Here is a 220,527-nt window from a genome sequence, read left to right as displayed (position 1 = left end):
CCGCCATGCCCCAGATACCCAGCGGCAGATTGATCGCGCGGGACAGCGAGGCTTTCAGCGGAATGTCACCGAGCTTGAGACGCTGGGCGATGTCGATCAGCACACCGATCCCCACCCACACGGCCAGCGCCGTGCCCAGCGCGCCGGCGATCCGCGTCCGGTCGGCGATCCACAGCGCCAGCACGCCCGCGGCCAGGGCTGCGACCAGGGCCGGCATAAGCTTGCGCAGGACCGGTTTCAGCTTGCCGCGCTTCCAGGCCAGCATGCCGGACACCGGAACCAGGATGAAAAGCACGCCCATCATCGGGTTGAAGGTGGCATTGAAGAAGGGCGCGCCGACGGTGATCGTCTCGTCGGAAACGGTGGTGATGAAGAGCGGGTAGAAAGTGCCGAAAAAGACCAGCGCACAGGCCGCGCCGATGAAGAGATTATTGATCAGCAGCGTGCTTTCGCGGCTGACTTCGGAGAATACGCCGGTCGGCTTGAGATGCGAGGCCCGCAGCCCGTAAAGCGCCAGCGATCCGCCGATCACCGCGATCAGTATGCCCAGGATAAAGACGCCGCGCTCCGGGTCGACCGCGAAGGCATGGACCGAGGTCAGCACGCCGGAGCGCACCAGGAAGGTCCCCGCCAGCGACAGGGAGAACGTCATCAACGCGAGCAGGATCGTCCAGGCTTTCAGCGTGTCGCGCTTTTCCATCACACGCAGCGAGTGGATGAAGGCCGTGCCGGCCAGCCAGGGCATCAATGAGGCATTCTCGACCGGGTCCCAGGCCCACCAGCCGCCCCAGCCCAGCTCGTAATAGGCCCAGGCCGCACCCAGTGCGATGCCCACCGTCAGGAAGCTCCAGGCCGCCAGCGCCCAGGGCCGCACGATCCGCGCCCAGCGTGCATCGACCCGTCCTTCGATCAGCGCCGCCACCGCGAAGGAGAAGGTGATCGAGAAGCCGACATAGCCGGCGTAGAGCATGGGCGGGTGCGAGGCGAGACCGGGGTCCTGCAGCAGCGGATTGAGGTCCTGCCCGTTCAACGGCGACGGCCAGAGCCGGGCGAACGGGTTGGAGGTGAACAGAAGAAAGGCCGTGAACGCCGCGGTGACCAGCGATTGGACAGCAAAGGTCAGCGAGACCAGCCGCGCCTCGACCGGTTTCGCCGACAGGGCCAGTGCTGCGGTGTAGGCCGTGAGGATCAGGCCCCAGAGCAGCATCGAGCCCTCATGATTCCCCCACACGCCGGTCAGCTTGTAGATGAAGGGCTTGTCGGTGTGCGAGTTCTCGGCAACGACCAGGGCGGAAAAGTCCGACACGGCAAACAGCACGGTCAGACAGGCAAAGGCCGTCAGCATCAGCACGAATTGCGCGATCGATCCGGCACGGGCGAAACCGTGAATGGCCGGGTCTGCGGTGCGCAGCCCGATGAAGGTCAGGACGGATTGGGCCAACGCCACCGCAAAGGCCAGGATCAGGGCAAACTGCCCGAGTTCAGCAATCATGCCGGGGAGGTGTTACAGACCGCGCCAAAGGTCAAGGTTCACGGTGTCGCAGTCTGGCGCGATCCCCACCACAACACCGCCAGCGCCGGCACCCAGGGCAGGATGCGCTCGGCCGGATCGCCCGGCGCCCTCGCCCAATCGCCGAGCATGCCCAGAGTTCCCGGTTCCATGGCACCCAGCGCGTTGAAGAACACCGTCAGCCCGAAGCCGAGACACATCGCCGTCCCGATGGCCCACGCTTTCGGCTCCAGGCCCAGAACCCGTACCACGATGATCGGGCCGAAGGCGGCGCCCAGGGCCGACCAGGCAAAGAGCACACGGGCAAAGATCGTCGCGGGCAGGCTCAGCGTCATCCAGACGGCGACACCGGCGATTACCGCCATGACGATGCGCGAGACCAGCACTTCCTTGCCGGCAAAGCGCCGCGAGAGACGCATGTCGTGGGAGACGGCTGCGGAGGCCGAGAGCAGGATCGAGTCGACCGTCGACATCACCGCCGACAGGACGGCTGCGATCACGAGCCCGGCCAGGACCGGCGGCAGGAGCCGGTCTGCCAGTGTGTAGAAGAGCGCCTCGCCATCGGCTGCCCCGCCGACAATGGCCCGTCCGGCCAGGCCCAGTATAGTCATGCCGGTGAACACGGCGATCGCCCAGACGATGGCAATGGTGAAGCCGCGCATGCGCGCGCGCTCATCCTTCACCGCCATCAGGCGCGAGATCAGTTGCGGCTGGCCCATCGCATTGACGCCCACGCCCCACACGCCAAGGACAAATCCGATCAGCACGAAACCGGCATGCCCGCCGGTGATGTCGAGATAGCCGTCGGGGGCCGTCGCGGAGAGCGCATCGGCAATGCCGCCGAAACCGCCCGCGGCGATCAGCGCCGTCACGGGCAAAGCCACGGCAACCACGGCCATCAGCGCGCCCTGCAGCATGTCGGTGACACTGACCGCCCAGAAGCCGCCGAGCAGTGAATAGAGCAGCACGATGGCTGCGCCGATCAGAACGGATTCCGTGACACCGAGGCCAAACTGGGTCTCGAAGGCGACCGCGGCAGCGCCGAACTGGGCCGCGATATAAAAGATGAAGCAGAACAGGATGAAGACCGACGCCAGAATGCCGATCAGCGCGCGGGACCGATCCGCCAGCCCCGCCGTCAGGAAGTCGGTTGGCGTGACATGGCCGCGCTCGGCGGTTTCCGCCCGCAAGCGGCGGCCGAAAAACAGCCAGACGGCGACATATCCACCCCATATGCCCGGCACCATCCACAGCGCCGAGAGCCCGTTAGCGTAGACAAAGCCGGAAAAGCCCAGCAGCACCCAGGCCGAGGATGTCGAGGCGGCATAGGACAGGCCCGCCACCCAGGCGCCCAGCCCCTGGCTCGCCAGGAAGAAATCCCCCTCGGTGCGATTGCGCCGCGAGGCCCAGACCCCGACGCCCACAAGCACCAGCTTGTAGGCAATCAACGTCACCAGAACGATCAGATTATCCCCGTTCATCCTGCCCTCCCCGGCAAGATGTGCGGCGCCGACGCAAAACGCAGCCCGCACATTTCAACTCCCCCGCCCGCCGGTTTAAGCTGGTTTGCAAGCCAGTACAAAGCCGCCGTCCGGCGGCGCTCTTTTCGACCGCAACAGGCCCGATGGAAACCGAACCGCTCCTGATCCGTCATGATGGCGATATCGCCGAACTCGTGCTCAACCGTCCGGGCAAGCGCAACGCCTTTACCGAAGCGATGTGGGCCGGCCTGCCGGACCTGCTCGACACGCTGGCCGAGCGCTGCCGCGTGCTGATTGTGCGCGGCCAGGGCGATCATTTTGCCTCCGGCGCCGATATCTCCGAGTTCGAGGAGATCTACGCCACGCGCGAGCGCGGCGAGGCCTATTCGGCCAGCATCGCCCGCGCCCTCGATGCGCTGGCCGAGTTCCCCCATCCCACGGTCGCGATGATCCGCGGCTCCTGTATCGGCGGCGGCTGCGGCCTGGCCCTGGCCTGCGACCTGCGCTTTGCCGACGACACGGCGCGCATCGCCATCACGCCCGCCAAGATGGGGCTGCTCTACCCGTTCAACGACACCAAAAGGCTGGTCGATGCGGTCGGCGGATCGATGGCGAAGGACATGCTGTTTTCCGCGCGCCAGCTCGATGCGGCCGAGGCGGAGCACGTCGGCCTGCTGGACCGGAAATTCGAATCCGCGCGCCTGGAGCCGGAAACCCGCGCCTACTGCACGCGTCTTCTGGACATGTCGCCCCTGTCCGCCACATACACCAAGAAGATGATTTCACGCGTCCTGGAGGGTCAGGACCACGACACGGACGAAACCCGCGCCTGGTTCGCCAATGCCTTTACCAGTGCGGATTTCAAGGAGGGTTATCGTGCCTTCCTCGACAAGCGAAAACCGGACTTCTCGCAAGGAGGAGCCGACATCCACAAGGGGACGGACGAGCCATGAACGACAGACCCGCCATCAAGGCCAAGGATGCACCCGATCTGGCCGGTTTCGACTGGCAGGACCCGTTCCGCCTCGACGATCAGCTGACCGAGGAAGAACGCCTGGTCCGCGACGCGGCACACGCCTACGCCCAGGAAAAGCTGCAGCCGCGCGTGATCGAGGCTTTCCGCGAGGAAAAGACCGACCCGGCCATCTTCCGCGAAATGGGCGAACAGGGCCTTCTGGGCTGCACCCTGCCGGAAGAATATGGCGGTGCCGGTCTGGGCTATGTCGCCTACGGCCTGGTGGCCCGCGAGGTTGAGCGCGTCGATTCGGGCTATCGCTCGATGATGTCGGTCCAGTCCTCCCTGGTGATGTACCCGATCTATGCCTATGGCTCGGAAGAACAGCGCCAGAAATACCTGCCCAAGCTCGCTTCGGGCGAATGGATCGGCTGTTTCGGCCTGACCGAGCCGGATGCCGGGTCCGATCCGGCGGGCATGAAGACCCGGGCGGAAAAGACCGCCACCGGCTACCGCCTCACCGGGTCGAAGACCTGGATTTCCAACTCCCCGATCGCCGATGTTTTCGTCGTCTGGGCCAAATCGGAAGCCCATGACGGCAAGATCCGCGGCTTCGTGCTGGACAAGGGCATGAAGGGCCTCTCCGCGCCCAAGATCGGCGGCAAGATTTCCCTGCGCGCCTCGATCACCGGCGAGATCGTGATGGACGGCGTGGAAGTCGGCGAAGATGCGCTGCTGCCGCACGTCTCGGGCCTGAAAGGCCCGTTCGGCTGTCTCAACCGCGCCCGCTACGGCATTTCCTGGGGCGCCCTGGGCTCGGCGGAATTCTGCTGGCACGCGGCGCGCCAATACGGGCTGGACCGCAAACAGTTCAACCGTCCCCTCGCCCAGACCCAGCTCTACCAGAAAAAACTCGCCGACATGATGACCGAGATCTCGCTCGGCCTGCAGGCCAGCCTGCGCGTCGGCCGGCTGATGGACGAGGCCGCAGCGGCGCCGGAGATGATCTCCATCGTCAAACGCAATAATTGCGGCAAAGCGCTGGATATCGCCCGCATGTCCCGCGACATGCACGGCGGCAACGGGATTTCCGAGGAATACCAGGTGATCCGCCACATGGTGAACCTGGAGACCGTCAACACCTATGAAGGCGCCCACGACGTGCACGCCCTCATCCTCGGGCGCGCGCAAACCGGGCTTCAGGCGTTTTTCTGATCGCGTTTTTGCGGCTCGCACCAACAGGCTTTGACCGGGGACTGAGCCCTCAAACGAGGCCGGTCAGCTGCCGTTCGCGTGCGAGCCGCGATCGCGACTACGCAAATGCTGCAGGAGCAGATGCGCTGGGATGTACAGCAGCCGCACCTCGCACTTGATGCCCCGCTCCGGGCCCTTTAAACCGGCACGTGGAGAGGTGGCCGAGTGGTCGAAGGCGCTCCCCTGCTAAGGGAGTGTGCGTCAAAAGCGCACCGTGGGTTCGAATCCCATCCTCTCCGCCACTATCCTCACTGCAGATAGAAAACCGGAAGCCGGCACGGCGTTGTGTCGGCGTCTTGCCAAAACGGGGTGGACCGCGCGCGGGGCAGGCCGTCGGGATAATCTGCAACGTTTGCTGACAGGCTTTGCTGCAGCCAACGCCTGTCAGGCCGCTCCCTCAGCAGAACGCGCCGCCTGCCACCTGCAACCGGAATAATATATTCTGCATTTATCCGTCTTGGTTAACCTCTGAAGAATCGCTGGTCGCAATAATCGGAATCAAGACCGTGCAGAATTGAAGAGGCGATTGCCGATGCCGACGAGAACCGGAACCATGACAGGCGGGACACGGCTTCCCGGACAAGAACGCCGCGCCGAGCCGGGCCGCATCGGGCAGCGGCCTCCCGTCATGACGTCGATGACCGCTGGCGGCGCGACGCGCCTTTCGCCTGTTCACCCAAACCTTCCGGCCAAAGCATCATGAGCACAGCAAAGACCTCCGCCCCCGACACGGCAACCCTGCTACGTGCAATGGCACATACCGCCGAAGGGATTGCCACAATCGGGCCTGATGGGCGCTACACCTATGTCAGCCCGCGCTACGCTGAAATATCCGGCCGTACGCCGGAGGCGATGATCGGCGAGGCCTGGGAGACCACGGTATATCCCGAAGACGTGCCTGCGATGACCGCAGCATATGACGAGATGTGCCGCACCGGAGAGGCGAAGCGGGAGGCGCGCGGGGTCCGACCGGACAACAGTATCTTCTACAAGCAGGTTACCATCGTTGCCGACTACGGTGGCAATGGTGAGCTCACCGGCCATTTCTGCTTCATCAAGGACATCTCGGAGCGGCACGAAATAATCGAGCAACACCGCCGCAAGAGCGACTGGCTGGAACTGACGGAAAGCATCGGACGAATTGGTCACTGGTTTGTCGACCTCCAGAAGGAAACGGTCTACTGGTCGGACGAAGTCTACCGTATTCACGGACGGGACCGTCGCGACTACACGCCCACACTCGCGGAAGGCATCGACGCCTATCATCCCGAGGACCGCGAATACGTCGCGGCCTGTGTGCAGCGCGCAATTGACCACCAGGAAACATTCGCGTTCGAGCGCCGGATTGTCGCGCCGGATGGCTCAATCCGCTGGGTCGACTCCCGGGGCGAATGCCGGCTCGACGCAGATGGAGAGCCAGCCGCTATTTTCGGCATCTTCCGGGACATCACAGAAGAACGAATGTCGGACCTGTTCCGCGAGGATATCTGGCATCTCCTGATGGATACTGCACTCGCGCATGAGACAAAAATCCGGCAGGTGCTCGAGAAGACAACGGCCTATTTCGGGATGCAATTCGGTCTTCTCTCCGAAATCCGTGACAATGACTATATTGTGCGCCATGCGGCCTGCCCCAACGATGAAATCGCGCCAGACACACGCTTCGATCTTTCAAACACCTATTGCTGGCACGTACTCAACTCTGACGGCCCACAGGCTTTCCACCATGTGGCTCAGAGCGAGATCCGCAAGCATCCTTGCTACCAGGCGTTCGGTCTTGAGGCCTATATCGGCGTTCCCCTGCTCGTGAATGGCAAGCGCTTCGGCACACTCAATTTCTCCAGCCCGCAGCCCCGCCCCCGGGCGTTCAGCCGCCGTGATCGCGAGATCATCGAACTGGTTTCCAGCTGGCTGGGCAACGAGCTTGGCCGGCAGGCGGTACTCGCCGAGCTGCGCCTGAGTGAAGAACGGCTCGCCCTGGCCGTCTCCGGGTCCGGTGTCGGCATTTCGGACTGGCAGGACCTGTCCAAGGACGATCACATCTGGTCAGACCAGCACTACCGGCTGCTGGGCTATGAGCCGGGCGAAATACCCGCCTCGGCTTCGAACTTTCTGGAACGCATCCATCCCGACGACAAGGACGGCGTCACAGCAGTTATCCAGCGGCATCTTAAAACAGGTGCGCCCTACGAAAAGGAAGCCCGGCTTCGCGTCAAGGACGGTTCCTATCGCTGGTTCCTGGGAACAGGTCAGGCCGTTTGGGATGATGCCGGAAAGCCGGTGCGCTTTATCGGCACCATCCTTGATATTGACGATCGCAAGCGCGCAGAGACCATGAAATCGGAATTCGTCTCTACCGTGTCTCATGAATTGCGTACCCCGCTGACCTCGATCATGGGGGTGCTCGGATTGATACGCTCGGGCCGCTATGGGGACATGTCGGACAAGGCCCGGCAACTGCTCGCTATTGCCCAGAGCAGTGGCGACCGGCTGGTCAGGCTGATCAACGACCTCCTCGATATCGAGAAAGTCGAGTCAGGCAGGATCGAAATGACACCGCGCCAGCAGCCGGCTGCGCTCCTCGTCCAGCGGGCGGTCGATGAGTTCTGGTCAGATTCAGACCACAGGGGCATTTCGGTCGAGTTCATCGACGACAGTGAAATGGCGGACATCAATGCCGACTCCGACCGCTACATCCAGGTCCTGACCAACCTCTTGTCCAACGCCGCCAAATTTTCCCCGGACGGGGGCGTGGTAAGGCTGCGGGCTTTCCGTGCGAACCGTCTGGTCCATGTCACGGTGACAGATAGCGGCCCCGGTATCCCGGAGGACGAGTTCGAACGCATTTTCGACCGCTTCACACAGGTTGATTCCAGCGACACACGGGCCAAGGGCGGGACAGGTCTGGGCCTCGCGATTTCCAAGGCCATTATGAAGGCACACGACGGAAGCATTGCCGTCAGCAATAGTTCACAAGGGGGCGCCTGCTTCGAGATCACGGTTCCGGAGATCACCCGCAACCGGTCCGGCACTGCGCCCGGGCGTGGCAATTCATTATTGCCGCGGATTCTCCATGTCGAAGACGACCGGGATACGGCCAGTCTTGTACGCCACGCCTTCGCGGATGTCGCCAATGTCGAGATTGCCGGGTCACACCAGCATGCCGACATGCTGCTCACCCGCAAGCGCTATGATCTCGTACTGCTTGACCTGGAGCTCCCCGACAAGACTGGCCAGGACTTGCTGGAACACCTTGCTTCGACGCCGGGCAGGAAGCCGCCCGTCGTCATCTACTCGGTTCTGGATTTTGAACCGCGCGAAGACTGGCCTTTCGTGCGCGGTGCCTACGTCAAATCGAAAATCGGGCTGGACGAGCTGAAATCCCGCATCGTGCAGGAACTCGCGGCTTCTCCACGCCCGGGCCAAGCAATAGGAGGCCGCTCATGGCCGAACTGACCCGCATCGCGTGTGTCGAAGACGATCTCGACATCCAGGCCATTATCGAGCTGGCCCTCACGGATATCGGCGGGTTCGAAGTTGCGCTCTTCGACGACGGTCCTGCGGCATTGGCGGGACTGGCCGGCTTCGCGCCGCAGCTCGTGGTGCTCGACATGATGATGCCGGGAATGAACGGTTTGGAAGTTCTGGCCCGTATGCGGAGCGACGACACGCTGGCCGATCTCCCTGTGATCTTCATGACCGCCAAGGCGCAGGCACACGAGGTCGAGGAGTACAGGAATGCGGGCGCCCAGGCGACTCTCCTGAAACCCTTTGACCCGATCACTCTGCCGGACCAGATTCGAGATATCTGGAACGGGATCAACCACTAAGGGCCACTGGGTTCAATCGCGTTTCACGACCTTGGCGATTGCTTGGGCGATAATGTCCTGGGTGAAAGGTTTGATCAGGAAATGATCGACACCGCGGCGGATAACTTGCCGTACGTCCTTCACCCCGTTCCGCGATGTCAGGAAGATGATCCGTGTATTGCTGGAGAGATTCGTGGTCCCGGTACGGATCCGGGTCAGAAGCTCCAGCCCGTCCATCGGCTGCATCTGCCAGTCGGAGATCAGGATTGTCGGGTCGAAACTGTGGGCAACGCCCAGCGCCTCTTCTCCGGACCTGACAGTCTGGACTTCACCGATGCCGATATCGATCAGCAAGGCGCGCATGAGTGCACGGACGGCAGCGTCATCGTCGGCAAACAGGACCCGTTGTGACGCAAAGAGTTCCCTGTCAGTAACAACCGGAATCTCGTCGACAAAGTCGATATCATCGTCGCCACGACGCAGCAGGCGCGAATTCTCCACCCGGACGTGCCGCCGGAACCGAACGATGCTTTCCAGCTTCTCACAGATGTGAACCAGGCCAGCATCAAGCGATTCATCAGATTGAAGAAGTCGCTCAGCTTCCTTTTCGATCTGCATGAACTCGGAGCCCACAAAACCGAATCCCATGCAATGGGCGGCACCGGCCATCCTGTGCGCCTCCGCGGCAATCTGCTGCAGCTTGGCTCGGGCGGTTTCACTACCGCCACGTCCATTGCCATCCAGCAGTTGGGTCAAGGCGATCAACTGTCCCGGAAAGCGGTCGCAATAGCTTCGGACGACTTTTTCGGCAGCGCTGGATGGCATGAAGTTTCTCCGACGGGGCTGACGAGACAGTATCCGGACGGATGGTTAACGCGCGACATACGTGCTGACATAATCGGGCGCGCGGAAACTTACCCCGTCGCGGACAGGGGGAGACCGGGCCGGGATTGTGCCGAAAGCACGCCTGCCGCGATATCGCGCAAGCGATCGATGGGTGTTTCGCTTTTCAGCAGCGATTGCGCACCGCTTGGCAGGAATCGTGACGGGTACCGGTCGACCGAATAGATCAACAAGCGTTTTGCAGCGCGGACATCACCAAAAAAGGCCGGGACCAGGTCGTGCGCTCGCCCGTCCTCAAGGTGCAGGTCAAGCACAACGAGATCGGGCATATTGCCATCCGCCAGGTGTGCTTCCACTTCTCGCCGGGTGGTGGCAGAGGAGACCGTTCCGAGCTCGCCGAACGTGGCCTGCAAGAGCTCGAGAACCGCTGGATCATCATCAACCGCGAGAATGGATGGCCTTTCCACCGCAGCCGGGCTGGCCGTTTGTGCCATCGTGAGTGGCGCCGGAGCTCGACGGCCCGGGCGCCCTGCCAGCTGATAGCTGGACCACGCGAACAAGCCGAGTGCGCCTCCGGCCAGGAAACGTGGCAGCGATGCCCATGCGTGTGCGGCCTGGTAGTCACTGACAAGGACGAGTACGAGGCAAGCCACCGCCATACAGGCACAATAGGCCGACAAGGCGACCAGTTCGCGCCGCGCTGCCGCGTCGAGCTTGAGCGCGATAGCCGCAGCGATCATATAGCCCACCCCACCCGCGGCTATGAAGGTTTCCGGCATCAACAGCAACGCGCCGCTGGACGAGAGTCCCGTGGCACCGGCCCCGAACAAGGCCAGACTGCTGGCTCCCACAAAGCAGAGTATGAGCAGGCTGCCCATGACGGCGTTCGTCATGCGGATACGCCCGGCCGCCACGGCCAGCAAAGACATACTGCCGCCCAGTCCCAGTGACAGAGACAACAGCCACGCAGCGGATTGCTGGGTCACCGCCAGAGAATGGAAGGTCTGCAGCAGCCCGCCTGCAAGAGCAGCGACAAGCACCCAGCGCCGCCAGGCCCGGCGCTCTGTTGAACCGGACATCGCGTTCGTCAACAGCAGATTGAGAATGTAGAGATGCACGACAATGATGGCGAGTTCGATCACGGCTCCCGCCGAGATCGCCGGATTCCCGCCGATTCCCGTATCACCGCTTGAAAGCCACCCGTTCATGCCGATCCCGCTCGTTCTCAAATTCCAGCAAAGATTGTAGGCTGAGCCCGCACGTTTACCGTGGTAATTTCTGATGACAAATCGGTATCGGTTACGCAAGCAAGCGCGATGGCGCCGCAGCGATCAAATCCCGACGCCCCTGCCTGCCGGCGATCGCCATCGCTCAGAAAAACCGGACCCTGGCGGCTACTCCGTCCGGGGCATACAGCCCACCCGGGACGAGACCTGACAAGACCGGTTATGGCCATTCATCTGCACGCGCTGAACTATCTGCACTCCAGCAACAGCACCGAGAACAGGTCGCTCGCATCACGGTAATCCTTGCTGATGCGCCACGCGCTGGCGGCCAGGAGGTTTTCGATCTGCGCCTTGTCGAACTTGCGGGAGTTTTCCGTGTGGATCGTTTCGCCAGCGGCGAAGTCGATGCGCTTGCCGCCGACCGTCACGCTCTGTTCGGCAAGGCTGACCAGATGCATTTCAATCCGGCTGTCCGCCTCGTTCCAGCGCGCCTCGTGACGGAAGGCGTCGAGGTTGAAATCGGCGCCCAGCTCGCGATTGATCCGCACGAGAAGATTGCGGTTGAAGTCCGCTGTCACGCCCTGGGCGTCGTCATAGGCGGGGATCAGGATGTCCGGACTCTTCTTCAAATCGACGCCAAGCACCAGAAGCCCGTCCGGTCCCAGCTCATCGGCGGCACCGGCAAGGAAGGTCGCGATATCGGCATCGTCGAGATTGCCGATGGTGGAACCGGGAAAGAAGCCGACCCGGCGCGCCCGCGGATCGATGTCGGGCAGTGGCGGCGGGACCAGGAAATTGCCGACGACGGGATGGATGGGCAGATCCGGGTAATCCTGCTGCAGAAGCGGTTTGGTCTTGGCCAGCATGTCGTCGGACACGTCGATCGGCACATAGCCGGCCGGCGCTTCCAGGGCGTCGAGCAGGATCCGCGTCTTCACCGACGCACCGGCGCCGTACTCCACCAGAACAGCCCCGGCCCCGATCCGCCGCGACAGGTCCGGCGCCGCTTCGGTCAGGATCGCTCTCTCGGTGCGCGTGGGATAATATTCCGGCAGCACCGTGATGTCCTCGAACAGGTCCGAACCACGCGCATCGTAGAGCAGGCGCGAGGGCAGCGTTTTCTGGCGGCCGGAAAGGCCTTCGAGAACATCGTCCAGCATGATTTCTCCGCTTGGGGTGATCTGGGTGGATAGAGAAGACAGGATGGCCCGCCGCGTCAGCCTGTGTCGCGCGCCAGCCGCAGCCCCGCGAACTGCCAGCGTTTCGCCGGGTGAAAGAAATTGCGGTAGCCGGCACGCGCATGGCCCTCGGCGGTGGCGCAGGAGGCACCACGCAGCACCATCGTGCCGCTCATGAATTTGCCATTGTATTCGCCGATCGCGCCATCCGGCGGGCGATAGCCGGGATAGGCCGCAAAGGCGCTGGACGTCCATTCCCAGACATCGGTGTAAAGCCCGTGCAGCATGCCCTGTCCCGCCGTCCGGGCCGCATGCTCCCATTCCTGCTCGGTCGGCAGGCGCGCCCCGGCCCAGCGGGCAAAGGCGTCGGCCTCATAGTGGGAGACATGACAGACCGGCGCATCGGGATCGACCGGCTGCGCCCCGCGCAGGGTCATCGTGTGCCAGCCATCCGGCGTGAAGAACCAGTAGAGCGGCGCCTGCCAGCTCCCGGCCTGGCATTCCGCAAAACCGTCCGACATCCAGAAAGCCGGGCGCGCATAGCCGCCATCGGCCATGAATTCGAGCCATTCGCGATTGGTCACGACGCGGCTGGCCAGTTCGAACGGGTAGAGCCTTGCCTCGTGTACCGGGCCTTCGCAATCATAGTGAAACCTGTCCGGATCGCTGCCGATGGCGGCCAGCCCGCCCTCGAAAGCCATCCAGTCCGCCTCACCCGCGACGGGCAGAGGTTGCGGTGCGTCCGCGTCATAAGCCGGCTTCAGCGGGTTCTGGGCAAACAGGTGGAGGATGTCTGTCAGGAAAAGTTCCTGATGCTGTTCCTCATGAGCCAGGCCCAGTTCCAGCATGGCAAGCGCACGCGCATTGCCAGCCGAGAGCAGCGCGTGCATGTGACGGTCAACATGCTGGCGATACGCGAGCACAGCCTCCAGCGCCGGCCGGGTCAGCATGCCGCGATGCGGCCGGGCATGCCGGTCGCCGACGGCGTCGTAATAGGAATTGAACAGGAAGGCATAGTCCGCGTTGAACCGCGCAGTCTCGCCACGCTCCGGGGCGATCACGAATTCCTCGAAGAACCAGCTTGTATGCGCCAGATGCCATTTGGCCGGACTGGCATCGGGCATCGACTGGACCGTCGCATCGGCATCGCTCAACGGCGCGGCAAGGGCGACGGTCCGGCCGCGCACACGGGCGAACCGGTCAACCGCGCTGACGGCTCTTGAAAAACGGGCCGGTTCACCGGTCTCGCCACCACCTGGCCGCAGAGCCTGGATACGGTCTTCGATCGTCTCGGAGATGTCGTGTGCCATCGCCTGCTCCGTCGCGCTCGTTGCGTCCGCATAGCGGAGCGCCGGAGGGATATCCACCCCCTTGCAGGCCGCGATGCCGGGATCGGTCTACACAAACAGGTGAGGTCGCAGCATGCAACCGCAACCTCCCGCAAACCGGGCCTTGTCCGGCCTATCCGTTCACAACGGTGTCAGGAGGTTCGGGTTCCGCGTCCACCGCACGGCAGCGTCGCGCCCGCCCTTGAACGCCGTTAAACAGAGGGGATGAGCACGCACGACACATTCGAGATTTTTCTGGCGACGGCGCCCGGCCTGGAAACCGCCCTCGCGGCCGAACTGGACGTTTGCGGCTTCACAGGGGCCATGGCTTCACCGGGCGGTGTCATCCTGCAGGGCGGGTGGCCGGATGTCTGGCGGGCCAATCTGATGGTGCGCGGCGCCAGCCGCATCCTGGCCCGCATCGGGGCCTTCCGGGTCGTCCACCTGTCGCAGCTGGACAAGCTGTCGCGCAAGTTCGACTGGGGCCAGATCCTGCGCAAGGACGTGCCAGTGCGTGTCGAGGCCAGCTGCCGCCGTTCGAAAATCTATCATGCAGGCGCCGCGGCCCAGCGCGTCGAGACCGCGCTGCGCGAAAGCTTTGGCGTGACGGTCGAGGAAACCGCGCCGGTCTGCGTGCGGGTGCGCATCGAGGACAATGTCTGCACGCTCAGCGTCGACACGTCCGGCGAGCTCCTGCACCGCCGCGGCCAGAAAGAAGCCGTCGCCAAGGCACCGATGCGCGAGACCCTGGCTGCGCTTTTCCTGCGCCAATGCGGCTATGACGGCCACGAACCCGTGCTTGATCCGATGTGCGGCTCGGGAACCTTCGTGATCGAGGCCGCCGAGATCGCGGCCGGTCTGCCGGCCGGGCGTTCGCGCGACTTTGCCTTCGAGAAACTGGCCACGTTCGACCCAACCGCGTGGGACGCAATGAAATCGCAGGCGCTGGCGGCGGCTTCCTCTCCCGGAGCCTTGCGCTTTTCCGGCTCCGACCGCGATGCCGGTGCGATCCGCATGGCCACGGCCAATGCGGCCCGGGCCAGTGTCGAGGACTGGACCAGCTTCACGCAATGCCCGGTCGCAGACTTGCAGCGCCCGGACGGACCACCCGGACTGGTGATCGTCAATCCGCCCTATGGTGGCCGGATCGGCAAGAAAGCCGCCCTGGTGACCCTGCACGGCACGCTCGGCCAAGTCCTGCGCAGCCGGTTTTCCGGCTGGCGGGTCGGGCTGATCACGACAGATCCGGCGTTGGCCCGCGCCACGCGGCTCCCCTTCGCAGCGCCCGGCCGGCCTGTGGATCATGGCGGGTTGAAGGTCCGCCTCTACGCGACCGGCACGCTTAAATAGTCATCACATCTTCCCTACCCCCGGGCTTGGCGGATATTCTCCGGCAAAATGGGAGGGGCGCATGCGCTTTGTCATCATCATTGCGGTCATACTGGCCGCCATTCTTGGCCTGGCCGCCTGGGGGCCTGGTTCGCTCAATGCCATGCATTTCGAGCCGCCTCTGCCCGATCCGGCTCTCGCGGCCCGGTTCGAGACAGAGACGGCGCCCCTGCGCCAGGAACGCGAGGACCTGCATGGCGCCGAAGATCTGGAACCCGGACCGGACGGCCGCCTCTATGCCAGTCTCGCCGACGGGCGGATCATGGCACGCAGTCCTTCCGGCGACTGGGAAATGGTGGCTGAAACGGGTGGGCGTCCGCTCGGCCTCGCCTTCGGGCCCGACGGCACCCTGTTCGTCGCCGATGCGCGGCTGGGCCTGCTGCGTCAGACGGAAGGCGGCTGGCAGACCTGGCTGGCACCCGCACCGGACGGTCCGCTTGTCTTTCCCGACGATCTCACCGTGCTGGAAGACGGGCGGATCGTGATGACCGACGCCTCGCTGCGTCACGGCTATGGCGATCACATGGCGTCCTTCCTCGAGGGCGACCAGACCGGCCGGGTCCTGCTGGTCACCGGGTCCGGTGCCTATGAGGAACTCGCCGCCGGCCTCGGCTTCATCAATGGCGCCGACCATGACCCCGAGACCGGCCTCGTCTATCTCAACGAGACCTGGGCCGGCCGCATCTGGCAACTCGATCCGGAGACCGGCGAGATGTCGGTCCTGATCGAGGGCCTGCCGGGCTATCCGGACAATCTCGAATTCGACCCGGAGAGCGGGCTGATCTGGGCGGCCATGCCCTCGTCGCGCGCGATGGATCTGGAAGCGCTGCATCCGCGCCCCTTCGTCAAACGGCTGGCCTGGCGCTGGATCCAGCTGGCCGGCCCGCCACCCCTGCCCGCGCGTCCGCCGATGACGATTGCGGTCGATACAGACGGACGCCCTGCACTGGCCCTGCGCGGTCCGGACGATGGCGCCGACGGCGTCACGACCGCGCTTGTCTGGAATGAAGAACTCTGGACGGCAGGTCTCGCGCGCGACGGGATCACGGTATTTCCGGTGCCGGGCGGCGACGAGTAGCGGCTTCTGGCAGACAGGCCCGGCTTTCGGTGCTACCCCGGATGCAAAGAGACATTCGGGGAAAGCCATGACACTGACACTTCGGCCGGTTCTGCCGGTCCTGATCGCAGCGGCGCTGTTTGCCTGCAGCCCGGCACCGGACACCGAGACCGCCACCTCAGAGGCCGCCGGAGCCGCCGCACAGGCCGCCGAGGCGACCCGCTTCACCGTGATGGTCGGCGGAACGGCGATCGGCGCGCTGGACGTCACCCCGTCGGGCGACAGCTATTCGCTGGACTATGAGTATCGCAATAATGGCCGCGGACCGACGCTGGCCGAAGAGATCACGCTGGACGGCGCGGGCATGCCGCTGAACTGGACGATCGAGGGCGCCACGACCTTCGGCAATCCGGTCGAGGAAAGCTTCGAATATGCCGACAGCGAGGCCCGCTGGACCGACACGACCGGGTCCGACCAGGCGATCCCGGCGGAACCGGCCTTCTACGTGCCCCAGAATGCCAGCCCCTACTGGCTCGCCATTGCTGCCCGCGCCCTGATGGACAGCGAGGACATGTCGCTGCCGGCCATCCCCGGCGGCACGCTGCGCCTAGCCGAGATGGAAACGCTGGACGTCTCCGACGGCACGGATACGCGCACAGTCACCAGCTATGCCCTGTCGGGCACCTCGCTCGACCCGACCTATTTCCTGATGGATGGCCGGGCCTTTTTCGGCGTCATAAGCCCGCGTTTCTCGGTGCTCGCCGAAGGCTTTGAAGGCGAGGACGAGCGCCTGCGCCAACGCGCCACCCGCTACGGCGCCCAGCGCTATGAGGATATGCAGTCGCGCTATGCCCACAATTACGGTGCGCCGGTACGCATCCGGAATGTGCGGGTCTTCGACTCAGTGAACGCCACTCTGGGTGAGCCGGTCTCCGTCGTGGTTGTCGACGACACGATTGCCGCCATCGAACCGCTCGACGCCGAGCCGGTCGACGGCGAAGTGATCATTGACGGCAATGGCGGCACGCTGGTGCCCGGCCTGTTCGAGATGCACGGTCATGTCGGCGAGGACGACGCCATCCTCAACATCGCCGCCGGCGTGACCACGATCCGCGACATGGGCAATGACAATGAAGTCCTGGGCGCACTCATCGAGCGTATCCGCAACGGCGAGATCGCGGGACCGCGCATCTTCCGTTCCGGCTTCATCGAAGGCCGCAGCCAGTACAATTCCAACAATGGCATCATCGTCGAGAGCGAGGCAGAAGCTGTCGCCGCCGTCGAGACCTATGCCGAGGCCGGTGATTTCATCCAGATCAAGATCTACAACTCCATCAATCCGGACTGGGTGCCGGCGATGATCGAGACGGCACATGCCAACGGGATGCGCGTGTCGGGCCACGTTCCGGCCTTCACCAATGCCGATGCCATGATCGCGGCCGGCTATGACGAGCTGACCCATATCAACCAGCTCATGCTGGGCTGGGTACTGGAAGATGGTGAGGACACCCGCACCCTGCTGCGCCTGACGGCCCTGCGCCGCCTGCCTGCCCTCGATCTTCAGAGCGCGCCGGTCCAGTCGACGCTGGATGCGATGGCGCAGCGCGGTGTAGCGATTGACCCCACCCTGGCTATCCATGAAGCCCTGCTGCTGTCGCGCAATGGCCAGGTCTCGCCGGGAACGATGGACTATGTCGACCACATGCCGGTCGACTTCCAGCGCGCCGCCCGCAGCGCCTGGGCCGACATCGCCACGCCCGAGGACGACGCCAATTATTCCGGCGCCTTCGACCAGGTCCAGGACACCATCCGCATGATGCACGAGCGCGGCATCTTCATGGTCCCCGGCACCGATCTGGGTGGCGCCTTCGCCTATCATCGAGAGCTGGAACTCTATCAGGCAACCGGTATGAGCCCGGCCGAAATCCTCGCCTGGGCCAGCCATGGCATGGCCGACTATCTCGGCGTTGCCGACCGGTTCGGCGCGATCGCGCCGGGCATGCGGGCCGACTTCTTCCTGGTGCCTGGAAATCCGGCCGAAAACCTCGCCGACATCAAGACGATCTCGCTCGTTTCGTCCGATGGCACCTTCTACTACCCGACCGAAATCTATCCGGAATTCGGCATAGAACCCTTTACCGAACTGCCCGGCGTGGCCGTTCCGAACTGATCCGGACTTCGAGGCCTCTTCCCGCGTCGGGGAGAGGCCTCCGCGGTCACCAACTCGTCAGCAACAGCCTGCAACCTGCAGTACGCGGGAACGCTCACCCTATATCTGCGTTACATGCTCAGGAGGACGTAGATGGCGAAGCTGGCACTGGTGATCAACCGGACCTCGGGACGTTTTGTCCGCGGCGACAGCGATGCACTGGCTGACGAGCTGACGTCGCACCCCTCGATCGACACGGTCTGGGAGTTCGGCGAGGACGATGTCGAGGCGAATGTCCGTGGTGCAGACGCGAAGGGCTATGACGGTATCGCCATCGCGGGCGGCGACGGCACAATCCAGGCTGTCGCCTGCATGGCGCACCGCAATGACGCGAAATGCCCGCTGCTGCCGCTGCCGCTGGGCACGGCCAACATGCTGGTTCACCGGCTCTATGGCAGCCGCAGCGCCAACGAAATGCTGGACACAGTCGACGACACGCAGGTCAAGCCGTTCCGGCCGGGGCTGGCCGGCGACGAGATCTTTTTGGTCGCGGCCGCGCTCGGATTCCCGTCAACGGTTGCCCGGGCCCGCGAAATGGTGCGCGAAGCGGACGGCGTTCCGTCCCTGCCGTCCCTGTCACGCCGGATCGCGGCGGCCGCCCGTCACGCTTTCCGGCCCCGCATCCGCTACTGTCTGGACGGGGACGACCGCGACCGCAAACGGGCGAGCGGCATCTATATCGACCTGGACGGTGAAGCCGGAGACATGGCCTATGTGGCCGTTCACTGGCGCCATATCGGCGATGTCGCCTGGGCCGGCCTGACCCTGCTGACCGACATTCATGACGGCGAACGCCCCGGCGTCAGCGGCCGGACAGAACGCCTTGAAGCCCGGTCGCGCAAACCGCTGGCCCTGATGCTGGACGGTGAACCGGTCTTCATGCCGAGAACCCTCACCATCTCCCGCTCCGACACCCCTATCCGCTTCCTGAACTGGACAGAATGACCCAGCTTTTCCAGATCGCCGACCTTCATTTCGGCGCCGAGGACCGCGCCCTGGTCGACGCCTTTGTCGACCTTTGCAATACCGCACGCCCGGATGCCGTGATCGCCGCCGGCGATTTCACCCAGGGCGGCCGCAAGAAGGAATTCGACGCCGCGGCCCGGTTTCTCGGCCGGCTCGAGGCTCCGGTTGTCGGCATTCCCGGCAATCATGATGTGCCCTCGCGCGCGCTGCACCGGCGCTTCACCACACCCTGGCGGCGCTATGAACGCTCGGTGGGCCGGCACATGACATCCAGCCTGCAAAACGGGGCGCTGCACATTGAAGGTCTGCGCACGGCGCGGCGGGCACAATGGCAGCCGGACTGGTCTCTGGGCCGTATCGGCCGGCCCAGCCTGGGCCGCGCGCTCGACCTGCTGGCAGAGCGCGATGCCGATATCCGCATTCTCACCTGCCATCACCCTATCCTGGCACCGGGTGGAAACCGGGGCCGGGCCCGGACGGCGCGGGCGGGCACGTCGGTCTCCACGATTGCCGAACACTGCGACCTGGTGCTGACCGGCCATCTGCATGAGACTTTCGCCCTGTCCGCCGAGGGGCCGTCGCACACCTGCTGGTTCATCGGCGCGGGCACGACATTCTCGCGCCGCACGCGCGGCGAGCCGGCCGGCTTCAACGTGCTCGACATCTCCGCTGACACGATCCGCGTCACGCACCATATCGCAGATGAGGACCGGCCGGCCTTTAGTGTCCGGGACAGCCGGGTCCTGCCCCGGCGTGACGGTCAGTACTGACCGATCTGCATCGCGGCACGCACCAGCTGGGCCGTCGAATTCAACCCGAGTTTGGCCATGATATTCTCGCGGTGCTTGCGCACGGTCGAAACGCGAACGTCGAGATTCTCCGCAATCGCGTCGACCGAATGCCCGCGCGCGATCTCGCGCAGCACGTCCCGCTCGCGCACCGTCAGGCTGCCAGCCTTGAGCACCCCGCCCTCCTCTTCAGCTGCCTCGGGCTGATGTTTCAGGGGCCGCTGCGGCGGCGTTTCGGCCACGGCCTCGATCGCGGCCAACAGGCTGTCCCGCCCCGCTTCCTTGTGCATGAAACCGTCCGCGACGGCGGCCAGAGCCGCGCGCTCGCGCTCGTCCATGTGAGATCCCGTCAGCAGCAGAAAGCGCGTATCCGAACCGGCCTCGCGCACGCGCTCGATCACCTCCAGCCCGGTCATGTCCGGCAGGGCGAAGTCGATCACGGCGATATCGGGTTGCTGACCCAGAACAAGGGCAATGGCACTCTCGCCGTCCTCGGCAGAGCCGGCGAGCTCATAACCCGCCTGCATGGCGACCGTGCCGCCGACCGCTTCGCGCACGATGGCGTGGTCATCGATCACGACCACCCGCCTGGTTTTTTCCGCCTTGGTCATGGTGTTGACCTGTATCCCCGCTTGCCAGCCCGCGCCACCGACCGGTAAACATTTACCCGAGGGGAAAGTCTACACCGATAGCGTCTGGAAAAATATGGATTATCCGCAGATTCGCCGGATCGACGGACGTTTTTCAGACGCCGCGCTCGAACAGGCCTTCCTGGGCGAAAGCTGGAGTGGAATCCGGTTGCAGGCCGGCATCACCCTGGTCGCGTTCTCGATCGCCTGGCTGATCTCGACCAGCATCGATCTGTCCTATCTGCAGGGCACAGACCATTTTGTAACGACAATCACCGGCCGTATCACGGCCGGCCTCCTCGGTATCATCATCGGCGGATGGATGCTGGTCGCCGCGCCGGGCAACCCGCAAGGCTGGGCCGGACGCCTTGTGTTCGCCTGGGTCATTACATCGACAATTGCCGCAGCCCTCGTTGCCTGTGCCTACCCCGCTGTGGAAGCGACACCGGACGGGATTGCCGACGTGCTGGTTTTCACCAGCTTCTGGATGTCACTGCACATCATCATTCTCGGCGTCGCACTCGCCAACTTTCCCTGGGCCGTCATGATCTCGGCGACGGGGTATGCCGTGAGCTATCTGACTCTCACCATCATGTGGTGGGATGCGGCGGAACACCCGATGCTGGGACAATCGGTGATGATGGTGTCGTGCTGTACTTTCGGCTGGGTGATGGCAATCATGCTGTCAATCCGCGCACGGCGGCGTTTCTTCATCATGCGGCGCTATGAGGAGGCCAAGGAGGCCGCCGAACGGGCACACGAATTCACCACTTTCCTGCTGGCCGCGACCGGTCATGACATCCGCCAGCCGGTCTTCGCGCTCGACCTCAATGCGGCCCGCCTGACCGAGCTCCTCGAGCGTGGTGACACGGCGGCCGCCCTCGATGTCAGCCGCAGCCAGCAAATGGTGACGCGCAATGTCTCGCGCATGATCTCCTCGATCCTGGAAGTGGCCCATCTGGATGCGCGCAAGCGCTCGGTCAGCCCCGACCGCCTCCCCGTCTCCCGGCTGGCCGGAACAATGGTCTCGGCCTTCGGCGAGATTGCCTCGAACAAGGCGATTGCACTGACCACCGCCCGCTCGAGCGCCCATATCTACGCCGACCCGGGCATTGTCGAACACATCCTGGCCAATCTGGTGTCCAATGCCATCGCCCATTCCGGCGGCGACCGGATCGTGATCGGTGCACGCCGCCGCGGGCGAAACGTCGACCTCATTGTCGCCGACAATGGCAAGGGTCTGCCCGCGGGGGACACCGAACTCGCCGCGCGCAGCGCGCCGCCGGCTGCGGACGAGAAGGGTAACGCAAAGCGCTCCGGCCTGGGGCTGGAAATCATTTTTCGCCTCGCCGAGCATGGCGACCTGAAGCTGCGTGTGGCATCGCGCTCGGGGCATGGCGTGATGGCCATGCTGACCTGTCCGGCCCGGGCGCCGGGCAAGCGCACCGAGAGCTAAAATTTCCAAATATTGTCAAGAAATTGATAGCGTGTTCGACAATCGTCGAATTCTACCGATGCGCGTACGGGTCTAAGCATCCCCAGCCTAACGAAGGGGGTTATCATGACACGCACGCCTCACGCCCGGTTCACCATGCAACCGCTCGTCCGGTCGCTCCGCACCGCCCTGCTCGCCACCAGCGCCGGCCTCGCCCTGGCCAGCCCGGCCTTTGCGCAAGACAGCGAAACGCCCGTCGATGACGGCCCGGTCGTCCGCGGAACGCTGCCCGAGGGCGGCGAAATCGTTTATTCCACCTGGCGCGAAGGCCGGCGTATCTGGCGTGAATATTACTGGGTCGTGCCTGAAGGTGGCGGCGACGCGCATGGCGCCTGCCTGTCCCAGTCCTACGCCGCGTTCACGTCCGACGTGCCGGAGGCCTATGGCCGCACGCGCAACGAACCTCTGAGCTTCTGCAACCGCAATGAATACGGAACCTACACGCCCGGCCGCGCGCCCTGGGACCGGGCCGGGCGTTCTTCTGCGATTGAGGAACAGGCGACTGGTCGGCTCTATTTCGGGGGCGGAGGCGGTGCCGATCCGCGCTGCTCGACCTTCTTTCCCTTGCCAAGTCTCAACTGCGACACCGAAAACGGATCACCGCAAAGCAATCCCTTCCCGTCAGCGCGCAACGCCTCGACCTCCGGCCGTCTGGCCGAGCTGGGCGGTTTCACGCGCAACGCCGAAATCGTCGCGCCAAGAATAGTCGCCGGCCCGGACACCTCGATCGACGGCATCGTCGACACCGAGAACCAGTTTTCCAATGTCGTCTTCATCAAGGTCAACACGACCAGCGGCCAGTTCGTGTGCACCGGCACGCTGATCAACCGCCGCCAGATCCTTTCCGCCGCGCACTGTTTCGAAGGCTTTGACGTCACCAATGTGGAGGTCTCCTTCGACCCGATGGGCGAAGACCTGTACTTCGGTGCGATGGGCGTCACCCTGCACAGCGCCTACGATCCCGACACGTTCATCAACGACATCGCCATCATCACCCTGTCGACGAGCTCCCTGATCGCCGATCCGGTGGAGCTGGACGAAGGCGGCAATGCCACCATCGGCAGCGAGGTGATCCTGGCAGGCTATGGCTCCTACGGCGTCGGCGAGGTCGGCCAGATGGGGCTGGACGGCCGGCGGCGGCATGGCGTCAACACGCTTGACGGCTATGGCACCCATGCCGACTTTTATGACCAGACCGGCGTGCCGCCGGTCATCGATCCCGTGGCCTCCAACCTGCCCTTCCTGTTCATCGATTTCGACGGGCCGGGCGATTTCTACAACATCATCGGCGATACCGGCATTCCCGGCGAGGTCCAGGCCGCCCAGGGCGATAGCGGCGGCCCGATGTTTGTCCAGGGTCCCAACGGGCTGATCCAGGTCGGCATCGTATCCCATGGCGACAACCCGTTCGGCCCGATCGCGGGATATGGCGACTGGACCGCCTATGTCCCGGTCGCAGATTATTATGACTGGATCGACGGGCTCGATCCCTTCATCGAGCAACACGCCCTGGCCGGGGACGGCTTCTGGCATGATGCGGCGCACTGGGCCGATGGCGACATCCCCGAAAACGACCGGCCCGATCCCGGGGTCACCATCGTAACCGACCTGTACCTGGTTCCGGAAATCTACGAGGTCTTCCTCGATGCGCCGGGCCGCACCACGGTCGTGCAGGACGAATATGTCGACTCCGTCTATGTGTTCGAAGGCGCCGAACTCCTCATTGCCGAGGGCGGCGAGCTGGCGCTCGATACCGGTATCGGCCTGACCGGCGGTGTGATCCGCGTCGAAGGCGGCGTGGCCGGCCAGGCGCTGGAAATCCATGGCGGCCTGCTCGACATCGCCGAGACCGGGGCCTATTTCGACTTCTCGCCCTATTATTCCGGTGGCATGAATTTCACCGATGGCGCCGTCCGCGTGGCCGGCGAACTGACCACGGACTGGCTGCACCAGACCGGCGGCAGCCTGTGGGTCACCGATACCGGCCTGTTCTTCGACTATGCGGGCACGCTGATCGAAGACGGCGGGGTGATGATCGAGGGCGTGTTCGACACCGCCTCCTTCTACCAGTTCGGCGGTTCCACCACCGTTACACAAACCGGCCTGCTTTACGATGCCAGCGGCGAGACGCTGATCGGCGATAGCGAGATCAACGTGTCCGGCGTGCTCGACACGCTGGAACTCGTCCTGATCGACAGCGTGCTGATGGGCAATGGCGAGATCTACGCGCCCTTCGGCACCTACCAGTTCGGCGGCATGATCGCGCCGGGTTATAATGCCGGCAACGAGACCGCCGGCCATGTGCTCACCCTTCACGGGGATTATTTCGGCGACGATGTCCGGGTGCTGGTGAGCGCCGATGCGAATGGCACCGATCATCTCCACGTCACCGGCACGGCGGACATGGCCGGTGTGATCGATATCGAGCTGCGTGACGGCTATCTGCCCAGCCGGAACGCCCGCTTCACCTTCCTGCAGGCCGATGGCGGGGTGACCACCGCCGACCTCACCATTGCCGCCCCGCAAATCTCGCCCGTTCTCTCGCTCTCGCTGGGACAGTCCGCGACCACCGCCTACCTCCAGGTCGATGCGCGTGCCTATGCCGAGTTTGCCGAGACCGACCAGCAGCGCTCGCTGGCCGCGGCACTCGACACGGCCGCAGGGAACAGCGTGCCGTCCGGTGACTTCGCCGATCTCGTCAACACGCTGGACTACATGCCCAGCGAAGACACGCTGCGCGCCGCGCTGCAAACCGCCAATCCCGGCGACACCTTCGCCATGGACCGGATGGGCGAAGGCCTGTCACGCGCCATGGGCGATGTCATCGCCGGGCGCATGGCGCTGTTCGCCGAAGGCCGTCATGGCGGCGGCATGGACATGGCCGGCACCGGCAGCAGCCCGATCCAGCTCGCCTCGGCCAATGCCGGCAGCGTCGAGGTGCTCGCGGCCTTGCAGGCGGCCACGCGGGCCGCAAATTCCGGGCAAATGGACCCGATCAATGACCGCACGGGCGTCTACTTCTCCATCGAAGGCGGTTGGGGCGAGACCGACCTGCCCAATGGCACCACTGATCTGGAAAGCCACCACATCGTCGCCGGGGTCGATTTCGAACCGGCCGAGAACTGGCTGATCGGTGCCAATGTCGGCTTCTCGGACTATTCCGCCGACAGCCTGACGACACATGTGCAGGGCGAATCCGTGTCGCTGGCCGCTTATGCCGGTTTTGCCGGATCGCGCTTCTATGGCAGCGCCTATATCGGCGCCAGCCGGCTTGACTATGACCTCACCCGCTCCATCCTGCTGGGTGCGGCGGAGATGCAGGCGACCGCCTCGACGGATGCGAACCAGTTCGATGCCGGCTTCGACATCGGCGCCGATCTCATCGAAGGCGCTGCCGTCTTCGGTCCGGTTCTGCGCCTGCGTCACGGCAATACCGATATCGACGGCTACAGCGAGATCGGTGCGGGCGTGTTCAACGCCACGCTGGCAGCGCGCGAAAACGACCGGACCCTGTTGGGCGCCGGCGGCCGCTTTGCCAGCGGCGGCAAAACCCGCTTCTTCGGCCAGCTGACCTGGGAACAGGACCTCTCCGAAGGCGACGGCCAGACCAGTGCCAGCCTCGCCGGCGCTCCTTCGGCCGGCTTTGCCGTGCTGGACGGGCATCATGATGACGGCTTTGCCTCGCTGGCCCTGGGTGTCGATATCGATGCCTCCGACCGGGTCGCGATCTCGGCCCGCGCGCGCAGCGATTTCGGTCGCGACACGGATGAGGACGCCTCCCTCAGCCTGGCGATCAACTGGCGTTTCTGACCGCGACGCCCTCGTGGACAGACGGAGCACGGTCCGGCATTGCCGGGCCGTGCTTTTTTCGTGGAGGGCCGGATTATCGCCCCTGACGCGGGACATTTGTTCCAACTATCCCCCTAATCGGGTCGCCCGGCTCTGCCTATATCGGCGCCACGAACAGGAGGGCGCCATGCGCTGGACGGGATTAGTCTTGTCACTTGCCATTCTCGGGCTGACAGTCAGCCTGCTTTTTGCCACGGGGTTCACCTCGTCCGGGCACCTGACCGTGCGGTCGGCGCCGGACATGCAGGAAACCGCCCTGGTGAAGCCGGTTATGAGCTGAAACGGGAGACGTGCAGATGGATATCGAGATCACGCTTGAGGAAGACGGCTCCAAGGGCCGCTATGTCGCGCATGTCGCCGGACAGGCAGACACCGGCGAGATGACCTTCAGCCGCATCAGCCCGACGCGGGTGATCGTCGATCACACCGGTGTTCCGGACAGTCTGAAAGGCATGGGTGTCGGCTCGGCCCTGGCGCGCCATGTCGTCGCGCAAGCGCGCGAAAAGGGCTTCACCATCGTGCCGCTCTGCCCCTTCCTGAAAGCCCAGGCCGAACGCCATCCCGACTGGGACGACGTGATCGAGGGCATGAAGCGCTGACGCTTGCACCTCCCTCCCCCGTGGGAGAGCGATCGAGGGAGAGGGGGAAGACACCGCCTTCTCCCAAAAAGTTCTGACTTCTCCCAATAGACCTTGACCGGGATTTCCCCCTCATCCGCCCTTCGGGCCCCTTCTCCCGCGGGAGAAGGTGGTCATAGAGACGCTCCCTAATCCTCCGCCCACTGGCGCAGCAGGTTGGCCTTGCTCTTCAGCAGGAGGTCGAGTTCGGCGGTCTTGCCCGCTCGCTCGAATAGGGCGCGGCAAGCCCGGTCGAGATCGAACAGGATTTCGCGCTGGTCGGGACGGCGCACCAGGCTGCGCACCCAGCCGACCACGGCGACCCGCTCGCCGCTGGTGACCGGCGCCACCCGGTGCAGCGCCGCGGTCGGGTAGACCACCACCTCGCCCGGCGCCAGCTTGATCTCGGTCTCGCCGTCCACGCTCTCCATCACAAGCTCGCCACCCTGATAACTGTCCGGCTCGGACAGGAAGAGCGTGAAGGAGAGGTCGGCGCGGCGGCCGCCCATCAGGGCATCGTCGACATGCAGCCCATATTCCATGCCCTGCGTATAGCGCGAGACCAACATACGGGTGATCGATTTGGGCTGGGTGAAGGAGACGAAAAGCGGATGCGCCATCAGCGCCTTACGCACCAGATTGCGGATGGTGTCGATGCGCGGCCCGGCCTCGACCTGCTCATTGCGCTTCACTTCGCGGGCCGCCCAGCCGGCCGTCTTGCGGCCATCGGCGTAATCGCTTTCACCCGCCAGCTGCCGGAGTTGTTCGACGGTCTCGGCGGGACACACATTCTGCAGACACAAGAGCATGAAATTACCTGCGACTAATTGTCATTTGCCGGAAATGGGTTTAGGCGGTCTATCAGGGTCGGGCAAGACGTCCCGACAACAAGGCAAGGGGAATGCTTATGGGTATCAAGCGCCGTACGCGAATCTGGACCACGGTCGGCACGGCCGCCCTGCTGGGCGGTCTGGCCGGGTGTAGCGAGCCGGTCAGCGACACGCCAGCGGACGAAGTGCCGCAGAGCCAGGCCGAACAGCACGACACCGCCGCTACCGCTGACCATGCAGCCGAACCGGCCGCTCCGGCCGGCGGCTGGTCGGAAGGTGAAGGCGAAGGTGAAGGCGGTTCCGGCGGCGGCGAGTTTGGTATCGACCCCGTGGCGGCGGAAAGCGATCCCGTCGTCTACATGATCGCGCTGGAAGTCATGCGGGCCCACTACCTGGCCGGTATCGACGCCTACCGGGCCGGCGACCGCACGGCAGGCGCGGAAATGTTCGCCCACCCGATCAACGAGATCTATATCGACTTCGAACCCGTGCTGGAAACGCTCGGCGCGCCGCTGTTCGGCGACACGATGACCGACGCTTCGGTGGCCCCCTATTCCGGCGCCGGCGAAGACGAGGTTGTCGCCCGCGTCAATGACGTACTGGTTGCCATCGACGCTGCCGCCGAATTCGCGCCGGACAGCGACGCGTCCCAAGCCGAGGTCCATGCCCGCGTCCTGGCCGACCTGCTCGAGCGCGGTGCGCTGCAATACCGTGTCGCATCCAGCGATGCCTCGGCAGGCGAAGCGTATCTGGACGGCTATGGCTTTGCCCGCGCCGCCGACCGCTACGCGGCAAGCCATATCGATGTGATTGCCGCCGCCAATCCGGCGCTGGCGGGCGCTTTTGCCGGCCTTGTCGACCAGCTCAACGCCGCATTCCCCACCGCTCTGCGTCCGGAAACGCTCGAGGGTGATGCCGGCGCCCTGGTCAGCGCTGTCGCTGCCGCCAAGGACATGATCAACACTCTGCCGTGATCAGGATCGCAGCATAGCGTAATTCAGATCACGCCCCACCGACACGGTGGCGCAGCAGATCGCGTTTCAAACAAAAGGCCCGGCAGAGTGACTGCCGGGCCTTTTCGTTCATGCTTCCATACGGGCCCGCTCGATTATTCGCCGCACCTGGGCGCCGCACGCCCCCCTTCCCCGCCTTCTGCCCCGCAACGGCAGGTCTCATCGATGCCTCCGGTTCAACCTTGTGCAGCCCCGCCGCTGACGCGCAGGCGTGTCAGCTGGTATAGAGCGGGCGAACCCCGGATACCGAAACGCCATGTCCCGCTACCTGATCGCTGCCCTCTACAAATTCGTCCCGCTGGACGCTGGTCCTGCGCTGCAGGCCCGCCTGAAAACCCTGTGCGCCGAAAACCATGTCACCGGTACGCTGCTGCTGGCGCGTGAAGGCATCAATGGCACGATTGCCGGGCCGGAAGCCGGTTTGCGCACCGTGCTGGACGGGCTGCGCGCGCTGCCGGGCTGCGCCGGTCTCGAACACAAGGAAAGCTGGGCCGACGAACAACCCTTCCTGCGTCTCAAGGTGCGCCTGAAGCGCGAGATCGTCACCATGGGCGTTCCGGATATTGATCCGGTAGACGGTGTGGGCACCTATGTCGAGCCGGAAGAGTGGAATGATCTCATCCGCGCGCCCGATGTCGTCACCATCGATACCCGCAATGATTACGAGGTGCGGATCGGCCAGTTCGACGGTGCCGTGAACCCTCACACCGCCAGTTTCCGCGACTTTCCCGACTGGTTCCGTCAGTTCCGGGCCGAGCGCCCCAATACCCGTATCGCCATGTATTGCACGGGCGGCATCCGCTGCGAGAAGGCCACCGCCTTTGTGAAAGCCCAGGGCATTGACGAGGTCTTCCACCTCAAGGGCGGCATTCTGAAATATCTCGAGACCGTCGACCCCGCCGACAGCCTCTGGCAGGGCGAGTGTTTCGTCTTCGACCGCCGCATCGCCGTCGGTCACGGTCTTGCGCCGGGCACGCACGACACCTGCCATGGCTGCCGCGAGCCGCTGGCGCCGGAAGACCTGAAATCGCCGCTCTATGTCGATGGCGTCAGCTGTCCGCACTGTCATGACGCACGCTCGCAGGAGCAGCAGGCCCGTTATGCCGAGCGCCACCGCCAGGAGCAGATGGCCGAGACCCGCGGCGAGCGCCATGTCGGGCGCGGTAGGGACCCGGAATGAGCGCCGGCGCGCCCATCCTCTACTCCTTCCGCCGCTGCCCCTATGCGATGCGGGCGCGGCTGGCGCTGCACGCGGCCGGTCTCACCGTCGAGCATCGCGAAATCCTGCTGCGCGACAAGCCGCATGCCATGCTGGACGCCTCGCCGAAGGGCACCGTGCCGGTGCTCGTCCTGCCGGACGGGCGCGTGCTGGAGGAAAGCCTCGATGTCGCGCACTGGGCACTGGCGCAGAATGACCCGGACGACTGGCTCGCCCCCGGCAAGGCGATGGCGCCGCTGATCGCGCGCTGCGATGGCGACTTCAAACACCATCTCGACCGCTACAAATACGCCACCCGCCACGACACCGACCCGGCCGAGCATTTCGCGGCCGCCAGCGCCTTTCTGGCAGAGCTGGACGATAGACTGTCAGATGGCGGGCAGCTGTTCGGTGCGCGGATGTCGCTGGCCGATGCCGCGATCTTCCCCTTCGTGCGCCAGTTCGCCCATACCGACCGCGAGGCCTTTGACGGGCTGGGCCTGTCCGGCGTGTCGCGCTGGCTCGACGATCACCTCGCCTCGCCGCGCTTTGCCGCCGTGATGGTCAAGCATCCGCTCTGGTCTCCGGACGATCCGACGGGCTGACCGGAAAAATCGAATTGCGGATTCCGCGCAACATGCCGCCCAAAAACACCTGAAAGGGGTGGCGAATCACTGTCATCGAAACGAAATAATTCGTATCGATCCTTCCGGATCGTACCGGCGCACCCTATCTGCGCCCTACCCCCCGCCGCAGGCCATGGCGATTGAAAAGCCCCGGGAGCACATGCTCCCGGGGCTTTTTATTGCGGCTTGTGCCGCCGACTATTCCCAGAAATAGGGCTGGCGTTCGCGATCGCCCGTGACCCGCTCGTTCATCGTCTCCGCCTCGTAGAGACGGCCATTGAGCATCACGTATTCGATCTCGTCGGTATTACCGATATCCTCCAGCGGGTTTGCCCGCAGGAAGACGAGGTCGGCCAGCTTGCCCTCCTCGATCGTGCCGAGATCATTGTCGAAGCCGAGATGGCGCGCCGGCATCACCGTCGCCGTCATCAGAGCCTCGAGCGGGCTGAAGCCGCCGCGCACGAAGGACCACATCTCCCAGTGAGCCGCCAGGCCTTCCTGCTGGCCATGGGCACCGATCGACACATCGACGCCTCGCTCGAACAGCATGTGGGCCGTGCGGGCATTGTCGTCATCGACGAAATCCTCTTCCGGCGCCGTCGTGCGGCGCACCGAGGAGGCCTGCAGCTGACGCGGCGGCGCATGCCGCGACAGGATCGGGTGCTCCCAGACATTCATCGCCTGGCGCCAGTAGGGATCGCCGGCCAGACCGCCATAGGTCACCGTCAGCGTCGGCGTGTAGGCGACCTCGGTCTGGGAATACATCTGCAGCACGTCTTCATAGATCATCGAGAGCGGCAGATTGTGTTCGATCGAGGTATTGCCGTCCGCCACCATGGCCATGTCCATGTGGTAGTTGGAGCCGCCCTCGGCGACCACTTCCAGGCCCGCCTCTATCGAGGCGGCCACAACCTGCTGACGCTGGTCGCGCCGCGGCTGGTTGTAGTTCTTGATCGAGTGGGCGCCCTGGGATGCCAGGCGGAAGACATGCTCGCGCGCATCCCCGATCGAGTTGATCTCAGCATAGACCGACGGCGCGCGGGCCCCGTAGACGATCTCGCCGGTGGAATAGATGCGCGGGGCCAGATAGCTGCCGGCGCGCTGGTATTCCGAGGCGGTGAAGATATGGCTCGCCCGGCTGGACGGGTCGTGGATCGTGGTCACGCCCAGCGCCAGGTGCGCGATGGCCGACCAGTTCTGCTCCGGCACAAGATCGCCCGTGCCCTGCGGCCCGTGGGCGTGGGCATCGATGAAGCCCGGCGTCACGGTCATGCCGTTGGCATTCACCACGCGGGCCCCTTCCGGCACCTCGACATCGGCACCGACAGCGACAATCCGGTTGCCCTCGATGATGATATTGCCGGCTTCAATGACGCCGCCATCCTCGCCGGCCATGGTGATGATACGGGCGCCTGTTATCGCCGTCACACCCGACGGGCGGTCGGCCGTGGCCGTCATGGCCAGGCTGACACCGCTTTCCGGCGGCGTGTATTCGGTCTCGCGTGCCGGATCCGGACGGAAATCCGCCAGCGGCACGGAGAAGAATTCCGGTCCCATCGACCAGTTGAGATGCGTGCCGCCCTCGCTCCAGTGGAAATAGGTCGCGCCATTGCCCGACACTTCCACCGTCGGCAGGGCCGAACCGTTCGATCCGCCCGACACCGATTGCGGTCCCGGCGGCAGCGGCATCACGAACACATCGTAATTCTGGCGGAAGGCGACATGGGCGCCATCGGGGGCGACCTGGTATTCGGTGATCATCTCGCCGGTGATATGGGTGCGTTCCTCATGACCGTTGAGATCGACCGAGACGAGGCTGGCGCCATCGCCGCCACGGGTGAAGTAGATGCGGTCGTTCGAGGCGCCGAAGTGCGGCAGCGAACCGCCATCGGTCACTTCCGTCATCTCGCCGCCACCAGCCGGCACACGGTAGATACCCGTCGTTTCCGACCATTCCGGCGCCGTCAGATACCCGCCGCTGTCCTTTTCGAACACCAGGGTCGAACCGTCCGGCGAGAAGCGCGGATTGGCGTAATGCCCCGGTTCCGGCGTCACCGTGCGCTCGCGACCGCCGCGGGCGGACACGGTGCGGATCGAACCGAGCGCCTGATCGTCCCAGGCGACGAAGGCGATGGTGCGCCCGTCCGGCGACCAGGTCGGCGTGATCTCGCGGCGCTCGCCCGGCTCGGCGCGGGTCAGGCGGCGCGGTTCACCGCCGGCCGCATCGCGGACCCACAAGACACCCAGGCTCTCGAACACGATCTGGCTGCCATCCGGCGAGGCCGTGGCAAAGCGCGGCATGCGCGTGGTGAAAGTGTCGGGCGCCACCTCGACCTGCGGCCGCGGCGGATCGATCACATCGCGCGTGTCGGAGACTTCAAAGGCAATGTCCGTCACCGCGCCGGACGCCACATCCACCGAGTGGAAGGTGCCGTCGGCCCAGTATACGATGGCGCTGCTGTCCGGCATCCAGTCCATGTTCGGATACATGCCGGTCACGCCCCAGGTTTCCTGCATGTCCTGATCGACGGTCTCGACCAGACGGCGTTCCTCGCCCGAGTGCAGGTCCTTGATATAGAGGCCGGACTGGATGCGGTCGCGGCGGATGAAGGCCATGTAGCGGCCATCCGGCGACGGTGCCGGACGCACGGCACCGCCGGCGCCCTCGACAATCGTGTCGATCTCGCCGGTCTCCAGATCGTAGCGGCGGATATTGAACAGTTCGGTGTTGGAATCCTGGGCGTAGATGAAGGTGTTACCCGAGGTCACATTCTGCGTGTAGTAAACGTAGCGGCCGTCCGGCGAGAAGATCGGCTCGCCCAGCTCCTTCTGGAAATTCTCGTTGGGACGCTCGACCAGCTGCACGCCGTTTCCGCCCAGCACGTGATACATCCAGATCTCGCCCGTGCCGGCCGAACGCTGGGTGGTGAAGTGCTTGCGCGCCGCGATATAGCGGCCCGACGGATGCCAGGTCGGATTGTTCAGGAGGCGGAAGCTCTCATCCGTCAGCTGGCGGGCATCGGACCCGTCCGTATTCATGATCCAGATATTGTCGCCGCCGCCACGGTCCGAGGTGAAGGCGATCCGGCTGCCATCCGGCGAAAAGCGCGGCTGGTATTCCCAGGGCAGGCCGGAGGAAATATTCGTCGCGACACCGCCGGTGACCGGCATGGTGTAGATATCGCCCAGCATGTCGAAGGCGATGGTCTGCCCGTCCGGGCTGACATCCAGCGACATCCAGCTGCCCTCGGTCACCTCGATGGGAATCGAGCGTGTCGGCAGCGGCGGATTGGCAACATCCCATTCCGCGTCGTCGCTCTCCTGGAAAGCCAGGCCCGGCGCGCTCGCCAGAATGGTCGATGCAGCCAGTACTGCGATAAATCGGGTCATATACCCCTCCCCATTATGTGTTTTCGCAGCGGAGCATAGGTCGCCCCCAAGGTGGCGACAAACTTACCGTTCTGTGAGGTTGGGGATGGGGGATTTTTGCTGAGCGCCTTTCCTCCCCATCCCATGGGGAGGTGGATCGCCGCTAAGCGGCGAGACGGAGGGGCGCCGCGCCAGCGGTGTTATGTCTGAAACAAGCTCCACCGCCTCCCGGCGCTCCGCGCCGGCCCCTTCGACCCGATGCTCCGCATCGGCCCACTTCCCCTCAGTGCGAACCGCCGAGCCGGCCCAGCTTTACCTTGTAGTCGACGGCCAGCCCGTAGGCCGGGTCGTCGTCGCTGTCGACCATCAGCTGGCCGGCGCGGGAGAGGAGACGGTGGCAGTCGCGGCTGAGATGGCGCAATTCCAGCTGTTTGCCGGCGGCCTCGTACTTCGCCGCCAGGTCTTCCAGCGCCTGCAGGGCCGACTGGTCGACCACCCGGCTGTCGGCGAAGTCGACGACCACGCGGTCCGGATCGTTGTCGATGTCGAACAATTCCATGAAGCTGGCTGTCGAGCCGAAGAAGAGCGGGCCTTCCACCTGGTAGACCATCTGGCCGTCTTCGCCGGCAACCTGGCGCGCGTGGATGTGCGAAGCAGCCTTCCAGGCATAGACCAGGGCCGACACGATGACGCCGACGATCACCGCCACGGCGAGGTCGGCATAGACCGTCACGCCGGTGACCAGGATGATGACGAAGGCGTCCGAGCGCGGGATACGGGTCAGGATGCTCAGGCTCTGCCAGGCAAAGGTGCCGATCACCACCATGAACATCACGCCCACCAGGGCGGCCAGCGGGATCTGCTCGATCAGGCTGGAGCCGACGAGGATGAAGGCCAGGAGGAAAAGCGCGGCGGCGACGCCGGCCAGGCGCAGCCGGCCGCCGGATTTCACATTGATCATCGACTGGCCGATCATGGCGCAGCCGCCCATGCCGCCGAAGAAGCCGGTCACCAGATTGGCCACGCCCTGGGCGACGCATTCCTGGGATGCGCCGCCGCGCCGGCCGGTGATCTCGCCGACCAGGTTGAGCGTCAGGAGGCTCTCGATCAGGCCGATCGCGGACAGGATGAAGGCGTAGGGCAGGATGATCTGCAGCGTCTCCAGGCTCAGCGGCACCATGGGGATGTGGAATTGCGGCAGACCGCCCTCGATCGAGGCGAGATCGCCGACGCGCGGCACCGGCAGACCGAAACCGATCACCAGAGCTGCGACCACAGCAATCGCCACCAGCGGTGCCGGAACCACCTTGGTGACCTTGGGCACCGCCCAGATCAGCGCCATGGTCAGGGCCACCAGGCCCAGCGTCAGGATCAGCGGCCAGCCCGTCATCCAGACATGCTCGCCGGCCTCATTGACCGTCTTGAACTGTTCCAGCTGGGCCAGGAAGATCACGATAGCCAGGCCGTTGACGAAGCCCAGCATGACCGGGTGCGGCACCATTCGGATGAACTTGCCCAGCTTCAGCACGCCGGCCGTGATCTGGATGACGCCCATCAGCACGACAGTCGCAAACAGGTATTCGATCCCGTGTTCGGCCACGAGATGCACCATCACCACCGCCAGCGCGCCGGTGGCGCCGGAAATCATGCCCCTGCGGCCACCGAACAGGGCCGTGATCAGACCAACGATGAAGGCGGCATAGAGCCCGGCCAGCGGCGGCACACCGGCCACGAAGGCAAAGGCCACCGCTTCCGGCACCAGGGCCAGAGCGACAGTCAGGCCGGCCAGCAGCTCGATCCGGATGCGCGTCGGGTTCAGCGGCGGCAAGGTGCCCCGGTCACCGACAGACGCGGCGAGACGTTCCGTGAAGGCGGCAAGAGAGGTGCGGATCATGGCTGGGTCCGTTGTTCGGCGAAACCGGCATTATGCAGGTCCCGCGGCAGGATGTCGCGATGCCGCCTCTTATGCTGCAACGCAGCAGATGGCCACCCTCTGAACGCATCCAGCATGAAAAATGAACGTCAAGGTCGCATTAACTACGATTTTCAACGAAATATTTGTCTCGATCTGCGCAACCTGATCCGGAACCAAGGGGATTAGACGTGGATTATTCGAGCGTTGCCAAGCCGTCCGGCACCGGCCCTGCCAATGATACCTCCGAGCCGATCCGGCCCGCCATCGCCGACATGGCGTCGCTGACCCGTGCCCAGCTGAAAGCCCAGGCCCGCGCGCCGCAGCACCGCGTGAACCGCAAGGCGCTGAGCCATATCCTGCAATCCCTCGACATTTTCGTTACCGTCATCATCGCTGCAGTGGGCGCCTATGTCCTGTCCGGCGGACGCGTGACCGAAGTCGCCGCCGGCGAACTCCTGCCGGTCGTTGCCTTTGCCGTTCTGGCCCCGGCGCTTCTGATGCTCAGCGGCATCTACCGGATCGAACCGCGCGAGATCGGCCTTTACCGCATCGCCCTTGCCTTCATCGCGACAGGCCTGGCCGGAACAGCCATCACCGCGCTTGCCCTTCTCACCGCGCCGCGCGCCACCGAGATGGTTGCCCTGTTCGCCATGACCGGCGCGGGCGCACTGACCGTTCTGCATGTCATCTATGCCGGTTTCATCAGCCATTGGGCGCGCGCCGGCCGTCTGGCGCGCAATGTCGTGCTGGTCGGGGCCACGCCGAAAGCCCGCAAGCTGATCGCCGCCAATGCCGGATCCGGCACGGTGAATGTCGTCGGCGTGTTCGACGACCGCAAGTCGCGCAGCCCGGCCGCCCTTGCCGGCGCGCCCTATCTCGGCTCGACCGACGACCTGTTTTCCTGGCCGCTGCTGCATGAGGTCGATCGCATCATCCTGAGCGTGCCGCCCAAGGCGGAACAGCGCGTGCAGATGCTGCTCGGCAAGCTGCGCACCCTGCCGCACCCGGTCTGCCTGCTGCTGGACCTGGACAGTTTTGACCCCGCCGAAACGACGCTGGACGATATCGTCGGCGTGCAGGCGGCGCGTATGAATGGTGTCGAGGAACGCCTCGGCCATCTCGTGGTCAAGCGTGTCACCGACCTGGCCTTCAGCCTCGTCCTGTCGGTGCTCGCCCTGCCCGTGATGGCGCTGATCGCGCTCGCGGTGAAGCTGGACAGCCCCGGCCCGGTCCTGTTCCGCCAGATCCGCGAAGGCTTCAATGGCCGTCCGATCGAAGTGCTGAAATTCCGCACCATGCGTCACGATCCCCGCAGCCAGGACGGCCCCGTGCGCCAGGTCGAGTTCGACGACCCGCGCGTCACCCGGATCGGCGGTTTCCTGCGCAAGACCTCGCTCGACGAACTGCCACAGCTGTGGAATGTCGTCGCCGGCTCGATGTCGCTGGTCGGTCCGCGGCCGCACGCGCCCAACATGCGCACCGGCGGCACGCAGACCTCCAAACTGGTAGCCGAATACGCCCACCGTCACCGCGTCAAGCCGGGTATTACCGGCTGGGCCCAGATCAATGGCTCGCGCGGCCCGCTGCATTCCCCCGAAGCCGCCCGCGAGCGTATCCGCCTCGACGTGGAATACATCGCCCGCGCGAACTTCTGGTTCGATTTGTGGATCATGCTGCGCACCCTGCCGGCGCTCCTGGGCGACAAGGTGAATATCAGGTAGCGCAGCGCCGCTTTCCCCGGAGGGGCTCCTCTCCCATTTCCCCCGGAGACGCCAGCTCTCCGCTTTTCCCGGAGGAGCGAAGCGAATTCCGGGGCCCGGTTGAGATTGCCTTGAAACGCTGAAAACCCGGAGCAAGCCCGTCGCCAGATGCCAGGCCCCGGCACAAGACCGGGGGAAAATACTGTCGAGCGTGCAGGAGGCGTTGGGGGCTAAACGCCACAACCGTCTCCGTCACCCTGACGAAAGTCAGGGCCCAGTTCACAAGGCTGGGCGGTCGCGAACATGCGTTTGTGGGACTTGCCTGCCGGGCCGCGCACCCGCTTCAAAAAGCCAGGATTCCGCTGCGCGATCTGGGTCCTGACTTTCGTCAGGATGACGGCACGGGGAGATGGACAATCTTGCCCGACTTGCCAGGGCTTGTTGTTCAACCCGGGGAAACGCTATCGAAAAGAGGCGTCACACCCCGTAAAAACCCGTCAGCCGGTTGAGCTTGCGCATGGCCTTGCCGGTAATGCGCGCGACCTGGCCGGTGCGTTCCGGATGGGCCCAGTCGGACGTGTCCAGCACCACCTTGCGGGCCGCGCCTGCCCAGCCCGCCGGCGCACAATAACCGCCAGCCAGCCCGACCTGGTAGCTGCCCAATTCCTTCTTGAACGTGAACTGGCCCGGACCGAGATCAACGCCCACAAGCCCGGCCTGGGCCGCCTGACGCGCGCTTTCCACCATCAACACCGTGCCGGGGCTGATCGCGCCGAGGTCGCGATCATAGGCGGGGAACCAGTACTGCACCAACCGGTCGCTCGCCATGCCGACATGGACGGCGGCGAACTTGCCGTCGATTTCCAGACTGGAGCAGACGCCCCGGAACGTATCGCTGCGCCGGCGCAGCACGGCCTCGAGCAATCTGCGGGTCCAGCCGACCGAGAACACGTCGAATACGCCGGTCTCGCAATACTGCGCCCGTTTCCAGGCCAGCATCTGCGCCATGGCTTCAGGTCGCGTGTCGTGCATGGTGAAGCGATGACCGCCCGCGGCTTCTTCCAGACGGCGGAAGCGGGCGCGGATATTGCGCACCACCTTGGAATTGATCGAGCGCCGGTTCTCGTACCAGGCGTCGAACCCGTCCGAAAGATCGATGATCCAGCCGCCATCATAGCCCAGCGCGTGCGGCCGGAAGGCCGGCTGGCTGGCAAGCGCGCTGTGGAACAGGAAGATCGGGACGCCCGCGCCCTTCAGCCAGGCCATCAGGTCGACCGGGCGGCCCGGCTCGCCGATCACGCCATGCACATCGCCCAGCGGTCCGGCCAGCGGCCGCGCAAACCCGAACTTGCCCGTGTGCAGCGGCAGGAAGCCCACCGGCACGCCGTTCTCGCGCACCGTGACCACGCGTGTATCGGCCCGCACTTCCTCGCAGCATTCGGCAAAGTCGAGCGCGAAATACGGGCTGGCCAGCGCCGCGTCATTTGCAACGAATTCGGCCCAGGCCTCGCGCTCGTCGGCGGCAAGATCACTGGGTTTTTTCAGTGCCACATCCATGATGATGAGCCTGCATCATTGTCCCCGCTGCAACATTAGGTCGAACCCCTTATCAGGACATGAAGATTCCTGATCCCGGTCGCCTCCTGCGCGGCATCGCGCTTGCATGGTTCGCCTTCAGGGCGAGCGGAGCGTTTCATGCTTGGACGGTATCTTCTGGGTTATCTGCCGGTACAGGCCGCACAGGGTCTTGTGGGCTTTGGCAGCGTTGCCGTCTTCACGCGGCTGATGGCGCCGGAAGACTATGGCAGCTACGCCCTGGCGCTGGCCGCCATGTCCTTGACCCACATCCTGATTTTCACCTGGCTGGAAGCCGCTGCCGCGCGTTTTCATGCGCGCGCGGAACGCCGCGGCCGGATGCGCGAACACCTGATGACGGCCTATGCGGTCTATGCCCTGATCGCGCTGGTCGCCGGCACGGCGCTGATCGGCCTGGTCCAGATCCTGCCGCTGGACGGACGGCTCAAAACGGCACTCAGCTTCGCCGTCGTCGCGCTCCTTCTGCGCGCCGCGATGCAGATCGGCCTGGAGACCCATCGCGCCCAGGGCGATGTGCGCCGCTTCTCCGCCCTGGAAGCGAGCTATCTCATGCTCGGATTCATGACCGGTGTCGGCCTGATCCTGACGACGGATCTCGGTGCCGCCGGCATTTTCATCGGGCTGGCCGTGGCGGCCGGCGTGATGCTGGTCTTCGACCTGCCGGTGATGCTGAACCGCGCCCGCGGCGGCAAGCGCCAGAACGTGCGTGTCGCGGCCTATGCCGCCTACGGCCTGCCGGTGACACTCTCGCTGATCTTCGAACACCTGCTCTCGGTGGGCGACCGTTTCCTGATCGCCGGCTTTCTCGGCCAGGGCGCGGTGGGCATGTATGCCGCCGGCTACGGGCTCGCCGACCGGCTGCTGGACATCATCTTCATCTGGTTCGGCGCCGCCGTGTGGCCGATGACGATCCGCGCCCTGGAACAGGACGGCAAGGCCGCTGCCCAGGCGGTCGCGGGGCAAGCGGCCGGACTGATGGGCCTGATCGCCTTCCCGGCAGCCGCCGGGCTCGCCCTGGTCGCTGAACCGCTCACCGGCGTGCTGGTCGGCGAAGCCCTGCGCGAAGACGCCGCCCGCATCCTGCCCTGGATCGCCCTGTCGGGTCTGATGAACGGCATGATGACCTATTATTTCCACGAGGCCTTTACCCTCACCCGCCGTACCGGCGTGATGGCGGCGATCATGAGCGCGTCGGCGATCCTCAATCTGGGCCTCAACCTCGTCTTCATCCCCGCTTTCGGCCTGACCGGCGCCGCGCTGGCGACGGTGCTGGTCTATGCGCTGGCGCTGGTGGTGTGTGTGGTGACGGGGCGCAAGCATTTCGCCCTGCCCCTGCCCTGGGCCGAATGGATCAAGGCCGGCAGCGCCACCGCGATCATGGCGGCCGCCGTGCTGGCCGTGCCCGGACTGCCCGAGGCCTGGCAGACGCTGGCGGCAAAAGCCCTAACAGGCGCAATCGTTTACGTGATTTCAGCTTATGTGTTCGATATTGCCGGATGCCGGCAATGGCTGCGCGATGCCCGCGCGCTGATCAAGCCGGCGGAGGCAACGACATGACCGTGATGGCCGACACGTCCCTGCGCGAATATGCCAATGCGGCCAGCCAGGCCGCCGAACGGATTTCCATGTCCGTACTGGTGCCCTTCTATGGTGATAATCCGGGCGGGCTGGTGCGTGCACTGGAAGGCCAGGCAGCCGGCGATGTCGAGATCGTGCTCTATGATGACGGCGAGCCCGATCGCGAGCTCAATGCCGCGCTTTGTCTGCTGCTCGCCAGCCTGGAAACCCCGGCGCGCCTTTTGACCTCGACCCGCAATCGCGGCCGCTCACAAGGCCGCAACCTGCTGGCAGAACAGGCCCGCGGCGACTGGCTGGTCTTTCTGGACGCCGACATGCGGCCCGGCGGGCCCGGCTTCCTGCAGACCTATCGCACCCTGGCCGCCCGCGGCGGGTTCGACGCCGCCTATGGCGGTCACGCCACCGACTGGCCGTCCGACCGCGAACTGGAACTGCACGCCGCCCTCACCCGCGCCAGCGAGGAGCATGGTGCCGAGGAACGCAATGCCACCGGCCCCACCGCCTTCTGCTCATCCAACATACTGGTGCGCGCCGATGTGATGCGCGCCGTGCCCTTCGATACCGGCTTCACCGGCTGGGGGTTCGAGGATGTCGACTGGGCGGTCATGGCGGCGCGCGAATTCACCCTGGTGCATGTCGACAATCCGGCCTGGCATGGCGGCCTGCAATCGCCGGCGGCCCTGCTGGCGAAATTCCGGGCCGGCGCGGTCAATTACCGCCGCCTGCTCGACCGGCATCCCGAACTGGCCGGACTGCCCGGCGCCCGTGCCGCACGCGCCCTGGCCCGCATTCCCGGTCAGGCGGCCCTGCGCGGCATCTGGTCGATGATCAGCCGCAGCCCTGTCTTGCCGATGAAGCTGCGCACCACGGCGCTGAAACTGTGGCGCGCCAGCTGGACCGCGGAGGCCCTGTCATGAACGCCCCCTACACGCCCGGCTCCGGCCTCGGTGCCGCCCTGAACCGCCGCTGGGTCCGCTTTGCGGCCCGCCAGCCGATGCAGATCGATCTCGACCACGCCATCGTCACTTTCACTTTCGACGATTTCCCCAAATCGGCCGCCACGACCGGCGCGGCCGTGCTGGAGCGTCACGGCTGGCGCGGCACTTATTATGCCTCGGCCGGCTATGCCGGTGGCGAGACCCATCACGGCGCCATGTTCGATGCCGGCGATCTCGCCCGGCTAACCGCTGACGGTCACGAGATTGCCTGCCATACCTATGGCCATCTCGACGCCTCTGCCGTTTCCGGCAGCGCGCTCGTCGCCGATGTCGAGCGCAATGCCCGCGCCCTGGCGGCAATGGGACACGAAGCCGAGATCACATCCTTTGCCTTCGCCTATGGCGAGGCCACGCCGGCTGCCAAACTGGCGCTTGGCGACCGTTTCACCACGCTGCGCGGCATTCGCGCCGGTATCAATCGCGGCATGGTGGATCGTGGCCTGCTCGCCTCGGTGCCGCTGGACGGCGGCGAGGCCGGGATTGCCCGCGCCATCGAAGCCGCCGGCACGCTGCCGGATCATCCCGGCTGGCTGATCTACTACGCCCACGACATCCAGGACGCGCCGACGCAGTGGGGCTGCACCCCGGCCCAGTTCGAACGGGTGTGCGAGGCGGTTGAGGCGTCCGGCGCCCAGGTCATGACCATGGCCGAAGCCGCGCGTCAGATGGGGAGAAAATCATGAGTGTGTCTGTCATCATCCCGACCTTCCGCCGGCCCGAAGGCCTGCGGCATGCCGTGGAAAGCGTTCTGGCCCAGTCGCACCAGCCCGACCAGCTGGTCATCGTCGACAATGACCCGGCCGGCAGCGCCGCGCGCGTCGCCGCGACCGCAAAAGCCATCGCACGCTGCGAGGTGGTCTATATCCACGAGCCGCAACCGGGCGTGTCCAATGCCCGCAATGCCGGCTTTGCCGCCGCGACCGGCCGCTATATCGCTTTTCTCGACGATGACGAGATCGCCTCGGTCGGCTGGCTGGAAGCCCTGCTCGACACCGCCCGCACCCTCGACGCCACCGTCGTGTTCGGCCCGCTGCGCGGCGAGGCGCTCGACGTCTCCGGCATCCGCGCCGATCTGGCACACCGGCTTTATTCGCGCATCGGCCCGGCCCAGGACTGCCGCCTGGACAAGCCCTTCGGCTGCGGCAATTCCCTCATCGACCGCGATGCGTTCGAGATCGCCGACCGGCCCTTCGATCCGCGCATGAATGCCTCAGGCGGCGAGGATGATGTCTTCTTCGCCCTGCTGGCCCGCCAGGGCGCCCGCTTCGCCTGGTCAGCCAGGGCTGTCGGTATCGAAACCGTCGACGTCACGCGCACCGGCTGGCGCTACCTCCTGGCGCGCTCCTTCGCCTTCGGACAGGGTGCGACCCAGTCGTGCAGCCGCGGCGAGCGCATGAACTGGCCGGGCATCGTGTTCTGGATGGGTGTGGGCCTCGCCCAGACGCTGGTCTATGGCTCGCTCGCCGGCCTCTCCAGCCTCGCCATGCCCCGCCGCGCCGCCGAATTCCTCGACCGCTGCGTCCAGGGCGCCGGCAAATTCCTCTGGATCGAAGCCTTCGAACCGCGGTTTTACGGCCAGGTTGAGGGGTAGGCGCCGGGCTGGTTGAAGCGCGGAGGCTTCCCCCGCTCCCCGTCCCTCTCCCCAGGGAGAGGGAGTTCTGGCGGAGCGTGCCTTGGAGACCTCAAACCCCTTCTCCCCGGGGAAAAGGTGCCCGGAGGGCGGATGAGGGGAAAATCCCGATATGCGACCGCTACCGCGAGCCCTGCGCGAGTTTCGCAGCGCCCGCCTAGACCCGCACGGCCGCCAGCCCGTCTGCGATCCGCGTGCGCGATGCACGTGAGACACCGGCATCCGCCGCAAACCGCGCCCAGTCTGCGACCGCTGCGCTGACTTCATCGATCACGCCACGCGCGCCGGCCGCATCCAGATCGGCTTCGGCCCCGAGGCGGACAAGCGTCTTTCTGCCGATATCGCGGCCATGTCCCAGAACACTGGTCGAATGTTCGCCGCCCGGCCCGTCCGTGAACACTAGGTCATAGGCCGGCGCGAGGCGCCAGCGCCCGTCGCGATCCATCAGGAAGCTGAACTGCTTGGCGTGATCGTCGCGATTGCGCGCCAGCACATTGAATACGGCCAGCCGGTACATGGCGATCGCCTCGCGCCGGTCACGGGTGACGGCGCGCGCCAGGCGGATCAGCTCGCGATAATCCAGCGCCGGCAGGCGAAAATCGGAATACAGAAGACCACAGGCCGAATGCACGTGCAGACGCGCATCGCCCTCCCGGTCGAAGCGCCGCGTGGCGAAATAGCGGGCCTCGCCCGGGCCTTCGATCAGGCGTACCTCGGGCATGTGCACGCCGGCCGCCCGGGCCATGAGCGCATAGGCGTATTCGATGGCCGCGATATCGGCCGGATCGTCCCGGCCGGGAAATTTCACCAGATAGCCGTCATATCCTTCGGGGATCGCATCGGACCCGTGCCGGGCCTCGCCTGCCGCATTGAGCGCAATCAGGGCCTTCGGCCGCGCGCCCGCCGGTGAACCGCCGGCCTGGCCGAGCGCGGCAATCACCGCCCCCGCCTCGCCGGCGAGAACCCGCGCGGCATCCGCCGCCAGGCGATCGAGATCGAGCGCCCCTTCGGCGCCATCCCAGACATCCATGGCCGGGGCATAGGTCAGCGCGCCGATCCCGCGGCGCCCGACACAGGCCAGACGGTCCAGCGGTGTCAGCTGCGACGGTTCGAAACCCAGCTGCCGCGCGCGCCGGTCGACCAGAAGCCGCCCCCACCCGTCCGGCAGGCTGTCGGCAAACATGCCGTGCAACCCTTCAAAGACGTCCCGTTTCCAGGCGGTTTCCAGCCCGGGACCGGCCTGGTGATACAGCGGCGATAATTGCAGGCCGGACGCGAGAAAATCCGGCGCATATTCCAGCCAGGCCTGGCCGTCGCGATAGGCCAGCTGCCCGACCGGCAAGGCTGTGCGCTCATCCCATTGCAGCGTGACCTCAAGCGGCGTTCCCGGTGCGATCTTCACGTGCGCCGGCCCCGCTGCGGCCGTCGCGGCGGCTCCAGCACATCGCGCAAGGCCCCATAGCGCTGGTGTTCGGCCAGAAGCCCGTCCAGCGCGGCTTCATCGCCCAGCGCCATGGCGAGCCGGATGAAGGAAACGAAGGCGATCTCGCCCGTGCGTTCGAACTTGCGCAGCGTGGCCACCGGAACCCCGCTGCGCGCCGCCAGACCGTCCTGCGTCAGATCCGCATCAAGCCGCCGCGCCCGAAGCCGCTGCCCGAGCGTTGCCGACACCTCCTGCGGCGTTGAGAGTTTAAATGACATTATCGTATCAGTTATCGAGAAAAATCCGGGCTAGTTGATATCATAATATCATTTGATTGGCGAGTGTTTCTGCTCGCCTCACTTCCCCCGGAGGAGCCCCCTCCCACTTTCCCCGGAGGAGCAGAGCGAATTCCGGGGTCCGGTTGAGCGTATCCCTGTCATCCCGGATGGATGCCCCGCGCAGGCGGGGTGAAAGTCGGGGACCTATAACCCCGGTGATTATCCAGTTATCGTGGACATTGAGCCTGCTTGCGGCTGAAATCGGCGCCTATGGGTCCGGGCCCTGCGGCCTGCCTTCGCAGGCCGGAAGCCTGCGCCCGCGTAGGTGGGTGGCCGGGATGACAAGGTCGTCTTGAACGCCCCGCTACCGCGATCCCTGCGCCAGTTTCGCGGCGCCCGCCGTGAACAGGATCCAGCTGAGCGAATTCTGGTTCATCAGATTGCTTTCCGAGATCGAGGCCAGACCCATGATGGCGAACTGGGCGAGCACCCAGTAGGTCTCGGGGCGCTGCGAGAAGATCGTGCCGGCGGCGCGGATCAACGAGCGCAGATAGACGGTCACCATCAGCACCGCGCCGGGAATGCCCAGCGCCAGCGCGATTTCCAGGAGGCCGTTATGGGCTGTCGGCACAGGCCAGCTCGTGCCGGCGCGGACCCAGTAGACCGGCCCGTTCTCCACCGTCCAGAAAGCGCGATAGCCATAACCGGTCCAGGGCCGTCGCCAGACTTCCTCGATCAGGATGGCCCAGATATCGGTCCGGCCGGTCAGCGTGGCGTCACGGCCGAGCATTTCCAGGAATTCCACCGGCGCGATCAGCAAGATCATGCCCAGCATGATGCCGCCCGTCAGTCCCAGGAAGAGCACCAGGGTGGCAAAGCCGAAACCCTGGCGGCAGGCCATGATGCCGATCGCCCCGCCCGTGCCCAGCGTCCAGGAGAGCAGCGCCGTTTTCGAGGTCGAAAGCAGGACCAGCGCCGTGCACAACACGGCCATGCCGGCCCAGATCCAGCGGCGGTCCGGATCGGCGCGCAGTGCCGCATAGGCACTCACCGCGCCCAGCGCCATCATGCCGCCCAGCGTGTTCTTCTCCCAGAACACGCCCTTCCAGGCACCGGCATGGACGGCATGGTCGATACCGATCGAGGGCACGGCAATCGCCATCGCGGCGCTCGACACGGCAATCAGGCCGAAGGCCGAGGCGATCAGCAGGATCATCTCGCGCCAGGACCAGCGCGAGGCCATCCAGAAGCCGAACAGGGTCGACATGATCAGGGCGAAGGAGCGGCGCAGCGTGGTGTCCGGATCGATCGACCAGATCACCGAGACAGCCGTCAGGGAGACCAGGCCCAAAAGCAGGACATTATTGGCCAGCGTGCCCAGCACGGCGCCGGGCCGCAGGGCGCACAATGCCAGGGTGAGCGCATAGACCGGCAGCCAGATCAGCCGCAGGATGGCCGAGCTTTCCGGATCGGCCGGATCGGCAAAGACCGGACCGATCAGCGCGGTCGAAAAGAGATAGAGGCAGAGAACCGTCGCCGAGCCTTCGAGGGCCCGGAAAAAGGAAAAGCCCGGCGCATTGCGCCAGGCTGTAATCAGCGCCGGTTCCGGTGCGATATCGCGGGCCGGCGCCAGGCTCATGCCGCGCTCCGGGCCTGCCCGTCCGCACGGTTGACGATGATGCCGGCGACCACGCCGCCGCGGGCCTCGATCGCCTGGCGCCGGGCCATGATGCCATCCGTGCGCGACAGACGCGCATCGGCCACCAGGATTACACCGTCCAGATCGCCGACCAGCGAGAGCGGCGCGCGGCTGTTGCCCGGCGCGTCGATGATCGCCAGATCAACCGAGCGGCGCACGGCTTTCCAATAATCCGGCGCCGGTCCGAGAAGGACCTGTCTCACCGTGTCGCGGCGGGCCTGCATCTGGGTGACGAAAAGATTGGGCGCCACCGACTCGCGGGCGACGATCCGGGCCCGGGCCTCGCCGGCGTCGATCCGCCAGAACGGGTCGCGTCCGAAGCGGGCATCGAAGACCGGTCCCTGCACCCGGGCCGCCTCGGCCTGGGTGTTGCCGGCAAAATCGAGATCATAAAGCCAGACACCGCGGTGCGAGCGCCGGGCGGCCAGGCGGGCCAGCTCGCGTGCCACCGTCGAGGCCCCGGCACCGCGACTGGCGCCCATCACCATCAGCACACGGCCTTCCCCGCCGGGCCGGGCAATCGGCTCGAGCTGGTCGATCAGGGTGGAGAGATCCTGGGTGAGATTCATGACGGGCCTGGAATCATTCGTGTCGCGCCAAATTGCCCGCCGCGTGGTTAACGTCCCGCTTACGCCGAACGATCGGCGATGCGCGCCAGCACCGGCAGGCCGCCATAAGGGTCGTTCGCCGGCTCGGGCACAGCCTGCGGCCGGCTTGTTGCGCGCGGACGGCGCAGGGCGCCGGCGGCGACATAGGTGCGCCAATAGCCGCGCAGCAGGCCCAGGAACATCGCCACGCCCATCGCCAGCACGGCGGAGGCAACCAGCGCCAGTTTCTTCATAGACGAGCCTTCCAGCGGCGGCGTGGCGCGATCGATCACACGCACGGCGTCGGCCGCACCGACAGCCGGGGCCCGGCGCGCTTCGGCAGTGGCTTCCAGCGCGGCGATGGCGGCGGCGGCCTCTTCGGCAGCAGCGACATTCTGGGCCAGGCGCGTATATTCGGTTTCCAGGCCGCGCATCCGTTCCACATCGCTGCGCACATCGCGCAATTGGGTTTCCAGCGATCCGGCGAGGACGGCCTGGGAGCGGGCATCCGCCTCGCGGCGGGCCAGTTCCGATTCCAGTTCCTGGCGCACCGGATTGGCACCGGAGCGGCGCTGGCCTTCGCTGGCCGCGGCACCACTGGCGACAAAAGCTTCCAGCGCGACAATCTCGCGCTCCACCGCGCTCACCGCCGGCGCCCCCGGCTGATAGCGCGACAGCAGGCTGGCGCGTTCGGCGCGCAGGTCGAGCAGGCGCCCGGAAACACCGTTCTCGACATAAAGCTCGATCTGCTCGGGGATCTGGTCGAGACGCTGGCGCAGCGCCGCAGCACCGGCTTGCGCCGCGTCGCGGTCGGCCCGGGCGCCGTTCAGGCGTTCCGCCAGATTGCCGACCAGGGTCTGCGAGGTCTGTTGTTCGGTGTCGAAATTCGACAAGCCGTGCGCGTCCAGGAAAGCGTCCAGCGCTGCCCGCGTTTCCAGCACGGCCACATTGGCTTGCTGGCGGCGCACGCCCAGACCGGTCACACCGGTCTCGATCAACACTTCCTCGCGATAGGCCAGATAGGCATCGACGATCGCATTGAGGATCAGCGCGGCACGTTCCGGATCATTGCTTTCGAAACTGGCATTGAGGGCCGAGGAGTTCGGCTCGCGCGACACGCCGAAACCGCCGCGCAGCACTTTCAGCGCCGCGCCGCTGGCATCGCCGTCGACCGCCTCGCCCAGCACCGTTTCAGCGCCCAGGCTGTCCAGCGCGATCCGGCGCACCGCTTCGGAACTCAACAGCTCGCTTTCCGACTGCATCACCTGGTTCAGCATGAAGCCGTCGCCCCAGCCGGCCGCGGCAGGCGTCGGGTCCTCGTTCAGCAGAACGAGGAAGCGCGATTCCGCTGTATAGCTGGTCTTCAGAGTCAGCATCGCCCCGGCGACGCCCAGGGCGAAGATCACTGCAAAAACAATGGCGATGAAGCCGCGCTCGGCCCAGGCCAGGGCCACCACGTCGAACAGGTCCAGCTCCCGGCGGCCGGAAGCCGCGGAACCGCCGGCAGGAGCCGACTGGGGACCGGAAAAGTGGGACGCGCGAGTCATGCGTGCATATGAGACGGATTGCGCTTAAAAATTTGTTATCCAACGCGGCCGACTATCCGCTCCGGACACGCTTGCGGAGAGTATTTCATGCGCGCGATCAAGACCGGCCTCTGCCTGGCGGCCCTGATGACCCTTCCCGGGCTTGCCGGATGCGCCAGTCATGGCGCCGATACCGCGCCCGCCGCGGCCTGGGGCGAACCACGCTTTGCCGCCTGGCAGGAGACCGATCCGGCCTATCATTTCTATCCCGGCGACAGTTTCGAAGTGATCGTGCATTCCGCACCGGAACTCTCCCGCACGGTCGAGATCGGTCCGGACGGGCGCGTCGCCCTGCCCCTGATTTCCGACCTGATGGTCGCCGGCCGCACCGATCGCGAGATCGGCGACACGATCGCCCGCGCCTATGCGCAGAACGTGCTCGTCAATCCGATGGTGGAAGTGCGCCGCGCCGGCCTGGGTCCGCAGAACATCATTGTCGGCGGCGAAGTGAATGCGCCCGGCCTCGTCGAGATGACCGGTCCGATCGGGGCCCTGGAAGCGGTGATGCTGGCTGGCGGGTTCCAGAACACAGCCGCACGCGGCGATGTCGTGGTGCTGCGGCGCGCACCCGGCGGTGACATGATGATGCGCACGGTCAACCTGCACGACGCACTGCGTGCGCGCCAGGGGGCCGACAATATCCAGATCCGGCGTCACGACATCATCTTCGTGCCGCGCTCGACCGTCGCCGAAGTGAATCTCTTCGTCGAACAGTATGTGATGGGGATTGTCCCGCTCGACCAGGCGATGAGCTTCGCGATCGCGGACGCCATCTCGGGCGACTGATCCGCAGCTCTCTTGCAATCTGAATGTCGGGAGAACGGAGCCATGGCGGCGCCGTTATTGCGTCTCGAGCGATCACAAACGGCCAGACGTCCGGCGAGCACCGGCCAAGCTGGCAGATGTCACTCAGTGTCGCACGAATGTTGCGCTTGTGGGGCCGTTACGGGTGAGCAAAGTCACCGCTACGCACCGCCTTCGCAGCACGTCTGACGGAGACACACGCTCCGCCGGGCACAGGACTGCGATCACCCTGCCGGCGAGTATATCATACCCGCCGGCGGCGTGGACAGTCTGGTGCGGATTGCCGGCCTAGTGGCGGGTCGAGAGCCACTCGCGCGCAGCACGCTGGGCGGCTGCGACTTCGATGGTCGACATCTGGTCGGAGATTTCCTGGCGATAATACTTCGCCGGCTCCGAGCCCATCAGGGCCGCCAGATTGAACCATTTGTGAGCTTCGACATAATCGATCTCGCCGCCCTGTCCCGTGGAATACAGGATGCCGAGCTTGCAGAGATCCTCGCCGGTCGGGTCGGCGAAAGCTGCCTGGTGGGCCTGGGCCGTTTCTACGTCCGTGAAAGCCATGGGTCTTCTTCCCTTTTTACAACACGCGGGCGCGGCCTTTCTTGGCGTGTCACCCGCTTCACCATCCTGTCCGAATGCCTTCGAACATGAGGCGATGTTGCGCAAAGAGGATTGCTTTAAGGTTAAGGGAAATCAGGAAAAATACGCCTTAAATCCTTACGTGCGTTAGGTTTTCCTACCAAGCGTTAAACGCGACATCCACGCATCGGCAAGGTTTGTACGCGCCCCCAGGCGGATTCTGCGGGGGGTTGCCAACCGTACCAGGGTTAACAACACCACGACAGCTGCGGAGATCAGGGCAAGCATGGCGCTGCGTTTCAGACGGTCCTGGTCCGGGCTTGCAGGGACGGCTTCCGGCAGGACGGGCCCGGCTTCCAGCGCCGCCTCGCCCAGCAATTCCCGCACAGCCAGCGCCCGGTCTGCGGCCATGTCCACCAGCCTGCGCAGGCGCCGCACATCGTCCGGTCCTGCCAGACCGTCCAGAAGCCGGATGGCAACAGCTGGCGAGGTCCGCGCCCGAATCTCCGCGATATCATTCAGCATCTGCGAAAGCGCTACGGCCCCGTCCCGGGTGCGCGCATCGATCCCGCCGCGCAGCAACAGGGCTGTCTGCCCGGGCGCAGCAAAAGCGATATCGGCCCGCAGGCCCGTTGCGGCCAGCGCCATGAGCGCTTCGTCATGCGAAAGCACTCTGGCAAGATCTGCCTCAAGCGCAGTCCGGAAATCTTCCGTCAGCCGCCCTGCACGGCCAGCCGCCTGCAGGATTTCCGCGCCCGCCATGGCATCGCTCGGCGAGATCTGCAGCTGGACCAAACCGGCTTCGACAGCCGCCAGTGCGAATGAAAGCGTACCGGCCGGCGCATCCGGAATGATCGCCGCATCACAGCCCTCGAAGGCCGCCGCTCGGTGCGCGCAGGCCTGGATGACAAAGTGGCGCACACCGCCATAAAGCCGTGTATCGCCCGCCACATCCTCCGCCACCAGGCCCGGCAGGCTGCGCATCTCGAACTCTCCCCGGGCGCGCCCCTGGAAGAAGGCGCGGGCACTCGTGTCGGCAATCGACCAGAGGAAGAGCGCCCGGTCATGGCGCTGGCGCAGGCTATCAGGAGCCAGGACAAGCTCCGGCGGTTCCAGCCCGGCTGCACGGCCCGCCGCCATCCGCTCGCTAAAGGCGCGCCGCATCAGCGCCTCACGTTCCCAGGGTGGCCCGGCCCGCAGCTGTGCGTCGAGTGCGGCAGCATCGCCATCGCCGGCAAGGTGCTCCAGTGCCAGCCGGTCACGGCCGATCAGATCGGGGCCCAGCGCCGCCCAGGCGCGCAAGCGGTCGATATCCGCCCGCCGGCGCCGATCTCCATCGAGGGCGGCATCGAGCCGGTCTTCCCAGAATGTCAGCGGATCCGTGTTCGCAGGCACAGCAGATGCGATCATGGCAGACAGCTGGCCGGAGCCCGTTGCTCCTGCCGGCGGCGGATCAAGATCACCGCGCGCGATCAGCCACTGCCCGCCAAACCAGCCCGCTACCAGCAGCGAAAGGATCAGCCAGACCGGCTGGAAACCCTTGTAGAGGGCCCGCCAGACCAGCCACACGACCAGTCCCGGCGGCGAGGCTTCCCAGGGCGACTGGGTCTCCTCGCGCCAGGTTTCCGCGCGTTCGCGGCGGGTTGCCTCGGCATGCGTCAAGCCGCTGCGCCAATAGGCTTCAGCGTCCGGCCGCCTGCGCGGCTCCGCACGATCCGTGTCCACATGGACGGTCTTCGCCATGACGCCCCCTTGATCCCGGCTGCAATCTTCCGGTTCAGGGCAAGCCTGGCAAGGCCTTGCGCGTCAGACGCGAGAAATCGCGAGGCTGGCGGCGCGTATGCGCGTCAGACCTTGGCGGTTTGGCCGAACAACACAGCACGCGCCTTCTTCATCTGCTCGCTGTCATCGGCCAGATTGCTGCGCAAATCCTTGCCGGCTGCCCGGCCCGCCTTCACCGCCGGACGCGCACCGACGCGCTCGACCCAGGCTTTCAGCTTGGGGAAATCATCGAGATCCTGGCCCTGCCCTTCCGGCAGGATCCACGGCCAGATCGCCATGTCGGCAATCGAGTATTCGCCGGCGATATAGTCGCGCCCGTCCGCCAGCGCGCGCTCGAGCACGCCGTAGAGCCGGTTCACCTCATTGGTATAGCGCTGCTTGCCGTATTCCAGCTTGCTCTCGTCCGGCTCGATCTTCTGGGCATAGGAACGGAAATGGTGGGCTTGCCCGGCCATCGGACCGAGACCGCCCATCTGCCAGAACAGCCATTGCTCGACCTCGACACGGGCACGCTCGTCAGCGGGATAGAACTGGCCGGTCTTGCGGCCGAGATACTGCAGAATGGCCGCGCTTTCGAATACGGAGATCGGCTGGCCGTCCGGCCCGTCCGGATCGACGATCGCCGGCATGCGGTTATTGGGGCTGATCTTCAGGAAGGCCGGCTCGAACTGTTCGCCCACACCGATATTCACCGGCTTGAGCTCGTAGGGCAGGCCCATCTCCTCGAGCGCGATGGACACTTTCCACCCGTTCGGCGTCGGCCAGTAATAGAGTTCGATCGGGGCCGTCATGGCGCTCTCCTTAAAAAAATCAGGTCCCTGCCAGATTGGCCCCCGTCGCCTCCCGTTCAAGGGGATGCTGCAATCACGGCCGCGTGTGCGGCCTTCGGACGCTTGGCAGGACACGGTCAAAGCCGTATCTGTCGGCGCGAACAGACAACAGGCCGAACCATGCCCGATCAAGATATCCTGTCCCGCTTCCCGCCGGTCTCGATGACCCTGCTGGAAACCGACAAGGCACGCTTTGCCCGCGATCTGGGCCGCAGCTTCAGGGAGTACGGTTTCGCTGCCATTTCCGACCACGGCCTGGACGAAGCCCTGATCGCCGGCGCCTATGCCAAGGCAGCAGAATTCTTCGCCCTGCCTGAAGCGACCAAGATGAAATACTTCGTCGAGGGCGGCGGTGGTGCGCGCGGCTATACGCCCTTCGGCAAGGAGATCGCCAAGGACGCCAAGCATGTCGACCTGAAGGAATTCTGGCATGTCGGCCGCGATCTGCCCGCCGGTCACCCCTATGAAGCCGACATGGCACCGAACCTCGTCCCCGGCGAGATTGCCGGCTGGCAGGAGACCGTGCACGGCCTCTATGCCGCCTTCGACGCGATGGGTGTGAAAGTGCTGCGCGCCATCGCACTCGATCTGGGTCTGGAAGAGACCTTCTTCGACGACACGGTGAAGGACGGCAATTCGGTGATGCGCCTGCTTCACTATCCGCCCGTCACCGGCGATCCGGGCGGCTCCATCCGCGCAGAAGCCCATGGCGATATCAACACCATCACCCTGCTACTGGGCGCGGAAGAGCCGGGCCTGCAGGTGAAGGCGCGCTCGGGCGAATGGGTCGACATGAACCCGCCGCCGGGCTGCCTGGTTGTGAATATGGGCGACATGCTGGCCCGCTCGACCAATGACATCCTGCCCTCAACCCAGCACCGGGTAATCAATCCGGCCGGCGCGCGCACGGAATTCTCGCGCTATTCCCTGCCCTTCTTCCTGCACTACCGGCCGGACTACATGATCGAGACCCTGCCCGGCTGTGCCGGACCGGACAATCCGGACAAGTATCCGGAACCCATGCGGGCGAACGATTATCTCAACCAGCGCCTGCGCGAGATCGGTCTTTTGAAATAGGCCGCTTCTAGTCTGCCGCCTCGAGCGGCGGACCGAGCAGTTCGGCCTCGATGCTCACCGTCACCCGGTCGGCCACACCGAACGAGGAGCCTTCGGGCGGGATGCCGTAGACAAGGCCGAACGCGGAACGGTCAAATGCAGCTGTGGCGGAAAACCCGATACGGGCCTGCGGATCGTAAGGCAGCATGCCGGCATAGCCGCCATTATAGGTAACTTCGAGTGTCAGCGGTTGCTCGATGCCCATCAGCGAAAGCGTGCCGGCCACCTGTGCCGTGTTCTCGCCGGTCAGCGTCACATCGCTCGACACGAAGCGGATAACCGGATGGTTCTCGACATCGAGCCATTGCGCGCCGGTCAGTTCGGCGTCGAAATCCACATCGTCGCGCGGATAATGGGTTTCCAGCGAAGCCGGGTCGATCTCGGCCGTCACGGACATCGTCTCCGGCGCCTGCGGATCGAAATCCATCTCGACATCGAACCGCGTGAAGCGGACCGGGTAGCGCGAAAACCCCATATGGTCGACATGGACGATGAGGCTGCCATGGGTCGTGTCGAGCCGGTAGGCACCGGCTGGAGGCGGATCCATGGGTGGCGGCGCGATATCCTGGGCCAGGACCGGGGCGGTCATCAGGGCGACGGCTCCGAGGACTGTGAAACAGGGCTTCATGATCAGTGTACCCCTTCGCGGGCTTCGGCGAGTTCCAGCGCCAATTGTTCCAGCTGCCAGGCAACACCTTCGCGACGCGGGCCGGCATTATCGAGACCGTCGAGGAAGGCGTCCTGCTCAACATAGGTCAGCACGGTGCCCTCCTTGTCCGCCTCGAACGTGACCGTCGCCAGCGAGACCGAGATCGGTGTGCCGTCCATCGTCATGCGATAGGCCAGGATGATCCGCGCCCCTTCTTCGATGTCGTGGATCACAGCGTCATAGGTGAAGCGTCCGCCGTCCGGCGCCCGCCCGGATGCGCTTTCCAGCCCGCCAACACGAAAGTCGAGCGCGTGCTCGATGTCGGTAAACCCCTCGGCCCCGGCAAACCAGCGGCGCTTCGCCGCCGGTTCCGCCCAGGCGGCAAAGACGGTGCGCGGCGCAAACTCATAGCGGCGGCTGAGTGTGAACGTGTCGTGGTCGACGCGGCTGTCGGTCATGCAATATCTCCCCTGAAGGGTTTGGTGTCGGGTTTCTCCACCCACACGCCCAGATACGAGGCCAGAGCGGCGAGCAGGGTTTTCCAGCCGTCTCGCGTTGTTTCTTCGTAGTCCGCCCATTGTTCGGGCAGCTCCTGGACCAGCATGATCCGGCAGCCCGTGTTTTCCGGAAGAATGGTGACGGTCACCCGGCCGCCATCGGCCGGATCAAGATCATCGCTTTCGCCTGCATTGAAGCGAAAGATCAGTCGGTGCGGCCGGTCGATCTCGATATATTCACCGACGTGATAGGCATCACCGCCTTCACGGCGATCCACGATCACGAAGCGCCCGCCCGGCCGGGCATCGATGTCACAACGCACGACCGTAGAGTCGGACTGGGCGAACAGCCAGTGGCGGGCACGGTCCGGGTCCAGCCAGGCGGCAAAGACATCATCCGGATCAGCTTCCAGATGGCGCTCGACAGTCACGGTGAGTTGGTCTGTCATGGGATGGTCTCCCGCGTCAGGTGTGTAACAAGGTTTTCCAGCAAGGCGCCCCACCCTTCACGATACCCCGCGAAGATGTCCGAACAGGCCTCCGCCGCGATCTGCAGCGTCAGCCGCATGCGGGCGCCGGCCCCGTCAGGGTCGATCTCGACCGTCGCCAGAGCGGAGGAGAGGCGCTGGCCGCCAAGGCTGACGGTCTCGGACATGATGATCCGACGGTCCGGAACAATATCCTGGTAGACAACCACCGCCTCATAGGCGTTGGCATCGCCATCGGCCCAGCAGCGGCTGACGTCACATCCGCCGACCCGGAAATCATCGGCGTCGTAGACCAGGTGAAGATGGTCCGCCGGCTTTTGCCACTGTGTCCGCCCCTCTACGTCCTTCCAGGCCGCGAATATCTGCGCCGGTGTGGCGTCATAGCGCCGTTCCAGCGTGAAGCGTTCATGGGTGATCCGGCCGGTCATTTAGCGTCTGCCTTCATCGCCGTCACGATCTCGACGAGCTGTTCGATCACGGTGCCCCAGCCATCATGGAAGCCCATGGCTTCATGGCGTTCGCGGGACGCCCTGTCCGGGTGCAACACCGTGGCGATGTAATGCGTTCCCGCACCGTCCGGCCTGAATTCGATTCCGGCGGTCATGTGAATGCCGCCGCAATGCTCGGCATCACCGGCCGGCCGGTAGCCCGGCAGAAGCGCGCTGGTCCAGGCAATCCAGGCTTTCGGCTCGACCGCGACGAAGATACCGGCATTGTCGAAGCGCTCGCCTTCAGGCGATTGCATGACGGTGCGGAACATGCCGCCCGGACGCAGATCCATCTCGATCTCCGGCGTCGTCCAGGGGCGCGGCACCCACCATTGTTTCAGACGTTCCGGATCGGTCCAGGCCGACCAGACCAGATCGACGGGCGCATCGATACGGCGGTCGATGGCCAGGTCGGTTTCGGGATTGAAGCGGGCCCAGTCACGTTTGCGGGTCATCGGGGGTTTCCTTTGCAGCCATATCCCTGAGATAGGCGTCGAGCCGGTCAAGCCGGGTCTCCCACAGCGCTTTCTGCTTCGACAGCCAGTCCTGTGCCTCGCCCAGACGCGCGGTTTCCAGCCGGCAGGTCCTCACCCGTCCGGTCTTCTGCGTGCGGATCAGCCCGCCCGTCTCCAGCACTTTGAGGTGCTGCATCAGGGACGGCAGAGCCATGTCAAAGGGTTCGGCAAGCTCGGACACCGAGGCCGGCCCCTCGATAAGACGGGCAATAACGGCCCGGCGGGTCGGGTCCGCCAGGGCATGAAAGGTGGAATCGAGATGCGTCTGATAGTTAGGCATACATCTAGGTTTTCAGCGCCGGGCCATGCCGTCAACCAAAAACTTATGCACTCGCCTAACTTTTAACCAACCTGTTGATCAAAAACGAGAACAGCGTGCGACTTCGCGCTTGCGATATTGCTCGCCTCGATAACGCCCATAGCTTCGATTGATTATCTTTCGCACGCAGGCGGGCATAATCTGGGATCAGCGGCAAGACGTGACGGATCTGACCGGTTTTGCGCCGGCGGCGAGCCTCGGACTGAACCGGCCCGCCGTCACTCAGCAAACTGAAGGGCGCGGAGCAATCCGCGTCCTCTTTTTGCTCCTGCGGGTGCGCCTCTAGTTTCCCGGCACTTCCTTCACGTGGACATCCATCTGCGGGAAGGGGAATTCGACGCCGTTTTCGTGGAAGCTCTTCCAGATCGCCATATAGACATCGCTGCGCACATTGGAGAGCCCGTTCTGCGGATCGGAAATCCAGAAGCGCAGGTCGAAATTGACCGAGCTGTCGCCAAACTCCATCAGATTGCAGACGGGCGTCTTGTCCGGCACGACACGGTCGACGGTCTGGGCGGCGGCAATGGCGAGCTGCTGCACCTTCTCCATGTCGACAGTCCCGTAGGATACGCCGAAGGGGGCGTGCTGGCGCACCACCCGGTCGGACTTGGACCAGTTGATCACGCCATTGGCGATGAAATGCTCGTTCGGGATGAGGTGCTCGGTGCCGTCGCGCGTGCGCATCGAGACATAGCGCGACTGCATCCCCGTCACCCAGCCGAACTGGCCGTCGACTTCCAGCGCATCGCCCGGCTTGATCGACTTGTCAGCCAGCAGCGTGAAACCGGCGGCGAAGTTCGCCACGGTCTTCTGCAGGCCCAGGCCGACCCCGATACCCACCGCACCGGAGAAGATCGCCAGCGTGGCCAGGTTGAAGCCGGTCAGCTGCAACGCGATCAAGAGCGCCACGATCGGCAGGACAAAGCCCAGGACTTTGGCGATCAGGGCCCGCAGGGCCGGCGAGATCTCTTCGGCGCGCTCCAGCTGGGTATTGATCGCCCGGCCGGCGAAGGACGCCGCCCAGAACAGCACGCCGAAATAGATCAGCGTGCGCAGCACGTCGAACAGGGAGAGATCGACAGGATCGCCCTCCTCCGTCTCGCCCAGCGGGATGGCCAGCGCCTGCAGCTGCATGACGACATCGTCGAGCAGGCCGAACACATCGAGCGCCGCCACCGGCCAGGCGATGTAGAAGGCGACCTGCGACCAGAAGCGCGAGCGGATGATCAGCGTGACGGCGCGGATCACCAGCCAGGCCGTCATCAGGCTCATCGCCGCATCGATCAGGTGGAAGGGCCGGTCGACCGCCCCCAGCACCACGCGCTCAACCGCCAGCACCGCCAGCAGCGCCAGCGGTGTGGCCAGCGCAATCGCCGCCGTCAGCAGCCGCCGAGCAAGCCCCGTGCGGATCAGCTCGCGCGTATGCGCCTCGACCAGATGACGCAAGCGCGGTCCGAAGATCAGCGCCGGGATAAAGGCCGCCGCCACTAGACCGATCTGGATGGCAATATTGATGTCGAGCAGCGATGCCTGGAGCCGGGTCAGGATTTCGCCGAACTGGCCCTGCATCGCTTCGAGTGGCAGGAGTTCGTCAAGAGCGGAATCATCCTGTGTCATGGGCCTTGGCACTCCGGCTCGTACGGTGAGATCAAAGGGTTAGCACGAGATGCGCGCGCAGGACCAGAGGCGGGACGGAACGAGCGGCGGTTTCAGCCGTTGCAAGCAACATAGCCGCAAGGGAGGCCATCATGGCCGTTCTCAAAGCGCGCGAATTGCGCACGGTGTGGCGCCGCCGTTTCTTCACCTTCGCGATCGGCGCCTTGGTCGCGCTTGCCATACTGCTGGCGATCGGCAGCCCCATTGTCGCTGAAGTCTGGCAGCCGGGCTATCTGGCCCCGCTGGTTGTCGCGACCGAAATCGTGGTCGTGTTCACCGGTATCACCTGGCTGGCGCTCTTCACCCTGTCGAAGCGCCGGCGCGATCTGCCCGGAGCCGAATAACCCGGCGGTCTAAAGCCCGCGGTAATAGCGCCGGGCGACACCGACCGAGATCGGGCTCGCCAAAAAGGCGTACCAGGCCCCGGCAATGGCTGCCGCAAACAACGAGAAGAAGACAATGCTGGCAGCACTGTCATAGGCGCTGTTTGCAGCGCTGGCCGACAGGAGTGCGCCGCCCAGCCCGCACAGTGTGGACAGCCCGATTGCCGGTCCACCGACGACAAAGCGCTGCCATTTGAACGCCATGCCCGGTGGCTGGTCCAGCCTTCGCGCCCACCAGGTCGAGAGAGCAAAGTCCGCCATCCAGATCACGGAAAAACCCGCCGACAATCCGAGCAGGACCGCAGCCGGCACGCCGCCGGGACCGGACAGCGCGGCTACGGCCCGAAGGAGCGCAACACAGACCGCCACGCCACCGGCGAGGACGACAGTCCGGCTGGGGCGAAGAGCCACCCCTAGCCCAGCAGCTTCTTCTGCAGGATCTCGTTCACGGCCTGGGGGTTGGCCTTGCCCTGCATGGCCTTCATCACCTGACCGACGAACCAGCCCATCGCCTTGGGCTTCTCCCGCACAGACGCGGCCTGGTCGGGATTGTCGGCGATCAGCTGGTCGACCACGGCCTCGATAGCGCCGGTATCGGTGACCTGTTTGAGGCCACGATCCTCGACAATCTTCGCCGGATCCCCGCCTTCGGCCCACAGAATCTCGAACACATCCTTGGCGATCTTGCCGGAGATCGTCTTGTCCTCGATCAGGCCCACCAGACCGCTCATCTGCGCGGCCGAAACCGGGCAGTCGGTAATGGTCAGGCCTTCCTTGTTGAGGCGGCCATAGAGTTCGTTATTGACCCAGTTCGAGGCCAGCTTGGCATCGCGCCCTTCGGCGACTTCCTCGAAATAGGCCGCCCGGTCCTTGTCGGCTGCCAGCACCGAGGCGTCATAATCCGACAGGCCGAGCACGCTGACAAAGCGCTCGCGCTTGGCGTCGGGCAGTTCCGGCAGACCGGCCTTGATCTCGTCGACCCAGGTCTGCTGCAGCTCCAGCGGCAGCAGGTCGGGATCGGGAAAATAGCGGTAGTCGTGTGCTTCTTCCTTGGAGCGCATGGACCGCGTCACACCGGTGTTGGCGTCGAACAGGCGGGTCTCCTGGTCGATCTTGCCACCTTCCTCGAGGATGTCGATCTGGCGCTGGGCCTCATACTCGATCGCCTGGCGGATGAAGCGCAGCGAATTGACGTTCTTGATCTCGCAGCGCGTGCCCAGATGCTTGAAATCGCCCGTCTCGCGGAATTTCTCGTAAGCGCCCGGCTTGCACACCGACACGTTCACGTCGGCGCGCAGCTGACCCTTTTCCATATCGCCGCCACACGTGCCCAGATAGCGCAGGATGGTGCGCAGTTTGGAGACATAGGCCGAGGCCTCTTCCGGTGAGCGGATGTCCGGCTTGGAGACGATCTCCATCAGCGCCACGCCCGAGCGGTTGAGGTCGACATAGGTCGAGTTCGGATCAAGGTCGTGGATCGACTTGCCGGCATCCTGTTCCAGATGCAGGCGCTCGATACGCACGGTGAAGCGCGATCCGTCATCGCGCTCGCACTCGATCTCGCCCTCGCCGACGATCGGGAACTGGAATTGCGAGATCTGATAGCCCTGCGGCAGGTCGGGATAGAAATAATTCTTCCGGTCGAAACGCGACCAGGTGTTGATCTTCGCATTGAGGCCGAGCCCGGTCTTCACCGCCTGCTCGACAACATGCTCATTGATCACCGGCAGCATGCCCGGCATGGCCGCATCGACCAGCGAGACCTGGGTGTTCGGCGCTGCCCCGAAAGCCGTCGCCGCACCGGAGAACAGCTTGGCGTTGGAAACCACCTGGGCGTGGATTTCCAGCCCCATGACGACTTCCCAGTCACCGGTCACACCCGGCAGCGTATAGCTATGATCGCTCATCTTGCTCATCCTCGTCGTCCCAGGTCGGACGCTCTTCTTCCGGCGTATTCATCGCCGCGACCAGTACCCGGCCCGCCATCATCACGGTCAGACCGAAAAACAGGAAACCGACGCCGGGTGTCACCAGCAGTACGGTCCAGAGATTGCGCGGCTCCAGCGGGGCGATGCCGCGGAACACGACCACGCCGGCCAGCACCAGCAGCGCGCCGACCAGGAAGGCTGGCCGCGACAGCTTCATCGCCGGGTGCGCGGGTTCAGTCATTGGCCTTGTCCCCGCCTTCCACGCGCTTGCGGCTGCCCGGCGCCGGAACGAAGGCCCGCCAGGCCGTGCCCAGACCGATGACGCACAGGGCCAGGCCGATCAGCAGCACCACAATCACCCACAGCGAAGGCAGCGTGCCCGCCCCCAGCGTGGCGATCAGCCCGTCGACACCGCTCAGAACCAGCGGCACGGCAAACATCAGGCACATCAGCGCGATGGCCAGGACGATGATCCGCGTCGTCCAGACATTGGCAGCGCCGGTTTCGCGCGTGTCGGGTTCCGGAGCGTCGCTCATCGCCCTACCACCACTTCTCCGCCTTGAAGCCAAAGCCGGCACTGTCCTCGATCGCCGCACCGACCTTGAACATGGTCTCTTCGTCCAGCGCGCGCGTGATCACCTGCAGCCCCAGCGGCAGGCCCGACTTGTCGAGCCCCGCCGGCACCGACATGGCCGGCACGCCGGCCAGGTTCGCCGTCACGGTGAAGACGTCGTTGAGATACATCGCGATCGGATCGTCCGACTTGGTGCCCAGACCGAAGGCGGCCGACGGTGCGGCGGGCGTCAGGATGGCGTCGACCTTCTCGAACGCCTGGTCGAAGTCCTGCAGGATGCGCGTACGTACTTTCTGGGCCCGCAGGTAGTAAGCGTCGTAATAACCGGCCGAAAGCACATAGGTGCCGATCATGATGCGGCGCTGCACTTCGTGGCCAAAGCCCGCGGCGCGGGTCTTCTCATAGGTATCGTTGAGATCCTCGCCATCGACGCGATTGCCATAGCGCATGCCGTCATAGCGCGCGAGATTGGACGAGGCTTCCGCCGGCGCAACGATGTAATAGGCCGGCAGGGCGTATTTCGTGTGCGGCAGGGAGATGTCGACGATCTCGCAGCCGGCAGCCTTGAGCCAGTCGATACCCTTTTGCCAGACCTCGTCGATCTCGGCGGGCATGCCGTCGACACGGTATTCCTTCGGGACGCCGATCTTCAGACCCTTCACGGACTGGCCGACAGCGGCGGCAAAATCCGGCACGTCGTTGGGCAGCGAGGTGGAATCCTTGGGGTCGTGTCCCGACATCGCCTGCAGAAGCAGCGCCGAATCCTTCACCGTCTTGGCGAACGGGCCCGGATGGTCGAGCGAGGAGGCGAAGGCCACGACGCCCCAGCGCGAGGTGCGGCCATAAGTGCCCTTCACGCCGACCGTGCCCGTGAACGCGGCCGGCTGGCGGATCGAGCCGCCCGTATCGGTGCCCGTGGCACCGAAGCACAGATCGGCGGCCACAGCGGCGGCCGAGCCGCCTGAGGAGCCGCCCGGCGTCAGGCTTTCATTGCTGCCTTCGGCCTTCCACGGATTCACGACGGGGCCGGTATTGGCCGTCTCGTTCGAGGAGCCCATGGCGAACTCGTCCATCGAGGTCTTGGCCACGAAGACGGCGCCGGCCTCCCAGAGCTTCGACGTCACCGTCGACTCATAGGTCGGCTTGAAGCCCTTGAGGATGTTCGAGGACGCAGATGTATCCACGCCTTCCACGGCGAACAGGTCCTTGATGGCCAGCGGCACGCCTTCCAAGAGGCCGCCCTCGCCCTTGGCCAGGCGTTCGTCGGCCGCCTTGGCCATGGCCATGGTTTTCTCCTCGTCGAACGCCGTGAAGGCATTCAGCGCCGGCTGGGCTGCCTGGCAGGCCGCAAAGGCCTCCTGCGCAAGCTCGGTCGCGGAGACCTCCTTGCCCTTCAGCTTGGCGGAAACCTCGTCGAGAGAGAGTTTGAGAAGATCGCTCATATGCCCCTACTCCACCGATTTCGGCACGACGAAGAAGCCCTCATCGGACTTCGGTGCATTGGCGAGAACCTTGTCGCGGATCCCGCCATCGGTGATCTTGTCCTCGCGCATCGGCAGCGGGAAGGCGACGGGCGTCGTCATGGCCTGCACACCCTCGACATCGACCTCGTCGAGCTGCTCGATCCATTTCAGGATACCATTGAGCTCACCCACCAGGGTGTCGATACGGTCTTCCGGCTCGGCGAGGCGCGCGAGGCGCGCAATACGCCGGACGTCGTCAGCGGTCACGGACATTGGAAATCACTCCGGATAGTCGAAGCCGACTGAGTACCAACCCGGTTTCGCAGGTGCAAGAAAGCTTGACGGCTGCGCCTGCACGGCGCATTGGCGGCGAATGCCCGTTATCGCCCTGGAAGATCTGCACGACGGCCCCCTGATCGCGCTCGATCCGGGCACAAAGACCATCGGCGTGGCGGCCTGCGGCGCCTCGCGCGGACTTGCGACACCGGTGGAAACCATTGTACGCACAAAATTCACCGCGGATGCCGAGCGCATCTTCGCCCTCTATGACGAACGCAAGGCCATGGCCATCGTGATGGGCCTGCCGGTCAATATGGACGGGTCCGAAGGCCCGCGCGTCCAGTCCGTCCGCGCCCTCGCACGCAATCTGTTGCGGGTGCGCGATATCCCCGTCGTCTTCCAGGATGAGCGCCTGTCGACCTTCGAGGCCGAGGAAAAGCTGATCGCCGCCGGCGTGCGCCGCGACAAGCGCAAGGCCGTCATCGATGCCCATGCCGCCGCCAATATCCTGCAAAGCGCGCTCGACCGCCTGGCGCAGCTGGGCGGATAGGCCGAACCTCTTTCTTCCCCACGCGAGGGGGGAAGTGGGCCGAGGCAAAGCCTCGGGTCGAAGGGGCGGCGCGAAGCGCCGTAGGACAGCGGCGCACTGCACCACCATTCCGCCGCGATCGCGGCGGCCCCTCCCCCGTTTCACGGGTCCCCCTCGCCACGTCGTGGGGAGGAAAGCCAAAGCGGTGGATGACCTTGCTGGCAAAGCGCAATAAAGAGACTCACCATGCAGGCTTCGATCGTTTCCGCTCTCGTCCCCGTATTCGGCGTCATCTTCATCGGATGGTTGTTGCGCCGGTCCAGCCTTCTGCCGGATCACAGCTGGGCCCCGATCTCGCGCCTCGCCTATCTGGGCCTGTCGCCCGCCCTGCTCTTTTCCTCGATCAGCCATGCCGATCTGAGCAATATCCAGCTGGGCAGCTTCATCCTGGCAGCCGTGCTGGGCTTTCTGGGCATGGCGGCGATCACGCTGGCGCTGAAACCCTTCCTGCGCATTCCAGACCCCACCTATACCAGTCTCTTCCAGGCGACCTGCCGCTGGAACGGCCTCCTCATCCTGGCTCTGGGGATCGCCCTGTTCGGCGATGAGGGCGAGATCCTGGTGGCGCTGGTCATGGTCGTCTCCATCCCGCTGGTGAACATGGAGTGCGTGGCGGCCCTGTCGGTCTGGGGCGACGGCGCCAAGCCGAACTGGACCTCCATCCTCTACCGCATCCTGACCAATCCGCTGATCCTGGGTTCCGCTGCCGGCGGTATCGTCAATCTGGGCAATATCCCGATGCCGGCGATGGCTTCGAACACGATCGACCTTCTGGGCCAGGCCGCCCTGCCGCTGATCCTGCTCTCCGTAGGCGCCGGCCTCAACTTCACCGCCATGAAGGCAAGGCCGCGGCTTCTGGCGCTGTCGGTCTTCATCAAGCTGATGATCGGGCCGCTGGTCTTCTACGGCGTCGGCCGGGCGCTGGACATCGAGGGCGTGCCGCTGACCATCCTCCTGCTCACCGGCGCCAGCCCCGGCGCCGCCTCGGCCTATGTGCTGGCCAAGCAGATGGGTGGCGATGCGCCCTATTCGGCCGGAGACATCACTGCCAGCGCCCTCTTCTGCTTCGTGACGATCCCGTTCTGGCTCTGGCTGCTGGGCTAGACCACCCTTGCGCCAGGCGACCGGACGGGCCTTGCTTGCCCGTCTTGCCCACCCGGACTAAGAATGGGGGCCGGGCTTGCTCCGACGAGCGGGATCTTGGTTTTGGGGGAATGTCATGGCTCGCAAGGGCATACTCAGTCGCCGCTCATTCATGATGCAGGTGACCGGCAGCGTATTGGCGGCAGGCGCCGGCGCACTGGTCAGCGGTGTCGCGACGGCACAAACCTATACCGGCGTATCGGACTCGGATGGCGGCGCCTATGCGGATCAGGCCGGCTACGGACGCAGCGGCGGCGCGAACGCAGGCGGCTCCGGCTTGACCGACAATGACAGCGGCGCCACCGCTGATCCGGTCGGGAATGGCCGTGGATCCGGCGGCGTCCGCGCGCAGGGCATTTCCGATCAGGACAGCGGTGCAATGGCGGATCCGGCCGGCCAGGGGCGCGGAGCCGCAGCCCAGCGCCCGGCTCAGCCGGACGGCCCGGTCAAAAGCGAAGTTCCGCGTAATAACGGGATGGTACGGGCCTGTAACCCCCGCTGCTAGCCGTCGGCGCCAGGCTCAACCTCATCGCCATCCTCGACATCACTCTGTGCTGTCAGGCTGAATCCGGCTGGCTGTGGTCGCTGGGGTAGAGGCTTTCCCTGCGAAGCGGGGGACGTGGCGCGCGCAGCAAGCCGATGGGGGTAAGTGCGCGCTACGCGCTCTGCGGCGCTTCGCGCCGCCCCCTCAGTCCGCTACGCGGACAGCTCCCCCGCGAGCGGGGCGAGCCCTTGGTGCCTCAATCCCCCAGACAATATCGCTCCCCTTCATCCGCCAGGCCGAAACCGGCCTCGAAGACCTGCTGGCGTTCCGGCGCATCGGGAAAGCGCACCGGATTGGTGTGGTTGAAATGGATGAAGCGGATCTTGGCCTTCTCTTCGGCCGGCAGGTCCGCGAAACGGTCCATGGAGTGTGTGATGAAGGGATGCGGGAAGCCGGACATGTCGCGGCCGGGGATCTCGCCATTGGCAAAGAAGGTGGCGTCGACATAGGCGACATCCACCGAGGCCAGCGCCTGCTCGATCATGCCGGGTTCGCCGTCCTCGACTTCGCCCCAGTCATCCCACTCTTCCCAGCTGTCGATATCCGGCAGGAAGAGCGCCGAGCGGTCCGGCCCCTCGATGCGGAAGCCGACGACCTCGGTGTATTCCTGACGGTGGGGCACTTCGAAGGGCGTCACAGTGAGCGAACCGACCACGGAGGGTTCATCGGCCTGCAGATCTTCCAGCACGATATTGCCCAGACGCACCAGCTGGTCCCAGGGCCCGTTGGAAAACAGGAAGGCGGCCATGGAGGGCATGGCGTAGACCGGCACACCCCGGGCGCCCATGCTCTCGAAACCCAGATACATCAGCCCGGTATAGTGGCCGATATGGCCATGGGTGAGGAAGATGGCGTCCAGACCCGGCGCCGCGCCTTCGGCCGGTGCGAATTCATCCAGACGCTGCATCTGTTCGCGCATGTCCGGCGTCGCCTCGAACAGATAGCGGGCATCGTACGGCCGGTCGACGATGGCAAGCGAGGTCGCCAGCCGGCGCAGGGCGGGATCGGCCCAGGCCGGATCGTCCGGATTGCCCATTTGCGGCGCCCCGCCATCCTGGGCGACGCCGAGAACGACCAGTTCGACGGCACAACGGGGCGCGTTCTGGGCCGGGGCGGCGGAGGCGAAAACCGTGGATGCAAGGAGGGTCAGCGCGAGCGCGCCGGGACGAGTCATCATGGCGAAACGAGAGGACAAGCCGCCGGACGGGTCAAGCCTTTCCGCCTAGTCCACACCGACCACAGCCGAGCGCCGCTGCATCATCAGCACGTCGCGCCATTGCCCGGCCAGGGGACCGTATCCCATGCGCCCCAGCCCTTCCAGCCGCCCCAGCGGTTTGAAACCGCAGCGTTCGTGCAGGGCGATGGAGCCTTCGTTTTCCGGGAAGATGCCGGCCTGCAGCATCCAGATTCCCGCAGCTTCCGATGCGGCGACCATGGCCTCCAGCAGGACCAGTCCGAGACCGCGGCCACGCGCGGCCGCGGCGACATAGAGCGACATCTCGCCCACACCGCCATAGACGCAGCGCGAGGAGACCGGGCTGAGCGCCGCCCAGCCCAGGACCTCGCCGTCATCCACCGCCACGAGCCGGGGCTCGGCCAGCTTGCCGGCGTCGAACTCCGGCCAGGACGGGGTCGTGCTTTCGAAGGTCGCGTGCCCCGTCGCGATGCCCTCGCCATAGATGCGCAGCACGGCGTCCGCATCCTTGTGCGTCATCGGTCTGATCTGCGGCATGATGCCCTCCCTGATGGACAGGAATATCTGTGCGGCCTTGCCGGGCGGCGCAAGGGCCCGCGCGCGAAAATGCCTGTCGGCTTGCCCCGTGCCGCGACTGCCCCTATACCGCCGCAGACATCTTTCCGGGGCCTGACGAAACGGGAGGCGGGATGACCCGCGCCGCATTTTCCTACGACTTCCCCCACCGCCACCTGATCTCGGTGGCCGATCTCAATCCCGTCGATATCCGCATCATCTTCGAGCGCGCCGCACACTGGCTGGCGGTGAACCGCACGCCGGACAAGTCGAGCGATGTGCTCAAGGGGCTGACGGTTCTGAACCTCTTCTTCGAGGCTTCCACCCGCACCCAGGGCTCGTTCGAAATGGCGGGCAAGCGGCTGGGCGCCGATGTGGTGAATTTCGCCGTCGCGCACTCCTCGGCGTCCAAGGGCGAGAGCCTGTCGGATACGGCGCGCACGCTGGCCGCCATGCGGCCGGACATCATGGTGGTGCGCCATTCGGCCACCGGCGCACCGCGCTTCCTGGCCGAGCGCACCGGGCTGGCCGTGATCAATGCCGGTGACGGCATGCACGAACACCCTACCCAGGCCCTGCTGGACAGTTTCACCCTGGCCCAGCACTGGGGCGAGGTCGGCGGCAAGCGCATCCTGATCGTCGGCGACATCCTGCACTCACGCGTTGCCCGCTCGAATATCGGTCTGCTGAACATTCTCGGCGCGGAAATCCGTCTGTGCGCCCCGCCCACCCTTCTGCCCTCCGATGTCGACCAGTGGGGCTGTGATGTCTTCCATGATCTCGACGAAGCGTTGACCGATTGCGACGCGGTCATGGCGCTGCGCCAGCAGAAAGAGCGCATGTCCGGCGGTTTCGTGCCGTCGGAACGCGAATTCTTCCACCTGTTCGGCCTGACGCATGAGCGGCTGGAAGTCTGCTCTCCGGACGTGCTGGTCATGCATCCCGGCCCGATGAACCGGGGCACTGAAATCCACACCAAGCTGGCCGACGATCCGGAGAAGAGCGTGATCCTGGAACAGGTCGAAAGCGGCGTGGCCGTGCGCATGGCGGTACTCGAGCTGATCGGCGAGACGATCCGCCGCGACTTCCATAGCCGGGAGGCGGGACAATGAGCGAGACCAGCCTGGCCATCATCAATGCCCGCCTTGTCGACCCGGCCTCCGGTCATGACGGCCCCGGCGGGGTATTGATCGAGGACGGTGTCATCGCCCAAACCGGCGGCGAGATCGATGTCGATGCGGCCGATGAAGTGATCGACGCGAAGGGCTGCATCCTCGCGCCCGCGCTGATCGACCTGCGCTGCGCCAAGGAACCGGCGCTCACGCCGGACGGCGAAACGCTGGACACGCTGACGGCAGGCGCGGCAGCGGGCGGCTTCGGCACCATCGTGCTCGCACCCAATGTCCGCGCCCCGCTGGACAAGGCTGACGGGTTTGCCGGCATGAATCGCGGTCTCGCAAAGCGCGGCGTCCATGTGCTCTCCGCCTGCGGCGCGACCCAGGGCCTGGCCGGCGAGCAGATGGCCGAAATCGGGCTGATGGTGCGCGGCGGTGCGGTCTATGCGGGTCAGGGCGACCGGCCCATCAGCGACACGCGCACCATGCGCCGCCTGCTGGCCTATACCAGCCAGTTCGATATCTGGCTCTCGGTGCGGCCGGCCGATGCGGACTTGTCCGAAGGCACCGTGGCGCTGGAAAGCGACTGGTCTGCCCGCATGGGCCTGCCGGCAGAACCCGCCCTCTCCGAACGCATCGCGATCGAACGCGATGCGGCGCTGGCCGAACTGTCCGGCGGCAAGCTGATGATCGACCGCCTGTCGACGGCTGACGGTCTGGCCGCCCTGCGCCGCGCCCGCACACGCGATCAGGAGATCGCGACGACCGTTGCTATCGCCCACCTCACCCTCAACGAGGTCGATGCCGGCGGGCTGGACAGTGCCTTCCGCATGGATCCGCCCCTGCGTGCCGAGGCTGACCGCCGCGCCCTGGTCGAGGCGGTCACCAGCGGCGAGATCGACGCCGTGGTTACCGATCACCGCCCGACCCCGTTCGACGACAAGGGCGAACCCTTTGCTCTCGCCATCGCCGGCACGATGAGCCTGGAAACCGCGCTCGGTGCGATGCTGGGCCTGGTCCATGACGGACAGCTGGAACTGATCGACGCCCTGCGCGTGATGACCAGCGGCCCCGCCGATCTTCTGGGTCTGCCGCAGGGCCGGATTGCCGAAGGCGCACCGGCCGACCTGATCTTGATCGATGGCGACAAGCCCTGGGTCTGCGATCCGGACCGTTTCCACTCCGCCCGCGGCAATTGCGCCTGGGCCGGACGCCGTTTCCAGGGACAGGTCTTGCAAACCCTCGTCGGCGGAGTCACGATATACAACCAAAAGGCGTAAACCGGCCATGCAACCTCTTTATCTGGCAATCGCGGCCATCGGTGGCTACCTGTTCGGCTCCATCCCCTTCGGCCTTGTGCTGGTAAGGCTGGCCGGGCTGGGCGATATCCGTGCGATCGGGTCGGGGAATATCGGCGCGACGAATGTGCTGCGCACCGGACGCAAGGACCTCGCCGCCGCCACGCTTCTCCTCGACGCCGGCAAGGCGGGCATCGCCGCTGCCGTCTTCGGGCTTCTGCTGGGCACGACGGCCGGCCTGGTGGCCGGCGCAGCCGCCTTCATCGGCCACTGCTTCCCGGTCTGGCTGAAATTCAAGGGCGGCAAGGGTGTCGCGACCTTTGTGGGCACGATGCTGGTCGTGTTCTGGCCGGTCGGCCTCGTGGTGATCGGTACCTGGCTGCTGATGGCCGCGATCTTCCGGATTTCCTCACTCGCCGCCCTCACTGCCGCCCTCGCCGCCCCGGCCGCGGCCTGGTTTCTGGGCCGGCCGGATGTGGCCATCATGGCCAGCGTGCTCACCGTGCTGATCTATGTCCTGCACCGCGCCAATATCGCCCGCCTTCTCAAGGGCGACGAACCGCGCATCGGCGCGAAGAAGGATGCCGCCCCGGCCTCGGACGATCCCGGAGACACGGCCGCATGAGCGAAGCCAGGCCCGGCCACACCGAAAGGGTGATGTGGCTGCGCCTGGCGCGCACAGAAGGGCTGGGCGCCGTCGGCTTCGCCCGGCTAATCGCCCGCTATGAAACGGCCGAGGCCGCGCTAGACGCCCTGCCCGGACGCTGCCGCAAAGCGGGCAAGCCGGTTCCCGTCATTCCCTCCCGCGAGATGATCGAGGACGAACTGGACGCGGTGGACCGGGTCGGCGGTGTGATCCTCACCGGGGTCGATTGCGACTTCCCGCCGCTCCTCACCGCCATCCCCGCACCGCCGCCAGCCCTGATCGTGATGGGTGATCTCGCCCTGCTCGACCGCCCGGCCTGTGCCATGGTCGGCGCCCGCAATGCGTCGGCAGCCGGCCTGCGCTTTGCGCGCGAGCTGGCGCACGGGCTGGGTGGTGAAGGTCTTGTCGTGGTCTCAGGCCTGGCCCGCGGCATCGATGGCGCCGCCCATGCCGGCGCGCTGGAGACCGGCACGATTGCCGTCGTCGCCGGCGGCATCGATCACATCTACCCGCCCGAGCACGCCGATCTGCACAACGCTATCGCCGAACGCGGCCTCATCGTCTCCGAACGTCCGCTCGGCCGCATCCCGACTGCCCGTGACTTTCCGCGCCGCAACCGGCTGATCTCGGGCCTGTCCCGCGGCACGGTCGTCGTCGAGGCAGCGTTGCGATCCGGCTCACTGATCACGGCACGCTTTGCCGCCGAACAGGGCCGCGAGGTGATGGCCGTGCCCGGCTCACCGATCGATCCGCGCGCCCGCGGCTCCAACCAGCTCCTGCGAGATGGCGCCCATCTGGTCGAAACCGTCGAGGATGTGACCGGAATACTCGCCGGCCTGCAGTCCCTGCCGCTGGTGCGCGAACCGGCCCCACAGTCGGGCAGCGGCCTGTTCGAAGAGGACTGGCCGGACGCCCCCGTGGACGAAGCCCCGGATTCCTGTGACGACGACATCAGCGGCACCAACCGTGTTCGCGGCCTGATATCGCCGACCCCGGTCTCGGTCGACGAGATTGCCCGGCAGAGCGGCCTGCCGGCCGGAACGGTGTCGGCCATGCTGATGGAATTGGAGCTGACAGGTGAAGTCGCGCGCCTGCCGGGCGGGCTGGTCCAGAGCGTCGCAAGCGCACGCTAGAGCGATTTCATCGTCATCGAGGCCGATGACATGGCGTCAGCCGGAAAAGGGCTCCTCGCCAGCTTCCCCGATCGCCCGGCCTTCGAGTTCGACAAACTGGGCGGCGACCTCGATAAGTATGGCGGCGCGGTTCATCCGACAGCGGTAGGCATCCTCGCTGAGTTCTCGAAGGCGACGGGACAACCGTTCCGCATCGACACCGCAGGTAAAAACCGGAGCCGGGCTCTTGCCAAACAGGTCCACCGAACGTCGTGCACGTTTCATTGTCCCCTCCATTGCTGCAGCAACATACAACCAAAAGAGGCAAACTTGCGCGTGACGCGGATCACAACTTCCCGTTGAGGCGCCCCAGCAGCAAGTCCCGCGCGTCCTGAACCTGGCGCGCCAGGGCCGCGGATCCTTCTCCGGTATCAGGATGCAGCTTCTTCATCAGGCGGCGATGCGCCTGGCGGATGGTCTCGGCATCGGCGGACTCATCCACACCGAGAATTTCCCGCGCCTCAACAAGGCTCATGCCCGCAGCTGGCGCCGTGCCGGCCGAGCCGCCGGAACTGCGTGAACGGCGATGGGGAACACGGATCGCGCGGCCCAGCATGCCCAGACCGAAGAGGCCGATCGGCCCGCCGAGTATGACAGCTCCGCGCAGGCAGATCACCACGCCGGCGATCAGCGCGCCGCTTCCCAGGATAATGCGCACCATGCGCGCAGCATCGTCGGTCTTCTGCTGCGAAAACCACCACGCCGCCCCGAGACAGACGGCCAGCAGCAAAGCTCCGAAGACAAAAGCGGCCATGGCTAGAACGGGATGGGCTGACCTTCCAAGCCCGGCAGTTTGAGCACGATCAGCAGATCGCGCAATTCCTGGCGCGCCGCGACATGGCTCATTGTGAAGGTGACCGTGGAACCGTTCTCGGTCAGGTCCAGCAGGGTCAGCCCCAGCGGGAAAAGCTCCCGGTAGATGACACGCTCGGCAAAGCCCGGCGCAAGCCGGAAGCCGATCCGCTGGGAGAGCATTTTCAGCCCTTCACCGACACGGCGCTTGTTACGCGCATCCAGCATCGAGATACGATTGCGCATCACCACCCAGTCGATGGATTTCTTCTGCATCGCCGCTTTGCGCTTGCGGCATTCCCAGACCATTTCGCTATACAGGCTCGGGCTGCCGACCTCGAACGTGTCCGGATCGATCTCGGCGAGCAGGTCGAAATCGATGAAACTGTCATTGACGGGCGTGATGATCGTGTCGGCGCTGGAATGGGCGAGCCGCGAATAAAGCGTGTCGGCGCCCGGCGCGTCGATGACGACAAAATCGCACTGGGTCTTCAGATCGGTCAGCGCCGCGGAGAACCGGTCGGTCTCTTCCTGCTCGACCAGGTCCAGATCGCGCTGCTTTGACGGCGCGAGGGCAATCTCGACGGGCCGCGGCAGGCCAAGACCGTGACGTTCGCACCAACGTTCGCGATTGCCCAGATAGCGCCCGAAAGTACGCTGGCGCAGATCGAGATCCATCGCGCCAACTTTCTTTCCCATGCGCATCAGGGCCACAGCCAGGTGCATTGCGACGGTCGATTTGCCTGCCCCGCCCTTCTCATTGCCCACCACGATGACATGCGCTTCGCGCACGCCGTCGCGGACACGTCCGAGCGGGCGCGACGGCAGACGGAAGGCCGGATGTTTCGTCATAACTACCCAAATCCCCTGCGCAGCTCCGGCGCCGCAAGGGACACCGGACCGCGCCTGCCCGACACGGCACTTCCTGCGCTCACCCGCCGCTCTCCGGCGACGCGAAAGGCCTGCCGGAATAATCGGTCGCCTGGCAGTACTGGCCGGACGATCGCAAGGCCGTACAAACCTCCAAGGCCGCCGCGCCGGTATCAAACGGCCCGGCCTTGAGACGCAGGAAATCACCTTGGTCCGGGATATGGGCGTGTTCGAGGCGTGCGTCCAGACCAGCCAGCACCGGGTACACGCCCTGCAACTCTGCCCAGCCACGCATTGCCGCCGCTTCGCGTCGGTAGGAGGCCAGATGAATGGCGTGCATCACGCTTTGCGCGTCATTGAGTTCCGGTGCCGGCGGCAAGTCCTGTGGGCCCGTAGTCCCAAGCCCCAGCATCGCTCCTTGTTCAGCAGCCAGACTCTCGAGACCGACCAGAGCCGCCGCCAAAGCGCGCAACTCGGGATAGACTTGGTCCAGGGTTTCCGGCTCGAAACGGGCCAAGTGCGCCAGCTCCCTTGCCGTCGCATCGGCCAGGCGCGCGGGCTGGGTATCAGCGACACCGGCTTCGACAGACGCATCACGATCAAGGTCGCCGCCTGTTGTCGCGCAGGCGCTGAGGACGGCGGCGAACAGAATGGATGGCAGAATTCTCATGGCGCTGTATCTAGGGCGAGTCGGATCGCTTGCCTGTATCATGGCTTATGATATTTCCCGGCTTGTCTGTTTTGCGGAACAACCATGCTCAATCTCCAGATTCCCCATGCCACAACAGTATCGGCCCTGCGCGCGCGCATACGCAGCTGGCGCGATGACCGGCTGTCCATCGGCTTTGTACCGACCATGGGGGCGCTGCACGACGGACATATCTCGCTCGTCCGGCTGGCGAAAGCCCATTGCGATCGTGTTGTGGCCAGCGTGTTTGTCAATCCCAGGCAATTTGCCGAGGGCGAGGATCTGGACGCCTATCCGCGCACCATGCTCGAGGATTCCGAGAAGCTCACCCTCGCCAAGTGCGACCTGATCTTTCTGCCGGACGCGGCCGAAATGTATCCCGAGGGCTATTCGGCCAATATCAGCATGAAGGGCGCGGCTGTTGGCCTGGAGAGCGTCGCCCGTCCGCATTTTTTCGACGGCGTCGCAACCGTCGTTGCCAAGCTGTTCAACCAGGTCCGTCCGGACATGGCCTTCTTCGGCGAGAAGGACTACCAGCAGCTCCTCGTGATCCGGCAGATGGTGCGCGACCTCAATTTCGGTATCGACATCATCGGCGGCGAGACCATGCGCGAGCGCGACGGCCTCGCGATGTCGTCGCGCAATGTTTATCTGTCGGCCGACGACCGCGTCCGGGCGGCACGGCTCAACGTCATCCTCAAGGACTTCTCGGCCGCGCTCAGCGCCGGCACGCCGGTGGCCGACGCCCGGAAGGCTTCTCAGGCCAGCGCGGCCGTCGCCTTCGACGCTGTCGACTATGTCGACGCACGGTGTGCTGCAACGCTGGAAGCGCTTCCTTCCGGCCCCCTCGATCGCGATGCGCGCGTGCTGGCAGCGGTACGGCTGGGCTCGACCCGGCTGATCGACAACATGGCGGCAAAACGGCCTTCGTGATGCCCGAATTGCGGCTAAGCTGACCGCTCGTTCAACCTGCAGCGGAAACCTTGATGATCTCGCGCCTTCTTTATGGCCTTGCCGGTCTTGCCCTCCTCGCCGCACCGGCCCCGGCCCAGACGCCGGTCTCGCGCGCCACGGCGGAAATCGTCGCGACCTATCCCCACGATACGGGCGCCTTCACCCAAGGGCTTTTCATCGAAGACGGCGTCCTGTTTGAAAGCACGGGTCAGGTCGGAGCATCCGGCCTGCGCCAGGTGGCATTGGCAACAGGGCATGTGGAACGCCAGACCGCGCTCGAACCGCCCTATTTTGGCGAAGGTTCCGTCCAGTTGGGATCGCGCATCTACATGCTCACCTGGCAGTCGGAGACCGGTTTCATCTTCGACGCCGGCACGTTCGAGCGTATCGGCACGTTCGACTATTCCGGCCAAGGCTGGGGGCTGACGCATGACGGCACGCATCTGATCCTGTCGGATGGCACGGCAGAACTGCGCATGATCGACCCGGCCGACTTCTCCACCGTGCGTACGGTCGCGGTGACGCTTGCCGGACGGCCCGTGCGACGTCTGAACGAGCTGGAATGGGTGGATGGCGAGATCTGGGCCAATGTCTGGCAGTCGCCGATGATCGTGCGCATCGATCCGGAAAGCGGAGCGGTCACGGGCTTGATCGATCTGACGGACCTCATCCCGCCCGCCCTCGCCGGCAACCGCGACGCCGTAGCCAACGGGATCGCCTGGAACCGCGAAACGGGCCAGATCTACGTCACCGGAAAGCTGTGGCCGTTGCTCTACGAAATCCGTATCGCCAGCCAAACAGACTAGATTTACGGCAAACAAAAAGCACAGTAACAGTAGTTTTCCTGAATTCACCGGATGCGAACGCGCCATGCGTAGGACGTTTTGGAGCCTGCCTTATGCAACGGCCGTAGGTCTGGCGGGGCTGCTCGTCGCCTATGCCGCGATGTGGCTGACAGTGATCTGGGCCGTATTTCAAGGCAACTGGAACGGCTCGGTTTTCAATCTCGACATCCCGAACATCGTCCTCACATTATCGCCGATCGAACTGGGCCTCATCACAAGCGCATCGCTGTTCATTGCAGCGACGCTGGCCGGGTTGGTTCTTCGTCGGCGTTTTGCCGTCTACACAGCATTCGCGACACTAGTCAGCCACCTGGCCGTTTGGCTAGCGATGTCGGATAACCCCTACTACGCAGCCGAGCCCGGTTTCGTTTTCCTGTCCATGGAAGGGCTCCTCGCGACTCTCATCGTGATCCTCGTACGACGCAATGTCCTGCGCTAAGGGTCACCAGGCACCGATTTCCAGCAATTTGGCGCGCAGGTCCGGCGGCAGATCGTCACCGCCCCCAGCCGGCCCCGCGACGTCCTGTGGTGCGTCCTCCGGCTTGAGATAGCGCCAGCCCTGGAAAGGCCGGCGAGGCGCGGCCGCCGTCCGGATGACCTCGGTCGACATCACGATGGCACATCGTTTGACCCCGTCCTCCCCGTCGACCGTTTCCAGCGAAATAATGTCGGACCGGCAACGGATGGCGCCACCGATCACCCAGTAGAGCGATCCGCCGTTTTCCACCTCGTCCCGCTTGGCCGGGGTCATGCGGGTCACATGCACCGAAACCGGCGGCTCGCCGGCGGCCCGGCGCCGGGCCGCCGTGCGTGTCATCGACGCTTCGAGCTCCTCAACCGAGGAGACACCGACACAGAGTTTCACCAGATGCATGACCATGGGTCACAGTTAGGGCGACTCAATGGACCGGTCAAAGCGTCGTGGCCGTCCGGATCAGCGAGCGGCGCTGCCCAGATACTCGATCTCGCTGAAACCGATTTCGAACCCTTCCTGGAAGGTCTGGAAGGCCGCGCTGCCTTCGATGTTCTGGGTGATGCGGACCAGGACCGGCGCCGGCAGGTCGGCCAATTCGGCGAACTCCTGTTCCAGTTCGAACCGGTTCACGCGAATGGCGAAGTTCGGCTTGAAGCTTTCCGGTGCATAGAGCCTCAGATGGCGCACGCCAGGTTCGCTGCGGCCGACCGTAATCTCGCCGCGCAAATATTCGGCGAAGGCCGCATCCTCTTCGCTGTCGGCGTCCAACTGCGGCTGGAAACGGTAAGTCACATCATCGGCGTCCTGCAGATGCAGGTTCACCGTGCCCGGCAGGAAAAGCGCGTCTTCGCTGTCAAAGAACAGGCCGCCCTCATCCTCTTCGTCATCATCGCTGGTGATGACATCGTCCCAGATGGCCCGCTGTTCTTCCGTCAGGTCGGCCTCCGGCGGAGAAACCAGCGTCCAGCGATCGGCCTCGGGTTGCGCACCGTCAAAACGGGCGACGATTTCTCCGGCACTGCCGGTAAAGGTCAGAAGAAAACGCCAGTCGGCGTCATTGTCCCCGGCTACGGTGCGGCCGAGCGCAGCCTCGAACGCCTCCAGTTCGCCCGCCGGCCCCGTCTGGGCATGTGCAGGCAGGCTCACCAGGCTCACTGCGCCCAGCGCAGCAGCAAAAACATGTTTCATTGTGCGGTCTCGATACAGTCATCCCTCGCTATCGGCCATAGCAGGGACCTGCCGTGTGAACGCATTAAAACCCTGTCACCTTCCGACACAATCAGGCCGCATGGCGGTTCACGAAACCGTCCGGCGCGGTCGGGTCGATGTCGAAGGTACGCTCACTCTTCGGCATGGGCCGTTCGCGCTCGCCGAACAGTTTGATCTTCAGCTTCACCATCGTCGTCAGAAAACGTTTGCCCAGCGCACCGAGACCTTCGGTCGAGGTGGAGCGCGGCGTATATCCCAGCGACCGGCGGAGCACACCATTGGCAAAGAGGATGGAGTTTTGCAGCCGCGATTGCGGTGTGGAAATCTCGAACGGCACCGACACGTTGACGCCGGACTGGTTCTCGATCCGGTGCGGACCGTGCAGCGGCCAGTTGGCCGCCATGCCCGGGTGCAGGTCGACCGTGAAGGCGTCGGCATCCCAGGCCGGATCGAAGTCGACATCCTCCGTCTTGTCCTTGTGCAGAACGCCCTCGACATCGTCGGTGTTGAGATAGGGCAGACGCGGCGGATAGGTGCGGAACCGCTTTACGCCGCGCATATGCCACAGCATGGTTTCCGACACGTCCGAATGCAGGAAGACCTGGGCCGTCGGCGAGGAAATAAGGATGCCCGCCTCGGCGACCAGCGGCCTGAAGGACGGGTCGGCCTTCTTCATGTCCGCAAGCATCGACTCGTAGATCGGCCGGTATTCCGGATCCCGGTCCATGGCATGGCGCAGATTGATCCACAGTTTGCCACGGCGCACGGCCTCGATCAGTTCCAGGCCAGACAGCGCACCGGGATCGCCGGCCCGCCAGCTGTCATGGTCCGTCGCGTCATCGCCCATTGTGCAGAAATCGATCAGATCGCGCGGGTGCCGCTCGATCAGCGCCGCCAGCGCCATGTCCGAAAAGGCGTGGTGTTCATGATAGCTGTGGCGGATGACGACGGGCTGCTTGCGGAATTTCCGCCGTGCCTCGTCGGTCCAGCTGCTCGAAAAACGGGCCATATAGGTGTCGCGCATTGAACCGCTCCCTTGGATATCCCCCCAGGAAGTGCAAGCAGTATGCCGGTCTCGCGTGACACGGGAATGATGGGCATCGCAGCCCCCCTTCTCCTTAGGGGAGAAGGTGCCCGAAGGGCGGATGAGGGGGGGACCCCGGTGTCGGCGCTTCATTCGCCAAAGGCGGTGTCTTCCCCCTCTCCCTCGATCCCTCTCCCGAGGGCGAGGGAGGAATGAGCGGCTTCGTTCCGACCTCTAAGCCGCCTCGTTGACCTCGTCGGCGAGCGTGACGAGGATATCGCCCTCGCCCACCTGGCCGCCGGCCTCGACGCTGACCTCGGCGACCACACCATCGCGCGGCGCGGCGAGCGCGTGTTCCATCTTCATCGCTTCCAGCACGACCAGCGCCTGGCCCTTGGTGACGCTGTCGCCCGGCTTGATGTTGGCGGCCAGGACCTTGCCCGGCATCGGCGCCTTGATCACACCGCCCGCCTCGGCCGCATCGGCCAGGGCGTCGGGATGTGGCTCGGCAAACACCGTCACCCGTCCGCGGCACGCCACGAGCATGCCGCCATCGACCGGCTCGCAGTGCGCGACGACGCGCTCGCCATCGACCACGGCCTCGAAGCTGTAGCCCTCGAACATCTCGCCGACCTCGAGCCCTTCGAGCACCGATACCACGTCGCCGGTACGAACCTCGAGCCGTTCGCCAGCCAGCTTGAGCACGGCCTCGGCCGGTTCGCCGCCGACCTCGAACCGGCAGGACAGATGCGGATCGCCATTCAGACGCCAGCCATCGGCGGCCTCGAACGGATCCAGCGAGGCGGTCAGGAGCGGACGCAGATCGAGCACGGCGAGCGTGGCGAAGGCCGCATCGGCCGGACGCACGGCAGCGGGAATGAGATCGTCGATGCGCTCCTCGATGAAGCCAGTGGAGAGCTTCTCCTCGAGGAAGTCGGCATGCACGGCGGCACGGCGCAGGAAGCCGGCATTGGTCTTCACCGGCCAGACAACGAGATCGTCGATCATCCCGGCCAGACGAAGCGCCGCCTCGCGCCGGGTGGGCGCATGAGCGATCAGCTTGGCGATCATCGGGTCATAATGCAGCGACACCTCACCGCCTTCCTCGACGCCGGTATCAACCCGCAGAGGCCCGCCGGAGGCCGGAAGGTCCAAACGATGAAGCGGCCCCGTCGACGGCAGGAAGCCGCCCGCCGGATCTTCCGCATAGAGGCGTGCCTCCATGGCGTGGCCGGAGAGGTGGATATCGTCCTGTTCGGGCACGGAGCCGCCGGCGGCGATCTTCAGCTGTAGCTCGACCAGGTCGAGGCCGGTGACCATTTCGGTGACCGGATGTTCCACCTGGAGACGGGTATTCATCTCCATGAAGAAGAAGCCGTCCTCGCGCAGCGGGCCGGAGCCATCGACGATGAACTCCACCGTGCCGGCGCCGACATAGTTGACCGCCCTGGCTGCATTGATGGCAGCCGAACACATGGCCGCACGCACCCCCGGCGTCATGCCCGGCGCGGGCGCTTCCTCGATCACCTTCTGGTGACGGCGCTGCAGCGAACAGTCGCGTTCGAACATGTGGACCACACGGCCGCGGCTATCGCCGAAGACCTGGACTTCGATATGGCGCGGATTGACGATGAATTTCTCGATCAGCACCCGGTCATCGCCGAAGCTCTTGGACGCCTCGCGCTTGCAGCTTTCCAGCGCCGCAGCGAAGTCCTCCGCCTTCTCGACCTTGCGCATGCCCTTGCCGCCGCCGCCGGCCACGGCCTTGATGAGCACGGGATAGCCAATGGTGTCTGCGGCCTCGGCCAGAAGTTCGGGATCCTGATTGTCGCCGTGATAGCCCGGCGTGACGGGCACACCTGCCTCTTCCATCAGCGCCTTGGCCCGGTCCTTCAGCCCCATCGCACGGATCGCGGATGCCGGAGGGCCGACGAAGATGATGTCATTGGCGGCACAGGCCTCGGCAAAGGCGGCGTTCTCGGACAGGAAGCCGTAGCCTGGATGGATGGCATCAGCACCGGTTTCCTTTGCAGCCGCGATGATCCTGTCGGCGACCAGATAGCTCTCTGCGGCCGGAGCCGGACCGAGCAGCACGGCCTTATCGGCCATGCGCACATGGGGCGCATCGGCATCGGCTTCGGAGTAAACGGCAACGGTACGGATACCCATGCGCTGGGCAGTTCGCATCACACGGCAGGCAATCTCGCCGCGATTGGCGATCAGGAGCGTCTTGATCATGGGTCTCGTGCCTCGCTCTTGGAACCGGTCTGGGGGTCTGGACGACGGTATTGCACAGCCGCCACAAGGACAAAACTGATGATCATCAGGAGGTACCACGAGCCCAGCTTGGCGAGCGACACCATGTGCCAGCTCACCTCCTGGCCCGGATAGGACCAGGCGCGCGCAAACGTGCCGATGTTTTCGGCGAACCAGATGAACAGAGCCACCAGCAGGAAACCAATCACCAGCGGCATGGGCCGATGGGCCCGGTCCGGCCGGAACCAGACCATGCAGGGCCCGTAGACCGCGAGGGTCGCTGCGAACAGGAAAAGCCGGATATCGACCGTGTAATGATGCGCAAAGAAATTGATATAAACCGCTGAAGCTAGAAGGAATTGAACCCAACGCCTCGGAAAGCGATCAAAGCGGAAGTCAAAAATCCGCCAGACCCGCGCCAGGTAGGAACCGACGGCGGCATACATGAAGCCGGAGAAGAGCGGCACGCCGGCGATACGCAGCAGGCTGTCCTCGGGATAGACCCAGCTGCCGGCGGCCGTCTTGAAGATTTCCATCGCCGTGCCGACGACATGGAAGGCGGCGATCACCTTCGCCTCCTCCCAGCTCTCCAACTTGGTCGCGATCAGCGCAACCTGGATCGCCAGGGCGGCCAGGGTGAGGAAGTCATAGCGCGCCAGCGCGGCGTCGGCCGGGTACCAGAGGAACGTCACCAGCAGCAGCGCAAGCATTAGCCCGCCGAACAGGCACGCCCAGGCCTGCTTGATCCCGAAGGCGAAGAATTCGAACACGCCCAGCGTAACCGGTCCGCGCACAAACCAGACGCGCAGCGCCTCGCGCCGGCGGTGCAGGAATGCCCGCGGATCGGGACGCCGGAACAGCGGCCGCTCTCCGGCCTACTCGGCCCAGCCCGGCTTGCGGCGCTCCAGGAAGGCGGCGAGGCCTTCCTGGCCCTCCTCGGACGCACGGCGGCGGGCGATGGCCTTGGCGGTGTGTACGGCAAGACCGTGATTGATCTCCTGGCCGAACACATCGTCAACCAGCTGTTTGGCATCGTGCACGGCGCCGGGCGCAGCGGAGAAGGCGAGCTTGGCGAGATGCTCTTCCATCTGTGCCATCTCTTCCATCGTCTCGACGGTGTACTGCGCCAGCCCGATCTTCTCGGCGAATGTGCCGTCAAAGCCTTCGCCCGTCGCGAACAGGGCGCGGGCCCATTTCGGGCCGATCGCACGCACGACATAGGGCGAGATCGTTGCCGGGGTCAGACCGAGACGCACTTCGGAAAACCGGATCTGGGCGTCCTTCATCACCACGCCGACATCGCAGGCGGCCAGCAGGCCCGCTCCACCGCCCATTGCGGCGCCATGCACCAAGGCCACGGTAAGCTGGGGCAGTTCGTGCAGGCGCTTGAGCATATTGGCCAGCGCCATCGCGTCCTCTTCATTGTCGGCCTCGGTGAACAGGGCCGACGCTTTCATCCAGTCCAGATCGGCACCAGCCGAAAAGCTCTTGCCGGCGCCGCGCAGAAAGACGATGCGCACGCCCGCCTCACTCGCCCGCAGCGTCTCGAACGTATCGGACAGCTGGGCGATCACCTCGGCGTTGAAGGCATTGTGCTTGTCGGGGCGGTTGAGCGTGATCACCGCCACACCGGCCGGGCTGACATCGAGAAGCACGGGCGCGTCGGACATGGAGAAACTCCTTCATTTCGGGATCGTTGCCCCAAGGCTTACCGTCCGCACAGTCCGGCAACAATGAAAAAGGGCCGCTGATTGCGCAGCGGCCCCAGGAGTTCACATCGTGAAAATTGCGATCAGTCGCCGCGGAAGATCAGCCCCTTGATCATCCCCAAAAGCAGGATGGCGATGAAGTATCCGATCGCCAAGGCGCCAAGATACAACAGATAATCGGTCTGGGTGAATTGCTGTACAAAGCCGTTGAAATCGAAACCGGTCGCCCCGCCCCGCACCATCGGCATCACAATGTCGACAATGACGTGGATGATCACGCCCACAACGGTGAAGATCAGGATCGCTCCGATCTCGCGCATCAGCAGCGCCAGAACCAGGGCGATAACGCCCAGCTGGATACCCAGCATCATCCAGTTGACGGAGCTGACCCCGTCACCGGCATAGGCAATCAGGCCCGGCATGAAGAAGTCGATAGCGGGCTGGATATAGCCCATGATCTGGTCGAGAAATTCCATAACGCGGTCCCCTTCCGCAACTTAACGCTGGCCCCACCTTACCCCAAGTTCGAGCCATACGTTAACGTTCTTTCCAAACATGCCCCAAGGGAAGCCGCTTCTCCTGAGACGCGAGTAAAGCTACTTCCTGAACACCATGCGCTTAATGGCAAACAGGATCGCCACGACGATCAGATAACCGACAAACAAGACGCCCGCATAACGCCAGAAATGCGGCTCAAGCAGGGGCGGCAGGCTGAAACCGCCAGACTCCGCAATCACCGGCGCCAGGCTTTCCAGCACGATATGGGCCAGTGTGGCGCCAACCGCGACAAAGGGCAGACGCGCCCAAGCGGTCATCATCAAGGTCGCCACGACAGCCACAAGCAGGCCCAGCACGGCGTTGACTTCGGCGAAGCCCTCGCGGGCAAACCCCAGGATAGACTCAAGCATGTTCAATACTCCCCCAGCGCGCGCCTGCTTGCGGCGATGCGGGAGCGATACTAGTTCGAATTAACCATTTGTCACGGAGAAAGCATCCGGATGCCCCGAGCAACTCTTTGAATTTTCGGGTATTCCAAGCCCGTCAGGCACCTCGCCGCCCGAGCGTTTCCACCTTGTGCAGCATCTTTGCCCGGCCTGACACGCCGGCGGCTTCAACACCGCCCAATATCGTCCGGCGAACAGGTTTGAAGCCGGAAATGCGTAGAACACCCTTCTCCAGCGCCTTCACACTGTGCCCGCCGAACAGGGTACCGTAGGCAAAGCCGGGCATGCCCATTGTCACGATGATCCGGGCCGACTTGCCCTTCATTTTTTGCGCCGGCCAGCCGGCACCGTCATTGGTCGTAGCAATGAAAAACTCACTGCGCGCCATCTGTTCGAAGAAAGCCTTGAGCCGTGCCGGCACGCCACCCAGCCAGAGTGGAAAAACCAGAACCAGATGATCTGCCGCTGCCAGCTTGTTGCGCTCTTCAGCGACCTTCGCGTCAGGCGGCGCATCGAACTCGGACTGATTGTGCAGAAAATCGATCTGCAAGCCGCCGATATCGATCCTGCTGACCTCAAAGCCCGCTCCGCGGGCGCCACGCTCATAGGCATCCACGAGTGCCGGAACGAAATGCTCGCCCGAGGCATCGGGGTGGCCGTTGATGATACAGATGGATCGCTTCATGACCGCACTCCTTGTGCGGTCTTTATATCCCCGGCCTGCCTGCAACGCCGCGTGTCACGGCGCCGCAGGGTCGCCTACATCCGGAACACGCCGAATTTCGTCTTCTCGATCGGCGCGTTCAGCGAGGCGGAAAGCGACAGGCCGAGCACGCGGCGCGTCTCGGACGGCGCGATGATGCCGTCATCCCACATCCGCGCGGTGGAGAAGTACGGATGCCCCTCGGCCTCATAGGCCTCGCGGATCGGCTGCTTGAACTTCGCCTCGTCCTCGGCCGGCCAGTCCTCGCCGCGCGCTTCCATGGCATCGCGCTTGACCGTCGCCAGGACGGACGCCGCCTGCTCGCCCCCCATCACGGAAATGCGGGCATTGGGCCACATAAAGAGGAAGCGCGGCGAATAGGCCCGGCCGCACATGCCGTAATTGCCCGCCCCGTAGGAACCGCCGATGATGACCGTGAATTTCGGCCCCTTGAAGGTCGACACCGCGGTGACCAGCTTGGCGCCGTCCTTGGCGATGCCGCCCGCCTCGTATTTCGAGCCGACCATGAAGCCGGTAATGTTCTGCAGGAAAACCAGCGGGATGCCGCGCTGGGCGCACAGCTCGATGAAGTGGGCGCCCTTCTGGGCGCTCTCGGAGAAGAGAATGCCATTATTGGCGATGATGCCGACCGGCATGCCGTAGAGCCGGGCAAACCCGGTCACCAGCGTCTCGCCATAGAGTTTCTTGAACTCATCGAACTCAGAACCGTCGACGATGCGGGCGATCACCTCGCGCACATCGAAGGGGGCCCGCGTGTCGGTGGGGATGATGCCGCCCAGTTCGGCCGGGTCGTATTTCGGCTCGCGCGGGTCGGTGACATCCAGATCGATCGTCTTGACCGTGTTCAACGTGCCGACGATCCGCCGGGCCGTGTGCAAGGCGTGCTCGTCATTGGCCGCATAGTGGTCGGCCACGCCGGAGATGCGGGCATGGACGTCAGCGCCGCCCAGATCCTCGGCCGAGATCACCTCGCCCGTCGCCGCCTTCACCAGCGGTGGTCCGCCCAGGAAGATCGTGCCCTGCTTGCGCACGATCACCGTCTCGTCGGACATCGCCGGCACATAGGCGCCGCCCGCCGTGCACGAGCCCATCACCACGGCGATCTGCGGGATGCCTTCGGCGGACATGTTGGCCTGGTTGAAGAAGATGCGGCCGAAATGGTCCCGGTCCGGGAAGACCTCGGCCTGATGCGGCAGGTTGGCCCCGCCCGAATCGACCAGGTAGACGCAGGGCAGACGGTTCTGCATCGCGATTTCCTGGGCGCGCAGATGCTTCTTCACCGTCATCGGGTAGTAGGCGCCGCCCTTGATGGTGGGGTCGTTGCACACGACCATGACTTCGCGGCCGGACACGCGGCCGATGCCGGCGATCATGCCTGCACCGTGGACATTGCCCTCATACATGCCGTTGGCGGCCAGCGCCCCGATCTCCAGGAAGGGCGAACCGGGGTCGAGCAGACGCTCCACCCGGTCGCGCGGCAACAGCTTGCCCCGTGAGACATGGCGCTCGCGCGACCGTTCCGATCCGCCCAGAGCCGCCTCGGCCGTCTTGGCACGCAAGTCGGCGACCAGCGCCTCCATGGCCGCCGCATTCTCGCGGAAAGTATCGGACTTAGGATCGATGGCGGAAGCGAGCTGAGTCATGATCGGGTCCCGGTTTGGTCAATCTCTGCAGCTGCTTAACCCGCCAGACCGCCTGAGCGCAATTGTTGCTGCATCCAGAGCGGTTTCCGCACGCTTCTTTCCCGGCACAAGCCCATCGGGACAAGACCATGCGCGATCAACCGGCTTCTTCCTTCCTCGCCACGCTCCGGGCCCGGACTGATTCGCCGAAATCCGGGGCGGCGCAGGCCTTGCGCCGGACCAACACAGATCGCACAAAAAACGGAAAAGTTGTTGCTTTGTTAGGAACGCAACCACGTTTCACACGTTGTTTCGACGGAATGCCTTGGCGCCGTCACACTTCTCCGGCAATGTCTGACACGGACCGCCGGGACAGGGCGGGCAGGGCGAATGAAAAATGAGTGCGTGGCCGGGTTAACGAGTAGTTTAGGCCTCCACTCGCAGTCTCACAGACGTGATTATCACGCGTTCTGTGAAGGCCCGGTTTCGTTCGCGGGAGGGAGCAATGCGTAAGCAAATTGTTGTTTCCATAGGCTTTGCAGCCGCGCTCTGTGCCCCTGCAGTGGCGCAGTCCGCCATCGATTCCGAAGCTTGGCTGACCGCGCCAGCCAGCGTCGAAAATCCCGGCGCCGTGCGCTGGCGGATCTCGACAGAATCGGCGAGCGGCACGCCTGTCATCATCGGTTCGGGGCAGCAGACCGGAGGCGACCGCGAGATTTCCGCCATCGCGGGCCAGGTGGATTTCTATCCCTTTGGCGATGAATTCTACCTGTCGGCCGGCACCGTCGCGCCCAATGACCGGGGCCGCTACCCGCTCTGGGCCCGCGACACCCGCCAGCGCCCCGATGTTTTCCCGCACGCCGAACTGGCCGAAACCGCCAATCCCAGCCAGATTGAACGCCTGACCCGCTATTTCGGTGCCGGCGTCACGGTTCAGACCATCGACGACTGGAGCCTGACGGTGGAAGGCGGCGCCTATTTCCAGGACTCCGGTGAAGACCGCATGGTGCTGTTCGATCCGGATACCGGCGAGAACCTGCCGCTGCTGGAAGACCTCGACCGGATGGATGTCGAGGCCGTCGGCGAAACGCAGGGCCGCTCCGTCCGCCCGGTCGGCCATCTCGTGCTGCGCCGCCGGTTCTAGCGCAGCGCCCGACATGGACGTCACCAGCGTCCATTCCCCTTCATATCGCCCCGCGCCGCCCCTAGAGTAAGCGCCGAATCTTCACGGTCGGCGCAACATGCCTCTCAACCTGTCCTTCCTGCCCTTTCTCAACCGGATCGAAAAATCGGTGCTCGATGCCGTCGAGCACGAAGTGGAGTGGTTCTGCTTGCCTGCAGGCAAGCTTTTGTTCCGCGAAGGCGATGATGCGGACGCCTTCTATCTGGTGCGTTCCGGCGCACTGGCCGCCTTCCGGGATGGCGCTCTGGGGCGGCCGGACCTGATCGGTTATATCCGCGCAGGCGAACCCGTCGGGGAAATGTCCCTGTTGGACGAGACCCCGCATTCGGCCAGTGTCTACGCCCTGCGCGACAGCGAGCTGATCCGCCTGCCCAAGGCCAGTTTCGAACGCCTGACCTCCAAACATGCCAGCCTGATGCGTGAACTGTCCCGCATGATGCTGACGCGCCTGCGCGGCCCCAACCGGTCAGCCGGATCGGAGCCACGCGTCTTCGCCCTGATCTCGACCTCGCCGACCATTGACCTCGACTACCGGGCGCGTGAACTCAAGGCCGCACTCAAGACAATCGGCACCAGCTGTGCCATCGCCGACGAGACGTGTGCCGACTGGAGCGCCAGCCAGCTCGATGCGCTGGAGCAGGAACATGATGTCGTCCTGCTGGTCGCACGCTTCTCCGACCCCGGCTGGGCACGCCGCGCGATGGGACGTGCTGACCGGGTGTGGCTGTTCGCCAGGGCCGATGCGCGCCCCTCCACCCCGCTCCTGCCAGACGACCCTTCGCCCGCCATGCGCCTGAAACTGCTGGACGTGGTCCTGCTGCATCCCGGCGGGGTCACAGCAGCATCGCGCCCCCAGGAGTGGGCTACTGCCTCGGACGCCGCCCGCGTCTTCCACTGGCGCCAAGACCAGCATGTCGCCGACACGGCCCGCCTCGCCCGCACACTCGCCGGCAAGTCTGTCGGCCTTGTCGTGTCCGGTGGCGGAGCCCGGGCCTACGCCCATCTCGGCGCGATCCGGGCGCTTCGCGAAGCCGGCGTGCCGCTCGATTTTGTCGGCGGTGCCTCCATGGGGGCGATCGTCGCCGCCGGTATCGCGCTCGACTGGAGCGATGACGAGCTGGACTGGCGGATACGCAAGGCCTTCGTCGAGACCAATCCACTGGACGACTGGACCCTTCCCGTCATCTCCATGGCGCGGGGCGAGAAGGTCGACCGGCGCCTGAAAGAGCATTTCTGCGATGTCGAAATCGCCGAGCTCGTGCGCCCCTATTTCTGCCTGTCCTCCAACCTGGCCTCAGGCCGACCGCATGTGCACCGGTCCGGCCGCCTGCGCGATGCGTTGCGTGCCTCGATCGCCATTCCCGGCCTGTTGCCACCCGTCGTGCTGCACGGCCAGATCCTCGTCGACGGCGCCGTTTTCACCAATTTCCCGGCCCGCGAGATGCGCGCCTTTCATCGCGGTGCGGTGGTCGGGGTCGATGTCACACGCGCCCAGGGTCTCAATCCGGACGATTTCATCGAACCGCCGAGCTTTTTCGGCTGGGTGCGGCGGCACGGGCTGAAATCCCCGCCGCCGATCGCGTCTCTGCTGATGCGCGCTGCCACGGTGGGTGTGGCCGACCATCGCGATGTGGGACGCGAGGCCGCCGACCTGCTGATCCTGCCCGACACACCGGTCGATATCCGGCAGTGGGACCGGTTCGACGAGGTCGTCGAGGCGGGCTACGAAGCCACACAGGACATGCTGGCCGGCATCAGTGACGAGATGCGTGCGCGGCTGGGCCTGCCTGTGCAGCCTACGGCCTGACCCCCCAAGTTGCGGCAGCTAGTCAATCCGTTCGCGATCGGGACCGCTGAACCAGTCAGCTTCAAGCGCCCGCAATCGCCCGACAACGGACACCAGGAAGGCCGTTGACCAACCGATCAGCAGGAAGCCGGTAATCCCCTCCATCGCTGCAACCAGTCGCCAGCTGGCCGACAGCACCACATCGCCATAGCCGAGCGTGGAAAACGTCGAAGCCGAGAAATACAGCGCCTCTTCCAGCGTGCTGATCTCTCCCAGCAGCAGGTAGAGGCCTGCAAACAGCCAGATCTCGATCCCGTGCAACCCCAGCACCCCAATCACCACGGCCAAAATCAGGGTAGCCTGCACCAGCTGACGTCCCGGCTCGCGCGTATCGTTGCCGCGCCAGCGTATCATCACCAGAAGCGCGCCCAGCCCGACCATGTGAATGGACAGGACGAGCACGATCATCACGCCGGAAACTGCCAGTGCTGCCATCATACTTCCCCCCTCCACACAAGAGCCACGACCGATCTCTCTCGGATTATGCCACCGGCAATCGCGACCCGGTCAGGCAATTGCCGACTGCCACAAGTCCACCATTGCTTTCCCTGTCTTCACATCGCCCCGCTCGCTTCCAGCATATCAGAGGAAGGTCCGCCTCAGACATGAATCTATAGAGGGCGATTGCAGTCCGGTGGCATTTCTCGCGCGGGCGGATTGGCACAGATGGGTAGACACCAACCGGTAGAGACCAGAAAAAGGTCTATTTTTCAGATGCATAAAACAATCTCGACATGTAAGTAATTATTCACTTGCAATTCAACGAACATCGTTTCATAAAATCCGTGAATGATCGTTCACACGATCCTGCAACACGGGACGAAAGCGATGACCGGAATGTTGAGGACTGACCTGTTTGACGGTGTGGATGCGGAGACCGGTGTTACGGCGAAGACCGGCACAACCAAGGCGCGGATCGAGCGGGCGGCGCTGATGCTGTTTGCCCGCCACGGGATGGACGGTGTGTCGATCAAGCAGATCGCCGGGGCCTGCGGGATTTCCGACGGCGCCATGTACCGTCACTTCAAGTCCAAGGACGCGCTGGGCCGACAAATGTTCGAGGCCATCCATGCCCGGCTGGAAGGCCTGGTGACGGAAAATCTCGCCCCCGGCGCCTCGCTGGAGGATATCGCCCGTGCGCTCACCCAGGCCTATTGCCACCTGGCACAGACCGATCCGGCGCAATTCGCCTTCCACCTTACCCATCGAAACTATTTCATCGCGGCCTCGGGCGATGGCGGCGCCGACCCGTCTGACCTGATGACGGCCTGCGTGGCCGATGCGATGGCGCGCGGCGAAATCCCGCAAGGCGACGCCGAATTGAAATCCGCCATGGCGCTGGGCGTGGTGATGCAGGCAGCGGAGTATTCGCTCTACGGCCGGATCGCCAGACCGCTCACCCATTATGTGGACGACTTCACCCGGGCGATCATGGCCGTGCTGCACACCGCCTGATCCACCCTATTTTCCAATGACTTCCAACAACCAAGGGAGGCCGTGATGCGGTCCTTCGTGTTCAACTGTGCGTACTGGTTCCTGTCGGGCGTCTACGCCATCCTCTGCGCCATCCTCGCGCTCGTGCCTGGCCGCCGTGTGCTGATGCACGGCCTGCGCTCCTATTGCCGCGCCACGGTGATCCTGATGCGCGTCGTCTGCGGCATCCGCGTCGAGGTACGCGGCACACCGCCCAAAGACCAACCGGTGATCATCGGCGCCAAGCATCAGTCCTGGGGCGACGGCATCGTGATGATGGCCAAGTGCGGCGATGTGAATTTCGTCTGCGGCGACCACATGCTGAAATTCCCGCTGATCGGCTGGGTGCTGAAACGCTGCGGCGCCATCGTGCTGTCCAATGGCGGCGGCGCGGAGGCGCAGAAGAGCCTGGCCGAGGGTATTGCCCGCTCGCAGGGCGAAGGCCGCCCGCGCCCGGTGCTGATCTATCCGGAAGGCCATCTTACCCCGGTCGGTGAAGGCCTGCGCTATCGGTCCGGCGTGTGGCGCCTGAGCCAGGCACTGGACCGGCCGATCGTGCCCGTCGCGACCAATCTGGGTCAGTGCTGGCCGCAACAGGGCTGGGCCAAGTTTTCCGGTACCGCTGTGATCGAATTCATGGACTCGATCGCCCCCAGTCCGGACCGCGATGCAGTGCTGGCTGAACTGGAAAACCGCGTCGAGGCTCGCACGCGCGAACTGGAGGCGGAGTATGCGACCCGGTTTGCGCCGCGTGAAGAACGCGCGCAGTCTCCCAGCTGTCAGGTCCGGAGCTGCGCATGAGACGCCGCCAGGGCCCGGCCATACCCGGGGAGTGTCATGCGATCGACCGCCTTCAACATCCTGTTCTATGCCTGCCTGGCTGTGTTCGTTCTGATCGCGGCCGCCCTCACCCTCCAGCCCTCGCCCCGGCCTGTACGGGCCGTCATGCGCACGGCCTGCCGGACGGTGCGCGGCCTGATGCGCGGGGTGATGGGGATCCGGATCGAGGTGCGCGGCACACCCCCATCGGGGCAGCCCGTGATCATCGCCTCGAAACACCAGTCTTGGGCCGACGGATTCATGATGATGGCGATAACCGGCGACATCAATTTCATTATCGGCACGGCCATCGCGAAATTCCCACTGGTCAGTCGCATCATCGCCCGCTCTGGCGCGACCATGGTCAACTCGCCCGGCGACCGCGCATCGGATCAGTCGATGCAGGATGTGCTCAACCGCGCGGCCGACGATCCGCGTCCGCTCCTGATCTATCCGGAAGGCAATCTGGCCGCCATCGGCGAGGCCAAGCGCTACAGAAAAGGCGTGCACCTCATGTATGAAACGCTGAACCGCCCCGTTGCCCCTGTTGCCACCAATATGGGGCTGCGCTGGCCGAAGAATGACTGGGTCAAGCACCCCGGCCCGGCGGTTATCGAGTTTCTCGACCCGATCCCGCCCGGTCTGCCGCGCGATGCCTTCCTGCCGCGCCTGATGACCACTATCGAAACCCGCACCCGCGCCCTGGAGGCCGAAGACCTCGCGCACGGGAAGACCGACACGGAGACTGTGTCATGAGTGCCAAGATTGCCGCCCGGCTGGTGACGCAAAAGCGTTTCCTGCCCCTGCTGGTCGCCCAGTCCCTGGGCGCCTTCAACGACAACTTCTTTCGCTATGCCCTGGTCACACTGATCACGTTCGAAGGCCTGACGATGTTCGAGCTCGACCGGCTGACCCTGGTCTCGGTGGCAGCTTCGATGTTCACCGTGCCGATCTTCCTGTTCTCGGCCATCGCCGGCCGCATGGCCGACAAGTTCGACCGCACCCGCATCATGCGCTTCGCGAAATTCGCCGAGATATGGCTGATGGCGATCACGGCGCTGGGATTCATCCTGGAACAACCGCACCTGTTGATGACGGCCCTCTTCCTGATGGGCACGCAATCGGCCTTCTTTACACCGGCCAAGAACTCGGCCCTGCCGACACTTCTCGCGGACAAGGAATTGGTGCCCGCCAATGCCCTGATCTCCGGACTCCTGAACGTTTCGGTGCTGATCGGCATCGGTACCGGCACCTGGCTGATCACCCAGTCCTTCGGGCCGCAGGCCGTGGGCGGCGGGCTGGTCGTGATGGCGATCATCGGCTGGCTGGCGATCCGGCAATTGCCGCAAGCGCCGGCCTCGCAGCCGGACATGCCGCTGACCGCCAATTTCATCGGCGAGACTTTCCGCGTGCTGGGCTATGCCCTGAAAGCGCCGGACGTGCTGCGGCCGCTGATGGGTGTGGCCTGGTTCTGGATGCTGGCCGCCTCGATCATCACGCTGATGCCGGTCTTCACGGCCTCGGTTCTGGGCGCGGACGAAACCGTCGTACTGCTTTTCTCAGCCCTGTTCACGGTCGGCGCGGCAATCGGTGCCATGGCATGTGGCGCGCTGAGCGGCGAAGGCGATGCCTTGCCCTTCTCGATTGCCGGTGCCTTCGGTGTCGTGATCTTCGCCGGAGATGTCGCCCTGTACACCTGGTCCAACGCGCTGACGCCTGAGGGCGCGCCGCTGGTCTCGGCAAATGCCTTCATGGCCGAACCGGCCAATCTGCGCATCCTGATCGATCTGGGCATGGCAGCGGTGTCGGCCGGTCTCTTCGTCGTGCCCCTGCAGGCCATGGCCCAGCGGCGTGCACCGGCCGAACTGCGCGGCCGTCTGCTGGCAGCCGGAGGCATCCTGAATGCGGCCACGGCAACCGCCGGACAATTCGTGCTGGCCGCCATCGCCGCCCTCGCCCTGCCAATCCAGACCGCTTTCCTGGTGATCGCCGCGATCAGCCTGCTGGCGGGTCTGTTTATTCTCTGGCGGCAATCCCTGCGCTGGCGCTCTGCCCCCGACTCGCCTTCGAGATAGTCAAAACGCTCCCATCACGCTAAACGGCGTTTCCATGAATATAATCACGACGACAAAGGGCCTGGAAAAGGCCTGCGACGATCTCCTCCAGAATCCCTACATGGCCGTCGACACCGAGTTCATGCGCGAAACGGTGTACTGGCCGCAGCTCTGCCTGATCCAGGCGGCTGGCGGCCCGACGGAAGTCATCATCGACCCGCTCGCCGACGGGCTCGACCTGGAACCGTTCTGGGAATTGATGGCCGACGAGCGGATCATCAAAGTGTTCCACGCGGCGCGTCAGGACCTGGAGATCTTCTTCCATCGCGGTGGCGACAGCCTGATCCCGCATCCGATGTTCGACAGCCAGGTCGCCGCCATGGCGCTGGGCCTGGGCGACTCGATTGCCTATGACGCGCTGGTCAAAGCGCTACTGAAACGCCCGATCGACAAGGGTCCGCGCTTCACCGACTGGTCGCGCCGTCCTCTGAGCAACGCGCAGCTTGAATACGCCATCGCGGATGTGACCCATCTGCGCGATCTCTATCCGATCATGCAGGAGCGGCTGGAAAAGAAGGGCCGCGCCGAATGGCTGGCCGAGGAAATGAAAATCCTCACCAATCCGGAGACCTATCGCCTCGATCCCGAGGAGAGCTGGCGCCGGATGAAGCTGCGCAAGAATTCTCCCAAATGGCTGGCGGCCCTGCGTGCCGCTGCCGCCTGGCGCGAGACCGAGGCCCAGACTCGCGACATGCCGCGCCAGCGCGTGATGAAGGATGATGCGATCTACGAGATCGCCGGTGTCGCCCCGACCGCGCCGGAACAGCTGACCGGACTGCGCGCCGTGCCGAAAGGCTTCGAACGCTCCTCGCCGGCTCGCCGCCTGTTCGAGAAGATGTCCGCCGCCCTGGCCGCACCAGAATCCTACGCACCGAAATACGAAAAGTCAGCCCCGCCGCCCCAAGGCACAGGCCCGACCGTGGAACTGCTCAAGGTGCTGCTGAAATTCGTCGCCGAGGATGCCGGTGTCGCACCGCGCCTTATCGCCACCGTCCCGGATCTCGAAAAGATCGCCAGCGGCGATGACGAGGATGTCGCGGCCATGACCGGCTGGCGGCGCGAAGTGTTCGGCGAACCGGCCCGCCGCCTCAAGCGGGGCGAACTGTCGCTGACGCTGAAGGACGGCAAGGTCTGCGTTACCGAGGTAAAGGCCTAGCCGGCGCGGCTCATTCGCACAGCACCCTCACGGCGCTCGGTCTCGACATGCGCGACCAGCGCGTCCAGCGTCAGAGGGCGCGCAAACAGGAAGCCCTGGGCCTGGTCACAACCGATGATGCGCACAGCCTCGAACTGGCGTTCGGTCTCCACGCCCTCGGCGACCGTCGTCATCTGCAGTGCCCGGGCAAGCGCGTTGATCGACCCGACGATAGAGATGGATTGCGGCTCGCGGTCCAGAGGCTCAACGAAGGACCGGTCAATCTTCAGCTTGTCGAAGGCGAACTTGCGCAAATAGCTGAAGGAGGAATAGCCGGTGCCGAAATCATCCAGGCTGATCTTCAGGCCGATATCGCGCAGCTTCTGCAGGATGTTCAGATTGGCATCGGTATCCGCCAGCAGAACAGACTCGGTGATCTCCACCTCGATGCGGCCCGGGTCCACCCCGTAGCGGGTCAACGCCTCGATGAAAACGGCCGGCAGGTTCGGATTGCGCAATTGCACAGGCGACACGTTGACGGCCAGGCAGATATCGTGATCGATCTGCGCCGCCGCCGCGACAACAGAACGGATTACCCATTCGCCCATCGGCACGATCAGCCCGCTCCGCTCGGCCAGCTCGATGAACCGGTCAGGCGGCACATTGCCGTGTTCAGGATGCGTCCAGCGCAGCAGCGCCTCGCAGCCGGTAGTCCGGTTCCGGTCGATATCGATGAGAGGCTGGTACAAGAGATGGATCTGGTCGTTGTCGATCGCGGCCCTCAAGTCGCGCTCCATCTGCATCAGCGCCTGAGCCTCGATATCCATAGTGTGATCGAACTCGACCACATTACCCTGTCCGTTCGCCTTTGCGCGATACAGCGCAAGGTCGGCCTGGCTGAGCACAGCCTGAACGCAGGTGTCACCGGCACCGAGCTGGCGGATACCGATACAGGTCGAACAATCCAGCACGGCATCATCGATCGTGATCGGCAATTCGATCGCATCGACGATCTGACGCCCGATATACTGGGCTTCGCGACCCGGGTCGGTGAGGACGATGGCGAACTCGTCCCCCCCCATCCGGCACACAGTGCCGGCCTGCCCCACAACATGGCGCAAACGGCTGGCAATCGTCACCAGCACGCGGTCGCCAACTCCATGTCCCATCGTGTCATTGATGACCTTGAAACGGTCCAGATCCAGCAAAAGCAAGCTCGTCCGGCTGTCCGGCGATTGTATGCGCTGATCAAGCAGTGCGGACAGCGTCGCCCGGTTGGCCAGGCCGGTCAGGGTATCGTGCGACGCCAGATACTCGATCTGTTCAGCGCTCTCGCGCGCCGCAGTGATATCCGACGCAACGCCCTGATAGCCGGCAAAACGCCCATCCTCGTAGCGCGGTTTGCCGGTCAGGCTGACCCAGCGCACGGCGCCGTCACCCCTCAGCCGCAGCTCTCGATCGGAGAAAGACTCCTCGCTGGCCATCAGATGCGCCAAATCGCTGGCGGCCACATCCCGCTCGAACAGTGACAGCAGCGCAGGCGCTGGCTGATTATCCGAGTGGATACTGTCGGGGTCGAAGCGCGGCAGGCCGGAACGAATCTGGCCCGAAGTATCGGTGCGCCACAACCAGTCGGACGCGGCTTCCTCGAAGTCGTGCAGCAGAAGACCGATCAGCTCGGTCTGTTGTTGTGCAAGACGCTCGCCCAGCAGGCGGCGGACGAACTCGGAATAGGACCAGCGTACCGATTGCACCAGGACGCCAGAATAGACGAGCAGGAGTGCCGCGACATAGAGCTCGACCGGGTCGGGGTTCTGGAACACGGCGACAAGCGAGCCCGCGGTTATAATGCCGATCCACGCCACTGCCGCGCGCGGCAGACTGGACAGCATGAAAGCGCCGCCGCACAGCATGCCGACCGTCACGGCCACGACAGCCGCCTGGAACGAGCCTGACATGGAGTTATAGAAAAGGATCGGGAACGCGGCCCAGATCAGCGCGAGGATCGAACTGTCACGCAAATTGCGATGGATTGACCGTTCCGGCGCCGCACTGCGCGGTGGACGCTGACGATGACGCATCCAGCCAAAGAGGAGGAAGAGGTTGGGCGCTGTAATGGCAAGCGCCCAGAACAGGCCGGACCACATATGGCTGGTCTGTATCATCACTCCCGCAACCAGCACCGCGTTGGCGATGTTGGCCCCGGCCGCTACCGGGCTGAACCGCTGAAACGCGTCCAGCTGCCGCGCACGCATCCATCCGGCAACGTCCTGAGGCACCGCTACAGGTGCAAAAAGGTATTCCCCTAAACGCTTGAACATATGTCCGTCGTGCCGGTTTATCCCGAGACAACAGTGCCGGACAAATCCTTACACGCCGTAATAAGCGGTCAGGTTTTGGAGCCATCGGCGAGGATAAATTATAACCGGCCCGATGCGTTTTCAGACGTACTCTGCCCGCCCTTCCCGGCCGATCGCACGGGCCAGATTATCCAGCAGGGACACAGACCGTTCGATATAGAGGTCCCGCACGCTCTCATCGACCGCCAGGCGAACCTCGGCCGGTGTTACCGTTAGTGTGAAACGATCCAGGAGGCGCGGGGCCCGGCCGGACAGTTTGGCGCCCAGACGCAGCGCGCAGCCCATCATCTGGGCGACATTGTGCTGCACCTCGCTCAACAGCCCGAACTCGGCATGCGGCTCCAGCTCGCTCCGCTTGCCGGCATAGCGATAGTGCAAGGCCGCCGCCAGGAAGGCCCGTTCGGCATGGGTGACACCGGCAAAGGGCGCATACAGAACAGTGTCGCGGGCCAGTTCGGCCCGGTGATCCGGGTGGAAGCGAGCGCCCAGATCGGTCAGCCGTGCACCGGCCTCCTGCAGCACGCGATCACGCGCCGGGTCGAACGCCGTCTCAACCTCGCGCATCGCCGGTGCGATCCAGGCAGCCAGCGCCCGCGCGAAGTCCGGCGAGGGAGATGACGGACGAGCCATGGTCTCGGCTCCCGCGATCAATGGATCCGTCGCCAACAGGTTCGATGGCAGTCCCTCGGCCAGCACACCTTCCCGCACGCCGTAGGCTGAAAACACGACGCTTTCGAACCCGCCGTGACGGATCACCCGCCGCATGAGAAGCGCGGCATAGGGCAGCGTGGTCACGCGGCGGGAGGAAAGCCCGGGCACACCGGTCAGTGACGCGGCGCTCAACCGGGTCGCCAGCCGCGCCAGTTCCAGCGCTTCGGCTGCCGAAAGTTCGAACTGGTGCACGACATGCAGCGGATGATCGAACCGAGCAAAGGCCAGCTGTGCCATGGCACGCCAGGCGCCGCCAACGGCATAGAAGGTGCCGCCCTGCCCCGTCAGGACACCGCCCTCCGCCAGACGCTCGTCAATCACGGCCTGGGCCAACGTGCTGTCGAACAGATCACCGGACAGCACGGCCTGCGGGCCGAGCTCGACTGTCTTGCCTGCTCTCGTGGCGCCGCCGGCAACCGGCGTCAGTTCCAGGCTGGAACCGCCCAGATCGCCCACCACACCGCGCGCATCGGGAATGCCGGTCAGCACTCCCATCGCAGACAGTCGTGCCTCGTCCTCGCCGGACAGGATCCGGATATCCAGGCCCGTCGACTCCGCCGCTTCCGCGACAAAGGCGGGACCATCGGTGGCATTGCGAACGGCAGCGGTGGCCACGACATGGCGCTCCACCACACCTTTGGCATCGAGCAGGCGCTGGAAGCGCTTGAGCGCGCGCAGGGCGATGTCCCGGCCTTCGGGGTGCAGCCGTCCGGTCTCACGGACACCGCGGCCAAGACCGGCCATGACCTTTTCATTGAAGATCGGCCAGAGCGCCCGCCCCTCGACCCGGAAATGCACCAGGCGCACCGAGTTGGAACCGACATCAATCACCGCGATGTCCCGATGAATGGCGGTTTCCGCGATCCGCGGCTCGATCGGCTGGGCGGGCTCGTCCAAGGCGATCAGCTGCCGCTGCTGCCGGTGCTGCCGGTCAGGGTCGGCGGCTGATCGTTCTTGAGCGCGTGGCCGCGGCCGGACAGGCTGGGATTGGTCATGAAATAGGCGTGCGCGCTGAAAGGCTTGTCGACATTGGCCGTATCCACGCGGTGATAGTCGCCCTCTGAATCCATGTACCAGCTCTGATCGGTATCGTTGAGATTGGCGACCATGATCTGGTCCAGAACCTGACGGTGTACCGTAGGGTTCTGGATCGGGCAGAGATGCTCGACCCGGCGGTCCAGATTGCGCGGCATCCAGTCGGCCGAGGAGATGAAGAGCTTGGCCGCTGGCGACGGCATCGCGGCGCCATTGGCAAAGCACACAATGCGCGAATGTTCGAGGAAGCGGCCGACGATGGATTTGACACGGATGTTTTCCGACAGGCCCTTGATGCCCGGACGCAGGCAGCAGATGCCCCGCACCACCAGTTCCACACGCACACCCGCCTGGCTGGCACGATAGAGCGTGTCGATGATCTCCGGGTGCACCAGCGAGTTGAGCTTGGCCCAGACGGCCGCCGGCTTGCCGGCGCGGGCATTGTCGATCTCGCGCTCGATATGCTCGAGGATGAATTCCTTCATGCCGATCGGCGAGACCGACAGGCGTTCCAGATTCTCCGGACGCGCGTAGCCGGTGACATAATTGAACACCCGCCCCGCATCGCGTCCGAAAGCCGGGTCGGCAGTAAACAGCGATAGATCGGTATAGATGCGCGCCGTGATCGGGTGGTAGTTGCCGGTGCCGAAATGGGCATAGGTGCGCAGGTCCGAACCCTCACGCCGCACCACCAGCGAGATCTTGGCGTGGGTCTTGTACTCGATAAAGCCGTAGACGACCTGCACACCGGCGCGTTCCAGGTCGCGGGCCCATTTCAGGTTGGCTTCCTCGTCGAAGCGCGCCTTCAGTTCCACCAGCGCTGTGACGTTCTTGCCGCTCTCCGCCGCCTCGATCAGGGCGGCCACGATCGGGCTGTCCTTGGAGGTGCGATAGAGTGTCTGCTTGATAGCGATGACATCCGGATCGGCGGCGGCCTGGCGCAGGAATTCGACCACCACATCGAAGCTCTCATAGGGGTGGTGGACGATGATGTCCTTCTCGCGGATCGCCGAGAAGCAATTGCCGCCATGGTCGCGGATCCGCTCCGGATAGCGCGGCTCATAAGGTTTGAACATGTGATCCGGCCGGTCGTCCGGGATCAGCTGGCCGATCTGGGCCAGGCCCAGCAGGCCGTTTACCGGCACGATATCCTGTGGCCCGGCATGCATGTGCTGGACGATCAAATCGCGCAGCGACGGCGGCATGCCGGATTCCATGGTCAGGCGAACCACGGCACCGCGACGGCGCTGTTTCAGCAGGTTCTCGAATTCCAGCATCAGGTCTTCGGACTCTTCCTCGACCTCGATATCGCTGTCGCGGATCACCCGGAACACGCCCTTGCCGACCACTTCATGGCCCGGGAAAAGAGTGTCGACGAAGAGTGTGAGCACCGCTTCCAGCGACATGAAGCGCCGGTCCGGCCGGCCGCCATCACGGCGCGCGCGCGTCGGCAGTTCCACAAAGCGTTTCACCCCGCTGGGCAGCGGGATCAGCGCATTCATCAGCTTGCCGGCTTCCCGCTTGCGCAATTGCAGCGCCAGCGCGAAACCCAGATTGGGAATGAAGGGGAAAGGATGCGCCGGGTCGATCGCGAGCGGCGTAATCACCGGCAGGGTGTGCTTGAGGAACTCGCCGCGCAGCCAGGCCTCGTCGGTCTTTGATATCTGGTGCGGCTCGAGAACCTTCACCCCGGCCTTGCCCATCTCCGTCTTCAGCTTGCGCCAGAGATTCTGCTGCTTGAGCATCAGCTCGCCGGCCAGAGCGTGAATCTGTTCCAGCTGCTCGGCCGGCGTCAGCCCGTCGATACTGGTCGCAGTAACGCCGGAATGCATCTGCGCGCGCAGGCCCGCAACACGGACCATGTAGAACTCGTCCAGATTGCTGGCCGAGATCGACAGGAAGCGCAGGCGTTCGAACACCGGATGGTTCGGATTCTCCGCCTCTTCAAGAACGCGCAGATTGAAGCGTACCCAGGACAATTCCCGGTTCAGATAGCGCGCAGGCGATTTCATCAGCGCGTCAATGTCGGCGATATCCCGGGCCGGGAGGTTCATTCCGTCTCTCCACTGTCCTGCCAGGTTTCCAGTACTTCCCGCGCAATAGCACGTGTTATTGGCGTTTTCTTCACGAGCGCCAGCTTGTCCATCCGCTCCACGATGCGGCGCACTGCCGTAGCCGAACGCTCCATCCGCGGAAGGAGATAGTCTATCACGCCCGGCCGGGTCGGGGCGCCCCGGTCCTGCAGCTGTTTCTCGATCAGCCGTGTGAGCAATTCGTCGTCGGCCTCGTGCAGATCCGCGTGCGGCAGCGCCCGCAGCCGCGACACCAGATCAGGTAATTGCGCCGGCCACAGAACCGGCGGTTTGCGGGCCGTCAGCAACAAGGCCGCAATATCGCCCTCAGCAGCGCGATTGAGCGTATGGAAGAGCGCGTCATCTTCGAGCGCACGGTCGATGTCTTCCACCAGAACGCGGCGCCCCGGCGCGATCGCGGCCAGTCGCCCGGTCAGGTCTGGCGCTTCAACGATTTCGGCGTCGCAGCGCAGCGCCCAGACCGTCGCCAGGTGCGACTTGCCCGCCCCTTCCGGCCCGACCAGCGCCATCACATTGCGCGGCCAGTCCGGCCAGCGGCCAAGCGCGGCAAGCGCCTCGGCATTGGACGGGCCGAGGATCAGGCTCGATGCGCTGAAATCCTCGCGCGCCGGCAGATCGAGTGCCAGTTGAGGTGTCATGTCGGCCCGCCGGTTCAAGGGGTCACCGGGTGGCCAGCACCACCCAGCCCAGTTCCGGGTGTTCTTCCAGTGCGGCGCCGCGTTCGGCAAGTTCCGTGACCAGCTGGTCCAGCGCGCCGCGATACTGCACCGTCATGCGGGCACCGTCGCGCGACAGGGCGTCGAGCTGGGCATTGCGCACCAGGGAGGCACGTGCCAGCGCGGTCTGCAGGCGGCGCCATTCGTCGATACCGCTGTAGAGCACCGTGACCCGCATCTCGGTTTCTTCCATGTCGCGCACAATGCTCTGGCGCTTCCAGGCATCCTCACGCTCGACCACGAAGAAGTCCGCCGCCTCGGCCCAGCCGCCGTAGAAACTCATCGGCCCCCAGGTATCGACAGCCATCGTGCCATCCTGAGCAAATTCCACCATATAACCGCCAGCCCGCACCGCCCCGGACGGTTGCTGCGCCGCGCGCAGAATGGCGATCCGCGTCACGCCGTACTGCATGGCCAGCGCCGAAAGCGCGACTTCATCCAGCTGCAGCGCCTGGCGCGCCGTGATCGGCGCCATGGCCGGGTCGGCCGCGGGCACAGCCATCGGCGTCAGTGCATGACGGAAGCGCCGGCTCTGCCACGCCTCGCGCCAGGGGGTGTCACGCCACAGCACCAGGTCGCCACCGGCATCCAGCACCGGCAGGACGAGCGTGGCCCGGGCGGGACTGTCGACGAAGGGAATGCCGTAGTTCTCCAGCACACGGCTGACAGAACGGCGATGGAAGCCGACATCCAGCTTGGCGAGGTAGCGGGTGCCGCTGCGCTGCTCGTCGCGAATCTGCAAGCCGGAGATCATTTCCGCGATAATGGCATCGTCCAGGGCAAACGCGCCGCTTTCCAGCGGCGTTCCGACCCGGTCTTCGGCCAATGTAAGCCGTTCGATCAGCCGGCGCGCAGCGACGCGCTGGCCCTGCTGCATTGCGCGCGTCTGGGCCTGCAGCGCGTTGTCGGCGGTTGCATCGATCTCCACGCCGGTGACCGTATAGGGGTCGTCCGCCTGCACCGCTGCCAGCGGAACAAGGCTCAGACACAAGGCAGCGAGAAGGAATCGCACGGCAGGCTCCTGTCAGGTTCGGATGTCGCGCCACTATAACCGGACGCAGTCCTGCGTGAAGCCCGTGGCTTGCGTCTGGAGCGGGTTTCGACTGTACTCCGCCGCACTTTCACAGAAGGCTGGGGAATCGGCATGGCCGGAACCGACGATAGCGGACGCAAGAACGGGCTCACCTATGCAGACAGCGGGGTCGACATCGATGCCGGCGATGCTCTGGTCGACCGCATCAAACCGCTTGCTGCCGCAACACGCCGGGCCGGTGCTGCGGCTGATCTTGGCGGTTTCGGCGGCGCCTTCGACCTCAAGGCGGCCGGCTATCACGACCCGATCCTGATTTCCGGCACGGACGGTGTCGGCACCAAGCTGAAACTGGCGATCGCGACGGGCATTCTCGACACGGTCGGCATCGACCTCGTGGCGATGTGCGTCAATGACGTGCTGGCCCAGGGCGCCGAACCGCTCTTCTTCCTGGACTATCTGGCGACCTCCAAGCTCGACCCGGCGCGCGGCGAAGCCATCGTCAAGGGTATTGCCGAAGGCTGCAAACAGTCCGGCTGCGCCCTGATCGGTGGTGAGACGGCGGAAATGCCCGGCATGTATGCCGAGGATGATTTCGATCTGGCCGGCTTCGTGGTCGGCGCGGCCGAACGTGGCCGCCTCCTGCCCGATCATGACGCGATGAAGGCCGGCGATGTGCTGATCGGCCTCGCCTCCTCCGGCGTGCACTCCAACGGCTTTTCGCTGGTGCGCAAGGTAATGGAAGTCGCCGGGCTGGACTGGTCCGACCCCGCCCCGTTCGAGCCGGGCAAGACGCTGGGCGAAGCCTTCCTGACGCCGACGCGGCTTTATGTGAAGTCCTGCCTGCCGCTGATCAAGTCCGGCCTGGTGAAGGGGCTCGCCCACATCACCGGCGGCGGTCTGGTCGAGAACCCGCCGCGCATGATGCCGGACGGTCTGGAAGCCCGGATCGATTATTCCGCCTGGACCCTGCCGCCGATGTTCCAGTGGCTCACCGAGACCGGCGGGATCGAAGTCCACGAAATGCACCGCACCTTCAATTGTGGCGTCGGCATGCTGCTAAGCGTCGCACCGGAGACTGCGGATGCGGCCCTCGAGGCGCTTGCCTTGACCGGTGAGCGCGCCATGATTGTCGGGCAAGTCGAGACAGCCTGACCCAGGATAATTCCGATGGCGAAGACCAAGATCGCCGTGCTCATTTCCGGGCGCGGCTCGAACATGCAGGCGCTGCTGGAGGCGGCTAAGGACGAGGATTTCCCGGCCGAGATCGTGCTGGTCGCCTCGAACCGGCCCGACGCGGCAGGCCTGGCCGTTGCTCAAGCCGCCGGCATCGCGACCGAAGTCGTCGACCATCGCGACTATGATGGCCGCGAGGCTTTCGAGGAAGCGCTCGATTCGACACTGAAAATGTATGGCCCGCGCATCGTCTGCCTGGCCGGTTTCATGCGCATCCTGACGCCCTGGTTCACCGAGCGCTGGCGCGATCTGCTGATCAATATCCACCCCTCGCTCCTGCCGGCCTTCAAGGGGTTGCACACCCATGAGCGCGCGCTGGAAGCAGGCGTGCGCATCCATGGCTGCACGGTGCATTATGTGCGCCCGGAAATGGATGACGGCCCGATCATCGGCCAGGCCGCCGTACCCGTCCTGCCCGGCGACACGCCTGACACGCTGTCCGCGCGCGTGCTGGAAGCCGAGCACAAGCTCTATCCGCAATGCGTCGCCCTGGCCTGCTCCGGCAAGGCGCGGGTTGCCGGCGAACGCGTCCGGCTGCAGGCCCGCGAATTCGGCGCCGAATTGCTGATGAACCCGCACGACTGACGGACGGAGCCAGCGATGCGCATCACCGGCTCGCTGAGCATCGACGAAAGCGAGATCGAGGAGCGTTTCCTGCGCGCTTCCGGCCCGGGCGGCCAGCACGTCAACAAGACCGAGAGCGCCGTCCAGCTGCGCTTCGACGTCGCCCGGTCGAGCCTGGAACCGGGTGTGAAGCAGCGGCTGGTCCGGCTGGCCGGCTCACGCATGACCCGCGAGGGTGTTCTCGTGATCCGGGCCGAGAACCAGCGATCGCAGGATCGCAACCGGGCCGAGGCCCGCGAGCGCCTGCGCGTCCTGATCGAACGTGCCCTCAGCCCGCCCAAGCCGCGCAAGAAGGCCCGCCCGTCGCTCTCGTCGATCCGCAAGCAGAAAGAAGCCAAGGCCCGCCGCTCGCAGACCAAGGCCATGCGTCAGAAACCGGCGCCGGACGGCTAGTTTTCAGAGCCCGCACAAAGTTCCGGATCCCCCGTCCGGGCGGCGCCTTCCGCGCACAGCGCGTCGGCTGCGGCCGGGTCGCCGGTTTCGCGCAGGAGCGTGGCGAGTTCGGTGGTGGCCGCGCGGTTATAGGGGTCCCAGTAGAGCACGCGGCGATACCAGAGCTCGGCAGTCACAGCGTCCTCGCGCAGGGCATGGCCGCGCGCGATGCTCAGCCCGGTCGGACTGTACCAGGGCCGGATCAGCACGGTCTGTTCGTCATAGACCCGGCTCATCGCCTCATAGGCCCGCTCCAGATAGGTCAGCGCCAGATCGGCCTCGCCCTTCAGATCGTGCAGGTCCGACAGGTTGACCCAGGCCTCCCAGGCATCCGGATCGAGGGTCAGGGCGCGATTATGCGCCTCGATCGCGCCGTCGAGACCGCCCTGCGCCGACAGGGCCAGGCCTAGCGCCCGGTAGCCCAGCGGGTATTCGGCGTCCGCTGCGATGGCCTGCCGCGCCAGAGCTTCGGCCCGTTCCAACTGACGGGCAGCCGCGGTTTCGCGTGTCTGACCGGACGCCAGCGCCGCACCGATCCGCGACTGACCCGCCTCGCCGGGCCAATCGTCCGGCCGGGCGCGAATGACGCGCTGGGTGATCGTATTGGCCAGCCCCGCAAGTGCACGCGGGCTGTCGGGCTCAAGCGCGAGCGCGGCCTCGTAGAGCCGCATGGCCGCGTCATTATCGCCGGGCTGGAACTGGTAATAGAAATCGTCGGCACGGTCGGAGAGGCTTTCCGCACGGTCCTCTGGGGCGCCGGGCGGAGCGATGCGCTCGCGCACCAGCCAGAAGACCGGAAAGGCCGCCAGCAGCACCAGCGCTCCGACAATGCCACGCACCCAGGCGGGAACCGCCCGCACAGGTGCCGGGAGGGTTTCCGGCTCGGCGGGGACCAGAAGGCGATAACCGCGCTTGGGTACAGTCGCGACATAGCGCGGCGCACGCGCCGGATCGCCCAGCGCCCGCCGCAGTTTCCAGACACAGCGGCCGAGCGCGTCGTCATTGACGGTAACACCGGGCCAGATGCGTCCGGCGATGGTCTCGCGCGAGACCACGTCGCCTTCGGCTTCGGCGAGCAGACACAGCAGGTCCATCACTTTCGGCTCGACATCCTGGCTGCCGCCGGGACCGGTAATCCGGCCGGCCCGCGGTTCGACGCGCCAGTCTGCGAGCTTGAATGCCCTGCCGTATTTCATTGATTTTACAGTCCCCTTGCCCCGGTCAGAAAAAGGTCAGACCATCAGGAAGATTGGGTCATGGCCTTTTGTCAGGCGGCCCCCCCAGTGTCCGGGCAGCCCCACCTGAAAGAAGACACGGGAGACCGGGATGCTCAAGAGCCTGACCCTTTTTGCCACACTGATGACAGCCCTCGCGGCACCGATCGCCGCACAGCCCCCGACGCCGGACACGGTACATGAGGCCGACACCATCCGCGCCGATTTTGACCGGCTTTATGCTGGCCTGCGCGCTGCGCATGTCGACCTGTTTGCCATCACGCCGCAGGCCGTGTTTGACCAGCGGCATGCGGAAATGCGAGCCGGTTTCGACCGGCCGATGACCCGCCTCGACATCCGCCGGGAGTTCCAGGAATTCACCGCGCTGGCCCGCCATGCCCATGCGCGTATCGACTTCCCGATGGAAGCCTATGGCGCCTTCCGCGCAGCGGGCGGCCGCGTCCTGCCGCTGACAATCTCGGTGCGCGAAGGCCGTGTTTTCGTGGAGACGCGGGCAGCAGTCGTCGACGGTCTTGCCCCGGGCGACGAGATCCTCGCTTTCAACGGCCAGCCGAACACGGTCTGGATCCCGGCCCTCACACGGCACCTGTCGGCCGAGACGCCGCGCTTTGCCCATACGCTGCTGGAAGCCTATCTGCGCGGCCTGGTCTGGCTGGAATGGCCGGAGATGACCGCGGCGACGCTCCAGGTGCGTCATGCCGACGGATCGGTAGAGACGCTCACCCTGCCCTTCCTGAGCGGTGATGCACTGGCGCCAGCTGAAGAGGGCGAACAGCCTTTCAGTCTCGATGGCCGCGAGGCGCGCATGATCGGCGGCGATATCGCCTACCTGCGCCCGGGGCCTTTCTACAATACCGAACCGGACGGGAATGTCTGGGATCCGTCGGCCTTCGCCGCATTTGTCGACAACAGTTTCAATGACTTCCGGGCATCCGGTGCAGAGGCGCTGATTCTCGACCTGCGCGACAATCCCGGTGGCGACAATTCCTTCTCCGACCCGGTCCTGGCCTGGATCGCGGACCAGCCCTTCCGCTTTGCCTCGCGTTTCACCGTGCGGGTCAGCGAGGAGACGAGCGCAGCGAACCAGGCCCGTCTGGACACGCTGCCCGAGGGTGAAGGCGGCATGTCGGCGACCTATGCCGAATTGTTTGCGGCCCATGCTCCGGGCGAGACCGTCGAGATCGATCTGCCCTACGCGGAACCGCGGCCCGAGGGAGACCGGTTCGAGGGGCCGGTCTATGTGCTGATCAACCGCTACAGCTTCTCCAATGCGGTGACCATGGCGGCCCAGATCCAGGACTATGGCTTCGGCGTCGTGACCGGCGAAACAACGGCGGACATGGCCACCACCTATGGCGCGATGGAGCAGTTCATCCTGCCTCATACCGGCATCATAGTGAACTATCCCAAGGCCCATATCGTACGCATAAACGGTACATTGGAGTCACATCCGGTGACACCGGACATCGCCCTCGACTTCCCTGTCCTGCGCGGACCGGAGGATGTGGTTCTCGACCAGCTGGTCGCGCATGTCCGCACCGTGATCGACAGCTAGCCTTTCAGGATGATGGCGATCGTGGCGAGCAGGAGAAGCGCGATCGCGAAGTTGAGGATGCGGGCGTGGCGGCGATCGGTCAGGAAGCGATTGATCACGCCGCCCGCCAGCACCCACATCAGTCCGCACGGCGCACCGAAGAGCAGGAAGGTCGCCATGAACAGCATGGCCCGCTCGCCGGCCGTTTCGGCCAGGGCGATATAGGCGCCAGCCGTCGAGATCGTCATCAGAAGCGCCTTCGGATTGACCCACTGGAAGAGTGCCGCCTCCCAGGTGCGGAAGGGCCGCGAACGGCGCCTGGGCGCCTTGGCCTCGCCCGGCTCGGCCGGACGCGCCAGCCCGGCCCGCACGAAGGCCAGGGCCATCCAGGCCAGCCACAGCGATCCACCGACCTTCACCACATCCAGTGCCACCGGATAGCGGGCCACGAGTGTGCCCAAGCCGAATACGGCCGCGACCAGCAACAGGTTGAAACCGATCTGCACGCCCAGGAAATGCGGCACGGTGCGGCGCACGCCGAACAGTGCCGAGGAGGACATCAGCATGAGATTATTGGGGCCCGGCGTGGCCGACATGGCGACGACAAAGCCGACCAGGCTGAGATAGAGGGCCATGTCCATGCTGTTTCCCCGCGCGCAACGTGCAGCGCAGTTAGGAGGCGCGGCTGTCCGTATCAATGCCGCAGGGACAAAAAGCGGCGGACAAAAAGAAAGGGCCCGGCGATCACGCCGGGCCCTGTCTGCAATCCGGTCCGGAAAGTCCGGCTTAGCCGACGATCTCGTCGTCGGAGAAGAAGAACTTGATCTCTTCGGCAGCGGTTTCCGGCGCGTCGGAACCGTGCACGGAGTTTTCGCCGATCGACAGGGCGAATTCCTTGCGGATGGTGCCTTCGGCGGCGTCGGCCGGATTGGTGGCGCCCATCACTTCGCGGTTCTTGGCAATGGCGTCTTCGCCTTCCAGCACCTGCACGACGACCGGTTCGGAGATCATGAAGTCGACCAGTTCACCGAAGAAGGGACGCTCCTTGTGCACCGCGTAGAAGCCTTCGGCCTGCTCGCGGGTCATGTGGATGCGCTTGGATGCGACGATGCGCAGGCCGGCATCTTCGAACTTGGCGATGATCTTGCCGGTCAGGTTACGCTTGGTCGCGTCGGGCTTGATGATGGAGAAGGTGCGTTGCAGCGCCATGGGATTTACCTCGAACAAAGGGGCTGGGAAGACAGCGGCTGACCGGACGGCCCGGCCGGGAGAATTCGCGCGGCTTATAGCGGCGCCGGCGCAGCATCACAAGCCGCCTGCCATGTCCCTTGCCAGTCGCCCTTCCGCGCCTCCCCCTCATCCACCCCTTCGGGGCACCTTCTCCCCGGGGAGAAGGGGTTTGCTTGATGTCACGTACTATCTGACCTCCCTCTCCCAGGGGAGAGGGTCGGGGAGAGGGGGAAAGCGCCGATCCCCGGACAATCGGGCTGATTGGATAAGGGTGTCGTATCCGTGACCCATACACATTGTCATCCCGGACGGATGCCCGGCACCGGGCCGGATGACAACGGAGTGGGAGACCCCACCCATCAGCCTTTCCGGATTGATCGGCTCGCCGCTCCGCGCTAACGGCCTTGCACCATGTTGCACATCAATGACCTCACCTACCGCATCGAAGGCCGGATGCTGTTCGACCAGGCAACGCTCTTCCTGCCGGCCAAGGCCAAGATGGGCCTGGTCGGGCGGAACGGCACGGGCAAGTCGACCCTGTTCCGGCTGATCCGCGGCGAAGCCGTCGCGGAGAGCGGCGATGTGCGTGTGCAAAAAGGCGTGCGCGTCGGTTCGGTCGCCCAGGAAGCGCCCGGCGGCGAGGAAACGCTGATGGACGTGGTGCTGGCCGCCGATACCGAGCGCGCCGCCCTGCTCGCCGAAGCGGAGACGGCGACGGATCCCGACCGGATCGCCGAGATCCAGACACGGCTGGCCGATATCGAGTCGCACACGGCGGAGGCCCGCGCCGGCTCCATCCTGTCGGGTCTGGGCTTTACCGGCGAGGAACAGCAGCGCCCCTGCCGCGAATTCTCCGGCGGCTGGCGCATGCGCGTCGCGCTGGCGGCGACCCTGTTCGCCCGGCCCGACCTCCTCCTGCTCGACGAGCCGACCAATTATCTCGACCTGGAAGGCGTGATGTGGCTGCAGACCTATCTGAAAACCTTCCCCGGCGCCGCCCTGGTGATCTCGCACGACCGCGACCTGTTGAACGGCGCCATGCAGAAGATCGCCCACCTGAAACAGGGCAAGCTGTCCGTCTATGAAGGCGGCTATGACGATTTCGAAAAGGCGCTGGCGGAGAAACAGCGCCTGCAGATGAAGCTGGTGGAAAAGCAGGAGGCCGAGCGCCGCCACCTGCAAAGCTTTGTCGACCGGTTCAAGGCCAAGGCCTCGAAGGCGAAACAGGCCCAGTCGCGGGTGAAGCGGCTGGAAAAGATGCAGGTTGTCGCCACCCAGGTGGAAGACCCGGTCGCCCCCTTCGACTTCCCCAATCCGCAGCGCCGCATGGCGCCGCCCATCGTGCGCATGCTGGACGTGTCTGTGGGCTATGAGCCGGGCAAGCCGGTGCTGCGGGATATCAGCCTGAATATCGACACCGAGGACCGGATCGGCATTCTCGGCCGCAATGGCGCAGGCAAGTCGACCCTGGCCAAACTGCTCAATGACCGGCTGGCCCCGCTCTCGGGCCATCTGCGCAAGCACAAGAAGCTGGAGATCGCCTTCTTCGCCCAGCACCAGATCGACGATCTGTCGCCGGACATGTCGGCCTATCAGCACGTGATCGAACTGATGGAGGACGCCACCGAGGCCCAGCGCCGCGCGCGCCTGGCCCGGTTCGGCCTGCCCGGCGACCGCCAGGAAACGCCGGCGAAGAATCTCTCCGGCGGCGAGAAGGCGCGCCTCCTGTTCAACCTGATCACGTTCGGCGGCCCGCACCTTCTCATCCTCGACGAGCCGACCAACCACCTCGACATGGACAGCCGCGCCGAGCTGATCAACGCCATCAATGCCTATGAGGGCGCGGTGGTGCTGATCACCCACGACCGCCACATCATCGAAAGCTGTGTCGACCGGCTCTGGGTGGTCGGCGACGGCACGGTTACGCCCTATGACGACGATATCGAGACCTATCGCCAGTCCCTGCTGGGCCGCGTCGCCCGCGACGCCCGGGGCAAGAAGCCTGCGCCCGCCGACGAGAAGTCGCAGCGCCGCCGCGACAAGGCCTCGCTGCGCGAGACGCTGAAACCGTTGAAGGCCGAAGCCGCCCGCTGGGAAAAGGAAGCCGAACGCCTGCGCGGCGTCATCGAGATCATCGACAAGGGCCTCGCCGCCCCCGGCCTCTACGAAAAAGACCCCAAGACCGCCACCGAACTCCAGATCAAGCGGGCCAAGGCCGTCGACCTCCTCGACACCGCCGAACTCAACTGGCTGGAAGCCGCCGAAGCGCTGGAGACCGCGCAGGCGGAGTAGCGTTCGCGCTAACCCCTTGTTGCGCCAGACGCCTATCCGGTTAATCGATCCTTAAGAGTCGATTTATACAATATTACCCGAAATCAGCCGAGGTGCCTGAAACCATGCCTGTCGACTGCCTGTCGAGCCCTGTGAACGGTGAACCGGTCTGCGTGAGCGGACGGGGTGACGTGTGCCGGGCGGGAGGTGCGGCATGAAGATCGATCCGCCGGTTGCGGCCCCGATCTCGCTGGCCCGGGTGCGCAAGATGCGCGCGCGCACGCATCCGCGCGGCGGCGATTTCCGTCAGGAAGTGCCCACCCATGCGCCCGAAGTGATGCATGTCGATGCGCTGGCCCCGGCCGATCCGGACAGCCATGAGCCGCCGGAATTCGACGATGTCGAGATCACGCGCGACGATGCGCTGGAAACCGCCCGCGACATCGCCCACGAACTCGCCGCCCTCACCCTGCCCATCGCCAACTGGCAGGCCACACGGGTGCACCACCTGTTTCACCCGTAAGAGCCGAAGCGCGAGTGCGGCAAGGACCTTCCCCTTGATGGGGACTGAGGCGCCAAAGGACATGCCGGGGGCATGTCCGACGCAACGAAGGGCCGGCGCAGCCTGACGGAAGGGGTGAAACGCGATGCGTTTCCTGTCTCCCAAAGTCACCCACTCCACCGCTGCTGATGCAGCGGTCCCCCTCGCCCATCAAGGGCGAGGACCTGAGAGCGTGCCTGGCCGGTTCCGACCGGGATCAGCCGCAGGCCATGCTTTCCACGATGTCGCTTTCATTGACGCGGATGGTCAGCCGGTCGGGGCGGTAGTCCATCGTCACCGGCGTGTTCGGGCCGACGACGCGGTAGTTTTCCGGCATGGCATTGCGCGGCACATTGACCCGCGGTTCGCCGACAAAGTGCTGCAGGTTTTCCATGCCGCAATCGCCGGTGATCGGCGGGCGCACGGGATTGGCGTCGACATCGCCGGCATCTTCCAGCGGCGGCAGGGCCGGCGCGGCATTGCCTGTGTCGGCTGACGGAGTCTCGGCGATCTGGGGATAGGGTGCGGGAGCCGGTGTTTCACCGCCGCGCGTTGTCAGGGCACAGCCCGCCACAAAACAGGCAATCAGCAGGGAAAGACGGGTTTTCATCGCACGCTACTCGACCGGGTCAGCCACACCAGGGCCGTAGAATGACGCCCGATTCGGCGAGGTCAAGGTTGAGGCGCGACGGGCGGTAGTCTTCGGTCACAGCGCTATCAGGATAGATCAGCCGGATATTGCCCGAAAGGCTCGCCAGATCGACTTCCTCGACCTGCTGGCCGACGAGATAGCCCATTTGGGCCGCGCCGCAGGGGCTGGTGCCCGGCGCGGCGATATCGCCATCCACATCCATATCCGGCGGCGGCAGGGCCGGGCCGGACGGCGCCATCCCGTTGCCCCCGCTGGAACAGGCGGTAACGGCCAGAGCGGCGAGCGCGGTGAGGACGATATGTTTCATGCCTTTTTCTCCCATCTGCCCTCGGGCGACTGGCGCCAGTAGGACACGGTGCGTCCGCCGGCGGCCGCCTTCTTCCAGAGCGCGCGGGCGTCCTGGACCGAGGCCTCGTCATGCCCGTCGAACATGACAATCATGCGTTCGAAACCGTCCGGATTTTCCGGTTCGGCTCCGTCGAGCAGGAAAAGGCACTGGGCGCCATTGGGATTGGCTTCGTCCTCGGCCAGCAGGATGGGCTGTCGCGCCTCCTGCCCCGCCCCCGCCTGGCCATGCGGCGTGAAACTGTCATCGCGCCAGCTCCACAGCCACTGGTCCAGAGCTTCCAGACGCCGCGCGTCCGGCGAACGCACCAGCGCCCGCCAGCCCCGCGCCAGGGTCTTTTCCAGCAGTTCAGGAAGAACGTCTTCCAGGGCGGAACGTTCCAGATGGTAGAACCAGAGTTCGCCGCTCATCGCATGCTCCCCGTCATCCTTCCCCTTGATGGGGACTGAGGCGCCAAAGGACATGCCGGGGGCATGTCCGACGCAACGAAGGACCGGCGAAGCCGGGCGGAAGGGGTGAAGCCCGGTGCCTGACCGGGGGACACCTCGCCCCCACCCACTCCACCGCTGCTGCGCAGCGGTCCCCCTCGCCCATCAAGGGCGAGGATGGCCACATGCCGCCGGGCCTAGCCCTCGTGATTGTCGCGTACGAAGCGGTCGAGGATGCGCACGCCCCAGCCGGTGCCCCAGCTCGGCTGGCGCGGATCGTCCTTCGGGCTCATGCCGCCCATCGCCGTGCCGGCAATGTCGATATGGCACCACGGGCGCTCATTGACGAAGCATTTCAGGAATTCCGCCGCCGAGATCGAGCCGGCTAGGCGGCCTTCGCCGACATTCTTGATGTCGGCATTCTTGGTCTCGATATGCTTTTCATAGTCCGGGCCCAGCGGCATCCGCCACACCGGCTCGTCGCTGTCATTGCCCGCACGGGACAGGTGATCGGCGATCTCGTCGGAATTGGTGAAAATGCCGGCGCGGGTATTGCCCAGCGCGATCAGCATGGCACCGGTCAGCGTCGCCAGGTCGATGATCAGCTTCGGCTTGAACCGGTCCTGGGAATACCACAGCACATCGGCCAGTACGAGACGGCCTTCCGCGTCGGTATTGAGGATCTCGATCGTCTGGCCGGACATGGAGGTGACGATATCGCCCGGGCGCTGGGCATTGCCGTCGGGCATGTTCTCCACCAGGCCGACAATGCCGATGGCATTGACGTTGGCCTTGCGGCCGGCCAGGGCGCGCATCAGGCCGACCACGGCGGCCGAACCGCCCATATCGCCGCGCATCTCGTCCATGCCGGCACCCGGCTTCAGCGAGATACCGCCACTGTCGAAGGTCAGGCCCTTGCCGACGAAGAGCAGCGGCGCATCGCCGTCCTTGCCGCCATTCCACTTCATGATGGCGATCTTGCTCTCGAATTCCGAACCCTGGCCGACACCCAGAAGCGCGCCCATGCCCAGCTCGCTCATGTGGACCTCGTCGAGGATCTCGATCTCGAGACCGAATTCGGCCAGGCCCTCGATCTTCTTGGCGTAGGTTTCCGGGTTCAGCACGTTCGGCGGCAGATTGGTGACGTCGCGCGCCAGGTCGACCCCGTCGGCCACAGCGCCCCAGCTCGCCCATTCCTTGTCAGCCGCAGACGTGTCGTCGACGATGATGGAGACGGTTTCCAGCGAGGGCTTCTGGTCATCCTTCAGCTTGGTGCGGAACTGGTCGTAGCGATAGGCCGCCAGACGGGCACCGAGTGCTGCGCGGGCCGCGCCTTCCGCATCGGTCTCGCCATTGAGGGCGACGGCGACGTTCGTTTCGCCGCTGCTCAGCAGCAGTTTGGCAACGGCGGCACCGGCCTTTTCCAGCGTCGAGGCCGAGCGCTTGTCCTTCTCGCCCAGGCCGAACAGCACGATACGGCTGTTCTCGACACCCGACGGCGCCACGATTTCGAGCGTCTGGCCCGGCTTGCCGGAGAAACGCGAAGCCGCCACGGCGCGCTTCACGGCGCCCGAGGTCGCCCCGTCCAGCGTCTCGGCTGCAGCCGACAGGCTCGCGCCCTCATAGACCGGCACGGCGATCGCTCCGGACGTGCTGGCGGCAGCGGCGAATTCGATTTTCATGGCTTCCCTCTCCGGTGTAGCGAAGGCCCGAACATGTCAGCCGGGCGCAAAAACATATGTCGCGGAAGTGGTATCCGATCACGACGTGAGATAGAAGGCGGATCGCGCAGCACAAGCCGGATCATGATTCTCGTTCAGCGGTATTTCTTCAAGCAATTGCTCTGGCCCTTCCTGACCGCGGTCGGGGCCTTCGCTGCACTGGCGCTGCTGACGCAGTCGCTGTCGAATGTCGATCTGGTCTCCGGCTATTCGGAGACTGCACTGACCTTCATCAAGATCACACTGCTGGCCCTGCCGCATCTGACCGCCCTTCTGGTCCCGCTCGCGCTGTTCGTCGCCGTGCTGTCGACGTTGAACCGGCTGTCCGGCGACAGCGAGCTGGTGGTGACGCAGGCCTCGGGCCTCGGCCGGTTCGGCATGGTCACGCCCGTCCTGCGCCTGGCGGTCTATGTGATGATCGCCAACCTCGCCATCAACCTCTTCGTCCAGCCGATTTCCTATCGCGAGATGCGCCGCTCGCTGCACGAGCTGCGTTCGGATGTCGCCGCCAGCCTGATCACGCCCGGCGCCTTCACCCAGCTGGGCGATGGTGTGACCATCTATGCCCGCGACCGCGACCGGTCCGGCCGCATGCAGGACATCCTGATCGACGACACACGCGGCGAGGAGCAGTCGACGCTGACCGCGCGCGAGGGCGTCGTGGTGCGTACTGACGACCGCTCGGTGATGGTGCTGATCGACGGCAATCGCCAGCAGATCGACGAAGCCGGCGAGCTGTTCTACGGCTCCTTCGACCGCACCGAATTCGATCTGGGCGAGTTCATCGGTCCGGTCGATGCCATGTTCTTCAAGGAAAGCGACCGCTTCCTGCACGAGCTGATCTGGCCCGATGCCGGCACGATCGCGCGCACCGGCGGTCCCGAACGTGCCTGGGCGGAGGCGCATTACCGCCTGTCGGCACCGCTCTACAATATCGCCTTCGCGCTGATCGCCGCCGCCGCCTTCCTGGCGGGCGACCATTCGCGCATGGGCCATTCGCGCCGCGTGATGATCACGGTGGCCGCCGGCATGACGATGCGCCTGGTCGGCTTCGGCGTGCAGTCGGCCAGCGCCGACGACAGCGCGATGAATGCCATGCAGTACATCATTCCGCTGGCGGGCATTGCCGGGGCCATGGCCGTGATCTACTGGCCCGCCCGCCGCCGGCCCAAGCATCCGCCGGCCGAAGCCGCCGCGCTGGCCGGACCGGAGGTGGTGGCATGACCGGCGGCCGTCTCAATCGCTACATGCTGACCCAGACGCTGAGCGGGCTGGGCCTGGCGCTGCTGACCATCACCACGGTGATCGTGCTGGTCGACTTTGTCGAACAGTCGCGCGCCATCGGCACGCGGGTCGATGTGTCGACGCTCGACCTTCTCGGCCTGACCCTGCTGAAGACGCCGCTGCTGCTGGAAACCACCCTGCCCTTCATCTTCCTGTTCGGCATCCTGACCTCGCTCTTCCGCCTGAACCGCCGCTCCGAACTGATCGTGATGCGCGCCTCGGGCATGTCGGCCTGGCGGATCCTGACAGCACCGATGGTGTTTGCGGTCTTCGCAGGGCTGATCGGTGCAACGGCGCTCAACCCGCTGGCCGCCGCCGGCAATGCGGAATTCCAGCGCCGCCGGGACGCGCTGATGAATGTGCGCCAGACGCCGGGCGTTGAAGAACCGGTCTGGCTGCGCGAAACCACGGCCGACGGCTTCACGGTGATCTCCGCCATGGCGCTGGAAGAGAACCGTCAGGAAGTCCGGCGACCAACCTTCTATCACTTCTCGCTGAGCGATGAGGGCGTGCCCAGCCTGGAACGCCGCATCGACGGCGCCACAGCTCAGCTGATGGACGGCTTCTGGGAGGTTACTGACGCGATCGAGCGTATTCCCAACGAAAGCGCACTGGAACTCGGCATGATCACCCTGCCGACACAGATCAACCGCCAGGCGCTGTTCGAGCGGGCCCGCTCGCCGCAGGGCGTGTCCTTCTGGGACCTGCCGGGCCTGATTGCCACGGCCCGCGATGCCGGTCTGGCGACCGCGCGCTACGAGCTGCGCTGGCATGGCCTGCTCGCCTTGCCCCTGACGCTGCTGGCGGCAACGCTGATCGCGGCGGCTGCAACCCTGCGCCTGCACCGGCTGGGCGGCGCGGCCGCTTTTGCACTCGTCGGCGGTCTGGCCGGTTTCGTGATGTTTTTCTTCCAGGAAGTCCTCAGCTCCTTCGGAGCGACGGGTGCCCTGCCGCCGCTGACAGCCGCCTGGGCGGCACCGGCGATCACCGCGCTCATGGCGCTGACCTATATTGCGTCGACCGAAGACGGCTGACGGCATGGACGCGGGCGGCGGCTTCGGCTAGTCAGGTTCGATCCGTTCGGCCGGGGTTCGGGACAGATCAAGGGGATGACGCGCATGGCGTCACAGGTTCGCCGCCTCGCGGCAGTTTTTTTGAGCACGACGGCGCTGGCGATGGCAGCTCCTGCCCACACGCTGGCGCAGACGCCGGAACCGTCGGACCCGCCCATCTACCTGGAAGCCGACCGGATCGATGATCTCGCCGAGGGCGGTTATGTCGCGCGCGGAAATGTGCGGGTGCGCCAGCAGGACCGCACCCTCATGGCGGACGAGCTGGAATACCACCCCGAAAGCAATCGCGTGATCGCCCGCGGGCATGTCGTGATCATCGGCCAGGGGCCCTTCCCGCAATATGCCGACGAGGTCGAACTCGATTCGGCCCTGGCCTCGGGTATCGCACTGGGCTTTGCATCCAGGCTGGAACGCAATGGCCGCGTGGCTGCGGCATCGGCTATCCGCGACGAGAACGCGTCGATGACGCTGCGCGACGCCTACTACACCGCGTGCGAACTGTGCGAGAGTGGCGAAGGCAGTCCGACCTGGCGCCTGCGGGCCCGCCAGGTGCACCAGAATGCCGAAGAGCAGATGATCTACTACCGCGATGCGCGGCTGGAAGTGCTGGGCGTGCCGGTGCTCTATGCCCCCGTCTTCGCACATGCTGACCCGTCATCGGAACGGCGCTCGGGCTTCCTCTTCCCGAAGATCGGCCTCTCCTCACGCCTCGGTTTCGTCTATCAGCAGCCCTATTACTGGTCGCTGTCGCCGTCTCAGGACATCGTCATCGCCCCGCGCCTGATGACCAATGTGAATCCGCTGCTCTACACCGAGTACCGCAAGCGCTTCTGGTCGGGCTTTACCGAGTTCGAGGCCAGCCTGACGCGTGAATTCGAGATCGACAGCGATGGCGAACGCTTCGGCGATGAGGAATGGCGCTGGCACGTGTTCGGCGGCGGCCGCTTCGAGATCAATGACGACTGGCGGTGGGGCTTCGGCGTCCAGCGGGCCTCCGATGACCTTCATTTGCGCCGTTATGACTTCTCTGAAGTCGCCAAGGATCTCGGCCAGCCGATCGAAGCCGTGAACCGCCAGCTCGTCAGCCAGTTCTTCGTCGAAAACCGGACCCGGCACCGGTACGGCTCCTTCCTGGCCGCCACTTATCAGTCGCTGATCACCAGCGTTAATGACGATACCCTGCCGAATCTGGCACCGCAGATCGATGTGACACAGATCGTCGATGCGCCGGACGGCTGGGGCCGTATCTCGCTCAACGGCAATGCGACGCACCTGACCCGCGAGCAGGGTTCAGACTATACCCGCGCCAGCGCGACGGCCGATTGGCGCACGCGCTGGATCGCCCCCGGCGGTGTGGTCGTCGAGCCCTTCGCGCTGGGCCGTGTGGACTATTACAATCTCGCCGATCTGCCGGTGGCAGCCGGCCAGGACGATACCGACAGCTTCACGCGCGCCTTGGGCCTGGTGGGTACGGAGTTCAGCTGGCCCTTCTACCGCCCCGGCGAACAGGTCGATTGGGTGATCGAACCGGTCCTGTCGCTTGTCGCGGCGACAGATGACCCCGAGCGGGACCGTGTTCTCAATGAGGACACACTGTCGACCGATCTGGACGAAAGCATGCTGTTCGAGCCGGTCCGGGCGTCAGGGTACGATATCTGGGAAGAAGGAACGCGGGCAAACTATGGTTTGCGGGCGACTGCCTTCTGGGGCGAGACAGGCCGCTTCCGCGGTTTTGTCGGCCGGAGTGAACGCATCGAGGGCGACGCGTCTTTCGGCGCGACCAGCGGCCTGTTCGAAGAGAGTTCGGACTATGTCGTCGCGGGTGAGATCGACATCGCCCAGTTCTCGGCTGAATTCCAGACACGCCTCGATACCGAGGACTACGACGTCAATACGCTGCAGATTCAGACCCGATATGACGGTGACCGTTTTGACGTCATGCTGGGCTATCTCGACACGAGCGATGATGCCGCCACGCGCGGGCCTCAGCGCGAATTGCGGGCCGACTTGCAAGTGCGCATGACCGAGCGCTGGAGTGCGGTGGCGCGTGTAACCCGCGACATCGACCTTGATCTGTCGCGCCGCCAGGAGACCGGCTTCATGTATCGCGACGAATGCACACAGTTCGAGATTGTCTATCAGCGCGAGGATCTGGGAATCCAGAGCCTGGGGCCCTCGGAATCGATCCAGTTCCGGATTACCCTCTTCACGCTGGGAAGCCTGGACCCAGAACAGTAACAGTGCCCCGTGATTGCGCGCCTGCGCAGTTTGAGTAATGTTCCGCGCCGAACCGAAATGCGATTGCTTATGACCGCCAAGAACTTCGTCTTCGCCCTGCTTGCCGCCCTGACGGTGTTGCCCGCCATTGTGCTTGCCGGCGCTGCACACGCCCAGACGACGGAAGGCGTTGCCGCGCTCGTCAATGACGAACCGATCACAACGGTCGATGTGCGCAACCGGATGCGTCTGATCATTTCAACCTCCCGCATGTCGCAGATCGACGAGGAGACACTGGCCCGGGTGCAGGACGAGGCCATGCGCGGCCTGATCGACGAGCAACTGCAGATGCAGGCCGCCCGGGAGTATGAGCTCGAGGTCGAGGACGCCGAGATCAACAACTCGCTGCTGGAACTCGCGGCCCGGAACAACACAACGCTCGACGAAATTCTCGCCGATCTCCAGAATTCCGGCATTGATCCGTCGACCCTGCGCAGCCAGATCGAGGCGGAGATTGCCTGGCAGATCCTCGTCAATGGCCGTTACGGCTCGCGTATTCGTATCTCGGAACAGCAGATAGAACTGGCGCTGAACCGTCTGGTCGCCAGCGCGTCTCAGCCGCAATTCTACATCTACGAGATGTTCTTCGAAGTGCGCCGCCCCGGTCAGGAACAGGAAACCCTGCAGCGCGTGATCGCGGTCATGAACCAGCTGCAGCAGGGCGCCTCCTTCCCGGAACTGGCGCGACAGTTTTCCGATGCGAGTTCGGCCGCCGCCAATGGCGAGATCGGCTGGGTTTCGCTGTCCGAACTTCAGCCGGAAGTCGCCGCGATCATGCCGCAGATGCGCCGGCAGTTCGAACAATCCGGTGGCCGTGGCGCCCTGTCCAACCCGGTCCAGGTGCCGGGCGGCTTCATGGTCATCGCGCTGGTTTCCGTACGCGACGGCACAACGTCGCTGCAATACGATCTGGTACAGATTACGGTGCCACAAAGTGCGATTTCCGAAGACACCCGCGAACGCCTGCAGCGCGCACTGCGGGACGCTCCCCAGTGCGATGCCGGAGAAGCGATTGCCGGGCAGATTGACGGGGCGATTCATACGCCGCTGGGCAGTATCGGTGCCGATGCCATGCGCGACGAAATCCGTCAGGCACTGGAACCGCTTGATGCCGGGGAAAATACCGGCGTACTCGATACGCCCGCCGGCCTGACCGCCCTGATCGTGTGCGACCGCGCCATCACCGGCCCTGGCGTTCCCAGCCGTGACGATGTCGAGTCGCAGCTGCGCGGCCAGCAATTGTCGCTCCTGTCCCGCCGCTGGTTGCGCGATCTGCGCCGCGACGCGACCATCGAGATCCGCGAGTGATGAAACCACGCTCACCCATCGTCGTTTCGATGGGTGATCCGGCCGGGATCGGCCCCGAGATCATCCTGAAAGCCCGGGCGGAACTGGGGGCGTCTGCCCCGCTGCTCGCCCTTGGCGACCCTGCCGTTTTTGCAAGCACTGCTGCCCGGCTCGGCCTTCCCGGGCCAGCCCTTGTCGACGCTCCGGACGCCCAGCTTCCCGGCGACCGTCTTGCCGTTTTCTCGACACCGCACACCTGTTCCAAACCGGTCACCCCCGGCCAGCCCGATGCGGCTCATGCGCGCGCTGTCACGTCCGCAATCGAGACTGGTGTCGCCCTGTGCCGCGACGGCAAGGCCTCGGCCCTGGTGACCGCGCCGATCTCCAAAGCCGTACTCTACGAGGCCGGATTCAGCTTTCCCGGCCACACCGAGTATCTCGCCGAGCTGACGGCCGCTGCACCGGTCGACGGGCCGCGCGGCCCCGCCATGATGTTGTCCGGCGGCGGGTTGCGCGTGGTTCTGGCCACGATCCACCTCTCCCTGCGCGACGCCCTCGCAGCCCTGACCGCCGAACGGATCGCCGGGATCGCCCGCCTGACCCATCATGCGCTTGTCCGCGATTTCGGGATTGCCGCGCCGCGGCTCGCCCTGGCCGGCCTGAACCCGCATGCGGGCGAAGGCGGAGCCTTGGGCCGCGAGGAGATCGAGATCATCAATCCCGCTGCCGCCGCCCTGCGCGCCGAAGGGATCGGCATCACCGATGCGCTGCCGCCGGACACGATGTTCCACGCCGAGGCCCGCGCACACTATGATGCCGCGGTGTGCCTCTATCACGATCAGGGCCTGATCCCGGTGAAGACGCTGGATTTCCATGGCGGGGTGAACATCACGCTCGGCCTGCCGATCGTTCGGACCTCGCCGGATCACGGCACCGCCTTCGCGATTGCCGGACAGGGCGTGGCGCGCGCCGACAGCCTCATCGCGGCGATCCGCCAGGCCGCAGAGATTGCGGAGCATCGCCGATGAGTCTCGATGCCCTGCCCCCGCTGCGCGATGTCATCGCCGCCCATGGCCTGGGCGCCAACAAGGCGTTCGGTCAGCACTTCCTGCTGGACCTCAACCTGACCGGCAAGATTGCCAGCCTGGCAGGCGACATGTCGGCAGCCCACGCCGTCGAGATCGGTCCCGGGCCGGGCGGGCTGACCCGCGCCATCCTGGCCGCGGGCGCGAAAACCCTGACCGTGATCGAAAAGGACAGCCGCTTCCTGGGCGCGCTGGGCGAGATCGGCACGGCCAGCGGCGGCCGTCTCGACATCATCGAGGCCGATGCCCTCAAGGTCGACGAGGATGCCAGCCTGCCGCGGGACGGCGCCCGGATCATCCTGTCCAACCTGCCTTATAATGTCGGCACGCTGCTGCTGATCAAATGGCTCGAAGCCGAGCCGGTCTGGTGGTCACGCGCGGTGCTGATGTTCCAGCGCGAGGTTGCCGACCGCGTCGTCGCGGCGCCGGGCACGAAGGCCTATGGCCGCCTCGCCGTGATCTCCCAGGCGCGCTGTGAGGTCAGCATGGGGCTGAAAGTGCCCGCCCGGGCCTTTACCCCGCCGCCCAAGGTCGACAGCGCTGTCGTGGTGCTGGATCCGCTGCCGGAGGACAAGCGCTTCGCCGATGTCGAGGCGCTGGGCATTGTCACGGCCTCGGCCTTCGGCCAGCGCCGCAAGACGCTGCGCCGCAGCCTGGCCCAGGCCGCCGGACAGACGAACGCCAGTGCAGAAGATCTGCTGACCGCAGCCGGCATCGATCCGGGCGCAAGGGCGGAAACGGTGGATGTCGCCGGGTTCCGGCGGCTCGCCGAAGCCTGGCGTGCCGCAAAGAGCTGAAGCCCTATCGCCTATTCCTCATCCATGATCGCGTCGACAAAGTCGTCGAGCCAGGGATGGCGGGTGCGCTTGAGACGTTCAGCGTGCAGGATCAGGCTGAGCTTTTCCAGCGCCCGGGCGAAGTCGTCATTGACGATGATGTAGTCGTATTCGTGCCAGTGCGAGATCTCGTCCTTGGCGCGGTCCATGCGGCCCTTGATGATCTCCGGCGTATCCTGGCCGCGCTTGCGCAGACGCTCTTCCAGCAGTGCCAGCGAGGGCGGCAGGATGAAGACACGCACCGTGTCTTCCGGTGCCTGTTCGGCGATCGCACGGGCCCCCTGCCAGTCGATGTCGAAGACCACGTCGCGGCCCTCTTCAACGGCATCCATCACCGGTGTTTTCGGCGTGCCGTAATAGCGGCCGAACACTTCCGCCCACTCGAAGAACTCGCCCCCGGCCGCCTTCGCCTTGAAGTCGTCCACGGTCATGAAGTGATAGTCCTGACCGTCGACCTCGCCGGGGCGCGGATCGCGGGTCGTGGCCGACACGGACAGAATGACATCGGGGTTCTGGCTGATCAGGCGCTTGGACAGCGTCGTCTTGCCCGCGCCCGACGGGCTGGACAGCGCCAGAAGAACACCCCGGCGGCGGCCGCGGAAAATCGGTCCGGAATGGCCGTCACTCGACATTCTGTACCTGCTCCCTGAACTGATCGACGGCGTTCTTGATCGCCAGGCCGATCTGCGTGAGTGAAGAATCGGAAGACTTCGAGCATAGAGTGTTCGCTTCGCGATTAAACTCCTGCGACAGGAAGTCGAGCTTGCGGCCGGTCGGGGACCCCGCCGCCATCAGATCGCGGGCCGAGCCGATATGCGCCTGCAGGCGGTCCAGCTCTTCGCGCACGTCCATTTTCACGGCCAGCGCGGCGGCTTCCTGGGCGAGGCGCTCCTCGGGCAGGTCACCCTCCAGCAGCTCGGCGAATTTCGCGGCCAGACGGTCGCGAATACTCTCGATACGGACAGCCGAACAGGCCGCCGCATCAGCGGTCAGCCGTTCAACCTCGTCGATATGGCCGGCAAGCAGCGGGGCGAGAGCCGCGCCCTCTTCGCGGCGGGCGGTCTCGAGCGCCGCGAGCGCCGCATCCAGCCCGTCGAGGATCGCCTGGTCGAGCGCCTCATCCGGCACCGCACCTTCCTCGCCGCACAGGACGCCGGGAATCTGCAGCAGATCGCCGAAGCTCGGCCGCGAAACACGGCCCGCTTCGATATAGGGCTGGCTGGCCGCGAGCAGCGCGGACAGCCGATCCTGATCGATCGCGACTGCCAAGGCAGCCCCTTCCCGCTTCAGCGTCAGCGTGGCCTGGATATTGCCACGGTTGAACCGCGCCTTGGCCAGCTCCCGGGCCTTGCTTTCGAGACGGTCGAGACCGGGCGGAAACCGGAAACGCGCGTCCAGCCCCTTGCCGTTGACACTGCGCGCTTCCCAGCTCCAGCGCCAGTTGTCCGCCACGCCGTCGCAGCGGGCAAACCCCGTCATGCCGGACAGTACGCCCATCACCGGCCCCCGTTCGAGCGGCGCTCGCGCTCGATCCGGCGCCATTGCGCCACATTGCGCAGGTGCTGGGCATAGGTGTCCGCAAAGACATGGCCGCCCGTACCGTCGGCGACGAAGAAGAGCGCACTCGTCTCGGCCGGGTTGAGCACGGCGGCCAGGCTCTCGCGGCCCGGATTGGCGATCGGCGTCGGCGGCAGGCCGGCGATCTGGTAGGTATTCCAGGCGTTTTCGGTATTGTCGATTTCCGAGCGGCGCAGACCGCGGCCCAGCGCCTCGCCGCGCGAGATGCCGTAGATGATGGTCGGATCGCTCTCCAGCCGCATGCCGCGCCGCATCCGGTTGACGAAAACGGACGCCACTTCCGGGCGCTCGGACGCGACACCCGTCTCCTTCTCCACGACCGAGGCGAGAATGATCGCCTCCTCGCGCGTATCGAAAGGCAGGTTCTCCGCGCGGGCCGGCCACAGCTCGTCGAGCAGCGCCGTCTGGGCAGCCGCCATGCGGTCGATGACCTCCTGGCGCGGCGTGCCGCGGGTGACCAGATAGGTCTCGGGCAACAGCGTGCCCTCGGCGGGGATGTCGGTAATCTCGCCGGTCAGCACCTCGACCTCGTTGAGCACGGCCACGATCATCGCGCTGGTCAGGCCTTCCGCGAAGGTGACGGGATGCTGCACGGTCTGGCCGGAGCGCAGGCGTTCGTAGACCTGGGCCATGGAGGCACCGGCGGGGATGCGGTACTCGCCGGCACGCAGCGCCCGGTCGCCCTCGTCCAGGGTGACGGCGACGCGGAAGATGCGGCGATCGGTGATCACGCCCTCGTCTTCCAGCTGCTGGGCAATGCGGATAAGCCCGGCGCCACGCGGCAGGAGGATAACGGTCTCTTCAGCAGCCGGGCCCGGCTCGGCGAACTCGGCCTCGAGCCATTTATAACCGCCATAGAGCGCGCCCAGCGCACCGAGCGCCAGCACGACGAGAACCACCAGCAATCCGATAAAGAATTTCGCCAGCCCGTTTCCGGGCTTCGGCGCAGGCGTCTCGCTCATTCACATTTCCCCGACAGGCGTCACTCTGCGGCGACGAATACCACGGACGCGTTGGTCCCGCCGAATCCGAAAGAGTTCGACAGGGCGGCGCGGACCGGCTTTTTCACGGCGGCCTTGGGCGCCAGGTTGATCGCGGTCTCGACCGATGGATTGTCCAGGTTCAGCGTGGGCGGGCAGACACCGTCGCGGATCGCCAGGATCGAGAAGATCGATTCCACCGCACCGGCCGCACCCAGAAGGTGGCCGATCGCCGATTTGGTCGATGACATGACCAGCCCGTCAGCGCTGTCGCCGAACAGGCGCTCGACGGCGCGCAGCTCGATCTCGTCGCCCAGCGGCGTCGAGGTGCCGTGCGCATTGACATAGTCGATATCGCCCGGCGCGAGCCCGGCATCCTTCAGCGCGGCGGACATGGAGCGGAAACCGCCATCGCCATCCTCGGCAGGCGCCGTGATGTGATAGGCGTCGCCGGACAGGCCATAGCCCGTCACTTCGGCGTAGATTTTCGCGCCGCGCGCCTTGGCATGCTCATAGTCTTCCAGCACGACAATGCCGGCCCCCTCGCCCATGACGAAACCGTCGCGGCCGGTATCATAGGGGCGCGAGGCCTTTTCAGGCGTGTCGTTGAAACCGGTGGAAAGCGCCTTGCAGGCGACGAAACCGGCAATGCCCAGACGGCAGACGGCAGCTTCGGCACCGCCGGCCACCATCACATCGGCATCGCCGCGCGCGACCAGGCGGGCCGCATCGCCAATGGCGTGGGCGCCGGTCGAACAGGCCGTCACCACGGCGTGGTTCGGACCTTTCAGGCCATGACGGATCGAGACCTGGCCGGAGACCAGATTGATCAGCATGGCGGGAATGATGAAGGGAGAGAGGCGCCGCGGCCCCTTCTCGTGCAGATCGACCGAGGCCTGGTAGGTGGTCTCCAGACCGCCTATCCCCGACCCGATCATGACGCCGGTGCGCTGCTTTTCGTCTTCCGTCCCGGGGGTCCAGCCGCTGTCGGCAATCGCCTCGTCGGCGGCGGCAATCCCGTAGAGGATGAAATCGTCGACCCGGCGTCGATCGCGGGCGCTCAGGACGTCGTCGGGATTGAACACCCCGGCATCGCCCTCACGGCCGCCGCCGCGCCCGTCGCTGCGTGGAACAAGTCCGGCGATCCGGCAGGCCAGATCATCCGTTTCGAAATGTTCGATCGGACCCAGCCCTGACTGACCGGCGAGAAGACGTTCCCAAACGACTTCCCGCCCGCAGCCCAGCGGCGTGACGAGCCCGATGCCTGTGACAACGACGCGACGCATGAAGGGGTCGTTAGCCCACCTTCTCGGAGATGAACTTCACGGCGTCACCGACCGTCTGGATGTGCTCGGCGGCATCATCCGGAATTTCGATGTCGAACTCTTCTTCGAACGCCATCACCAGTTCGACATTGTCCAGGCTGTCAGCGCCCAGGTCGTCGATGAAGCTCGCGTTTTCCGTGACCTTTTCGGCCTCGACATCGAGATGTTCGACAACAATTTTCTTAACGCGCTCGAGAACGTCAGACATTTCAGACCCTCATAATGAATCACCGCGAGACTATAGCGGTGCAGGAGAAGACGGGAAGTGCCCAATTACAAGGCCCCTCCCCAAGATGCGCGGGCACGTAGCACACATAATGACAGGACGCCAGAATGTGACACCGTGTCCGCAGGCTCGGATATTGCCGCTAGATCATCGCCATACCGCCATTCACATGGACGGTCTGGCCGGTGACATAGTGGGCTTCGGAACTGGCGAGATAGACCACGGCGGCGGCAATGTCGTCGCCCGAACCCAGATCGCCGGCAGGAATTTTCGTCAGGATGGCGGCCTTCTGGTCGTCGGTCAGCGCGTCGGTCATCGGCGAGGCGATGAAGCCCGGCGCGACGCAATTCACCGTCACACCGCGCGCTGCGACTTCCTGGGCCAGCGACTTGGAAAAGCCGATCATGCCCGCCTTGGAGGCGCAATAATTGGTCTGGCCCGGATTGCCGGTGACGCCGACGACGGAGGTGATGCCGATGATGCGGCCCCAACGCGCCTTCATCATGCCGCGCAGGGCGGCACGGGACAGGCGGAAATAGCTTTCCAGATTGATGCGCATCACCGTGTCCCAGTCCTCATCCTTCATGCGCATGAGGAGCTGGTCCTTGGTGATGCCGGCATTGGCCACCAGGATGTCCAGCGCGCCCATCGCCTCGGCGGCCTGCTTGGGCAGGGCGTCGACGGCGTCGGCGTCGGACAGGTTGCAGGGCAGGACATGGGCGCGCTCGCCCAGCTCGCCGGCGAGCTCCTGCAGCACGTTTTCGCGCGTGCCGGACAGGGCAACGGTCGCGCCCTGGGCATGCAGCTTGCGGGCAATCGCATTGCCCAGACCACCGGTGGCACCGGTCACGAGGGCGTTCTTGCCGGTAAGATCGAACATCATGCGTTCTCCTTGAGAGCTGCCGCGAAAGCTTCCAGATCGTCGGCGGAATTGAGGGCAACGCCATTGGCGTCCTTGGTGGTACGCTTGAGCATGGTGGTGAGCACCTTGCCCGAACCGGCCTCGGCCAGCGTGCCGATACTCGCCTCCTCGACCATCCACAACACGCTTTCGCGCCAGCGTACGCGGCCGGTCACCTGTTCGACCAGCTGACGGCGGATCGTCTCGACATCATCGGTCGGACGCGCGGTGACATTGGCGACCACCGGCACGACGGGCGCCTTGATCGTCGCCGCGGCGAGCGCTTCGGCCATCGCGTCGGCGGCCGGCTGCATCATCGGGCAATGGAAGGGTGCGGAGACCGGCAGTTTCATCGCCTTTTTCAGGCCCAGCTCGCCGGCCTTGGCGATGGCGGCATCGATAGCCGCGACGGACCCGGAGATCACGATCTGGCCCGGCGCGTTGTCGTTGGCGATCGCGCAGACACCCGCCTGGGCGCCCGCAGCAACGGCCTGGGCCGCAAGATCCTCGTCGGCGCCGAGAAGCGCCGCCATCGTGCCCTCGCCCACCGGCACGGCCTTCTGCATGGCCTGACCGCGCAGCTTGAGCAGTTTCGCCGCATCACTGACCGACAGCGCACCGGCAGCCGCCAGGGCCGAATATTCGCCAAGACTGTGACCGGCGACGAATTCGGCGGCGTTGACGTTTACGTCAAACTCGCTCTTCAACACCGCCATCACGGCCAGGCTGGCCGCCATCAGGGCCGGCTGGGCGTTCTCGGTGAGGGTGAGGTCTTCGATAGGACCATTGGCCATCAGGCCCGACAGGTCCTGGCCCAGCGCTGCATCGACTTCGTCCAGCACCGCCTTCGCGCTGGCAAAGCGCTCCGCCAGTTCCTGACCCATGCCGACGGCCTGGCTGCCCTGACCGGGGAAGACAAAGGCAAATTTCATGGAGTATTCCCTTCCCGACTCTCAAATGGCCGATCTGTTCGGGTTCGCTCGATACCTCCTGCGGGAGGCCGGGCGCAAGGGCGCTTGCGCCTTGCGCTGTGCATTCAATTCGGGTAAGGCCCGCGCTTCGCTTGGTTGCGGTCCGTTCTTCCGGTCGATCCTGCATGGTGCAGGGTCAGGGAGTTCGGAGCCGCCGCAGACCTGCCCGACCCTTCGGCATGGTGTGCGCCGCAACCGCTTATGAAGGGAGCCGACATGGCACTTTACGAGCACATCTTCATTGCGCGTCCGGACATTTCCCCGGCGCAGATGGAATCTCTCATCGAAGAGACCAAAGCCCTGATCGAAGAGAAGGGCGGCAAGACCGGCAAGACCGAATACTGGGGTCTGCGCAACCTTGCCTACCGCATCAACAAGTCCCGCAAGGGCCATTACGGCCTGATCGACATGGACGCCCCGGCGGATGTCGTTGCCGAACTGGACCGTATCCAGCGCCTGTCCGAAGACGTGATCCGTCACATGACGGTCCGCGTCGAGGAGCACAGCGAAGAGCAGTCCGCGATCCTGTCCAAGAAGGACGATCGTCGCGGCCGTCGCGAGCGCAGCTAGAAAGGACTTAACAGATGTCTTCCGGAAACATTTCCAATCTGCCGGCACGCCGTCCGTTCATGCGTCGCCGCAAGGTCTGCCCGTTCTCCGGCGAAAACGCGCCGAAGATCGATTACAAGGACCCCAAGCTGCTGCTCCGCTACATGTCCGAGCGCGGCAAGATCGTGCCGTCCCGCATCACCGCGGTTTCGGCGAAGAAGCAGCGTGAACTGGCCCGCGCCATCAAGCGCGCCCGCCAGCTGGCCCTGCTGCCGTACGTGGTCGATTGAGGGAGGACTGACACATGAAACTGGTTCTCCTTGAACGCGTGGAAAACCTTGGCGCCATGGGTGACGTTGTCTCCGTGCGTCCGGGCTTCGCCCGCAACTTCCTGCTGCCGCAGGAAAAGGCGCTGCGCGCCACCGAAGCCAACCTGGCCCGTTTCGAAGCCGAACGCGATGCGCTGGAAAAGCGTAACGCCGAACGCGCTGCAGAAGCGGCCACGGCTGGTGAAACGATCGATGGCGAAAACTTCGTCATGATCCGCCAGGCCGGCGAGAGCGGTCAGCTCTACGGTTCGGTCACCTCCCGCGACATCGCTGACATCGTGTCGGCCAGCGGCACTTCGGTGGCCCGCTCGCAGGTCGTGCTGAACGCGCCGATCAAGACGCTGGGCGTCCACGATGTGCGCATCAAGCTGCACGCCGACGTCTCCGTGACGGTGTCGATCAATGTCGCCCGTTCCGAAGAGGAAGCCGAGCGCCAGGCGGCCGGTGAAGACGTGATCGCGGCCCAGGCCGACGAAGATCGTGCCATCGCCGAAGCCCAGGCCGCGGCCCTGTTCGAAGCCAGCGAGGAAGGCCAGGAACTGGCTGCCCAGCAGGCTGCGGAAGCCGAAACGGCCGGCGATGAAGCAGAGACCGAGGAAACCGAGCAGTAAGCACTGCAGGTTCCCGAATTATCAAAGGGCGGCCCGCCGGGCCGCCCTTTTTCTTTTGATATCGCCAATCCGGATGACGCGCGCTAGCGTACGATGCTGTAGGGGATGGCCGGACCTGCTTCCGTGCCGAGGAAATGCAAATGGGTTTTCCGCCTGTCTTCCGTCTGGTCGAACGCTGGCTTGGCGTGCTCCTGTGTTTCCTGCTCGCCCTGTCGCAGGGCTATTTCATCCTCGGCCTCTACGTGTTCCCGGTCGACGAATATGTCGATCTGGAGCCGAATGTGACGTTCGAGGATGTGCGGCCAGTGATCGAATGGCCGCTGGAAACGGCGATTATCATCGCCTTTGCCGGCGCGGCGCTGGCCACCGTGCTGGCCCTGTTCCGCTCCCGCTGGGCCTTTGCCGCCATCCTTGTGCACTTCGTCGCCGCGAAGACGGCCTGGGTGCTGTCGACCTTCCTGCCCTATTATGACGGCGGAGCGATCGGCGCCTGGCTGACCGTCATCCAGATGGTCGCCATTGTGCTGATCTTCCGCACGACAGCCCCTTTCCGCCCCCGCCGGGCCGCATGACAGTCACACTGTGGATAAACCGGCTATCCAACCCCTTGTTTTCCGGCTCCTGAAACTCTCCTGCCCTGTCGCACAAACCCATGACAGGCAAGGCGGACGTGACGTTATCCACAGCCATCAACAATCGTTAACGCCGACCGGTCCGACAGCTGCATCTGACAGTGTTCGACAGTGGCCACGGACGATCCGGCCCGGTAATGATCCGCCCTTCGCCTGCGGGCGAAGTGAAGGGGACCATCGGAATGACCACCGCGCTGCAGCCGTTCGTCGAGAACGACTCCGAAATTGCCAATGCCGATACGGCACCGCACAACCTGGATGCGGAACAGGCATTTCTGGGCGCGCTTCTGTATGACAACGAGATGTATCACCGGGTCGCGGACTGGCTGAAGCCGGCGCATTTCTACGACCCGGTCCACGGCCGCATCTATGAAACGGCCGCCGACCTGATCGGCCGCGGCTCGCTGGCCGACGCCGTCGTGCTGAAAACCCAGTTCGACCGCGATGACGGGCTGCGCGAAATCGGTGGCACTACCTATCTTGCCGTCCTGATGGAAGGCGCAGTGACGGGTAATGCCGCCGTCGAGTACGCCAAGATCATCTATGAGCTGGCCCTGCGCCGCGAACTGATCCGCATCGGTCACGATCTCGCCAATACCGCCGGCGGCGATGCCGAGGTCCAGGCCCGCGCCCTGATCCAGGACATCGAACAACAGCTTTACAATCTTGCCGAGGAAGGCTCGGCCTCGCGCGGCTTTGTCAGCTTCAAGCAGGCGCTGGCGGAATCGGTGGAGACCGCCTCGGCGGCCTATGAACGCGAAGGCGGGCTGGCCGGTATCTCCTCGGGTCTGAGAGAGCTGGACCGCAAGCTGGGCGGACTGCACCCGTCTGACCTGATCATCCTCGCCGGCCGCCCCTCGATGGGGAAGACCTCGCTGGCAACGAATATCGCCTTCAACATCGCCAAGGCCTACCAGTACGAGGAACAGCCCGACGGCAGCCGCAAGACCGTCAATGGTGGCGTGGTCGGCTTCTACTCGCTGGAAATGTCGGCCGAACAGCTCGCCACGCGTCTGATCGCCGACCATACCGGCATTCCCGGCTACATGATCCGCCAGGGCACGATCGATGCGGCCCAGTATGAAGACATCCGCGACGGCGTGCTCGATATCCAGGGCCTGCCGCTCTATATCGACGATACCGGTGGCCTGCCCATCTCCGCCCTCGCCGCCCGGGCGCGGCGGCTCAAGCGCACACATGGCCTCGACCTGATCGTGGTCGACTATCTGCAGCTGGTCACCTCCTCGCGCGCCCGTGCCGGCGCCAGCCGCGTGGAAGAGGTCTCCGAAGTCACCCAGAATCTCAAGGCGCTGGCCAAGGAGCTCGCCGTTCCGGTGATCGCCCTCTCCCAGCTGTCGCGCCAGGTGGAAAACCGCGACGACAAGAAACCGCAACTGTCCGACCTGCGCGAATCCGGCTCGATCGAGCAGGATGCTGACGTCGTGCTGTTCGTTTACCGGGAAGCCTATTACAAGGAACGCGAGAAGCCGCGCGAAGACACGCCGGAATATCTCGCCTGGGAAGAAGAGTTCCGCCGGATTGAGAAAGTCGCTGAAGTCATCATCGGCAAGCAGCGTCACGGCCCGATCGGATCGGCAAAGCTCCACTTTGATGGCATGCTGACGAAGTTCACCGATCTCGAGACGCGCTATGACGACGAGTCCGACTGATACACGCGCCGAACCCGCTCCGCGCCTGATCATCGATCTGGCGACCATCCAGCAGAACTACCGCAAGGTCCGCGACCTCGCACCCGGTGCCGAGGCCGGCGCCGTGGTGAAGGCCAACGCCTATGGTCTCGGCGCCATGGAAGTGGTGCCGGCCCTCGCCGATGCCGGCTGCCGCACCTTCTATGTCGCGCACACATCGGAAGGCCGCGAGGCCCGCACGGCGCTCGCCGGACGCCCGGCCGACATCTATGTCTTCAACGGGTTCTGGCCCGCCGAGCTGCCGGCCCTGCGCAATGCCGAGCTTTTCCCGGTGATCAACGAACTCGCCCAGCTGGAACAATTGCGCGAGCAGGCACCGGATCTGCCCTGTGCCCTGCATTTCGATACCGGCATGAACCGTCTGGGCCTCGGCCCCGAGGAAACCGATGCGCTGATCGCCAATCCGGCGCGTCTGGACGCCATCGATGTACGCCAGATCATGAGCCATCTCGCCTGCGCCGACGAGCCCGTCTACCCGCTCAATGCGCGGCAGCTGGAACGCTTTTCCCGCATCCGCGAGGCCTTTCACGGCATTCCAGCCTCGCTGTCCAATTCCGCGGGTGTGCTGCTGGGGCCGGACTATCATTTCGACGTGCTGCGGCCGGGGCTCGCCCTGTTCGGCGGGGTTCCGGCACCCGGCCATCCCTCGCCCTTCGAACCGGCCGTGGAGATCGACGCCCCCATCCTGCAGATCCGCACACTGCGGCCCGGCGATACCGTGGGCTATGGCGCAACCTTCGAGGCCGGCACGCCCCGCCGCATCGCGACCGTCGCGGCCGGCTATGCCGACGGTCTGCTGCGCGCCTTCGGCAATGGCGGGTTTGGCCGGATCGGCGAGATTCGTGTACCGATCCTGGGACGGGTCTCGATGGACCTGATCGGCGTCGATGTAACCGATGTCGATATACCGCTCGCACCGGGGCATCCGGTCTGCTTCCTCGGCGGGGATATCGAGGACATGGCCGACAGTGCGGCCACCATCTCCTACGAATTCCTGGTCCGTCTGGGCCTGCGCTTTCACCGCATCTACAAGCCGGCTGCCCAACGGCGCTGACCCCGGACACATTCTGTCGCCCTCCCCTGCTTGACTGTGCGCAAACAGAAGGAGACACACCCACATGGCCCGATCCGATAGCGTCTATGTCTGCCAATCCTGCGGCGCCGTCCATCCCAAATGGGCGGGCAAGTGCGATGATTGCGGCCAGTGGAACACGCTGGTCGAGGAAACGCCTTCCGCGCCGCTGGGCACACAGGCAACCGCCGCGAAAAAGCGTGGCCGCGCAGCCCGGCTGGAGCTGGTCGATCTCGGGGCTGAAACCCCGGAAACGCCGCGCCTGCGCTCGGGGATAGACGAGCTCGACCGCGTCGCCGGCGGCGGGCTGGTGCCCGGCTCGGCCATCCTCGTCGGCGGCGATCCCGGCATCGGCAAGTCGACGCTCCTTCTGCAGATGATGGCGCAGCTGGCCAATCAGAATACACGCGCCATCTATATCTCCGGCGAGGAAGCGATCGACCAGGTGCGCCGCCGCGCCCGCAGGCTCGGCCTGGCCGACGCGCCGGTGGCGCTGGCCGCCGAGACCTCGCTCAACGACATTCTCGACGGGCTGAAATCGGAAAAGCCGGACATTGTCGTGATCGACTCGATCCAGACGCTGTGGACCGACCAGCTGGCGGCCGCACCGGGCACGGTGGCCCAGGTGCGCGCCTGCGCCCAGGAACTCGTCCGCTTTGCCAAGAAGCGGAACTGCACCGTCATCCTGGTCGGCCATGTCACCAAGGACGGCCAGATCGCCGGACCGCGCGTGGTCGAGCACATGGTCGATGCGGTGCTCTATTTCGAGGGCGAGCGCTCGCACCAGTTCCGCATCCTGCGTGCCGTGAAGAACCGTTTCGGTCCGACGGACGAGATCGGTGTGTTCGAGATGGGCGACAAGGGGCTCGGCGAAGTCGCCAACCCTTCCTCTCTCTTTCTCGATGGCCGCGCCGAGGCCAATCCCGGCGCCGCCGTGTTTGCCGGCATGGAAGGCACGCGGCCGGTCCTGTCAGAAATCCAGGCCCTCGTCGCGCCCGCCGCCTTCGGCACGCCGCGCCGCGCTGTGGTGGGCTGGGATTCGGGACGCCTCGCCATGGTGCTGGCCGTGCTGGAGGCGCGTTGCGGCGTCAATATCTCCAATCGCGACATTTTCCTCAACGTCGCCGGCGGGCTGAAAATCACCGAACCGGCCGCCGACCTCGCCGTTGCCGCCGCCATTGTCTCCTCGGCGATGGATGTGGCGCTGCCCGGCAAGGGTGTCGTTTACGGAGAAATCAGTCTTTCCGGCGATGTTCGGCCTGTCGGCCGCTCAGAGGCCCGGCTGAAGGAAGCCGCCAAGCTTGGCTTCGACTCGGCCATCGCGCCCCAGGCAGCGGCCGACGGTAACGCACCCGTGCGGGTGCTTGGCGTGGCCACGGCGCTCGAATTGGTGCAGACTTTGCGGGCTCTGGCTGGAGAGTAGGAGTTGCAGGGATGGATAGCACGCTGAGTGCCTTCGACGGGATCGGCCTCGCCATCCTGCTGATTTCTGGCCTGCTGGCGCTGGTGCGCGGTTTTGTGCGTGAAGCCCTGTCGGTGACCGCCTTTGTCGCCGCCTCGCTTGCCGCCCTCTGGAGCCTGCCGGTTTTCATCGGCCCGGCCCGCGAAATCATCGATCCGGACTGGCTGGCGCCCGTCGCCGTCGGCGCCGCGGTCTTCATCCTGATCTATCTGGCCGTCACCTTCGTGACGAGTTCGCTCTCCAAGGGGCTGGCCAAGGGCGAGGATGTGAATGTCGTCGACCGCACGTTGGGATTCGTGTTCGGCGTTGTGCGCGGCCTCGTTCTGCTCGGTCTCGGTGTGATCTTCATGGCCGCAACGATGGGTGAAAGCGGGCGACCGCCGGCCTGGGTGACCCAGGCGCGCATCTATCCGCTGGTCGGCGCGACAGCCCGGGCCCTGCAGACACTGGCGCCGGAAACCTCGCGGCTGGCCGAGACCCGTCCCCTGCCCTATGGCGAGGATGACCCGATTGCAGAAACAATAAGAAATAATGACAGCTCCTATGGAAGCCGCGACCGAAACCGACTAGATGACCTCATCGGTTCGACCACGGATGACCAGGACGAGGACGGATGAGCCAGGCCACCCCCCAAACTGCCACGCTCACTTACGATCCCGAGACGGATCGCCCCCAGGAAGAATGCGGCGTTTTCGCCGTCTACAATGCAGTAGATGCCGGTGTTCTCACCGCGCTCGGGCTTCACGCCCTGCAGCATCGTGGACAGGAAGCCTGCGGCATCGCGACCCATGACGGGTCGCGTTTCCATATCGAGCGCTATCTCGGCCTTGTCGGCGAGAACTTCACCTCGCCGGACATGCCGCAACGCCTGCCGGGCAGGGTCGCGATCGGCCATGCCCGTTATTCCACCCAGGGTGCATCCGTGCTGCGCAATGTGCAGCCGCTGTATTCGGACGTGCGCGGCGGCGGCATCGCCCTTGCCCATAACGGCAATCTGACCAATGCCCGCGTCCTGCGCGAGGAACTCGTCAGCCACGGTGCGATCTTCCAGTCGACCTCCGATTCCGAGGTCGTGCTGCATCTGGCCGCCCAGTCGAAGAAGACCAAGCTGACCAATCGCGTCCTGCAGGCGCTGAAACAGGTCCAGGGCGCCTTCGCCTTCGTGGCGCTGGTGAATGACCGCCTGATCGCGGCGCGTGACCCCTACGGCATCCGGCCGCTGGTGATGGGCACGCTGGGCGATGCGGTGATCTTTGCCTCGGAAACCTGTGCGCTGGACATGGTCGGCGCCAGTTTCGTGCGCGATATCGAGCCCGGCGAAGCCGTGGTGGTCAGCGAGGACGGCATCCGTTCCGAACGCTTTGCCCCGGCCCATCCGGCCCGTACCTGCGCCTTCGAATACATCTATTTCGCGCGCCCGGACTCGATCATCGGCGGCCGCTCGGTCTACGAGGCCCGCAAGCAGATGGGCCGCCAGCTGGCGATGGAAACCCCGGCCGATGTCGACGTCATCGTGCCCGTGCCGGACAGCGGCGTGCCCGCCGCGATCGGCTATTCGGAAGCGTCCGGTATTCCCTTTGAACTGGGGATTATCCGCTCGCACTTCGTGGGCCGGACCTTCATCCAGCCGACACAGGACCGCCGCGACCTGTCGGTCCGCCGCAAGCACTCGGCCAATGCCGCCGTGGTGCGCGGCAAGCGCGTCCTGCTGATCGACGACTCGATCGTGCGCGGGACGACCTCGCTGAAGATCGTGCGCATGATGCGCGAGGCCGGTGCGTCCGAAGTCCATTTCCGCTCGGCCTGCCCGCCCATCAAATTCCCGGACTTCTACGGCATCGACATGGCCGGACGGGCCGAACTGATCGCCGCGAACATGGAACTCGACGAAATGGCCGCCAAGCTCGAGGCCGACAGCCTCGGCTTCCTGTCTGTCGACGGTCTTTACCAGGCCGTTTGCGGTGAAGCGCGCAATGATGCCAACCCGCAACTTGCCGACCACTATTTCACCGGCGAGTACCCGACGCGTCTCGTCGACCATGATCGGGACCTCTCGGCCAAGGAATTCCAGCTCTCGCTTCTGGTGGACGCATGACCGACATCGATCTGAAAGGCCGCCTCGCTCTCGTGAGCGGGGCCTCGCGGGGTATTGGCCGGGCTCTGGCCCTGGAACTGGCCAAGGCCGGCGCGCATGTGATCGCCACCGCCCGCACACAGGGCGCCCTGGAAGAGCTGGACGACGCCATCAAGGCCGCCGGCGGCACCACAACGCTGGTGCCGATGGACCTGATGTCGGAAGACGGGATCGAGCAGCTCGGCCAGATCGTCACCGATCGTTGGGGCAAGCTGGACATCATGATCGCCAATGCCGGCGCGCTGGGCGAGCTGACGCCGGCCGCCCAGGTGAAGGCGAAGACCTGGCAGAATGTGCTGGGTGTGAACCTTGTCGCCCCGGCGCGCATGATCCGCGCCTTCGAAGGCCCGCTGCTGAGCTCGGATGCCGGCCGCGCCGTGTTTGTCTCCTCCGGCGCTGCCAGCTCGCGCCGCGCCTTCTGGGGCCCCTATGCGGCCGCCAAGTCCGGTCTCGACGCCCTTGTCCAGTCGTGGGCTGCCGAGCATGTGAACTCGCCCAGCCTGCGCATCAATGTCGTCTATCCAGGCGCCATGCGCACGCGGATGCGCGCCAAGGCCTTCCCGGGCGAGGATCCCCAATCCCTGCCCGAACCGGCTGCCCTGTGGCCGCTGGTTGCCGAGCTGATCGGCCCGGACTGTGCCCGCCACGGCGAGATTGTGCGGTTCGAGGGTTAGCGCTCAACTTGCCGTGAGCGCGTGATGCACCGGCTTCCCGTCGCCCCGGGCCGGTGCTAGCTGGGCGGCATGCCTCAGCGTCCTGAAATTACCTTCACACGCCTGACCGGGGTCGCGCCTGACGCGATCCTGGACCACATGTCCGATCCGCGTCTGGCCGAACACATGCCCCTGCTGAAAAACGGGTGGGACATCGAGACCTGCACGGCCTTCATCGCCGCCAAGGAGGCGTGCTGGGCACGCGACGGGCTGGGACACTGGGCGATCCTGGCAGCCGGGCGCTATGCCGGCTGGGGCGGCTTCCAGAAGGAAGGCGAGGACTGGGATTATGGCCTGGTGCTGCGGCCGCAGGATTTCGGTCTCGGCCTCACGATCACCCGCAAGGCCCTCGCCTATGCCCGCACCGATGCGCGCATCCCCCATGTCACCTTCCTGCTGCCACCCTCACGCCGCCATGTGCGCGGTCTGGCCCGGCTGGGCGCCGAGATGGTGGGCGAGGTCAGCTATGAGGGCGAGGTGTTCCGCAAATACCGGCTGGAGACGTCCTGAGCGCCGTGCAGAAAGGGCCGGCCATGTCTCTTCCCGTCAGCTGCGCTTGCGCGGCCCGGCCGCCTTGCCCGGCTTGCCGGCTTTCTTGACCGACCCGGCGGCCCCCTTGGGCTTTTGACGGATGCGCGGCATGCTGGCCCGCGCCGGTGCTCCGGCCCGGACCGGCGCACTGCCGCCGCGCTCGCCATCGGCGTAAGGGTTCTTGCCCGCTTTCACGATCAGGCGGATCGGCACGCCAGGCAGATCGAAGGCCTCGCGCAGCCCGTTGACCAGATAACGCTTGTAGCTTTCCGGCAGTTCGCTGGCGCGCGAGCACATCATCACGAAGGTCGGCGGACGCCCCTTGGTCTGGGTTATATAGCGCGGCTTGACGCGGCGGCCATTGATCGAGGGCGGCGGATGCCGCTCGATCATCTCGTGCAGCCAGTCATTGAGATCCCGGGTCTTCACCTTGGCATCCCAGTCGGTGTGCAATCGCGACAGGGCCGGCATGATCGTCTCCAGCCCTTTCTTCTTGAGGGCGGAGATCGGCACGATCGGCGCGCCTGTCATCTGCGGCAGCAGCCGCTCGAACTCGGTCCGGATGTCCTTGATGAAGGCGTCGCGCTGGTGCACGAGGTCCATCTTGGAAACAGCGATCGCAACAGCACGGCCTTCCTTGTAGGCCATGTCGGCCAGGTGCAGGTCCTGCTTTTCCAGCGGGTGGCCGGCATCGACGATCAGCAGCACGACTTCGGCAAATTTCACGGCGCGCAGCGTGTCGGCCGCGCTCATCCGCTCCAGCCGGTCATTGACCTTGCCGCGTTTTCTCAGACCGGCCGTGTCGTGCAGGCGCACCCGGCGGCCATCCCACATCCAGTCAATCGAGATCGCGTCGCGCGTGATACCGGCTTCAGGCCCGGTGATCAGGCGTTCCTCGCCGATCAGCGCATTGATGAGCGTCGACTTGCCCGCATTCGGACGGCCGATCACGGCAATCCGCAGCGGCGGCTTCTCCTGATCATCGCGATAGCGTTTGGCATCGCGCGCGGCGTGCTCGCCCAAGCCTGTTTCAACAGCGTCGTAAAGATCGCCGATGCCACTGCCATGGGCGGCCGACAACGGAACCGGATCGCCCAGGCCAAGACCGTAGGCGTCCATCAGCCCGCTCTCACCGAAGCGGCCTTCACACTTGTTGGCGACCAGCACGACCGGCTTGCCCGAGCGGCGGATCACATCGGCGAAGCTTCTGTCCAGTGGCGTCACGCCGGTACGGGCATCGATCAGGAAGAGGCAGAGATCGGCATCCTGGAGCGCAATCTCGGTCTGGGTGCGCATTTCAGCGTCCAGACCGGCCTTCTCGCCATCGTCATAGCCCGCGGTATCGATCAGCAGGAGTTCCATATCGCCCAGCCGGCCGCGCGCCTCGCGACGGTCACGCGTGACCCCCGGGCGATCGTCGACGATCGCCAGCGGTTTTCCGGCCAGCCGGTTGAACAGGGTGGATTTACCCACATTGGGCCGTCCGACGACGGCGATGCGGGGAAGATATGCAGTCATTGGCGAGCGCCTAGAGCAATTTCACGCGGAATGAAATCACAAAAAACCGCTGAACGCCCGATTTGCCGTTAGCGGATCGCGATCAGCCGCGCCTCGTCAGTGAGAACATAGATCGTCTCGTTGGCGATAACGGGCCCGATGAAGACGTCGTTACGCAGGTCCATCTCGCGCAGCACTTCGCCATCATAGGCATTCAGCACCACGCCCTGACCATCGCTGGACGCCACAAAGACGCGCCCGCCCGCGAGCACCGGGCCGGTCCAGGCGATGCGGTCCCGGCGCTTGTTCGGATTCTCGAACAGCTCAAGCTGCGTTATCCACAAAACAGATCCATCGCGGCGGTCGAGGCAGACGATCTCGGCTTCATTCGTGGTGACGAAGAGATAATTGCCCGCCACCCACGGCGCCTGGGAGCCGCCGGCCGGCTGCGTCCACAGACGCTCACCGGTGCGCAGCGAGATCGCCACCAGAAGACCGGAATGGCTCATCGCATAGACGGCATCTTCCATGATGACCGGGCTGCCGGCGAGGTCGTTGATCTCGGACACGGCCGTCAGGCGGGACGAACCGGACAGGCTGTCAGACCAGATCGGATTGCCGTTCTGCACACGCAGCGCAATAAGTTCGCCCGAGGCGAAGGGCGCAATAACCAGGTCGCCCAGCACGGCCGGGGACGGTGCGGTCAGCAGGCGGGCTGTCTCGACGATGCCCGGATGGGTCCACATGACCGCCCCGTCATCAGCGTCGAGGGCCAGAAGCTCGTTATTGTCGCTGGTCACGAAGACGCGGCCATCGGCCACGGTCGGCGCCCCGTGGAAGGGAACCAGCACCTCGCTACGCCAGATCTCGTCACCGCTCTCGGCATCCAGCGCCACGAAATAGTTGTAGCCGGAATGGGCGTAGATACGGCCGCTATCATAGGCCACGGCGCCGCCGAAGGACATGCGGTCGCGCCGGTTGGGACCTTCCAGACGCGTCGACCAAAGACGACCGCCGTCATCGGCGTCGTGCGCGAAAACCACGCCATTGGCGTCGATCGCAAAAATGCGGCCATCAGCGACAACAGGCCGCGCGATGATACGGCGGTTATTGTCCGAGCCTTCACCGAAGCTCTGGCGCCAGACCACTTCAAGGGGGCCGCTGGCCTGGGTGTGCTGCAGGGCATGGGTCGGATACCCGTCCGGCTGCGGCCAGACCTGGTTCACATACGCTGTCGGCAGATCGACCGGCGCCGCTTCAGTATCGAGCTGGAGCCCCTGCTCGAACGACATGATCGAAACGCGGTTATCGTCCGGCGCCGTGCCGTTCAGATTGTCAGCATCGTCATCACCGATGCCCGGAATCACATTGAGCGGATTGGGAATGTCCGGGATTGACGAACAGGCAGCCAGCGGCGCGATCAGCGCCACGGCGAGAAGATTACGGATACGCTCGACACTATTCATCGCCTGGCTCCCCGGCGTCATTTCCATCATCGCCGGCCATTGCCGGGGCTTCCGTCGCGTCGCCTGCCGGCACGCTGGCTTCAGCATCGCCGTCTGCGGCTTCGTCCGGTGTCAGCATCGCCGACCGGCTCGCAATCACAGCCAGGGCTTCCTGGGCGCGTTGCCGCACGCCCTGCGGGGCGTCGAAGCCGAAGCTGATCAGCTGGTAAGTCTCGCGGGCGCGTTCGAGATTGCCATCGCGCAGCGCTGCCGCAGCAATCGCTTCGCGCGCCAGAAAGCGGTAGGGCGAAGTGTCACCGGTCAGCGGCGTCAGGCGGATCTCGATATCGTTGAAGCTGAGTGCTTCCCACCGGGCCCAGACCGATTTCAGCGTGGCCAGGTCGCGAATAACAGGATCCGACGCCTGGCGGGCAGCGCGGTCGAAAAAGCCGGCAGCCGCTTCACGATCCCCCTCTTCCAGCGCGACCGAACCGCGCTGCAGCAGGGCCAGCTCCGGATAGCCGCCAACGCCATCGTCGGCGAGCGTCTCGAATCCGGTCGATGCCAGGGAGTAATTGCCTGCCTCGGCCGCACGCAGTGCAGACACATAGGCATCGGACGACGCCTCATGCTGCGCCGTACGCCAAGCGTTCCAGCCCTGATAACCAGCCGCACCGGCGATGATCGCCAGCGCGCCGCCGAGGGCCCAGGGGCCGTACTTGCGCAATAAATCCTGATACTTGTCGCGGCGAAGTTCTTCGTCGACTTCTTCGAAAATATCGACCACGTCGATGTGGCTCCGTCGTTCTTGTGCCCATACCCAAAGGTTTGCGCGGGACCCTAGCCTTACCCGCGCCGGGCGGCAACAGAGCTCAACCGTCCTGACGCTTCATGGTGTAGACCTGTGCCGTGGCCGGGAAGCTGCGATCGCGCACCTCCTCGGCATAACGCTGCACCGCAGCGGTGGTGCGTTCGGCCTGGTTATCATAGCGCTTGACGAATTTCGGCGTCCATTCGAACACGCCCAGCATGTCCTGGGTGACCAGAACCTGGCCGTCACAGGCTGCCGAGGCACCGATGCCGATCGTGGGAACCGGCACTTTCTGGGTAATCTCGAGCGCCAGATCCTCGGCCACACCTTCCACAACGATGGCGAAGGCCCCCGCATCGGCGGTTGCCATGGCTTCGTCGATCACTTTCTGGCGTTCGGCACGGGTACGCCCCTTGGCCTTGAAACCGCCATCGGCCAGCGCCGCCTGGGGCCTCAGCCCGATATGGCCCATCACCGGGATCGAGCGCTGGGCCATGAAATCAATCGTCTCGGCCGCATAGGTGCCGCTCTCGATCTTGATCGCCTGGCAACCGGTCTCGGACAGGATGCGGGCGGCATTCTCGAACGCTTGCTGGGGGGATTTCTCGTAGCTGCCGAACGGCATGTCGACGGTGACCAGAGCGCGTTTGGCGCCGCGCATCACGGCCTGGCCGTGCAGGATCATCATGTCGAGCGTAACCCCGATGGTCGAATCGAGCCCGTGCACCACCATGCCGACGCTGTCACCGACCAGCAGGAGATCGCAGTGCGGGTCGAGCAGCCGCGCCATCGGCGCGTCATAGGCCGTCAGGCAGACGATCGGCTCACCGCCCTTGCGGGCCCGGATTTCAGGAGCTGTGATGCGGCGGGTCTGGGTCTGGGCGGACATGGCTGTCTCTCCGGGGCTGGCCGGAGAGACTAGCTCACAATGTTGCGGTGCAAAAGCCCGCCCTCGCCCATGCAGTATCAGCCGGCAATCCGGCGCGGCAGAACCGCAGCCACAAGACCGACGGTTACAGCCATGGCGGCGGCCGCAAGCACTTCCGGCGACATCAGGAAGCCGGCATTGGCCAGCAATCCTTCGGTCGGCACATGCATGTTGCCGAGCACGCTTTCGAGCTGGGTTCCGGCAATGGCCGACCCGGTGGAACCGGCACCGCCCAGAATCAGGACCCGTTTGCGGTCCGGACGCGACAGGCGCTCCACCACCGATCTGGAGAAGGCTTCGCTCTCGCTGTCGCGCTCCAGCGGAGCTGCGGCGTCGGCGAAGGCCGCCTTCAGCCTTGCATCGAATGCATCATCCATCGTCATGACGCCATTTCCTCAGCTTCCTGGAAGTAGGCCTGCAGTTTGGCCCGCCCCCGGTTCACATGCGATTTCACCGTCCCCAGCGGCATTCCGGTCGCCTCGGCGGCTTCGGAATGCGACAGTCCGCAAGAGTAGCACATCACCACCGCGATGCGTTCCTCCTCCTTCAATGTGGCAAGCGCCCGGTCGAGATCAACCACATTGCCCATGTCCCGTGGCGCTTCGCTGTCTTCCAGCCCTGTCTTGAACTTTTCCATCGCCCGCTCCGTGGAGCGCCGCTTGCGCGCGGCCATCAGGAATTCGGTGTAGGCGATCGAGCAAAGCCAGGACTTGAATGCGCCCTTGCCGGTGAAGGTGCCGATCTTCTCATAGGCGCGGATGAAGGCGTCCTGCGCGAGATCGTCAGCCAGGGCATGATTGCGGCACATGCGCTGCAGCATCGCCCTGACCAGCCCCTGGTGGCGCCGGACCAGCTCCCCGAAGGCCGCCGCATTCTTGGTGGCGACCACGAGGGCTACAAGTTCTTCGTCCGGCGCCTTCATCGGCGGCGTCCTCCTCAGGCCTGGTCTTTTTTGCCGAACAGGCCAAAGCCGATCAGCACCAGACCGATCAGGCCCGGAAAGGCTGCGACGGCCGGCATTATATACATGGCTTCCTCATCACCCTCCATGCCGGCAATGGCAAAGCCCAGCACGATCAGTGCCGCTGCAATCGCGACCAGGATGGAGCCGCTCTTCAGATCCCCGTTGGAGTCCTTGCGCGGCATGCCCAGTGCGCGGATCGTCTCCGGCGTCATGGTCTGCCCGTTGCGGATCGCCTCCTCGACAACGCGCAGCGTTGCCCGGCGATTGCGCGACACCGTGCTCATTGCGATCCAGACGATTGCCACCACCATGATGAAGGGCGACATCGACACCAGCATGACTGTCAGGTCCATTTTCGTAACTCCCGTGTCTGGGCGGGTCCGCACAATGCTGCCCGTTTGACACCTTGATGCACCATTGTGCGGAATTGGATGCAGGCGGACTATCCGATGATGGCCACGCCGAACAGATACATGTGAAGATTCATGATGATAAGGGCTGCAAGTACGCCCAGTACGACCGCCGTCAGATCGCCGCCCCACCCCTTAACGACCGGCGGCGGGGTCTCGCGCAGCCAGGACGAGACGAAGGTCACCAGCGACCAGACAAAGAAACTGCCGAACAGGACCAGCGCAGCCCGCTCGCCATTGGCGAGAAAATGCGCGCCTGCCCACAGCATGACCCCGGCCAGCATGGGATGGCGTACCCAATGGCGGATATGTCCCGGCGCATAGGCGGAGACGATGAGGGTCAGCCCCAGCGGCACCAGCGCGAAGGCCAGATGACGCGTCCAGACCGGCGGTGCCCAGACGGTTCCGGCCACGGGCTGGGCGAGCATCATGCCGTAGATGACAAGGCCGAAACCCACGAGCGAGATCGCGGTATAGGCCAGCTTGTAGGGTGTTTCGCCCAGCGCTGACTGCAAGGCCGGCCGCGCGCCCGGCACCACGCGCAGCGAATGAACGCCCAGAAACAGAACAAGACCGGTGATCAGGACCAGCATGCGCACCTCCCCACTGTCCGGAACCGAGTATAGGCGATTCACGCCCGCGTCGCGGGGGCAATTAGCCGACGCCGGAATCAGGAGCCTGGCTAGCGCAGAATCGGCAGGCGCACATGCAGCCGGCCGTTCAGCCAGAAATGGCCGATCAGGGCCACGCCCAGAACCAGGGGCAGCGTCACAAGGGCGAAACGGGCCTCTCCGCCCCGGAACAGGATTTCCAGGACGTCTGCGGCAATGGGGGCCATGATCAGCACGAGCAGGCACACCACCAGCCCCTGCCCCAGCCGTTCGGCCAGTTCCCGCCGGAAGCGGCGGCGGGCGACACCAGCCATCACGGCGAACCGGAAACCGGGATCACGCGCCGGCACATCGCCAGCGCGGAAGAAGTCCTGCAGCGGATCGTGTTCACGCATCATCCACTCCCAGAATAGCCATCAGACGGGCACGCCCCCGGCTGACATGGGATTTTACCGTACCCAGCGGCAAGTCCAAGATATTTGCCGCCTCACTGTGCGACCAGCCGCCGGCGAGGCAAAGCGCAACCGCGGCGCGCTGTTCAGCCGGCAATTGTGCCAGCGCCTGCTGCATCGCCATGGCCAGCTCGTGCTGCGGGTCGTCACTGGCCGCTCGCAGGGCCTGCCAGGCTGTCTCGCGGGTGCGCGTGCGGGCCATCGACCGGGCCCGCGTCTTGGCCTTGCGCCAGGCGATGGCGAACAGCCAGGGTTTCAGCTTGGCCCCGTCGCGCAGACGGCGCAGATGCGTCCAGGCATCGACGAAGACGTCCTGACCGATCTCGTCGGCATCGGCGTCATTGCCACTCACCCGCCGCAAGAAACCGCGGACCGGTGACTGATACCGGTCCACGATACGGGCGAAGGCCTGATCCGATCCCGACCGCGCCGCCGCGACCAGCGCAGCGTCGTCGGGGGTCTGCATGATCAATCATTCCTGCGGCGGCGCGAAAACAGGCCGCTGAAAAGGAATGCCACCGCCAAAACGCCCAGAACCATGGAAATGAAGTACATTTCACGGGTGGCACCGCCCAGCAGACCGGCATAGCCGGTATAGGCAAAGACGCCAGCCAGCCCGGTGAACAACACGACCAGGAAGACGTGACCGCCTCCGGGGCTTCCACCGCCCTCCTCGCCGGAGGTGTGATACTCGTGGCGATGCGTGTTGTCGTTATCGAGCGAAGCAAGCAATTCGGCCGGCGGTTCCTTGCCTGCGGCCGTAAAGCTCTTGATCAGGTCGATCTTGGCCTGGGTGCGCTTGTAACGCATGAAACTGCCCCAGCCGGCCGCCAGGAAAAATCCCAGCGGAAACAGCAGCCACCAATAGCTGTAGAAGATCTCGACCATTGCATTCATCCCTTTGCGGCGGCACCCCGCGGTGCCTTTCGATACCAGGTTGCCGCCGCGCCCCTGTCCGGATGCAGTATCGAAAAATTATTCTGCAACCGGTGTCCGGCAGCACCCGTCCAGCAGGCGCCGTCCCTCGCTGTCTTCAATATCCGCACTGACATGCCAACCATAGCCGAGATCGCTCATGCCGTCGGAACAGGTCTGCGGCGATACGAGTGCAAATCCGGTCACCTCCCCCTCGAACCGGTAGACGAAGGGATGCGTGCGGCCATGCGCCGTACGCGCATCACGCACCTCGAAATCACGTTCCTCACCCAGCGACATCGCGTCATTGAAACGCCCCTGGCCGTCCGGATCGATCTCGATCCCCCAGAAGGGCTCGGTGCCGGCACAGGTAAACCCGCCCGGCGCAGACTGTCCGGGAATGTCCGGCCGCGCGTCTTCCGCCAGATAGGCGAGGCTCACCCAGCCTTCCGCTCCCCGCAGCAAGACCCGGCCCCAGCCGTGGCGCGTCTCCAGTACCTCGACCCGGCTAGCCCCGGGCGGCAGGGCGCCAATCAGTGCACTCGTCGGACTGGGCGTGCGGCGGACATTGAGCACGTCGTGACTGTCGACATTGACCACGCGGTACACCGCGGGCTGGGCTTGCGCCGCCCCGGCGGCCATCAACATGGAGAGCCCCGTCACCGCTCCTGCGAGGTATGCTTGCATTGTCCCTCTCCTCACTGCCCGTTGAAGACTATCCGGACTGCGGCTCCCGTCCCAAGCCAGATCTCAGCAAACCGGAACCCGGGTCAAGGCTTGCTGGGAGCTGGCAGGGCTAAAGTCCGCGTGACACCGATTGCGTCGAGAAAGCGTGCATCATGGCTGGCAACCAGGATGGCGCCGTCATACCCCGCCAGCGCCTGTTCCAGCAGCTCCACCGCTTCCAGGTCGATATGATTGGTGGGCTCGTCCAGGATCAGTAATTGAGGTGCCTTGGCTGCGCAGGCAAGACAGGCCAGTCCCGCCCGCATCCGCTCGCCGCCGGACAGGACGGAAACGGGCTTCTCTGCGGCTTCAGCCCGGAAGGCATAGCGCGCGAGCGCTGAGCGAACCGTGTTCTCGGAAAGCTGCGGATTGAGCCGGCGGGCATTCGCCGCAACCGACAGTGCCGGTTCCAGAAAGGTCACGGCCTGGTCGAGCAGCGCAAAGCGCTCATGCCGGCCCGACACGGTCCCGCTGTCCGGTTGCAGCCGTCCGGTCAACAGATCGAAAACCGTGCTCTTGCCCGACCCGTTGGGGCCGGCCAGCGCGATCCGCTCCGGACCTCTGATCTCGAACGAGAGCGGATCGACAATCCGCTTGCCGTCGCGCGAGAAGACCAGGTCCCGGACACTCAGCACCAACTGGTTCGCAGCCAGACCGCTGGCGGGCAGATCGATACTGAGCGGCGTGACGATCTCGACTTTCTCGCGCGCCGCGTCGTATTCGGCCCCGGCCGTTTCCAGCTGCCGCGCCGACGTGCGGGCGACGCGGCTGTCGCTGCCCTCGGCACGGTTCTTGCGCGCATCCAGAAGGATTTTGGGCTGGCTGCCCGCGGCCCGTTCCTGCCGCCCGGCCCGGTCCGAGCGCGCCTTGCGCTCGGAGCGCTGACGCGCCGCCGCGCGGGCTTGGCGGACACTCGCCTCGGCACGCTCGGCCTCCGCCTCGACGCGGGCGAGCCGCGCCGCTCGGGCTTCGGCAAACGCGCTCCAGCCCCCGCCGACGACCGTCGCCCCCACGGGGGTCAGTTCGACGATCCGGTCCATGCGCTCCAGCAGGTCGCGGTCATGGCTGGCAACGATGATGCCGCCGGACCAGTCCTCGATCAGCGACAGGATGGCCGCCCGGCCATCGGCATCGAGATTATTGGTCGGCTCGTCGAGCAACAGGATATCCGGTTCGGCAAGCAGCATGCGCGCGATTGCAAGACGTGTTCGCTGGCCACCGCTGGCGGCCGCGGCCGGACGGTCGAGCGGCCAGGCCGGCAGGCCCACCTGCGCCAGCACCGTCTCGACGCGGCTTTCCAGCGTCCAGTCGGCATCATTGAGATCGGCGTCACTGGCCGTGCCATCGAGAATGCGCGCCAGACAGGCCCGCGCCTCCTCCACCCCCAGCGCTTCGGCAATGGTGGCGGCACCGGCACAGGCATGCTGTTCCATCAGGGCGATCTTGCCCGCAACGGAGATCTCGCCGGCGGCGGGTGCGAGCGCGCCGGAGATAACATGAAGAAGGGTCGATTTCCCGCAGCCATTGCGGCCGACGAGGCCGGTGCGTTCTGCCCCGAAGGCGAGCGTCAGGTCCGCGACGAGCGGACGGGCATCAGGCGTGGCGAGGGAAAGACTGGAAAGCGTGATCGAAGCAGACATGGCAAACACCGGCAAAAGCAAAACATTGGGTTTCGATTTGCAGGTGGTTGTTCATCACGCGCCCCGGGTTCGAGTTCCGATAAGGCCGGTATGACCGCGCCCGGCCCGGAAATCAAGCCGGGCCGGGGCGGTATTCGTCGAGGGTCAGTCCCGCCTAGAAGGGCAGTTCGGTGAAGTCGGGAAGATCGACAATGATCTCTTCGGTTCCTACTGGCTCACCGCGCATAAAGCGGTGCATGACATCGTGTACCTCTGCCGAAGTCATGAAGAGATTATGCCCGGCATTGTGCACGATGACCTGGGCTACATCGGAAAGGCCGACCACGGCCGCCGCCTGACCTTCGGGATAGGTCCGCCCGTCGAGGGTTCCGGTAAGCAGCAGGACCGGCGTGTCACCGACCGGTGCCGTTCGGAAGTCATCACCCAGATCAAACCCGTTCCAGGCGCCGCGGATCTGCGGCATGGGATGGTTCAGATACGGGCCGACAAGACCGGTTTCGGCCTGGCGTTCGAATTCCTCCAGACGCGCATTGCCGACACCCGAGGCCAGATCCATGGCCGTCGGCATGGCACTCAGCGAGACCGGCTCGCCCGGCGTGTGGAAGCGTTGCAGAAGTCCGATGGCCAGCCCGGTTTCGCCGGCATCGAGTGTCGCATAGAGCGCCAGCAGGATCGCGGCGTATTGCGGGTCGGAGATCAGGCCGGAACTCATTTCCTGCATGTGACGCCGCTGCAGAAGAACGGACGCCACCGAACCATCCTGCTGCGGGATATCCAGCAGGACCGGCTCGGCCTCCAGGCGCGCATGCACCCGGCGCATCATGCCGGCAATATCGGGATAGCGGGCCGCGGCGTGCGGCTGGCTGTCCACGGCCGCCTGCAGGCGTGCGAAATACGCGTCGGTATGGGCGGGCATCTTCACCGTCTGGTCGAGACCTTCAGCACTGGCGATGATCACGCGGTCGATCTCGTCCGGGATATCCTTCAGCGCCGCCAGGGCCAGATGGCTGCCATAGGAGATGCCCCACAGCGTGACGGTGTCAGCGCCCAGATGCGCACGCAGGTCTGAAATATCGTGCACGCTTTCGCGCGTCGTATAGCCCTCGATGGCGACACCCTCACCGCGCCAGAACGTACCGCATTCCTCGACGGCCTGCCGGTAGGCATCGCCATATTCGGCGTCAGACACCGGCTCGGTCTCGGACACCTGGACCGAGGAGACACAGCGTGGCAGGCGGGTCGAGTCGCCCGTGCCGCGCTGATCGAAGGCGATGACATCGCCATGCTGGCGCATCGCCATGAACAGTTCGAAGCGCGGCCCTTCTGCCGTCCCGCTACCCGAACCGCCCGGCCCACCGGCCAGATAGACGATCGGCGGTCCGTCGGCATCGCCGGTCGCGGGGAAACGGACATAGGACAGCGTGATCATGCGGCTGCCGGGATCCGACCGGTCTTCGGGCACCTGGAACGAGCCGCGCAGGGCATCGACACTGTCGCCGGACCGGGCCGTGAAGGTGATCGGGTCCTCGGCACTTGCCGCCGGGATCACCGGCAGCGCCATGGCAAGACCGGCAATGACAAGAAGGGATCGGATGGGTGGCATGGGGTTACCTCTGGAGCTGTTTCACCCTCATCCTCGGGCGCCTTGCACCACCACACACGCCGCGATCTGTGAACGGTCGTGACCGGCCTGCAAACGGCATCGGCCTTCGCCCGGCGGTGCGCTAGACTGGGTGAATGAAAACCGTTTGCGTCCTTCTCGCCGCTATCATGGCCTGCCTGATCATGTGTGTTCCCGCACAGGCGCAGCCCGGCGTCCATGTCGACACGGTGAATGTGCAGGTCTGCCCCGTTGAAGATCCGGACCGGATCCCCGACTTCTCCGGAGCGGACTGCCAGACCATGCCGCTATGGTCCGTCGATCCGCAAGGCCGGCATCTCTGGGTGCAGGCGCGACTGATCCTGAATCCAGAAAACCTCGACGGCCCCGGCCCGTTCGGACTGCAGGTGCTTGCCAAGGCCTCCAGCGAAGTCTGGATCAATGGCGCATATCTGGGCGCCAATGGCCGCCCCGCCGGCACGCGCAACGCGGAAATTCCCGGCCGGATGGACAATGTGATCTATGTCCCCCGAGCTCTTGTGGAGGAAGGTGAGAACACGGTCGTGCTTCGCCTGTCTGCCCAGCATGGTTTTATCCGGCTTGCAGCGCCGATGCATCGCGTCGCCTTCGGTCCCTACCGGAACCCGGGCCAGAGGATGATCCTGGCCTACTGGCCATCCCTGATCACATTCGGCGCCTTCGCGATCGGCTGCCTGTTCTTTGGCGTCACGGCCCTGCGCGGCGAAGACCGTGAAGGCTCGGCCATCCTCTCGGCGGCCTCGCTGTTCGCCGCAGTCCAGTTGCTGGCCGAAGTCTCACGCTCGCTCTATCCCTATCCCTACCCCGTGCACGAGATCCGGCTGGTAACGATCCTCGCCTGTGCCTTCGGTTTCGGGTTGTGCCTGAACGCCTACCTCTTGCTGCGCCTGAGCCGGCTGGGCGCCAGGGCACGCATGCTCTGCCTTGCCGGACTGGCAGCCATCATGGTCATGATCGTGATCCTTGTGAGCGGTTTCGATGGCAAGACCGGCTACGCCCTTCTGGCCGCTGTATCGGCCGGAATCGCCGGCAGTGTCATCTGGACCATCCGCAAACGCCCCGGAGCGCCGGCCTATCTCGCGCTTTTCTGCGCATTCGCAGCGCTCATGATCTTTTTCCCGGCCGACTTCATCGACACCTATTTCTACCTCGCGGCCGGCGGCATGCTGGCCGTTCTCTTCTACCACCAGGCACTGACCCTCATCGGTGAGCGCCAGCGCCGGCAGGCCGAGGAGCGACGCGCGCGACAGCTCGAAACGGCCTTGGCCGAAGCGCGCCAGCGAACAGCACCGGCACAGCTGCAGCTGGTCAGCGCGGGACGCGTGGACTACGTGCCCACGGACCGGATCGTTCAGCTCAAGGGGGCCGGAGATTACGTCGAAGTCCACCATGATGATGGGCGCACAGCGCTCTACAACGGGTCCCTCGGAGCTCTGGAGACGGAACTGCCGGAAACCTTCCTGCGCGTTCACCGCTCGCACATCGTCAACACCGCTTTCGTCAGCGCACTCGAGCGCGACGCCTCCGGTGTCGGCCGGCTGCTGCTGACCCAGGGGAGCGAGGTGCCGGTGAGCCGCCGCATCATGCCGAAGGTCAGGAGTGCTCTCGCTTCGCCTGCGGACTAGCCTGGCGTCCGATTGGATCCCTCAGCCGGCCTTGAGCGGCCAGCGGTCGAGAATGACATGCTTCGTCTGACCGAGCAGGCTGTGCACCAGCACGAACTCGCCCGCAGTCCAGGCAACAGGACCGACGGGATGGGGCACGATCATCGCGTCGTCGTACAGCAGTGTGACATGCGGAAGATACGGGCCGGCCTTGCGGCCCAGCCCCGTGCCCATCATGGCCTGCGCCAGCGTTCGCTGGAACGCCGTCACCGGTGTTTCGCTCTCGCTCGACTGCAGCACGAAGGGCCGGTTGCCGGGTCGGCCGGAGAAACTGCCCGCCCGGTCGAAATGCGGACGGAAGGCAGGTGCGGCCACCCGGTCCCCGGCCTGCCGCGCCTTGGCAACCAGATCGGCGGGCAGACCCGCGTAATCGCCCAGATGGGTCAGGGTGATGTGGAAGCGCTCCGGCGAGAGCGGCCGACCGGTGAAGCCATGCCTGTCGCGCAGTTCCACCGCCAGCGCTGCAATCTGTTCGGCTGTGCCCGGATCGGGGAAAAGAGCAAAGAAGAGCCGGTCCGTCGTGCGGACCGGATCCAGGAGGCTCAGCTGTTCGGACATGGCGGGCTCCGGCGACTCGGCATTGCGCCAGCCTCACGGCATGGCAGGGGCGAGGTCAAGCCGGAGCGCCCGGCCTCCCGGACGGGTTCAATAGTGCGGCGGCGGTGCGTTGTCCGGAAGCGGCGCCTGATCCTCCAGCGTCGCGACACGGGACATCAGCTTGTCGAGCCGGCGTTCAAGCCGGCGAATGTCCTCACGCTGGGCCAGCACGACCTCGTTGAGCTCCTCGATCGTGCGATCCTGGTGCGCGATATGAGACTCGAGACTGTCGATGCGGGCGGCCTGGCTGTCGATCATGATCAGTCTTTCGGAGACGATGGCTTGAATACCCTCACCCTATGCTGCGTTGAGCCCCGCCAGAACAGTCTTGTACACCTTCTCAAAACCGGATCTGACGGGGCGCCTCCTCACAACACCAGGCTCACGACGACTGCAGACAGATAAAGCCCCAGTCCGAACACGGCATGGGTCGCCAGGCTGTGGAAACGGGCACGGCCCGGCGCCGGGGTACGGCTGGCCGCGATGCCCGCCCCAAGCGCCGGCTGCATGACCAGAAACGGAAACAGCACCGTCACCAGCCCGACAATGAGGGCCGGCGCCAAAGACGGCGCTTCGATCCAGCTTTGCCCCCGGATCGCCAGAAGCCCCGCGGCAAAGGCGATGCCGGTCACATAGTGTGCGACCCAGCCCAACACCCGCTCACCTCTCACAGGTGATGCTGCGGCAATGGACCGGTGCGCAAACCGCCCCCGCGGCATGTGGCCGATCCAGCGGCCCAGCAGCGCATAATCCAGCGAGGCGACACCCCACAAGCGCGCCTTCACGACGCCCCAGATATCCATGACCACCGTTGCCCCGCACCCGATCAGAACGGCAGCAATCGACAACTCGATAGCGGGATCAGACATTCTCGCCTCCGATCGCCCAGCACGCTGCCGTAAAGCGAACCAGACCTCCGGCGGTATACGGCCCGTATGCGGAACGCGCGGCCTCGATCACCGCCGCACGACGATCCGTATCGAGTTCAGGCAGGAGCCGTCCGAGCGGGCCGAGCCGCGTCAGCCATGTCTCCAGCGTGTCCTCAGGCAGAGAACAGGCGACATCGAGTGGCGCCATGGAAACGCCGGACCAGCCGCTGTCGCGAAGGATCCCGCGCACATGGTTTTCGTCAGAAAAGGCGAATTGCCCGGTCGGCTGGAGCGCCGCAGCGAGATGCTCCGGCAACAAGGGCCGCACCGCGGCCTCCGCGACCGTCATGAAGGGATTTTCCGCCGGGTCGCGCCAGGCGATGACGGCCAGCTGTGCGCCCGCCACACTCGCCCGCCGCAGATTGGCGAAGGCGCGCACCGGATCGCGGAAGAACATCACGCCGAAGCGCGACACGATCCGGTCATACCGGGCAACGCCGAGCGGATGATCCTCGGCATCCGCACAGATGAAATCCGCTTTCGATCCCGACATCGCTGCACGTTTGCGGGCCAGATCGACCATCGGTTCAGAGATGTCGATCCCGGTACAGCTGCCGGCATCGCGCAAACGTTCCGCCAGAGCCAGCGTGGTTGCACCGGTGCCGCAGCCAACGTCGAGGACATGGCGTGCGCCCTGCTCCAGACAGCCCGTCACGATGACATCCTCGAAGCGCTTGAACATGCCGTCCAGCAGCACCTGGGCCTCCACCCAGTTCTGCCCGGCAATGCCGTTCCATATCTCCTTAGCCGTGGGCGGATTTGCCTGTCTGGCGCTCATATCAGTCTCCTTTTGCCTTGCCGGAAAGCGGCGGAAGGCGCAGGCTGCCACCTCAAGTCAACTTGAGGTCAAGCGATGAAAGACCTGGATACTGCAGAACTCGCCCGGCTGACCGGACTGCCCGCCTCGACCCTGCGCTATTACGAGGAAAAGGGGCTGATCGTGTCGATCGGCCGGCGCGGCCTGAAGCGCCTGTTCGACCCGTCTGTCGTCGACCGGCTGTCCCTGATTGCTCTGGGCCGCGCGGCCGGCTTCTCGCTGGACGAGATCGGCGGCATGTTCGCACCCGACGGCGAACCGCGGATCGACCGCGGCCGGCTGACGGAGAAAGCGGAGGATATTGACCGGACAATCGGCCAGCTGGCAGCCATGCGTGACGGACTTCGTCACGCCGCGGAATGCCGCGCGCCGACCCATATGGAATGTCCGACCTTCAGGCGCCTGATGCGGGCTGCCACGAAGGGCGTTCTTGACCGCACACCGGTGCAGGTCCCTGCGCACGGCCGGCATCGACGGCAGGGTGTGACTCGTGAACAATAGGCTCCGAACCGTCTTGAGGAGGCTTGCGCATGACCACGATCTACGACTTCAACGCCACCGACATCGCCGGTGAGGAAGTCTCGCTCACCGGCTATCGCGGCAAGGTGCTGCTGATCGTCAACACCGCCTCGAAATGCGGTTTCACCCCCCAGTATGAAGGCTTGGAAACCCTCTACCGGGACCTGCGCGACAAGGGGCTGGTCGTGCTCGGCTTCCCCTGCAACCAGTTCGGCAAGCAGGAGCCGGGCGATGCCGAGGAAATCGCGAATTTCTGCAAGCTGACCTATGATGTCGATTTCCCGATGTTCGCCAAGATCGACGTCAACGGCCCGCAGGCACACCCGCTCTACGAATACCTCAAATCCGAAGCCCGCGGCCTGATGGGTTCGAAAGCCATCAAGTGGAATTTCACCAAATTCCTCGTCGGCCGCGAAGGCAATGTGGTCAAACGTTTCGGCCCCCAGGAGACCCCGGAAGGACTGCGCGGCGCAGTCGAGGCTCTGCTCTAGTCAAGGGCTACCCCCATAGGTGCGAGACGTTTGGCGGCGAGACTGGAACGCCCGGCAATCAGCGCGATGAGTTCGGCCTCGAATGTTTCCGGTACACATTGACGGACCGAGGCCCGCATCTGCACACGCTGCCACCAGCCAGCCCATCGCGGAACCCAGTGCTCAGCCGTTGGAGGCATCCCCAGCCGGCCGAACACCGGCAGATAGCGGAATATCGTCACATAGACGGCATCCAGCAGCCCGAACCGCTCGCCGCCAAGATAGGGCGCCGGCAAAACATGTTCCGAAACGCGGGTCAGCCCGTCACTCAGCGCCTTGAGCGATGCGTGCATTACCGCTTCGGTTTGGTCGCGATAGATGATCTGCGCAATGATGCGGAGCAAGTCGTCGCCGACGCGCATCCAGGCGTCCGCCCGGGCCCGGTCCAGAGCCTCGACCGGAGACAGCTGTCCGCCGGAAACGATGTCGATGTAGAGCGCGATCGATGCCGATTCGAAGAGCCAGGCATCCTCTCCCACCTGCAAGACCGGAACCGTACCGCCCGGCGAGACCCTGCCCAGCCAGTCGGGTTTGCGGTCCAGCTCGATATCGTCCCGGCGATAGTCGAGCCCCGTCTCACGCAAGGCCATGTCGACGCGTTGCACGTAAGGGCAGAGCCGGTGACCGATGAGTGTCAGGGCGGTCATGTCGACGCAGCGTCTTCCAGCGCGTGAAAGTTCAGCTTGTGGCCGTCCAGATCCCGGAAATAGGCCGCGTAGAACCCCTCGGCCCGGAAGCCCGGCGCCCCCTCATCCGTGCCGCCCAGCTCCAGAGCGCGGGCGTGGAGGCGTTTTACCGTGTCTGCATCGGCCACCTGCAGCGCGATCATGACACCATTGCCAACCGAGAAGGGCTGTCCGTCGGCCGGGCGATGCAGGGAAAAACCGGCACCGGCCCCATTGGACCAGACAATGAAGTCCTCGGTCTCCATGAGCCGCGAGGCGTTCAACTCGGTCAGAAGCCGGTCGTAGAATCTGGCAGCCGGCGCAAGATTGTCCGTGCCCAGTGTGATGTAGCCAATCATCTGATTATCCCGTGAGATTGCGATGACCGGTCTTTAGCGCCTTGCTATTCCGACAAAAATAGACACTTTTGGAAGCTGATATTGCAAAATTGAAATGAAATCATGGACTGGAACGCGCTGCGCATCTTTCTCGCCGTAAGTGAAACGGGCTCCCTGGTGGCGGCCGCACCGCGCGCGGGCGTCAGCCATGCGACCGTGTTTCGCCATATCAACGCCCTGGAAGCGGATATGGGCACGCGGCTGTTCGACAGGGCCCGCGGACGCTACGCCCTGACCGAAGCGGGCCAGGAATTACAGGCGCTGGCCCGGGAGATCGCCCGCGGCTTCGAGGCGATCGACCGGCGTGTCGCCGGACGCGATGGCGAGGCCGAGGGGCTGGTGCGCATCACCGCTCCGCGCAGTTTTGCCGATCGGGAATTGGCACGCTATCTGACAGATCTGCGCCGCGAATGCCCGGGCATTGCCGTGGAAATCGTGACCTCCAACCACGTCCTCGACCTGTCCGACCGCTCCGCCGACATCGCCCTTCGCGTTGCCGACTCGCCGCCGGACCATCTGTGGGGGCGCCGCCTCCTGTCGATCGGCTGGTCGGTCTATGCCTCGCCGGACTGGCGCCGGACCTGCGGGCCGGCCACAGACCTTTCGGAGCTACCCGGGCAAACCCTCCTGGCCCCGGCGGGTACGCTGGCCGGCCATCCAGCTTATCGGGCCGCACAGGCAGCCGGGGGCCGCTGGGATACGATCGGATCCGACGATCTGACCACGCTGGCCAGCCTGGCCGCACACGGACACGGCGCGGCCCTGTTACCGGACGATCTGGCGCTTCCGGGACTGGAGCGCTGCTTCGGCTTTGCAGCCGCACCGCCCAATACGCTCTGGCTGCTGACCCATCCGGATCTGCGTGACATTCGCCGTATCGCCCTGGTCATGGGCGCCCTGGCCAAGGCGTTTTCGCGCGATCCGCGCTGGAAAAGCGGTGGCGTACAGCCCCGGCCAGCCCCGGACATCGCGTAGCCGGCAGACCGCACGCGTGCTCACAATCCCAGCTCGCTCAGTCCGGGATGATCGTCCGGGCGGCGGCCCTGCTCCCAATGGAATTTGCGGTCGGCCTCGCGGATCGGTGCGTCATTGATGCTGGCAATACGGCGCCGCATCAGCCCGTCCGGGGCAAACTCCCAGTTTTCATTGCCGTAGGCGCGATACCAGCTGCCGCAATCGTCGCGCCATTCATAGGCGAAACGCACGGCGATGCGATTGGCCTGGAATGCCCAGATCTCCTTGATCAGGCGGTAGTCATGCTCGCGTTTCCACTTGCCGGTCAGGAAGGCGACGATCTCTGCGCGGCCGGTGAGAAAGATCTCGCGATTGCGCCACTCACTGTCGGGCGTATAGGCCAGCGAGACGCGTTCGGGGTCGCGCGAATTCCAGGCATCCTCGGCCAGGCGGACCTTCTCGGCAGCCGCCTTGAACGTGGTGAAGGGCGGGACCGGCGGGCGAATGATCGGGGTCATTGTCCACACTCCCGATTGCCCGCAAGGGCGAGCTCGGCGCGCAGGCGCGCATTCTCATCCTCGAGACCTGCCAGGCGTTCACGCACCCCGCGCATGGTCTCGATGATCTCCGCCTCGGTGAAGCGCGGCGTGATGTGCTGCGGGCAATTCCAGTCGAAGGCGGCAAGGTGCAGCAGCACGATGCGCTCCGGCCGCGCGCGATAGTCCGGGGTCAGGACCTCGCCAGCGAGGTCACTGTCCGGTCCGGACGGCAAAAGCTCGACGGTGGCGAAGATCTTGAGGCGTGCCTGGTTGGCATAATCCATCAGGATGAGCGCGACGCGGGCATTCGCCCGGGCATTGCCGGTGGAGATGTATTGCCGGTTCCCGCGATAATCGGCGAAGGCCAGCGTGCGCTCGTCGAGCACGGTGAGAAAGCCCGCCGGGCCGCCGCGATGCTGAACATAGGGCCAGCCGGTCTCGGACACGGTGGCCATGTAGAAACTGTCGCGCGCCGCGATGAAATCCATCTCGTTGCGCCCGAACCGGTCGAAGGCGCGATCGCCCTCGAACCGTTCCCAGACATGGGCACTGCCCATCTCCGCCTGCATCGCACGCACGCTGGGCGTGGTCGCAATATCGAGAAATCCGTAGCTCATGGCGAAGCTCCTGTCCTGGCCGCCGCAAAAGAACGGGCGAGCCGGCAAACCGGCCCGCCCGCTCGCCATCAGGCCGCTTCCGCAGCGCTGACGACGGGGAAATCGATATCCGTCTGGGCGACGATATTGATGAGGTTGGTGAAGACGTTCTCGGCAGCGACGGCAACGATCTCGACGATCTGGCCGTTGGAGTAGCCGGCATCGCGCAGCTCGGCGATATCGATATCGGAGACCTGGCCGCGCTCGCGCACCACTTTCGCGGCGAAGCGGACCGCGATATCGGCCTTGGCATCACCGGACTGGCCGCGGCGATTGCGGTCGATCTCTTCCGGCGTGAGCTTGGCCAGGTTCAGGCCGAGATAGGTGTGGGCCGACAGGCAGTAGTCGCAGCCATTAATCTGGGCCACGGCCAGAGCGATGCGTTCGCGGGTCTTCACATCGAGCGTCTTCGCCAGAGCGCCATTATTGCCAGCGAAGCCTTCCAGCGCCGCCGGGCTGGAGGCGACCAGGCGGAACATGTTCGGCACGGTACCGAGTTGTTTGTGGACGGCATTGAGGATCGGCTTGGACGCTTCCGGTGCGGAATCGAGATCGGGGATCGGCAGACGGGACATGTTTTCTCCTTCGGGGTCGGTGCGATCCATCGCGGATCGCGTCTTGCCGGGGAGAAATAGGCATTTCACCGGGAACGATAATCCGCTACCCATGGAAACATATTTTCCAATTTATGGAATAATTATGGACCGCCTCAAAGCCATGTCGATCCTGGTTCAGGTCGTCGACGGCGGAAGCTTCTCCGCCGCGAGCCGCACGCTGGGAATCCCCCTGGCAACAGTGAGCCGGCAGGTGACCGAGCTGGAAACCCATCTGGGAACCCGCCTTCTGACCCGCACCACGCGCAAGCTCGCTCTGACAGACGCAGGGGTCGCCTATCTCGCCTCGGCCCGCCGCGTCCTGGAGGATATCGACGAAGCGGAGCGCACAGCGGCAGGCGAGTTCCACACGCCGCGCGGCGCGCTGAACCTGACCGCGCCGGTCTGTTTCGGGCGGCTGCACACCTTGCCCGTCGTCAGGGACTTCCTTGCCGCCTATCCGCAGATCAGCGTCGGCCTGACCCTATCCGACCGGAATTTGCATTTGATGGAAGAGCACATCGACATGGCCGTCCGGATCGGTGCCCTGCCCGACAGCTCCATGGTCGCGACCCGTATCGGATCAGTGCGGACGGTTCTCGTCGCCAGCCCGCAACTGCTCGCTGCTCATGGCACGCCGAAAACGCCCGACGACATTGCGGCCCTGCCGGGCGTACACTTCGATGTCCTCTCACCGGGCGGCCGCTGGAGCCTGACGCCGCCCGGCAGCAAGCCGGTCGATATCGCCTGCCAGCCCCGGCTCACCGTTTCTGCCGCCGACGCCGCCGTGTGGGCAGCAAGCGAGGGCATCGGCGTGACCCGGGTGCTCAGCTATCAGTGCGCGGACGCCGTCCGCGACGGCTCGCTGCGAATCCTGATGGAAGACTTCGAGCCCGCCCCCCTGCCCGTGCATCTCATCCATGCCAGCCGCGGGGCCCTGCCGACGAAGATGCGTGTCTTCCTCGATTTCGCCAAAGCTGCCCTGAAAGATCGGCTCACAGCCATTGCCTGACCGGTCTCATGACAGGGCCAGCTGCTTGCGCCTCACCGCAACATAGTCTCGCAGCAGGCCCGCGCGGCGCGGCCGGAAGCTTTCGCCACCGCGTTCCAAGCCTTCAATGCGCGGTACGTGGAAGATTCGGTAATCCAGCCGCAGGCGGCAATGCGCCAGCAGCATCAGCGTCCCCTCGCCATAGGACACCCCCAGCGGCCAGATTTCGCGCTCGGTGCGGTTATTCCCGAGATCCCGATAGGTCATGACGAGCGAGAACTCGTCCCAGCAGGCCTGGCGCAGCAGGTCCATGTCGATGGCGACCGGCGGGCGTGTGTCGGCAGGGAACCAGGCGCGCATCGCCGAATGCATCGCCTGGCGCGACTGGGCATCCGGCAGCGTGGCAATGATCCGCGCCAGCGCATCCTTGCCCGCGGTCGTCAGCGTATCGTCGCCGATCCGTTCCAGCGATCCCACGGCCAGCATCAGCGCCTCGATTTCCAGACGCGAAAAGCTCTGTGGCGGCAGGGCCGGGTCCTCGGTCAGCGTGTAGCCAACCCCTGCCGCCCCGTCGATCAGGGCCCCGCCGGCGCGCAGCGTGGCGATATCACGATAGAGCTGGCGCAGGGAGACCCCGGTCTCGTCCGCCAGCCGTGCGGCCGTCACCGGAGACGGCAGGCGCCGCATCGTGTCCATCAGACGCATCAGACGGTCTGTGCGGGCCATTCTCGCTCCTGCCGTAAACTGTCAGCAGGACCTGTGTATGACGCCGTCATCGCCAGACAAAGGAAAAACCCCATGCCCACGCTCTATCATTCTCCGATGAGCCGCTCCTCCGGCATCGTCACCCTGATCGATGAACTCGGCGCCGATGTCGAAATCCAGGAGGTGACCGTCGCACGCCAGGACGGAGCCGGCGGCCCCGATCCGGCCAATCCGCATCCGGAAAAGAAAGTGCCCTATCTGGTAGACGGCGCGGAAGCCGTGCGCGAGCGCGGTGCCATCACGCTCTATCTCACCGACAAGTATCCGGAAGCCGGGCTCGGCCCGATCGAGGGCGAGCCTGGGCGCGGTGCCTACCTGTCCTGGCTGTTCTACTATCAGGGGGTGATGGAGCCGGTTTTCATCCTGCACGCAGCCGGCCTCTCGCATCCGATGATGACCGCCAGCCTGCGCGACATGGATGCAATGCTCGCGCGCCTCACCGAGGCGCTGGAGAACGGACCTTATCTGCTCGGCGAGCAATATTCCGCCGCCGACCTTTTGTGCTCCAGCCCGTTCCAGTGGTTCTCCGACCTTTTGCCGGACCATCCGGAAATCCGCGACTGGGTCGCCCGGTGTGCCGACCGGCCTGCGGTAAAGCGGACGCTGGAACGGGATGCTGCGGCGCTGCAGCCAGGTTAGGACTTCGCGCGGCGCGGACTGCGGCGCTTGACCGGTTCCGGCGCCGGCTGGCTGGCCTCGCGGGCCAGGCGTGCTGCACGCAGCTTGTTGGTGAGAGCCGTGCGCGCATCATGCTCTTCCTTGAGGTGCTCACGGACCGTGGCGTCGGTGATGTCGGCCTTCGACTTTGACGTCGGCGATTTCAGCTTGAAGAGGCCGTCGGCCTCGGTTCTGTGGACCATGAGAGCGGTCTCCTTCGAACAGGTCTTGAAAACGACAAAGGCCGGGCAGATGCCCGGCCTTTGCATTTGCCGATCCAGCGCGCTGGCATCCAGCCGCCGGATGCGCTGCCAGCCTAGACGGCCTGCAGGTTGTCAGCGGCGCTCTTGCCCGAACGCTTGTCCTGGACAACGTCGAAGCTGACCTTCTGGCCTTCCGAGAGCGGCGGCATGCCGGCACGCTCGACGGCAGAGGCGTGGACGAAGACGTCCGTGGAGCCATCTTCCGGAGCGATGAAGCCGAAACCTTTGGTGGTATTGAAGAATTTAACGGTACCAATAGCCATGACGAGATCCTTTCAATCAGTCACGTGTAGGTGGGCCCGGCCGACCGTGTGCCGACAGATACCCGGAGTGTCGAAATTGGGAGGAAAAGCGTCAGGGGGGCGAAAAACCGTGCCCGGAAGTTTCGTCATTCAAATTCGATGACGGTCTTATGCGCCGAAACTGTGTTTGAAACAAGGCAGGACCGGCGTCTGTGAACAAATTGGCGCCCTCAACACTGTTATTGCTGCCCAAACCGGACCCCGGACTGACACCCGGATAGGCGCCGGCCGCTTTCGAGCCAGGCCGGGCATGGCCGACCCAATCGCCCCCAATAGCGGCTTCACGGCCCGAACTTTCTCGAGAAACAAGAAACAGAATACCCCATTCGCCCGGTAGTACGCGGCTCCATGGCAGCGCAAACCCGCACCAGAACCTGCTCGACGGTCTTGTCCGGGAGCGGGCAGCCTCCCTGCCCGTCAGCGAAAGAGAAATGATGGCTATGAAACGCGTTTATCCGGTTGTTGGCACCGCCCTGCTTGCGCTCCTGGGCGGGTGCGGGCCCGACACCACATCGCCCTATTCCCGGGCACAGATCGACAGCGTCGCGGTCATCACGCCGGATCAGGTCAACTATGAGCCCCTCAACCCCGCACGGGGCGACGCCAGCCCCCGTGCGGGTGTTCTGTGGGGCGACATTCGCGAGGACGTGCCGTCGGGCGTGCTGCTTCAGTTCGCCGAAGGCTTCTCCTCCCCTCCCCACATCCACAACATCACCTATCGAGCGGTCGTGATCAGCGGAGCGGTCCACAATGACGACCCTGGTGCGGAAAACATGTGGATGGGCCCCGGCACCTTCTGGACCCAGCCAGCGGGAGAGGTTCACATCACGTCCGCACGCCCGGGACTCGGCGCCACCGCGTTTCTGGAAATCCTCGAGGGCCCGTACCTCGTTCAACCGGGAGAGCAGGCATTTGACAACGGGGAGCGACCACTCAACCTCGTGGAGTCCAACCTTGTCTGGATGAATGCGAACGATTTCGAATGGATCTCTGCCGACGGCGACAATGAGTCAGGCCCGCAGGGCGTGTTTCTTTGGGGAAGTTCGGCAACAGACGAGCTCAGCGGCTCGCTCATTCGGCTCCCTCGCGGTCACACGTCAAGCCTGTCGACGCAAAGCGGAGACCTGAAAGCCGTCATGATTGCCGGTGAAGTGATCCATTCGGTAGCAGGTGCAACTGCGCCCGTTGCAGTCGGTCCGGGCGGACATTTTGCCTCCCGGGAAGACATCAGCCACAGCCTCGAATGCCATTCGTCCGAGCCGTGCCTGATCTATCTGAGGACCGAGGGCCAGTATCGAATCCGCTAGCAGGCGCGCCGTGCCCGTCCCGGCCACCCGCTCCTTGCCGGTATGCAGCTTATGGGACGGGCGAAGCAGGCCAGGCCCGCTTTGCTGAGGATGCCTCCTACTCCCACTCAATCGTCCCCGGCGGCTTGGAGGTGACGTCGTAGACGACCCGGTTCACGCCGCGGCATTCATTGATGATGCGGGTGGCGACGCGGCCGAGGAAGTCGTGTTCGAACGGATAGTAGTCGGCCGTCATGCCGTCGACCGACGTCACCGCGCGCAGGGCCAGGACGTGGTCATAGGTGCGCTCATCGCCCATCACGCCAACGGTGCGCACCGGCAGCAGCACCGAGAAAGCCTGCCAGATCTTGTCATAGAGGCCAGCCTTGCGGATCTCGTCGATATAGATCGCGTCGGCCTTGCGCAGGATGTCGGCCTTTTCCTTGGAGACGGCGCCGGGGATGCGGATCGCCAAGCCCGGCCCCGGGAAGGGATGCCGTCCGACAAAGGCTTCCGGCAGGCCCAGCTCGCGGCCAAGCGCACGCACCTCGTCCTTGAACAGTTCGCGCAGCGGTTCGACCAGCTGCATGTTCATGCGCTCCGGCAGGCCGCCGACATTATGGTGCGACTTGATGGTGACCGAGGGACCGCCATCGAAGCTGACGCTTTCGATGACATCGGGATAGAGCGTGCCCTGGGCGAGGAAGTCGGCGCCGCCGGCCTCTTTCGCCTTGGCCTCGAAGACGTCGATGAAGAGCTTGCCGATCGTCTTGCGCTTCTTTTCCGGATCGTCGATGCCGTCGAGCGCCTCGAGGAAGAGCTTCTCCTCGTCGGCATGGACGAGCGGGATGTTGTAGTGCTCGCGGAACAGGGTCACCACCTCGTCCGCCTCGCCCAGACGCATCAGGCCGGTATCCACGAAGACGCAGGTCAGCTGGTCGCCGATCGCCTCGTGCAGCAGCACGGCGACGACCGAACTGTCGACCCCGCCGGAGAGGCCGCAGATCACTTTCTTGTCGCCCACCTGGGCGCGCACCTTGGCGATCGCCTCGTCCTTGAAGGACTTCATCGACCAGTCGCCGGTCAGGCCGGCTATCGTGTGGGTGAAGTTGCGCAGCAGGGCTGCACCGCGCGGCGTGTGCACGACTTCCGGGTGGAATTGCACACCATAGAAACGACGGTTCTCGTCGGCGATGGCGGCAAACGGGGCATGGCCCGATTTCGCGATCACCTTGAAGCCGGGCGGCAGGGCCGAAACGCGGTCGCCATGGCTCATCCAGACGCGTTCCTCGTGACCGACCGGACCGAAGCCCTCGAACAGCGGGCTGTCCTCGATGAGGGTGATGTCGGCGCGGCCGAACTCGCGATCGTCCGAAGCTTCCACCGCCCCGCCCAGCTGGGCGCACATGGTCTGCTCGCCATAGCAGATGCCCAGCACCGGCAGGCCGCGGGTAAAGACGCTGTCATCGGCGCGCGGGGAATTATCCCAGTGCGTCGAGTGCGGCGAGCCGGACAGGATGATCGCCTTCGGGTCGAAATCGTCGATGAAGGCGGTGTCGGCACGGTTGTAGGGGTGGACCTCGCAATAGACGCCGCTCTCGCGCACGCGGCGGGCGATCAGCTGGGTCACCTGGCTACCGAAATCGATGATCAGGAGTTTCTGGTGGTTCTGGTCGATAATGTCGTCGGTCATGCGCGCACGGGCCTGCAGGCGCAGGCCTCCCGGAGGTCAAATTGTGAGGAAAGGGCCGAGTCGAGGTTCAGCATGCGGCCGGATAGCGCGTAACGGGCCAAATGGCTAGAGGGCACGGGCGCCCCGTATGCAACCGGCCAGATGTTTTCCCGGCGCCCGTTCCGGTTTCCCTTGATCCCGGCCCCGGGGAACTTCACCTATAGGGCGCCCGTACTTGCAATCTGGAGACTCCCATGCGCCGGTTTCGCCACGCCCTTCTTCCCGCCGCTCTCATCCTCGCGGCCTGCGCCCAGCCCGCGGCTCAGGGCAATGACTGGCAACTCGACAGCGAAACCTCCTCGGTCGGCTTCGTCTCCATCAAGTCCGGTGAAATTGCCGAGGCGCACCACTTCACCAATCTAACGGGCTCCGTTGCGGAAGACGGTACCGCCGAACTCCTGATCGCGCTGGACAGTGTGGAAACCGGCATCGATATCCGCAATGAGCGCATGCGGGAGCATTTCTTCCAGACCGGCGAATATCCGCGGGCCCGGCTGACCGCCCAGATCGATCTGGCGGCCCTGACCGGCCTGGAACCGGGCCAGCGCACCACCCTGCCGCTGCAAGGCACGCTGGAACTGCACGGTGTCAGCCTGCCGGTCGAGACCGAGGTTAACGTGACCGATCTCAACGGCGAACGCGTGCTGGTGGAGACCGCGCAACCGGTGCTGCTCCATGTCGATGATTTCGGCCTGACCGACGGTCTCGCCACACTTCGGGACCTGGCCGGCCTGCCCTCGATCACACCGGTGGCCCCGGTGACGGCATCACTGGTGTTCGAGCGGAGGTAATTGCATTACATACCCGTAATACATTGAAATAGTTTAACTTAAAAGACAGGCACGCGTCATCGTAGACATCCCACTCTCGTCACAGCGAGGGATGCGGCGCCATGCAATACGCAGTTGGGAAATCTCCGATTTTCATCGGTGGTGCGCCGCGCTCCGGCACCACGCTCCTGCGCGCCATCGTCAATGCCAGCCGCAATATCGTCTGCGGGCCGGAGATGCGCGTTATCCCGGCGCTGTGCCATCTGGCACAACAGATCGAGACGTCCCATCTCGACGTGCTGACAGCAGACTACGGCCTGGACGCTGATGCACTGAACGCCCGCTTCGCACAGACCATCGACACTCTGCTATCCCCTCTGCACTCGCGCACCGGTGCCCGCGTCGCCGAGAAGACGCCGGCCAATATCCTGCATTTCCGCCAGTTGCGCCGGCTTTTCCCGGACAGCCCGCTGATCGGGATTGTGCGCGACGGACGCGATGTCGTGGCCTCGCTCCTGTCCATGGACTGGCGTGACAATCAGGGCCGCCCGATGGCGATCACGCAGGATGCCGGTGCCGCCGCCGAACTCTGGGTTCGCAGTGTCGAATCCGGCGCCCGGATGCATGACGATCCGAACTATATGGAACTGCGCTACGAACATCTGGCGACCGATCCGGAACGCGAGATCGGCCGCCTGTTCGACAAGCTGGGCGAAAACGATGCCGCCAAGGCGCGCGCAATCGACCATGCCCGCCATTTCGACCGCACGGCCGGCCAGTCGGAATCCAGCGCCGAACGCGTCGCCCAGCCGATCGACGCCTCGGCGATCGGCCGCTGGCAGCGCGATCTCGATGACCGCCAGCTGGCACAGATCGACGCCGTTGCCGGCCGCGTCCTGCGTACGCTCGGCTATGCCTGAGCCGGCTGACCCCGCCCCCGGCGACGGTCAGCGCCTGGTCTTTGCCGGCGGCTGCCCGCGCTCCGGCCTCACCCTCCTGCGCCGGCTGGTCGAGCCGCACAGCCGCATCCATTGCGGACCGGATACCGGCCTGCCCCCGGCCATCGCCATGCAATGGCAGACCTTCGCCAGCCAGCTGGGCGATCTGCACGCGCGCGATTTCGGTCTTCAGGCCGACGACATGCGCCAGGCCATGGCAGACCTGCTGACGGGTCTGTTCGAAGTGCCGCTGGCGGCTGACCCGCGCCGCGTGCTGATCGAGAAGACCTCTCTCAACATCGCCGCGTTCGAACAGCTCGGACGCCTGCTGCCGCACGCGAAGTTCATCCATGTCGTGCGCGACGGGCGCGATGTGGCCGCATCGCTGCTCGAGCGCGACTGGCGCGATGCCAACGGCCAGGCCTATCCCCATGTCAGCCGGCCCGATGCCGCCTTGAAATACTGGTTCGACCTCACAGGGATCGGCCTGCGCGCCGAACAGGCCCTGGCTGGCCGGATCCACCGGGTGCGCTATGAGGATCTGGTCAAACGCCCCAAGGCCACGCTGACCGCGCTGACGGCCTTCCTCGGCTTGGGCTATGAACCCGCCATGCTCCACTTCGCCGGCCGGCCTGTGGAGCTCAAAGGGCTGGAACGCGACAGCCTGCCCCTGATCAATTCGGCCCTGACCCAGCGCCGTATCGGCGCCGGCGCGGCGCTGGACGCTCTGGCATCACCGGCGATCCGGGGCCGGCTGGACACGCTGGGCTATGCAGCGGCACCGGCTCCCGGACGCCGCCGGAAGGTGCGCGGCTAGTGCACCGACCCATCCTTCCCCTTGATGGGGAAGGTGTCCGGCGCAGCCGGACGGAAGGGGTGACACCCGGTGGTGGCCTTTCAGATGCGCAGCCGGAAACATCTTGCTCCCACCCCATCCACCCCGCCTTCGGCGCGGTCCCCCTGCCCCATCAAGGGGCAGGATGAAGCGGGTGGCGCCAAAGCCGCCAGCCTACCCCGTCCGCTCCATCACGCAGATGTAGAAACCGTCCGTGTCGGTGCGGCCGGGTGAAAGCTGCAGGGCGCCGTGTTCGCCGACGCAGGGCTCCAGCATTGCGCGGGCGCCTTCAGCGAGGTGGCCGCTGGCTTCGATCACATCGAGCGCGGGAACCGGTTTGAACGCATCGGTGCGATCAAGAAAGGCCGTGACCCGGTCGCCGTTTTCCTCCGGCAGGACCGAACAGGTGACATAGACCAGGCGGCCGCCGGCCTTCACATAGTGCTGCGCGCGCTCCAGAACCGTGTCCTGCTCGGCCATGCGCTTGTCGAGTGCTGCCGGCTTGAGACGCCATTTCGCATCGGGCCGCCGGCGCCAGGTGCCGGTTCCGGTGCACGGGGCATCGCAGAACACGACGTCCATTTTCTCAGTAAATTCTGACAAAACCTTGTCTTCATTGCCGTCATGGACCTGCACATTGCGCGACCCGGCCCGTTTCAGGCGCGGCCAGATGGCGCGCAGCCGGCGCCAGTCCAGATCCCAGGCATGGACCTGTCCGGTATTCATCAACAGCGCTGACAGGGCGAGCGTCTTGCCGCCTGCACCGGCGCAATAGTCCAGTATCTGCAGGCCCGGCCGCGCTCCGGCAGCCAGCGCGGCCAGCTGGGAGCCGGCATCCTGCACCTCGACCCAGCCCTTGCCATAGGCGGGAATGCTCTCGGCGGCGGCCGCCTTGCCACGCGGATCGCGCTGGGCGATGCGGATACCCGAGCGCACCAGAGGGGCATTTTCCGCCGCTTTGAGTTTCGACGATACTTCCTTGAAAGCCTTGTCAAAATCAGCTTTGAGTTCATTCACTCTCAGATCGACCGGCGCGCGGGAAGACAGGGCATGACCCTCCTCCGCTGCCGCATCGCCGAAGGCGCGCAGCAGGCTCTCTTCCAGCCATTCGGGCACATCGGCCCGCACATGGAGCGGAGCGTCTGAAATATCCCGCACAAGTCCCGCGCGTTCCGCGTCGGTGAGCGCTTCGGGCGCATGTTCGTCGCCCTCGAACAGGGCATCGATCTCGTCAGCGGACACCCCCCAGATACGGCCGACCGTCCCCAGGGCCAGCGCCCGCGCCGAACCCTCACCCATCGCATGGGCGATCGACGCCTGGTGGCGCAGCGCATCGAGCACCAGGCCGGCAATCCAGGCGCGGTCACCGGATCCGGCAAAGCGGTGCGCCTTGCCCCAGTCGCGCACGGCGTCCTTCACCGGCTGGTGCTGACGGGTCAGCGTGTCGAGGATTTCAATGGCCGCAGCAATACGGGCGCCGTCTCTCATGGGGTCACTCTCCAATTGTCCTTCCCCTTGATGGGGAAGGTGGGCCAGCGCGAAGCGCTGGGTCGGAAGGGGTGTTGCCCGGTGTGCGCCATGGCCGGTACCGGGATTCACCCCCTCCGTCCGGCTTTCGCCGGACACCTCCCCCATCGAGGGGGAGGACGGTTTAGCTATTTCGGCCGGGCTCCGCCATGCGCCGCCGCGAGCTGGCGGCAGATCGTCTTGGGGTCGGTGAAGATGCGAAGGCCGTTCACCACAGCCTCCGGCTCCTCGTGCGCCACTGTCTCCGCGGCGAGGATCAGGGTCGGCGCGTTCTGGTGATCGGCGTCCAGCAGGGCGACGATCTCGGCCCGCGGGCGGGCATAGTCGACGCGCACCAGGGTGATGGCGTCCACCCAGTGCGGATTGACCGCAAGCGCGCCCTCCATGGTGCAGCAATCAGCGCACAGCCAGGGACCGCCATCGGCGTCCTGCCACTGTCCGGTCAGCAGGAAGAGAATGTCTTTCGACAGATCGAGCGGCGGCTGGTCCTGCATCATCGCGTGAGCACCTCGATGGCCATGAAGGCCCAGAATGCGGCCAGCACGAGCACGCTTGCCAGGAAGGCTGCGAAACGGTGCAGCATGTGATTGGTGGTGATGTGGATCGCGACATGCACGATGCGCAATCCGACCCAGACCCATGCCAGGGCGAGCAGGAGATCTCCGGCAACACCGAACACGCCTGCGAACAGCACGCCGGCATAGAAGAGGATCGGTGTTTCCAGCTGGTTCTGGTAGGCGTTGGAGAATTGCATCGACCGTTTCGGCCATACTTTCTGCCCCAGCGCGACCTCGGACAGTTTCACCTCGCCCCGCCGGATTGCAGCGGTCCGGGTGAGACCGGTCGCAATCACCAGGGCGAAGGTCAGCGCCACCTGCACCAGGACCGGATAGAGAAAAGCCGTGTTCATTGCATCACTCCCCTTTTGCAGCCGCTCGTCCGGCGGCACGGCGCGACCCTAGGCAGGCTTTCCGGCAAACGACAGCCATCCGCAATGGATGGCTGCCATACACCGGTTTTGGCAGCGCCAGCAGACTAGCTCGTGGTCGGGTAGTTCGGCGCTTCGCGTGTGATCTTCACGTCGTGCACATGGCTTTCGCGCAGGCCCGCATTCGTAATGCGCACGAATTGCGCGCGGTCGTGCAGATCGGCAATCGTGCGCGAGCCGGTATAGCCCATGGCCGCACGCAAACCGCCCACCATCTGGTGCAGGATCGGACCGACCGGGCCCTTGTAGGGCACCTGGCCTTCAATCCCTTCGGGCACCAGCTTCATGCGCTCGGTATCCTTCTGGAAGTAACGGTCGGCAGAGCCCGCCGCCATCGCGCCCAGCGACCCCATGCCGCGATAGGATTTGTAGGACCGGCCCTGGTAGAGGAAGACCTCGCCCGGCGCTTCTTCCGTGCCCGCCAGCAGCGAGCCGATCATCACGCAGTGCGCACCGGCCGCGATCGCCTTGGCCATGTCGCCGGAGAACTTGATTCCGCCATCGGCAATGATGCAGGCATCCGAACCCTCGGCCGCGCGGCGGGCATCCATAATCGCGGTGAGCTGCGGCACACCGACACCGGCGACCACGCGCGTGGTGCAGATCGAGCCGGGCCCGATCCCCACTTTCACACAGTCCGCACCGGCATCGATCAGCGCCTTGGCTCCGTCATAGGTCGCCACATTGCCGGCAACCACACGCGCAGCGCTGGAAGATGTCTTCACCCGGGTGACCTGGTCGAGCACCGATTTGCTCTGGCCGTGGGCGGTGTCGATCACCACCACATCCACGCCGGCCTCCATCAGGGCCACAGCGCGCTCGAAACCGCTATCGCCGACCGTGGTCGCCGCCGCACAGCGCAGACGCCCCTGGGCGTCCTTGGCGGCCATCGGGTGGGCCTGGGCCTTTTCCATGTCCTTGACCGTGATCAGGCCGATACAGCGGTCCTGGTCGTCGACCACCAGCAGGCGTTCGATACGGTGCTTGTGCAGCTTGGCGCGCGCCTCGTCCTGGGAGGCGCCCTCGCGCACCGTCACCACATCGCGCGTCATCAGATTGCCGACCTTCTCGTTCGGATCGTCGGCAAAGCGCACATCGCGATTGGTGATGATGCCCACCAGCTTGCCCGGCAGACCATTGCCATTGCCTTCCACGACGGGAATACCGGAAATCCGGTGCTGGGAGATCAGGGCGCGCAGATCGGCAAGCGTTGCGTCCGGCGAGATCGTCACCGGATTGACCACCATGCCGCTCTCAAACCGCTTCACCCGGCGGACCTCTTCGGCCTGCTCGGCGATGGTGAGATTGCGGTGAATCACCGCCAGGCCGCCAGCCTGGGCCATGGCAATGGCCATGCCGCTTTCGGACACGGTGTCCATGGCGGCGGCCATCACGGGAATGTTCAGCCCGACATCGCTGGCGATGCGGGTGGACACATTGGCGTCGGCGGGGAGAACTTCGGACGGGCCGGGCTGCAAGAGCACGTCGTCGAAGGTGAGACCTTCGCGAATCTCCATGGGAGACTCCTTTCTGCTGCTTGCGGCGCGGCTTTAGTCCGGATTCGACAGAGTGGCAAGGGGGCGGGGTGCGACATCGCGGAATTGTCGCATTTGACGAGGCCGCACCAGGCAGAGATCTGCCACTTATTGCCGCCTGGTCCGCATTGGCATATATTGCCACACTGACAAGGGAGCGCCTCATGGCCACACGCAATGTCGTTCTGACCGAAGCCCAGTCGGGGCTGATTGACCGGCTGGTGGCATCGGGACGCTTCCAGAATGCCTCGGAAGCCATGCGGGCCGGCCTTCGGCTTCTGGAAACCGAGGAAGCGGAACTCGCCCTGCTGCGTGACCGGCTCCAAACCGGCATCGATCAGGCCCGGACCGGCGAGCTCGCCGCCGGCAGCGGCGAAGATGCCGTACGCCGGGCTTTCGCACAGGCCCGGGCAAGCAAGGATTGACCTGCAACTGGCGCCTCACACGGCAAGCGGAGGCCTCCCTTGTCGATATCGCCCGCTGGACCCTGAAAACCTTCGGCCCCCGCCAGGCCGAGGCCTATGAAACCGATCTCATTGCGTGCTGCCATGAGATCGCAGACGGCACCCGTTTTTCACAGAGCTGCCGTCAGCTGGTGGATGCCGAAATGACTGAAGACCTGCGCTACACGCGCGCCGGAGAGCATTTCGTCGTCTTTCTGGAAGTCCCGGCAGAGATTGTCATCGTCGACTTTCTTCACGCCCGGTCAGACCTCCCCGGTAAACTTCGATCAGAGTAAATCCTGTTTTGCGGGGATAACCCCGATCTTATCCCCGCCCTGCAAAGACCGCGCATAATCACTCCACGGTCCGCTGTCGCCGGTGCACAGGCAAGGCGGGCCGGGTGGCGCTGAGGCGGGCACGATCGGCCGGCTTCTTAATCGGCTTCACCGGGTTGCAGACGATCCTGCGGGACTTCTCGTACCCATATTAGATACCGGATACCCCCGAAGGGTCGTCTGCAATGCCCGAAACGCCTGTGCCTCCGGCGCAGGGGGATGTCAGCGCGTGCCCTGCAGCCGCGCCATTATCTGCTCTTCGAAGAATGCATCGGCGTGGGCATGCATCTGGCGGGTATTATAGTCGGTATTGGTGAAGACGACGGTCAGTCCGAAATCCGGCAGCACGTAGACCCGGTTGCCGCCATTGCCGCTCATTGCGGCGGTCCAGTAGGTCTCGCCATCGACTTCGAAAGCCCGGATCCACCACAAATACCCGTATTCCCAGCCGCCGCTGTCCGGGATCACGGCGTGGCGCGATATCGCGGCCCGGGTCCAGCTTTCCGGCAGCAGTTTCTGGCCGTCGATCTCGCCGCCAAGGCGCTGCAGCTCGGCGAGCTGTGCCAGCCCGGCCGTGGTCAGGCGCAGGCCGCCGCCCATATGCGCCTGGCCCTGCCCATTCATCGGCCATTCGCGCTGATCGATACCCAGCGGGTCGAGCAGGCGGGCTTCCGCCCAGGCAATGAAGGGCTGTCCGACTGCTCGCTCGACCGCTTCGCCCAGCAATTGCACACCGGCCGTGCAATAGGAGAAGGCCCGGCCATGGGGCGACGCATCCGGCGGTGTCTGCCAAGCCGGGAAGCCGCGCACGGGCAGGTCCCAGAAAAAGCGGCTCCAGTCCTCCACGACATACATCCGCTCCTCATTGCCGCGGGAGAACTGGTTCCAGTCATTGCACTCCATCACGGACGACATGGTGAGAAGGTCCTCCACCGTGACCGCCTGCTTGCGCGGGTCCGGGTTGGCAAAGGGCTGCAGATCGGCGAACAGGTCCGCGACCGGCGCATCCAGGGCGAGATGCCCGTCAGCGATCGCAGCACCGGCCACCATGCCCGTGATCGTCTTGGTCGCCGAACGCGTATCGTGAAGCGTGCTGGCGTCTGCGCCGTTGAAATAGGCTTCCACGCGCACTTCCCCGTGTTCCAGGACCATCACGCTCGTGACAGTTCCGTAGCGGCCGTCTGCCACGGCGGCCTCGATCGCGTCTGTTGCGGCCATGCCCGGGAATGCACTGTCCTGGGCGAAGGCCGGGGCCATACCGGTTATCAGGGCGGCCAAAAGAATGCCGGTGAGAATACGGGTGGTCATGACGCTTTACTCCTCGTGTCAGGTCACCTCGCCCCTTGCGCTTGTCCGCCAAGCCGGTCACTTGAAGACATCTGAAGATGTCTGAAGCTGCATGACCGCCCAGCCCGCCAACACTCCTGTCCGGATTCTGGACCTGCATCTCGATCCTGCCGCCCGGCGCGTGTCCCGTGCGGGTGAGCCCCTTGCGCTGAACGATCTTTGCTTCGACCTGTTTCTGGCCCTGAACGAGGCTCACCCCGAACCGCTCGGTGCGGCCGAACTCGCCCGCCGCGTCTGGCACCAGGACCATGTCAGCGAGGACACGCTGGCCCAGCGCATTGCCATGCTACGACGCGCGCTGGGTGACGATGCGCGGCAGCCACGCTATGTGCGCACCATACGCAACCGGGGCTATGCCCTTATCCCTGCTCCGGAACCTGTCACAGCCAGACGGGCGCCAGGGACCGGGCGGATCGTCTGGACCGGTGGCGTTGCTGCGGCGCTGACCACCGCTGTCATCGCCGCTGCGGCCTGGCAGGGTTTCATATCCGAAAACCTCGCAAACGCAGACAGCCCGGCCATGCGGTCCGCCGCCGCAAGCGGCGATCTGGATCGCACCATCCGCGTCAGGCACGCCCGCGACCTGCTTGACCTGCATCGCCCCCGGGAAACCTCCGACGCCATCGCACTGCTCGACACAGCTCTGGCCGACGCACCGGACGACCGGGAGGTGCGGATTGTCCTGAGCTTCGCCCTTTCGACCCGCGCTACAAAGTTCGAGGCCGCCCCCGACGACATTACCCGGGCCGAAGCGCTGGCCCAGTCGGTCATCGACACCGGCGCCGACGATGCCGATGCCTGGCACGCGCTGGCCTATGCGCTGGACGGCCAGGGCCGGCTGGACGACGCGGTGGCCGCCTATCAACAGGCCTACACGCTGGCACCGGACGACGTCGCGGCCATGTCAAGCGCTGCCTATCTCATGCAGATCAGGGGACGCCTGTTCGACGCACTGCAGTTGGAAGCCCGTGCCCTGGGCAGCGGCGCGCCGTCGCGCTATGGCCCCGTCCAGATCGCCACCACCCTCTCCCTGCTCGACCTGCCGGCGGCAGAGACCTGGTGGCGGCACGCCGAAGCCGGCGATGCCGGCGGGATCGTCTATCTCGGTGCACGTGTCATGGCGGACCTGCGTCACGGCGCGACAGACGAGGCCCTGGCACGCATCGAGGCTGCGCCGGCTGAAGTCCGAAACACCCCGCGCATTCGCCATCTGGAAGGCCGGGTCCGTTTACGCCTGGGGGATCACGAAGGCGCTGCACGCCTGTTTGAACGGGCTGGCGACATGGCCGAACTCGACCGGGCCGCACTGGCTGCAATGACCGGCAATTTCGTGGACCCCGCATCCTTCCGCCCCCTGATCTCGCATGCGCTCGCGACCGGAGAGTCTTGGCCGGACCTGCGTATCGGCCTCGCCGGGATCGAAGCCCAGACCGGCGATATCGCGCAGGCTGCGAGCCTTGTCGGTCAAGCCATCGACCTCGGCTGGCGCGACCGCGCCATTCTTGAAACCTCGCCTCTGCTGGCACCGCTGACCGCATCCGATGCCTGGCCGGAGCTGCGCGACCGGATGGATCGCGAGATCGCCGGTCAACGCCGGCTAGCGCTCTCCGCGCCGGATCTGGCCGCGATTACAGCTCCGGACTGACCGGCTGGTATCCGCAGCAAAACTACGGACTTCCAGATACGAAATATCAATACGCCGCTGCGACAAACCGCCCCATAGCGCGACCAAAAAAGAAAGTTGGGGTTGGTCATGCGGGTGTTTACCTGTCTGTTCACGGAACATAATCTCTGGCTGGTGCTGCTGGCAGCGGCGATGTGTGTCATCGGCTCCTTTGCCACGCTGCGGCTGGGCCGCCGGGCTGCGGCCAGCGAAGCCACGCCGGAACGCCTGGGCTGGCAGTTCCTGACCGCCGTCTGTGCAGGCTCCTCGATCTGGACCACCCACTTCATCGCCATGCTGGGCTATCAGCCCGGCGTGCCCGTGAACTTCGACGCCGCCCTGACCGTCGTTTCGATGATCATCGCGATCGGCGGCACCGGCATCGGTATCATGCTGTCGACCGCTCCGCTGGGCCGGTTGGCCAATCCGCTGGGCGGCGCCGTCTTCGGCCTGGCCATCGCGGCGATGCACTTCACCGGCATGTTCGCCTATCGCGTCGACGGGCTGGTCTCCTGGGACCAAGCCTACATCACCGCCTCCATCATCCTGTCGATCACGCTGAGCGCCCTCGCCTTCATGGGCGTCAAACGCTGGACCACGGGCGCGATGTCCCATGCGCCGGCCGGTATCCTCGTGCTCGCCATCGTCGCGCTTCACTTCACCGGCATGGCCGCTTTCGAGGTCACCCCGCTGGCAGGCATCGAGCACGGCGCCGACAGCGCCGCCTTCCGTGCCATGGCACTGTCGATCGCGGTCGCCGGCCTGGTGATCGTCGGCACCGGCATGTCGAGCTATCTGATCGACACCCGCGTACGCGAAAGCTCTGACGAACGCCTGCGCCACATGGCGCTGCACGATCCGCTGACCGGCCTGCCCAACCGCACCAGCTTCAATGCCTGCCTGGACAACTGGCTTGCCGAAGCCGATGACGGCGGCGTGGCGGTGATCGGAATCGATCTCAACCGCTTCAAGGAAATCAACGATGTGTGGGGCCATGAAGCCGGCGATGCCGTGCTGTGCACCCTGGCCAATCGCCTGAAGGGCTTTGTCGGCAGCACGCATTTCGCAGCCCGCCTGGGCGGTGACGAATTCAGCGTGATCCTGCGCACCGACTCGCGCATCGGCCTGCAGGAACGCGTCGAGGCGATCGAGAGCCTGTTCAATGATCCCGTCGTGTTCGGCGAGTACAAGTCGGCGACCGGCGCCAGCCTGGGTATCACCGTCTATCCGCAGGATGGGCGCGACCGCGACACGCTGGTGCGCAATGCCGATCTGGCGATGTACAAGGCCAAGGTCGATCCGCTCCAGGATGTCTGTTTCTACGATACCGGCCTGGGCGAAGCGGTGCGCGAGCGCCGGGCCCTGGCGAGCGATCTGCGCGAGGCGATCGAGACCGACCAGCTGCAGCTGCACTACCAGGTCCAGACCTCGATCGGCACCGGCGATATCCGCGGCTATGAAGCGCTGCTGCGCTGGACACACCCGACGCGCGGGCGCATCGGCCCGGACGATTTCATTCCGCTGGCCGAGGCCAACGGGCTGATCCTGCCGCTGGGCGAATGGGTGTTGCGCCGCGCCTGCGAGGACGCCATGCGCTGGCCCGATCCGCACAAGATCGCGGTCAATCTCTCCGCCGTGCAGCTGACGCATACCGGCCTGCCGCAGCAGATCCATGAAATCCTGATGGAAACCGGCCTGCCAGCCAATCGCCTCGAGATCGAACTGACAGAAACCGCGGTCATCAAGGACCGGGTTCAGTCCCTGCACATCATGCGTCGGATCAAGGCGCTCGGCGTCTCGGTTGCGCTCGACGATTTCGGCACCGGCTATTCCTCGCTGGACATTCTGCGCACCTTCCCCTTCGACAAGATCAAGCTGGACAAGTCTTTCACCGAAGAACTCGAGCACGATCACCGCTCGCTCGCCGTGGTGCGCGCCATCCTGGCGCTGGCCAAGAGCCTGGGCATCCCGGTTCTGGCCGAAGGCATCGAGACCGTGCAGCAGCTCGACCTGCTGCGCAGCGAGGCCTGCGACGAAGGCCAGGGCTATTATCTCGGCCGCCCGGCCCCGTTGGAGGCGCTCAGCGACGCTGTCTCGCTCGGCACCGGCCTGCCCTCACAGCCGACGGCCGGCGATGCCGCCACCGGCACGGACGGCTAGCCAGTCCCCGCCGCAGACCGGGCGCGGCATGTCTTGTTCGCCGCCATTGGCATCCTCGTCCGGCACCCCAATATGGAAGGGGTCTCACAGGGCCGGAGGGTGTCATGGACAAGGCGGATATAAATGCCGAGCTGGACAGGCTCGAGGAGTTCTGGTCGCAAAAAGTGCTCGCCCAGGCGAATGGCAGCCAGTTCAAGGTGGCCAAGGGCACCGGAGCAACGTTGTGGCACAGCCATGACGACCAGGATGAAGTCTTCATTCTCTACCGGGGCGCTCTCGCCCTGGAAATGCGCGACCGGACCGTACAGCTCGCCCCCGGCGACATCTTCGTCGTGCCGCGCGGTGTGGAACACCGAGCGGTCGCCGAGAACGAGGCACATTTCCTGATCGTCGGCCGCAACATCACCTCCACGCGGGAGGGCGGCAAGCCGAATTGAGGCGTTACTCGCCTCCCGTCTTCGCCCCCCGGAAACCTGTCGCGATCACGAAGGTTTCGGCGCTCTCGGAGCGGCTGGCGTCCGGTTTGAAGTGGCGGACCTTGTCAAAACTGGCTTTCAGGAGGTCGAGGAGTTCGCCTTCGGCGCCGCCCTGGAAGACCTTGGCGATGAAGAAGCCGCCAGGCTTGAGCGTTTCCAGGGCGAAATGCGCGGCCAGCTCGACCAGGGCAACGATGCGCAAATGATCGGTCTTCTTGTGGCCGGTCGTCCAGGGCGCCAGATCCGAGATCACGGCATCGGCGGGCCCGCCCATTTCGGCTTTCACCCGGTCCGGGGCGTCGTCCTCGGTGAAGTCGTATTGCAGCAGGGTGGCCCCGGCGATGGGTTCGATCTCCAGGAGATCGATACCGACGACTTCGGCCGCATCCTTCTTCAGCGCCACCTGCACCCAGCCGCCCGGCGCCGAGCCGAGATCGACAATGCGCATGCCCGGACGCAAGAGGTGGAAGCGCTCGTCCAGCTGGATCAGCTTGTAGGCCGCGCGCGAGCGATAGCCCTCCATCTGGGCTTTCTTCACATAGGGATCGTTCAGCTGACGCTGCAGCCAGCGTGTGGAGGAGGATTTGCGGCCGCGCGCCGTCTTGACGCGCTCGAACATCTGCTTGGCCGCCCGGGCATCCCCGCCCTTGGTGACGGGACCGGAACGGCGCCGGCGGCGCCCGCCGCTCTCACCCTCGCCCTCGCCTTCGGGCTTGTCGCTGTCGTCGTCGCTCATTCTTCGCCATCCGTCTCGTCACTGCCGCGGCGGCGCTTGCGGCGGCGCTTGCGCGACTTGCGCATCAGGTTCAGCAGCATGCCTTCGCGCAGACCGCGGTCGCCGACGCGCAGCCGGTCCGCCGGCCAAGCTTCTGCCACCGCCTCGTAGATCGCACAGCCGGCCAGCACAAGCTCGGCGCGGTCTGAACCGATGGTCGGTTCCAGCGCCCGGCCAGCCACATCCAGATTGCGCAGACGCGCACAGGCGGCCAGCGCCTCCTCGCCCGACATCCACAACCCGTCTACACGGGAACGGTCATAGCGCGGCAGACGCAGATGCACACCGGCCATCGAGGTGACGGTGCCGGACGTGCCGACCAGATGTCCCCGGCCCTCATTGAACAATGGCCGCATCGCCTTGGCGCCGCGCGGCGTCTTCATCAGCCCGGCGGCATAGGCCTTCATCTCGTTATACCAAGCCTCGCGGTCCTCGCGCTCTGGGAAGCGTTCCGACAGGGTGACGACGCCCACCGGCGTGGAGGTCCAGGACTTCATCGGCGGGCGCCCGCCGCTTTCCGGCCCGCCGCGCTTGCGCCACTCGGCCAGATCCACCCAGGACAGCTCTGTCGAGCCGCCGCCGATATCGATCACCAGTGCGGCATCCTTTTCCGGATCCAGCAGGTCGATACAGCCATGCACCGCCAGGCGCGCCTCTTCCTCCGGCGAGATCAGGTCGAATTCCAGCCCGGTCTCCGTGCGCACGCGCTCGAGGAAAGCCTCGCCATTGCCCGCCATGCGGCAGGCCTGGGTGGCGATGGAGCGGTAGCGGATGGATTTGTGGCGGCGGATCTTGGAGGCGCAGATCTTCAGCGCCTCGACCGCCCGGTCCATCGCGTCGCCGGAAAGATTGCCCTCGGCGGCCACGCCTTCGCCCAGCCGCACGACCCGCGAAAAGGCGTCGATGACCTGAAAGCCACTGCCGGTGCGGTGCGCCAGCAGCATGCGGCAATTATTTGTCCCCAGATCGATCGCGCCGTACACCGGAGACGGCGCGTGCTTGCGCCGGTTCCGTTTGCGTCCGGCGGCGACCTTACCCGGTTCCCCGGGTGATGGCTCCGCCATGATAGTCCTCTCGCCGTCCGGCGCGCCTGGGTCCCGGAGCGGGAGCACGAACCTCCAAGGGCCCGCCAGCGCGACACGAATCGGCCTGATACCGTTTCGAAACCAGAATACTCTCCCTGCCCCGGCCTGCAAGGATGCGTGACGCATGGCCCGCGTTTTCGTAGCTTATTGCCGGAAAGACCCCATATGGAGGGGTATGAACACTATAATGGACGCAAGTCAGAGTACGCCCATGATCATTCGCCACGCCCGTTTCGGCCTCGGCGATGTGGTCCGCCACCGCCTTTTTCCCTTCCGGGGAGTGGTGGTGGATGTCGATCCGGAATTCGCCAACACCGAGGAATGGTACCAGGCCATCCCGGAGGACATCCGTCCGCCCAAGGATCAGCCCTTCTACCACCTGCTGGCGGAAAATGAGGACAGCTTTTACGGCGCCTATGTCTCGGAAGGAAACCTGATCCCGGACGCCGAGAACGGTCCGGTCAGCCACCCGCAGGTTCCGGAAGCCTTCGAAAGCTTCAACGGCGAGCGCTATATCCTCAAGCTCACCGACGACACGATCAACTAGCGCGCCATCCTCGTTCCGGCGGGTGACCATCGCCAGGGCTCGCCCGGACGCGCCCGCCCGGCGGAACCACTTGACCTCAAATTTAAGTCATGACTTATTTTAGACCAGACTTAAATGAGGATGGCCATGTCAATCGATTTCGAGCATCACCTCGGTGCCGCCGACCGCTCGGTCGAGGACGCCGTGCGCGATGGAGCACCTGTGCGGACCGTTACCCTGTCACGCGTCTATCCGACCCGTGTGGAGGATTTGTGGGACGCGATCAGCGATCCTGAACGCCTGCCGCGATGGTTTGGCGAGGTCACCGGCGACCTGGTGCCCGGCGGGCGGTTCCAGATCAAGGGCAATGCCTCGGGCGAGATCCTTGCCTGCGTGCCGCCGCAGCACCTGGCCACGACGTGGGAGTTCGGCGAGGAAACAAGCTGGCTGGACGTGCACCTGGAGCAGCTCGGCGATGAGGAAGCGCGCCTCGTGCTGGCGCACACCGCGCCGGTTTCCGATTTCTGGAAGACGTACGGGCCGGGCGCGGTCGGTGTCGGCTGGGAACTGGGCCTGATGGGACTGGCCCTGCACCTCGAGGCGCCTGACGCGCCGCGGCCAGACGAAGCGGACTTCGCAAAAGCCCCTGAAAGCCGCGCCTATATGCGCCGCAGCGCCCTGGCCTGGGGCGAGGCGGATATCGCGGCCGGCGCGGATGCGGGCGAGGCGCGCGCCTCGGCCCGGCGCACAGCCGACTTCTACGCCGGGCCGGAGGAGGCCGGCGGCTGATGCATGCCTTCGATGTCCTCGGCGACCCGGTACGCCGGCGCCTGCTGGAACTCCTGGCGGATGGCGAGTGCAGCGCCGGCGCGCTGGCCGAAACCGTCTGTGCAGAGTTCTCGATCAGCCAGGCCGCCGTCTCGCAGCACCTCAAAGTCCTGCGGGACTCCGGCTTTGCCATGCCCCGCAAGGACGGCACGCGGCGCATCTACGCGATCGAGCCTGCCCGCTTGCAGGAGGTCGATACCTGGCTGGAGCGCTTCCGTCATTTCTGGGCGCCCAGGCTCGACGCCCTCGCAACTGAAATCGCGCGCGGTAAGAAGCGGCGCAAGACCGGCGAGTGATAGCGCTAGCGCAGCTGGCTGTCCTTGCTTCCGCGGCGGTTGATGCCGCCGGCGGGGCGGCGGGCGTCGCGGCCGGACTGGCACTCCACGCAAGTGCGCGCACCGGGCAGTGCCTTGCGGCGGGCCAGCGGGATTCGTTCGCCACATTCAACGCAGTATTCCAGCCCCTCGCCCGACGGCAGGTTGGCCCGTGCCGCGGCGACCGCGTCATTCGTGGAATCGTCGATCTGGTCCTGAATCGCGCCATCGCGCGTCCATCCGCCTGCCATGGGGCCACCCGGTCTGCTTTCGGTGTACGGAATGATATGGCGGGTGAACGGGCGCGTTCAAGGGGGCCGAGAAGGGCTCGCCCCGTTTACGGGGGAGCTGTCCGCGTAGCGGACTGAGGGGGCGATGCGAAGCAGCGCAGAGCGCGAAGCGCGCACTCACCCCCTTCGACCTCACCCGGCCCAAGGCCGGGCTCGGCCACTTCCCCCGCTTCGCAGGGGAAGCCTTGCCGGCAGCCCCTACGCCTTCACCACTTCCTGTTCGATGGCGCCGAAGATGGAGTGGCCGGTCTTGTCCTTCATCTCGATGCGCACCGTGTCGCCGTAATTCATGAAGGGGGTTTTCGGCGCGCCGCTTTCAATGGTCTCGATCATGCGGATTTCGGCGATGCAGGAATAGCCCACCCCGCCTTCGGAAATCGGCTTGCCGGGACCGTCATCCAGCTTGTTGGACACTGTGCCGGAGCCGACAATCGTGCCGGCAGTGACCGGGCGCGTCTTGGCCAGGTGGGCGACCAGCTGCGGGAAGTCGAACGTCATGTCGATGCCGCACTCGGCCTTGCCGAAGGGCTCGCCATTGTATTTCACCAGCAGCGGCAGGTGCAGTTTCTTGCCGTCCCAGGCCTCGCCCAGCTCATCCGGCGTCACGGCGACCGGCGAGAAGGCGCTCGGCGGCTTGGACTGGAAGAAGCCGAACCCTTTGCCCAGCTCGGCCGGAATGAGGCCGCGCAGGGAGACGTCATTGACCAGCATCACCAGGCGGATCGCCTTTCCGGCTTCCTCGACCGAACAGCCCATCGGCGCATCGCCGGTGATCACCGCGATCTCGCCTTCCATGTCACAGCCCCAGGCCGTGTCGCCCAGCGGGATATCGCCGCGCGGCGCGAGGAAGGCGTCGGATCCGCCCTGATACATCAGCGGATCGGTCCAGAAGCTGGCCGGCATTTCCGCCCCGCGCGCCTTGCGCACCAGTTCGACGTGATTGACGTAGGCCGAGCCGTCGGCCCACTGGAAGGCCCGCGGCAGCGGCGACAGGGCCTCGCGCTCGTGGAAGCGTTCGCGCGGAATGGTCTCGCGCTCCAGCTCGTCGGCCAGGCTGCGCAGCTCCGGCTCGCATCGCTCCCAGTCGTCCAGGGCCGCCTGCAGGGTCGGCGCGATGCGGGTGGCATCGGCACACCAGGCCAGATCCTTCGAGACGACGACCAGACGGCCGTCACGGCTGTCCGACTTGAGCGTTGCGAGTTTCATGATCGGTCTTCCTTCGACTTCGTGGATACCGGCCGCCCCTCTGCGGGAACGGTCCGGCGCTAGACCAGCGCGCCGGGCAGACGCCCGTCGCGCGGGGATTGCGGAAATACGCCGTAGCTCCAATCGACGATGGCGTCGAGCTCCGGCCCCAATTGTTCGGCGATGCGTTCGGCTTCCGCGCGGCGGCGGTCGGGACCATGGGCCTGTCCCGTATCTTTGGCATCGCGCGTGAAGAGCGGCCCGGATGCGGTCGCCGCGATATGGTCTTCACCCAGCCCCAGCCCGAAAAAGGCGTCGACAGCCGTCAGCCCCTGTTCCGGCGCCGCGACGAAGGCATCGCCATCGAGCCAGGCAAAGCGATCCGCGGCGCCCTGGGCGCGTGCTTCCAGCATGGCAGCGACCTGCATCTGCCAGACGAGGGCGGCGATCTGCAGATCGGACATCTGCATCAGCTGGCGCTGGTCCGTGCGCGCGATCGGATGCCCGTCCATCGCGAAGATCGTGAACAGCCGCCGCGCGAAGGCCCGTCCCGCCTCGCCCTTCTTGGCGATGGAGATCAGGAAGGCGCGCAGCTGCGAGGTCAGGAAGAGATGCCGGCTGTCCGGGAAGAGGCGCGCCACATCACCGATCAGGTTGTTGACCGTATTGGTCGGCTTGATCGTCACATGGGTCTCGCCGGCGAAAGGCTGGCTCAGGGCACCGATAACGGGCTTCAGCCAGGTATCGGAAACCGCCCGCCCCTCGCGCCGCTTGATATTGGCGACCTCCATCAGGGCCGCCGGCTCTTTCAGGCTCAGATTGACGCCCGGCCGGTCGAGACAGCGCGCCAGCAGGGTCGAGCAGCAAAAGGCGGTATGCCAGACAAACACCGGTGCGGCCGGCGTGTCCGGCTGCGGCAGCTGGGCCAGCGACACGGGCCGGGTGCGGCAGCCGGTGCGGTCCCAGCGCTCGTCCAGGAAAGCCGTATCGGCGAGACTGTCACGCGTGGTTTCGCACAGCCGCACAGCCCGGTTCTGCGCATCCAGCGCATCGGGAAACCAGATCGCCTGTGCTGAACCGGGTGAGGTCAAACCGCTCTCCTCGCTGCGCCCTCAGACGGCGCTGTAGCTGCCGTCGGGCTGGAGCCATTCCAGCTTGCCGCTGTGGATGGCGAAGCGCGCACCATGCAGTTCCAGACCGCGCGCCTCGATCGCCTCGCGCACGAAGTCGAACTGTTTCAGCCGTTCCAGGGAGTGCCGGATCGAAACGAGTTCCAGCGCATCCGCAATCGTCTCCGGCGGCACGTCTCCGAGTGCCGCGGCCACTTCCTCGCGGGCCGGCTCCATCGTGCTCAGCCAGGGGCCCAGATAGGTGTTGGGCACCCCGTGCAGCCCGCTCGCGCAGGCTTTCACGCCGCCGCAATCGCCATGGCCCATCACCAGCACGCCCTTGACCTTGAGCACCTTGACCGCGAATTCCAGCGCCGCGGAGACGCCGTGCAGGCCCCCGCCCTCTTCCGCCGGCGGCACCAGATTGGCGACATTGCGCACCACGAACAGCTCCCCCGGTGCGGCATCGAAAATCGCGGCGGGATCGACCCGGCTGTCCGAACAGGCAATGACCAGCGTGTGCGGCGTCTGCCCGTCGGCAAGCTCGGCATAATGCGCCCGCTCGACACGGAACCGGCCATCCTTGAAGCGGCGATATCCCGAGATCAGGGTTTCCGGCGGCTGAAACGACATGAACACCTCCCGCGATGACAGGGCCCCTTAACGGGCATCTTTGCCAGCGTTTCTAGTTGCAATCGCCAGCAACGGGAACCCGCAGCCGCAGACAGCAAAGGCCGGCCCCGTTGCCGGGACCGGCCTTCAATGCCGTGCGTTTTGCCGTGGCAGTCCGGGGGAAACTACCCGGCAGTCGCACACTGGGCCATGGCCAGATTGGCCTCGACTTCGTCTTCACCCGACGACGCCGCATTGGCAGCCTGGAACGCCTCGACAGCGGCCGCACGGTCGCCGGACAGCCACAGGGCAACACCGCGATTATTCATCGCGCGCCAGGCGCCGTCGCGCATCTCCAGCGCGGCGTCACAAGCGGCGATCGCCATCTCGTACTCGCCCGTCGCGGCATAGGCGGCGCACAGATTGGTGTGAGCGGCCACCTTGTGACCCGGCGCACCGGAACCGGCGACGACTTCCTCGCCGAAATGGATGGCTTCCGGCCACTCGCCGCGGCTCACCGCATTGTACTGCGCGCGGATCACACCATTGGCGGTGCGGTGGGCGGCAAATTCCGGTTCGGCATCGCAGGACTGGGCCAGGGCCGCAGACGAAGACACGGCCGCCAGGGCCGCCGCAAGAAACACAGAGCGCATGGTCACTCCCTCAACAAGCGCGACCCTTCGGGGGTGTCCGTCAGGGACAGAACGGGCTCCGATCCGTTCTCCAGGCCGCGCGACCATTCAAGACTGGCAGGCAACGCCGCTCCGCTCGGAAGCCGCGCACCCAAGTAAACAACGTTCAGATTTAGAACGAAGTTATGCGAATGGAATTGACGAAATCAGGATCGTGGGAATACATAATCGTATGGATGACTGGTCCGATTACCTTGTCTGCCTGGCCATTTCCGAGGCCGGCAGCCTGACCGCCGCGGCGCATCAGCTGGGCGTCAGCCAACCCACCGTGACCCGGCGCCTGCAAGCGCTGGAACGCCGATTCGGCGAGCCCGTTTTCGAACGCGAGAACGGCCAGTCACGGCTGACACCCCTTGGCCAGAAGATTATCGCACATGCCAAGCGCATGCGCGAAGAGGCCTCTGCCATCGAACGCGCCGTGATCGCCCAGGACCAGTCCCTGTCAGGCCTCGTTGTGGTCTCCGCCTCCGAAGGCATCGGCGCCGACTGGCTGCCGCGCGCCCTCGTCTCCTTCCAGCGTGACAATCCGGGCATCGGCATCGAGATCGCGATCAAGAACAATTCCGCCAATCTGGCCGACCGCGAAGCCGATATCGCGCTGCGCTGGAACGGTCCGGGCACGCAGCAGAGCCTGATCGGCCGCCGCGGCGCCACGGTCGGCGCGGGCCTCTACGCCTCGAAGGATTATCTCGACCTGCACGGCCGTCCCGAACAGGTCGAGGATCTCGCCGACCATGCCTGCGTCGGCTGGTCGATGGGCGATTATTTCGGCTGGCCGGCCACCATACACGGCACGCCCGTCCTGCCCCGCCACGTCTCGATGAAGGCCAACTCCCCGGCCAGCCACGTCATGGGCATCGAGGCCGGCTTCGGCGTCGGCGTCACCTCCCACCGCCTCGCCCGCCGCAACCCCAACCTGGAACGGCTATTGCCGGACTTCGAATCCTCCCTGGACCTGTGGGTCGTCGCCCACGAAACGGTGCGCAAAAGCGCAAGAGTGCGCGCAGCCTTCGACCATATTATCGCGCAGATGCAGGCGGACGGGGCGTATTTCACGCGGGGGGAGGCTTCGATTTTGTGAGGGGGGGTACGCTGGAAACTCTAGCCTGCACAATATCGTGAGTACTTGGCCTGACGGGCCAAACCAGACCAAACGCTCGTCCCGACGGCAAAGCGCCCACCAGCACTAGCAACCGGACGCTACGTGCTCCTCTAGGCCGTCGAGATACCGCTCAAAACCCTCTAGGATCGCTGATGCTTGGGGGTGTGTTTGACTAGCCTCTTCAAGTTCTTCACGGGCTTTGGCAATTGTTCGCCATGGGACGTCACTACCACTTCCCGTCAACCGCGCGTGAAGCAGTGTCTGGAAATAATCTCGGACCTCAGTTGAGCAGATATCGTGCGCGTGTTCCCCAAGTAGGCGGCGGCCCAGCTCTCGAAGCCTGGGATCCCCAAATTGCGCAACAACGGCCTCCCTCTCAGTCCAAGGGGCACGATGAAATCTGTCCATCAACTGCTGGTCTGCTTTCGATGGAAAACCCCCATAGATCTGCTGTTCGATGTGGATTTGCTCATATTCGACTGAAGCTAGCTCCAGCGCTGTCTGGAGCAGACGATTTTTTAGATCTTCATCGCGTTGTAGCGCTTCGGCGCGGTCAAGAAGCTCATCAACGTCGAGCCCAGAAAAGCTATCGATTTCTTCCCAGGACTTTAGACTCGGCGACTGGTTCGCTTTTATTCGGCGAACAGGCTTGGGAGACCGCAAGAGTAATGCTCGGAGGGCTGCATCGCTCAGCGAGCCCAGGGAGGCTGGGTCGTTAGTGATGTCAAGGCAATAGAACTCACTGTCAATATCCGGGTTCGAGCCAATAGGCGCAAGGGCGTACTGGGACAGTTTTCCGAAATATGCTTCGGTGGCGACTACGAAAGGTTCAGTTTGCAGAAAGGCGATCGTTGATCGCTTATTGGCAAATCTCATGAGATTAGACCAGTGCTCTGGCGCTCTCTCTCTCAACAAGCGAGCAATGAAGATCGTCGCCTCCACATCCGCCATCGCGTCGTGGGCATTTTCGTGCGCGAATCCATTCGCAGGTGCCAGTTGGTCTAGTTTGAAGGATGGTCTGCCACGAGGGTTGCGCGGCACAATAAGAGCATCTGGTAGGTCCAATGCGACAGCTTGTGCCAGAGTCAATATATCTGCTCTAGCGTTGCCGTTCGTGTTGGTGAGAAAGGGGGGATAGAGGTTTTGGTATAGAGCCTGCCGAAATAGTTCCTCATCGAAGCGGATCGTATTCCAGCCAGCAAAGACTGACGGAGACCATTCGCTTAGGGCAGACTGAAGCTCACTCACCATTTCATAGTAGGTGGGATGAGTTGCGTTGAGGCATTGTTCAATCGAGACACCTGTCACGGCCAGAGCACCGGGTGCCGGGATAGCGAAAGGCCTTAGCCGGCATCGGCGCTCTATGCGGTCAATTTCGTTGAATTCTTCATCGGTTCGGATGGCCGCAAATTGCAGGATTTGGTCGAAGTGCCGGTCAATTCCTGTCGTCTCGGTGTCGTAGAAAATGAACGCCATGCTCTTCTCCGACTCGGTCTTCTCTACCGAAGGAGTCTGTATTGCAGGGCTGCGGTGCTCACTTGGAATTTCGCTGCAAGTGCGGCCATGCGAGCTTCGTCCTCGAGATTGACGCCCTCACCAACCAGTGTCCGCAACCGCTCTTCCGGCATAAGTAACTCCGAAGCAAAATGGTTTGCTTGGATTTCAATAAGTTCAGTACCTTGCGTGGAGACGGCGTCTCGTCGCAGCATTCCTTTGTCGACATGAACACCGGCTTCGAGCTCATTCGCATGGAGCACGTGATGGCCAATTTCATGGGCGAGGGTGAAGCGCTGCCGATTGGGATGGTGAAGTGAGTTTACCCAAACAAGCTTCTGGCCATCCTTGATAAACGCCATACCCGACAGCGCATCATCAAGCGGTGTGTAGTCGACACGGATGCCGAGCTTTCTAGCGAGCCGTGCAAGGGGAGTGGGAACCCGCTCTATGCCGCATTCGCTGAGAAGCTCTTTGGCGCGTTGACGCGCCTGGTCAATTTTTATTCCCATAAATGGCCTCTACCGTCAGCCGACGGTCTTTGAAACAACAGCGGTAACCTCGGCAAGTTCTTCATCTGACAACGCTGCTGAAGCCTCACCTATCGGAATATTCACCACCTCCGCATCCTTCTTGCGGCTAGAAGGAATACTCCTCGGCAGCAACGTACGCGGATCGCCAACATCAAGTGCATCAGCAACCTGATAGAGTAGAAAGATTGATAGCGCTTGGCGGCCCTTCTCAATGTTGGCGAGTGAAGAGCGAGATACCCCAACGCTCTGCGCAACATCCGCTTGCCGCATTCCGGCCGCGCGCCGTCGATCCGCCAGCGCCTTGCCGATAGCCCGATTCAGTGCCTCTTGTGTCATCGAGAAGCTGTGAACTACGCGCACACACATGTCAATATGCCAAACATAATGTTTGTTAAACAATCATGTTAATGTTGACCATTGCAACATGAACGAATCTCATCCATAGTCGCCTTCGCCAAAGGGCTGGGCATGGTGCTCAGTCGGCGAAAAAAAGGAAAAGACCCATGGCCAAGACGCCTGGATCAAATACCGGCCGCAATGGCGGCATCTATCAGGAGGTCGGCCCGCGCGGCGGTCGCCGCCCCAACTATGCGACCGTTCCGGATAATACGCGGCTTCCGCCGACCACGACGCCCGGCTCCGGCTGGGTTCCGGTCCGTCGGACTCCCGACAGCAAGCGCTAGGGGAAGTACTATGGCGAACATTCCGAACCGTCCGAATGTGCCGGAACTTCCGTCGCGGCCTGAGCCGCACCCTTTCCGGCCTTACACGCCACCTGTGGAGCGTCCGATGCGTCCGTTCACGCCGGAACGTCCCGCACCGTGGACGCGCTGAGCGCACTCACGGTTCTCCCCTTCGACTAATGGCCGACGCGGAACTCTGCGTCGGCCAATTTTTTGGGATTGTGAGATGATGCACGAAAATCGAACAACACACCGAGGGATGTTGGGGTCGATCTCATAGTGAGAGCTACCTTTAAACGGTACAGCCTAGACTAGTTGCTCGCACGACCTAGTGGACTATCACTACGGCATTCTGGCGCCCCCTACCCCTCCGGCGGCGCTCCCGCCGGCAAGGCCAGCACATTCATCGCCACCGAGATCCGCTCTCCCGGGCCCTTGTGGGGGCGGACGGCGTGCATGAGCCAGGACGGGAAGATGACCAGCTTGCCGGGCTCGGGACGGACGCGAAACTGGGACATCTGCTTTTCGCCGGTCTCGTCGGTGAAAACGAGGTCGGGGGCGACCATGCGGATCATCGGGAAGCGCGGATCCTGGGCGACGAAGAAACCGTCCTCGCCGTCGCCGCCATCGTCGACATAGAAGCTGGCCGACCAGAAGGAGCCGGGATGGGAATGCATCTGGTTGGACGCGCCGGCGGGCGAGACATTCGCCCACATCTCCATGCCCATTTCATAGCGCGAACGGCCTTTGGCGGCATTCACGTCCGAGGTGAAGCGGCCGCAGACCTGCATCGTCTCGCGGGCCAGGGCGATGGCCGCCTCGCCGCCCCAGTCCAGCATCTCGATGTCGGAATGCCAGCCATGAATATTCGAGCGCCGCACGCCCGGCGAGGCGGCCCGCCGCGCCAAAATGGTCTGCTTCAGCGCGGAGACCAGCCGGTCGGCGCCGGGCAAGCGCACCTCGATCAGCGGCGTGGCGAAGAGCCGGTTGACGGTGATCTGCGGCTCCGCCGGTTTTTCGGGTTCGGCCGGCTTCACGCTTGCGCTCCAGCCCCAGTCGGCGGCCATGGCGCTATTCCTCGTCGCCGTAGATCGCCACCACCGGCTCGCCGCCTTCGGTGAGGCGGGCGCGGTACATGCCCGGCGTGTTGAAGCTCCAGGCGATATCGCCTTCAGCCGTCAACGCGATAATGCCGCCATCGCCGCCCAGATCCGTCAGCTCTTGCTGGATCACCTGGTCGGAGGCCGCCTGAAGGGTCAGGCCCTGCATCTCGACCAGCGCACAGATGCGGCTGGCCACGGTCAGGCGGATGAAATACTCGCCCGTGCCCGTCGCCGAGACGCCGCAGCTGTCATTATTGGCATAGGTGCCCGCACCGATGATCGGGCTGTCGCCGACCCGGCCCCAGCGCTTCGCCGTCGTGCCGCCGGTCGAGGTGCCTGCCGCGATATTGCCGGCCTCGTCCAGCGCCACGACGCCGACCGTGCCGAAACGGTGTTCCAGCGCATCGCGCTCGAGCAGGCCTTCCTGGACCGGTTCCGGATCCGGCGCGCCGTCCGGACGCGGCGGAATGTCCAGACCGTCGCGGCCGAGCGACCGTTCCAGCGCCGCCCAGCGGCGTTCGGTGAAAAACCAGGCCGGCTCGACCATTTCCAGCCCCTGCTCCCGCGCAAACGTCTCCGCACCCTCGCTTTGCAACATGACGTGACGCGAATGTTGCATCACTGTGCGTGCAAGGGTGATCGGATGTCGCACCTGTGTAACGCCTGCGACGGCGCCCGCTTCAAGCGTCGCCCCGTCCATGATCGAGGCGTCGAGCTCATTGCGTCCGGCCGCCGTGAACACGGCACCGCGCCCGGCATTGAACATGGGATCGTCCTCGAGACCGTGGATCACAGCCTCGATCGCATCCAGCGCACTGCCGCCCTGCGACAGCACGGCCTCACCACGCTCCAGCGCCGCATGCATGGCTGCGCGATAGGCAGCATCGGTCTCCGGCGTCATGCTCTCACGCTCGATCACACCGGCCCCGCCATGCACGACAAGCGCCCAGTTTCCATTGTCCTGCGCGAGGGCCGGAGACAGGGTCAGAAGAGCCGCGGCTGAGGCCGCCGGCAGAATGGATCGCAGCATGATGACATCTCCCCAAATCAGTTGGATTCAGCTTTGCCATTCGCGCCGTCCGACGCAAGCCCGCAAGTCGGCGCCATGGCCTCAGCCGCCGGTGCGAATGCGCACGCGGGACTGCGCCATCCGGCCGGATTCATCAACGGCTGTAACGGCATAGAAGCCCGGCCCCGATGGCACCCAGACCGGCTCGCCCAGCGCATTGCGCGCGACCGGTTCGCCATCGGCATACCAGTCCAGCGCGCCGCGCGCCTGGGCCGCCAGGACAAAGCCGCGCCCCTCGCCTTCCGACCAGACCTCCGCCCCGTCCGGCGGGAAGAGGATGTGCGGCGCCGGGTCGGTGCGGTATTGCGCCATCGTACCCGGAACGTCCGGCACCGGCGACCGGTCCTCGGCCCGAGAGACCGAGCCCGGTTCGATCCGCTCCAGCCCGTCTGCCAGGCGGAACAGCAGCGGCAGCGCGCCTTCACGGCCGGTCACGCCCTCCCGCGGCGCACCGTCTGCCCGGCCGGTCCAAACGACCATTGTGTAGCGCCCGGTCACACCGGCCGCCCAAGCGTCCCGGAAGCCATAGGATGTGCCCGTCTTGAAGGCGATGTCCGGTGCCCCACGCGCCAACGAGGCTGGCATACGGCCGCCCGGGTGCGGCGCCCGGCGAAGGATATCAAGCACTTCCGCCGCCGATTCCGCGCCCAGCACGGCATAGCCGTCTTCAGCCGCCGGATCGTCTTCACGCCAACGCAACGGACGCGCCACACCCTCATCGCCCAAGGCTGCATAGAGCACCGCCAGCTGGCGAAGGGTGAGCCCCGCGCCGCCCAGGGCCACGGCGAGGCCGCTATCTGCCCCCGCTGTACGCGGACGTTCCGGGTGAGCCCCGGCAAAGGTCAGCGCAGCGTTGAAGCGGCGCGCGCCCACCCCGTCCAAGGCCGTGACAGCCGGGACGTTCAGCGAGTGCTGAAGCGCTTCAGCAATCGTGACATCGCCGCGGAAACGCCGGTCGAAATTATCTGGCCGGTAGCCGGCAAACCGGCGCGGCAGATCTGAAATACGTGTCCCGCCGGCTGCCAGACCATCGTCGAACGCCATGCCATAAATGAAGGGTTTCAGTGTCGAGCCGGGCGAGCGCGGCCGATCTGTCAGATCGATCCAGCCGCCGGGACGCGCCCGGCTGGCCGACCCCGCCATGGCGCGTACGGCCCGCGTCCGGGTCTCCACGAGCATGGCCGCAAACTGTACATCCGGTCCGGTTTCCCGTGTCGCCAGTGCCAGCTCTTCCTGCAGCATCGCCTGAAGGTGGATATCGAGGGTGGACACGATGTCCGCCTGCCCGGGCCCGGCCGCACGGCGCAGGGCATCGGCCGCATGCCAGGCATCGGCCGGGAAGTCCCGGCGCCCCGGTGCCGGATCGAAAGCGGCATCACCAGAGGCGTCCGCGCGCGCCAGCCCCACCTCCGCCAGACGGTCGAGCACGCGCCCGCGCGCCAGTACCGCATTGTCGGGTCGGCGATCCGGACGCCGCGCTTCGGGCGATTGCGGCAAGGCGATCAGCAGGGCGATCTGCTCGATGGTGAGCGCATCGGGCTCCCGTCCGTAATAGGCCCAGCTGGCGGCCCGCACGCCTTCCAGATTGCCGCCATAGGGCGCCAGTGTGAGATAGAGTTCGAGGATCTCGCGTTTGGAATAGCGCAGCTCCAGCTGCCAGGCCCGCAGGATCTGGATGACCTTGGCGCCGACCGTCCGCTCGCGCGGCTCGATCAGACGGGCAAGCTGCATGGTCAGGGTGGAGCCACCGGAGACGATGCGACCGGCCATGGCGCTGTCCCGCGCCGCACGCACCAGCGCCAGCGGATCGACGCCGGAATGCTGGTAGAAGCGAGCATCCTCATAGGCCAGCAGGGCCTCGAGGAAGTTCGGGTCAATCCCGTCCAGATCGGCCTCAAGCCGCCAGCGGCCGTCGGCGACCGGGAAGGCGCGCAGCACCTGACCGTCCCTGTCACGAACGACCGTCGATACTTCCCGCCCGGCCTCGACTGGCGGCGGCAGGGCGTGGTCGGCCGCAAGAACCGCCGCAAACAGGGTCAGGGCGATCACCCCTCCCCAGTATATCCGCGGCAGTCCCAGCACGGTATCAGCCTCGCGGTGCGATCACGATACGCCCGGTCGCACTGCGTGCGAACGTGTCCGGCCGGTACATGTCCTCCACCACGGCACCGGGCAGTGTATAGATACCCGGCGTCACGGCGCGCACGACATAGGCGATGCGCTCGGCCCGCCGGTTGCGCAGATCAAGCGCGGCCACGAAACGGTCGTCGCGCGCTTCGGCCACACGCGGCGTGCGGATATTGTCGAGCCAGGAATAAACGCCGGTATTGCCGGCATCCTCCGGCCGAACCACAGCTTCGATCTCAAAACCAGGCGGCAGGAGATCTTCCACAATAGCCGGGATCAGACGCTCCTCGCGCGGCGCAACGACAAGATCGACGATCAGGCGGTCGCCCTGGACCAGGTTCTCAAGATCGGCCTCGGAACCGTCCAGGCGGCGAACCCGCTTCTGGATCACCAGGCCCTGGGCATCGACATCCGGTGCCTCGACCGTCTGGCCGTGAGCGATCTGCGTCACCCAGGCCGGCGCATCGCCGGTCATGCGGAAATCGACCCCCTCACCGATCTCGCCGGCTTCCAGCCGGTAGCGCAGCGGACCGTCGGCCTCGGCGGCCGTTTCGATGGCGATCTCATCCCCGCCATCGCGGAGCGCATTCGCGGCGAGCAGCAGGAAAGCCTTCTCCTGTGTATTCAGACGCGCGGGTTCCGGCAGGTCCTGACCGACACGCTCGGCCAGACGAGCGACGCGCTCATGCTGACCGGCCTCGGCGGCCAAGGCTAGAACACCGGCCAGGTCACGCCGCGGCGACATGTAGTAATTGCCGGGATTTTCAAAACCCAGTGCCGCTTCGGCCGCATCGAAAGCGTTCACGGCGCGAGATTGATCACCGATCAGATAGAGCGCCGCACCGATCTGCGCCCGCGCCAGCGGGCTTTCGATCGCCTCAAGGCGCTCGTCATGCATGTAGCGCAGGCGCGACCGGTCGACCCGCCCGGCGCGTGCCAGCACATAGAGCGCATAGGCCGCGGACCGATCATTGAGACGCTCCGGCGTATCGGTCTGCCCGCGCCAGCGATGAATCTCGGTATCATAGCCATTGACCCGCCACATCTCGCCGGAAGCGATGTGCTCAAGGCCGCTGTAGGCCCGCTCCAGCGCCGCATCCGGCACGGTGTACCCGGCCTCTTTGGCACGCGCCAGGAAGTCGGTCGCGTAGGCGCCGATCCACGGCCGCAGGCCGCGATCACCGATACGCCACAGACCGATGACACCATCGGCGGACTGGCGTGACAACAGGGTAGCGATGGCTTCCTGCACGCGCGCCCGCGCGCCCTCGACGGGGTCTTCACCCGCAGCGCTGGCGAGAGGATCGGCGTAAAGCAACGGAAGGGCGCGGCTCGTGATCTGCTCGGTACAGCCATAGGGATAACGGCTGAGCGCGGTGAGCAGTGCCGCCTCGTCCAGCGGTGTCGGCGAGAAGCTCACCGTGACATCGGACGTCCCCGGCAGATAACCCGCCAGCACATCGCTGGACAGTCGCCAGCTGTCGTCCGGCATGACGCGTCCGCGCCGGACGCTGGAAGATGGCAGCCAAGCCGAGCGCACCTCTATGGGATAGCTGCGCGCAACAGCAAATTCGTCCGGCCCGTCGACCGATAGCCCCACCGAGCCCACACCGACATCGTCGGATGAAAGCCCGTAGCGGCGATCGACGCGCTGGCCGGCGGCGAGTTCGATCGTGTCCGTGGCAGACATGCTGACCGGAGGTTCGGCGTCCATCGCCACAGCATAGCCTCCCGGTGCGCCGTCGATGTTGTCGATCGTCAGCGTGGCCATCGACTGGTCGCCGGGCGCGAGGAAGCGCGGCAGGATGAGTTCGGCCGGCACATCGTCGCGCACGGTCAACGGCTGCGCTGCCTGACCGACGGCGCGACCGCTCCAGGCAACCGCCATGAGACGCAGCTCGCCATTGAAGTCCGGCACGTCGAAGGACACGATCGCGCGACCATTGCGGTCCACCTCAACAGGGCCGGTGAACAGCGCCACGGTCTGCGTCGGCACGACAGTCAGACCGGCGCCGCCGATCTGGTCGCCACCCTGGCGCACAGGCGCCGCGGCGCCCTGGTTCGGGTCGAGCAGACGGCCATAATCATCGTGCAGATCGACATCGAGCGCCGTCTTGCCGAAATACCACGCTTGGGGATCGGGCGACGCGAAACGGGTCAGGGCGAGAATGCCCTCATCGACCGCCGCCACGGAGACAAAGGCGCCGCTGCGCACCGGTCCCTCGATCGCCAGTTCCAGCTCGACGGTCTGGCGCGGATGAATGCGCTCGGGCGCATTGAAATCGATCTCCAGCGTCCGGTCCGACATGTCGACAGGCAGATGCAGAACCCCGACAGCCCGGCGCGGCGCCGGCCGGTCGACCGGGTCGCGCGGCGTGTAGACCGACACCATGGCGTAGGCGCCCGCGCCCCAATCCTCGGTGACATTGAAAGACAGTTCGACACCGCCTTCCGGAATGCTGACCGACCGGGTTTCCAGCACGCGATCACTGGCAATCACAACCTCGGCTTCGCCGGGATAAGGCGGACGAATGGATACGGTTGCGGTGCCGCCAACGGCGACAGGCGCTTCAGGGCCTGACAAGGCAACGCGGTCCGGCGCCTCGACGCCCGGCTCGGAGGAGCCCCCCCAGCCGACCCAGAACTGGGCGCTGGCAGACATACCGCTTTGCGGATCGGTCACGACAAGCTGGTAATCACCCCAGTCGAGCGCGCGCAGGGACAGGGGACCGGCGCCGTCCAGCGACAGCACGCCTTCCTCGATCGGCACGACATGGCGGGTCCGGCGCCAGCGCCAGCGTTCGCCATCAGTGCGATACCAGTCATAATCCCAGTCGATGCGCATCAACTGCCATTCGACATCCGCCGCAACCGGCGCCCCAGCAGCATCGACCGCGACAACATCAAAGGCGCTCTCGCGATTGCGTTCGGCACGGCCTTCGAATTGCGGTTTCAGGCCGAGATAAAGCGGCGCAGGGCGATACGGGATGCGCACATCGTCGGCGACGGCCCGGCCGCCAGGTTCGATGGCGGAGACCACGGCCCGGATGCGCAGCGGCTGGGTGGCATCGGCACCGATCTCTCCGGCACTGACGGTCAGGGTCGCGGCGCCGGCACCATCGGCCACCGTGCCCGGCAGATCCTCGGTGCGATCGCGGAAGGGCTGGTCGTGACGGCCGAAACTGAACCCGGGATAATCGGCGAAGGGACGCGGGTCGGCCTCGATCCGCAAGCGGCCCTCGACCGGCAGCCCAGCACCCGGAGCGCCGTAGAGGAAGCGGACATTGGCCGCGATGTCGCGTTGCCCGCCAAGGACAATCGGCATCTCGTCGTCGGCATCAAGCTCCAGAGCGATGCGTTGCGGCACGAAATCCTCGACCGAGAAGCGGGTCGAGCCGACATCGCCATACCCGTCCATCGTCGCCACGATACGCCATTCGCCGCGCGCGGCAGCGACGGGCAGATCATAATCCCAGAAGACAGATCCGGCCTGAGGCAGGCCTTCAAAACGGGCCACGGCGGCTTCGATGCCGTTCGGCCCGTAGACCGTCAGCGTAACCGGCCGGTCCGAAATCGCGACGGCCTCGGCATCGCGCACCATGGCACCGGTATAGACCGTCTCGCCGGGCCGGTAGATGCCACGATCGAGCCAAATATATCCGTCCGCACCCTCCGGGCGCTGACGCCCGCCAATGTCCTGGCCGGACAGGTCGACCGGATTGCGCTGGAAGTCGAGTACCGCGAAATCATTATTGCGGCCATAGGCTGTCAGGAGACGCGGCGCCATGGCGCCCTCGCCGCGCGTCAGCGGCCCGTCAAAGCGGGCCCGGCCGTTCGAATCCGTCATGGCCGTGGCAAGGATATCGTTTGAGCGCGCGATCAGCTGCACCTCGACACCGGCCTCCGGCATGGCGGTCTGCAGCGAGCGCACCACGAAATCGATCCCGTCCGCACCGCGATAGGCCGTGAGGGCCAGATCCGTGATCACCAGCCAGCGTTCGGCCCGCGCTGGAACGTCATCGTCTGCGGCCTCGCTGTCTTCGCGCACCGAGACGAAATAGGCGCCGGGAGACAGGGTGCCGATGGCTTCGGCGATCGGGAAAACGGTCGTCACCGGCGTGTTCGGCGCACCCCCCGTCTCCATCCGGCCTTGCCAGATCTGTTCCCCGACCGCGTGCGGGCTCTCATCTTCGGGAACCCAGTTGTACTCACCCTGGGCGGCGTTGAAGCCGGTGGTAATCGAGCGGAAGGCCAGCGCCCGGTCTGTGATCCGCCAGACTTCAAGTTCGACCGCATCGACATTGACCGTCTCGATGGCCAGACCGTCGGCATCGCGGCGCGGCAGGATCACGCCATCTCCGGCAATGCCGACAAAGGCCGGGCGGTCGCCGAAATCGATCTCGACGGTTTCGCCCACCAGCAAAGCATCACCGCTCGCGGCCGGCAGGCCCTCGCGCAGCGTCAGGCTCTGGCCATCACCGAAGGTCAGACCGCCGACACACAGCGAGCGCCCGGATGCCGACAGAGCGATCGGGCGCTGCGGCGTCACGGCGACATAGGGCTCGTAGTCGGTATCCGGATCGAGCGGATGCGTGAAGCCGAGGCAGACCTCCGGCGTATCCCCATCGACGCTGATCGCATAGCGCAGGAAAGCAAAGTTCTCGGGCGCCTCGGTCGCCGCGCGCGGCGCATCGGCGGATCGTCGTTCCAGTTGAGGTCCGGTTGATTCGACCGTCTCGTCAGACGGACCGGTACACGCAACGGCCCCCAGCGCCAGTACCAGCGCGAGGATTCGACTGTGCCACAGCGACATCGCTGAACTCCTATCCCATTGGCGCCGAACCATAATGCTTTGTTAAGAAAAACGCACCGGCGAAATGGGCATTCGGCGCGATTTCTCCCGTCAGGCGAGTTCGATGCCGCAGAATGCAGCAATCGTGCGCCAGGGTAGCGCGGCCGAGGCCACACCGACCGTCACGATCGTCAGCCCGACAGCAATCCGAACCCGGGGCGAGCGTGCCGCCGACAACAGTCCTGAAACGCCGAACGCCGCAGCAGTGACGGCTGGCAACGTACCCAGTCCGAAACCCAGCATGATCAGTGCACCCGTCGCGACCGAGCCCGAGAGCATGGCGTAGAACAGCGTAGCGTAGACCATGCCGCAGGGCAGAAAGCCCCAGAGAAAACCGGCCAGCAGCGGGCTGGCCAGCGACAAGGCTCCCGAAAACGGCGCCCGCATCCAGGTTAAAAGGCGAGCCCCCAGACGATCGACACCGGCCAGGGAAGGCGCCCATCCCGCGACCGATAAGCCGATATAGACAAGCATGGCAGCCGCCAGCCAACGCAGGATGAGGTGGGCGTCGCCGCGATCAAAGGCGAAATAGGCTTGGGATCCGAGCGCTGCGAGGACAGCGCCAGCGACGACATAAGCCGCGATGCGGCCGGTCTGAGCGAGCAAGAGCGCCCGGGTTCGGCTTCGGGCTGCGTCCCCACCAAACGAAACAGACAGGCTCGCCGCAATGCCACCGCACATGCCGACGCAGTGCAGGCTGGACGCGAATCCGGCGAGCATTCCGCCCAGAAGGCTCAGTTCTGACAATCCGGCCGGCACCATGCCATACTCCTTGGCGCTGTCTTCGGCTGGACAAGCCCACAAATAAAGTGTGGCGTAATGCCGCAAAACAGCTGACGGTAGCCAGCATAGAATTTCCGAGGGAGGACACCATGGTTCATCTCCAGCATGTGCGCCGGGACGCACCCTGGGCCTGGCTCAAAGCCGGGTGGCAGGATCTCGTACGCGCACCGCAGGTGACGCTGGGTTACGGCCTGATCTTTGTCGGCCTGGGTGCCCTGATCGTGCTCGGACTGAACGCCATCGGCTTCGCCTCCGCCGTCCCGGTCGCGCTCAGCGGCTTCGCCCTCATCGCACCGGCACTGGCAATCGGCATCTACCAGGTGCCCCGGGCGATCGAACGTGGCGAAAAGCCCCGCTTCCGTTTCATCATTTCCCGCTTCCCCTCGCGGCTGTCGCAGATCGGTTTCCTCAGCCTGCTGCTCCTGATGCTCTTCCTGCTGTGGGTCCGGATCGCACAATTCCTGCTGGTCGCCCTTGCACCCGATACCCCGCTGCTGCCGGGCCCCTTCCTGGAATACGCGCTGAGTGACCCGGCCGGGCTGGGCCTGATGGTCATCGGCACGGCGATCGGTGCAGTCCTGGCAGTCGTCGCCTTCTCCATGTCCGCCCTCGCCTTCCCGATGCTGGTCGATCAGGACGTGGACGCGGTGACCGCGCTCGTCGCGAGCTTCAAGGCTGTGATCGGCCAGCCCTTCGTGATGCTGACCTGGGCCTGGCTGATCGCCTTCATGATGGCGGCAGGATCCGCTGTCTTCCTGATCGGTCTTGCCGTGACTTTCCCGTGGATCGCCTTGGCGACCTGGCACGCCTACCGGGATTTCTCGCCAGAAGCAGCGCCGTCGGCATCGTCGCCCGCCTCGCCGTCGGCATAACCTTTGGGCACGATCGGCCTGTCGTCATCCATCAGGATGCGTTCTGCGGCACCGTCCAGATCCTCGAACTGGCCGGATTTCAGGCTCCACATGAAGGCCAGCAGGCCCAGACCGCCCATGGCGATGGCGACGGGTATCAGCCAGATCAGGACGGACATCAGCGAGCAAGCCTCAGCGCATTGAGAGTGACCAGGACCGAGGATGCCGACATGGCAATGGCGGCGATCAGCGGCGTGACCAGACCAGCCACGGCGAGCGGCACGGCGATCATGTTGTAGACCGCGGCCAGGCCGAAATTCTCCAGCACCCGACGCTTGGCGCCGCACGACACATCATAGGCCACAATGGCCGACGTCAACCGGTCGCCCTGCAGCACGAAGTCGGCAGCAGCCTGGGAAATCTCCGCGGCCGAAGCCAGCGAGACGGACACGTCCGCCGCAGCCAGGGCCGGCGCGTCATTGATCCCGTCGCCGATCATGGCAACGCTGCGCCCTTCAGCTTTCAATGCTTCCAGACGCGCGATCTTGTCCTGCGGCTTCAGCTCCGCCTGCCAGGCATCCAGTCCCAGCTCGGCTGCAACGGCTTCGACGGGACCGCTGCGGTCGCCCGAGAGGAGTTCAACCCGGCAACCCCTGTCACGCAACGCAGCGACGGTCTCGGCAGCGTCGGCGCGCAACCGGTCTTCAAAGCGGAAGCGGACGGGCGCCGCGTCACCGGCCTTGAGCCAGACTTCGCTGTGCGGATCGCTCGCCGCCTCGATGCCCAGCCAGCGTGCCGAACCGAAGCGGATCGTCACACCATCCTCGACAGCTTCAATCCCGCCGCCGGAAATTTCGCGCGTTTCGGCCGCTGCGATCCCCATGCCCGCGGCATCGGCGACAGCACGGGACAGGGGGTGACGGCTGGTCCGGGCGAGCCGTGCAGCCGTCTCGAATGCCGTATCGGAAATCTCGTCCCGATTGATCAGACGCGGCCGGCCTTCGGTCAGTGTGCCCGTCTTGTCGAACACGACCGTGTCGATCCCGGCCAGACGCTCCATGGCGTCACCCGATTTCACCAGCACACCCTCGCGATAAAGACGGCCAGATGCGACGACCTGGACGGCAGGAACCGCCAGACCGAGCGCACAGGGGCAGGTGATGATCAGGACCGCAATCGCGTGGATGATCGCCAGATGCGCGCTTTGGCCGATCACCAGCCAACCCAGCAGCGTCAATGCCGCGAGGGAATGAACCACCGGCACGTAGAGCTTTGCTGCCCGGTCAGCGAGACGCACATAGCGCGACCGGCTTTGCTCCCCGGCCTCGACGAGACGTGTGATCTCGGCGAGCAGGGAATTGTCGCGGTCGGCGATGGCTTCCAGTACCAGCTTGCCGTCCAGGTTCAGCATGCCGGAAAAGACTTCGATGCCCGGCTTGGCGGTCACCGGAGCAGTCTCACCGGTCACAAGGGAGCCGTCGAGCGCCCCCTGGCCTTCGCGGATTACCGCATCCACGGGCACCCGGTCGCCTGCGGCCAGGACCAGCCTGTCGCCGGCCTTGACCTCGCGGGCCGGGATCGCCTCGATCCGGCCGTCATCGCGAAGCCGGTTGGCGGTCGCGGCCTGCATCGCGGCCAGACCCCGGGCCGCTTCACCGGCCTTGGCCCGCAGACGCATGTCGAGAAAACGCCCGATCAGCAGGAAGAAGAGCAGCATCGCCGCGGCGTCGAAATATGTGTCGCCATGGCCGTAGAAGGTTTCCCAGAGCGACAGCCCGCAAGCCAGGATGACGGCGAGCGAGATCGGCACGTCCATATTGACGTGCTTGTTGCGCAGTGCGGTGATTGCCGAGCGGAAGAAGGGCTGGCCCGCATAGGCGACCGCCGGCAACACGATCAGCGCCGATATCCGGTGCATCAATGCCTGGGTCGCCTCGGTCATTTCCATGCCACCGGCCCAGACCGAGATCGACAGCAACATGACGTTCGCCATGGCAAAGCCGGCAACCGCCATCGCACGAAGCAGCTTGCGCTCTTCTTCCTTATGAGGATCGGCTTCTGCTTCCGGCTCGTAGGGCGTGGCAGGATAGCCCAGCCGGCCCAATCGGCTGACATAGGTCGATGCCAGCGCCGCATCGCCCCGCCAGCTCAGACGAAGGCGGCCAGTCGACAGGTTGAGGCGCGCGCGCTCGACACGATCGTCCTCCAGCAGGCCCGACTCGATACGCGAAATACAGCCGGCGCACACAGCGCCACGCACCAGCAGATCAAGATGGCATTGTCCATCAGCAAGGCGGACGAAGGCCTGCGGATCGACCTGGCTGACCGGTTCGGAGAAATGAGCCGTATCTAGCGCAGCCAAAGCGCGTGCTCCATTTCGAACGGCGCATCGCCATTATTGTGTGCGCGCAGATGCCATTGCCCGCTCTCGGTACAGGGCAGCGCGGCGCGATAGAGACCGGAGCGATCTTCCAGAAACTCGAGCGGACAGTCCCGCGACGTGTTCGTGGGATGGTTCATGGCGCCGGTCAGCTCAAGCCCCGGCACGGGCACGCCACCGGCATCGCTGACTTCCACCAGCAGTTCGCCATCGACCACATTGACCCGGGCCGACCAGCCCAGCTCGGCCTGTTCGTGGCGGCGGGCCAGCGTCTCGTTATAGTTGAGCCCCTGATAATAGGAACGCGGCACATCCTCGCCAGGGTGCGTACGCATGGCGAGGGTGATGAAGGTGGCATTCACCCCGATCGTCACGCCGAAGAACAGAACGATCATGATCAGGACATGCCAGCCCCGCAAGGGGTTCAAAAACGACTTCATCACTCGGCTCCGGTCACGATCATGGACGGGGTGGTTGCGGTCTCGCCGGTTCGTGTGTCGGTGACGCGGAAATTGAAGGTCTCGCGCGCACTGTCGATCGCGCTGGCCGGCAGAGTGAGATATATCACGAAATCCTGGGTCCGGTCGGCGTCCACGCTGAGCTGCATGGGGGCATCATCCGCAGCGCCAAGCAGTCGTGTCACGATCTGCGGGTCGCCCTCGATCGAGAGGGTGAGCGTACGCGGTTCATTGGCCTTGTTAACGACTTTCAGATTGTAGCCGTTTCGCACTGAGCCGTCCGACAGGATCACGAAATTCGGATTGCGGTCCCGCTGCGAGTTGAGCTCGAGCTCCGACCGGTTGAGCAGGGCACCCAGCATGATCGCCGCAACGATGGCCAAGGCCACGCCATAGACGAGCGTGCGCGGACGGATGAACTTGTAGACGGCCTTCTCGCCTTTCTGGAAACGGTCGACATTGTCGTCCGTCTCGTAGGTGATAAGACCGGTCGGACGGTCCACCTTTTTCATGATGTCGTCGCAGGCATCGATGCAAAGTGCGCACTGGATACACTCCAGCTGGGCGCCATCGCGAATGTCGATCCCCATCGGGCAGACCGCGACGCACTGCTTGCAGTCGATACAGTCGCCGCGACCGTCCCAACTCTCGCCCTTCTTGTGCGGTCCGCGCGGCTCGCCCCGGTCGACCCGGTAGGTGACGTTCAGGGCATCACGGTCCGTCATGGCCGCCTGGATGCGCGGCCAAGGGCACATATAGGTACACACCTGCTCGCGCATCGTGCCGGCGAGCGTGTAGGTGGTGAAGGTGAGCATGCCGGCGAACAGGTAGGATGACGGCTCGGCCTGACCGGTGAAGAAATTCCCGATCACGTCATACGCGTCGTGGAAATACAGGATCCAGGCGCCGCCCGTCGCCAGGGCGATGACCAGCCAGACCGCGTGTTTGCCGATCTTGCGCCAGGCCTTGTTGAAGGACCAGGGCGAGCGGTCCAGCTTGATCCGGGCATTGCGGTCGCCTTCAAAGGCCCGCTCGACCCAGATGAACAGGTCGGTCCAGACCGTTTGCGGGCAGGCATAGCCGCACCAGACCCGTCCGAAGAGCGCGGTTGCGAGAAAAAGCGCGAGCGCTGCGAGGATCAGCAGGCCGGTGATGTAGTAGACTTCCTGCGGCCAGATCTCGATGAAGAAGAAGTAGAAACGCCGGCCGGCAAAATCGACCAGAACGGCCTGGTCCGGCGCGTCCGGTCCCCGGTCCCAGCGCAGAAAGGGAATGAGGTAGTAGATGCCCAGCGTCACCGCCATCACCAGCCATTTGACGGTGCGGAACTTGCCGTGCGCCAGCTTGGGATAGATGGGTTCGCGTTTCTTGTAGAGTTCGCGCGTATCCGCTGCGTTGACCGCTTCGGCCTTTGACTTGCGGATGCCGGGCGCCGCCATGGCGCGTGTGTTCGTGTCACTCATGACGGCGCTTTATCCCGGTTCCTCTGGTTGATGTATGCGACCTAGCGCCCCGTGGGACCGTTCGCCGCACCCTCTGCTTCCTCACCGCCGCCCAGCAGATAGACATAGGCGGCCAGCGCATCGATCGTGGCGTTGTTCAAACGGCCTTCCCAGGCCGGCATCACCCCGTAGGGGCCGCGATGGATGATGTTGATCACCTGCTCGCGGCTCGAACCGTAGAGCCAGTCCTGGTCGACCAGGTTCGGAGCCCCCTGCATGCGGTCTCCCGTACCGTCAGGCATATGACAGGACGCGCACTGGATGTCGTAGGTCTCCTGACCGCGGGCGAGCGCCTCGGTATTCACATCCCCGGCGCGGCCGGACATAGACAGAACGTAGTCGGCAACATCCGCGATCTCGCTGCCGGTGAGCAGTTCGTCGCGGCCGAAGGACGGCATTTGCGAGAAACGGGTATCGGGATGTTCCGCCCGGATGCCGTAGAGCAGCGTGGTGCGGATATCCTCATAGGTGCCACCCCACAGCCAGACGTCGTCATTCAGGTTGGGATAGCCGATAGCACCCTGGGCGCCCGACCCGTGACAGGTCGCGCAATTGTCGCCGAAAGCCGCCTCACCTGCTGCTCGGACAAAGCCGAGCAGCTGGGGATCATTCTCGATCTGGTCGATCGAGGCCCCCTCTAGGGCCGCGAAGCCACTGGCCCGGCTGGCTTGCAACTCCTCGATGGCCTGGGCGACATTGGCCCGCTCGGAGTGGTCACGAAGGCCGCGGGTGTGATCGGTCTCGCCAGCCAGTCCCGGCAGGGCCGGCCAGGCTGGCATGAAGATCATGTAGACCACGGACCATGCGACACTGGCGTAGAAGACCCACAGCCACCAGCGCGGCAGCGGCGTGTCGAGTTCCTTGATACCGTCCCACTCGTGACCGGTCGTGGCCGTCCCGGTGTGGGCGTCTCTTTCGCGTTCTTGATCATGTTCGGACATGGGTCTCGTCCTTGTTGTGATCGGCCGTTTCCGGCTTGTCGGTTTCTTCCAGCGGCGTGCGCGCGGCAGCGTCAAACTTCGCCTGGTTACGCGGCCAGAGCGCGTAGGCGAGGACGCCGAAGAACAGGAGGACGAAAATCAACAGCCCTCCTGTCTGGGCGAAATTGGAAAGTGTCTCGTGCATCGCCCTACCTCAGATTTTCGTCGGCTTCGGCCTCGTAGGTGGAGAAGTCCACCATCGTGCCGAGCACCTGCAGATAGGCCACGAGCGCATCCATTTCGGTCACCCGCGACGGGTCGCCATCGAAGTCGCGCATCAGCGCATCCGGGTAGCGTTCCTGGAAGCCGTCATAGTCGGCGGCATAAGGGTCCAGCTGGGTGGTGATGTCCGCGACGGCACTCTCGATCATCGCGTCGGAATACGGCACGCCCACGCGGCGCAGGGCCCGCAGGTTGGCCGCGACATTGTCGTAGTCCAGCTCGGCCTCTTCCAGGAAGGGGTAGTCCGGCATGATGGATTCCGGCACCACGGACTGCGGGTCGCGCAGGTGGTCGCGATGCCATTCATCCGAATACTTGCCGCCGACGCGGGCGAGGTCCGGCCCCGTCCGTTTCGAACCCCACTGGAAGGGGTGGTCGTACATGCTCTCGGCCGCCAGCGAGTAGTGGCCGTAGCGCTCCACCTCGTCGCGCAGCGGGCGGACCATCTGCGAGTGGCAATTATAGCAGCCCTCGCGGATGTAGATGTCCCGGCCCAGCTGTTCCAGCGGCGTATAGGGACGCACGCCTTCCACCTCCTCGATGGTACTGTCGAGGTAGAAGAGCGGGGCGATCTCGACGATGCCCCCGATGGAGACCGTGACCAGGATGCCCACGGTCAGCAGCAGCGAGTTCTGCTCGAAGAGCTTGTTGTGGAGCTTACTCCAGCGGCTTTTCTTTTGTTCTGACATGACAGGCCCCTATTCGGCCGGAACGGCGGCGGGTTGAGGAATGACGTTTTCGTCTTCCTCTTTCACGTCGCCCTTGATCGTGCGGTACATGTTGTAGGCCATGATGATCGCGCCGCTCAGATAGAGCAGACCGCCGACGGCCCGGATGATGTAGGAGATGTGCATCGCCTCCACGGTCTCCACGAAGGAGAATTCCAGGAAGCCGAGCTCGTTATAGGCCCGCCACATCAGACCTTGCATGATGCCCGCGACCCACATCGAGGTGATGTAGAGCAGGATGCCGAAGGTCGCGATCCAGAAGTGCCAGTCGATCAGCGCCTTCGAATGCATGCCCTTGCGCTTCCACAGCCAGGGAACCAGGCAGTAGACCGCCCCGAAGGAGATGAAGCCGACCCAGCCCAGCGCACCGGAATGCACGTGGCCGACGGTCCAGTCGGTGTAATGCGAGAGCGCGTTGACGGCGCGGATCGACATCACCGGCCCCTCGAAGGTCGACATGCCGTAGAAGGCAACCGAGAGAACCAGCATCCGCACGACCGGGTCGGTGCGCAGCTTGTCCCAGGCTCCCGACAGGGTCATGAGGCCGTTGATCATACCGCCCCAGGACGGCATCCACAGCATCACCGAGAAGGTCATGCCCAGGGTCTGCGCCCATTCCGGCAGCGCCGTGTAGTGCAGGTGGTGGGGACCCGCCCAGATGTAGATGAAGATCAGCGACCAGAAGTGGATGATCGACAGGCGGTAGGAGTAGACCGGACGCTGAACGCGCTTGGGGATGAAGTAGTACATGATCCCCAGGAAGCCGGCCGTCAGGAAGAAGCCCACCGCGTTGTGGCCGTACCACCACTGGGTCAGCGCATCCTGCACGCCGGCAAACAACGAATAGCTGCGCGCGCCGAAGAAGCTGACCGGCATGGCCAGATTGTTGACCACGTGCAGCACGGCGATGGTGACGATAAAGGCTAGGTAGAACCAGTTCGCCACATAGATGTGCGGCTCCTTGCGCTTCCACAGCGTGCCCAGGAAGACGAGGAGATAGGCGACCCAGACGATGGTCAGCCAGAGATCGGTATACCATTCCGGCTCGGCATATTCTTTGGACTGGGTGATGCCGATCACATAGCCGGTCGCGGCCATGACGATAAAGAGCTGGTAGCCCCAGAACACGAACCAGGGCCAGATCCCGCCGGCGATCCGTGTCCGGCAAGTGCGCTGGACCACATAGAAGGAGGTCGCCATAAGCGCATTGCCGCCGAAGGCGAAGATTACGGCCGAGGTGTGCAGCGGGCGCAGGCGGCCGAAACTGGTAAAGCCGAACTGGTCGATATTGAGCACCGGGAAAGCCAGCTGGAAGGCAATGACCACGCCGACGAGAAGCCCGGCAATGCCCCAGAACATGGTGGCGATCGCCCCGGCCTTGACCAGGTTCTCATTGTATTCGCGTTCGTCATTGACGACGCCGCCATTGGCGATGGACCCAACGATCAGGATGATACCGGTCAGGAATCCGCCCAGCAGAAGCCAGGCCTGGCCGCGCATCGCGGCCTCGGGTGCGTAGGCCGCTGAAAACAGCGACCAGAGCGCCCCCAGGAAGGTGATGAGAAGCACGACGGCAGTGGAAGGATCGGCCCCTGCGCGTCGCAGCACTTGCGGCGTAGACATTTATGCGCCCCCGGATTGGCTGTTATCGAGCCCGGTTTAGCGCACTATCCCCCAAAAACTCTATGGCAATTTGTCGCGTGCGTCGAAATGGAACTGCTACACGGTCTTGCCGCGACACGGTGCGAGGGATTGCCCGCCGATACTCACCGGTCCATACGCCAGACTATGCAGGCTTTGCGTTGATTCCCAAACGATTTTTGAAAAAATTCGCCAAATCAGCCGACAAGCCGCCACGAGCAACGCTAGGTCGCGATGCGTCAAGCTGCCGCTGTGGCAGGCTCGGCGGCCGGGCCCGCCAACCTTACCGATTGTTGGGTTGAGTCGCTGTGTGCCATGACCCAAGACCGTCACGGGAGACATCGGAGGGACGATCATGAAACTGGCCATCGCGCTTGGCGCGGCGCTCTTTGCTACGGCCTGTATGGGCCCAACGGCGAATGCTGAAAATCTCACCGAACCGGCCGACCTCGCCCGGCAGGCGCTTGACGCGTTGGGTGCGGGCTCGGCGGTCGCCGAAGGCGACTGGATCGCGGCAGACATCACCGGCGAAGCCTGGATGCTCGAACAGAGCGGTACGCTTGAAGGCGGCTGGATCCGGCTGGACCAGACCGGACAGGTCACCGCCGATCTGGCATCCCGCCATGGAGAAGTCTCCGAAGCGCGTTCCGTGCCAGCGTGGAACGGAACGCCATACGGGGGCTACACGATCCGCTTTGCGGACGATGCGCTCGCCGCGGCCCACAATCCGCGCGCCGCGGATGACGCGACGGCCTGGGGTCCGGCGCGGATGGCCCAGGCCCGGCAAGCCCTGCGTTATCTGGACCTCTTTCCCGCCGCGCTGCTGCGCCAGGCCTTGTTCGCCGACGATCTGCGTCATGACGGCGAAAACCGACTCGCATTCACCCGCTCCGCCTTCGGGATCACTGAACAGGTCACAATAGACATCCTGCCTGCATCGGGAATTCCAACCGGCTTCACGGTCGAGACACGCTTTCCCCACGACATGTTCCTGTCCGGTTGGGGCGAGAGCACGCTTCGCGGCGAATGGGGGTTCTGGTGGAGAACCGAAAGCGGCCGCCTGCGCCCGCGTCAGCTGGAAATCTCTTTCAATGGCCGCCCCTGGCAGCGGTTCGAGCTGTCCAGCTTCTCGACGGACCGCCCAGCGCTCGCCGACACATTGGCGCAACCGCCGGAAACCGCCCCCGGCGGTTTTGCCATCGACGACTTCCCGTTCTCCCGCCGGCATGAAAGCCCGGCCGAGAATGTACGCGTCTATTATGGCGCCTGGAATGTAATGGCTGTGGCCCTGGACGACGGTGTCTACATCCTTGATGCGCCGATTTCACCGGGCTATGCGCGTGCCGTGATGGACCAAGTCGAGACCGACTTCCCCGGACAACCATTGCGGGGAGTGATCACGACATCCAATGCCTGGCCGCACATGGCCGGTCTTGCGGCCTTCGCCGAACGCGGCATACCGATCCATGTCCACCCCAAAAATGTCGACCTGGTTACGGCTATGGTTCCGCTCCTGAGGGGCAGTGACACCCTGATCCCGTTTTCCGACGGCCAGGCAGTCGGCGCGGGCGAAACCCGTCTGCGTGTCAGGCTCGCAGCGGGTCCGGGTCTGGACCGCATGGCCTTCGTCTTCGTGCCCGGCGCCAACCTCGTCTGGGGGAGCGATGCAGTCCAGCTGGACCGGGGCACGCAGGCGCCCTCGCCGCATGCCCGGCAATATATCGCTGAATTCCTCAACGCCGTGTGCGCTGACGTTCAAGGGACGACACAGGTCGTGGCGATGCACATCGATCCTGTCTCCATCGATGCGCTCAATACAGGCTTCGCCGGGGATCCGGAAGCTCAATGCCTGGAAGGCTGACGGCCGGAAAACCGGTCAGAGAATGCTCTGACCGGTCTTTTTCCAATCCGCAAGGAAGGCTTCGAGCCCTGCGTCGGTGAGCTTGTGCTTGACCAGGCCCTTGAGCACCGCCGGCGGCACGGTGGCTACGTCGGCGCCCGCGAGCGCGCACTGCTGAACATGGTCGGCCGAGCGGATCGACGCGGCCAGGATTTCCGTCTCGAAGCCGTAATTGTCGTAGATGATCCGCAGGTTCTCGATCAGCTCCATGCCATCGACACCCAGATCGTCCAGACGGCCGATGAAGGGCGAGATATAGGTCGCACCGGCCTTGGCCGCGAGCAGGCCCTGATTGGCCGAGAAGCACAGGGTGACATTGGTCTTGATGCCGTCATCCGTCAGCGCGCGGCAGGCTTTCAAGCCGTCGAAGGTCAGCGGCAGTTTCACCACGACATTGCCGGCCAGCGCAGCCAGCTTACGTCCCTCAGTAATCATCCCGTCAGTGTCCATAGCCGTGACTTCGGCGCTCACAGGACCGTCCACCAGCGCGCAGATTTCCTTCGTCACCTCAATGAAGTCGCGGCCGGATTTGGCGATCAGTGAGGGATTGGTCGTCACGCCGTCGACCAGGCCGGCCTCATTGAGTTCGGTGATTTCAGCGACATCGGCGGTATCGACAAAGAATTTCATGACTTAACTCCAATCGGACGGCGGACCACTTGCGCGCGGCCGGTCCTACTATGTCCATGTGACAAATTAAATGAAACGCTCAATAACTGGCCTGCTCCACGCGGAAACCGGCCTCGCGCAGCGCGGCCTCGATCCGGTCCATATGGGCCGCATCCTGCGCTTCCAGCGAGATATCGATATAGGTCACCTTCGCCGGCAGGTCAGAGAAGGTCTTGTGATAGGCCACATCCGTGACATTCCCCTCGGCCCGCGAGATCACCTCGGACACGGCCGACAGCTGTCCCGGCACGTCGACCAGCTCGATGCGCAGCCGGGCCAGGCGGCGGGACCGGGCGAGATCCCTCAGCAGCAGCGAAGACAGCAGCCGGGTATCGACATTCCCGCCCGTGAGAACCAGTCCGACACGCTTGCCGGCGAACCGTTCCGGCGCGGCGAGAATCCCGGCCAGCCCCACGGCCCCGGCACCTTCCGGCAGCACGCGCAGGTGCGAGATGAAGAGGTTCAGGGCCCGTTCGATCTGGCGCTCATCCGCGACGAGCACATCGTCGAGAATATCCCCGAGTATTTCGCGCGTCAGCTCGCCAGGCTCACGCACGGCGATCCCCTCTGCCAGGGTGAAGCCGCCGATTGGCCGGTCAGTACCATGATAGAGATTGGCGAAAGACGGAAAGAGATCCGACTGCACCCCCACGAGCTCGATATCCGGTTTTATCTGGCGTGCCGTGAGCCCGCACCCAGCGGCCAGCCCCCCCCCGCCGATCGGCAGGACCAGCGTGTCGAGACCGGGATATTCGACGAGCATCTCGCGGGCCAGCGTTCCTTGCCCGGCCAGCACGACCGGGTCGTCGAACGGGTGGATAAAAACCGCTCCGGTCTCCGCCGACAGCGACAGCGCATGCGCCTTTGCCGTATCGAAGTCCGCGCCCGTGATATCGACCTCGGCTCCAAGCGCCCGGGTCTGGTGCACCTTCACCATCGGCGTGCCTTCTGGCATGACGATGGTCGCTGCTATGCCCATCGCTGTCGCATGACGCGCCACGCCCTGGGCGTGGTTGCCTGCCGATGCCGCCACGACGCCCCGACGGCGCTCCGCTTCGCTCAGTGCGGCAAGGCGGGCATAGGCGCCACGCTCCTTGAACGATCCGGTAGCCTGGAGGTTTTCCAGCTTCACGACGACATCACAGCCCAGCGCCTTGGACAGCGCGGGCGATGGCAGGCAGGGCGAACGCAGGATGCCGCCCATACCCTGTTCATGAAGCCGTCTGACGAAGGCGAAGGCGCCAGCGAGGTCGCCGGGCATATCCGACGCCGGCTGTGAGGCTGTAAGGGGCATTCTCATGTCTCCGGTCAGCCGGACATTTCAGACACGAAAAAGCCCCGCTCCTTTGGGAGCGAGGCCGGTTTTCCGTGTCGTGATGTCCGGTGGGACGTCAAACAGGCGTCGGCAGCGCTCCCGCGAGGGCGAGGCCAATAACAATCGAAAGAAGAATGAGGCCGGACATCATCAGCGTCCGGACCTTTGCGGTCCGCTCTTCGTCAATCCGCCGGGCAATGGCGATGGCACGAGCACGATTTCGCATGTCATTCCTCTTTCAGCTGATAATTACAATGGGGTGTCTTCGCCCCCCTGTCCAGCCCCTCGCCTATCCGGCGCGGTCATATGCCATGCGCAGCCATTCGATCAGCTCGGCATCCACATCCTCGACCGAACCGAGGCGCACCCTGTGTGACACCATGCCGTTGAACGAACCGGACGCTTCCAGACGCCCCTCGGGCGCAACGTCCTTCAGATTGATTCCGACATCGACCCGGGTTTTGGTCGATGGCTGGACAAGCGCGAACTGCTTGGCACGGCGCAGGCTGACATAGGTCTTTTTCGGCGCCTGTTCGACATCATCGCCAAAACCGGCAACCGCATCGGCAATCGCGTCATGAACCGGCCGGAGCGCAGCCTTGTCGCCGGCATACTGCGCGGCCACCAGGTCGGCGGACGGATCGGGAAGCTTGGTCGCTACGCCGCCCCGCACCTCATGGGCGACGAGATTGGCAAAGCCGTGCGTCATGCCATGCTCGCTCTTGAGCAGTTTGACCATCTCGCCATGCTTTTCCAGACCGCTGGCCTTGACGATCTCCACCCAGTCAGCCAGCGGCTTGCCGGTCTTCGCGGGCATGTTGGCGATCATGGTTGCGGCCATGTCCTGCGGGGATTGTGCCATGCCTGCCTCCCTATCCTTTCGGCGCCCGGTCGAGCGGCCGGTTCGACGGACGAACCGGCTTCCCAACCTCGATAAGCGCTTTGGAAGTGTTGCAGATGGATCCGGACGTGAAAAGAACCCGCTCGCTTTCGCTCTTTCAAACGCGGGACGCGACCCGCCGGACGAAGGCCTCCACACGGTCCGGCACGATCACCAGCGGCATGTGGCCGCCACCATCCAGCGTTTCTATATCGGCATCCGACAAGGACTGGCGCAGGACTGCAATCTGGTCGCCGGCAGACAGGATGCGGTCATCGGTGCCGTAAAAGAGCCCGACCGGCACGCCGATACCATCGATCCGTGCTGTGATACCGTCCATATCCTTAGACACGCACTGCAGATCGGTCGCCGCTGCATAGAAGGCCTCCGGCCGCAGGCTGAGCAGGCCCCCGCCCCGGGTGCGAAAATCCTTGGGCGGTGCGTCGGGACCAAAGATGAAGGCCAGCGTCTTCTCGCCGTTGCGGATCGACATCGGCACGGCCAGCGTGTTTGCCACCAGACGGCGCAAGACCGGATTGGCGATATCGATCCCGGCAAAGGCTTCAGCCGGTTGAGAGGGCGCCTGGATCAGCGCCGAAACCAGCGCCAGTGCCTTGACCCGCTCAGGATGATTGACCGCCAGCGCCAGCGACACGGCCCCGCCGAGCGAATGCCCGACCAGGATGGCGGGACCGATCCCTTCCTTCTCGAGCATTTCGGCAATCATGCGGGCCTGTTCGGGGATACGCGCCTGATCGTCTGAGTCACGTTCCGACCAGCCGCATCCGGGACGATCGATGGCAATGACCCGGAAATCCCGGGCCAGCCGGTCGACCATGGCATAGCCGAAATTGTGCAGATTGCCGGCCAGGCCATGAATCATCACGACCGGCGTCCCCTCGCCCTGGTCGGTCCAGTGGATGCGTCCACCGGAGACTTCGGTGAAGCGGCCATTGGCCGGGATTGCGGCAGCAGCCTTCTTGGCGATAGCAACGCTGAACTGCCATGCGAGGACCAGAGCCAGAAGGAGTACGGCGATCAGACCGACGAATATCCACATGATGACCGACAGCATGTTCGCCCCTACTCGCTCTTCGCGCCGGCGAGGCGCCCCAGTTTCGACCAGTAGCTGACCGGCCAGATCCGCTCGATCAGCGCCATTGTGTGCGCGTCGCGCCCGACGAGAACACGCGGCTTTCGATGCTCCACGCCGCGCAAGATGATGCGCGCTGCTTCAGGGGGCGGCATCACCAGCAAGCGCCGGGCCCGCTCGCGCCCTTGAGAGACTTCCATATTGCTCGCATCAGCCGGCATGCGGGCACTTTCCGCGATCTGCGTCGCGACGCCGCCCGGATGAACGACCGTCACCCCCACCCCGGACTTGTCCATAGCCAGCTCGTGCCGCAGCGCGTTGGAAAAGCCGCGCAAGGCGAACTTTGCGGCAGAATAGGCTGTCTGCCCGGGCGGCGAGATAATCCCGAATATGCTCGACGTGTTGACGATCTGGGCCGGTGCGGACCGCTCCATAAGCGGCAGTAGAGCCCGTGTGAGCCGCACCGGCGCATGGAAGTTGATTTCCATCAGCCAGTCGAAATTGGCCGCCGTCACCCGGTCGAACGTGCCACCCAGCGCCACACCCGCATTATTGAACAGGAGGTGCAACGGCATGCCATCGCCCGCAATCTCGGCTGCGAAAGCCGAAACCGCCTCACGGTCCGACAGATCGAGCGCCCGGGTCGCCACCTTCACGCCAGAACCGGCAAGATCCGCTGCGAGCGTTTTGAGCCCAGCGGAATTCACGTCAACAAGAAGGAGATCGGTGCCGCGCCCGGCAAGGTCGCGCGCGAGTGCGGCGCCAATACCGCTGGCCGCACCGGTAATCAGGGCGCGGCGGCCTGCGAACTCGAAACGGCGGCTCATTCTGCCACATCCCGGCGCAGGGCCGTGTGCGAGAGCCGCGGCGTGTATTCGCCCGCGCTGGCAAAACGCATATGACCGTCTTCCAGCCGGCCATAGCGGATCGCCAGCATGTCCCGGGTATAGTTCTGATAGGTGCGCCAGGGCGCGACCGACCCCTGTTTGGGAAGATGCGGCAGGGCGCGCTGCACATAGCCCGAGGAGAAGTCGAGCAGAGGCGCCGGCTGCAGGTCGTCCGGCGGGATCGGCACGGCGATCTCGGTACCGGTACGCTCCATATAGTTCAGCATCCGGCAGACCCGTTCGCAGGTCAGATCAACCTTCAGCGTCCAGGAGGCATTGGTATACCCGAAGGCCAGCGCCAGGTTCGGCATATTGCCCAGCATCATGCCGCGATAGGTGAAAAGCTCGGCGGGCGTGACAGGCACACCGTCAAGACTGAGGCGCGACCCGCCGGCCAGCTGCATGTCCAGACCTGTCGCGGGAACGATGATATCCGCCTCGATCTCGGCCCCCGACTTCAGGCGGATGCCGGTCTTGGTGAAACATTCGATGTGATCGGTCGCGATCGAAGCCGAACCCTCTCGCAGGGCCTCGAAGAAATCCCCGTCCGGCGCGAGGCAGAAACGTTGATCCCAGGGATTGTAGTGCGGGGTGAAATGGGTCTCGACGTCGAAGTCCTCGCCCAGCTCCTCGCGGACATGCTTGATCACCTGGCGCTTGACGAACGCCGGAAACCGCTTTGACAGCTGATAGACATAGATCGACAGCGCGATGTTCTTCATCCGGGCAAGTAGATAGGCCAGCTTGCTCGGCAGGACCCGCTGCAGCACATCGGCCAGACCATCGCGGGACGGGCGCGCGGCAATATAGGTCGGCGAACGCTGCAGCATCGTCACATGGGCGGCGCTCTGCGCCATCGCCGGCACCAGCGTTACCGCCGTCGCCCCAGAACCGATAATCACCACGCGCTTGCCGGAATAGTCGAGGTCTTCCGGCCACAGCTGGGGATGCACGATCTCGCCAGTGAAATCGTCCTGGCCGGGAAAGTCGGGCATGTAGCCTTGCTCGTAGCGGTAATAACCCGAGCACAGCATCACAAAGCGGCAGTCGAAATCGACGCGCTTTCCGTCATGTTCCGCCGTGACCGTCCACAGCGCTTTTTCGCTGTCCCAGTTTGCGCCCACGACACGATGGCCATAGCGGATATGAGCGTCGATACCGTTTTCGCTGGCAGTCGTCTCGATATAGTCGCGAATGGCCGGTCCGTCGGCAAACACCTTACCGCCCGTCCACGGCCGGAAGGCATAGCCGAACGTGTACATGTCGCTGTCCGAACGGATCCCGGGATAGCGGAAGAGATCCCACGTACCGCCCATCGCATTCCGCGACTCCAGGATCATGTAGCTCCGCTCGGGGCAGCGCGCCTGCAGATGATAGGCTGCGCCGACACCGGACAGGCCCGCACCGACAATCACCACATCCAGCACATCGCTTTTTGCTTCGCTCATCCGGCTCCCCGTCCTGTACAGCCGCAAAAAGTGAACACTGTTTCTGGCAAAGCGCAAGCGTGTGAACCGGGACACACGACGATTCCGAATATTCGAAATGCACACCCGGGACTCGATTCTGCGGAGGAATTGTCTAACTGCTCTGATCAACGGTTTGTCGAGGAGAAGAATATGACCGACACAAAGGCGCTCTTCCGCCCCTTTTCGCTGGGCTCGCTGGAGCTGAGCAATCGCATCGCGATGGCACCTATGACGCGTTCGAAGAGCCCGGGCGGCATTCCGGGCGAGCCGGTCGTGGAATACTATCGTCGTCGCGCCGCCAATGCGGTCGGCCTGATCATAACCGAGGGAACCACGGTCGACCGCCCCGGCGCCAGTTTCGATCCGGCCATACCGAACTTTCATAACCCGGACTCCCTGGCCGGCTGGCGCAAGGTTGTCGACGCCGTGCATGCCGAAGGCGGCAAGATCGCGCCGCAGCTCTGGCATGTCGGCCTTGCGCGCCGCCCGGGAACCGGCCCGCACCCCGAAGCCGCATCCGACAGCCCGTCCGGCGTCCTGCCCGATGGCAAGCAGATCGGCGAGCCGATGACCGCCGAAGACATTGCCGACACGATTTCCGCTTTTGCCAAAGCCGCAAAAGCCGCCGCCGAAATCGGCTTCGATGCCATCGAGCTGCACGGCGCACATGGCTATCTGCTCGACCAGTTTTTCTGGGATGGCACCAACAAGCGCGACGACCGGTTCGGCGGCGGGCTGATCGAGCGCACCACCATCGTCCAGGAAATCGTCAAAGCCGTACGTGCGGAAATCCCGGCCGGCCTGCCGCTCATCCTGCGCTTCTCGCAGTGGAAGCAGCAGGACTACAATGCGCGCTTGGCGCAGACGCCGGACGAGCTGGAAGCTTTCCTTGCGCCGCTGTCCGGGGCCGGCGTCGACATCTTCCACGCCTCCACCCGCCGGTTCTGGATCCCCGAGTTCAAAGGGTCCGATCTCAACCTGGCCGGATGGACGAAGAAACTCTCCGGCAAGCCGGTTATCACCGTTGGCTCGGTGGGGCTGAACTCCGACTTCCTCGGCGCCTTCATGGGCGAGAACTCACAAGCTTCGTCGATCGACAGCCTGATCGAGCGCCTGGAGAACGATGAGTTCGACCTCGTTGCCGTTGGCCGCGCCCTGATCAGCGATCCGGAATGGGCCGCAAAGGTCCGCGACGGCCGGTTCGGCGAGCTAAGCGATTTCGACGCTGAAAAGCTGAAAGAACTGGTCTAGCGGAACAGCTGCAACAAGTATTGCGACGCCCGGTTCGCGATCGACACGGCCTGGATACCGAGCTGCTGCATCACCTGGAGCGCCTGCAGCTCGGCCGCCGCCTTGGTCATATCTGCATCGCCAAGATTGCCGATGCCCTTTCCCAGGGCATCGGTGAGCTTGTCGGTGAAGCTGCTCTGGATTTCCAGCCGTTTTGAAGCGGAGCCCAGCCGGGCCAGAACGGCGCCGATATTGTCAATGGAGCTGTCGAGCTCGGAGATCGCCAGATTCGCATTCACGAAGGCACTGACCGTGGCGTCTTCGGAGAGGGTGATATATTGGTGCCCGGACCACCCGACGGCCCGTAGGACAGGTCCTCTGCCGCGAAGGTGATCCGGTTGCTGCCATCATCATTGGCAAGCACAGACAGGTCGTCACCCCCGGATTTGATCAGGTTGATACCGTTGAATTCCGCGTTTTCGAGAATCGTCTTGATCTGGTCGCGCAGCTGAACGAAATCCTCGATCAGCACATTGTGGCTTTGCTGGTCCAGGCTGTGGTCCGACGCGGCAAGCGCCTTCTCGCGCATCTCGATCAGGAAGTCGGAAATGGATTCGCTCGCCGCGATGGCAACATCGACAACACTCGTGCCGCGGTCCAGCGACTGCTTGACGACGTTATAACCGCCCACCTTGGCCCGCATGCCCTGCGCGATCGTATAGATCGCGCCAAGCGGATGAAAGTGGCGTAAAAGGATCAATCATGGGGAAAAAATGGTGCCCGGGGGCGGATTCGAACCACCGACACGCGGATTTTCAATCCGCTGCTCTACCAACTGAGCTACCCGGGCGCCGGGCGGACACGCGCCTCGGGGCGCGGTCGAGAGCGCGGTTTATAGGGGGCCGCGCCGGGCCTGTCCATGGCCGTTTTCAGCGAAATGTGCACCCGGCCGCAACGTCCGGGCGGCCAGCCTAGCGGTCTTCCCCCGACGGCGGGTTTTCCTCGGCGACATCAGCCGGTTCGCCGGGAATGGCGTAGCTGTCATTCATCCACTTGCCCAGATCCACATCGGCGCAGCGCCTGGAGCAGAAGGGCTTGAATTCGGGGTCAGCCGGCTTGCGGCAGATCGGACATTTCATCATGTCCTCCTTCGTTCGGCATTTACGCGCCCGGTCAGGCGCGGCTGACGCGTGCATCCTCGCGCTCGAGACCATCGGCGGCCACCAGTTCGAAGCGCGGCCCGATCCGGCCGGTCAGCGCCTCGCGCCAGCCGATCGTGTCGGCATCGAGCCAGACAAAAACCTCCGGCGCGACCTCAAGCTTCTGCTTGCGGCTGCGATCGGACATCGCCTCGCCCTGCAAGCGGCGCAAGGCCGCCAGGGCACAGCTTTCAACCGACAGGCGCCCGTCGGCATCGCACATCTGTTCGCGCAGCGAGCGGCCCCGGCGCTGGCGTGCCAGCTCGCCGACGCCGAACTGCGACAGCGGCGCCACGTCCACCTTGGCCCGGTCGCGCTTGAACGCACCGCGCATCGCCTGCTCCACCACCTTGCGGTCGGGCTGGGCGCGCATGTGTATAAAATCGATGGCGATGATGCCGCCAAGGCCGCGCAAGCGCACCTGGCGCGCGGCTTCCTTGGCAGCCGACGTGTTCAGCGCCACAGCCAGCTGAGCCGGCGAACCCTGGCCCTTGCGGCCATCGGCATCGACATCGATCGTCGTCATCGCCCGCGTCGTCTCGATGTAGAGCGAGCCGCCGCCGGGAATCGCCGCACGCGGGTTCAGCGCGGCCTCGAACTCACCATCCAGATCGATATCCGTCTCGTCTGCCCACACCGCTTCAGCCTCGCCCCAGGCCTTCACCAGGCGCTGGGCCAGGATCGGGGCGGGCTGGACGCATTCAGGCGCATCGCCCTCCCCGGCCTCGGCCAGAGCGAGATTGGGCCCTTTTTCGGCATAGGCTTCGCGGGCAATACGCACACCGATGGCGGCGCCTTCATGGAACCCCTTGGGCCGGCCGGCCTTGCCGAAGGGCAGGAAGCCTTCCGGCCCCACGCCGAGATCGACAAAAGCAGCATTCAGTGCCGGTTCGACCCGGCGCACACGGCCGCGATAGATCTCGCCCTCGACGACGCGCTGACCGGCCTCGCTCCAGCGGTCCAGCCACAGCTCGACCACGCGGCCATTATCAACGACAGCGGCGCGGGTTTCGCCAATATTTTCCTCGATCAGGATGCGGCGGCTCATGTCGTCGGCCTTTCGCCCATGCGCTCGGTCACGGGATAGCCCAGACCGGCCAGCAGATTGCTCGTCTCGTAGAGCGGCAGCCCCACCACCCCGGTGAAGGAGCCGATCAGATTCACCACAAAACACCCGGCCCGGCCCTGAATACCATAGCCGCCGGCCTTGCCGTGCCACTCGCCCGAAGCGATGTAGGCGTCGACCTCCGGCTGCGACAGACGTTTGAACTTCACCCGTGTCTCGACCACACGCGCCGCAAACGCCCCGCCGGGACCGGCCGCGGCAATGCCGGTGAAGACCCGGTGATTGCGGCCGGACAGAAGGTCCAGACAGCGCCGGGCCTCGGCCTCATCGAGCGTCTTGGGCAGGATGCGCCGGCCGACGCCGACCACCGTATCCGCGGCAAGCACGAAGGCATCGCCGCCGGTACGCACGGACGGGTGCGCCATCGCCTTTTCCTGCGCCAGGCGAAGGGCGAGCGGCCCCGGCAATTCGCCGGGGATCTCGTGCTCGTCGATATGTGTGGGTTCGACCGCGTCGGGAACAATCCCGACACTGGCCAGAAGATCGAGGCGGCGCGGCGAGGCGCTGGCCAGGATCAGGGGCGGCCGCGGTCCGTGTGCCATGGCGGCATCCGTCATTGCGTCGACGCGCCCCGCAAACGGCTTACTTGAAGCGATAGGTGATACGACCCTTGGTCAGGTCATAGGGTGTCATTTCGACAAGCACCTTGTCGCCCGCCAGAACCCGGATCCGGTTCTTGCGCATCTTGCCCGCCGTGTGGGCAATGATCTCGTGATCATTCTCGAGTTTGACCCGGAAGGTCGCGTTCGGAAGCAGTTCCGTCACCTCGCCGGGAAACTCCAACAACTCTTCTTTCGCCATGCGGCTCCTCAATTCCTGGCCCGGGTTTCCGGGCGAAACAAATACGGGATAAGGCCGACTCGCCGTGCGGCCGGCGCCCCGGAGCGCGCTATATAGTCCTTCACCGGGGGCAAAGTCGAGACGTCAAGCGCTTTTTAGGCTGGCATCCCATTCAGCGATGCGTGCAGCGATGGCATCGCGGGTCTCGCGATAGGCAGCCAAGCGCATATCGCGATTACCGCCGGTCTCGCTGGGGTCGGGGATCGGCCAGGCCTGGAACTCGGCGCCTGTGCGCGCTGCATAGTCGCGCGCCGTGCGGTCGGCGGCGGTGGATAGCGAGACCACGATATCGGCCGCCGGCTCGCCTACGCCATTGAGGGCGATCGGAGAGAAGTCCTCCAGATCGACGCCCTCTTCCAGCATCACTGCCACCATGAAGGGATCGGCAAAGGCCGCCGGGATCACCCCGCAGGAGCGCGCCGAGA

The 220,527-nt window shown here is 64.9% G+C and carries 224 protein-coding genes and 2 tRNA genes (2 of these 226 only partly in view); 88 read left to right on the top strand and 138 right to left on the bottom strand.

The annotated features are described in order from the left end of the window. Together ACXAJV_RS10430 and ACXAJV_RS10425 are read right to left on the bottom strand one after the other, a co-directional pair. A protein-coding gene (locus ACXAJV_RS10430; protein ID WP_475085050.1) for a heme lyase CcmF/NrfE family subunit crosses the window boundary here: on the bottom strand, positions 1–1,492 show its 5' portion. 497 nt of this gene lie to the left of the window's left edge; 1,492 of the gene's 1,989 nt are visible here — the first part of the coding sequence; the start codon lies at positions 1,490–1,492; the stop codon falls past the left edge of the window. Between the two features lie 38 nt (positions 1,493–1,530). Then, on the bottom strand, positions 1,531–2,991 hold the full coding sequence (locus ACXAJV_RS10425; RefSeq protein WP_475085048.1) for a sodium/proline symporter: 1,461 nt from the start codon (positions 2,989–2,991) through the stop codon (positions 1,531–1,533). 143 nt (positions 2,992–3,134) lie between these two features. Here ACXAJV_RS10425 and ACXAJV_RS10420 point away from each other — a divergent pair, with 143 nt between their 5' ends. The 5 genes from ACXAJV_RS10420 to ACXAJV_RS10400 all read left to right on the top strand — a co-directional run bounded on the left by ACXAJV_RS10420 (position 3,135) and on the right by ACXAJV_RS10400 (position 9,030). Continuing rightward, entirely contained in the window at positions 3,135–3,944 is an 810-nt protein-coding gene (locus ACXAJV_RS10420; protein WP_475085046.1) for an enoyl-CoA hydratase/isomerase family protein, read from the top strand. Next, the gene (locus tag ACXAJV_RS10415) at positions 3,941–5,161 is read left to right on the top strand and encodes an acyl-CoA dehydrogenase (RefSeq protein ID WP_475085044.1); all 1,221 of its coding nucleotides are present in this window, start codon (positions 3,941–3,943) and stop codon (positions 5,159–5,161) included. Before ACXAJV_RS10420 ends, ACXAJV_RS10415 begins: the two co-directional genes overlap by 4 nt. Positions 5,162–5,351: 190 nt before the next feature. After that, positions 5,352–5,442: transfer RNA gene (locus ACXAJV_RS10410), tRNA-Ser, on the top strand. A 457-nt stretch (positions 5,443–5,899) separates the two neighbouring features. Next, on the top strand, positions 5,900–8,656 hold the full coding sequence (locus tag ACXAJV_RS10405; protein WP_475085042.1) for a PAS domain-containing protein: 2,757 nt from the start codon (positions 5,900–5,902) through the stop codon (positions 8,654–8,656). Continuing rightward, positions 8,644–9,030: a response regulator gene (locus ACXAJV_RS10400; protein WP_475085039.1), complete on the top strand. Its 387-nt coding sequence runs from the start codon at positions 8,644–8,646 to the stop codon at positions 9,028–9,030. The genes ACXAJV_RS10405 and ACXAJV_RS10400 overlap by 13 nt, the downstream gene beginning before the upstream one ends. A 12-nt stretch (positions 9,031–9,042) precedes the next feature. On the opposite strand, the gene ACXAJV_RS10395 is transcribed toward ACXAJV_RS10400, so the two are convergent. From ACXAJV_RS10395 to egtB, 4 genes are all read right to left on the bottom strand, one after another. Further along, positions 9,043–9,834: a response regulator gene (locus ACXAJV_RS10395; protein WP_475085036.1), complete on the bottom strand. Its 792-nt coding sequence runs from the start codon at positions 9,832–9,834 to the stop codon at positions 9,043–9,045. An 89-nt stretch (positions 9,835–9,923) separates the two neighbouring features. Further along, positions 9,924–11,060 (bottom strand): hypothetical protein, encoded by a 1,137-nt coding sequence (locus tag ACXAJV_RS10390; RefSeq protein WP_475085033.1) that lies wholly within the window; start codon positions 11,058–11,060, stop codon positions 9,924–9,926. Between the two features lie 266 nt (positions 11,061–11,326). After that, positions 11,327–12,238, bottom strand: coding sequence for an L-histidine N(alpha)-methyltransferase (gene egtD, locus ACXAJV_RS10385; protein ID WP_475085030.1), 912 nt, complete (start codon positions 12,236–12,238; stop codon positions 11,327–11,329). A gap of 56 nt (positions 12,239–12,294) precedes the next feature. Further along, on the bottom strand, positions 12,295–13,566 hold the full coding sequence (gene egtB / locus ACXAJV_RS10380) for an ergothioneine biosynthesis protein EgtB (RefSeq protein WP_475085029.1): 1,272 nt from the start codon (positions 13,564–13,566) through the stop codon (positions 12,295–12,297). Positions 13,567–13,809: 243 nt separating this feature from the next. On the opposite strand from egtB, the gene ACXAJV_RS10375 reads away from it, so the two are divergent. The 5 genes from ACXAJV_RS10375 (at position 13,810) to ACXAJV_RS10355 (ending at position 19,975) form a co-directional block, all read left to right on the top strand. Further along, complete coding sequence (locus ACXAJV_RS10375; protein WP_475085027.1) at positions 13,810–14,934, top strand: THUMP domain-containing class I SAM-dependent RNA methyltransferase; 1,125 nt, start codon at positions 13,810–13,812, stop codon at positions 14,932–14,934. 61 nt (positions 14,935–14,995) lie between these two features. Further along, entirely contained in the window at positions 14,996–16,051 is a 1,056-nt protein-coding gene (locus tag ACXAJV_RS10370) for an SMP-30/gluconolactonase/LRE family protein (protein ID WP_475085025.1), read from the top strand. Positions 16,052–16,118: 67 nt separating this feature from the next. After that, positions 16,119–18,200 (top strand): amidohydrolase family protein, encoded by a 2,082-nt coding sequence (locus ACXAJV_RS10365; protein ID WP_475085022.1) that lies wholly within the window; start codon positions 16,119–16,121, stop codon positions 18,198–18,200. 132 nt (positions 18,201–18,332) lie between these two features. Further along, positions 18,333–19,184 carry a diacylglycerol/lipid kinase family protein gene (locus ACXAJV_RS10360; RefSeq protein ID WP_475085019.1) on the top strand — a complete coding sequence of 284 codons (852 nt, stop codon included), beginning with the start codon at positions 18,333–18,335 and terminating at the stop codon, positions 19,182–19,184. Beyond that, positions 19,181–19,975, top strand: coding sequence for a metallophosphoesterase family protein (locus ACXAJV_RS10355; protein ID WP_475085017.1), 795 nt, complete (start codon positions 19,181–19,183; stop codon positions 19,973–19,975). The genes ACXAJV_RS10360 and ACXAJV_RS10355 overlap by 4 nt, the downstream gene beginning before the upstream one ends. Here the strand turns inward: ACXAJV_RS10355 and ACXAJV_RS10350 are convergent. Continuing rightward, a complete protein-coding gene (locus tag ACXAJV_RS10350; protein ID WP_475085014.1) occupies positions 19,966–20,604 on the bottom strand; it encodes a response regulator in 639 nt (212 codons plus the stop codon). The genes ACXAJV_RS10355 and ACXAJV_RS10350 overlap by 10 nt on opposite strands. A 94-nt stretch (positions 20,605–20,698) precedes the next feature. Here ACXAJV_RS10350 and ACXAJV_RS10345 point away from each other — a divergent pair, with 94 nt between their 5' ends. The 4 genes from ACXAJV_RS10345 (at position 20,699) to ACXAJV_RS10330 (ending at position 26,565) form a co-directional block, all read left to right on the top strand. Next, on the top strand, positions 20,699–22,078 hold the full coding sequence (locus tag ACXAJV_RS10345; RefSeq protein WP_475085012.1) for a sensor histidine kinase: 1,380 nt from the start codon (positions 20,699–20,701) through the stop codon (positions 22,076–22,078). Between the two features lie 105 nt (positions 22,079–22,183). Further along, positions 22,184–25,927 (top strand): autotransporter domain-containing protein, encoded by a 3,744-nt coding sequence (locus ACXAJV_RS10340; protein WP_475085009.1) that lies wholly within the window; start codon positions 22,184–22,186, stop codon positions 25,925–25,927. Positions 25,928–26,093: 166 nt separating this feature from the next. Further along, complete coding sequence (locus ACXAJV_RS10335; protein WP_475085005.1) at positions 26,094–26,246, top strand: hypothetical protein; 153 nt, start codon at positions 26,094–26,096, stop codon at positions 26,244–26,246. Between the two features lie 16 nt (positions 26,247–26,262). Further along, a complete protein-coding gene (locus ACXAJV_RS10330) occupies positions 26,263–26,565 on the top strand; it encodes a GNAT family N-acetyltransferase (RefSeq protein WP_348506790.1) in 303 nt (100 codons plus the stop codon). 167 nt (positions 26,566–26,732) lie between these two features. Here the strand turns inward: ACXAJV_RS10330 and ACXAJV_RS10325 are convergent, their stop codons facing one another. Further along, positions 26,733–27,392, bottom strand: a complete 660-nt coding sequence (locus ACXAJV_RS10325; RefSeq protein ID WP_475085002.1) for a Fe2+-dependent dioxygenase — start codon at positions 27,390–27,392, stop codon at positions 26,733–26,735. Positions 27,393–27,490: 98 nt separating this feature from the next. On the opposite strand from ACXAJV_RS10325, the gene ACXAJV_RS10320 reads away from it, so the two are divergent. The 3 genes from ACXAJV_RS10320 (at position 27,491) to ACXAJV_RS10310 (ending at position 30,229) form a co-directional block, all read left to right on the top strand. Continuing rightward, positions 27,491–28,387 carry a hypothetical protein gene (locus tag ACXAJV_RS10320; protein ID WP_475084999.1) on the top strand — a complete coding sequence of 299 codons (897 nt, stop codon included), beginning with the start codon at positions 27,491–27,493 and terminating at the stop codon, positions 28,385–28,387. Positions 28,388–28,682: 295 nt separating this feature from the next. After that, positions 28,683–29,606, top strand: coding sequence for an oxygen-dependent tRNA uridine(34) hydroxylase TrhO (trhO, locus tag ACXAJV_RS10315; protein ID WP_475084997.1), 924 nt, complete (start codon positions 28,683–28,685; stop codon positions 29,604–29,606). Next, complete coding sequence (locus ACXAJV_RS10310) at positions 29,603–30,229, top strand: glutathione S-transferase (protein ID WP_475084995.1); 627 nt, start codon at positions 29,603–29,605, stop codon at positions 30,227–30,229. Before trhO ends, ACXAJV_RS10310 begins: the two co-directional genes overlap by 4 nt. A 219-nt stretch (positions 30,230–30,448) precedes the next feature. Here the strand turns inward: ACXAJV_RS10310 and ACXAJV_RS10305 are convergent, their stop codons facing one another. Both ACXAJV_RS10305 and ACXAJV_RS10300 read right to left on the bottom strand, forming a co-directional pair. Next, complete coding sequence (locus ACXAJV_RS10305) at positions 30,449–33,640, bottom strand: amidohydrolase family protein (RefSeq protein ID WP_475084993.1); 3,192 nt, start codon at positions 33,638–33,640, stop codon at positions 30,449–30,451. 262 nt (positions 33,641–33,902) lie between these two features. Continuing rightward, complete coding sequence (locus ACXAJV_RS10300; RefSeq protein ID WP_475084990.1) at positions 33,903–35,513, bottom strand: SulP family inorganic anion transporter; 1,611 nt, start codon at positions 35,511–35,513, stop codon at positions 33,903–33,905. A 209-nt stretch (positions 35,514–35,722) separates the two neighbouring features. On the opposite strand from ACXAJV_RS10300, the gene ACXAJV_RS10295 reads away from it, so the two are divergent. Further along, on the top strand, positions 35,723–37,255 hold the full coding sequence (locus tag ACXAJV_RS10295; protein WP_475084987.1) for an exopolysaccharide biosynthesis polyprenyl glycosylphosphotransferase: 1,533 nt from the start codon (positions 35,723–35,725) through the stop codon (positions 37,253–37,255). Between the two features lie 456 nt (positions 37,256–37,711). Here ACXAJV_RS10295 and ACXAJV_RS10290 read toward each other — a convergent pair whose 3' ends face one another. After that, complete coding sequence (locus tag ACXAJV_RS10290) at positions 37,712–38,791, bottom strand: GNAT family N-acetyltransferase (RefSeq protein ID WP_475084984.1); 1,080 nt, start codon at positions 38,789–38,791, stop codon at positions 37,712–37,714. 138 nt (positions 38,792–38,929) lie between these two features. Between ACXAJV_RS10290 and ACXAJV_RS10285 the strand changes: the two genes are divergently transcribed. Genes ACXAJV_RS10285 through ACXAJV_RS10270 form a run of 4 tightly spaced genes read left to right on the top strand, consistent with a single transcriptional unit; the run spans position 38,930 to position 42,997 of the window. Then, positions 38,930–40,387, top strand: a complete 1,458-nt coding sequence (locus ACXAJV_RS10285) for a lipopolysaccharide biosynthesis protein (protein WP_475084982.1) — start codon at positions 38,930–38,932, stop codon at positions 40,385–40,387. After that, positions 40,384–41,325, top strand: a complete 942-nt coding sequence (locus tag ACXAJV_RS10280) for a glycosyltransferase family 2 protein (protein ID WP_475084979.1) — start codon at positions 40,384–40,386, stop codon at positions 41,323–41,325. Before ACXAJV_RS10285 ends, ACXAJV_RS10280 begins: the two co-directional genes overlap by 4 nt. After that, positions 41,322–42,089 (top strand): polysaccharide deacetylase family protein, encoded by a 768-nt coding sequence (locus tag ACXAJV_RS10275; RefSeq protein ID WP_475084976.1) that lies wholly within the window; start codon positions 41,322–41,324, stop codon positions 42,087–42,089. Before ACXAJV_RS10280 ends, ACXAJV_RS10275 begins: the two co-directional genes overlap by 4 nt. Next, positions 42,086–42,997 (top strand): glycosyltransferase family 2 protein, encoded by a 912-nt coding sequence (locus ACXAJV_RS10270; protein WP_475084974.1) that lies wholly within the window; start codon positions 42,086–42,088, stop codon positions 42,995–42,997. The genes ACXAJV_RS10275 and ACXAJV_RS10270 overlap by 4 nt, the downstream gene beginning before the upstream one ends. Positions 42,998–43,193: 196 nt before the next feature. On the opposite strand, the gene ACXAJV_RS10265 is transcribed toward ACXAJV_RS10270, so the two are convergent. The 5 genes from ACXAJV_RS10265 to ACXAJV_RS10245 form a co-directional block, all read right to left on the bottom strand. Further along, on the bottom strand, positions 43,194–44,438 hold the full coding sequence (locus ACXAJV_RS10265) for a type II toxin-antitoxin system HipA family toxin (protein ID WP_475084971.1): 1,245 nt from the start codon (positions 44,436–44,438) through the stop codon (positions 43,194–43,196). Beyond that, positions 44,435–44,737 carry a helix-turn-helix domain-containing protein gene (locus tag ACXAJV_RS10260; protein WP_475084970.1) on the bottom strand — a complete coding sequence of 101 codons (303 nt, stop codon included), beginning with the start codon at positions 44,735–44,737 and terminating at the stop codon, positions 44,435–44,437. The genes ACXAJV_RS10265 and ACXAJV_RS10260 overlap by 4 nt, the downstream gene beginning before the upstream one ends. Positions 44,738–45,101: 364 nt before the next feature. Further along, entirely contained in the window at positions 45,102–46,376 is a 1,275-nt protein-coding gene (locus ACXAJV_RS10255; protein WP_475084968.1) for an O-antigen ligase family protein, read from the bottom strand. Next, on the bottom strand, positions 46,373–47,005 hold the full coding sequence (locus ACXAJV_RS10250) for a hypothetical protein (protein WP_475084965.1): 633 nt from the start codon (positions 47,003–47,005) through the stop codon (positions 46,373–46,375). The genes ACXAJV_RS10255 and ACXAJV_RS10250 overlap by 4 nt, the downstream gene beginning before the upstream one ends. A gap of 59 nt (positions 47,006–47,064) precedes the next feature. After that, positions 47,065–48,570, bottom strand: coding sequence for a GumC family protein (locus ACXAJV_RS10245; RefSeq protein ID WP_475084963.1), 1,506 nt, complete (start codon positions 48,568–48,570; stop codon positions 47,065–47,067). 87 nt (positions 48,571–48,657) lie between these two features. Between ACXAJV_RS10245 and ACXAJV_RS10240 the strand changes: the two genes are divergently transcribed. Continuing rightward, positions 48,658–49,395 (top strand): polysaccharide biosynthesis/export family protein, encoded by a 738-nt coding sequence (locus ACXAJV_RS10240; protein ID WP_475084961.1) that lies wholly within the window; start codon positions 48,658–48,660, stop codon positions 49,393–49,395. 306 nt (positions 49,396–49,701) lie between these two features. Here ACXAJV_RS10240 and ACXAJV_RS10235 read toward each other — a convergent pair whose 3' ends face one another. The 3 genes from ACXAJV_RS10235 to ACXAJV_RS10225 form a co-directional block, all read right to left on the bottom strand. Further along, positions 49,702–49,974 carry an SEL1-like repeat protein gene (locus ACXAJV_RS10235; protein WP_271185406.1) on the bottom strand — a complete coding sequence of 91 codons (273 nt, stop codon included), beginning with the start codon at positions 49,972–49,974 and terminating at the stop codon, positions 49,702–49,704. A gap of 165 nt (positions 49,975–50,139) precedes the next feature. Beyond that, positions 50,140–51,735, bottom strand: a complete 1,596-nt coding sequence (locus tag ACXAJV_RS10230; protein WP_475084958.1) for a hypothetical protein — start codon at positions 51,733–51,735, stop codon at positions 50,140–50,142. A 104-nt stretch (positions 51,736–51,839) separates the two neighbouring features. Continuing rightward, positions 51,840–52,565: a glutathione S-transferase family protein gene (locus ACXAJV_RS10225; protein ID WP_475084955.1), complete on the bottom strand. Its 726-nt coding sequence runs from the start codon at positions 52,563–52,565 to the stop codon at positions 51,840–51,842. 159 nt (positions 52,566–52,724) lie between these two features. On the opposite strand from ACXAJV_RS10225, the gene ACXAJV_RS10220 reads away from it, so the two are divergent. Then, complete coding sequence (locus tag ACXAJV_RS10220) at positions 52,725–53,681, top strand: isopenicillin N synthase family dioxygenase (protein WP_475084953.1); 957 nt, start codon at positions 52,725–52,727, stop codon at positions 53,679–53,681. Positions 53,682–53,688: 7 nt separating this feature from the next. Here ACXAJV_RS10220 and ACXAJV_RS10215 read toward each other — a convergent pair whose 3' ends face one another. The 7 genes from ACXAJV_RS10215 to ACXAJV_RS10185 form a co-directional block, all read right to left on the bottom strand. Next, positions 53,689–54,309, bottom strand: coding sequence for a YceI family protein (locus ACXAJV_RS10215; RefSeq protein WP_475084950.1), 621 nt, complete (start codon positions 54,307–54,309; stop codon positions 53,689–53,691). Between the two features lie 41 nt (positions 54,310–54,350). Continuing rightward, positions 54,351–54,827, bottom strand: a complete 477-nt coding sequence (locus ACXAJV_RS10210) for an SRPBCC family protein (RefSeq protein WP_475084947.1) — start codon at positions 54,825–54,827, stop codon at positions 54,351–54,353. Then, a complete protein-coding gene (locus ACXAJV_RS10205; protein WP_475084945.1) occupies positions 54,824–55,315 on the bottom strand; it encodes an SRPBCC family protein in 492 nt (163 codons plus the stop codon). The genes ACXAJV_RS10210 and ACXAJV_RS10205 overlap by 4 nt, the downstream gene beginning before the upstream one ends. Beyond that, a complete protein-coding gene (locus ACXAJV_RS10200; RefSeq protein ID WP_475084943.1) occupies positions 55,312–55,782 on the bottom strand; it encodes an SRPBCC domain-containing protein in 471 nt (156 codons plus the stop codon). Before ACXAJV_RS10200 ends, ACXAJV_RS10205 begins: the two co-directional genes overlap by 4 nt. Continuing rightward, positions 55,779–56,297, bottom strand: a complete 519-nt coding sequence (locus ACXAJV_RS10195) for an SRPBCC family protein (RefSeq protein WP_475084940.1) — start codon at positions 56,295–56,297, stop codon at positions 55,779–55,781. The genes ACXAJV_RS10200 and ACXAJV_RS10195 overlap by 4 nt, the downstream gene beginning before the upstream one ends. Then, entirely contained in the window at positions 56,281–56,637 is a 357-nt protein-coding gene (locus ACXAJV_RS10190) for an ArsR/SmtB family transcription factor (protein ID WP_475084938.1), read from the bottom strand. Before ACXAJV_RS10190 ends, ACXAJV_RS10195 begins: the two co-directional genes overlap by 17 nt. Before the next feature lie 321 nt (positions 56,638–56,958). Further along, positions 56,959–58,293: a mechanosensitive ion channel family protein gene (locus ACXAJV_RS10185; RefSeq protein ID WP_475084936.1), complete on the bottom strand. Its 1,335-nt coding sequence runs from the start codon at positions 58,291–58,293 to the stop codon at positions 56,959–56,961. Between the two features lie 131 nt (positions 58,294–58,424). Here ACXAJV_RS10185 and ACXAJV_RS10180 point away from each other — a divergent pair, with 131 nt between their 5' ends. After that, a complete protein-coding gene (locus ACXAJV_RS10180; protein WP_475084934.1) occupies positions 58,425–58,676 on the top strand; it encodes a hypothetical protein in 252 nt (83 codons plus the stop codon). 9 nt (positions 58,677–58,685) lie between these two features. Here the strand turns inward: ACXAJV_RS10180 and ACXAJV_RS10175 are convergent, their stop codons facing one another. From ACXAJV_RS10175 to gatC, 6 genes are read right to left on the bottom strand one after another with little or no spacing between them, the layout of a single operon-like run. After that, complete coding sequence (locus tag ACXAJV_RS10175; RefSeq protein WP_475084932.1) at positions 58,686–59,126, bottom strand: hypothetical protein; 441 nt, start codon at positions 59,124–59,126, stop codon at positions 58,686–58,688. Between the two features lie 2 nt (positions 59,127–59,128). After that, the gene (gatB, locus tag ACXAJV_RS10170; RefSeq protein ID WP_475084930.1) at positions 59,129–60,622 is read right to left on the bottom strand and encodes an Asp-tRNA(Asn)/Glu-tRNA(Gln) amidotransferase subunit GatB; all 1,494 of its coding nucleotides are present in this window, start codon (positions 60,620–60,622) and stop codon (positions 59,129–59,131) included. Then, on the bottom strand, positions 60,609–60,884 hold the full coding sequence (locus tag ACXAJV_RS10165; RefSeq protein ID WP_291886161.1) for a hypothetical protein: 276 nt from the start codon (positions 60,882–60,884) through the stop codon (positions 60,609–60,611). Before ACXAJV_RS10165 ends, gatB begins: the two co-directional genes overlap by 14 nt. Further along, entirely contained in the window at positions 60,877–61,179 is a 303-nt protein-coding gene (locus ACXAJV_RS10160) for a hypothetical protein (RefSeq protein ID WP_475084927.1), read from the bottom strand. The genes ACXAJV_RS10165 and ACXAJV_RS10160 overlap by 8 nt, the downstream gene beginning before the upstream one ends. Positions 61,180–61,183: 4 nt before the next feature. Further along, a complete protein-coding gene (gene gatA, locus ACXAJV_RS10155; protein ID WP_475084924.1) occupies positions 61,184–62,659 on the bottom strand; it encodes an Asp-tRNA(Asn)/Glu-tRNA(Gln) amidotransferase subunit GatA in 1,476 nt (491 codons plus the stop codon). A gap of 6 nt (positions 62,660–62,665) precedes the next feature. Beyond that, positions 62,666–62,953, bottom strand: coding sequence for an Asp-tRNA(Asn)/Glu-tRNA(Gln) amidotransferase subunit GatC (gene gatC, locus ACXAJV_RS10150; RefSeq protein ID WP_348509378.1), 288 nt, complete (start codon positions 62,951–62,953; stop codon positions 62,666–62,668). Between the two features lie 100 nt (positions 62,954–63,053). Here gatC and ruvX point away from each other — a divergent pair, with 100 nt between their 5' ends. The 3 genes from ruvX (at position 63,054) to ACXAJV_RS10135 (ending at position 65,196) form a co-directional block, all read left to right on the top strand. Continuing rightward, the gene (gene ruvX / locus ACXAJV_RS10145; protein ID WP_475084921.1) at positions 63,054–63,509 is read left to right on the top strand and encodes a Holliday junction resolvase RuvX; all 456 of its coding nucleotides are present in this window, start codon (positions 63,054–63,056) and stop codon (positions 63,507–63,509) included. Between the two features lie 225 nt (positions 63,510–63,734). Next, positions 63,735–64,652, top strand: a complete 918-nt coding sequence (locus ACXAJV_RS10140) for an AEC family transporter (RefSeq protein WP_475084919.1) — start codon at positions 63,735–63,737, stop codon at positions 64,650–64,652. A gap of 115 nt (positions 64,653–64,767) precedes the next feature. Continuing rightward, positions 64,768–65,196, top strand: a complete 429-nt coding sequence (locus ACXAJV_RS10135) for a hypothetical protein (protein ID WP_475084916.1) — start codon at positions 64,768–64,770, stop codon at positions 65,194–65,196. Positions 65,197–65,431: 235 nt separating this feature from the next. Here ACXAJV_RS10135 and ACXAJV_RS10130 read toward each other — a convergent pair whose 3' ends face one another. Next, positions 65,432–66,412: an MBL fold metallo-hydrolase gene (locus ACXAJV_RS10130; protein ID WP_475084913.1), complete on the bottom strand. Its 981-nt coding sequence runs from the start codon at positions 66,410–66,412 to the stop codon at positions 65,432–65,434. A gap of 45 nt (positions 66,413–66,457) precedes the next feature. Beyond that, on the bottom strand, positions 66,458–66,967 hold the full coding sequence (locus tag ACXAJV_RS10125; RefSeq protein WP_475084910.1) for an N-acetyltransferase family protein: 510 nt from the start codon (positions 66,965–66,967) through the stop codon (positions 66,458–66,460). A gap of 152 nt (positions 66,968–67,119) precedes the next feature. On the opposite strand from ACXAJV_RS10125, the gene ACXAJV_RS10120 reads away from it, so the two are divergent. From ACXAJV_RS10120 to dprA, 4 genes are read left to right on the top strand one after another with little or no spacing between them, the layout of a single operon-like run. Continuing rightward, positions 67,120–68,097, top strand: a complete 978-nt coding sequence (locus tag ACXAJV_RS10120; RefSeq protein WP_475084907.1) for an aspartate carbamoyltransferase catalytic subunit — start codon at positions 67,120–67,122, stop codon at positions 68,095–68,097. Continuing rightward, positions 68,094–69,380, top strand: coding sequence for a dihydroorotase (locus ACXAJV_RS10115; protein ID WP_475084904.1), 1,287 nt, complete (start codon positions 68,094–68,096; stop codon positions 69,378–69,380). Before ACXAJV_RS10120 ends, ACXAJV_RS10115 begins: the two co-directional genes overlap by 4 nt. Before the next feature lie 7 nt (positions 69,381–69,387). After that, entirely contained in the window at positions 69,388–70,023 is a 636-nt protein-coding gene (gene plsY / locus ACXAJV_RS10110; protein ID WP_475084901.1) for a glycerol-3-phosphate 1-O-acyltransferase PlsY, read from the top strand. After that, entirely contained in the window at positions 70,020–71,177 is a 1,158-nt protein-coding gene (gene dprA / locus ACXAJV_RS10105; RefSeq protein ID WP_475084899.1) for a DNA-processing protein DprA, read from the top strand. Before plsY ends, dprA begins: the two co-directional genes overlap by 4 nt. 36 nt (positions 71,178–71,213) lie before the next feature. Here the strand turns inward: dprA and ACXAJV_RS10100 are convergent, their stop codons facing one another. The 4 genes from ACXAJV_RS10100 to ACXAJV_RS10085 form a co-directional block, all read right to left on the bottom strand. Next, on the bottom strand, positions 71,214–71,441 hold the full coding sequence (locus ACXAJV_RS10100; RefSeq protein WP_475084896.1) for a hypothetical protein: 228 nt from the start codon (positions 71,439–71,441) through the stop codon (positions 71,214–71,216). A 61-nt stretch (positions 71,442–71,502) separates the two neighbouring features. Next, positions 71,503–71,970 carry a J domain-containing protein gene (locus ACXAJV_RS10095; protein WP_475084894.1) on the bottom strand — a complete coding sequence of 156 codons (468 nt, stop codon included), beginning with the start codon at positions 71,968–71,970 and terminating at the stop codon, positions 71,503–71,505. Positions 71,971–71,972: 2 nt separating this feature from the next. Then, a complete protein-coding gene (locus tag ACXAJV_RS10090; RefSeq protein ID WP_475084891.1) occupies positions 71,973–72,860 on the bottom strand; it encodes a division plane positioning ATPase MipZ in 888 nt (295 codons plus the stop codon). A gap of 79 nt (positions 72,861–72,939) precedes the next feature. After that, positions 72,940–73,548 (bottom strand): SPOR domain-containing protein, encoded by a 609-nt coding sequence (locus ACXAJV_RS10085; RefSeq protein ID WP_475084888.1) that lies wholly within the window; start codon positions 73,546–73,548, stop codon positions 72,940–72,942. Between the two features lie 84 nt (positions 73,549–73,632). Between ACXAJV_RS10085 and panC the strand changes: the two genes are divergently transcribed. From panC to ACXAJV_RS10070, 3 genes are all read left to right on the top strand, one after another. Then, positions 73,633–74,499, top strand: a complete 867-nt coding sequence (gene panC / locus ACXAJV_RS10080; protein WP_475084886.1) for a pantoate--beta-alanine ligase — start codon at positions 73,633–73,635, stop codon at positions 74,497–74,499. A 53-nt stretch (positions 74,500–74,552) separates the two neighbouring features. After that, on the top strand, positions 74,553–75,326 hold the full coding sequence (locus tag ACXAJV_RS10075) for a glutaminyl-peptide cyclotransferase (RefSeq protein WP_475084883.1): 774 nt from the start codon (positions 74,553–74,555) through the stop codon (positions 75,324–75,326). Positions 75,327–75,390: 64 nt separating this feature from the next. Continuing rightward, a complete protein-coding gene (locus ACXAJV_RS10070) occupies positions 75,391–75,804 on the top strand; it encodes a hypothetical protein (RefSeq protein ID WP_475084881.1) in 414 nt (137 codons plus the stop codon). 3 nt (positions 75,805–75,807) lie between these two features. Here ACXAJV_RS10070 and ACXAJV_RS10065 read toward each other — a convergent pair whose 3' ends face one another. The 10 genes from ACXAJV_RS10065 to ACXAJV_RS10020 form a co-directional block, all read right to left on the bottom strand. Further along, the gene (locus tag ACXAJV_RS10065; RefSeq protein WP_475084879.1) at positions 75,808–76,239 is read right to left on the bottom strand and encodes a DUF1489 family protein; all 432 of its coding nucleotides are present in this window, start codon (positions 76,237–76,239) and stop codon (positions 75,808–75,810) included. 60 nt (positions 76,240–76,299) lie between these two features. Then, positions 76,300–77,028 carry a hypothetical protein gene (locus tag ACXAJV_RS10060; RefSeq protein WP_475084877.1) on the bottom strand — a complete coding sequence of 243 codons (729 nt, stop codon included), beginning with the start codon at positions 77,026–77,028 and terminating at the stop codon, positions 76,300–76,302. A gap of 91 nt (positions 77,029–77,119) precedes the next feature. After that, positions 77,120–78,073, bottom strand: a complete 954-nt coding sequence (locus tag ACXAJV_RS10055) for a hypothetical protein (protein ID WP_475084876.1) — start codon at positions 78,071–78,073, stop codon at positions 77,120–77,122. Between the two features lie 234 nt (positions 78,074–78,307). After that, positions 78,308–80,311 (bottom strand): acetyl/propionyl/methylcrotonyl-CoA carboxylase subunit alpha, encoded by a 2,004-nt coding sequence (locus ACXAJV_RS10050; protein ID WP_475084874.1) that lies wholly within the window; start codon positions 80,309–80,311, stop codon positions 78,308–78,310. Next, positions 80,308–81,123 (bottom strand): DUF817 domain-containing protein, encoded by an 816-nt coding sequence (locus ACXAJV_RS10045; protein WP_475084872.1) that lies wholly within the window; start codon positions 81,121–81,123, stop codon positions 80,308–80,310. Before ACXAJV_RS10045 ends, ACXAJV_RS10050 begins: the two co-directional genes overlap by 4 nt. Before the next feature lie 81 nt (positions 81,124–81,204). Continuing rightward, complete coding sequence (locus tag ACXAJV_RS10040; protein WP_475084869.1) at positions 81,205–81,999, bottom strand: enoyl-CoA hydratase-related protein; 795 nt, start codon at positions 81,997–81,999, stop codon at positions 81,205–81,207. A 122-nt stretch (positions 82,000–82,121) separates the two neighbouring features. Beyond that, positions 82,122–82,514: a hypothetical protein gene (locus ACXAJV_RS10035; RefSeq protein WP_475084867.1), complete on the bottom strand. Its 393-nt coding sequence runs from the start codon at positions 82,512–82,514 to the stop codon at positions 82,122–82,124. A gap of 120 nt (positions 82,515–82,634) precedes the next feature. Next, entirely contained in the window at positions 82,635–82,946 is a 312-nt protein-coding gene (locus ACXAJV_RS10030; RefSeq protein ID WP_475084864.1) for a hypothetical protein, read from the bottom strand. A gap of 133 nt (positions 82,947–83,079) precedes the next feature. Continuing rightward, positions 83,080–83,667 carry an NAD(P)H-dependent oxidoreductase gene (locus ACXAJV_RS10025; RefSeq protein ID WP_475084862.1) on the bottom strand — a complete coding sequence of 196 codons (588 nt, stop codon included), beginning with the start codon at positions 83,665–83,667 and terminating at the stop codon, positions 83,080–83,082. Positions 83,668–83,741: 74 nt separating this feature from the next. Continuing rightward, positions 83,742–85,349 carry a carboxyl transferase domain-containing protein gene (locus ACXAJV_RS10020; protein WP_475084860.1) on the bottom strand — a complete coding sequence of 536 codons (1,608 nt, stop codon included), beginning with the start codon at positions 85,347–85,349 and terminating at the stop codon, positions 83,742–83,744. Positions 85,350–85,833: 484 nt separating this feature from the next. Between ACXAJV_RS10020 and ACXAJV_RS10015 the strand changes: the two genes are divergently transcribed. Both ACXAJV_RS10015 and ACXAJV_RS10010 read left to right on the top strand, forming a co-directional pair. Continuing rightward, positions 85,834–86,472, top strand: a complete 639-nt coding sequence (locus tag ACXAJV_RS10015; protein ID WP_475084857.1) for a hypothetical protein — start codon at positions 85,834–85,836, stop codon at positions 86,470–86,472. Positions 86,473–86,569: 97 nt separating this feature from the next. Beyond that, positions 86,570–88,318, top strand: a complete 1,749-nt coding sequence (locus tag ACXAJV_RS10010; protein ID WP_475084854.1) for a patatin-like phospholipase family protein — start codon at positions 86,570–86,572, stop codon at positions 88,316–88,318. Between the two features lie 18 nt (positions 88,319–88,336). On the opposite strand, the gene ACXAJV_RS10005 is transcribed toward ACXAJV_RS10010, so the two are convergent. Continuing rightward, the gene (locus tag ACXAJV_RS10005) at positions 88,337–88,795 is read right to left on the bottom strand and encodes a potassium channel family protein (protein ID WP_475084851.1); all 459 of its coding nucleotides are present in this window, start codon (positions 88,793–88,795) and stop codon (positions 88,337–88,339) included. Between the two features lie 399 nt (positions 88,796–89,194). On the opposite strand from ACXAJV_RS10005, the gene ACXAJV_RS10000 reads away from it, so the two are divergent. The 5 genes from ACXAJV_RS10000 to rnd are packed head-to-tail and all read left to right on the top strand — an operon-like array spanning position 89,195 to position 93,919. Continuing rightward, a complete protein-coding gene (locus ACXAJV_RS10000) occupies positions 89,195–89,812 on the top strand; it encodes a TetR/AcrR family transcriptional regulator (protein WP_475084848.1) in 618 nt (205 codons plus the stop codon). Between the two features lie 45 nt (positions 89,813–89,857). Then, positions 89,858–90,631, top strand: a complete 774-nt coding sequence (locus ACXAJV_RS09995; protein ID WP_475084846.1) for a lysophospholipid acyltransferase family protein — start codon at positions 89,858–89,860, stop codon at positions 90,629–90,631. Positions 90,632–90,667: 36 nt separating this feature from the next. Next, positions 90,668–91,405, top strand: coding sequence for a lysophospholipid acyltransferase family protein (locus tag ACXAJV_RS09990; RefSeq protein WP_475084843.1), 738 nt, complete (start codon positions 90,668–90,670; stop codon positions 91,403–91,405). Beyond that, on the top strand, positions 91,402–92,724 hold the full coding sequence (locus tag ACXAJV_RS09985) for an MFS transporter (protein ID WP_475084840.1): 1,323 nt from the start codon (positions 91,402–91,404) through the stop codon (positions 92,722–92,724). The genes ACXAJV_RS09990 and ACXAJV_RS09985 overlap by 4 nt, the downstream gene beginning before the upstream one ends. Before the next feature lie 34 nt (positions 92,725–92,758). After that, the gene (rnd, locus tag ACXAJV_RS09980; protein ID WP_475084838.1) at positions 92,759–93,919 is read left to right on the top strand and encodes a ribonuclease D; all 1,161 of its coding nucleotides are present in this window, start codon (positions 92,759–92,761) and stop codon (positions 93,917–93,919) included. On the opposite strand, the gene ACXAJV_RS09975 is transcribed toward rnd, so the two are convergent. From ACXAJV_RS09975 to ACXAJV_RS09955, 5 genes are all read right to left on the bottom strand, one after another. Further along, positions 93,916–96,153, bottom strand: a complete 2,238-nt coding sequence (locus ACXAJV_RS09975; protein ID WP_475084835.1) for a putative bifunctional diguanylate cyclase/phosphodiesterase — start codon at positions 96,151–96,153, stop codon at positions 93,916–93,918. The two genes, rnd and ACXAJV_RS09975, sit on opposite strands and share 4 nt — an antisense overlap. A gap of 186 nt (positions 96,154–96,339) precedes the next feature. Further along, positions 96,340–97,866 carry a Ppx/GppA phosphatase family protein gene (locus ACXAJV_RS09970; RefSeq protein WP_475084832.1) on the bottom strand — a complete coding sequence of 509 codons (1,527 nt, stop codon included), beginning with the start codon at positions 97,864–97,866 and terminating at the stop codon, positions 96,340–96,342. 5 nt (positions 97,867–97,871) lie between these two features. Next, positions 97,872–100,058: an RNA degradosome polyphosphate kinase gene (locus ACXAJV_RS09965; protein ID WP_475084829.1), complete on the bottom strand. Its 2,187-nt coding sequence runs from the start codon at positions 100,056–100,058 to the stop codon at positions 97,872–97,874. After that, positions 100,055–100,735, bottom strand: a complete 681-nt coding sequence (locus tag ACXAJV_RS09960) for a P-loop NTPase family protein (protein WP_475084827.1) — start codon at positions 100,733–100,735, stop codon at positions 100,055–100,057. The genes ACXAJV_RS09965 and ACXAJV_RS09960 overlap by 4 nt, the downstream gene beginning before the upstream one ends. A 22-nt stretch (positions 100,736–100,757) precedes the next feature. Next, entirely contained in the window at positions 100,758–101,825 is a 1,068-nt protein-coding gene (locus ACXAJV_RS09955; protein WP_475084824.1) for a DUF2066 domain-containing protein, read from the bottom strand. Positions 101,826–101,957: 132 nt separating this feature from the next. Here ACXAJV_RS09955 and purM point away from each other — a divergent pair, with 132 nt between their 5' ends. The 3 genes from purM to arfB are packed head-to-tail and all read left to right on the top strand — an operon-like array spanning position 101,958 to position 104,096. Continuing rightward, positions 101,958–102,998 carry a phosphoribosylformylglycinamidine cyclo-ligase gene (gene purM / locus ACXAJV_RS09950; RefSeq protein WP_475084821.1) on the top strand — a complete coding sequence of 347 codons (1,041 nt, stop codon included), beginning with the start codon at positions 101,958–101,960 and terminating at the stop codon, positions 102,996–102,998. A 15-nt stretch (positions 102,999–103,013) separates the two neighbouring features. Then, on the top strand, positions 103,014–103,664 hold the full coding sequence (gene purN, locus ACXAJV_RS09945) for a phosphoribosylglycinamide formyltransferase (protein ID WP_475084818.1): 651 nt from the start codon (positions 103,014–103,016) through the stop codon (positions 103,662–103,664). A gap of 15 nt (positions 103,665–103,679) precedes the next feature. Continuing rightward, on the top strand, positions 103,680–104,096 hold the full coding sequence (gene arfB / locus ACXAJV_RS09940) for an alternative ribosome rescue aminoacyl-tRNA hydrolase ArfB (protein ID WP_475084817.1): 417 nt from the start codon (positions 103,680–103,682) through the stop codon (positions 104,094–104,096). Here arfB and ACXAJV_RS09935 read toward each other — a convergent pair. Further along, complete coding sequence (locus ACXAJV_RS09935; protein WP_475084815.1) at positions 104,093–105,331, bottom strand: winged helix-turn-helix domain-containing protein; 1,239 nt, start codon at positions 105,329–105,331, stop codon at positions 104,093–104,095. The genes arfB and ACXAJV_RS09935 overlap by 4 nt on opposite strands. 130 nt (positions 105,332–105,461) lie before the next feature. On the opposite strand from ACXAJV_RS09935, the gene ACXAJV_RS09930 reads away from it, so the two are divergent. Next, positions 105,462–106,925 carry a S41 family peptidase gene (locus tag ACXAJV_RS09930; protein WP_475084812.1) on the top strand — a complete coding sequence of 488 codons (1,464 nt, stop codon included), beginning with the start codon at positions 105,462–105,464 and terminating at the stop codon, positions 106,923–106,925. Here the strand turns inward: ACXAJV_RS09930 and ACXAJV_RS09925 are convergent. Together ACXAJV_RS09925 and ndk are read right to left on the bottom strand one after the other, a co-directional pair. Beyond that, positions 106,922–107,545, bottom strand: coding sequence for a LysE family translocator (locus tag ACXAJV_RS09925; RefSeq protein ID WP_475084810.1), 624 nt, complete (start codon positions 107,543–107,545; stop codon positions 106,922–106,924). The genes ACXAJV_RS09930 and ACXAJV_RS09925 overlap by 4 nt on opposite strands. Before the next feature lie 145 nt (positions 107,546–107,690). After that, on the bottom strand, positions 107,691–108,113 hold the full coding sequence (gene ndk / locus ACXAJV_RS09920) for a nucleoside-diphosphate kinase (protein WP_475084808.1): 423 nt from the start codon (positions 108,111–108,113) through the stop codon (positions 107,691–107,693). Between the two features lie 432 nt (positions 108,114–108,545). Between ndk and ACXAJV_RS09915 the strand changes: the two genes are divergently transcribed. Then, positions 108,546–110,426, top strand: a complete 1,881-nt coding sequence (locus ACXAJV_RS09915; protein ID WP_475084806.1) for an ABC-F family ATP-binding cassette domain-containing protein — start codon at positions 108,546–108,548, stop codon at positions 110,424–110,426. A gap of 193 nt (positions 110,427–110,619) precedes the next feature. Further along, positions 110,620–110,928, top strand: a complete 309-nt coding sequence (locus ACXAJV_RS09910) for a hypothetical protein (protein ID WP_475084804.1) — start codon at positions 110,620–110,622, stop codon at positions 110,926–110,928. Between the two features lie 235 nt (positions 110,929–111,163). Here the strand turns inward: ACXAJV_RS09910 and ACXAJV_RS09905 are convergent, their stop codons facing one another. The 4 genes from ACXAJV_RS09905 to ACXAJV_RS09890 form a co-directional block, all read right to left on the bottom strand. Beyond that, the gene (locus ACXAJV_RS09905) at positions 111,164–111,556 is read right to left on the bottom strand and encodes an I78 family peptidase inhibitor (RefSeq protein ID WP_475084803.1); all 393 of its coding nucleotides are present in this window, start codon (positions 111,554–111,556) and stop codon (positions 111,164–111,166) included. A gap of 19 nt (positions 111,557–111,575) precedes the next feature. Continuing rightward, positions 111,576–111,905: an I78 family peptidase inhibitor gene (locus tag ACXAJV_RS09900; RefSeq protein ID WP_475084801.1), complete on the bottom strand. Its 330-nt coding sequence runs from the start codon at positions 111,903–111,905 to the stop codon at positions 111,576–111,578. After that, a complete protein-coding gene (locus ACXAJV_RS09895; protein ID WP_475084799.1) occupies positions 111,902–112,354 on the bottom strand; it encodes a DNA polymerase III subunit chi in 453 nt (150 codons plus the stop codon). Before ACXAJV_RS09895 ends, ACXAJV_RS09900 begins: the two co-directional genes overlap by 4 nt. Positions 112,355–112,569: 215 nt before the next feature. Further along, the gene (locus ACXAJV_RS09890; protein WP_475084797.1) at positions 112,570–114,054 is read right to left on the bottom strand and encodes a leucyl aminopeptidase; all 1,485 of its coding nucleotides are present in this window, start codon (positions 114,052–114,054) and stop codon (positions 112,570–112,572) included. A 123-nt stretch (positions 114,055–114,177) separates the two neighbouring features. Here ACXAJV_RS09890 and ACXAJV_RS09885 point away from each other — a divergent pair, with 123 nt between their 5' ends. The 6 genes from ACXAJV_RS09885 (at position 114,178) to rsmA (ending at position 121,896) form a co-directional block, all read left to right on the top strand. After that, complete coding sequence (locus ACXAJV_RS09885) at positions 114,178–115,317, top strand: LptF/LptG family permease (RefSeq protein WP_475084794.1); 1,140 nt, start codon at positions 114,178–114,180, stop codon at positions 115,315–115,317. After that, positions 115,314–116,411, top strand: coding sequence for an LptF/LptG family permease (locus ACXAJV_RS09880; protein ID WP_475084792.1), 1,098 nt, complete (start codon positions 115,314–115,316; stop codon positions 116,409–116,411). Before ACXAJV_RS09885 ends, ACXAJV_RS09880 begins: the two co-directional genes overlap by 4 nt. A gap of 84 nt (positions 116,412–116,495) precedes the next feature. Next, complete coding sequence (locus ACXAJV_RS09875; protein WP_475084790.1) at positions 116,496–118,688, top strand: LPS-assembly protein LptD; 2,193 nt, start codon at positions 116,496–116,498, stop codon at positions 118,686–118,688. Between the two features lie 69 nt (positions 118,689–118,757). Further along, on the top strand, positions 118,758–120,035 hold the full coding sequence (locus ACXAJV_RS09870) for a peptidylprolyl isomerase (RefSeq protein ID WP_475084788.1): 1,278 nt from the start codon (positions 118,758–118,760) through the stop codon (positions 120,033–120,035). Beyond that, complete coding sequence (pdxA, locus tag ACXAJV_RS09865) at positions 120,035–121,042, top strand: 4-hydroxythreonine-4-phosphate dehydrogenase PdxA (RefSeq protein ID WP_475084787.1); 1,008 nt, start codon at positions 120,035–120,037, stop codon at positions 121,040–121,042. Before ACXAJV_RS09870 ends, pdxA begins: the two co-directional genes overlap by 1 nt. Continuing rightward, positions 121,039–121,896, top strand: coding sequence for a 16S rRNA (adenine(1518)-N(6)/adenine(1519)-N(6))-dimethyltransferase RsmA (gene rsmA, locus ACXAJV_RS09860; protein ID WP_475084785.1), 858 nt, complete (start codon positions 121,039–121,041; stop codon positions 121,894–121,896). The genes pdxA and rsmA overlap by 4 nt, the downstream gene beginning before the upstream one ends. 11 nt (positions 121,897–121,907) lie before the next feature. Here rsmA and gmk read toward each other — a convergent pair whose 3' ends face one another. The 7 genes from gmk to fabD all read right to left on the bottom strand — a co-directional run bounded on the left by gmk (position 121,908) and on the right by fabD (position 127,877). Next, entirely contained in the window at positions 121,908–122,567 is a 660-nt protein-coding gene (gene gmk / locus ACXAJV_RS09855) for a guanylate kinase (protein ID WP_475084782.1), read from the bottom strand. Then, positions 122,557–123,432, bottom strand: a complete 876-nt coding sequence (locus ACXAJV_RS09850) for a YicC/YloC family endoribonuclease (protein WP_475084779.1) — start codon at positions 123,430–123,432, stop codon at positions 122,557–122,559. Before ACXAJV_RS09850 ends, gmk begins: the two co-directional genes overlap by 11 nt. Next, positions 123,432–124,475 carry an endolytic transglycosylase MltG gene (gene mltG / locus ACXAJV_RS09845; protein WP_475084776.1) on the bottom strand — a complete coding sequence of 348 codons (1,044 nt, stop codon included), beginning with the start codon at positions 124,473–124,475 and terminating at the stop codon, positions 123,432–123,434. Before mltG ends, ACXAJV_RS09850 begins: the two co-directional genes overlap by 1 nt. Before the next feature lie 20 nt (positions 124,476–124,495). Continuing rightward, positions 124,496–125,779 carry a beta-ketoacyl-ACP synthase II gene (fabF, locus tag ACXAJV_RS09840; protein ID WP_475084774.1) on the bottom strand — a complete coding sequence of 428 codons (1,284 nt, stop codon included), beginning with the start codon at positions 125,777–125,779 and terminating at the stop codon, positions 124,496–124,498. Between the two features lie 10 nt (positions 125,780–125,789). Then, positions 125,790–126,026, bottom strand: coding sequence for an acyl carrier protein (locus tag ACXAJV_RS09835; protein WP_271187710.1), 237 nt, complete (start codon positions 126,024–126,026; stop codon positions 125,790–125,792). Positions 126,027–126,186: 160 nt separating this feature from the next. Next, a complete protein-coding gene (gene fabG / locus ACXAJV_RS09830; protein ID WP_475085455.1) occupies positions 126,187–126,924 on the bottom strand; it encodes a 3-oxoacyl-[acyl-carrier-protein] reductase in 738 nt (245 codons plus the stop codon). After that, positions 126,924–127,877, bottom strand: coding sequence for an ACP S-malonyltransferase (gene fabD, locus ACXAJV_RS09825; RefSeq protein WP_475084772.1), 954 nt, complete (start codon positions 127,875–127,877; stop codon positions 126,924–126,926). The genes fabG and fabD overlap by 1 nt, the downstream gene beginning before the upstream one ends. Positions 127,878–128,132: 255 nt before the next feature. Between fabD and rpsF the strand changes: the two genes are divergently transcribed. The 11 genes from rpsF to ACXAJV_RS09770 all read left to right on the top strand — a co-directional run bounded on the left by rpsF (position 128,133) and on the right by ACXAJV_RS09770 (position 137,637). Beyond that, positions 128,133–128,486 (top strand): 30S ribosomal protein S6, encoded by a 354-nt coding sequence (rpsF, locus tag ACXAJV_RS09820; RefSeq protein ID WP_475084770.1) that lies wholly within the window; start codon positions 128,133–128,135, stop codon positions 128,484–128,486. Between the two features lie 14 nt (positions 128,487–128,500). Continuing rightward, positions 128,501–128,755: a 30S ribosomal protein S18 gene (gene rpsR / locus ACXAJV_RS09815; protein ID WP_138510340.1), complete on the top strand. Its 255-nt coding sequence runs from the start codon at positions 128,501–128,503 to the stop codon at positions 128,753–128,755. Positions 128,756–128,769: 14 nt separating this feature from the next. After that, positions 128,770–129,405: a 50S ribosomal protein L9 gene (gene rplI / locus ACXAJV_RS09810; protein WP_475084769.1), complete on the top strand. Its 636-nt coding sequence runs from the start codon at positions 128,770–128,772 to the stop codon at positions 129,403–129,405. 140 nt (positions 129,406–129,545) lie between these two features. Further along, a complete protein-coding gene (locus ACXAJV_RS09805) occupies positions 129,546–129,977 on the top strand; it encodes a hypothetical protein (RefSeq protein WP_475084767.1) in 432 nt (143 codons plus the stop codon). 242 nt (positions 129,978–130,219) lie between these two features. Continuing rightward, positions 130,220–131,707 carry a replicative DNA helicase gene (locus ACXAJV_RS09800; protein ID WP_475084765.1) on the top strand — a complete coding sequence of 496 codons (1,488 nt, stop codon included), beginning with the start codon at positions 130,220–130,222 and terminating at the stop codon, positions 131,705–131,707. Beyond that, positions 131,688–132,800, top strand: a complete 1,113-nt coding sequence (alr, locus tag ACXAJV_RS09795) for an alanine racemase (RefSeq protein ID WP_475084763.1) — start codon at positions 131,688–131,690, stop codon at positions 132,798–132,800. The genes ACXAJV_RS09800 and alr overlap by 20 nt, the downstream gene beginning before the upstream one ends. Before the next feature lie 64 nt (positions 132,801–132,864). Then, the gene (radA, locus tag ACXAJV_RS09790; protein ID WP_475084760.1) at positions 132,865–134,241 is read left to right on the top strand and encodes a DNA repair protein RadA; all 1,377 of its coding nucleotides are present in this window, start codon (positions 132,865–132,867) and stop codon (positions 134,239–134,241) included. 11 nt (positions 134,242–134,252) lie between these two features. After that, positions 134,253–134,897, top strand: a complete 645-nt coding sequence (locus ACXAJV_RS09785) for a CvpA family protein (protein ID WP_348507696.1) — start codon at positions 134,253–134,255, stop codon at positions 134,895–134,897. Further along, positions 134,894–136,375: an amidophosphoribosyltransferase gene (gene purF / locus ACXAJV_RS09780; RefSeq protein WP_475084757.1), complete on the top strand. Its 1,482-nt coding sequence runs from the start codon at positions 134,894–134,896 to the stop codon at positions 136,373–136,375. Before ACXAJV_RS09785 ends, purF begins: the two co-directional genes overlap by 4 nt. Beyond that, on the top strand, positions 136,372–137,088 hold the full coding sequence (locus tag ACXAJV_RS09775) for an SDR family NAD(P)-dependent oxidoreductase (protein ID WP_475084754.1): 717 nt from the start codon (positions 136,372–136,374) through the stop codon (positions 137,086–137,088). The genes purF and ACXAJV_RS09775 overlap by 4 nt, the downstream gene beginning before the upstream one ends. Before the next feature lie 69 nt (positions 137,089–137,157). After that, positions 137,158–137,637 (top strand): GNAT family N-acetyltransferase, encoded by a 480-nt coding sequence (locus ACXAJV_RS09770; RefSeq protein WP_475084751.1) that lies wholly within the window; start codon positions 137,158–137,160, stop codon positions 137,635–137,637. 36 nt (positions 137,638–137,673) lie between these two features. Here ACXAJV_RS09770 and der read toward each other — a convergent pair whose 3' ends face one another. From der to ACXAJV_RS09700, 14 genes are all read right to left on the bottom strand, one after another. Further along, a complete protein-coding gene (der, locus tag ACXAJV_RS09765; RefSeq protein ID WP_475084749.1) occupies positions 137,674–139,176 on the bottom strand; it encodes a ribosome biogenesis GTPase Der in 1,503 nt (500 codons plus the stop codon). A gap of 68 nt (positions 139,177–139,244) precedes the next feature. After that, positions 139,245–140,621, bottom strand: coding sequence for an outer membrane protein assembly factor BamB family protein (locus ACXAJV_RS09760; protein ID WP_475084747.1), 1,377 nt, complete (start codon positions 140,619–140,621; stop codon positions 139,245–139,247). Further along, on the bottom strand, positions 140,614–141,387 hold the full coding sequence (locus tag ACXAJV_RS09755; RefSeq protein WP_475084745.1) for a tetratricopeptide repeat protein: 774 nt from the start codon (positions 141,385–141,387) through the stop codon (positions 140,614–140,616). The genes ACXAJV_RS09760 and ACXAJV_RS09755 overlap by 8 nt, the downstream gene beginning before the upstream one ends. An 85-nt stretch (positions 141,388–141,472) precedes the next feature. Further along, positions 141,473–142,300 (bottom strand): 3-methyl-2-oxobutanoate hydroxymethyltransferase, encoded by an 828-nt coding sequence (panB, locus tag ACXAJV_RS09750; protein WP_475084742.1) that lies wholly within the window; start codon positions 142,298–142,300, stop codon positions 141,473–141,475. 77 nt (positions 142,301–142,377) lie between these two features. After that, the gene (locus ACXAJV_RS09745) at positions 142,378–142,722 is read right to left on the bottom strand and encodes a hypothetical protein (RefSeq protein ID WP_475084740.1); all 345 of its coding nucleotides are present in this window, start codon (positions 142,720–142,722) and stop codon (positions 142,378–142,380) included. Next, complete coding sequence (locus ACXAJV_RS09740; protein ID WP_475084738.1) at positions 142,719–143,261, bottom strand: RNA polymerase sigma factor; 543 nt, start codon at positions 143,259–143,261, stop codon at positions 142,719–142,721. Before ACXAJV_RS09740 ends, ACXAJV_RS09745 begins: the two co-directional genes overlap by 4 nt. A 14-nt stretch (positions 143,262–143,275) precedes the next feature. Next, a complete protein-coding gene (locus tag ACXAJV_RS09735; RefSeq protein ID WP_475084735.1) occupies positions 143,276–143,656 on the bottom strand; it encodes a DUF6249 domain-containing protein in 381 nt (126 codons plus the stop codon). Positions 143,657–143,745: 89 nt separating this feature from the next. Next, complete coding sequence (locus tag ACXAJV_RS09730; RefSeq protein WP_475084732.1) at positions 143,746–144,306, bottom strand: NnrU family protein; 561 nt, start codon at positions 144,304–144,306, stop codon at positions 143,746–143,748. An 89-nt stretch (positions 144,307–144,395) separates the two neighbouring features. Continuing rightward, positions 144,396–144,719: a hypothetical protein gene (locus tag ACXAJV_RS09725; RefSeq protein ID WP_475084729.1), complete on the bottom strand. Its 324-nt coding sequence runs from the start codon at positions 144,717–144,719 to the stop codon at positions 144,396–144,398. Continuing rightward, entirely contained in the window at positions 144,712–145,242 is a 531-nt protein-coding gene (locus ACXAJV_RS09720; RefSeq protein WP_475084726.1) for an RNA polymerase sigma factor, read from the bottom strand. Before ACXAJV_RS09720 ends, ACXAJV_RS09725 begins: the two co-directional genes overlap by 8 nt. 2 nt (positions 145,243–145,244) lie before the next feature. Next, positions 145,245–145,664: a hypothetical protein gene (locus ACXAJV_RS09715; protein ID WP_475084723.1), complete on the bottom strand. Its 420-nt coding sequence runs from the start codon at positions 145,662–145,664 to the stop codon at positions 145,245–145,247. 87 nt (positions 145,665–145,751) lie between these two features. After that, positions 145,752–146,378 carry an SH3 domain-containing protein gene (locus ACXAJV_RS09710; RefSeq protein WP_475084721.1) on the bottom strand — a complete coding sequence of 209 codons (627 nt, stop codon included), beginning with the start codon at positions 146,376–146,378 and terminating at the stop codon, positions 145,752–145,754. An 83-nt stretch (positions 146,379–146,461) separates the two neighbouring features. Continuing rightward, a complete protein-coding gene (locus tag ACXAJV_RS09705; RefSeq protein WP_475084719.1) occupies positions 146,462–148,057 on the bottom strand; it encodes an ABC-F family ATP-binding cassette domain-containing protein in 1,596 nt (531 codons plus the stop codon). A 154-nt stretch (positions 148,058–148,211) separates the two neighbouring features. Continuing rightward, the gene (locus tag ACXAJV_RS09700) at positions 148,212–149,660 is read right to left on the bottom strand and encodes an alpha/beta fold hydrolase (protein WP_475084716.1); all 1,449 of its coding nucleotides are present in this window, start codon (positions 149,658–149,660) and stop codon (positions 148,212–148,214) included. Between the two features lie 134 nt (positions 149,661–149,794). On the opposite strand from ACXAJV_RS09700, the gene ACXAJV_RS09695 reads away from it, so the two are divergent. Continuing rightward, the gene (locus tag ACXAJV_RS09695; protein WP_475084713.1) at positions 149,795–151,321 is read left to right on the top strand and encodes a LytTR family DNA-binding domain-containing protein; all 1,527 of its coding nucleotides are present in this window, start codon (positions 149,795–149,797) and stop codon (positions 151,319–151,321) included. 21 nt (positions 151,322–151,342) lie between these two features. On the opposite strand, the gene ACXAJV_RS09690 is transcribed toward ACXAJV_RS09695, so the two are convergent. The 4 genes from ACXAJV_RS09690 to ACXAJV_RS09675 all read right to left on the bottom strand — a co-directional run bounded on the left by ACXAJV_RS09690 (position 151,343) and on the right by ACXAJV_RS09675 (position 153,664). Then, positions 151,343–151,918 (bottom strand): 2'-5' RNA ligase family protein, encoded by a 576-nt coding sequence (locus tag ACXAJV_RS09690; protein WP_475084710.1) that lies wholly within the window; start codon positions 151,916–151,918, stop codon positions 151,343–151,345. Positions 151,919–152,005: 87 nt separating this feature from the next. Beyond that, positions 152,006–152,215, bottom strand: coding sequence for a SlyX family protein (locus ACXAJV_RS09685; protein ID WP_348508596.1), 210 nt, complete (start codon positions 152,213–152,215; stop codon positions 152,006–152,008). A gap of 110 nt (positions 152,216–152,325) precedes the next feature. Further along, positions 152,326–152,826 carry a DUF2938 domain-containing protein gene (locus ACXAJV_RS09680; protein ID WP_475084706.1) on the bottom strand — a complete coding sequence of 167 codons (501 nt, stop codon included), beginning with the start codon at positions 152,824–152,826 and terminating at the stop codon, positions 152,326–152,328. Continuing rightward, a complete protein-coding gene (locus ACXAJV_RS09675) occupies positions 152,819–153,664 on the bottom strand; it encodes a class I SAM-dependent methyltransferase (RefSeq protein ID WP_475084703.1) in 846 nt (281 codons plus the stop codon). Before ACXAJV_RS09675 ends, ACXAJV_RS09680 begins: the two co-directional genes overlap by 8 nt. A gap of 75 nt (positions 153,665–153,739) precedes the next feature. Here ACXAJV_RS09675 and ACXAJV_RS09670 point away from each other — a divergent pair, with 75 nt between their 5' ends. Together ACXAJV_RS09670 and ACXAJV_RS09665 are read left to right on the top strand one after the other, a co-directional pair. Continuing rightward, entirely contained in the window at positions 153,740–154,204 is a 465-nt protein-coding gene (locus ACXAJV_RS09670; protein ID WP_475084701.1) for a helix-turn-helix domain-containing protein, read from the top strand. Positions 154,205–154,233: 29 nt separating this feature from the next. Continuing rightward, on the top strand, positions 154,234–154,713 hold the full coding sequence (locus tag ACXAJV_RS09665) for a glutathione peroxidase (RefSeq protein ID WP_475084698.1): 480 nt from the start codon (positions 154,234–154,236) through the stop codon (positions 154,711–154,713). On the opposite strand, the gene ACXAJV_RS09660 is transcribed toward ACXAJV_RS09665, so the two are convergent. Next, positions 154,710–155,399: a glutathione S-transferase family protein gene (locus ACXAJV_RS09660; RefSeq protein WP_475084696.1), complete on the bottom strand. Its 690-nt coding sequence runs from the start codon at positions 155,397–155,399 to the stop codon at positions 154,710–154,712. The two genes, ACXAJV_RS09665 and ACXAJV_RS09660, sit on opposite strands and share 4 nt — an antisense overlap. After that, positions 155,396–155,776, bottom strand: coding sequence for a VOC family protein (locus ACXAJV_RS09655; RefSeq protein WP_475084695.1), 381 nt, complete (start codon positions 155,774–155,776; stop codon positions 155,396–155,398). Before ACXAJV_RS09655 ends, ACXAJV_RS09660 begins: the two co-directional genes overlap by 4 nt. Before the next feature lie 102 nt (positions 155,777–155,878). On the opposite strand from ACXAJV_RS09655, the gene ACXAJV_RS09650 reads away from it, so the two are divergent. Then, entirely contained in the window at positions 155,879–156,790 is a 912-nt protein-coding gene (locus tag ACXAJV_RS09650; protein ID WP_475084694.1) for a LysR family transcriptional regulator, read from the top strand. A 20-nt stretch (positions 156,791–156,810) separates the two neighbouring features. Here the strand turns inward: ACXAJV_RS09650 and ACXAJV_RS09645 are convergent, their stop codons facing one another. The 3 genes from ACXAJV_RS09645 to ACXAJV_RS09635 all read right to left on the bottom strand — a co-directional run bounded on the left by ACXAJV_RS09645 (position 156,811) and on the right by ACXAJV_RS09635 (position 158,539). Next, positions 156,811–157,287, bottom strand: coding sequence for a nuclear transport factor 2 family protein (locus ACXAJV_RS09645; protein WP_475084692.1), 477 nt, complete (start codon positions 157,285–157,287; stop codon positions 156,811–156,813). After that, on the bottom strand, positions 157,284–157,925 hold the full coding sequence (locus tag ACXAJV_RS09640; protein WP_475084690.1) for a pyridoxamine 5'-phosphate oxidase family protein: 642 nt from the start codon (positions 157,923–157,925) through the stop codon (positions 157,284–157,286). The genes ACXAJV_RS09645 and ACXAJV_RS09640 overlap by 4 nt, the downstream gene beginning before the upstream one ends. A gap of 68 nt (positions 157,926–157,993) precedes the next feature. Beyond that, positions 157,994–158,539: a carboxymuconolactone decarboxylase family protein gene (locus ACXAJV_RS09635; protein ID WP_475084688.1), complete on the bottom strand. Its 546-nt coding sequence runs from the start codon at positions 158,537–158,539 to the stop codon at positions 157,994–157,996. A gap of 124 nt (positions 158,540–158,663) precedes the next feature. Here ACXAJV_RS09635 and ACXAJV_RS09630 point away from each other — a divergent pair, with 124 nt between their 5' ends. Further along, on the top strand, positions 158,664–159,569 hold the full coding sequence (locus ACXAJV_RS09630; protein WP_475084686.1) for a LysR family transcriptional regulator: 906 nt from the start codon (positions 158,664–158,666) through the stop codon (positions 159,567–159,569). A 6-nt stretch (positions 159,570–159,575) separates the two neighbouring features. On the opposite strand, the gene ACXAJV_RS09625 is transcribed toward ACXAJV_RS09630, so the two are convergent. Beyond that, positions 159,576–160,274 carry a helix-turn-helix transcriptional regulator gene (locus ACXAJV_RS09625; protein WP_475084683.1) on the bottom strand — a complete coding sequence of 233 codons (699 nt, stop codon included), beginning with the start codon at positions 160,272–160,274 and terminating at the stop codon, positions 159,576–159,578. A 72-nt stretch (positions 160,275–160,346) separates the two neighbouring features. Between ACXAJV_RS09625 and ACXAJV_RS09620 the strand changes: the two genes are divergently transcribed. Beyond that, positions 160,347–160,952 (top strand): glutathione S-transferase family protein, encoded by a 606-nt coding sequence (locus tag ACXAJV_RS09620; RefSeq protein WP_475084680.1) that lies wholly within the window; start codon positions 160,347–160,349, stop codon positions 160,950–160,952. Here ACXAJV_RS09620 and ACXAJV_RS09615 read toward each other — a convergent pair. Then, the gene (locus tag ACXAJV_RS09615; RefSeq protein WP_475084678.1) at positions 160,949–161,173 is read right to left on the bottom strand and encodes a hypothetical protein; all 225 of its coding nucleotides are present in this window, start codon (positions 161,171–161,173) and stop codon (positions 160,949–160,951) included. The genes ACXAJV_RS09620 and ACXAJV_RS09615 overlap by 4 nt on opposite strands. Before the next feature lie 113 nt (positions 161,174–161,286). Continuing rightward, the gene (locus tag ACXAJV_RS09610) at positions 161,287–161,496 is read right to left on the bottom strand and encodes a cold-shock protein (protein ID WP_475084676.1); all 210 of its coding nucleotides are present in this window, start codon (positions 161,494–161,496) and stop codon (positions 161,287–161,289) included. 479 nt (positions 161,497–161,975) lie between these two features. Between ACXAJV_RS09610 and ACXAJV_RS09605 the strand changes: the two genes are divergently transcribed. Continuing rightward, entirely contained in the window at positions 161,976–162,842 is an 867-nt protein-coding gene (locus ACXAJV_RS09605; protein ID WP_475084673.1) for a DUF4437 domain-containing protein, read from the top strand. A 97-nt stretch (positions 162,843–162,939) separates the two neighbouring features. Here ACXAJV_RS09605 and guaA read toward each other — a convergent pair whose 3' ends face one another. Then, positions 162,940–164,514, bottom strand: coding sequence for a glutamine-hydrolyzing GMP synthase (gene guaA, locus ACXAJV_RS09600; protein WP_475084670.1), 1,575 nt, complete (start codon positions 164,512–164,514; stop codon positions 162,940–162,942). A gap of 233 nt (positions 164,515–164,747) precedes the next feature. Between guaA and ACXAJV_RS09595 the strand changes: the two genes are divergently transcribed. The 3 genes from ACXAJV_RS09595 to ACXAJV_RS09585 all read left to right on the top strand — a co-directional run bounded on the left by ACXAJV_RS09595 (position 164,748) and on the right by ACXAJV_RS09585 (position 167,078). After that, positions 164,748–165,344 (top strand): YceI family protein, encoded by a 597-nt coding sequence (locus ACXAJV_RS09595; RefSeq protein WP_475084667.1) that lies wholly within the window; start codon positions 164,748–164,750, stop codon positions 165,342–165,344. A gap of 101 nt (positions 165,345–165,445) precedes the next feature. Then, entirely contained in the window at positions 165,446–166,243 is a 798-nt protein-coding gene (locus ACXAJV_RS09590) for a sulfotransferase family protein (protein WP_475084665.1), read from the top strand. Further along, positions 166,236–167,078, top strand: coding sequence for a sulfotransferase family protein (locus ACXAJV_RS09585; RefSeq protein WP_475084663.1), 843 nt, complete (start codon positions 166,236–166,238; stop codon positions 167,076–167,078). Before ACXAJV_RS09590 ends, ACXAJV_RS09585 begins: the two co-directional genes overlap by 8 nt. A gap of 192 nt (positions 167,079–167,270) precedes the next feature. Here ACXAJV_RS09585 and ACXAJV_RS09580 read toward each other — a convergent pair whose 3' ends face one another. The 4 genes from ACXAJV_RS09580 to guaB form a co-directional block, all read right to left on the bottom strand. Then, positions 167,271–168,584 carry an RsmB/NOP family class I SAM-dependent RNA methyltransferase gene (locus ACXAJV_RS09580; RefSeq protein ID WP_475084660.1) on the bottom strand — a complete coding sequence of 438 codons (1,314 nt, stop codon included), beginning with the start codon at positions 168,582–168,584 and terminating at the stop codon, positions 167,271–167,273. Between the two features lie 167 nt (positions 168,585–168,751). After that, complete coding sequence (locus ACXAJV_RS09575) at positions 168,752–169,120, bottom strand: DUF3088 domain-containing protein (protein WP_475084658.1); 369 nt, start codon at positions 169,118–169,120, stop codon at positions 168,752–168,754. Beyond that, positions 169,117–169,533, bottom strand: coding sequence for an MAPEG family protein (locus ACXAJV_RS09570; protein WP_475084655.1), 417 nt, complete (start codon positions 169,531–169,533; stop codon positions 169,117–169,119). The genes ACXAJV_RS09575 and ACXAJV_RS09570 overlap by 4 nt, the downstream gene beginning before the upstream one ends. 125 nt (positions 169,534–169,658) lie before the next feature. Further along, a complete protein-coding gene (gene guaB, locus ACXAJV_RS09565) occupies positions 169,659–171,128 on the bottom strand; it encodes an IMP dehydrogenase (RefSeq protein WP_475084652.1) in 1,470 nt (489 codons plus the stop codon). Positions 171,129–171,310: 182 nt separating this feature from the next. Between guaB and ACXAJV_RS09560 the strand changes: the two genes are divergently transcribed. Both ACXAJV_RS09560 and ACXAJV_RS09555 read left to right on the top strand, forming a co-directional pair. Next, the gene (locus tag ACXAJV_RS09560; RefSeq protein ID WP_475084649.1) at positions 171,311–171,571 is read left to right on the top strand and encodes a type II toxin-antitoxin system ParD family antitoxin; all 261 of its coding nucleotides are present in this window, start codon (positions 171,311–171,313) and stop codon (positions 171,569–171,571) included. Beyond that, positions 171,568–171,885 (top strand): type II toxin-antitoxin system RelE/ParE family toxin, encoded by a 318-nt coding sequence (locus ACXAJV_RS09555; RefSeq protein ID WP_475084647.1) that lies wholly within the window; start codon positions 171,568–171,570, stop codon positions 171,883–171,885. Before ACXAJV_RS09560 ends, ACXAJV_RS09555 begins: the two co-directional genes overlap by 4 nt. Before the next feature lie 261 nt (positions 171,886–172,146). On the opposite strand, the gene ACXAJV_RS09550 is transcribed toward ACXAJV_RS09555, so the two are convergent. Beyond that, on the bottom strand, positions 172,147–173,232 hold the full coding sequence (locus ACXAJV_RS09550; RefSeq protein ID WP_475084644.1) for a serine hydrolase domain-containing protein: 1,086 nt from the start codon (positions 173,230–173,232) through the stop codon (positions 172,147–172,149). Between the two features lie 91 nt (positions 173,233–173,323). Between ACXAJV_RS09550 and ACXAJV_RS09545 the strand changes: the two genes are divergently transcribed. From ACXAJV_RS09545 to ACXAJV_RS09535, 3 genes are all read left to right on the top strand, one after another. Further along, positions 173,324–174,916: a winged helix-turn-helix domain-containing protein gene (locus ACXAJV_RS09545; protein ID WP_475084641.1), complete on the top strand. Its 1,593-nt coding sequence runs from the start codon at positions 173,324–173,326 to the stop codon at positions 174,914–174,916. Positions 174,917–175,024: 108 nt separating this feature from the next. After that, positions 175,025–177,094: a putative bifunctional diguanylate cyclase/phosphodiesterase gene (locus tag ACXAJV_RS09540; protein ID WP_475084640.1), complete on the top strand. Its 2,070-nt coding sequence runs from the start codon at positions 175,025–175,027 to the stop codon at positions 177,092–177,094. A 104-nt stretch (positions 177,095–177,198) separates the two neighbouring features. Beyond that, positions 177,199–177,531, top strand: coding sequence for a cupin domain-containing protein (locus ACXAJV_RS09535; RefSeq protein WP_475084637.1), 333 nt, complete (start codon positions 177,199–177,201; stop codon positions 177,529–177,531). Between the two features lie 4 nt (positions 177,532–177,535). Here the strand turns inward: ACXAJV_RS09535 and ACXAJV_RS09530 are convergent, their stop codons facing one another. Both ACXAJV_RS09530 and ACXAJV_RS09525 read right to left on the bottom strand, forming a co-directional pair. Next, positions 177,536–178,306, bottom strand: a complete 771-nt coding sequence (locus ACXAJV_RS09530) for an RlmE family RNA methyltransferase (protein ID WP_475084634.1) — start codon at positions 178,304–178,306, stop codon at positions 177,536–177,538. Further along, positions 178,303–179,409, bottom strand: a complete 1,107-nt coding sequence (locus ACXAJV_RS09525) for a Ppx/GppA phosphatase family protein (RefSeq protein ID WP_475084631.1) — start codon at positions 179,407–179,409, stop codon at positions 178,303–178,305. The genes ACXAJV_RS09530 and ACXAJV_RS09525 overlap by 4 nt, the downstream gene beginning before the upstream one ends. A 232-nt stretch (positions 179,410–179,641) precedes the next feature. On the opposite strand from ACXAJV_RS09525, the gene hspQ reads away from it, so the two are divergent. From hspQ to ACXAJV_RS09510, 3 genes are all read left to right on the top strand, one after another. Next, on the top strand, positions 179,642–179,977 hold the full coding sequence (gene hspQ, locus ACXAJV_RS09520) for a heat shock protein HspQ (protein WP_475084628.1): 336 nt from the start codon (positions 179,642–179,644) through the stop codon (positions 179,975–179,977). 126 nt (positions 179,978–180,103) lie between these two features. Beyond that, entirely contained in the window at positions 180,104–180,745 is a 642-nt protein-coding gene (locus ACXAJV_RS09515) for an SRPBCC family protein (RefSeq protein ID WP_475084626.1), read from the top strand. Next, positions 180,745–181,080 carry an ArsR/SmtB family transcription factor gene (locus tag ACXAJV_RS09510; RefSeq protein WP_475084623.1) on the top strand — a complete coding sequence of 112 codons (336 nt, stop codon included), beginning with the start codon at positions 180,745–180,747 and terminating at the stop codon, positions 181,078–181,080. Before ACXAJV_RS09515 ends, ACXAJV_RS09510 begins: the two co-directional genes overlap by 1 nt. 5 nt (positions 181,081–181,085) lie before the next feature. Here the strand turns inward: ACXAJV_RS09510 and ACXAJV_RS09505 are convergent, their stop codons facing one another. The 5 genes from ACXAJV_RS09505 to ACXAJV_RS09485 all read right to left on the bottom strand — a co-directional run bounded on the left by ACXAJV_RS09505 (position 181,086) and on the right by ACXAJV_RS09485 (position 184,947). After that, the gene (locus ACXAJV_RS09505; protein WP_475084621.1) at positions 181,086–181,349 is read right to left on the bottom strand and encodes a DksA/TraR family C4-type zinc finger protein; all 264 of its coding nucleotides are present in this window, start codon (positions 181,347–181,349) and stop codon (positions 181,086–181,088) included. Positions 181,350–181,586: 237 nt separating this feature from the next. Further along, entirely contained in the window at positions 181,587–182,594 is a 1,008-nt protein-coding gene (locus ACXAJV_RS09500) for a fumarylacetoacetate hydrolase family protein (RefSeq protein ID WP_475084618.1), read from the bottom strand. A 59-nt stretch (positions 182,595–182,653) separates the two neighbouring features. Next, a complete protein-coding gene (locus ACXAJV_RS09495) occupies positions 182,654–183,664 on the bottom strand; it encodes a hypothetical protein (protein WP_475084616.1) in 1,011 nt (336 codons plus the stop codon). A 21-nt stretch (positions 183,665–183,685) separates the two neighbouring features. Continuing rightward, a complete protein-coding gene (locus tag ACXAJV_RS09490; protein WP_475084614.1) occupies positions 183,686–184,315 on the bottom strand; it encodes a carbonic anhydrase in 630 nt (209 codons plus the stop codon). 164 nt (positions 184,316–184,479) lie between these two features. Further along, complete coding sequence (locus ACXAJV_RS09485; protein ID WP_475084612.1) at positions 184,480–184,947, bottom strand: hypothetical protein; 468 nt, start codon at positions 184,945–184,947, stop codon at positions 184,480–184,482. A 211-nt stretch (positions 184,948–185,158) separates the two neighbouring features. Here ACXAJV_RS09485 and ACXAJV_RS09480 point away from each other — a divergent pair, with 211 nt between their 5' ends. Then, positions 185,159–186,067, top strand: a complete 909-nt coding sequence (locus ACXAJV_RS09480) for a LysR family transcriptional regulator (protein ID WP_475084610.1) — start codon at positions 185,159–185,161, stop codon at positions 186,065–186,067. Between the two features lie 105 nt (positions 186,068–186,172). Here ACXAJV_RS09480 and ACXAJV_RS09475 read toward each other — a convergent pair whose 3' ends face one another. From ACXAJV_RS09475 to ACXAJV_RS09465, 3 genes are read right to left on the bottom strand one after another with little or no spacing between them, the layout of a single operon-like run. After that, positions 186,173–187,564 carry an exonuclease domain-containing protein gene (locus tag ACXAJV_RS09475; protein WP_475084608.1) on the bottom strand — a complete coding sequence of 464 codons (1,392 nt, stop codon included), beginning with the start codon at positions 187,562–187,564 and terminating at the stop codon, positions 186,173–186,175. 23 nt (positions 187,565–187,587) lie between these two features. After that, on the bottom strand, positions 187,588–188,094 hold the full coding sequence (locus ACXAJV_RS09470) for an ImmA/IrrE family metallo-endopeptidase (protein WP_475084605.1): 507 nt from the start codon (positions 188,092–188,094) through the stop codon (positions 187,588–187,590). Positions 188,095–188,109: 15 nt separating this feature from the next. Continuing rightward, the gene (locus tag ACXAJV_RS09465; protein WP_475084603.1) at positions 188,110–188,514 is read right to left on the bottom strand and encodes a helix-turn-helix domain-containing protein; all 405 of its coding nucleotides are present in this window, start codon (positions 188,512–188,514) and stop codon (positions 188,110–188,112) included. Positions 188,515–188,618: 104 nt separating this feature from the next. Between ACXAJV_RS09465 and ACXAJV_RS09460 the strand changes: the two genes are divergently transcribed. Then, positions 188,619–188,798, top strand: a complete 180-nt coding sequence (locus ACXAJV_RS09460; RefSeq protein WP_271187781.1) for a YjzC family protein — start codon at positions 188,619–188,621, stop codon at positions 188,796–188,798. Positions 188,799–189,160: 362 nt separating this feature from the next. Here the strand turns inward: ACXAJV_RS09460 and ACXAJV_RS09455 are convergent, their stop codons facing one another. The 5 genes from ACXAJV_RS09455 to ACXAJV_RS09435 all read right to left on the bottom strand — a co-directional run bounded on the left by ACXAJV_RS09455 (position 189,161) and on the right by ACXAJV_RS09435 (position 198,711). Next, positions 189,161–189,865: a TIGR02466 family protein gene (locus tag ACXAJV_RS09455; RefSeq protein ID WP_475084601.1), complete on the bottom strand. Its 705-nt coding sequence runs from the start codon at positions 189,863–189,865 to the stop codon at positions 189,161–189,163. A 4-nt stretch (positions 189,866–189,869) separates the two neighbouring features. Further along, entirely contained in the window at positions 189,870–190,931 is a 1,062-nt protein-coding gene (locus ACXAJV_RS09450; protein ID WP_475084599.1) for an isoaspartyl peptidase/L-asparaginase family protein, read from the bottom strand. A gap of 81 nt (positions 190,932–191,012) precedes the next feature. Then, the gene (pbpC, locus tag ACXAJV_RS09445) at positions 191,013–193,052 is read right to left on the bottom strand and encodes a penicillin-binding protein 1C (protein WP_475084597.1); all 2,040 of its coding nucleotides are present in this window, start codon (positions 193,050–193,052) and stop codon (positions 191,013–191,015) included. 4 nt (positions 193,053–193,056) lie between these two features. Further along, a complete protein-coding gene (locus ACXAJV_RS09440) occupies positions 193,057–197,910 on the bottom strand; it encodes an alpha-2-macroglobulin family protein (RefSeq protein WP_475084595.1) in 4,854 nt (1,617 codons plus the stop codon). 90 nt (positions 197,911–198,000) lie between these two features. Continuing rightward, positions 198,001–198,711, bottom strand: a complete 711-nt coding sequence (locus ACXAJV_RS09435) for a sulfite exporter TauE/SafE family protein (RefSeq protein WP_475084592.1) — start codon at positions 198,709–198,711, stop codon at positions 198,001–198,003. Between the two features lie 110 nt (positions 198,712–198,821). Between ACXAJV_RS09435 and ACXAJV_RS09430 the strand changes: the two genes are divergently transcribed. Further along, a complete protein-coding gene (locus tag ACXAJV_RS09430; RefSeq protein ID WP_475084590.1) occupies positions 198,822–199,604 on the top strand; it encodes a DUF2189 domain-containing protein in 783 nt (260 codons plus the stop codon). Here the strand turns inward: ACXAJV_RS09430 and ccoS are convergent. The 8 genes from ccoS to ccoN are packed head-to-tail and all read right to left on the bottom strand — an operon-like array spanning position 199,541 to position 207,476. Beyond that, on the bottom strand, positions 199,541–199,762 hold the full coding sequence (ccoS, locus tag ACXAJV_RS09425) for a cbb3-type cytochrome oxidase assembly protein CcoS (RefSeq protein ID WP_475084588.1): 222 nt from the start codon (positions 199,760–199,762) through the stop codon (positions 199,541–199,543). The two genes, ACXAJV_RS09430 and ccoS, sit on opposite strands and share 64 nt — an antisense overlap. Continuing rightward, the gene (locus ACXAJV_RS09420) at positions 199,762–201,945 is read right to left on the bottom strand and encodes a copper-translocating P-type ATPase (protein ID WP_475084586.1); all 2,184 of its coding nucleotides are present in this window, start codon (positions 201,943–201,945) and stop codon (positions 199,762–199,764) included. The genes ccoS and ACXAJV_RS09420 overlap by 1 nt, the downstream gene beginning before the upstream one ends. After that, positions 201,933–202,403 (bottom strand): FixH family protein, encoded by a 471-nt coding sequence (locus ACXAJV_RS09415; RefSeq protein WP_475084584.1) that lies wholly within the window; start codon positions 202,401–202,403, stop codon positions 201,933–201,935. The genes ACXAJV_RS09420 and ACXAJV_RS09415 overlap by 13 nt, the downstream gene beginning before the upstream one ends. After that, positions 202,403–203,884 carry a cytochrome c oxidase accessory protein CcoG gene (gene ccoG / locus ACXAJV_RS09410; RefSeq protein ID WP_475084583.1) on the bottom strand — a complete coding sequence of 494 codons (1,482 nt, stop codon included), beginning with the start codon at positions 203,882–203,884 and terminating at the stop codon, positions 202,403–202,405. Before ccoG ends, ACXAJV_RS09415 begins: the two co-directional genes overlap by 1 nt. 41 nt (positions 203,885–203,925) lie before the next feature. Continuing rightward, entirely contained in the window at positions 203,926–204,864 is a 939-nt protein-coding gene (gene ccoP, locus ACXAJV_RS09405) for a cytochrome-c oxidase, cbb3-type subunit III (RefSeq protein ID WP_475084580.1), read from the bottom strand. Next, entirely contained in the window at positions 204,851–205,048 is a 198-nt protein-coding gene (locus ACXAJV_RS09400) for a cbb3-type cytochrome c oxidase subunit 3 (protein ID WP_475084578.1), read from the bottom strand. Before ACXAJV_RS09400 ends, ccoP begins: the two co-directional genes overlap by 14 nt. Before the next feature lie 4 nt (positions 205,049–205,052). Beyond that, positions 205,053–205,814 carry a cytochrome-c oxidase, cbb3-type subunit II gene (gene ccoO / locus ACXAJV_RS09395; RefSeq protein WP_475084577.1) on the bottom strand — a complete coding sequence of 254 codons (762 nt, stop codon included), beginning with the start codon at positions 205,812–205,814 and terminating at the stop codon, positions 205,053–205,055. A gap of 9 nt (positions 205,815–205,823) precedes the next feature. Then, positions 205,824–207,476, bottom strand: coding sequence for a cytochrome-c oxidase, cbb3-type subunit I (ccoN, locus tag ACXAJV_RS09390; RefSeq protein WP_475084575.1), 1,653 nt, complete (start codon positions 207,474–207,476; stop codon positions 205,824–205,826). 373 nt (positions 207,477–207,849) lie between these two features. Between ccoN and ACXAJV_RS09385 the strand changes: the two genes are divergently transcribed. Further along, entirely contained in the window at positions 207,850–209,355 is a 1,506-nt protein-coding gene (locus ACXAJV_RS09385) for an MBL fold metallo-hydrolase (RefSeq protein WP_475084573.1), read from the top strand. 15 nt (positions 209,356–209,370) lie between these two features. On the opposite strand, the gene fsa is transcribed toward ACXAJV_RS09385, so the two are convergent. The 7 genes from fsa to ACXAJV_RS09350 all read right to left on the bottom strand — a co-directional run bounded on the left by fsa (position 209,371) and on the right by ACXAJV_RS09350 (position 215,686). Next, positions 209,371–210,024 (bottom strand): fructose-6-phosphate aldolase, encoded by a 654-nt coding sequence (fsa, locus tag ACXAJV_RS09380; RefSeq protein ID WP_348335678.1) that lies wholly within the window; start codon positions 210,022–210,024, stop codon positions 209,371–209,373. A gap of 79 nt (positions 210,025–210,103) precedes the next feature. Then, positions 210,104–211,357, bottom strand: coding sequence for a threonine ammonia-lyase (locus ACXAJV_RS09375; RefSeq protein ID WP_475084570.1), 1,254 nt, complete (start codon positions 211,355–211,357; stop codon positions 210,104–210,106). Between the two features lie 97 nt (positions 211,358–211,454). Next, positions 211,455–211,604 carry a hypothetical protein gene (locus tag ACXAJV_RS09370; protein WP_475084569.1) on the bottom strand — a complete coding sequence of 50 codons (150 nt, stop codon included), beginning with the start codon at positions 211,602–211,604 and terminating at the stop codon, positions 211,455–211,457. 63 nt (positions 211,605–211,667) lie between these two features. Next, the gene (locus ACXAJV_RS09365; protein WP_475084566.1) at positions 211,668–212,240 is read right to left on the bottom strand and encodes a DUF5655 domain-containing protein; all 573 of its coding nucleotides are present in this window, start codon (positions 212,238–212,240) and stop codon (positions 211,668–211,670) included. Between the two features lie 136 nt (positions 212,241–212,376). Then, positions 212,377–213,333 (bottom strand): alpha/beta fold hydrolase, encoded by a 957-nt coding sequence (locus tag ACXAJV_RS09360; RefSeq protein WP_475084565.1) that lies wholly within the window; start codon positions 213,331–213,333, stop codon positions 212,377–212,379. A gap of 8 nt (positions 213,334–213,341) precedes the next feature. Continuing rightward, positions 213,342–214,178 carry an SDR family NAD(P)-dependent oxidoreductase gene (locus tag ACXAJV_RS09355; protein ID WP_475084563.1) on the bottom strand — a complete coding sequence of 279 codons (837 nt, stop codon included), beginning with the start codon at positions 214,176–214,178 and terminating at the stop codon, positions 213,342–213,344. Beyond that, entirely contained in the window at positions 214,175–215,686 is a 1,512-nt protein-coding gene (locus tag ACXAJV_RS09350) for a flavin-containing monooxygenase (RefSeq protein ID WP_475084562.1), read from the bottom strand. Before ACXAJV_RS09350 ends, ACXAJV_RS09355 begins: the two co-directional genes overlap by 4 nt. A 171-nt stretch (positions 215,687–215,857) precedes the next feature. Here ACXAJV_RS09350 and ACXAJV_RS09345 point away from each other — a divergent pair, with 171 nt between their 5' ends. Next, a complete protein-coding gene (locus ACXAJV_RS09345) occupies positions 215,858–216,958 on the top strand; it encodes an NADH:flavin oxidoreductase (RefSeq protein ID WP_475084560.1) in 1,101 nt (366 codons plus the stop codon). Here ACXAJV_RS09345 and ACXAJV_RS09340 read toward each other — a convergent pair. The 8 genes from ACXAJV_RS09340 to ACXAJV_RS09305 form a co-directional block, all read right to left on the bottom strand. Further along, on the bottom strand, positions 216,955–217,236 hold the full coding sequence (locus ACXAJV_RS09340) for a flagellin (RefSeq protein ID WP_475084559.1): 282 nt from the start codon (positions 217,234–217,236) through the stop codon (positions 216,955–216,957). The two genes, ACXAJV_RS09345 and ACXAJV_RS09340, sit on opposite strands and share 4 nt — an antisense overlap. Then, positions 217,233–217,697, bottom strand: a complete 465-nt coding sequence (locus ACXAJV_RS09335) for a flagellin (RefSeq protein WP_475084556.1) — start codon at positions 217,695–217,697, stop codon at positions 217,233–217,235. The genes ACXAJV_RS09340 and ACXAJV_RS09335 overlap by 4 nt, the downstream gene beginning before the upstream one ends. Before the next feature lie 14 nt (positions 217,698–217,711). After that, positions 217,712–217,787 (bottom strand) — tRNA-Phe (locus ACXAJV_RS09330). A gap of 121 nt (positions 217,788–217,908) precedes the next feature. Then, positions 217,909–218,076, bottom strand: a complete 168-nt coding sequence (locus ACXAJV_RS09325; RefSeq protein ID WP_475085453.1) for a DNA gyrase inhibitor YacG — start codon at positions 218,074–218,076, stop codon at positions 217,909–217,911. 34 nt (positions 218,077–218,110) lie between these two features. Then, complete coding sequence (locus ACXAJV_RS09320; RefSeq protein WP_475084553.1) at positions 218,111–219,184, bottom strand: ribonuclease E/G; 1,074 nt, start codon at positions 219,182–219,184, stop codon at positions 218,111–218,113. Next, positions 219,181–219,804, bottom strand: coding sequence for a Maf family nucleotide pyrophosphatase (locus tag ACXAJV_RS09315; protein ID WP_475084550.1), 624 nt, complete (start codon positions 219,802–219,804; stop codon positions 219,181–219,183). The genes ACXAJV_RS09320 and ACXAJV_RS09315 overlap by 4 nt, the downstream gene beginning before the upstream one ends. 40 nt (positions 219,805–219,844) lie before the next feature. Then, positions 219,845–220,063 carry a translation initiation factor IF-1 gene (gene infA, locus ACXAJV_RS09310; RefSeq protein ID WP_019961978.1) on the bottom strand — a complete coding sequence of 73 codons (219 nt, stop codon included), beginning with the start codon at positions 220,061–220,063 and terminating at the stop codon, positions 219,845–219,847. Positions 220,064–220,186: 123 nt separating this feature from the next. Then, positions 220,187–220,527, bottom strand: the 3' portion of a protein-coding gene (locus ACXAJV_RS09305) for an arsenate-mycothiol transferase ArsC (RefSeq protein ID WP_348335645.1). 94 nt of this gene lie beyond the right edge of the window; only the last 341 of its 435 coding nucleotides appear in the window; the start codon falls outside the window, past its right edge — the gene reads right to left on this strand; its stop codon occupies positions 220,187–220,189.

Source organism: Maricaulis sp. ABE4_448 (assembly GCF_056160825.1).
Note: the sequence above shows the minus strand (reverse complement) of the source record. Positions and strands in the feature narration are given on the sequence as shown.

What these genes read in the sequence shown, in the direction of transcription:
- ACXAJV_RS10425 (WP_475085048.1), bottom strand. Translation starts at nt 2,991, where the DNA reads ATGAACGGGGATAATCTGATCGTTCTGGTGACGTTGATTGCCTACAAG.
- ACXAJV_RS10420 (WP_475085046.1), top strand. Translation starts at nt 3,135, where the DNA reads ATGGAAACCGAACCGCTCCTGATCCGTCATGATGGCGATATCGCCGAA.
- ACXAJV_RS10415 (WP_475085044.1), top strand. Translation starts at nt 3,941, where the DNA reads ATGAACGACAGACCCGCCATCAAGGCCAAGGATGCACCCGATCTGGCC.
- ACXAJV_RS10405 (WP_475085042.1), top strand. Translation starts at nt 5,900, where the DNA reads ATGAGCACAGCAAAGACCTCCGCCCCCGACACGGCAACCCTGCTACGT.
- ACXAJV_RS10400 (WP_475085039.1), top strand. Translation starts at nt 8,644, where the DNA reads ATGGCCGAACTGACCCGCATCGCGTGTGTCGAAGACGATCTCGACATC.
- ACXAJV_RS10395 (WP_475085036.1), bottom strand. Translation starts at nt 9,834, where the DNA reads ATGCCATCCAGCGCTGCCGAAAAAGTCGTCCGAAGCTATTGCGACCGC.
- ACXAJV_RS10390 (WP_475085033.1), bottom strand. Translation starts at nt 11,060, where the DNA reads ATGAACGGGTGGCTTTCAAGCGGTGATACGGGAATCGGCGGGAATCCG.
- egtD (WP_475085030.1), bottom strand. Translation starts at nt 12,238, where the DNA reads ATGCTGGACGATGTTCTCGAAGGCCTTTCCGGCCGCCAGAAAACGCTG.
- egtB (WP_475085029.1), bottom strand. Translation starts at nt 13,566, where the DNA reads ATGGCACACGACATCTCCGAGACGATCGAAGACCGTATCCAGGCTCTG.
- ACXAJV_RS10375 (WP_475085027.1), top strand. Translation starts at nt 13,810, where the DNA reads ATGAGCACGCACGACACATTCGAGATTTTTCTGGCGACGGCGCCCGGC.
- ACXAJV_RS10370 (WP_475085025.1), top strand. Translation starts at nt 14,996, where the DNA reads ATGCGCTTTGTCATCATCATTGCGGTCATACTGGCCGCCATTCTTGGC.
- ACXAJV_RS10365 (WP_475085022.1), top strand. Translation starts at nt 16,119, where the DNA reads ATGACACTGACACTTCGGCCGGTTCTGCCGGTCCTGATCGCAGCGGCG.
- ACXAJV_RS10360 (WP_475085019.1), top strand. Translation starts at nt 18,333, where the DNA reads ATGGCGAAGCTGGCACTGGTGATCAACCGGACCTCGGGACGTTTTGTC.
- ACXAJV_RS10355 (WP_475085017.1), top strand. Translation starts at nt 19,181, where the DNA reads ATGACCCAGCTTTTCCAGATCGCCGACCTTCATTTCGGCGCCGAGGAC.
- ACXAJV_RS10350 (WP_475085014.1), bottom strand. Translation starts at nt 20,604, where the DNA reads ATGACCAAGGCGGAAAAAACCAGGCGGGTGGTCGTGATCGATGACCAC.
- ACXAJV_RS10345 (WP_475085012.1), top strand. Translation starts at nt 20,699, where the DNA reads ATGGATTATCCGCAGATTCGCCGGATCGACGGACGTTTTTCAGACGCC.
- ACXAJV_RS10340 (WP_475085009.1), top strand. Translation starts at nt 22,184, where the DNA reads ATGACACGCACGCCTCACGCCCGGTTCACCATGCAACCGCTCGTCCGG.
- ACXAJV_RS10335 (WP_475085005.1), top strand. Translation starts at nt 26,094, where the DNA reads ATGCGCTGGACGGGATTAGTCTTGTCACTTGCCATTCTCGGGCTGACA.
- ACXAJV_RS10330 (WP_348506790.1), top strand. Translation starts at nt 26,263, where the DNA reads ATGGATATCGAGATCACGCTTGAGGAAGACGGCTCCAAGGGCCGCTAT.
- ACXAJV_RS10325 (WP_475085002.1), bottom strand. Translation starts at nt 27,392, where the DNA reads ATGCTCTTGTGTCTGCAGAATGTGTGTCCCGCCGAGACCGTCGAACAA.
- ACXAJV_RS10320 (WP_475084999.1), top strand. Translation starts at nt 27,491, where the DNA reads ATGGGTATCAAGCGCCGTACGCGAATCTGGACCACGGTCGGCACGGCC.
- trhO (WP_475084997.1), top strand. Translation starts at nt 28,683, where the DNA reads ATGTCCCGCTACCTGATCGCTGCCCTCTACAAATTCGTCCCGCTGGAC.
- ACXAJV_RS10310 (WP_475084995.1), top strand. Translation starts at nt 29,603, where the DNA reads ATGAGCGCCGGCGCGCCCATCCTCTACTCCTTCCGCCGCTGCCCCTAT.
- ACXAJV_RS10305 (WP_475084993.1), bottom strand. Translation starts at nt 33,640, where the DNA reads ATGACCCGATTTATCGCAGTACTGGCTGCATCGACCATTCTGGCGAGC.
- ACXAJV_RS10300 (WP_475084990.1), bottom strand. Translation starts at nt 35,513, where the DNA reads ATGATCCGCACCTCTCTTGCCGCCTTCACGGAACGTCTCGCCGCGTCT.
- ACXAJV_RS10290 (WP_475084984.1), bottom strand. Translation starts at nt 38,791, where the DNA reads ATGGATGTGGCACTGAAAAAACCCAGTGATCTTGCCGCCGACGAGCGC.
- ACXAJV_RS10285 (WP_475084982.1), top strand. Translation starts at nt 38,930, where the DNA reads ATGCTTGGACGGTATCTTCTGGGTTATCTGCCGGTACAGGCCGCACAG.
- ACXAJV_RS10280 (WP_475084979.1), top strand. Translation starts at nt 40,384, where the DNA reads ATGACCGTGATGGCCGACACGTCCCTGCGCGAATATGCCAATGCGGCC.
- ACXAJV_RS10275 (WP_475084976.1), top strand. Translation starts at nt 41,322, where the DNA reads ATGAACGCCCCCTACACGCCCGGCTCCGGCCTCGGTGCCGCCCTGAAC.
- ACXAJV_RS10270 (WP_475084974.1), top strand. Translation starts at nt 42,086, where the DNA reads ATGAGTGTGTCTGTCATCATCCCGACCTTCCGCCGGCCCGAAGGCCTG.
- ACXAJV_RS10260 (WP_475084970.1), bottom strand. Translation starts at nt 44,737, where the DNA reads ATGTCATTTAAACTCTCAACGCCGCAGGAGGTGTCGGCAACGCTCGGG.
- ACXAJV_RS10255 (WP_475084968.1), bottom strand. Translation starts at nt 46,376, where the DNA reads ATGAGCCTGGCGCCGGCCCGCGATATCGCACCGGAACCGGCGCTGATT.
- ACXAJV_RS10250 (WP_475084965.1), bottom strand. Translation starts at nt 47,005, where the DNA reads ATGAATCTCACCCAGGATCTCTCCACCCTGATCGACCAGCTCGAGCCG.
- ACXAJV_RS10245 (WP_475084963.1), bottom strand. Translation starts at nt 48,570, where the DNA reads ATGACTCGCGCGTCCCACTTTTCCGGTCCCCAGTCGGCTCCTGCCGGC.
- ACXAJV_RS10240 (WP_475084961.1), top strand. Translation starts at nt 48,658, where the DNA reads ATGCGCGCGATCAAGACCGGCCTCTGCCTGGCGGCCCTGATGACCCTT.
- ACXAJV_RS10235 (WP_271185406.1), bottom strand. Translation starts at nt 49,974, where the DNA reads ATGGCTTTCACGGACGTAGAAACGGCCCAGGCCCACCAGGCAGCTTTC.
- ACXAJV_RS10230 (WP_475084958.1), bottom strand. Translation starts at nt 51,735, where the DNA reads ATGGCGAAGACCGTCCATGTGGACACGGATCGTGCGGAGCCGCGCAGG.
- ACXAJV_RS10225 (WP_475084955.1), bottom strand. Translation starts at nt 52,565, where the DNA reads ATGACGGCCCCGATCGAACTCTATTACTGGCCGACGCCGAACGGGTGG.
- ACXAJV_RS10220 (WP_475084953.1), top strand. Translation starts at nt 52,725, where the DNA reads ATGCCCGATCAAGATATCCTGTCCCGCTTCCCGCCGGTCTCGATGACC.
- ACXAJV_RS10215 (WP_475084950.1), bottom strand. Translation starts at nt 54,309, where the DNA reads ATGACCGCCCCGGTCCTGGCCCAGGATATCGCGCCGCCACCCATGGAT.
- ACXAJV_RS10210 (WP_475084947.1), bottom strand. Translation starts at nt 54,827, where the DNA reads ATGACCGACAGCCGCGTCGACCACGACACGTTCACACTCAGCCGCCGC.
- ACXAJV_RS10205 (WP_475084945.1), bottom strand. Translation starts at nt 55,315, where the DNA reads ATGACAGACCAACTCACCGTGACTGTCGAGCGCCATCTGGAAGCTGAT.
- ACXAJV_RS10200 (WP_475084943.1), bottom strand. Translation starts at nt 55,782, where the DNA reads ATGACCGGCCGGATCACCCATGAACGCTTCACGCTGGAACGGCGCTAT.
- ACXAJV_RS10195 (WP_475084940.1), bottom strand. Translation starts at nt 56,297, where the DNA reads ATGACCCGCAAACGTGACTGGGCCCGCTTCAATCCCGAAACCGACCTG.
- ACXAJV_RS10190 (WP_475084938.1), bottom strand. Translation starts at nt 56,637, where the DNA reads ATGCCTAACTATCAGACGCATCTCGATTCCACCTTTCATGCCCTGGCG.
- ACXAJV_RS10185 (WP_475084936.1), bottom strand. Translation starts at nt 58,293, where the DNA reads ATGACACAGGATGATTCCGCTCTTGACGAACTCCTGCCACTCGAAGCG.
- ACXAJV_RS10180 (WP_475084934.1), top strand. Translation starts at nt 58,425, where the DNA reads ATGGCCGTTCTCAAAGCGCGCGAATTGCGCACGGTGTGGCGCCGCCGT.
- gatB (WP_475084930.1), bottom strand. Translation starts at nt 60,622, where the DNA reads ATGAGCGATCATAGCTATACGCTGCCGGGTGTGACCGGTGACTGGGAA.
- ACXAJV_RS10165 (WP_291886161.1), bottom strand. Translation starts at nt 60,884, where the DNA reads ATGACTGAACCCGCGCACCCGGCGATGAAGCTGTCGCGGCCAGCCTTC.
- ACXAJV_RS10160 (WP_475084927.1), bottom strand. Translation starts at nt 61,179, where the DNA reads ATGAGCGACGCTCCGGAACCCGACACGCGCGAAACCGGCGCTGCCAAT.
- gatA (WP_475084924.1), bottom strand. Translation starts at nt 62,659, where the DNA reads ATGAGCGATCTTCTCAAACTCTCTCTCGACGAGGTTTCCGCCAAGCTG.
- gatC (WP_348509378.1), bottom strand. Translation starts at nt 62,953, where the DNA reads ATGTCCGTGACCGCTGACGACGTCCGGCGTATTGCGCGCCTCGCGCGC.
- ruvX (WP_475084921.1), top strand. Translation starts at nt 63,054, where the DNA reads ATGCCCGTTATCGCCCTGGAAGATCTGCACGACGGCCCCCTGATCGCG.
- ACXAJV_RS10140 (WP_475084919.1), top strand. Translation starts at nt 63,735, where the DNA reads ATGCAGGCTTCGATCGTTTCCGCTCTCGTCCCCGTATTCGGCGTCATC.
- ACXAJV_RS10135 (WP_475084916.1), top strand. Translation starts at nt 64,768, where the DNA reads ATGGCTCGCAAGGGCATACTCAGTCGCCGCTCATTCATGATGCAGGTG.
- ACXAJV_RS10130 (WP_475084913.1), bottom strand. Translation starts at nt 66,412, where the DNA reads ATGATGACTCGTCCCGGCGCGCTCGCGCTGACCCTCCTTGCATCCACG.
- ACXAJV_RS10125 (WP_475084910.1), bottom strand. Translation starts at nt 66,967, where the DNA reads ATGCCGCAGATCAGACCGATGACGCACAAGGATGCGGACGCCGTGCTG.
- ACXAJV_RS10120 (WP_475084907.1), top strand. Translation starts at nt 67,120, where the DNA reads ATGACCCGCGCCGCATTTTCCTACGACTTCCCCCACCGCCACCTGATC.
- ACXAJV_RS10115 (WP_475084904.1), top strand. Translation starts at nt 68,094, where the DNA reads ATGAGCGAGACCAGCCTGGCCATCATCAATGCCCGCCTTGTCGACCCG.
- plsY (WP_475084901.1), top strand. Translation starts at nt 69,388, where the DNA reads ATGCAACCTCTTTATCTGGCAATCGCGGCCATCGGTGGCTACCTGTTC.
- dprA (WP_475084899.1), top strand. Translation starts at nt 70,020, where the DNA reads ATGAGCGAAGCCAGGCCCGGCCACACCGAAAGGGTGATGTGGCTGCGC.
- ACXAJV_RS10100 (WP_475084896.1), bottom strand. Translation starts at nt 71,441, where the DNA reads ATGAAACGTGCACGACGTTCGGTGGACCTGTTTGGCAAGAGCCCGGCT.
- ACXAJV_RS10095 (WP_475084894.1), bottom strand. Translation starts at nt 71,970, where the DNA reads ATGGCCGCTTTTGTCTTCGGAGCTTTGCTGCTGGCCGTCTGTCTCGGG.
- ACXAJV_RS10090 (WP_475084891.1), bottom strand. Translation starts at nt 72,860, where the DNA reads ATGACGAAACATCCGGCCTTCCGTCTGCCGTCGCGCCCGCTCGGACGT.
- ACXAJV_RS10085 (WP_475084888.1), bottom strand. Translation starts at nt 73,548, where the DNA reads ATGAGAATTCTGCCATCCATTCTGTTCGCCGCCGTCCTCAGCGCCTGC.
- panC (WP_475084886.1), top strand. Translation starts at nt 73,633, where the DNA reads ATGCTCAATCTCCAGATTCCCCATGCCACAACAGTATCGGCCCTGCGC.
- ACXAJV_RS10075 (WP_475084883.1), top strand. Translation starts at nt 74,553, where the DNA reads ATGATCTCGCGCCTTCTTTATGGCCTTGCCGGTCTTGCCCTCCTCGCC.
- ACXAJV_RS10070 (WP_475084881.1), top strand. Translation starts at nt 75,391, where the DNA reads ATGCGTAGGACGTTTTGGAGCCTGCCTTATGCAACGGCCGTAGGTCTG.
- ACXAJV_RS10065 (WP_475084879.1), bottom strand. Translation starts at nt 76,239, where the DNA reads ATGCATCTGGTGAAACTCTGTGTCGGTGTCTCCTCGGTTGAGGAGCTC.
- ACXAJV_RS10060 (WP_475084877.1), bottom strand. Translation starts at nt 77,028, where the DNA reads ATGAAACATGTTTTTGCTGCTGCGCTGGGCGCAGTGAGCCTGGTGAGC.
- ACXAJV_RS10055 (WP_475084876.1), bottom strand. Translation starts at nt 78,073, where the DNA reads ATGCGCGACACCTATATGGCCCGTTTTTCGAGCAGCTGGACCGACGAG.
- ACXAJV_RS10050 (WP_475084874.1), bottom strand. Translation starts at nt 80,311, where the DNA reads ATGATCAAGACGCTCCTGATCGCCAATCGCGGCGAGATTGCCTGCCGT.
- ACXAJV_RS10040 (WP_475084869.1), bottom strand. Translation starts at nt 81,999, where the DNA reads ATGTCCGACGCGCCCGTGCTTCTCGATGTCAGCCCGGCCGGTGTGGCG.
- ACXAJV_RS10035 (WP_475084867.1), bottom strand. Translation starts at nt 82,514, where the DNA reads ATGGAATTTCTCGACCAGATCATGGGCTATATCCAGCCCGCTATCGAC.
- ACXAJV_RS10030 (WP_475084864.1), bottom strand. Translation starts at nt 82,946, where the DNA reads ATGCTTGAGTCTATCCTGGGGTTTGCCCGCGAGGGCTTCGCCGAAGTC.
- ACXAJV_RS10025 (WP_475084862.1), bottom strand. Translation starts at nt 83,667, where the DNA reads ATGAAGCGATCCATCTGTATCATCAACGGCCACCCCGATGCCTCGGGC.
- ACXAJV_RS10020 (WP_475084860.1), bottom strand. Translation starts at nt 85,349, where the DNA reads ATGACTCAGCTCGCTTCCGCCATCGATCCTAAGTCCGATACTTTCCGC.
- ACXAJV_RS10015 (WP_475084857.1), top strand. Translation starts at nt 85,834, where the DNA reads ATGCGTAAGCAAATTGTTGTTTCCATAGGCTTTGCAGCCGCGCTCTGT.
- ACXAJV_RS10010 (WP_475084854.1), top strand. Translation starts at nt 86,570, where the DNA reads ATGCCTCTCAACCTGTCCTTCCTGCCCTTTCTCAACCGGATCGAAAAA.
- ACXAJV_RS10005 (WP_475084851.1), bottom strand. Translation starts at nt 88,795, where the DNA reads ATGATGGCAGCACTGGCAGTTTCCGGCGTGATGATCGTGCTCGTCCTG.
- ACXAJV_RS10000 (WP_475084848.1), top strand. Translation starts at nt 89,195, where the DNA reads ATGTTGAGGACTGACCTGTTTGACGGTGTGGATGCGGAGACCGGTGTT.
- ACXAJV_RS09995 (WP_475084846.1), top strand. Translation starts at nt 89,858, where the DNA reads ATGCGGTCCTTCGTGTTCAACTGTGCGTACTGGTTCCTGTCGGGCGTC.
- ACXAJV_RS09990 (WP_475084843.1), top strand. Translation starts at nt 90,668, where the DNA reads ATGCGATCGACCGCCTTCAACATCCTGTTCTATGCCTGCCTGGCTGTG.
- ACXAJV_RS09985 (WP_475084840.1), top strand. Translation starts at nt 91,402, where the DNA reads ATGAGTGCCAAGATTGCCGCCCGGCTGGTGACGCAAAAGCGTTTCCTG.
- rnd (WP_475084838.1), top strand. Translation starts at nt 92,759, where the DNA reads ATGAATATAATCACGACGACAAAGGGCCTGGAAAAGGCCTGCGACGAT.
- ACXAJV_RS09975 (WP_475084835.1), bottom strand. Translation starts at nt 96,153, where the DNA reads ATGCGTGCGCGGCAGCTGGACGCGTTTCAGCGGTTCAGCCCGGTAGCG.
- ACXAJV_RS09965 (WP_475084829.1), bottom strand. Translation starts at nt 100,058, where the DNA reads ATGAACCTCCCGGCCCGGGATATCGCCGACATTGACGCGCTGATGAAA.
- ACXAJV_RS09960 (WP_475084827.1), bottom strand. Translation starts at nt 100,735, where the DNA reads ATGACACCTCAACTGGCACTCGATCTGCCGGCGCGCGAGGATTTCAGC.
- purM (WP_475084821.1), top strand. Translation starts at nt 101,958, where the DNA reads ATGGCCGGAACCGACGATAGCGGACGCAAGAACGGGCTCACCTATGCA.
- purN (WP_475084818.1), top strand. Translation starts at nt 103,014, where the DNA reads ATGGCGAAGACCAAGATCGCCGTGCTCATTTCCGGGCGCGGCTCGAAC.
- arfB (WP_475084817.1), top strand. Translation starts at nt 103,680, where the DNA reads ATGCGCATCACCGGCTCGCTGAGCATCGACGAAAGCGAGATCGAGGAG.
- ACXAJV_RS09935 (WP_475084815.1), bottom strand. Translation starts at nt 105,331, where the DNA reads ATGAAATACGGCAGGGCATTCAAGCTCGCAGACTGGCGCGTCGAACCG.
- ACXAJV_RS09930 (WP_475084812.1), top strand. Translation starts at nt 105,462, where the DNA reads ATGCTCAAGAGCCTGACCCTTTTTGCCACACTGATGACAGCCCTCGCG.
- ACXAJV_RS09925 (WP_475084810.1), bottom strand. Translation starts at nt 107,545, where the DNA reads ATGGACATGGCCCTCTATCTCAGCCTGGTCGGCTTTGTCGTCGCCATG.
- ndk (WP_475084808.1), bottom strand. Translation starts at nt 108,113, where the DNA reads ATGGCGCTGCAACGCACCTTCTCCATCATCAAGCCCGACGCGACCAAG.
- ACXAJV_RS09915 (WP_475084806.1), top strand. Translation starts at nt 108,546, where the DNA reads ATGTTGCACATCAATGACCTCACCTACCGCATCGAAGGCCGGATGCTG.
- ACXAJV_RS09910 (WP_475084804.1), top strand. Translation starts at nt 110,620, where the DNA reads ATGAAGATCGATCCGCCGGTTGCGGCCCCGATCTCGCTGGCCCGGGTG.
- ACXAJV_RS09905 (WP_475084803.1), bottom strand. Translation starts at nt 111,556, where the DNA reads ATGAAAACCCGTCTTTCCCTGCTGATTGCCTGTTTTGTGGCGGGCTGT.
- ACXAJV_RS09900 (WP_475084801.1), bottom strand. Translation starts at nt 111,905, where the DNA reads ATGAAACATATCGTCCTCACCGCGCTCGCCGCTCTGGCCGTTACCGCC.
- ACXAJV_RS09895 (WP_475084799.1), bottom strand. Translation starts at nt 112,354, where the DNA reads ATGAGCGGCGAACTCTGGTTCTACCATCTGGAACGTTCCGCCCTGGAA.
- ACXAJV_RS09890 (WP_475084797.1), bottom strand. Translation starts at nt 114,054, where the DNA reads ATGAAAATCGAATTCGCCGCTGCCGCCAGCACGTCCGGAGCGATCGCC.
- ACXAJV_RS09885 (WP_475084794.1), top strand. Translation starts at nt 114,178, where the DNA reads ATGATTCTCGTTCAGCGGTATTTCTTCAAGCAATTGCTCTGGCCCTTC.
- ACXAJV_RS09880 (WP_475084792.1), top strand. Translation starts at nt 115,314, where the DNA reads ATGACCGGCGGCCGTCTCAATCGCTACATGCTGACCCAGACGCTGAGC.
- ACXAJV_RS09875 (WP_475084790.1), top strand. Translation starts at nt 116,496, where the DNA reads ATGGCGTCACAGGTTCGCCGCCTCGCGGCAGTTTTTTTGAGCACGACG.
- ACXAJV_RS09870 (WP_475084788.1), top strand. Translation starts at nt 118,758, where the DNA reads ATGACCGCCAAGAACTTCGTCTTCGCCCTGCTTGCCGCCCTGACGGTG.
- pdxA (WP_475084787.1), top strand. Translation starts at nt 120,035, where the DNA reads ATGAAACCACGCTCACCCATCGTCGTTTCGATGGGTGATCCGGCCGGG.
- rsmA (WP_475084785.1), top strand. Translation starts at nt 121,039, where the DNA reads ATGAGTCTCGATGCCCTGCCCCCGCTGCGCGATGTCATCGCCGCCCAT.
- gmk (WP_475084782.1), bottom strand. Translation starts at nt 122,567, where the DNA reads ATGTCGAGTGACGGCCATTCCGGACCGATTTTCCGCGGCCGCCGCCGG.
- ACXAJV_RS09850 (WP_475084779.1), bottom strand. Translation starts at nt 123,432, where the DNA reads ATGGGCGTACTGTCCGGCATGACGGGGTTTGCCCGCTGCGACGGCGTG.
- mltG (WP_475084776.1), bottom strand. Translation starts at nt 124,475, where the DNA reads ATGAGCGAGACGCCTGCGCCGAAGCCCGGAAACGGGCTGGCGAAATTC.
- fabF (WP_475084774.1), bottom strand. Translation starts at nt 125,779, where the DNA reads ATGCGTCGCGTCGTTGTCACAGGCATCGGGCTCGTCACGCCGCTGGGC.
- ACXAJV_RS09835 (WP_271187710.1), bottom strand. Translation starts at nt 126,026, where the DNA reads ATGTCTGACGTTCTCGAGCGCGTTAAGAAAATTGTTGTCGAACATCTC.
- fabG (WP_475085455.1), bottom strand. Translation starts at nt 126,924, where the DNA reads ATGTTCGATCTTACCGGCAAGAACGCCCTCGTGACCGGTGCCACCGGT.
- fabD (WP_475084772.1), bottom strand. Translation starts at nt 127,877, where the DNA reads ATGAAATTTGCCTTTGTCTTCCCCGGTCAGGGCAGCCAGGCCGTCGGC.
- rpsF (WP_475084770.1), top strand. Translation starts at nt 128,133, where the DNA reads ATGGCACTTTACGAGCACATCTTCATTGCGCGTCCGGACATTTCCCCG.
- rpsR (WP_138510340.1), top strand. Translation starts at nt 128,501, where the DNA reads ATGTCTTCCGGAAACATTTCCAATCTGCCGGCACGCCGTCCGTTCATG.
- rplI (WP_475084769.1), top strand. Translation starts at nt 128,770, where the DNA reads ATGAAACTGGTTCTCCTTGAACGCGTGGAAAACCTTGGCGCCATGGGT.
- ACXAJV_RS09805 (WP_475084767.1), top strand. Translation starts at nt 129,546, where the DNA reads ATGGGTTTTCCGCCTGTCTTCCGTCTGGTCGAACGCTGGCTTGGCGTG.
- ACXAJV_RS09800 (WP_475084765.1), top strand. Translation starts at nt 130,220, where the DNA reads ATGACCACCGCGCTGCAGCCGTTCGTCGAGAACGACTCCGAAATTGCC.
- alr (WP_475084763.1), top strand. Translation starts at nt 131,688, where the DNA reads ATGACGACGAGTCCGACTGATACACGCGCCGAACCCGCTCCGCGCCTG.
- radA (WP_475084760.1), top strand. Translation starts at nt 132,865, where the DNA reads ATGGCCCGATCCGATAGCGTCTATGTCTGCCAATCCTGCGGCGCCGTC.
- ACXAJV_RS09785 (WP_348507696.1), top strand. Translation starts at nt 134,253, where the DNA reads ATGGATAGCACGCTGAGTGCCTTCGACGGGATCGGCCTCGCCATCCTG.
- purF (WP_475084757.1), top strand. Translation starts at nt 134,894, where the DNA reads ATGAGCCAGGCCACCCCCCAAACTGCCACGCTCACTTACGATCCCGAG.
- ACXAJV_RS09775 (WP_475084754.1), top strand. Translation starts at nt 136,372, where the DNA reads ATGACCGACATCGATCTGAAAGGCCGCCTCGCTCTCGTGAGCGGGGCC.
- ACXAJV_RS09770 (WP_475084751.1), top strand. Translation starts at nt 137,158, where the DNA reads ATGCCTCAGCGTCCTGAAATTACCTTCACACGCCTGACCGGGGTCGCG.
- der (WP_475084749.1), bottom strand. Translation starts at nt 139,176, where the DNA reads ATGACTGCATATCTTCCCCGCATCGCCGTCGTCGGACGGCCCAATGTG.
- ACXAJV_RS09760 (WP_475084747.1), bottom strand. Translation starts at nt 140,621, where the DNA reads ATGAATAGTGTCGAGCGTATCCGTAATCTTCTCGCCGTGGCGCTGATC.
- panB (WP_475084742.1), bottom strand. Translation starts at nt 142,300, where the DNA reads ATGTCCGCCCAGACCCAGACCCGCCGCATCACAGCTCCTGAAATCCGG.
- ACXAJV_RS09745 (WP_475084740.1), bottom strand. Translation starts at nt 142,722, where the DNA reads ATGACGATGGATGATGCATTCGATGCAAGGCTGAAGGCGGCCTTCGCC.
- ACXAJV_RS09740 (WP_475084738.1), bottom strand. Translation starts at nt 143,261, where the DNA reads ATGAAGGCGCCGGACGAAGAACTTGTAGCCCTCGTGGTCGCCACCAAG.
- ACXAJV_RS09735 (WP_475084735.1), bottom strand. Translation starts at nt 143,656, where the DNA reads ATGGACCTGACAGTCATGCTGGTGTCGATGTCGCCCTTCATCATGGTG.
- ACXAJV_RS09730 (WP_475084732.1), bottom strand. Translation starts at nt 144,306, where the DNA reads ATGCTGGTCCTGATCACCGGTCTTGTTCTGTTTCTGGGCGTTCATTCG.
- ACXAJV_RS09725 (WP_475084729.1), bottom strand. Translation starts at nt 144,719, where the DNA reads ATGCGTGAACACGATCCGCTGCAGGACTTCTTCCGCGCTGGCGATGTG.
- ACXAJV_RS09720 (WP_475084726.1), bottom strand. Translation starts at nt 145,242, where the DNA reads ATGCAGACCCCCGACGACGCTGCGCTGGTCGCGGCGGCGCGGTCGGGA.
- ACXAJV_RS09715 (WP_475084723.1), bottom strand. Translation starts at nt 145,664, where the DNA reads ATGGTCGAGATCTTCTACAGCTATTGGTGGCTGCTGTTTCCGCTGGGA.
- ACXAJV_RS09710 (WP_475084721.1), bottom strand. Translation starts at nt 146,378, where the DNA reads ATGCAAGCATACCTCGCAGGAGCGGTGACGGGGCTCTCCATGTTGATG.
- ACXAJV_RS09705 (WP_475084719.1), bottom strand. Translation starts at nt 148,057, where the DNA reads ATGTCTGCTTCGATCACGCTTTCCAGTCTTTCCCTCGCCACGCCTGAT.
- ACXAJV_RS09700 (WP_475084716.1), bottom strand. Translation starts at nt 149,660, where the DNA reads ATGCCACCCATCCGATCCCTTCTTGTCATTGCCGGTCTTGCCATGGCG.
- ACXAJV_RS09695 (WP_475084713.1), top strand. Translation starts at nt 149,795, where the DNA reads ATGAAAACCGTTTGCGTCCTTCTCGCCGCTATCATGGCCTGCCTGATC.
- ACXAJV_RS09690 (WP_475084710.1), bottom strand. Translation starts at nt 151,918, where the DNA reads ATGTCCGAACAGCTGAGCCTCCTGGATCCGGTCCGCACGACGGACCGG.
- ACXAJV_RS09685 (WP_348508596.1), bottom strand. Translation starts at nt 152,215, where the DNA reads ATGATCGACAGCCAGGCCGCCCGCATCGACAGTCTCGAGTCTCATATC.
- ACXAJV_RS09680 (WP_475084706.1), bottom strand. Translation starts at nt 152,826, where the DNA reads ATGTCTGATCCCGCTATCGAGTTGTCGATTGCTGCCGTTCTGATCGGG.
- ACXAJV_RS09675 (WP_475084703.1), bottom strand. Translation starts at nt 153,664, where the DNA reads ATGAGCGCCAGACAGGCAAATCCGCCCACGGCTAAGGAGATATGGAAC.
- ACXAJV_RS09670 (WP_475084701.1), top strand. Translation starts at nt 153,740, where the DNA reads ATGAAAGACCTGGATACTGCAGAACTCGCCCGGCTGACCGGACTGCCC.
- ACXAJV_RS09665 (WP_475084698.1), top strand. Translation starts at nt 154,234, where the DNA reads ATGACCACGATCTACGACTTCAACGCCACCGACATCGCCGGTGAGGAA.
- ACXAJV_RS09660 (WP_475084696.1), bottom strand. Translation starts at nt 155,399, where the DNA reads ATGACCGCCCTGACACTCATCGGTCACCGGCTCTGCCCTTACGTGCAA.
- ACXAJV_RS09655 (WP_475084695.1), bottom strand. Translation starts at nt 155,776, where the DNA reads ATGATTGGCTACATCACACTGGGCACGGACAATCTTGCGCCGGCTGCC.
- ACXAJV_RS09650 (WP_475084694.1), top strand. Translation starts at nt 155,879, where the DNA reads ATGGACTGGAACGCGCTGCGCATCTTTCTCGCCGTAAGTGAAACGGGC.
- ACXAJV_RS09645 (WP_475084692.1), bottom strand. Translation starts at nt 157,287, where the DNA reads ATGACCCCGATCATTCGCCCGCCGGTCCCGCCCTTCACCACGTTCAAG.
- ACXAJV_RS09640 (WP_475084690.1), bottom strand. Translation starts at nt 157,925, where the DNA reads ATGAGCTACGGATTTCTCGATATTGCGACCACGCCCAGCGTGCGTGCG.
- ACXAJV_RS09635 (WP_475084688.1), bottom strand. Translation starts at nt 158,539, where the DNA reads ATGTCCCGTCTGCCGATCCCCGATCTCGATTCCGCACCGGAAGCGTCC.
- ACXAJV_RS09630 (WP_475084686.1), top strand. Translation starts at nt 158,664, where the DNA reads ATGGACCGCCTCAAAGCCATGTCGATCCTGGTTCAGGTCGTCGACGGC.
- ACXAJV_RS09625 (WP_475084683.1), bottom strand. Translation starts at nt 160,274, where the DNA reads ATGGCCCGCACAGACCGTCTGATGCGTCTGATGGACACGATGCGGCGC.
- ACXAJV_RS09620 (WP_475084680.1), top strand. Translation starts at nt 160,347, where the DNA reads ATGCCCACGCTCTATCATTCTCCGATGAGCCGCTCCTCCGGCATCGTC.
- ACXAJV_RS09615 (WP_475084678.1), bottom strand. Translation starts at nt 161,173, where the DNA reads ATGGTCCACAGAACCGAGGCCGACGGCCTCTTCAAGCTGAAATCGCCG.
- ACXAJV_RS09610 (WP_475084676.1), bottom strand. Translation starts at nt 161,496, where the DNA reads ATGGCTATTGGTACCGTTAAATTCTTCAATACCACCAAAGGTTTCGGC.
- ACXAJV_RS09605 (WP_475084673.1), top strand. Translation starts at nt 161,976, where the DNA reads ATGAAACGCGTTTATCCGGTTGTTGGCACCGCCCTGCTTGCGCTCCTG.
- guaA (WP_475084670.1), bottom strand. Translation starts at nt 164,514, where the DNA reads ATGACCGACGACATTATCGACCAGAACCACCAGAAACTCCTGATCATC.
- ACXAJV_RS09595 (WP_475084667.1), top strand. Translation starts at nt 164,748, where the DNA reads ATGCGCCGGTTTCGCCACGCCCTTCTTCCCGCCGCTCTCATCCTCGCG.
- ACXAJV_RS09590 (WP_475084665.1), top strand. Translation starts at nt 165,446, where the DNA reads ATGCAATACGCAGTTGGGAAATCTCCGATTTTCATCGGTGGTGCGCCG.
- ACXAJV_RS09585 (WP_475084663.1), top strand. Translation starts at nt 166,236, where the DNA reads ATGCCTGAGCCGGCTGACCCCGCCCCCGGCGACGGTCAGCGCCTGGTC.
- ACXAJV_RS09580 (WP_475084660.1), bottom strand. Translation starts at nt 168,584, where the DNA reads ATGAGAGACGGCGCCCGTATTGCTGCGGCCATTGAAATCCTCGACACG.
- ACXAJV_RS09575 (WP_475084658.1), bottom strand. Translation starts at nt 169,120, where the DNA reads ATGATGCAGGACCAGCCGCCGCTCGATCTGTCGAAAGACATTCTCTTC.
- ACXAJV_RS09570 (WP_475084655.1), bottom strand. Translation starts at nt 169,533, where the DNA reads ATGAACACGGCTTTTCTCTATCCGGTCCTGGTGCAGGTGGCGCTGACC.
- guaB (WP_475084652.1), bottom strand. Translation starts at nt 171,128, where the DNA reads ATGGAGATTCGCGAAGGTCTCACCTTCGACGACGTGCTCTTGCAGCCC.
- ACXAJV_RS09560 (WP_475084649.1), top strand. Translation starts at nt 171,311, where the DNA reads ATGGCCACACGCAATGTCGTTCTGACCGAAGCCCAGTCGGGGCTGATT.
- ACXAJV_RS09550 (WP_475084644.1), bottom strand. Translation starts at nt 173,232, where the DNA reads ATGACCACCCGTATTCTCACCGGCATTCTTTTGGCCGCCCTGATAACC.
- ACXAJV_RS09545 (WP_475084641.1), top strand. Translation starts at nt 173,324, where the DNA reads ATGACCGCCCAGCCCGCCAACACTCCTGTCCGGATTCTGGACCTGCAT.
- ACXAJV_RS09540 (WP_475084640.1), top strand. Translation starts at nt 175,025, where the DNA reads ATGCGGGTGTTTACCTGTCTGTTCACGGAACATAATCTCTGGCTGGTG.
- ACXAJV_RS09535 (WP_475084637.1), top strand. Translation starts at nt 177,199, where the DNA reads ATGGACAAGGCGGATATAAATGCCGAGCTGGACAGGCTCGAGGAGTTC.
- ACXAJV_RS09530 (WP_475084634.1), bottom strand. Translation starts at nt 178,306, where the DNA reads ATGAGCGACGACGACAGCGACAAGCCCGAAGGCGAGGGCGAGGGTGAG.
- ACXAJV_RS09525 (WP_475084631.1), bottom strand. Translation starts at nt 179,409, where the DNA reads ATGGCGGAGCCATCACCCGGGGAACCGGGTAAGGTCGCCGCCGGACGC.
- hspQ (WP_475084628.1), top strand. Translation starts at nt 179,642, where the DNA reads ATGATCATTCGCCACGCCCGTTTCGGCCTCGGCGATGTGGTCCGCCAC.
- ACXAJV_RS09515 (WP_475084626.1), top strand. Translation starts at nt 180,104, where the DNA reads ATGTCAATCGATTTCGAGCATCACCTCGGTGCCGCCGACCGCTCGGTC.
- ACXAJV_RS09510 (WP_475084623.1), top strand. Translation starts at nt 180,745, where the DNA reads ATGCATGCCTTCGATGTCCTCGGCGACCCGGTACGCCGGCGCCTGCTG.
- ACXAJV_RS09505 (WP_475084621.1), bottom strand. Translation starts at nt 181,349, where the DNA reads ATGGCAGGCGGATGGACGCGCGATGGCGCGATTCAGGACCAGATCGAC.
- ACXAJV_RS09500 (WP_475084618.1), bottom strand. Translation starts at nt 182,594, where the DNA reads ATGAAACTCGCAACGCTCAAGTCGGACAGCCGTGACGGCCGTCTGGTC.
- ACXAJV_RS09490 (WP_475084614.1), bottom strand. Translation starts at nt 184,315, where the DNA reads ATGTCGTTTCAGCCGCCGGAAACCCTGATCTCGGGATATCGCCGCTTC.
- ACXAJV_RS09485 (WP_475084612.1), bottom strand. Translation starts at nt 184,947, where the DNA reads ATGCGCTCTGTGTTTCTTGCGGCGGCCCTGGCGGCCGTGTCTTCGTCT.
- ACXAJV_RS09480 (WP_475084610.1), top strand. Translation starts at nt 185,159, where the DNA reads ATGGATGACTGGTCCGATTACCTTGTCTGCCTGGCCATTTCCGAGGCC.
- ACXAJV_RS09475 (WP_475084608.1), bottom strand. Translation starts at nt 187,564, where the DNA reads ATGGCGTTCATTTTCTACGACACCGAGACGACAGGAATTGACCGGCAC.
- ACXAJV_RS09470 (WP_475084605.1), bottom strand. Translation starts at nt 188,094, where the DNA reads ATGGGAATAAAAATTGACCAGGCGCGTCAACGCGCCAAAGAGCTTCTC.
- ACXAJV_RS09460 (WP_271187781.1), top strand. Translation starts at nt 188,619, where the DNA reads ATGGCCAAGACGCCTGGATCAAATACCGGCCGCAATGGCGGCATCTAT.
- ACXAJV_RS09455 (WP_475084601.1), bottom strand. Translation starts at nt 189,865, where the DNA reads ATGGCCGCCGACTGGGGCTGGAGCGCAAGCGTGAAGCCGGCCGAACCC.
- ACXAJV_RS09450 (WP_475084599.1), bottom strand. Translation starts at nt 190,931, where the DNA reads ATGCTGCGATCCATTCTGCCGGCGGCCTCAGCCGCGGCTCTTCTGACC.
- ACXAJV_RS09440 (WP_475084595.1), bottom strand. Translation starts at nt 197,910, where the DNA reads ATGTCGCTGTGGCACAGTCGAATCCTCGCGCTGGTACTGGCGCTGGGG.
- ACXAJV_RS09435 (WP_475084592.1), bottom strand. Translation starts at nt 198,711, where the DNA reads ATGGTGCCGGCCGGATTGTCAGAACTGAGCCTTCTGGGCGGAATGCTC.
- ACXAJV_RS09430 (WP_475084590.1), top strand. Translation starts at nt 198,822, where the DNA reads ATGGTTCATCTCCAGCATGTGCGCCGGGACGCACCCTGGGCCTGGCTC.
- ccoS (WP_475084588.1), bottom strand. Translation starts at nt 199,762, where the DNA reads ATGTCCGTCCTGATCTGGCTGATACCCGTCGCCATCGCCATGGGCGGT.
- ACXAJV_RS09415 (WP_475084584.1), bottom strand. Translation starts at nt 202,403, where the DNA reads ATGAAGTCGTTTTTGAACCCCTTGCGGGGCTGGCATGTCCTGATCATG.
- ccoG (WP_475084583.1), bottom strand. Translation starts at nt 203,884, where the DNA reads ATGAGTGACACGAACACACGCGCCATGGCGGCGCCCGGCATCCGCAAG.
- ccoP (WP_475084580.1), bottom strand. Translation starts at nt 204,864, where the DNA reads ATGTCCGAACATGATCAAGAACGCGAAAGAGACGCCCACACCGGGACG.
- ACXAJV_RS09400 (WP_475084578.1), bottom strand. Translation starts at nt 205,048, where the DNA reads ATGCACGAGACACTTTCCAATTTCGCCCAGACAGGAGGGCTGTTGATT.
- ccoO (WP_475084577.1), bottom strand. Translation starts at nt 205,814, where the DNA reads ATGTCAGAACAAAAGAAAAGCCGCTGGAGTAAGCTCCACAACAAGCTC.
- ccoN (WP_475084575.1), bottom strand. Translation starts at nt 207,476, where the DNA reads ATGTCTACGCCGCAAGTGCTGCGACGCGCAGGGGCCGATCCTTCCACT.
- ACXAJV_RS09385 (WP_475084573.1), top strand. Translation starts at nt 207,850, where the DNA reads ATGAAACTGGCCATCGCGCTTGGCGCGGCGCTCTTTGCTACGGCCTGT.
- fsa (WP_348335678.1), bottom strand. Translation starts at nt 210,024, where the DNA reads ATGAAATTCTTTGTCGATACCGCCGATGTCGCTGAAATCACCGAACTC.
- ACXAJV_RS09375 (WP_475084570.1), bottom strand. Translation starts at nt 211,357, where the DNA reads ATGCCCCTTACAGCCTCACAGCCGGCGTCGGATATGCCCGGCGACCTC.
- ACXAJV_RS09370 (WP_475084569.1), bottom strand. Translation starts at nt 211,604, where the DNA reads ATGCGAAATCGTGCTCGTGCCATCGCCATTGCCCGGCGGATTGACGAA.
- ACXAJV_RS09365 (WP_475084566.1), bottom strand. Translation starts at nt 212,240, where the DNA reads ATGGCACAATCCCCGCAGGACATGGCCGCAACCATGATCGCCAACATG.
- ACXAJV_RS09360 (WP_475084565.1), bottom strand. Translation starts at nt 213,333, where the DNA reads ATGCTGTCGGTCATCATGTGGATATTCGTCGGTCTGATCGCCGTACTC.
- ACXAJV_RS09355 (WP_475084563.1), bottom strand. Translation starts at nt 214,178, where the DNA reads ATGAGCCGCCGTTTCGAGTTCGCAGGCCGCCGCGCCCTGATTACCGGT.
- ACXAJV_RS09350 (WP_475084562.1), bottom strand. Translation starts at nt 215,686, where the DNA reads ATGAGCGAAGCAAAAAGCGATGTGCTGGATGTGGTGATTGTCGGTGCG.
- ACXAJV_RS09345 (WP_475084560.1), top strand. Translation starts at nt 215,858, where the DNA reads ATGACCGACACAAAGGCGCTCTTCCGCCCCTTTTCGCTGGGCTCGCTG.
- ACXAJV_RS09325 (WP_475085453.1), bottom strand. Translation starts at nt 218,076, where the DNA reads ATGAAATGTCCGATCTGCCGCAAGCCGGCTGACCCCGAATTCAAGCCC.
- ACXAJV_RS09320 (WP_475084553.1), bottom strand. Translation starts at nt 219,184, where the DNA reads ATGAGCCGCCGCATCCTGATCGAGGAAAATATTGGCGAAACCCGCGCC.
- ACXAJV_RS09315 (WP_475084550.1), bottom strand. Translation starts at nt 219,804, where the DNA reads ATGGCACACGGACCGCGGCCGCCCCTGATCCTGGCCAGCGCCTCGCCG.
- infA (WP_019961978.1), bottom strand. Translation starts at nt 220,063, where the DNA reads ATGGCGAAAGAAGAGTTGTTGGAGTTTCCCGGCGAGGTGACGGAACTG.